Here is a 224740-nt window from a genome sequence, read left to right on the forward strand (position 1 = left end):
GGTGCCGATGCGGTCGTCGACATTGATCAGCGGGACCGGACCGCGGCCCGGACGGGCAGCCGGAATGTAGATGTCGTGCAGACCTTCGAGGTTCAGGTTGTGGGCCAGGTTGATCTCGACGATCACCTGCTTGGCCTCGGCGACAAAGCTGGCGGAGTTGCCCACGGAGGTGGTCGGCACGATGTGGCCTTCCTCGGTGATGGCGACGGCCTCGATCACCGCGATGTCCGGAGCCTTGATCTGCTTGGAGCGCATCTGCTCGACGGTTTCCGACAGGTGCTGGTCGACGAACAGCACCTTGCCTTCGTTGATCGCCTTGCGCAGGGTGTTGTCCACCTGGAACGGCATGCGGCGGGCCAGCGCGCCGGCTTCGGTCAGCTTCTTGTCCAGATCGTTGCCCAGGCTGGCGCCGGTGACCAGAGAGATCTTGCGCGGCGAGCTGGTGGCCAGCTTGGCCAGCGCCAGGGGCACTGCCTTGGCTTCGCCGGCGCGGGTGAAACCGCTCATGCCGACGGTCATGCCGTCCTGGATCAGCGCTGCGGCTTCGTCGGCGCTCATGATTTTTTCCAGAAGGGAGGGCAGGCGAATACGATCTGAATACATGGGAGCTTCTCGGAGTCAGGTTGACGACGAGCCCGAGTCTTATGCATTTGCGACAATTTGGCTTCCCGACGAAAGTCGGGGCCGTACGAAAGTCGAATGGAAGAAATTCGCCGACGTTCGCCTGCAAAGCGCAGCGCTTCGGCCCTGCCCTTCCGCTCCCGGGAAAGGCAGGGCCGCAGGCCCTAGACCAGGCTCTTGCTGACCACTTCGTAGACGTCGCCGGACAGCTCGCCGGAGGCGAGGATGCGCTCCAGCTCGGCCTTCATCAGCGCCTGGCGCGACGCGTCGTACTTGCGCCAGCGGGTCAGCGGCGCCAGCTGACGGGCGGCGATCTGCGGGTTGAGGGCATTGAGCATGATCACCTGGTCGGCGAGGAAGCGGTAACCCTGGCCGTCGGCGCGGTGGAAGTTGACGTGGTTCTGGTTGGCGAAGGCGCCGATCAGCGCGCGCACCTTGTTGGGGTTCTTCAGGGTGAACGCCGGGTGCTCCATCAGCGCCTGCACGCGCTCCAGACCGCCGGGCAGCGGGCAGCCGGCCTGCACGCCGAACCACTGGTCCATGACCAGCGGATCGTCCTGGAAGTAGTCGGCGAACAGCACCAGCGCCTCGGTCTTCTCGGCCTCGAACGGCGAGTTGACCAGCACCGCCAGGGCGGCGAGGCGCTCGGTCATGTTGTCGGTCGCCTGGTACTGGTCCTGGCAGGCCGCCAGCACTTCGGGCCTTTCGCTGAGCATCAGGTAGGACAGCGCGATGTTCTGCAGGGCACGGCGGGCGAAATGTTCGGCCGAGGCGACGTAGGGACTCTGCCGCGACAGCTCGCGGTTGGCCTGGTAGCGCTGCCAGAGCGGCTCGTACAGGGCGCTGGCGATCTCGCGGCGGGCGAACTCGCGGGCCGCATGGATGGCCACGACGTCGGCCACCGCGCTGATCTCGATGAGATAGGCCTCACCCGGCAGGGAGAGCATTTCGGCGACCATCGCCTGGTCCAGGCTCTGGTTCTCCAGCACGCTCTTCAGCGCCACGAGCAGGCGTCGGTCGAGCACCAGGGATTCGCCGCGCTGGTGCTGGCCGACCAGCTCCTGCAGCACCTGCACGGCGAGCTGCTGGCCGGCCTCCCAGCGGTTGAAGCCGTCGGAGTCGTGCTGCATGAGGAACATCAGCTGGTCGCGGCTGTACGGATAGACCAGTTTGACCGGCGCGGAGAAGCCACGCAGCAGCGACGGCAGCGGCTGCTCGGGAATGCCTTCGAAGGTGAACGACTGCTCGGCGGCGTTCACCGCCAGCACCCGGCTGGTGCCGGCCGCCTCGCTCTCGCCGGCCAGGCGCAACGGCAGTTCGCGGCCCTGGCCGTCGAGCAGCGCCAGCGCCACGGGAATCACCAGGGGCTCCTTGTGCGCCTGGCCGGGGGTCGGCGGGCAGCTCTGGCGGAAGGTCAGGGTGCAGGTTCCGGCCTTCGCATCGTACTGCTCGGCGACCTCCAGGCGCGGCGTGCCGGCCTGGCCGTACCAGCGCTTGAACTGGGTCAGGTCGACGCCGTTGGCGTCCTCCATGGCCTTGATGAAGTCGTCGCAGGTCACCGCTTGGCCGTCATGGCGCTGGAAGTACAGGTCGCTGCCCTGGCGGAAGCCCTCGGCGCCGAGCAGGGTGCGCAGCATGCCGACCACTTCGGAACCCTTCTCGTAGACGGTCAGGGTATAGAAGTTGGAGATCTCCATGTAGGAGTCCGGGCGCACCGAGTGGGCCATGGGGCCGGCGTCCTCGGCGAACTGGTGGGTGCGCAGGTAGGCGACGTCCTCGATGCGCTTGACCGTGGCGGAGTTCATGTCGGCGGAAAAACCGGCGTCGCGGAACACGGTGAAGCCTTCCTTGAGCGACAGCTGGAACCAGTCGCGGCAGGTCACCCGGTTGCCCGACCAGTTGTGGAAGTACTCGTGGGCGACGATCGCCTCGACCCGCTGGTGGGCTGCGTCGGTGGCGGTCTCGGCCTTGGCCAGCACGGCGCTGGAGTTGAAGATGTTGAGCCCCTTGTTCTCCATGGCGCCCATGTTGAAGTCGTTGACCGCGACGATCATGAAGATGTCCAGGTCGTACTCGCGACCGTAGGCCTCCTCGTCCCAGCGCATGGAGCGCTTGAGGCTGTCCATGGCGTGTTGGCACTTGTCGATGTTCTCCGGCTCGACATAGATGCGCAGGGCCACATTGCGGCCGCTCATGGTGGTGAACTCATCCTCCACGCACCAGAGGTCGCCGGCGACCAGGGCGAACAGGTAGGCCGGCTTCCTGAAGGGATCTTCCCAGGTCGCCCAGTGCCGGCCGTTGTCCGCGCTGCCGCTGGCCACCGGGTTGCCGTTGGAGAGCAGCACCGGGTAGCGCTGCTGCTCGGCGCTCAGCGTGGTGGTGAACCGGCTCATCACGTCCGGGCGATCGAGGTAGTAGGTGATCTTGCGAAAGCCCTCGGCCTCGCACTGGGTGCAGAACATCCTGCCGGACTTGTAGAGGCCCTCGAGCGCGGTGTTGCTTTCCGGGTGGATGCACACGCGGGTTTCGACGACGAACTCGGCTTGCGGCGGCTGCAGGGTCAGGTGGCTGTCGTCCACCTGGTACTCGTGGGCGCCCAGCTCGCGGTCGTCGAGGACCACCGACAGCAGCTCCAGCTGCTGGCCGTCCAGCACCAGCGGCGGCAGGCCGGCGCCGCGCGCCGGGTTGCGGCGCATCGCCAGGCGCGCATGCACCAGGGTGCGGTCCTCGTGCAGCTCGAAGCTCAGGTGGGTCTCGTCGATCAGGTACTCCGGCGCCTGATAGTCCTTGAGGTAGATGGTTTTCGGCTGTTCGGTACGCATCGCGTTCGGCTCCGTCGATATCCGCTCTCCGGGGGACAGCGGGATGGGATGAGGGGATGAAAGACTGGCCGGACTCAGGCCGAGACCGCCAGCTGGTAGGCCGTGTACTTGCGGATGTTGATCACCCCGACGTCGAAGATCAGGTACTGACCCTTGATGCCCTGCAGGATTCCCTCCACCACCGGCGTCTTGTCCAGGTCGAGGCTGACGATCTTCCCGGGGTAGCTCTCCACCGGATAGCGGATCTCCACCGGCTCGGCATCGTTCAGCGGCTGGATCGCCTGCAGGCCGAAGCGCGCCTGCAGGGCTTCGAGGCCCTCCCGGCAACTGTCGAAGAGCTGCTCACGGACGGCCGGCAGATCGACCGGCGCGGCCTCGCCCTTGAGCAGCGCGCGCCAGTTGGTGCGGTCGGCGACCTGGCTGCGCAGAAGGTCCTCCACCAGACCGGACTGCTGGCGGGTGGCGACGCGCAGGATCGGCAGCGCCTGGCAGGCGCCCTGGTCGAGCCAGCGGGTCGGCACCTGGCTGGCCCGGGTGATGCCGACCTTGACGCCGGAGGAGTTGGCCAGGTAGACGACGTGCTCGGTCATGCAGAAGCGCTCGCCCCAGGCCGGGTCGCGGCAGGTGCCGAGGGCATGGTGGCACTTCTCCGGGCTGACGATGCAGCTGTCGCACTGCGGCAGCTTCCTGAAGCAGGGGTAGCAGTAGCCCTGGCCGAAGCTCTTGGCGGTCCTGCGCCCGCAGTGGCTGCAGTGGATCGCGCCCAGGTACTCCAGGCGCAGCGGCTGGCCGATCAGCGGATTGACCGGCACCTGTGCCTCGCCCAGACGCAGGGCGTACTGCACCGGGGCGTCGAGGCGCGCCGCCATCTTGTCCAGTGCGCCGCGGGCGAGCTCGGCCATCAGTGCAGGGTGTCCGAGGACTTGAACAGCAGGTTGGGAATCGGCTCGCCGCTGGACTTGCACTTCTGCTCGCCCATGTAGCCGGTGCGCTCCTCTTCCGGCAGGTTGCGGATCTCCCAGGCGATCATCGCCTGCAGGCTCAGCTCCTTCTGTTCCTGGGTCAGCTTGCGGCCATCCGGCCATTTGCCGATTTCCACCGCCAGCTTGAGGCTCTGGTAGATCTCCGGGGTGATGTTCTCGATCATTGCTTCAAAGGACGACATGGCAGGCTCCTGCAGGATTCTGCCTGCATTCTAACCCAGAGCCATGCGGACTGCCCCGCGCCCGGCCGCCCGAAAGATTGCCGGAGACTGCACGGCTACTGTGCCCCAGCGCATGAAACGCGGTCGCCGGCGAGTCGATAATCGGCGGCCGCGCAGCGCGCGTATTTTCGCAATGGCACCCGGCCGGATCGGGCAACACCCAGCCCTCGATCGTCTATGTATTTACCGGTCCTGACTTTTTCATCGTTATCGTGAGTCATCGAACATGCTGAAGATCCTTCACCTCGCGACAGGAAGCATGGCCCTGCCGCTATCGCTCGTTCCCGCCTTCGACAGCGAGGCCCTGCCCTTCCTGCAGCAGGCCAATGCCCTCTACCTGAACCTGTTCGGCCTGCTCAACCTGCTCCACGCGCCCGGCGCCGAGCGTTTCCCTCGCCCGGCGCAGCGGCTGGTCTCGGCCCTGCTGATATCGAGCGTGGCGATTCAGGCGCTGATCCTGCTGATGCCGCTGGAGTCCAGCGGCGGGCAGCCGGCCGTGCTGTTCAGCCTGTCCTGCGCGGCTGCCGGGGTGCTGCTGCATCTGGGCCTCAACCTGGGCGGGCGCGCCGCGCCGCAGCAGGAGCAGTTCCAGGCCGACGGGGAAGACGAACCGCAGTGGAGCGACCGCGAGATCGGCACGGTGAAGTGGTTCAACAGCGCCAAGGGCTTCGGCTTCATCGCCCGCAATACCGGAGAGGATGTGTTTGTGCACTTTCGCGCCATTCGCGGCGAGGGGCACCGGGTGCTGGTCGAGGGCCAGCGGGTGGAGTTCAGCGTGATCCGGCGCGACCGGGGACTGCAGGCCGAGGACGTGATCGCCAGACCACGTCCCCGGCGCTGAGGCAAGGCTGGCGCGCCCTGCTCAATAGTGCGGTGGCGGCGCCTCGTCGTCGTCCACCGAGCCGAGTTCGTCGACCAACTCTTGCTGGCGTTTGGCCAGCGCTTCCAGCTGCATCTGCAGCCGCTCGACCACCCGCTGCTGGGCGACCAGCACATCGTTCAGCGCCTGAATGGTGTCGTCCTGGAAGGCCAGGCGGGTTTCCAGATCGTTGATGCGCGTTTCCAGGTCCATGTTCAATCCTCGCTGAAGCGAAAGTCCCCGGTCAGCACCAGGCGCAGCTTGTCGCGGATCGCGGCGATCTGCGCATCCGTGTAGGGCAGCGCCGGATGCTTCCCCCACACCGGCGCCGGCCAGGCGTCGTCGTCGCGCCGGCGCACGATGACGTGCATGTGCAGCTGGGAAACCACGTTGCCGAGAGCGGCCACGTTCATCTTGTCGGCGCCGAAGGTGTCCTTGAGGGTTTCCGCCAATTCGCAGGTTTCCTGCCAGAGGGTCCGCTGGTCCTCGGCATCGAGCTGGAACAGCTCGACGACCTCCTCCCGCCGCGGCACCAGGACAAACCAGGGATAGCGGGCATCCTTCATCAGCAGCAGACGGCAGAGCGGGAAGTCGCCGATGGGCAGGGTGTCCTGTTGCAAACGTGAATCCAGAGCGAACATGACCGATCTCCTTGTTCGGATTCAAAGTGGATCTTAGCAAGCCGCCGGAGAATCACCGCACCCGCTCATCACGCGAGGCTGGCAGCCCGCCATAGCTGCGCAGCATAGCTAACGGGGCAGGCGAACGGAAACCTCCAGCCCGCCGAGGGGCGACTCGTCTAGGACGATCTCGCCGCCGTGCAGCTCCACCGCCCGGCGCACGATGGACAGCCCGAGCCCGGCGCCCTGCCCTGCGCCGGCGCGGAAGAAGCGCTCGAACACTTTCTCGCGCAGTTCCGGCGCAATCCCCGGGCCGCTGTCCTGCACGCGCAGGCGCAGGCAGTCCGCATCAGCTTCGAGCAGCAGCCGGATGCAGCCGCCCTCCGGGGTGTACTGCACGGCGTTGGCGACCAGGTTCTGCACCAGGATCGCCAGGCTGGGCGCATCGCCGCGCAGCTCGTAGCCGCCCGCGCCGGAGGTTTCCAGGGTCAGCTCCTGCTCCCTGGCCAGCGCCAGCGGCGTCAGCTCGGCCAGCTCGTTGCGCAGGAAGGCGGCCAGGTCGAGGCTGGCCATGTTCGGCTGCACCGCCGCCGGCTCCAGACGGGCCAGCGCCAGCAGTTGCCCGACCACCCGGGTCGCCCGCTCGACGCCCGGCCCCAGCTGGCGCAGCGCCTCGTCGCGGTCGACCGGGTCCGGCGCCTCGAGGGCGTTCTGTGCATGGATGCGCAGCACCGCCAGCGGCGTGCGCAGCTCGTGGGCGGCGGCGGCGAGCAGCTGGCGCTCGCGCTCCAGCAGCTGGGTGAGCTGCAGCAGCAGGCGGTTGAGCGCCGCCATCACCGGCTCCAGCTCCCGCGGCAGGGGCGCCAGCAGCAGCGGCGCCAGGTTGTTCGGATCGCGCGCCCTGATCAGCCCGACCATCCGCTCGAGCGGACGCAGCCCGCAGCCGATCGCCAGCCAGACCAGCAGCGCCAGCAGCGGCAGGCCGAACAGGTCCGGCATCAGGCTGCGCTTGGCGATCTTGCCCGCCAGCTCGCCGCGCACATCCTCGCGCTCGCCAACCAGGATCCAGCGCCGGTCGACCCGGTCGTGGAGGGCGAAGACCCGCCAGCGGAACGGCTCTAGCTCCAGCAGGTGATAGCCGATCAGCCGCTCGTCGGCCAGGCCGGCCGGCACCTCCGCCAGCAGTCTGGAAAACAGGGTGTGCGCGGCGCTCGCCGAATGCAGCAGCAGCTGGCCCCGCTCGTCGAACACCTGGAAGGCCAGCTTGCCTTCGTAGCGATGGCCCAGCGACAGCGCCCCGTGCCCGCCCGGCAGGGTCTGCATCGCCAGTGCCTCGTCGAGCATGGCCTGCAGCTCCCCGCGCTCGCGCTCGAGCATTTCGCGACCGACCAGTCCGGCGAGCAGCCGGGCGGTCTGCGCCAGCTGCGCATCGAACAGTTCCTCGATCTCGTGCTGGGCATCCCGGTAGCTCTTGTAGGAGATCAGCGACAGGGACAGGGTCAGCACACCGAGGACGAGGAACAGGGTGCGGGCACGGATCGAGCGCATCAGGGCCTGTCCACCATGTAGCCGACGCCACGCACCGTGCGGATCAGCTCGGGGAAGAACTTGCGGCGCAGGTGGTGGACATGCACCTCCAGGGCGTTGCTTTCCACCTCCTCGCCCCAGCCGTAGAGCGCCTGCTGCAGCCGGTCGCGGGTCAGCACCCGGCCCGGCTGCGCCAGCAGCTCGTGCAGCAGCAGGAACTCCTTGCGCGCCAGGGCGATGTCCCGCCCCTGGTAGCTGACCGCCTGGCTCTGCGGATCTAGGCAGATACCGCGGTGCTCCAGGACCGGCTGCGGGCGATTGAAGCTGCGCCGCAGCAGCGCGCGCAGCCGCGCCTTCAGCTCGGCGACGTCGAACGGCTTGACCAGATAATCGTCGGCACCGGCATCCAGCCCGGCGATGCGCTCGCTGGTCGCGTCGCGCGCGGTCAGCACCAGCACCGGCAGCGGATTGCCTGCGGCGCGCAGGCGCCGCAGCAGCTCCAGCCCGTCCAGCCGCGGCAGGCCGAGATCGAGCACGCAGAGGTCGAAGCTCTCGCAGCCCAGCGCATGCAGCGCCGCGGCGCCGTCCTGCAGCCAGTCGACCGTGTAGCCCTCGGGCTTGAGCGCGGTGCGGATGCCCTCGCCCAGCGCCGCATCGTCTTCCACCAGCAGAATGCGCATGTCCCGGTCGTCTCTCCCGCAGCTCATTTCAGCTCGGCGCGGACCTTGCCGAGCAGCGCCTCGACTTCCCTGTGCCGACCGGCATCGGCGACGCCGCGGCCGGGGCGCGGCGGTGCGGCCTGCGCCTTCTGCAGCGCCGCGAGCGCCTCGGGATAACGCTTCTCGCGATACAGGAAGTCAGCATAGAAGTAGTTGGGGTCGATGCCGTCAGGGTTCAGGCCCAGGGCCTGCTTGAGCAGCGTCTCGGCGCGCTCGTCGTCGCCGAAGCCGAGCGGCCAGCCCGGCACCTGGTAGTAGAGGGTGCCGAGACTGGTGTAGGCCGAGCCGTCGAGGGCCTTGGGATCGATCGCCAGGGCCTGCTCGAAGCTCGCCCTGGCCTGCTTGGCCAGGTCCAGCGCGCCCAGCCCGCCCCTGGCGCCGGCCCAGGTGCTGAGGACGATGCCGCGCCAGATCAGCAGTTCGGCCGAGTTCGGCTCGCTCTTGAGCGCTGCCTCGGCCTCGCCGGCGAGACGCTCGAAGGCCACCTCGCGCTGTGCCTCGGGCAACTGGTAGTTGATCTCGGCCCAGCGGTTCTGCAGGTGCCGCAGGCTCAGGGTACCGGCGTCGCTGAGGGCGAAGCCGGGCAGACTGAAGGCCAGCGTGCCGCCCAGCAGCAGGGCGCGCAGGAGGGATGTGTTCATGGGGTGCCTCGTTCGGTGAGGGTGGGATCTTCGCTCAGGACTTGCCGCGGGCAAAGCGCTGGATGACCGGCAACTGCTTGCGCAGGGCCTGGTCGACGACCCGCGGCAACAGGCTGTTGAGGCGCACGAAGAGCTTTTCCGGCCAGCCCAGGTAGAGTTCCTCCTGCTCGCGCAGGATCGCCTCGGCGAGTGCCGCGGCCACCGTCTGCGGATCGTCCATGGCCACCTTCAGCTCGTCGTTCATCGCCACCACGTTGTCGGCGTTCATGCCCGTGTGGGTCGCCCGCGGCGCGACGTAGAGCACCTTGACCTGGGTATCGGCGAGTTCGCGGCGCAGAGCCTCGGAGAAGCCGCGCACGGCGAACTTGCTGGCGCAGTAGGCCGTGAAGCCGGGATAGCCGAGGGAGCCGAAGGTCGAGCCGACGTTGACCACCAGGGCGCGCTCCTGCAGGCGCAGCAAGGGCAGCAGGCGATGGGTGAGCTGCAGGGTGGCGGTGACGTTCAGCCCGATCAGCTCGGCGATGCCCTCCTCGTCATGGTCCTCCAGCAGGCTGAAGCGGTTGACCCCGGCGGCGTTGATCAGCGTGTTCAGGCCGCCGAAGCGCCGGGCCGCGGCCAGCACCGCCTGGCGCCCCTCGGCCTCGGCGATGTCCGCCTGGACGATTTCCAGCTGGGCCGGATAGCGCTGCTGCAGGGCCTGCAGGGGCTCGAGATGGCGGCCGGCCAGGAGCAGCCGGGCACCGCCCTCGCAGAGCCGGACGACCAGCGCCTGGCCGATGCCGCCACTGGCGCCGGTGATCAATCCTCGACAATCGGACAACTGCATTTCTCCCTCCTCAGGCCGTCAACGGCAGGCTGCGAAACATGTCGCCATACAGGCGATAGACCACCTTCGCGGTATGCACCACCGCGGCCTGGTCCTCCTCATTATCCAGCTGATTCATCAGCCCCTTGAAGAGCTCGATGTGCTCGAGGTCGAGGCTGCCGTGCGAGGTCAGGTAGCTGAACGCCTGCGCCGGCAGTCCCAGTGACTCCTGGAGAGAGCCGGCGGCGCGGGTGGCGACGGCGACGCTGGTGCCCTCGAGCACCTGGACCATGCCGAAGAAGCTCACCGGGTTGCCGCGGGCGATGCGGTCGTAGACGTAGCTGACCATCAGCTCGGTGGGCAGGTTGGGCGTGGCGCGGTGCACCGCCTCGGCATCGCCGCCACAGGCGCGGATGTCGTTGAGGATCCACTCCTGGTGGCCGTATTCCTCCTCGATGTACTCGGCGATCGCCTCGCGCAGCCATTCCAGGCGCTCGGGCAGGCGCGCGCCGCAGGCCATCAGGAGCGGCACGGTGTGCTTGACGTGGTGATAGGCCTGGCCGAGAAACGCCAGGTAGCTGGACAGACCGAGCCGGCCCTGCAGCGCCTGCCCGATGAGCGGTGCCGCCAGCAGGTACTCGCGCTCGGCGGCGGTCTGCTCTTGCAACCTCGTATGGAAATCCATGGTGTCTCCTCAGGGAATGGGGGTGGCCAGCACACGCTCGATGGCCGTCCGGTAATGCTGGAACAGCGCCGCCCGGCGCAGCCTGCCGTTGGCGGTGGCCAGGCCGTTGGCGACGCTGAAGGGTTGTTCGGCGCGCAGCCAGTGATGGACGCGGGCATAGTCCGGCAGGCCGGCGTTGACCCGCGCCACGGCCCGCGCCAGCGCCTCGTCGTCGATCCCGGCCGAGCGCGGCTGCAGCACCGCCACGTTGGCGGGCTGCGCCTCGCCGTGCAGCCAGGCCTGGGCGATCGGCAGCTGCTGCACCAGTTCGGCCTCGACCCATTCCGGATTGACGTTGCGCCCGAAGGCGGTGACGAACTGGTGCTTCTTGCGCCCGTGCAGGACCAGGAAGTCGCCCTCGAAGTGGCCGAGATCGCCGGTGCCCAGCCAGTCGCCGGCCGGCGCCGGCTCGCCGAAGTAGCCGAGCATCCGCGCGCCGCGGACCAGCACCTCGCCGTCGTCGGCCAGGCGCACCTGCAGATGCGGCAGGGGCCGGCCGACACTGCCGATGCGGCGCTGTCCGGGCGTATTCAGGCAGACCACCGAGGCGCACTCGGACAGCCCGTAGCCCTCGAACACCGGCAGGCCGAGGGCCTCGGCGCGCTCCAGCAGCTGCGGCGCGACCCGACCGCCGCCGACCGCGACGAAACGCAGGGAGTCGGGCAGCGGCGAGCCGCTTTCCAGAACCGTCACCCAGGCCAGCAGCAGCTGCGGCAGGAGGATCAGGCTGTTCGGACGGCTGCGCTGCAGCGTTCCGAGAAAGCGCGGCAGGTCGAAGCGGCTGGCCCCCTCGAGGCCCACCTGGGCCAGCGGCACCAGCTCGACCAGCGCGCCGCCGAGCAGCAGCGCATAGAGGCCGGCGACGTTCTCCAGCAGCACCGCGAGCGGCAGCACGCACAGGTGACGCTCGATCCCGCTCGGCCCGCAGGCCTGCCAGATGCTGGTGGCCACGCGCAGCTGCGCTCCGGCGTCGAGGCAGACGCCTTTCGGCTGGCCGGTGGTGCCGGAGGTGTAGGTGATCTTCAGGGTTCCCGCCGGCAGCTCGGCGACCTGTGCCGGCCGACGCTGCGAGAACCCCTCGGCCAGCGACTCGAAGCCCAGCGGCGCATGGCGGGAAGGATCGGCGGCGATCAGCGTGTCGACGCCGGCGCTGTCCAGCACGTGGCGCTGCTGGTCGGCGGAGAAGAAGCCCGGCAGGGGTATGCAGACGACGCCGGCGCGCAGCGCCGCCAGATCCCAGAGCGCCCATTCGATGCCGTTGTCCAGCTCCAGCGCCAGGCGCCGGGCAGCGATCCGGCGCAGATAGCCGGCCCGCATTTCGATCTCGTCGAGCAGCTGGCGGTAGCTCAGCCGCCGCTCGCCCTCCTGCAGCGCCGGCCGCTCGCCATGGGCCGCCAGGGTTTGCCAGAAGGACTCAACCGCAGGCGACATCGGCGATCTCCTGATACAACGGCCGATAGCCGAGGCGCTGATAGGTGGCGGAGGCCTGCAGACGCTTGTGGGTTTCGGCCACGTTCGCCGCCATGACCTGGGGATGACTGTCGTAGTAGCGGCCCCAGTCGGCCAGATCCGCGCCCATGCGGGCCGGGTCCGCCGGACCCAGCTCGACCAGCGGCAGGCCCAGGCGCTGGAAGCTGTTCAGCAGCATCGCCGTGCCGGTGAAGACCACCCAGCGAAAGCCCTGGGCGCCCACCAGGTCGGTCAGTGCGGTGATCAGCAGGCGTGCGCCGCCCGGCCCCTGGGCGGCGAAGTTGCCCACCTCGACGAGGTCCTGGCGCGCCACCGGCAGGCCCGTGCGTGCGCTGACGACGCGCTCGATGGGCTCATCCAGATAGCGCTCGAGAAACAGCCCCTCCATGCCACTGGCAGGACGCAGGCCGGCGGCCGCCTGCACCTTGCCGTCCTCGTCCTCGAAACCCAGCAGACAGGGCATGAAATGATGGATGTGCGCCGCGTAGTAGTCGGCGAAGCGGGCGCGGATGAAGGCTTCCAGCGCGTGGCGCCGGGCCGAGCCCGGGCTGGGCTTGACCAGATGCACACTCAGCGACCGCTGGCGCCCGATCAGTGCCAGCGGTTCGTGCTGTTCCCATGACAGCTCCATCTTGCAGACCTCGGCGGGTGGGGGGATTGGGAGCATTCTTGTTCCCCCACCCTTAACAAACGCTTAAGTCTGTAAAGGCGCGCAAGCCGTCAGCACAAGCCAGCGCTACCGCCACCGGACCGACTAAGCTGCATTCACGCTCTGGCGATGACCAGGGTCGCTCGAAACGACGTCCCAAGCGAACGACAGCGAATACAGCTCAGACAGGAGCCGCATCCCGATGCCTGCAACGATCAGAGGGAAGCTGATCGCCCTGATTCTGGCCGTGACGGTTTCCCGGGAAACCGTCGCCAGCTCGGCGCCGCCCGGCGGGTTCGCCGAAGACGCCAGCGCCAGCCTGCTGCTGCGCAACGGCTACGTCTATCGCGACAACCAGGACGCCGTGCGCGACCAGTCGCGCTGGGCCCAGGCCTTCATCGCCACCTTCGAGTCCGGCTTCAGCCAGGGCCCCCTGGGCGTCGGCCTGGACGCCTACGGCCTGTTCGCCGTCCGGCTCGACACCGGCAAGAGCCGCGACGACGGCGACATCGCCTACTTTCCCACCGACAGCGACGGCGATCCCGAAGAGGATCTGGGCGAGCTCGGCCTCGTCCTCAAGCTGCGGCTGTCCAATACGGTATTGAAATACGGCGATCAGCTGCCCGCCTTGCCGGTGCTGTCCTACGACAGTTCCCGCCTGCTGCCGCAGACCTTTCGCGGCGTTCTGCTCGAAAGCGGGGAAACCGACGGCCTGAGCCTGCATGCCGGACGCTTCACGGCGCAAAACGACAACAACCACAGCGGTCGGGATGTGCCGGGGCGGGAACTGGACTCCATCGAGCTCATCGGCGGCAGCTATGCCTTCAGCGATCAGCTGAGCGCCACCCTGTACTTCTCCGACATCGAGGCGATGGCCAGGAAGCGATACGCCAATATCGCCTGGCGGCTGCCCCTCGCCGAAGAGCGCTCCCTGGAACTCGATTTCGACTTCTACCGAACCCGCTACGATCGGGATTACACCCAGACCGGCAAGGACGAGGACAACCGCATCTGGAGCCTGATGGCCACCTACCATTGGGGATCCCATGCCTTCATCCTCGCCTGGCAGCGCTCCATCGGCGGCTTCGAGAGTCTCGACGACGACGGCCAGCCGGTCACCCACGGCTACGATTTCGACTTCGGCGACGGCGGAGACGCCAACTACCTGGCCAACGCCTTCTACTCCGACTTCAACCGCAAGGACGAACGCTCCTGGCAGATCGGCTACGAGCTGGACTTCACCGACTACGGGGTGCCGGGGCTGAGCTGGAAGAGCGCCTACGTGCACGGCAGCCAGATCGACACCGGCCGGGGCGGCATGGCGAGCGAACGGGAGTTCTACAACCAGATCCAGTACGTGGTGCCGGAAGGCGCAGCCAGGGACTTGTCGATCAACCTCTATGGCTCGATCTACCGCGCCAGCCGCGACCTGAACCAGGACCTGAACGAGATCTGGCTGTTCGTCGAATACCCGCTGGAGCTTCTCTGAACCCCGGATTCAGCCTCTGCGGCGTGCCCAGGCGCCACCGAGGGCGCCGGTCAGGCAGCCGGCGACCAGTCCGGCGACATGCGCGGCATTGGCGATGGCCCCCAGCCCCAGAGCGGTGACCAGTCCGGACAGGCAGACCAGCAGCCAGATCAGCATCATCACCACCACGCCCGGCGGCAGGCGATAGGCCGCGCCGGGCGCGAGCCGGTGGAAGATCCAGCAGTGGCCGAGCAGGCCGTAGAGCACCCCGGACAGGCCGCCGAACAGCGCCGGGCCGCCGAACAGGTATTGCGCGACGTTGGACGCCAGGCCGAACAGCAGGGTCAGGAGCAGCAGCATCAGCGCCCCCTGGCGAGCCTCGATGCGCTGTCCCAGCTCCCAGTACCAGAGCGCGTTCATCGCCAGGTGCAACCAGCCAAAGTGGATCAGCATGGGGGTCAGCAGGCGCCACCACTGCCCGGCAGCCAGGCTTTCCGCCAGGGGGACGAAATACAGGTAGTCGCCCTGGATGTGGAATTCCTGGAAGGTCAGCCAGCCGACGGCGGCGAGGTTGTCCCCGAGCAGGGTCAGGCCCGCCACCAGCAGGGTCGCCAGCAGCATCAGGGAGGTCAGGGGACTGCGGCGCAGTTGACGGAAAATGCCGGAAGTACTGCGGCGCGGTGGTGCCGGCAGCGCGCCCTGCGGATCACCCTCGGGAAAGCGCGCATAGAGCAGGCCCACTTCCCGGACCAGGCGGGAATCGGGCACCCAGAGCACCTGCTCGCCGCCCTCCTCGCTGACCCGGTGGGGCACGCCCAGACGCTGCAAGAGGGCGACGAAGCCGCTGAGATCGGTCCCCAGCGGCAGGCGCAGGGCCTCAATCGCTGTATTCATGGGGAGCCTCCGGACGCTCCACCTCGACCCAGGCGAACTTGTCGGGATCGAGCCGGGTCTCCTGGTCCAGGCGGTAGGCCACCAGCTTGCCGAACATCACCGCACTGTAGTCGAGACAGGCCAGGTTGGGACGAATCAGCGCCGGCTGCCCGCGGCGCCAGTAGTGGCCGACGAACAGCGGCGGCTGGTCGGCGTCGTAAAAGGGCAGCTCCGCCCGGTGCGCGCGGGAAATCGGCATCTGCGCGACGGGCTCGGGCAAGGCATCCGGCTGGAAGACGATATCGCCGTAGGTCTGCGGCTCGTCCGCCCAGAACTTGGTACGGAAGGTCTCGCGGACCAGGCCGTCCCGGCCGGTCAGCGTCATGCCATGGGGCAGGCGCATGTTGATGCCGCGCAGCAGGCGCTCGAAGACCTGGTGGGCGAAGGTGTCGGGCAGTGCGGAAGCCTTCAGAAAGGACTCGTCGATCAGGCCTTCCGGGTATTGCTGGCGCAAGGGCTCGATCAGGCTGCTGTCCCAGCAGGCGTGCACGACCCGGAAGCGACCGGCATCGATGAACAGCGGCAGCTCGTAGAACCAGTCGAGAAAGGCCCGCCAGTCGCCCGGATGATTGGCGAGCTGCGTGAGCGTCTCGTGGATCAGGTGCTCGTTGCGCGCGGTATGCTCGCGCACGTACTGCAGGCCGCTGTCGGGCGGCGCCTCGGTGGACCAGCCCAGCAGATTGTATTCGTGGTTACCCATGATGCACAGCGCCTGGCCGGCCTCGACCATGTCGTGCACCAGATGCAGGGCCTCGCGGATGCGTGGGCCGCGATCGACGATGTCGCCGACGAACAGCGCCATTCGCCACGGATGACGCCACACACCGCCCTGACGCCGATAGCCGAGGCGCTCGAGCAGGGCCTCCAGGCTATGGCCGCAGCCATGCACGTCGCCGATCAGGTCGTAGCTGCGCAGCGGATCGACCAGCATCAGCTGCCACCGCCCAGACGGCTGCCCCAGCCCAACTTGGTCCGGCACACCTCGTAATAGTTGTGGTCCAGCGGATGGATCAACTGCAGCCGCTGCGGCTTCTTGCTGATGGTGACGATGTCGCCGGGCGAACAGGTGAAATGGTTCTGCCCGTCGCAGGAAACCTGGGGATAGATGTCCATCTTCGGCGACACCACGATCTTCAGCTCGCTGTTGCCGGCGACCACGATCGGCCGGCTCGACAGGGTGTGCGGATACATGGGCACGATGACGATGGCGTCCAGCTTGGGATGCATGATCGGCCCGCCGGCCGACAGGGCATAGGCGGTGGAGCCGGTCGGCGTGGAGACGATCAGGCCGTCGGACTTCTGGCTGCTGACGAACTGCCCGTCGATGTACAGCTCGAACTCGATCATCCGCGTCGACTTGCCCGGGTGCAGCACCACATCGTTCAGCGCATCGCCCTGGCCGATCGGCTCGAGCTTGCGGCGCACCTGGGTCTCCAGCAGGAAGCGGCTCTCGACGGTGTACTGGCCGTCGAGCACCTCGGCGACCCGGGTTTCCAGCTCGTCGGGACGGATGTCGGTGAGAAAGCCCAGACTGCCGCGGTTGATGCCCAGCACCGGCACCTTGTAGCGGGCCAGGGCACGCGCCGCGCCGAGCATGCTGCCGTCGCCGCCGACGACGATGACCATGTCGCAGACCTCGCCCAGCTGCTTGCGCGAGGACACCTGGAGACCATGCCCGGGCAGGAGTTCGGCAATACTCTCGTCGAGGATCACATGGAGGTGTCGGTCGAGCAGAAATCTCTTCAGTCGGCGGATGGTGTCCACCACCTGGGTACTACCTAGGCGACCGATGATGCCAATATTGCGAAAGTGCTCCATGGGGCTCCTGCGGGGGCTGCGTTACAGGCAAGAGGCAATTATGCGGGAAAGCCGGGCAGAGCGGCAAACCACCTCCAATGGGGGGGAAGCGGGGCCTTTCGGCAGCCTCGCCGACCTCCCTGCGCGCCTTCGTCAGCCCCAGATCCGCGACCTGGCCTGGACCCTGCTGTCGCCCCCCCTGCTCGCCGCCACCGCCTGGCCGCAGCGCCATCCACTGGCGGCCAGCGACTGGGCCCACAATCCGGCCGGCCTGGCCGACTGGCTGCGGGCGCTGGACGCCTGCAGCACCCCGCTGGATACCTGGCTGGCGCAGCACCCGACGCGCCGCCTGGGCCTCTATTACGAGCGGCTCTGGCAGTTCGCCCTGAACCAGGCGCCTGGAGTCCGCCTGCTCGCCGCCAATCTGCCGATCCGCCTGGGCAGCAACACCCTGGGTGAGCTGGACCTGCTGCTGCAGGATGCCGAAGGGGTGCATCACCTGGAGCTGGCGATCAAGCTCTATCTCGGTCCGGCAGGAAGCCCTGAGCAGCATCCGGCCCGCTGGATCGGTCCCGGCCGGCATGACCGGCTCGACCTCAAACTGGAGCACCTCGAGCGGCATCAGCTGCCGCTGTCGAGCAGTCCGGCGGCCCGGGCGATCCTGAACCAACTCGGCGTCGCCGACCTGCAGGCCGGCTGCTGGCTCGGCGGCTATCTGTTCTATCCCTGGCCGGATGGATGCCCGCCCCCTGCCGGTGCCAACCCGGCGCACCTGCGCGGTCGCTGGCTGGCGCGACGCGACTGGCCGAACTTTCTGGCCGGCGCTTCCGCAGGCTGCTGGCAGCCCCTGCCCCGCCATGCCTGGCTGGCCCCAGCTCGCATCGAGACAGCGGATCTCTGGCCGCCGGCCATCCTGCAAGACTGGTACGCAGGGCTGGCCCCTGACGCACCAGCACAGCTGCTGGCCCGACTGACGGCGGATTCAGCCGGCGAATGGCTCGAGGCGGAACGGGTATTTCTGGTCGGCGACAGCTGGCCGGCCCCACGCTAACCTGGCGTCAGCCGCGGGCTCCCAGCGCCTGCAGGTGCCCGGCCAGCGCCCTCCGTCCCTGCAGCCCGCCGGTGTGCACGAAAACCAGCCGGCTGCCACGGGGAATGCTGCCGCACGCGACCTGCTCGCGCAGCGCCAGCAGAGCCTTTCCGGTATAGACGGGATCCAGGGGAATGCCCCCCTCCCGCTCGCTGTCGAGGATGAAGCGCGCCAGCGCCGCGTCGAGCCGGGCAAAGCCACCGCGACTGGCGTCCAGCAGACGATAGCCGGCATCGGCCATCCCGGCCTCGGCAAGAATCGCCCGGACCTGCGGCGCCACGCCATGACTCGCCGGCACCGCCAGGGCGCCATGCACCGGATGGGCTCCAGCTTCGGCAAGGACCAGGCCGGCCAATGTGGTTCCGGTACCGGCGGCCAGCCACCAGCCGTGGTAGTCGGACCAGCCGAGCCTCTCCAGCTGGGGCGACAGCATGTCCCGCAGCCCCCTGCAACCCTGCGCGCCGGTCAGGCCGCCGCCGCCCTCCGGGACCGGATGCAGCTGGGGATAGCGCTCGCGCCAGGTATCCCAGAAGCCGTCCCGGTGGCGCGCCCGATAACCGCCGTAGCCGAGCCAGTGCAAGTGCATGCCGAAGGCCTGCAGATCGCGCACGGTCGGGGTTTCGCAGGGCTCGCCGCGCAGCAGCCCGACCGTGGGGAAGGCGAAGCGCTTCCCGGCCGCAGCCAATGCATGCAGGTGATTGGAATGGGGACCGCCCAGGCTGATCAGCCCCGTTGCTCCCTGACGCGCAGCTTCCGTCAGGTGGGGCGCCAGCTTGTACCACTTGTTGCCGGAGATCAGCGGGTCGATCAGGTCGAGCCGCAATACGCCGACCTCGACGCCGGCAGCGGCCAGCCAGCCCAGCGCAAGGGGCTGCAGTGGCGCCTGCGGCGACCAGCGAATAGTCAGCACGGGGGTCAGCTGGCGTTGCGCAGGCGGCTGCCCGACTTGTGCCGCGAACAGCAGTTGGATTCGCCCGCGACGAAACGCTGGGGACTGTCGACCCGATCGATCGGCAGCGCGCAACGCCTGCCGCCGGGCAGCTCGGCCTCGCAGAGCGGTTGCTGGAAGTGGTCCAGCCACTGGCGATACCGCTCTTCGCTGACCGAGCACTTGCCTGCAGCGTAGGCCATGGGGTTCTCCTGATAGCGGGCGATGTCCTGCAGCGGAATGGTCAGGTGACCCGCGCCGGGGTGATAGACCACGAAGGTCAGGCCCAGGCCGGCCAGCCTCTCGAGGGCCTGCTCGACACCCCGGGCCGCCAGCTGCGCATGTTCATGCTGGAGCCTGAGAATTTCCTCCTGCCCCTGCCTTTCGCGCTCTGCGCGGGCGGCCAGCTCGGTTTCGAGCTCACCGACCCGGCTCTGCAGCGTCTGCTCGGTACGAAGCTGCTCGTCCGCCTGCACGCCACGCTCGCGCATCTGCTCGGCGAGCAGGCGGGCTACCTCGGCCTCCGCCCGCGCCAGAGACTCGGACAGGGCTTGCCGTTGTGCCTCAAGGCTGGCATTCAGCGCCTGTTGCCTCCGCAGCTGTTCGCGCAGTTGCTGCACCTCGGCCTGCAGGGCTCCGGCCTGACGCTCGGCGGCCTGCTTCAGTCTTCCCAGCGCCTCCTCCTGATAGCGGTTCAGATCGCGAATATGCAGGCGCTGTCGCTTGATCAGACGGGCGGTCTTCCGCCGCTGTTCGTCATTCCAGTCCTTGCCGGGCAAGGCACGGGCATTGGCGGCCACTCCCCGGCTCCGAGTCGCCGGCAAGGAGGGGGTCAATCCACCCGCTGTCGCCATTCCCTCCTCTTCACTGAGCAGGCCAAGCTGGTTGCGCCTGGCTGCATCACGCAGCGACAGGAGATCCTGCGGCTCGGGATCCCACAGATGCATCTGATGCCAAGGCACGGAACATTGGCTGCGGCAGACCAGACGAATAGGTCCGGCACCGAGATCGGCCCCCGGGCCGGCACGCTCGGACAGTTGTCGCAAGGGGATATTCCAGCTGGGATCGGCTGCACCGTCTTCGTCGAAATCCAGGTGGAAGAAGACCGCGGCCCGCACTGCAAGCCTGGGAGAAATCAGCACATAGGCAAGACGCACCTGCTGATCGGCCAGATCCGGCAGCCCGACGACACCATCGAGTACGGCCTCGAACTCCGGAAGGAGCATCTCCCGGCACACGCCGTGTTCATTGAAGAACATCACGGCCTCAACCATTTTCAGTTTTTTCTGCACGCTCTCGGTCCCTTATCGTGTTTTCCTGATTCATGGCTTCAGCCTGCCGCATCGGCTGCTCCACAAGGCACGCCAAGTCTAGGTAAAAGAAGCCTGACAGCAACGTGAGGCAATCGGCAGTCACTCGGAGCGACGCCCACGCCCGAGGAGCGCAGGAGGAAACTGTGAAGCACTCACTGATGGCCTTTTGACGCACAATTGCCAGCTCAGTTCCACAAGCGACAGTGCCGCCTTGGCATTCCTGGCGCCCCTCCCTACCCTGAACAGACTTTCACGCTGCCACCCAGCTCATGCGCAAACTCCAGCTCATCCCGGCCTTGCTGATCCTCGCCGCCCTCCTCGGCACTTATGCGAACTGGAGCGCCCCCGGCTCGGCCGGACATTACCTGGCCAACCTGCGCAGTACGCTCATTCATGAAGAGGGAACGCTGGAGGCCAAAGCCAATCTGCTGGTCGTTCGCCCCGAACTGTTTCCCAGCGACTACCGCAGCCCGGAGCATCTGCGTTTGAAGCTCGCCGCCATTCTGGACAAAGCGCGTGACAATGGCCTGCTCAACGAGCACAGCGTGGTCGCCCTGCCCGACCAGATCGGAACCTGGCTGCTACTCGGCGGCGAAAGAAGCGAGCTCTATAGCGCCCGGAGCCTTTCCGAAGCGCAGGCATGGCTGGTTCTGGACAATTCACACCAGTTGGCCTGGACCTGGCTGCAGAGCGAGGGTTTTCCCGGAATGGGGGAAACCCTGCTGCGCATGAAGGCGGAAAAGACCGCCCGTGACTATCAGCAGCTGTTCGGCTCCCTGGCCCGGGAATACCGCATCACCCTGCTGGCAGGCTCTCTGCTCCTGCCTGAGCCGCGCCTGGAGAACGGCACGCTGCATACCGGCAAAGGGCCGCTCTACAACTTCGCCCCGGTTTTCGGCCCGGATGGCAACCTGCTCGGCACGCCCCAAACACAGGCCTGCCCGGCAAAGGCTACCGGGCAGGCCACGGTACAGGAGGTTCACACGGAAAAGCTGAAGGTGCTGGTCAGCCGCCAAGGATGCCGGTCACCCAGCCTGGTGAGATCGGCGGGCATGCAGACCGGGATAGCGTTGTTTCTGCGAGGCCGACTGTGGCCACTCGAAGACTTGACGGAGTGCTGCGGGCAATCAGCCCCCGAACAGGAAAGGGTGGCGCCTGGCAGCCATCTGCTGACTATCCGGAGTAGTCTGGAACCCTCGACAGACTTGCCAGCAGAAGAGGGCCAGTGATCAGACGCGCACTCACATTTCAGTGGCATCTTCCGCCGGCTCCGCGGGATCTCGCTCGGCAGCGTGGAATTCGAGAAGTTCTTCTTGATAGTCATCCATAGGGATCGCTCCTGATCGACTGGTTATTTGGAAAGACAATAGACAAAGTCCATGCCAAAAAGCCTAGACGAATCAGATGACCATTGAATTAAAAGCAAGCTCAATGAAAAAGCCTCCAGACATTGCTGTCTGGAGGCTTTCATGTATGGCGCAGCGGACGGGACTCGAACCCGCGACCCCCGGCGTGACAGGCCGGTATTCTAACCGACTGAACTACCGCTGCGTGTCGGCTGGACTTTCGTCCATTTTCGCAAGCTCTGGTGGCTGATGACGGGATCGAACCGCCGACCCCCTGCGTGTGATGCAGGTGCTCTCCCAGCTGAGCTAATCAGCCATCGCCTTGCGAGGTGGCGCGCAATTTACCCACCAATCAGCGCTAAGTCAACAGCCTGCCTGATTTTTTCTTCGCAAGGACGAATCAAGAAGTATAAGGCAGCCCCGCTCATGCCTCGGCGAAGGAAAGACACACCATGGCACAAGACGCTCCGCAACAGCCCCAAAACGGGGCACACATCTTCCGAAGCAAAAGAAGAAGTCCTGACTGACCGAACAATCAGTCCAGATAGATCATCTTGCGCGTCATGCCGCCGTCGACAATGAACTCCTGGCCGGTGACGAAGCCAGCCCGGTCCGACAGCAGCCAGGCGACCAGGGCGGCGACATCCTCGACCGTCCCTACCCGGCCGGCAGGATGCTGGGCATGACTCTGCGCAGACAGCGGCGCCTGCCGGCGCTCGCCGGGGCTGCGCGAATCGATCCAGCCGGGACTGACGGCGTTCACCCGGACATCCGGCCCAAGACTGATCGCCAGGGCATGAGTAAGCCCCAGCAGCCCTCCCTTGCTGGCCGCGTAGGCCTCGGAGTTCGGCTCGGACTGGTGTGCACGGGTCGAGGCGATGTTGACCATGGCGCCACGATGCGCCTGCAGATAGGCGGAACAGTGCTTGGCCAGCAGCAGCGGACCGGTCAGGTTGACCCCCAGCACCTGATTCCAGTGGCTGAGTTTCAGTTCTGCCAGCGGAGGATTGCGGGGATCGGCGACGGCGGCATTGCAGACCAGCGCGTCGAGACGGCCGAATTGCCCGAGCACCTCGGCCACCCCCATTGCCACCTGGCTTTCCTGAGCGACGTCCATACCGACAAACCAGGCACTGCTGCCCAGCGCTCGGGCCACCTTGGCGCCGCGCTTGCGGTCGATGTCGGCCAGCACCACCTGCCAGCCTTCTGCGATCAGCCAGGCGGAGATGCCCAGTCCGATGCCACGCACCGCCCCGGTGACTAGGGCGACCTTGCCGTTGCTCTGCGGCTTGCCGGCCTCCAGGCTCAGGTCGATCACAACGCGGCCAGCCCGCGGGCGAGGTCAGCCTTGATGTCTTCGATGTCCTCCAGACCGACCGCCACGCGAATCAGGCTGTCGCTGATCCCGGCCGCCGCCCGCGCTTCTGGAGTCAGACGGCCGTGGGAAGTGGTGGCCGGATGAGCGATGGTGGTCTTGGTGTCGCCCAGATTGGTGGTAATGGAGATCATCCGGGTGTTGTCGATGACCCGCCAGGCAGCCGCCCTGTCGCCTTTGACCTCGAAGCTCACCACCGCGCCAAAACCGCCCTGCTGGCACTTGGCCAATTCGTGCTGCGGGTGGCTGGGCAGGCCAGCGTAGTAGACCCTGGCCACCTGCGGCTGCTGCTCCAGCCACTCGGCCAGCGCCTGGGCGCTGGCGCAGTGGGCCAACATGCGCACCTTGAGGGTCTCCAGTCCCTTGAGGAACAGCCAAGCGTTGAACGGGCTGAGGGTCGGACCGGCGGTACGCAGGAAGCCGACCACCTCCTGCATCAGCTTGGCGCTGCCGGCCACCACGCCGCCGAGACAGCGCCCCTGGCCATCGATGTACTTGGTCGCCGAGTGGATGACGATATCGGCGCCGAGGGCCAGCGGCTTCTGTAGCACCGGGGTGCAGAAACAGTTGTCTACCGCCAGCAATGCACCCTTGCTGTGAGCGATCTCGGCCAATGCAGCGATGTCGACCAGCTCGGCCAGCGGATTGGACGGCGACTCGACGATGAACAGCTTGGTGTTCGACTTGCAGGCCGCGGCCCAGGCGTCCAGGTCGGCCAGCGGCGGATAGTCGACCTCGATGCCGAAGCGCTTGAAGTACTTGTCGAACAGGCTGATGGTCGAGCCGAATACGCTGCGCGATACCAGCACATGGTCACCGGCGCTGCACAGGCTCATCACCATGGCCAGGATGGCGCCCATGCCGGACGCCGCGGCAACTGCCTGCTCGGCGCCCTCCAACGCAGCGATGCGCTCCTCGAAGGTGCGCACCGTAGGGTTGGTATAGCGAGAGTAGACGTTGCCGGGCTGCTCGCCGGCAAAGCGGGCAGCCGCATCGGCGGCGCTGCGGAACACGTAGCTGGAGGTCATGAACAGGGCTTCGCCGTGCTCACCCTCGGGAGTACGGCGCTGGCCGGCACGCACGGCCAGGGTGTCGAAGCCGGCCCCCTCCAGGTCGCTGTCCAGCCGCCCGGCATCCCACTCGGTCGTCATATCCTTTCCCCTCGCATGAGAGCGGCAGTCGCCACTCGGAGCTTCAAGCGTCTTCGCTTGCCGCTCAGTTGTTGTACAGGTCGATGATTGCACTGACCGCATTGTTGCGGACCTTGCTGGCATCGTTGCGGGCCTTCTCGATGCGCTCCAGATAAGCCGCATCGATGTCGCCGGTGACGTACTTGCCGTCGAAGACAGCACAGTCGAAGTTGTCGATCTTCACCTTGCCGCCGCCTACCGCATCGATCAGGTCGGACAGATCCTGGTAGACCAGCCAGTCGGCGCCAATCAGTTCGGCCACCTCCTCGGTGCTGCGGCCATGGGCGATCAGCTCGTGGGCACTAGGCATGTCGATGCCGTACACGTTGGGATAGCGCACCGCCGGCGCCGCCGAGCAGAAGTAGACCTTCTTGGCGCCAGCCTCGCGGGCCATCTGGATGATCTGCTTGCAGGTGGTGCCGCGCACGATGGAGTCGTCCACCAGCATGACGTTCTTGCCGCGGAACTCGAGGTCGATGGCGTTGAGCTTCTGGCGCACGGACTTCTTGCGCGCCGCCTGCCCCGGCATGATGAAGGTACGGCCGATGTAGCGGTTCTTGACGAAGCCCTCGCGAAACTTCACCCCCAGGTGGTTGGCCAGCTCCAGCGCCGCGGTACGGCTGGTGTCGGGAATCGGGATGATCACGTCGATGTCGTGCTCGGGGCATTCGCGGAGGATCTTCTCGGCCAGCTTCTCGCCCATGCGCAGCCGCGCCTTGTAGATCGAGACGCCGTCCATGAAGGAGTCGGAGCGCGCCAGGTAGACATGTTCGAAGATGCACGGCGAGTACTTCGGACTTTCCGCGCACTGGCGGGTGAACAGCTTGCCGTGCTCGGTGATGTAGACCGCCTCGCCCGGCGCCAGGTCGCGGATCAGGCTGAAGCCGAGCACGTCGAGGGCGACGCTTTCCGAGGCGATCATGTACTCCACGCCCTCGTCGGTCTGACGCTGGCCGAAGACGATCGGGCGAATCGCATTGGGATCGCGAAAGCCGACGATACCGTAGCCGGTAATCATCGCCACCACGGCGTAGCCGCCCCGGCAGCGGCGATGCACGCCGGAAACCGCGGCGAACACGTCTTCCTCCGTCGGCTGCAGCTTGCCGCGCACCGCCAGCTCATGGGCGAAGACGTTGAGCAGCACCTCGGAGTCGGAGCTGGTATTCACATGACGCAGGTCGGACTCGTAGATTTCCCGGGACAACTGGTCGACATTGGTCAGGTTGCCGTTGTGCGCCAGGGTGATCCCGTAGGGAGAGTTGACGTAGAACGGCTGCGCCTCGGCCGAACTGGAGCTGCCGGCCGTGGGGTAGCGCACGTGACCGATGCCCATGTGGCCGACCAGACGCTGCATGTGCCGCTGCTGGAACACGTCGCGAACCAGGCCATTGTCCTTGCGCAGGAACAACCGGCCCTCATGGCTGGTGACAATACCGGCAGCGTCCTGGCCGCGATGCTGAAGGACGGTAAGCGCGTCATACAGCGCTTGATTGACGTTGGACTTACCGACAATACCGACGATGCCACACATGTGACGCAACCCCTGCTAGTAGTTCAGGCTAATTCCGGGCGCCCGCCGAGGCCGGCCCCATCTGTCTTTCGGAGGCTCAGCGCGGCACGCTTATCCCGCTGGCAAACCACTGGCTGGAAAATCCGAGAATGAGATTTTTCGACCAATCGGCGACTATCAGGAAGTGCGGTAGCAGGATCGACTGTTGCCACCAGGCATCCTGCTGCACCGGCGCCAGACTGAGCAGGCCGACCAGCAACACCACCAGCAACCCTCCCCGGGCAGCGCCGAAGACCATGCCGAGCACGCGATCCGTGCCGGACAGGCCGGTGACGCGCACCAGCTCGCCGATGAGGAAGTTGACCAGTGCACCGACCAGCAGAGTCGCCACGAAGAGAATCGCGCAGGCGGCAATGACCTGCAGCGAGGGCGTGGCAATGTAGCCGACCAGATGCTGCGAGAGCGCTCCGCCAAACATCCAGGCGATGACGCCGGCGATGATCCAGGTGACCAGCGACAGGGCTTCCTTGACGAAGCCCCGCGTCAAGCTGACCAAGCTGGAAACGGCGACGATCGCGATGATCGCCCAATCGACCCAGGTGAATGCCACGGCTCAACCCATGAATGGAAAAGGCGCTGCATTCTAGCAGAGCCCCTTCTGTTCGAGTAGGAACCCAAGCCCATTGGCCAAGTCCGCGCCCGCGATGCGGCCGGCGAAGCCAACCGCTCAGCCGCGCTCGGGCTGAAAACGCACGACGAAACCGCTGAGATTGTGCTGCCGCTTGAGCTGATCGCGCAGGCGGTTGGCCTCGCTCCGCTCGATAACCGGCCCGACGTAAACCCGGTTCATCCCGTCCACATGACGGATGTAGGCGTTGTAGCCCTGGCTGCGCAGGGTCTTCTGCAAGGCCTGGGCATTGGCACTGTTGGACAGGCTGGCCAGCTGGATCGACCAGCTGGCCGGCAGGCTGTTGGCATCCAGCCGGCTGGCCTCAGCTACCTTGGCCTGTGCCGGCGGCGGGGCGGGATTGGCCGCCTGGGTCTTGTCCCGCGTACTGCTGGTGGAAGCTGCCGGCACGGCCGGAGTGGCCGGCGTGCTGGCAACAGCCGTGGAAGGTGGCGGCTCCTCGGGCAGAATCACCGGCTCCGGTACCGCGACCGGCTCCACCTCGACACGCGGCGCAGGCGGTGCCTTCGGCATGGGCGGCGCCTCGACCACCACCTGCCGCACCTCGTCCTCGCGGGTGAACAGCATGGGCAGGAAGATCACTGCCAGTGCCAGCAGCACCAGGGCGCCGATCATCCGCTGCTTGAGCCTCTTATCCAGCCAGGCCATCCTGTTTTTCCTCCTGCCGACTCAACCACTCCAGCGCCTCGGCCACACAATAGAATGAGCCGAACACCAGAATCTCATCACACTCGGCGGCCCGCCGGCACTGCTCCTGCAGTGCTTCGGCGATGCCGGCGCAAACGGCAACCTGCGCCCCACGCTCCTGCAGGGCAGCCGCAAGCTCCTGGGCAGAGAGGCTTCTCGGGGTCGGCAGCGGCGCCACCGCCCAGCTCCGGACTTGCGGCAACATGGGCTCCAGCACACCAGGCAGATCCTTGTCGGCGAGCAGGCCGAAAACCGCCAGGCGCCGCCCTTCTGGCGGCTGCGCGGCCAGATGCCGGGCCAGGTAGGCCGCGGCATGTGGGTTGTGCCCGACATCCAGCAGGAAGGACAGCCGCTTGCCCTGCCAGCGAATGTGGCGCCGCTCGAGACGCCCGCTCAGGCGCGTGGCACTCAAGGCCTGCGCAAGGCACCCGGCGTGCCAGGGTAGATCGAGCAAGGCATAGGCCTGCAGCGCCAGAGCCGCGCTCTCCACCGGCAGCTCGAGCTGCGGCAGCCCCTGCAACTCGAGCCTGCCGCCTGCGGCAGTGCAACCACGCCAGTCCCAGGCACCGTCCCCGGGCGTCAGCTCATAGTCGGGACCACGCCTGTAGAGCGGCACCCCCAGCGCCGCGGCCTGCTCGAGCAGGGGTGCCGGCGGGTCCGGCTCGCCGCAGACGGCCGGCCGTCCGGCGCGGAAGATTCCGGCCTTCTCGAAAGCCACCGAGTCGCGGGTATCGCCCAGCCATTCGACATGATCCAGAGCAATGCTGGTGACTACAGCCACATCGGCGTCGACCAGATTGACGGCGTCCAGCCGCCCTCCCAGCCCCACTTCCAGCACGACGGCATCCAGCCCGGCCCGCTCGAACAGCCAGAAGGCCGCGAGGGTGCCCATCTCGAAATAGGTCAGGGAGATCTCGCCACGCGCCGCCTCTACCGCAGCAAAGGCCAGACACAGTTCGACATCGTCGACCTCGCGGCCATCGATCCGCACCCGCTCGTTGTAGCGCAGCAGGTGGGGGGAGCTGTAGACGCCGACCTTAAGCCCCTGCGCGCCCATCAGCGAAGCGAGGAAGGCACAGCTGGAGCCCTTGCCGTTGGTCCCGGTAACCGTCACTACCCGTGGCGCCGGACGCCCCAGTCCCAGCCGGAGCGCCACCTCGCGCGAGCGCTCCAGGCCCATGTCGATGGCCGTGGGGTGCAGTCGCTCGAGATAGGCGAGCCAGTCGGCGAGACTGCGCTCGATCATGCCGTGGCAACATCCATGGCCAGATCGGTAACAGTTTCCTCGGTTGCCTCGGTGCTTGCCGAGGTGGACGCGGACCAATGCGTCAGCTGGGCGAGCAGACGGGCCAGGCGCGAACGCAGCTCCTGGCGAGGAATGATCAGGTCGATGGCGCCGTGCTCCAGCAGGAACTCACTGCGCTGGAAACCCTCGGGCAGCTTCTCGCGCACGGTCTGCTCGATCACCCGGGGACCGGCAAAGCCGATCAGCGCCTGAGGCTCGGCGACGATGACATCGCCGAGCATGGCCAGGCTGGCGGAAACGCCACCATAGACGGGATCGGTCAGTACCGAGATGAACGGAATGCCCTCCTCGCGCAGACGCGCCAGAACCGCGGAAGTCTTGGCCATCTGCATCAGCGAGATCAGCGCTTCCTGCATTCGTGCTCCGCCGGATGCCGCGAAGCAGATGAAGGGACAACGTCGCTCGAGGGCCACGTTGGCCGCCTGCACGAAACGCTCGCCGACGATGGCGCCCATGGAGCCGCCCATGAAGGAAAACTCGAAGGCGCAGGCAACTACCGGCATGCCCTGCAGGGTGCCACTCATGGAAATCAGCGCGTCCTTCTCGCTGGTCTGCTTCTGCGCTGCGGCAAGACGATCCTTGTATTTCTTGCTGTCGCGGAACTTCAGCCGGTCCACCGGCTCCAGTTCCGCACCGATCTCCTCGCGCCCCTCGGCATCGAGGAAAATGTTCAGCCGAGTGCGCGCGCCGATGCGCATGTGGTGATCACACTTGGGGCAGACCTCCAGGGTCTTTTCCAGCTCGGGCTTGTACAACACTGCGTCGCAGGACGGACACTTGTGCCAGAGGCCTTCCGGCACCGAGCTTTTCTTCACCTCGGAACGCATGATCGAGGGGATCAGCTTGTCTACCAACCAGTTGCTCATGTTTGATGTTCTCCGCAGCTTTGGGGACCCGACGCATGACGTCCCATGGCCCCATGCCTATTTTTGAGCAAATTCACGAAATACCCACCCGCGGGCGGGATCCCTACCCTGGCGATCACCCACCAGGCCGGAACCCATTGTCATGCCAGCCAGCAGTTACCTGAGCGACGGGCGCCCAGCGGCGCCGTCATGAACAGCAGAGCCAATGCGCAGCGGAAGCCAGTCTCGCGGCATCGGCGGCTCGCTAATGGACGGCTGGGAACCGTCTGCCGTCACACTGCAGACCAGCAGCCACCCTCCCCCTACAGCCCGAGAAGTGGGAAACGCAATCCCTGCCCCTCCCCTCAAGCACTCTGCACCTCGCGGATGAAGGCACGAATCTTCTCGGCATCCTTCACTCCCTTGCCCACCTCGACACCGCCACTGACATCCACCGCATAGGGGGCGACCTGGGCGATTGCGCTGCGCACGTTCCGAACGGTCAGCCCGCCAGCCAGGATCACCGGCTTGGGCAGGACGCGCGGTACCAGTGACCAATCGAAGGCCTCGCCGGTTCCGCCCGGCACGCCAGGAACATAAGTATCCAGCAGAATCCCGCTGGCATTGCGGTATTCGAGGCAGCGAGCGGCGACATCCTCACCAGGACGGACCCTCAGTGCCTTGATGTAGGGACGGCGATGGCCATCGCAGTCGGCTGGCGTCTCATCGCCGTGAAACTGCAGGAGATCCAGCGGCAGCACGTCGAGGATCTCGCCGATGTCACGGCGGCTGGCATTGACGAAAAGCCCGACCGTAGTCACGAACGGCGGCAAGGCGGAAACGATCGCCTGCGCCTGCTGCAGCGTCACTGCTCGCGGACTGTGGGGATAGAACACCAGACCAATGGCATCGGCACCTGCCTCGGCGGCCACGAGGGCATCCTCGACTCGGGTAATCCCACAGATTTTGCTGCGAACGGCTGCCAATTTGTTTACACCCAGAGAGAGGTTCCGAATGGTAACAAAAGGATCACCCGCTGCAAGCCCGATCGGCCACCCAGCGATCGATCAGGCTTGCCGACAGTCCGGAAGGCCCGACAGAAAATGCGGCCCCAGGTAGCGCTGCGGCAACTCGAACTCTTCCGGATAGTCGACCTGCACCAGATACAGGCCGTAGGGATGTGCCGTCACCCCACCCTTGCGACGCTGGCGACCGTCCAGCACTTCCCTCGCCCACTCGACAGGCCGCTCGCCCGCACCTATGGTCATCAGCACCCCGGCGATATTTCGCACCATGTGATGCAGGAAGGCATTGGCATGGATGTCCAGCACGATCAAACGACCATGCTGGATCAGCTGCAGATGATGAACCGTCTTGATCGGCGACTTGGCCTGGCACTGGCGGGCGCGAAAGGCGCTGAAGTCATGGCAACCGACCAACGCCTGGGCAGCCAGGCGCATGCGCTCGATGTCCAGCGGTCGGTGATTCCAGGTAACTTCCTCGGCCATGTGTGCCGGGCGGATCGGATCATTGTAGATGACATAGCGATAACGCCGGGCCATAGCGCTGAAGCGCGCATGGAAATGCGCCGGCATTTCCCTGGCCCAGGTAACGCTGATATCAGGAGGCAGATTCATGTTGGCCCCCATGGTCCAGGCGTGCATGCTGCGCTCGATGGGGGTATCGACATGCACAACCTGTCCACTGGCATGCACCAGGGCATCGGTACGCCCGGCACACACCACGCTCAGCGGAACGCCACCGGCGACCCTGGACAAGGCCGACTCGAGCGCCGCCTGTATCGAGGCCACCTTGGGACTCTGACGCTGGAAGCCATGGTAGCGGGAGCCCCGGTACTCGACTCCCATAGCCACCCGGTAAAAACCAGCGGCAGCCACTTCGGCTGCCGCGCTCGGTACGATTTCTTCGGTCATCGATCAGGCTAGACGGGCAGACATTTCACGCGCTTCCTGTCGCTGGGTTTCGTTTCCTTCACTCAGAACCTCATCAAGGATATCCCGGGCACCCTCGGTGTCGCCCATATCGATATAGGCGCGGGCCAGATCCAGCTTGGTGGCGATCTCGTCTGCGTCCGCCAGGAAGTCGAAGTCCTCGCCTTCCACCAACTCGCCCAGCGAATGCGCCACCGGTTGCACTGCGCCACCCGGCTCGCCCACTCCCGCAGCCAACTGCTCGAGTTCGATGTCCAACTCGTCCAACTGAGTCATGAGGCCCGATGCCACCTCCCCCTTCAGCCCATTCTCGGCCAACGGCAGCTCGAGCTTCGGAGCAGACAGATCCGCATCGCTGGAGAAATTGCCACCCGCAGCCAGATCGAAACTGTCAAACAGGCCTTCTTCCAACAGCGTATCGTCCGAGGCAATGGTCTCGGACGGTGCAGCGGCAGGCGCCTCGTGGAACTCCAAGTCAAGGCCGAGGCAATCCTTGTCCTCGACAGGGTCCAGCCCGACCGGCATCTCCAGATCCAAGGCAAGCCCCTTCAGATCGTCCTCCAGACCGAAAGTGGCAGTCTCCTCGGGCAGTTCCAAGTCGAAGGAGAAATCCTCGGCCAAAGGCTCTGCCGAGGACAGAGCCGGCTTCAACGCCTCATCCAGCGTCAAATCATCCAGATTCAGGGAGGCATCAACTTGGCCGGCACCCTGCAGATCTCTCTCCAGCTCGGCCTCCAGATCGTCCAGACTCAGGCTGATATCAGCGGCAAAGACCGGAGGGGTCGGCTCGGGCTCTTGCATCAGCGCGGACGGGGTTTCCTCTTCCTCGAGAGCCTCCAATCCGGCAGCCAGGACAGTACCTGTTAGAGCGGCAGTCGCGAAGCCCGCCATGGCCGGGTACTTCATCTTCAGGTGATCGACCTGGGGCTGCGCACCAGCGGTTTCGCGCAATGCCTTCTCCTCGCGGGCAAAACCCTCTCGGTCGCCAAGCTCGGCATGGACCTCCATCAGCTTGAGGCGCAGGTCGCTGCGCTTGGGCTCGACGCTGCAGCCAGCGTGCAGCAATTCGGCAGCCGTGCCGAGGCGGCCGCGGGCAATATGCTCGTCCGCCTCGTCCAGTACATCACGCACCTGTCCGGCCCCAGGCGCCACGTCCAGCAGGGTGGGCTCGATGGCTGCCCGCGACAAGCCGGTGTCCAGCCGCGCATCGACCATTGCCACCTCGTCTTCGTCATCCACGACAAGATCGGCCTTCTTCGCGGCACGCCGACGGGCAGCCAGCAAGCCAAGCAGCAAGGCTGCCGCAGCACCGCCACCCAGCGACGGGAGCAGCAGCGGATTGTCCAGAATAGAGTCGACCAGTCCGACCGGCTCCTCCGCCGCCACAGCGGGGCGCACGGGCTTCGGCGCCACTGGCTTGACCGGTGCCGGCTGGGGTTGAGGCTGTGGCTGAGCTGCCTGCACTGGCACGCCGGCAACCGGCTCGGCTGCCGGCAGCGCGGGAGCCTCCACAACGGCTGCCGGCTGGACAGGCGTGCCCGGGGCGGCCGGGGCAACCTCGGGCTGGGCGACGGGTGCCGCTGGAACGGAGGCCTCCACGCCCGGAGCTGCAGCCGCCACCGACACGGGAGCAGGAGCAGCACTCTCGGCCTCGGGCTGGGCGGCTGCCACAGGCTGCGGCGCCATAGCCGGGGCAGGCTCGCTCGGCTGCACCGATACGCTGGCAGCCGGCTCGGCAGCGGCCCCGGCAGGTTGACCCGGCTGCGCCAGATCCGCCTGCAGCTTGGCCAACTGTTCATCCTTCAGCGTGATCAGGCGCTGCAACTTGTCCAGCTGGCTCTGCAAATCCTCCATGCGGCTCTTCAGCTCGGCGTTCTCACGCTGGGTCGCATCGAGATTTTCCTTGGCCAGCACCAACTTGTCGGCGGAAGCCTGACCACTCCCCCCCTTGTCGCTGCCAGCGACAGCCTTGCCGCTGTCGGCTGCAACCAGGCGCAGGCTGTCGCCAGTCTCCACACGCGCCGGTGCGGCATCGGCCTTGGTGCGATGGGTCGCATCCAGCTGCCGAGCAGAGGCGATGGCCGGCCGGGCACGACGCTCACGCCAAGCGGCGTTTTGCGCGGCGACCTCGGTCATTGCCTGGCTTTCCGAACGACGACGGATCTGCTGCTCGTCGGGCAGCCGCAGCACCTGACCACTGACCAGACGGTTGATGTTGCCATCGAGGAAGGCTTGCGGATTCAGGTCCTGAATCGCCAGCATGGTCTGATGGACCGTGCCCGAGGTCCGCACACGCTCGGCGACTTTCCACAGCGTATCGTTGGTACTGGTCTTGTATTCCTTGCCGGCCGGCACGCTGGCGGCCGCCGGGCGGGGGTGAGTGGGGCGAGGTGTCGCCGCCGGCGGTACTGGGGCGGCAGCCGGAGCACGCGAGACGGCACCGGCCTGCTGCTCGGTCAGCGGCTTTTGCGCGGCGGACATGGCTGTCTGCGACGAATACAGCGGCGGATCGAGCAACAGCGTGTACTCACGCAACAGCCGGCCATTGGGCCAGAGAACTTCCACGAGGAAGTTCAGATACGGCTCACGCACCGGCTTGGTGGAGGTCACCCGGATGACACTTTTGCCATTGGGCTTGATTATCGGAGTGAACTTCAGGTCGCTCAGAAAATATTGGCGGTCGACGCCCGCCTTATTGAACTCTTCGGGAGAGGCAAGAGCCGGGACGAGCTCTTCGGAACCAATATCGCGCGCCTCCAGCAGTTCGATTTCAGCAACCAGCGGCTGATTCAGCGCGGAACGCAGGGTCACCTCTCCAAGGCCCAACGCATGGGCTACGCCCGAAGACAGCGCCGAGGCCGCTGCGATTGCCAGTGCCAGTTTGCGAACCCGAACCATAACGCATCCCTTGAGTGATTTCCCGAGCAGAGAAAGGAGCCTGATACTTGATACCCGCGCACTTTGATTGTGCCCGACAGCACGCCGACCACGTCAGTTGTGCCACGCAGGAATAGGTCTTCGAATTCTGGCCAGTATCTTTTAGAGACCTTGTTTTATCAATAACTCGGCCAGTTGCACGGCATTAAGTGCGGAGCCTTTCCGCACGTTATCTGACGCAATCCACAAATTGAGTTCACGTGCATCATCCATCCCACCCCGCAGTCGCCCGACATAGGCAACATCCTGTCCGAGCGCATCGCCGACCACCGTCGGACAATCGTCCGGCTCGATCAGTTCAACGCCCGGCGCCTGCTCCAGGACAGCCTGGACGGCCGGTAGATCGATCGCCTGCACAGCCTGCACGGCAAGGCTCAGGCTGTCACCGAAGAATACCGGCGCCATCACGCAGCTGGCGGCGACCTTCAGTTCGGGCAGCGCCAGCACCTGTCGCAACTCTTCGGCCAGACGCCTTTCCAGCCTGGCATGTCTGGCCGCATCGATCGCACCGACCCGCCCCAGCAGATTGAAGGCGATCTGCCGGTCGAACAGGCGCGGCTCGACTGGGCGCCCATTGAGCAGCTCGCTGGTCTGTCTGGCCAGTTCCGCCACCCCTTCGCGCCCCAGGCTGGACACCGGCAGACAGGCCGTCACGCTCAAACGCTGCCAGTGCATGAGCGGACGCAAGGGAGCCAGCACCAGCGCCAGGGCGATCGCCGGAGATGCCGGACTGGTCAGCTGGAAAGGTGCGGCGAGCTCTTGCAGCACCTGGGAATTGACCTCTGCCACCACCCGCGGCGCCTGCTGCAGCGGCAAGCCGCCGCTCAGGTCGATCAGCGCACAGCCGGCAGCCCGGGCCTGCGGCGCATACTGGCAGGTCACGGCCTCGCTGGCTGCGAAGAAGACCAGGCGCACCTGGGCGAAATCGAATGCCTCGACCGTCCTGACCCGCAGGTTCCGGCCCCTGAAGGATACCGACTTGCCAGCGGAGGCCGCACTGGCCAGCAGGTGCAGTTGGCCGATCGGGAAGTCGCGCTCCTCGAGAATTTCGACGAGTGCTGTGCCGACGGTACCGGTGGCACCGACTACGGCGATATCGATGGGTGAACTCATAAGGGGACTCTCCTGGAACGGAAGCGCACTCTAGGGTCTGTTGACGTTTTGGCGTTAGCCGCGTTGCCGCGTCAAATGCCGCCAAGCAAGGCGCGGGGCGCCGGCAATGGTCATTCCCTTGCCAAGACCCGCAACGCCGCATGGCGGCATTTGCCGCGCAACCCGAAGGGACGGGGCCCATTTGGCGCAGCACGGCGTCTCTCCTCGTTCATTTGGAATGACCAAACTTCTCTCCTCGTTCCTTGTTCTGCGCCAAACGGGCCGCCGTCGCGGCCTACGCCAAAACGTCAACAGACACCTAGGCGTAGATCAAGAGCGAGAAGCAGGCAGACGGCGACTCACCGCAAACGGGAGCCATAACGAAAAGCGCCGCGGCATTGCCGCGGCGCTTTTCGACTGCCGTGAAGACCGGAAAACCGTCAACGCTCCAGCAGGATGCGCAGCATGCGCCGCAACGGCTCGGCCGCGCCCCACAGCAACTGATCGCCGACAGTGAAGGCACCGAGGTACTGCGAGCCCATGTTGAGCTTGCGCAGACGTCCGACCGGAACCGTCAGGGTACCGGTGACGGCCGCCGGACTCAGCTCCTGCATGCTGGCATCGCGATGGTTGGGCACCAGCTTCACCCAGGGGTTGTGCTGGCTGATCAGCCCCTCGATGTCGACCAGCGGCACGTCCTTGTTCAGCTTGATGGTCAGCGCCTGGCTGTGGCAGCGCATGGCGCCGACGCGAACACAGATGCCGTCGACCGGAATCGGATTCTTGATGCGCCCGAGGATCTTGTTGGTCTCGGCCTGGCCCTTCCACTCCTCGCGGCTCTGCCCGTTGGGCAGCTCCTTGTCGATGTAGGGGATCAGGCTGCCAGCCAGCGGCACGCCGAAATGATCCACCGGGAATTCGGCACTGCGCTGGGTTTCGGCGACCTTGCGGTCGATCTCGAGAATCGCGCTGGCCGGATCGGCCAGTTCGGCGGCCACCGCCGCGTTGATCGTGCCCATCTGGCGGATCAGCTCGCGCATGTTCTGCGCGCCGGCGCCGGAGGCGGCCTGGTAGGTCATGGCACTCATCCACTCGACCAGGCCGGTCTCGTAGAGACCGCCCAGGGCCATCAGCATCAGGCTGACGGTGCAGTTGCCGCCGATGTAGTTCTTGATGCCGGCATCCAGCGACTGGTCGATCACCCGGCGGTTGACCGGGTCCAGCACGATGACCGCATCGTCCGCCATGCGCAGGCTGGAAGCCGCGTCGATCCAGTAGCCCTGCCAGCCGGCCTCGCGCAGCTTGGGGAAGACTTCGCTGGTGTAGTCGCCGCCCTGGCAGGTGATGATCGCATCGAGGGTCTTCAGATCCTCGATGCTGTAGGCATCCTTCAGCGGCGCGATTTCCTTGCCGATCGCCGGCCCTTGGCCGCCCACGCTGGAGGTGGTGAAGAACACCGGCTCGATCAGGTCGAAGTCCCGCTCTTCCAGCATCCGCTGCATGAGCACGGAACCGACCATGCCGCGCCAACCGATCAGACCTACACGTTTCATTGCAACTGCACCTGTATAAAAGTGGCCCGCATAAAGGCGAGCCGAAAGCTTACAACTTGGCGAGCGCGGCGACTACCGCATCGCCCATATCGACCGTGCCGACTTTCCGGCAGCCTTCCGACCAGATGTCGCCGGTACGCAGCCCCTGGTCCAGCACGTTGCTGACTGCCTGCTCGATGGCGTTGGCCGCCTCGACCTGGCCGAAGCTGTAGCGCAGCAGCATCGACACCGAGAGGATGGTGGCCAGCGGGTTGGCGATGCCCTTGCCGGCGATGTCCGGCGCAGAGCCGTGGCAGGGCTCGTACATGCCCTTGTTGTTGGCGTCCAGCGAAGCCGACGGCAGCATGCCGATCGAGCCGGTGAGCATGGAAGCCTCGTCGGAGAGGATGTCGCCGAACATGTTGTCGGTGACGATCACGTCGAACTGCTTGGGCGCACGGACCAGCTGCATGGCGGCGTTGTCGACGTACATGTGACTCAGCTCGACGTCCGGGTAGTCCCTGGCGACCTCCTCGACCACCGAGCGCCACAGCTGACTGGAGGCCAGCACGTTGGCCTTGTCCACCGAGCACAGCTTCCTGTTGCGCACGCGGGCCATGTCGAAGCCGACCTTGGCGATGCGGCGGATCTCGCTCTCGCTGTACGGCAGGGTGTCGTAGGCCATGCGCTCGCCATTGTCGAGCACCTTGCTCTCGCGCGGCTGGCCGAAGTAGATGCCGCCGGTCAGTTCGCGAACGATGAGGATGTCCAGACCAGCCACGACTTCCGGCTTCAGGCTGGAAGCAGCAGCCAGCTGCGGGTAGAGCAGCGCCGGGCGCAGGTTGCCGAACAGGCCCAGTTGCGAGCGGATCTTCAGCAGGCCGCGCTCCGGACGGATGGCCGGGTCGATGGTGTCCCACTTCGGACCACCGACGGCGCCGAGCAGGATGGCGTCGGCCTTGCGGGCGCGCTCCAGGGTCTCGTCGGCCAGCGGCACACCGTACTTGTCGACAGCGGCGCCGCCCAGTTCGTCGTAGCTCAGCGCAAAGCCCAGCTGGTACTTCTCGTTGGCCAGCTCCAGCACCTTGACCGCCTCGGCGACGATTTCCGGACCGATACCGTCGCCCGGAAGAACTAGAATCTGCTTGCTCATTGCATTTCCTCTATACCGTAGGGTGGATAACGGCCCATGGCCTTATCCACCGGAATCCATGGTGGAAAACGCTGCGCGGTTTTCCACCTTACTCCCGCTTACTTGATCGCGCCGAACAGCCAGGGGCTGCTCTGCTGGTGCTTGGCCTCGAATGCCTTGATCGCGTCGGCGTCCTGCAGGGTCAGGCCGATGTCGTCCAGGCCGTTGAGCAGGCAATGCTTGCGGAACGGATCGATGTCGAAGCCGAGCACCTTGCCGTCCGGACGAGTCACGGTCTGCGCGGCCAGGTCGACGGTCAGCCGGTAGCCTTCGCCGGCCTCGCACTGCTTGAACAGCTCATCCACTTCCACTTCCGGCAGGATGATCGGCAAGAGGCCGTTCTTGAAGCTGTTGTTGAAGAAGATGTCGGCGAAGCTCGGCGCGATGACCGTGCGGAAGCCGTACTCCTCCAGCGCCCAGGGCGCGTGCTCGCGGCTCGATCCGCAGCCGAAGTTCTCGCGGGCGAGCAGCACGCTGGCACCCTGGTAGCGCGGCAGGTTCAGCACGAAGTCCTTGTTCAGCGGACGGCCCGAGCAGTCCTGGCCCGGCTGGCCGACGTCCAGGTAGCGCCACTCGTCGAACAGGTTGGGACCGAAGCCGCTGCGCTTGATCGACTTGAGGAACTGCTTGGGAATGATCTGATCGGTATCGACGTTGGCGCGATCGAGGGGAGCGACCAGGCCGGTGTGTTGGGTAAAGGCTTTCATCTCATCGCTCCTCAGTTCAGCAGCTCGCGCACATCGACGAAGTGACCGGCGACCGCGGCGGCGGCGGCCATGGCCGGACTGACCAGGTGGGTACGCCCGCCGGCGCCCTGGCGGCCCTCGAAGTTGCGGTTGGAAGTCGAGGCGCAGTGCTCGCCGCTCTCCAGGCGATCCGGGTTCATCGCCAGGCACATGGAGCAGCCCGGCTCGCGCCACTCGAAGCCGGCCTCGATGAAGACCTTGTCCAGCCCCTCCTGCTCCGCCTGCTCCTTGACCAGGCCGGAGCCCGGCACCACCAGCGCCTGCTTGACGCTTGCGGCGACCTTGCGCCCCTTGGCCACCTCGGCGGCGGCGCGCAGGTCCTCGATCCGCGAGTTGGTGCAGGAACCGATGAACACGCGATCGACCTTGATCTCGCCGATCGGCTGGTTGGCCGAGAGGCCCATGTACTTCAGCGCGCGGACGATGGAATCGCGCTTGACCGGATCGGCCTCGAGGGCCGGGTCCGGCACGCGCTCGTCGACCGGCAGGACCATCTCCGGCGAGGTGCCCCAGGTGACCTGCGGCTTGATCTCTTCGGCCTTCAGTTCGACCACGGTGTCGAACCGGGCGTCAGCATCGGATACCAGAGCCTTCCACTGCGCGACCGCCTTGTCCCAGTCGGCGCCCTGCGGCGCATAGGGGCGGCCCTTGACGTAGTCGATGGTCTTGTTGTCCACCGCCACCATGCCGACCCGGGCGCCGGCCTCGATGGCCATGTTGCAGAGGGTCATGCGGCCCTCCATCGACAGTTCGCGAATGGCGCTGCCGGCGAACTCCAGGGCATGGGCGGTGCCGCCGGCGGTGCCGATCTTGCCGATCACCGCCAGCACGATGTCCTTGGCACTGACGCCGGAGGACAGCTTGCCTTCGACCAGCACCTGCATGTTCTTCATTTTCTTGGCCACCAGGCACTGGGTGGCGAGTACATGCTCGACCTCGGAGGTGCCGATGCCGTGGGCCAGCGCGCCGAAGGCGCCGTGGGTGGAGGTGTGCGAGTCGCCGCAGACCACGGTCATGCCCGGCAGGGTGGCACCCTGCTCCGGGCCGACCACGTGGACGATGCCTTGGCGCGGGTCGTTCATCTTGAACTCGACGATGCCAAACTCGTCGCAGTTCTCGTCCAGGGTCTGCACCTGGATGCGCGAGGTCTCGTCGGCGATGGCGGCAACCCCCGACTGGCGATCCTGGGTGGTCGGCACGTTGTGGTCGGGGGTGGCGATGTTGGCGTCCACGCGCCACGGCTTGCGCCCGGCCAGGCGCAGCCCCTCGAAGGCCTGCGGCGAGGTCACTTCGTGGAGAATCTGCCGGTCGATGTAGATCAGCGACGAACCATCGTCGCGCCGCTTCACCTCGTGCATGTCCCAGAGCTTGTCGTAGAGCGTTTTGCCGGCCATCGGACTTTCCTCATCAGTGTCCCTGCAGGGGGCAACCCGCCCCATGCGCGATGGTGGGATGCTAGGGACTTGCAGGGAATAACTCAAATTCATATTTTTTATCTGCAGCATTCCAACAAGGAATGCCAAGAGCAATGCGTCAAGCCACCCTCGCCCGCCCAGGAGCCGTTCCGGATGGACCTCGCCAATCTCAACGCCTTCATCGCCATCGCCGAAACCGGCAGCTTCTCCGAAGCCGGCGAACGCCTGCACCTGACCCAGCCAGCAGTGAGCAAGCGCATCGCCGCACTCGAGCAGCAACTCCAGGTGCGTCTGTTCGACCGCCTGGGCCGCGAGGTGCGGCTGACCGAAGCCGGACGGGCACTGCTGCCGCGCGCCTACCGGATCCTCAGCGTGCTGGAAGACACCCGGCGGGCGCTGAACAACCTCAACGGCGACGTCAGCGGCCGGCTGACCCTGGCGACCAGTCACCATATCGGCCTGCACCGCCTGCCGCCGCTGCTGCGCGCCTTCACCCGCGCCCATCCGCAGGTGGCGCTGGACATCCGCTTTCTCGATTCGGAAGTGGCCTACGAGGAGATTCTCCACGGCCGCGCCGAACTGGCGGTGATCACCCTGGCCCCGGAAACGGCGGCGCCGGTGCGGGCGGTGAAAGTCTGGGACGATCCGCTGGACTTCGTCGCCGCCCCGGAACATCCGCTGGCACGTAACGCCCAAGTGAGCCTGGCCGATGTAGCCCGGCATCCGGCGGTGTTTCCCGGCGGCAACACCTTCACTCACCACATCGTCCGGCGTCTGTTCGAAGGCGAGGGGCTGACGCCGAGCATCGCCATGAGCACCAACTACCTGGAGACGATCAAGATGATGGTGTCCATCGGCCTCGCCTGGAGCGTGCTGCCGCGCACCATGCTGGACGATCAGGTGAAACCCCTGACGCTGCCAGGCATCCGCCTGTCGCGCCAGCTCGGCTACATCCTGCACACCGAGCGGACCCTGTCCAACGCGGCGCGGGCCTTCATGGCGATGCTCGACGGTGCGCGCGAGACGCCTCCTTCCTGAACAACGAAAAGGGGCGCCGATGGCGCCCCTTTCCCAGTCGCTGAATCGATCAGCTCTCCAGCGCCGGCCGCTCGCTGGCGATCGGAATGCGCTTGGGCTTGGCCTCTTCCGGCACGACACGGACCAGCTCGATGCTCAGCAGGCCGTTGCGCAGCTGGGCGCCCTTGACCTCGATATGGTCGACCAGGCGGAACGACAGCTTGAAAGCGCGCTGGGCGATGCCCTGGTGCAGGTAGGTGACCTCCTTGGCTTCGCTCTCGCGCCTGCCGCCGCTGACGGTCAACACGCCGCGCTCGACCTGCAGTTCCAGATCGGACTCCTGCAAACCGGCCGCGGCGATCACGATGCGGTACTGGTCGTCGCCGTGCTTCTCGATGTTGTAGGGCGGATAGGAACTACCGGCCTCGTTGCGCAGGGCGGACTCGAACAGGTCGTTGAAGCGGTCGAAACCAATGGATTGGCGGAACAGAGGGGCCATGGAAAGAGCAGTCATCGTTCGTCTCCCGATTAATCAGCGAGTGTTGCGTGGCGGGACCCGACTTCGGCATCCCACAGTCATCCAGATGGAGTTCGCCAGGGGAATTTCAAGAGACCAAAACGCTTTTTTCAGAGCTTGCCCTGCAGGCCAACGCCAGTCGGGCACAGGAAGGCCCCCACAGGATTTCACCGCTATTTCCCCAATGAGATTGTAGGAGCAGGCCCTCGAGCGCCCCAGCCTTGCCGTATGCACGGTCCGGCCATACTGGGTGTTTCGGGGCAGAGACCCGCCCGGCAAGGAGTTACCCGCAATGAAATGCCGAACTCACCGCCAGGACTCGAAATGGCTGCGTCGAATCCTCTGGCTCGTGATGATCTGGGCCGCCGGCGTGTCCTGCCTGGGCGTGCTCGCCTACGGGCTGCGCCTGATCATGCGGGCCGCGGGCATGACTATGTAGAGAGCACCGGGCAAGACTCCAGCACAGGAGAAAGATCGCTGTGCAGATCCACGCCCAGCAGAGCGTCCAGGCGGACGCAATCGCTCTCCCGGCGCAGTTCGGCGAACAGCGCGGCTGCCTCCGGATAGCTGCGGGTCAGCATCCCCAGCCACTGCTTGAGCCGGCCCGGGGCATAGCGCGGCGCGATCCGCTGTCGGGCGCGCCGCCAGAACTCGCTGACCAGCGGCTGCACGTCCCGCCACTCCAGCGGCTCGGGCGTGCGCCCGGCGCGCGCCGCAGCGATCTGCCGGGCCAGGTCGGGACGCGAAACCAGTCCGCGGCCGAGCATGATGTCCTCAACCCCGCTGATCTGCCGGCAGCGCCGCCAGTCCTCCAGCGTCCAGATCTCGCCGTTGGCATAGACCGGCACGGCGACCGCCTCCTGCACCCGCGCCACCCACTCCCAGTGGGCCGGCGGCCGGTAGCCCTCGACCTTGGTCCGCGCATGCACCACCAGTTGCGCGACGCCGCCCTCGACCAGGGCACGGGCGCACTCCAGGGCGCCCTCGGGACGGGTGTAGCCCAGGCGCATCTTGGCGGTCACCGGCAACTGCGCCGGCACGGCCCGGCGCACCTCGCGGACGATGGCGTGCAGCAGCTCCGGCTCGTCGAGCAGCACCGCACCGCCGCGCGAGCGGTTCACCGTCTTCGCCGGGCAGCCGAAGTTGAGGTCGATCACCGGCGCACCCAGTTCGGCGGCCAGCGCCGCGTTCTCGGCCAGGCACGTCGGATCGGAACCGAGCAACTGCAGATGCACCGGCGTGCCGGCCCGGGTCTGCCAGCCGCGGCGCATCTCCGGGGCCAGCTTCTCGAACTGGGCGAGCGGCAGCAGCCGGTCGCAAACCCGGACGAATTCGGTCACGCACCAGTCGATGCCGCCGACGCGGGTCAGCAAGTCGCGAAGCAGTTCGTCGACCAATCCCTCCATGGGGGCCAGGGCGATTTGCATGGGAGAGGTTTCCGGCAAGGTTCAGGCAGGGTACAGGGGTGAGAAAGCTAGACGTCGATCAGGGCCCGGCCGTAACGCTCCACGAAGGTTTCCGGCATCCGCCGGGGCCGGCCGCTGGAGAGTTCGATACAGGCGAAGGTGGTCTGTGCAGTCAGCAGGGTGGCACCGTCGGCCGGCCGCAGCAGCTGGAACCGACGGGTCATTGTCAGTCCGCGGGACGACTCGACGATCCAGGTCCCCATCTGCAGACGCTCGCCCAGGCGGGCACTGGCCAGATAGTCGATCTCGTGACGCAGTACCGCCATTGCCCGGTCCAGACGCCGGTACTCGTCCAGCCCCAGGCCCAGGCTCTGCGAGTGGTGCCAGGCGCAGTCCTCCAGCCAGCCGACGTAGACCACGTTGTTGACGTGACCCAGACCGTCGATGTGCGCCGGCTGCACGTCGATGTCGATGACGAAAGGGGCGGGCCACTGCCAGCTCAAGAATGCTGCTCCAGGCTGGCCGCCTGCTCGCAGGCCTCGCGGGCCAGCTGGGTGATCTGGTCCCAGGCGCGGGCGCGGACCAGGCTGGCGGGCGCGACCCAGGTGCCGCCCACGCAGGCGACGTTGGGCAGGCCGAGGAAGCTCAGCAGGTTGTCCGGGGTCACCCCGCCGGTGGGACAGAAGCGAATGCCGCTGAACGGCTCCTTGAAACTTTTCAGCATCTTCACGCTGGTGGTGCCGTTGGCCGGGAACAGCTTCAGCGAGCGGTAGCCGAACTCCAGGGCCTGCAGGACTTCCGAGGGCGTCATCACGCCCGGCAGGTAGGGCAGCCGGCAGTCGTCCGCCGCCGCTGCCAGGCGCTGGGTGCAGCCGGGGCTGACGACGAACTGCGCACCGGCATCGCGGGCCTCGAGGAACTGCTCGCTGTGGATCAGAGTGCCGGCGCCGACCAGCAGGTCCGGCAGCGCCTGACGGATCGCCGCCAACGCATCCAGGGCGCGCGGGGTACGCAGCGTCACCTCCAGCACCTGGATGCCGCCGGCGTGCAGCGCCCGCGCCAGGTCCACCGCCAGCGCGACGTCCTCGATCACCAGCACCGGGAGCACGGGGCGCGCACGCTGCAGCACCGCATCCATCGTCATGGGCATGTTCTCTCTCCAGCTGGGGCGTCACTAATAACGCTGTCGTTCGGATTCGATCAGGGTACGGATGAGGGCGAATTCCTGCTCCGCCTGCGCCAGCAGTGCCGGCACGGGGGCCAGGTCACCGGCGCGGCCCAGCTCTTCGAGCTGGCTGCACAGCTCGGCCAGCAGTGGCGCCCCCATGTTGCCGCAACTGCCCTTGAAGCTGTGCGCGGCCCGCCGCAGAGCCTCGGCATCCCGGGCGTCATGGGCCAGGCCCAGGGCGTTCAGGCGCGCTTCGGAGTCGCTCAGAAAGGTATCCAGCAGGACCGGATACTCGTCCTCCATGACTTCCTGCAGCAACGCCTGGACGCTAGGGTCGAGATGCTCGGACACGCCGGGTCACTCCTGAGCCAGTGAGCATTGCGCCGGATTATGCCGAGCGGGCCAGGAAAACTCCACGCACACGCTGCGCCCGTCCGGCGCCCAGCTGCAGCGATCGGCCAACTGGCGCACCAGCTTCAGGCCGCGTCCGCTCAGGTGCTCCGAGGAGCTGTGCCGCTCCAGCATCCGCTGCACATCGAAACCCGGGCCGCTGTCCTCGACGCGGATGCTCAGGCGTCCGCCCTCCCCCTCGGGACGCAGGTCGAGATGAAAGCGCACATAGCCTTCGTACAGGTTTGCCAGCCGCGTGCGGCGCTCCCGGTAGTATTCGGCAAAGCCCTGGGCATCGCGCTTGAGCGAGGAGTCGAGGCCCATCACGCCATGCTCCAGGGCATTGGAATAGAGCTCGGCGAGCACCGTGTAGAGCACGCTGCCCTGGGCGCGCAGCTCCTGCACCTCGAGCAGCAGCTGCAGCAGATAAGGCAGCGGGTTGAAGCGCTTGAGGGTTTCGGCGCGGAACTCGAAGCCGATCGACCAGTCCAGCGGGGCGTTCTGCCCGGAGTCGGAGAAGATCAGCGGCGAATGCGGCAGCTGCCCCTCCTCCATCAGGCTGACCTCGATCAGGCTGACGTCGTCCTGTGCCTCGCCGCGGAAGGCACTGAGCGCCTGCTGGATCTCGCCGAACAGCAGATCCGGCTGCTGGTTGGCGGCGAACACCCCGAGCAGCCGCTCCTCGCCGAAACACTCGCCACCCAGGTTGCAGGTTTCCAGCACACCATCGGAGAGCAGGAGGAGCCGGTCGCCCGCCTCCATGGGATAGATCTCATAGCGATCGTCGAAACACGAGGGGTCGAGAATGCCCAGCGGCAGGTGACGGGAACGCAGGGGAATCCGCTCGCCACTGCCGCCCCGCCGAAGGTAGCCGTCGGGCAGGCCACCGTTCCAGACCTCCACCACCCGGCGCTGGAAGCTCAGGTTGAGCATGACCGCGCAGCAGAACACCCCCACCGGCAGGATGCGCTTGAGCTTGGCATTCATCTCGCGAAGGATTTCCGCCAGCGAATAGCCCTTGGCGGTCATGCTATAGAACACCTCGGCCAGGGGCATCGCGCCGATCGCCGCCGGCAGGCCGTGTCCGGTGAAGTCGCCGAGCAGCACGTGCATGCCGCCGGAAGGCTTGAAGGCCGCCAGCATCAGGTCGCCGTTGAACAGCGCGTAGGGCGACTGCAGGTAGCGGATGTTCGGCGCATCGAGACAGCCGGAGTGGGCCACCTTGTCGAACACCGCCTTGGCCACCCGCTGCTCGTTGAGCAGATGCTCGTTGTGCCGGGCGATCAGGTCGCGCTGCTCCAGCACCGTGGCCTGCAGCCGGCGCAGGCGATCCATGGCCTTGATCTTGGCGTCGAGGATCACCCGGTTGTAGGGCTTGGCGAGAAAATCGTCGCCGCCGGCATCCAGGCACTGGGCCAGGGCCTCGCTCTCGGTCAGCGAGGTGAGGAAGATGATCGGCACCAGCTCCTCGCCAGCCATCTGCTTGATCCGCCGGGCCGCCTCGAAGCCGTCCATCACCGGCATCAGGGCGTCCATCAGGACCATATGCGGGCGCTCGCGGGCGAAAATCATGATCGCCTCGAGCCCGTTGCCGGCGGTCAGCACACGATAGCCCTGACGGCCGACGATGGTCGCCAGCAGCATCCGGTCCGCGGGACTGTCCTCGGCGATCAGGATGCACAGGGGCGGCTGCATGGGACGGCCTCTAGGCGATATGGAAGAGCTGTTCGAAATTGGAAATCGACAGGATCTTGCGCACGTCCGGACTGCAATGGATCAGGCGGATCTGCGCCCGCTCGCCGCCGGCATGGTCGCGCAGCAGCAGGAGCATGCCGAGCGCCGAGCTGTCCAGATAGGTCGCCCCCTGCAGGTCGACGACATAGCGCTTGGGGGTGACGTTCACCCGCTCGTAGGCATCCCGAAATTCCTGGTGGGCGCCGAAATCGAAGCGCCCCTGGATGAAAATGGTCAGCTCTTGTCCATCTGCCGAAGGCTGCGAAGTGATAGCCATGCGGTGCTCCTCAGGTATGTGTCATCAGTGCAGCGAGGTTTAACACTCGGCTCCCGGCGGAGCAACCGCTGAACGGTGACCGGCAGCTGCCGCACTCTCCGAATCCGGTTGATCGTCGCCGTCCTCGCGCCGTCCCATGCCGTACTTGCGCATCTTCTCCACCAGCGTGGTGCGGCGGATGCGCAAGCGCTCGGCGGCGCGCGCCACCACGCCGGCAGAGTCGTCCAGCGCCTGCTGGATGAGCGTCTGCTCGAGGGCGGCCAGGTAATCCTTCAGGTCCAGCCCCTCCGGCGGCAGCAGGGCCAGGGTAGCCGGATCCGGCAGGCCGACCTCGAATACCCCGCCCTCGTCACCCTGCTCGTCCTCCCCCTCGATATGGCGGTATTTCTTCGGCAACTCCTGCACGCCGATGACGCCGTAGGGATGCATGATCGCCATGCGCTCCACCAGATTGGCCAGCTCGCGCAGATTGCCCGGCCAGTCATGCCGACACAGCGACATGATCGCCGCCGAGTTGAAGCGGATGGACCCCAGCTTGTCATGCTCCAGTCGCGCGATCAGCTCGTTCAGCAGCAGCGGGAGGTCCTCCACGCGCTCGCGCAGGGGCGACATCTCGATGGGAAACACACTGAGCCGGTAGTAGAGGTCCTCGCGGAAGCGGCCCTCCCCGACCATTGCCTCGAGATTCTTGTGACTTGCAGCAATGACGCGTACATCGACGCTCTGCGTCCGGGTACCGCCCAGACGCTCGAAGACGCCCTCCTTCAGCACGCGCAGCAGCCGTGCCTGCACCGGCAGTGGCATGGCGTCGATTTCCTCGAGGAACAGGACGCCGCCATGGGCCAGTTCGAGGCGCCCGACATGGCTGTTCAGAGCACCGCTGAAAGCGCCCTTCTCGTGCCCGAACAGCTCGCTCTCCAGCAGCTCGCCGGCGATGGCACTGCAATTGACGGGCACGAAGGGCGCCTCGCGGCGCCGCGAGTGATAGTGCAGGTTGCGCGCCACCACCTCCTTGCCGGTTCCGGACTCGCCCAGCAGCAGCACGCAGGCATCGGTATCGGCCACCTGCTGCAGCAGCTGGCGCACCTGCTGGATCGCCCGACTGGTGCCAACCAGGCTGCGAAACAGGTTGGGCTCGCGCGACAGGCCGCGCCCCTGGCCGGGCGTCGCGCGGTAGACCTGGGCACGATGCAGGGAGTCGAGCAGCTTGTTGTAGGAAGGCGGCGTTTCCAGGCTGGCCAGTACCTGGCGACGCACTTCCTTCGGCCAGTCCGCCGGCGGGTGCTGACCGAGCAGCAGCACGGGCAGCGTCTCGTCCCAACCGCGAAGCGCCTTGATCAGCTCAAGCCCCGCTCCCGGCGCCTCGACCGCTCCCAGCAGCACGCACAGCAGCTCCCGGCTGGAGCCCAGAGCCTCGACTTTCCCCCGCCACTCCCCACTGGCGCAGGCCAGGCATTGCTCGTCGAGAAAATCGAGGATGACCGACATGTCCCGACGCCGGTCGAGATCATCGTCGATCAGAAGAATCTTAGTGTCACGCCACATGTCGTCGGATATCCGAACTGGAAAGGCTTCAGGGGGCACATCGCGAACCGCAGCATCGTTCCGGCCCGCCTGCGATCGAGACTGCCACGGCATCGGATGGAATGAAAAGCGCGGCATCCTGCGCTCGCGACGGCGGAACTCCGGCATGCAGACAGACGAGCGGTCAGCGGGCAAAACTGGATACCTGAGGCGAGCAGCTGGAAAAACTCCAGACCGTCCCAGATATGCTTGAGTGAACGGCCGCATTCTACAAAGGATGCCCCCCGCTCGGTAGCTGCGCCGACAGGACGCAGCCTCCGCCCGCAGCGCTAATCCAGACGAATGCCCAGCTCGGCCAGGCGCAACAGATCCTCGGGACCCTCCACCTCCCACAGCCGCGGCAAAAGGCAGTGCCTCCAGCCGAGCTGGCGCAGGCGCTCGCAGGTGATGGGCAACACGTCCTCGCAGCCCCAGGGAATCGCCTCGAACAGCAGCGGATCGACCCGGCGCAGCCCCAGCAGGACAAAGTCGCCGTGCTCGGCCGGCCCGAGTACGGCATCCCGCTCGTGCAGGGCCGCGCAGGCGGCATGCAGGTAGTCGCTGTCCAGCGCCGGGCAGTCATTGCCGATCAGGATGACCGCATCGGTGGTGCAGAGCCCAAGCGTAGCGATGCGACGCATCCGCTCGCCCAGATCACCCGCCGGCTGCTCGACGACCGCCCAGCCGCAGTCCTCCGCCATGGCGGCCAGGGCCTCGTCGGGGCCCTCGTCGAGCCAGAGGAAGCGATCCTGGAAGTCGTTCACCGGCAGCCTCAGGGCACGCTCCACCAGCAGGCGCTGCAGGTCGCAGGCCCCATCCTCGCCCAAGGCCGGAATCAGGCGAGGCTTCACCTGACCGGGAGCCAGGGCATGGGCCAGCAAATGCAAGGAAATCGACAGGCTCATGCCAGGTTCCCCCCTCATGCGCGCTTGTCAGCCAATGGACTGCCATGTCATCTCACAAGGCCCAGCGCAAATGCCGCATCACCCATACAGTACGCCTGATTGAATGTCCTTCCCAGCACGTTGTCGGTCGGTACTGATCGACGGCGCTTCTCTCCCGCAAGGAAGGGCAATGAAGACGCGCGCAATGGGCTCAGGCCTGGCCTGCCAGAACGCGCCGCTCCCACGGGGTGATCTCGTCGAGAAAGCTCATCAGCTCCAGATTCTTGCTGGCGATATAACCCTCGATGAATTCATTGCCAAACAGCTCCCGCGCCAGCTGGCTGAGCTCGAGTCTAGCCAGTGCGACCGGCATGCTGCTCGGCAGGGTCAGGGCCTCCGGCACCTGGAATTCGCCTTGCAGCGACGCACTCGGCTCCACCTGCTGCTGCAGCCCGAACAGTCCGGCAGCCAGGCTGGCAGTGATGGCCAGGTAGGGGTTGGCGTCGGCGCCCGGCAGACGGTTCTCCACCCGCCGCGCCGCCGGTGGACTGGCGGGAATGCGCAAGCCCGCCGCACGATTGTCATGCGACCAGCAGACATTGTTCGGCGAGGCATAGGGATGGCACAGCCGCTGGTAGGAGTTGACGTGCGGGGCAAACAGCAGGGTGAAGTCGGCGAGTGCCCGCTGCTGACCACCGATGAAGTGACGGAAGGCTGGCGTCGGTTCGCCGCATTCGTCACTGAACAGATTCCTCCCGCTGTCCTGCGCCACCAGGCTCTGGTGGATATGCATGGAGCTGCCGGGAACCCCGGCCAGCGGCTTGGCCATGCACACCACCATCAGCCCGTGCCTGAGCGCCACCTCCCTGAGCAGGTGTTTGAACAGGAAGGTCTGGTCGGCCACATGCAGGGGATCGCCGTGCAGCAGGTTGATCTCGAATTGGCTGACACCCATCTCGTGCATGAAGGTATCGCGTGGCAGCCCGAGCGCCGCCATGCAGCGATAGACATCGTCGAAGAAGGGCCGCAAGCCGTTGCTGGAGGAAATGCTGAAGGCCGAGAAGCCGGCCTCGCGCCGTCCATCGAGTCCGATCGGCGGCTGAAACGGCAGATGCGGATCGTCATGCGGAGCGAAGACGAAGAACTCCAGCTCGGTGGCCACCACCGGCTGCCAGCCCTGGCGGGCATAGGCGGCCAGCACCCGTTTGAGCAGAGTACGGGTAGACAGTGGCGAACCGCCTCCCTTCAGCTCCTCGGCATCGCAAATCGCCAGCGCCCGAGGCCGCTCGCACCAAGGTAGCAGATGAATCTGCTGCGGGTCGGGAACCAACAGCAGGTCGCCATCGTCACTGCCATAGAAGCAGGTTGGCGGATAGCCGCCCATGATGCACTGCAACAGCACCCCGCGGGCCAACTGCAAGCGCTGTCCTGCGAGAAAGCCCGTGGCGGTCATCACCTTGCCGCGCGGCACCCCATTGAGATCGGGAGTGACGCACTCGACCTCCTCGACATCAGCCAGGCGTTCGACGAGAGCCTGATGAGGCTTGATCATGACGGGGCCTCCCCTTCCACGGCGGTCCGTACACAGTACGCAGCCGCCACCGGGGAGTTCAAGCCGTCCATCGTTACCCCAGCCAAGGCAAGACGCTTTGGCTATCATGACAACCGAAGATCAGGCACAGCAGGCTTGCATGACAAGCCGACAGGGCGGGAATCCGAGCGATCAGGGATATGGCGCCCCCTGCTGGAGTCGAACCAGCATCTAGCCCTTAGGAGGGGCTTGTTCTATCCATTGAACTAAGGGGACATGGAAAGTCATCGAATCTTGCGTAGTCGTGCTTGCTGACTCACTTCAGCCACGAACACATGCCACAAGACTTCGATCAATCGGTCAACGGCGCTGGGGCGGCATTTTAGCCATGAAAATGCCTTTTGTCATGCAGCCTGCATAAAAACGGAGAGAGCCACGGAACAACAGCCTATTCGCGCAGTCGACTCTTGGGCTTGGCACAGCATGGCCACGGAAGGAATTCTGATGCCAATCAAACATGCAAATCGGTTCACCCCGATTAATTGACTCAAACATCAAGAAGAGTGAACCACTTCAGCGAGCCGAGGTCATACCGAAAACACCCTTGCAAGCTAATTGCCAGCACTCTATAACAACTCACCGGTCGAAACTATGCAACCTATGAAACAGGCACTCTACTCCAGCCGCACAGCGGACAAATTCGTCGTTCGTCTACCCGACGGCATGCGTGAACGTATCGCGGATGTGGCGCGCAACCACCATCGCAGCATGAATTCGGAGATCATTGCACGCTTGGAGCAAAGCCTGCTTCAGGAAGACGCCCTGGGCGACGACCTTAGCCTGCGCCTGGACAGTCCCGAGCTTTCCCTGCATGAACGGGAGCTTCTGCAGCGCTTCCGGCAACTGACCCGACGCCAGCAGAATGCTTTGGTCGCCTTGATCGCGCAGGATAGCGAACTCGCGACCGAAGGCCTGAGTGCCGAGCAGTAGCCGCATGATCGACAGGCGCTACCTTCAATCGGAGGTTCTGACTGAATCGTCGGAGACTGACGCAGGGAACAGGCCTATATCCATAGGCCTGTTTTGATCACGAGCCGTGCATGTTCGCCGCACAGCAGGTCGACGCCAAACCTCAGCCTCGCTTCGAACCTTGCATCCCTGGCCATCAAGTCGGCCCCGTAAAACTCCCAAACCCCCATGACAACTCAAGCCTCAGGCAGACGCCGAGCGGCTTGCCCCCGCCCCGCATCCGCAGCGACTCAAAGCAAAAACAGTGTGGCCAACCCCAGGAAAATGAAGAAACCGCCACTGTCAGTCATGGCAGTGATCATCACACTAGCCCCCATGGCCGGATCGCGCCCAAGCCTAGCCAGCGTCATGGGAATCAGCACTCCCATCAGAGCAGCCATCAGCAGATTCAGGGTCATGGCGCCCGTCATCACCGCAGCCAGTGACCAGCTGCCGTAAAGAACGCCTGCCACCATGCCGATCACCCCTCCCCAGACCAGGCCGTTGATCAGCGCCACCCCCAACTCCTTGATCAGCAGACGGGCCGTGTTGCCCGTACTGACCTGCCCCAGAGCCATGGCACGAACGATCATGGTGATAGTCTGGTTGCCGGAGTTGCCGCCGATGCCGGCGACGATCGGCATCAGTGCCGCCAGGGCCACCAGCTTCTCGATGGAATCCTCGAACAACCCGATCACTCGGGAGGCGACGAAAGCGGTCACCAGATTCACCGCGAGCCATGCCCAGCGATTGCCAACCGACTTCCAGACCGAGGCGAAGATATCCTCCTCCTCGCGCAAGCCGGCCATGTTCAGCACTTCACTTTCGCCTTCCTCGCGAATCAGATCGACCATGGCATCAATGGTCAGGCGACCGATCAGCTTGCCATCCCTGTCCACCACGGGCGCGGAAACCAGATCATAACGCTCGAAGGCCTGGGCGGCATCGTAGGCATCCTCGTCGGGATGAAAGCGCACCGGATCGAGCGCCATGATCTCGGCGACCTGTCGCTCGGGATCGCTGACCAGCAGGCGTTTGATCGGCAGCACCCCCTTCAGCATCCCGTCATAATCCACCACGAACAGCTTGTCGGTGTGCCCTGGCAGCTCCTTCAAGCGCCGCAGATAGCGCAAGACCACCTCCAGACTGACGTCTTCGCGGATGGTAACCATCTCAAAATCCATCAGCGCGCCAACCTGATCCTCTTCGTAGGAGAGCGCCGAGCGCACCCTCTCACGCTGCTGGGCGTCAAGGGACTCCATCAGCTCGTGAACCACATCGCGCGGCAGTTCGTGGGCCAGGTCCGCAAGCTCGTCGGCCCCCAGCTCCTTGGCAGCAGCGATCAGCTCATGATCGTCCATGTCGGCGATCAGGGTTTCGCGAACCGCGTCAGATACTTCGAGAAGGATGTCACCGTCGCGCTCGGCCTTGACCAGTTGCCAGACGCTCAGGCGGTCGCCGAGAGGAAGAGCTTCGAGGATATAGGCGATATCCGCCGGATGCAGCTCGTCGAGCTTGCGTTGCAGCTCCGCCAGGTTTTGCCGGTGCACCAGATCCTCGACCAGATCATGGTGCGCCCCCAACTGGCGGTGCGTCAGGTTTTCAACCAGCTTGTGCCGATGCAGCAGCTCCACAACCTGGGCGAGACGTTCCTGCAGGCTTTCCTGCTGCTTCTTGGCTTCAACTTCAGTCATGGCAAACTCCACCCCCAGCAGCGGAGCACGCCAAGGGCATCAATCAGTCAATGCGCGATTGCACGAATCGGTTTTGAAATAACTACTGGGTAAGTCCATGGTGGATTTCCACAAGCCCCGGTGGGGCTGACAGGCGTAATCATAACACTGCCCGACGGCCTTGCACTCGTCAGAATGTTGGCCAGAACAATCGCTTGCAATGCGAACCTCCGCTCAATCTCACCGTGCGGCACCGGCAAGGAGATCCGGGACACATCGCCCCCTGCAGGCAGGCGCTACCCTGCCCCCACGCCAAGGAGGACGCCCCATGCACGGATTACTGATACGCGCTTCGGCAACAGCGCTTCTGCTCTGCTCTTCGCCCCCACTCGTCGCTGCGCCCGTATATCGCTGCGCAGCCCCAGGCGGCCATATCAGCTTCACCCATCACGGCTGCCCTGCAGGCCAGCAGCAACAGCTGCAGAGCGCCTTCAACGCCACGCCCGGCAAGGGCGACAGCCCCACCCCCATGGCAAGCGAGCCTCGGGACCGCGCGCCCCGCACCGCGAGACAGGACAAGCCTCAGGAGCCGACCATTGTCGGCCAGCAAGACGATGGCTGCGGCAACCAGATCACAGGCCGAGAACGCCGCGAAGCAATGATCCAAAAGGAAGTGCGCTCAGGCATGCCCCGCGCGGACGTAGAAAGCGCCCTCGGCAAGCCGGGCCGGATTTCCAGACGCAACGGCCGAACCAGTTACCACTACCGAGACAATGCGGGCAACACGAGACAGATCGACTTCGACGAACATAACTGCGTCAGCGCCAAGAGCCGAAAATGAAAAAGGGCCTGCATCGCTGCAGGCCCTTCTGATATGGCGCACTCAGGAGGATTCGAACCTCCGACCGCCCGGTTCGTAGCCGGGTACTCTATCCAGCTGAGCTATGAGTGCGTATGGCGCTTGATGGACCAGATCACCGCTGGTTTCGAACCGGCCTTCTCAGGCGATTCAAATAATGGCGCACTCAGGAGGATTCGAACCTCCGACCGCCCGGTTCGTAGCCGGGTACTCTATCCAGCTGAGCTATGAGTGCGCTGAGCGTGCGCATTATAGGGACTCTGCTTCGATGTTCAAGCGAAAATTCGATCAACTTCACCAGCTTGCCGAACCACTGCAGAACACCCAACCCTACAACGCTTGTGAATGGCGGAGGAGGGGGGATTCGAACCCCCGACACCCTTTTGAGGTGTACTCCCTTAGCAGGGGAGCGCCTTCGGCCACTCGGCCACCCCTCCGCAACACGGGGCGAATCATACCGGCCTTTGCCCCGCTTGCCAAGCTAAAAATCGATAAAAATTAGTGGCTTGGCTCTTGATCTTTTTCTTTCTGAATGCGTTGGTAGATTTCTTCGCGATGTACAGCGACCTCTTTCGGTGCATTGACGCCAATGCGCACCTGATTACCTTTCACACCCAGCACGGTGACCGTCACATCATCACCCACCATCAGGGTCTCTCCGACCCGACGAGTCAGAATCAGCATTCCTTTCTCCTTTTATGGGAAGTCAACAGAACAACAGTCTGCAAAAATAAAAATGGTGATATTCCCACCCTACCCCAAGGAATATACACCCAAGTATTGACCAGGGCTGGCGAAAGGAAAGCCCTCCTCACCCGGGCAAAACGATGAAGGCGCGGGATTACTCCGCGCCTTCATCAGTCACTCGCTCACTCGCCCTGGCGGGCAGGAGCATCCAACTCGAACGCGGTATGCAGGGCACGAACCGCCAGTTCCAGGTACTTCTCCTCGATGACCACGGAAACCTTGATTTCCGAAGTCGAGATCATCTGGATATTGATACCTTCCTTGGCCAAGGCTTCGAACATGCGGCTGGCAACCCCGGCATGGGAACGCATGCCTACTCCAACGATGGAAACCTTGGCAATGTCGGTATCGCCAATGACCTCGCGCGCACCAATTTCGCGCGCGGTGTTCTCCAACACGCGCATGGCGCTCAAATAGTCGTTGCGGTGTACGGTGAAGGTGAAGTCGGTGGTGTTGTCGTGCGCGATGTTCTGCACAATCATGTCCACCTCGATATTGGCCGCACTGATCGGCCCGAGGATCTTGAACGCCACGCCGGGATTGTCCGGCACGCCGCGAATGGTCAGCTTGGCTTCGTCGCGATTGAAGGCGATGCCGGAAATGATCGGCTGTTCCATGGATTCCTCTTCATCGGTGGTAATGAGGGTGCCCGGCCCCTCCTGAAAGCTGTGCAGCACGCGCAGCGGGACATTGTATTTGCCGGCGAACTCCACCGAGCGGATCTGCAGCACCTTCGAGCCCAGGCTGGCCATTTCCAGCATCTCCTCGAAGGTGATCTTGTCCAGACGCTGGGCCTTGGGCACCACTCGCGGATCGGTGGTGTAGACGCCGTCGACATCGGTATAGATCTGGCACTCGTCGGCCTTCAGGGCCGCGGCCAGGGCCACCCCAGTGGTGTCGGAACCGCCGCGCCCAAGAGTGGTGATGTTGCCGTGCTCGTCGACCCCCTGGAAACCGGCAACCACCACCACGCGACCGGCCTTGAGATCGGCACGCAGCCTCTGGTCATCGATTTGCAGGATTCGTGCCTTTGTAAAGGAGCTGTCGGTAAGAATGCGCACCTGATTGCCGGTGTAGGACACCGCCGGTACGCCGCGCTTGATCAGCGCCATGGCCAGCAGGGCAATGGTCACCTGCTCACCGGTCGAGACCATCACATCCAGCTCGCGCGGCACGGGCTGCTCGCTGATCTGCTTGGCCAGGCCGATCAGGCGATTGGTCTCGCCGCTCATGGCGGAAACCACAACCACGATGTCATCGCCGTTCTCGCGGAATTTCTGGACCTTCTCGGCTACCTGCTCGATCCGCTCGATGGAGCCTACAGAGGTGCCCCCGAATTTCTGTACGATCAACGCCATTTGAAAAGCCACCTAAGCCCGTGAAGGGCGCCATTAAACATTTCCAGCGCGCCGACTGCCAAGGCCGGCCGGCGCGGCCCGGGATCGGGAGGCGGGCCGTTACAGAGCCTGCTCGACGAACGGCACGACCAGCGCCAGCGCCTCGTTCAGCTTGCCGGCCTCGGTGCCGCCGCCCTGGGCCATGTCCGGACGACCGCCGCCCTTGCCACCGACCGCCGCCGCCGCCTGTTTCATCAGGTCGCCGGCCTTGAGCTTGCCGGCCAGGTCCTGGGTGACGCCAGCGACCAGCACGACCTTGCCCTCGAACTCGCCGCCGAGCAGGATCACCGCACTGCCCAGCTTGTTCTTCAACTGGTCGACCAGCACCAGCAGGGCCTTGCCTTCCAGGCCATCGAGACGGGCAGACAGTACCTGTACCCCCTTGACCTCGATGGCCGAGGCGGCCAGATCGTCGCCGGCCGCACTAGCAGCCTTGGCTTTCAGCTGTTCCAGCTCCTTCTCCAGCTGACGATTGCGCTCCAGCAGACCGGCCAGCTTGTCCAGCAGGTTGTCGCGACTGCCCTTGACCAGCGCCGCCGCTTCCTTGAGCTGCTCCTCGGCGCCGTTCAGGTAGTCCAGCGCACCCGCGCCTGTCACCGCCTCGATACGGCGCACGCCGGCGGCCACGCCGCCCTCGCTGACGATCTTGAACAGACCGATGTCGCCAGTGCGCCTGGCATGGATGCCACCGCACAGCTCAATGGAGAAATCGCCCATGCTCAGCACGCGCACACTGTCGCCGTATTTCTCGCCGAACAGGGCCATGGCGCCCTTCTTCTTCGCCGAGTCGATATCGGTGACTTCGGTTTCCACCGTGCTGTTCTTGCGGATCTCGGCATTGACCAGCGCTTCCAGGACCTTGATCTGCTCCGCGGTCACCGCCTCGAAGTGACTGAAGTCGAAGCGCAGGCGCTGGCTGTTGACCAGCGAACCCTTCTGCTGCACATGCTCGCCGAGGATCTGGCGCAGCGCGGCATGCAGCAGGTGAGTGGCCGAGTGGTTGAGCGCGGTGGCGCCGCGCACCGAACCGTCGACCTGCGCCTCCAGGGTCTGGCCGACACGCAGGCCGCCCTCGGCGACCACGCCGTGGTGCAGGTAAGCACCGCCGGCCTTGGTGGTGTCGCGCACGTCGAAACGCACGCCGCCGGCATCACTCAGGTAGCCGCAGTCGCCGACCTGGCCGCCGGACTCGGCATAGAACGGGGTGCGGTCGAGCACCACCACGCCCTCCTCGCCTTCGCCGAGCTGCTCGACGGCAGCGCCATCCCTGAACAGGGCGACCACCTGGCCCTGACCGAAGGTACCCTCGTAGCCGGTGAACAGGGTGTCGGCGTCGACCTTGACCAGGCTGTTGTAGTCGAGGCCGAAGGCGCTGGCCGAACGGGCGCGCTCGCGCTGGGCCTGCATCTCGCGCTCGAAGCCGTCCTCGTCGATCGACAGCTCGCGCTCGCGGGCGATGTCGGCGGTCAGGTCGACCGGGAAGCCATAGGTGTCATAGAGCTTGAACACCACGTCACCGGGAATGACCTTGCCCTGCAGTTCGACCAGGTCCTGCTCGAGGATCTTCAGGCCCTGCTCCAGGGTCTTGGCGAACTGTTCTTCCTCGTTCTTCAACACGCGCTCGATCTGTGCCCGCTGCTGCCTGAGCTCCGGATAGGCATCGCCCATCTCGGTGACCAGCGCGGCGACGATCTTGTGGAAGAAGGCACCCTTGGCGCCCAGCTTGTTGCCGTGGCGGCAGGCGCGACGAATGATGCGGCGCAGCACGTAGCCACGGCCCTCGTTGGACGGGGTCACGCCGTCGGCGATCAGGAAGCCGCAGGAACGGATGTGGTCGGCCACCACCTTGAGCGACGGTGCGCCGTCGTTGGCGCAGCCGATGGCCTGCGCAGAGGCGGCCAGCAGGTTCTGGAACAGGTCGATCTCGTAGTTGGAGTGGACGTGCTGCAGCACCGCGCTGATCCGCTCGAGGCCCATGCCGGTGTCCACCGAGGGCGCCGGCAGCGGATGCAGCACACCGTCGGCAGTACGGTTGAACTGCATGAACACGTTGTTCCAGATCTCGATGTAGCGGTCGCCGTCCTCTTCCGGGGAACCGGGCGGGCCGCCCCAGATGCCTTCGCCGTGGTCGTAGAAGATCTCGGTGCACGGGCCGCAGGGACCGGTGTCGCCCATCGCCCAGAAGTTGTCGGAAGCGTAGGGCGCACCCTTGTTGTCGCCGATGCGCACCATGCGCTCGGCCGGCACGCCGACTTCCCGGGTCCAGATGTCGTAGGCCTCGTCATCGCTGGCATAGACGGTGACCCAGAGCTTCTCGGCGGGCAGGTTCAGCCACTTCGGCGAAGTCAGGAACTCCCAGGCATAGGCGATGGCGTCGCGCTTGAAATAGTCGCCGAAGCTGAAGTTGCCCAGCATCTCGAAGAAGGTGTGATGACGGGCGGTGTAGCCGACGTTCTCCAGATCGTTGTGCTTGCCGCCGGCACGCACGCACTTCTGGCTGGTGGTGGCGCGGGTGTAGGCACGCTTTTCCAGGCCGAGGAAACAGTCCTTGAACTGGTTCATGCCGGCGTTGGTGAACAGCAGGGTCGGGTCGTTCGCCGGAATCAGCGAACTGGAGGCCACACGGGTGTGCCCCTTCTCTTCGAAGAAGCGGAGGAAGGCTTCACGGATTTCTGCGCTTTTCATAAATGAATGGGTCCAGAGAAAACTGCGGCCACGGCAAGATTGGCAAAGGGACGCATTATATCGGCCCCGTGCGACCACGGTAGCGCTTTCTTCCATCAGCGGATCCGAGCTGCCACAGGCAGCCGCATCCCCGGATGCCGGCCGCCGAACAGGCGTTGGGATCATGGTTCAGGTAACGCCGGCCGGCACGAACCGCCCCGCGCTTGTCGAGCAGGAGCGACAGTCGCATGCACGGCCCGGATACCGCATGCACGCCGCGGAGCGGACGCTCGAGGCAGTGCATCCAGCCTCCGCTCTTGCAGGCGGGCGGAACGCCTTCCAGGCGTCAGCTCGAGCAGTCCGCCCTGCGCCAGCGCGGAAGTTGCCGGCGGCGGACTCGGACTACCACAGGCCGGGGAACGACGGGACGGTCAGTGGTCGCACTCGGGACCATGCACATGGTCGTCATCACCGGCTTCGGCCGGCTCCATCTCCAGTTGCAGACTGACCAGGTTGGTGGCCATCGGGCGCAACAGCAGGTTGGCGTACTCGGCATCGCCCTCATCCACATCCACGCCGATCAGCAGCTGGCCGTTGGCCTGCTGGACCCAGAGTTCGCGGCCCTGCCAGATCACCGCAAAACGGGTGCAGGAGGTTTCCAGCTGGGTACCATCGGTGTCTTCGAGAACGAGTTGCAAGGCATCGGTCATTGTTCAGCTCCAGGAGTAGACCGCCACAGGCGGCGGGTTCGGTCAATTTGAAAAGGATAGACGGGGCCCAATCCCGGGGGCCGCGTCAGCTCGTCCGCGGCACTCGGCGCGCAACTCGGGGATCGGCCAGGCCATGCAGCACCTTCGTCTTCGTCAGGATCCGGCGGGCGGCCGCCTCCGGATCGAAAGGCCTCTGCCCGGCCAGGAAAGCCAGGCTGCTCCAGGACAGCCTGCCGAAATTCATCGCCCGTCTCCGCGCGGCTGGGCAACAGCGAGCGGCACCGCACGCACCTGGGCTCCGGCGCAGAGCTGCAGGCGCCTGGCGGTCGGCGGATCGACCACCAGGGTACCGGCCGCCACCCGTGCCGGAGCGGCGGTGATCCGGCAGTCCTGGCGTTGTCGATTGTGGATCAGGTAGGGCTCGGCCTCGTCCCCTGGCGTACCGACCGCCAGCACCAGGGTCTGACTGTCGCGCACGGCACGGATCTTCGCCGTTTCGCATTCGACCACCGGACCGGCATCGAAGATGTCGACATAGCCCTGATAGCTGAAGCCCTCCGCCCGAAGCATCGCCAGCGCCGGCTCGCTGTGCGGGTGCACACGGCCGATCGCTGCACGCGCCTCCTCGGAGAGGAAGCAGCTGTAGAGCGGAAACCTCGGCATCAGCTGGGCGATGAAGGCACGATTGCCAACTCCGGTGAGATAGTCGGCCTGGCGGAACTCCATGCGGAAGAAGTGCCGACCGAGGCTTTCCCAGAACGGCGAGCGGGCGTTGGCATCGGACATGCCGCGCAATTCGGCAATCACCTTGTCGGCGAACAGGGTGCGGAATTCGGCGAGAAACAGCAGGCGCGACTTCGCCAGCAGGCGGCCGTTCAGCCCGCTGCGGTGCTCGGCCTGGAGGAACAGCGAGCAGAGTTCGGAATTGCCGGTCAGGTCGTTGGCGAGGAACAGTGTGGGAATCTCCCGGTACAGCTCCAGCTCCCGCGAGGCGCTGACGGTCAGCCCGACCCGGTAGTTGTACCAGGGCTCGCGCAGCCCCACGGCGGCGGTCAGCCCGGCGATGCCGGCGATCCGCCCCTGGTCGGTTTCCAGCACGAACAGATAGTCGGCGTCGGCCTTCGCGGCCTCGCCGCGAAAGCTCCGTTCCGCCATCGCGACGCGCTGTGCCAGGCGTTCCTCGTTGGACGGCAGCGAGATCAGACCGGTACCTGCGCCAGTACTGCGGGCAAGGTCGATCAGCGCGGGCAGGTCGGCGTTGCGCACGGGACGAACGATCATGTTTCCTCCGCCAGTATCACGAGCGCAAGGCCGCTCACAGGGCCACCAGGCGCAGGCTGTCGCCTTCGCCGACGCCGAGGGCCGCAGCCGTCTCGGCGCTCAGCGTCAGCGGCTGGCCGGGCGTCCAGTCCAGCTCGACCAGGCTGGCGCGAAAATCCTGCAGGCCGCCGTTGCTGAGCAGGTAGGTCCGACCGGCGGCACGCTCGCCGGCACCGATGGCCACCGGCGCCACGGCGCTGCGGGCGATCGAGCGGACGCCGGCGGTGCGCGCATGGAGGATCGGCCCACCGTCGAAGATATCGATGTAATGCTCGGTCTCGAAACCCTCGCGGGTCATGATGTCGAAGCTGATCTGCGCGCGCGGGTGGACCTGGCCCATGGCCTCCTGGGCGGCATCCGGCAGCAACGGCACGTAGATCGGGTAGTGCGGCATCAGCTCGGCGAGGAAGGTACGACTGCGCAGGCTGGACAGGCGCTCGGCCGCCGCGTAGCTCATGTCGAAGAAGTGCCGGCCGACCGCGTCCCAGAACGGCGAGTCGCCCAGGTCGTCGCTCGGCCCGAGAACTTCCACCACCACGGCGTCGGCGAAGCGCTCCGGATGGCTGGCCATGAACAGCAGGCGGCCGCGGGAGATCAGCTCGGCCCAGGGCGTGTGCGCCAGCGTCGGCTCGATATAGAAGCTGCTCAGCAGACTGCTGCCGGTCAGATCATGGCAGATCGACAGGACATGGATCTTGTTGTGGATCTTCAGCTCGCGCGAGGCGTGCACGAAGGTCTCGTTGCGAAAACTGTAGAAGGCCTCGGAATAACCCGCCGAGGCGACGATCCCCGAGCAGCCGAGCAGACGCCCGCTACCCGGCTCCTCGAGGACGAAGAAGTAGCGCTCCTCGCCGCTGAAGCTGACCTCCGCGGCGAACGAGGACTCGGACACGGCGATCTTTTCGCGCAGGCGCTCGCGATCGTCGGGCAGCGAAGTGACGCCGATCGGACTGTCCGCGGCCAGACGCTGAACCTCGGCCAGATCGGCCATTTGCGCGGGGCGCATCACCAGCATGGGGCGTCACTCCTTGGGGACGGGCGGGAGCGCAGCGTCCCGTGTCTTGCGCCGATCAGCCGCGGACCAGCCGGGCGATGGCCCGCTCGAAACGCTCCAGCCCTTCGTCGATGTCGGCATCCTCGATCACCAGGCTCGGCGCGAAACGCACCACGTCGGCGCCGGCCTGCAGCACCATCAGGGCCTCCTGCTCGGCAGCGACCAGCACGTCGCGGGCCCTGCCCTTCCAAGGCTCGCTCAGCACACTGCCGATCAGCATGCCCATGCCGCGCACCTGGCTGAAGATGCCGTACTGCGCACCGATCGCCTCGAGACGGGTCTTGAAGCGCTGGTGCTTGTCCTTCACCCCCTGCAGCACCTCCGGGGTGTTGACCACGTCGATCACCGCCTCGGCCACCGCGCAGGCCAGCGGGTTGCCGCCGAAGGTAGTGCCGTGCACGCCGGCCGGGAAGTGCCTGGCCAGGTCGGTGCGGGTGAGCATGGCACCGATCGGGAAGCCGCCGCCCAGCCCCTTGGCGGTGGACAGGATGTCCGGGACCACGCCGTAGTGCATGTAGGCGAAGAGTTCGCCGGTGCGGCCGACGCCGGTCTGCACTTCGTCGAAGATCAGCAGCGCGTTGTACTGGTCGCACAGCCGGCGCGCGCCTTCCAGGTAGGCCTGCTGGGCCGGGAGAATGCCGCTCTCGCCCTGGATCGGCTCCAGCACCACCGCGCAGGTCCGCTCGGAAATCGCCGCCTCCAGGGCTGCCAGGTCGTTGTAGGGGACATGGGTGATGCCTTCGGGCCTCGGCCCGAAACCGTCGGAGTACTTGGGCTGGCCGGCGACGCTGACGGTGAAGAAGGTACGCCCGTGGAAGCTGTCCAGCGCGGAGATGATCTCGCACTTCTGCGGCCCGAAGCGGTCGTGGGCGACGCGCCGGGCCAGCTTGAAGGCCGCCTCGTTGGCCTCGGCGCCGGAGTTGCAGAAGAACGCTCGGTCGGCGAAGGTGGCGTCCTCCAGCTTCTTCGCCAGGCGCAGGGTCGGCTCGTTGGTGAAGATGTTCGAGACATGCCAGATCTTCCCGGCCTGCTCGGTCAGCGCCGCCACCAACCGCGGATGGCAGTGACCCAGGGAGTTCACCGCGATCCCGCCGGTGAAGTCGATCAGCTCGCGACCGCTCTGATCCCAGACTCGCGAGCCCTGGCCGCGCACCGGAATGAAGGCGGCAGGGGCATAGTTGGGGACCATCAACTGGTCGAAATCGGCGCGTTGCACCTGAGCATGCTCAACGGACATCGGGAAACTCCTGCCACGGTAGGCTAGCGAAGAAGGATTCTGGAAACGCCCCTGCGGCGGGTATTCTCGCCAGACGACAACCTGGTGCGGCGCCATTTGCAGGGTTCCCCGCCTTCCGGCGACAGCGCGGAAAGCATCAGGAGGGCGCAGTTTAAACGCTGTGCGCCGCGGAAAAAGCGGCTCGACAGAAAAAATCCCCCGGCCAGGAGCCGATGGCGCTCCGGATCACGGCTCGGCCGGCGCGGTCGACTCGAACTGGCCGCCGGCACGCCGCTGGTTGCGGTCCTCCCGCGGGGTGGTGCCGAAGAAGCCGCGGTAGGCGCTGGAAAAATGCGGCCCGGAGGAGAAGCCGCAGGACAGGCCGATCTGGATGATCGACTTGCCGGTTTGCAGCAGCAGCTGGCGGGCCTTGTTCAGGCGCAGCTCCAGGTAATACTGGCTCGGCACCCGGTTCAGGTACTGCTTGAAAATGCGCTCCAGCTGGCGCCGCGAGACGCAGACGTGCTGGGCGATCTCGTCGGTGGTCAAAGGCTCCTCGATATTGGCCTCCATCAGCAGCACCGCCTGGGTCAGCTTCGGATGACTGGAGCCGAGGCGGTTCTGCAGCGGCACCCGCTGGCGCTCGCCACCCTCGCGGATGCGCTCGACCACCAGCTCCTCGCTGACGGTGCAGGCCAGCTCGGCGCCGTGGTCCTGGGCCAGCACCGCCAGTAGCAGATCGAGCACCGCCAGGCCGCCGCAGGCGGTGAGACGATCGCGGTCCCAGTCGAACAGATGAGCAGTGGCGATCACCCGCGGAAAGCGCTCGGCGAAATCCTCCTGCCAGCGCCAGTGCACCGCCGCCCGGTAGCCGTCGAGCAGCCCGAGCTGGGCCAGCGGATAGACCCCGGCAGACAGCCCGCCGAGCTGGCAGCCCTCGCGCGCCACCTGCCTGAGCGCCGCGGCCAGCGGCGGCGCCACACGGATGGTCGGCGCGTCGGCCAGCAGCAACAGCTTGTCGAAGCCCTCCAGGCGGCCTTCCCAGGGCACGCCGGGCAGGCGCCATTCGCCCTCCTGCGGCACCTCGGCCTGCAGGAAGCACCACTCGTAGCGCACCTGCGGCTGCAGGTGGATGGCAAGTTGCAGGGCCTCCTCCACCAGGGCCGGGGTCAGGGGCCGGGTCCCGGGCCAGAGGAGAATACCGATTCGATGGACAGTCATGGCGGGCGACGAAGCTTCCGGGGGCCGGACATTGAATAAGCCTCGCCGGCTGCACAGGCTCCGGCAAAGACGAGCGGCATTCTAGCAGGACCGGGCGAACGACCGCGCGACCCTGCCCGCCCTGTACCGCCCGAAAATCGAACGCCCCGCCGCGATGGGAGCCGGGGCGGGGCGTCGCTGGAGCGGGCGTGGCCGGTCAGGCGCAGGCGGCCCGCATGTCGCGATGGATGTCGACCAGCTGCTGCACCACCGACGGATCGGCCAGGGTGGAGATATCGCCCAGGCCGTCGTACTCGCCGACGGAGATCTTGCGCAGGATGCGGCGCATGATCTTGCCCGAGCGGGTCTTCGGCAGGCCGGGCGCCCACTGGATCACGTCCGGTGTGGCGATCGGGCCGATTTCACGGCGAATCCAGGCCTTCAGCTCCTGACGCAGCGCCTCGGAAGCCGGCACCCCGTCGTTCAGGGTGACGTAGACGTAGATGCCCTGCCCCTTGATGTCGTGCGGGATACCGACCACCGCCGCCTCGGCGACCTGCGGATGGGCGACCATGGCACTCTCGATCTCGGCGGTGCCCATGCGGTGGCCGGAAACGTTCAGCACGTCGTCGACGCGACCGGTGATCCAGTAGTAGCCGTCCTCGTCGCGGCGAGCGCCGTCGCCGGTGAAGTACATGCCCTTGAAGGTCTTGAAGTAGGTGTCGACGAAGCGGTCATGGTCGCCGTACAGGCTGCGCGCCTGACCCGGCCAAGAGTCGATGATCACCAGGTTGCCTTCGGCCGCCCCTTCGATCAGGTTGCCCAGGTTGTCCACCAGCGCCGGCTGCACGCCGAAGAACGGACGGGTCGCCGAGCCCGGCTTGAGCGCGGTGGCCCCCGGCAGCGGGCTGATCAGGATGCCGCCGGTTTCGGTCTGCCACCAGGTGTCGACGATCGGGCAGCGCTTCTGGCCGATGTTCTCGTAGTACCACTGCCAGGCTTCCGGGTTGATCGGCTCGCCCACCGAGCCGAGCAGGCGCAGGCTGGAGCCATCGGCGCCTTCCACCGCCGCCTTGCCTTGGGCCATCATGGCGCGGATGGCGGTCGGCGCGGTATAGAGGACGTTCACCTTGTGCTTGTCGATGACCTTGGAAATGCGGGTCACGTCCGGGTAGTTGGGGACGCCCTCGAACAGCAGCGTGGTGGCGCCGTTGGCCAGCGGACCATAGACGATGTAGCTGTGGCCGGTGACCCAGCCCACATCGGCAGTGCACCAGTAGACTTCGCCCGGACGGTAGTCGAACACCCGCTCATGGGTCAGCGAGGCGTACAGCAGGTAGCCACCGGTGGTGTGCACCACGCCCTTCGGCTTGCCGGTGGAGCCCGAGGTATAGAGGAGGAACAGCGGCTCCTCGGCGCCCATTTCCTTCGGTGCGCAGACGCTGCCGGCCACCTTTATCAGGTCCTCGTACCAGATGTCGCGATGCGAGTGCCACTTGATGCCGCCGCCGGTGCGCCTGCAGACGATCACCTTGTTGACGCTGTAGGTATCCGGATTGGTCAGCGCCTCGTCGACGTTGGCCTTCAGCGGAACCCTCTTGCCGCCGCGCAGCCCCTCGTCGGTGGTGATCACCACCTTGGACTTGCAGTCGGCGATGCGCCCGGCCAGTGCATCCGGAGAGAAGCCGCCGAACACCACCGAATGGATCGCGCCGATGCGGGCACAGGCCAGCATGGCCACCACAGCCTCCGGAATCATCGGCATGTAGATGGTCACCACGTCGCCGCGATGAACGTCCTGGCCGCGCAGAGCATTGGCGAACTTGCAGACTTCCTCGTGCAGTTCGCGGTAGGTGATCAGGCGCTGCTCGGACGGATCGTCGCCTTCCCAGATGATCGCCAGCTGATCGCCACGCGCTTCGAGGTGACGGTCCAGGCAGTTGTAGGAGGCGTTGAGGGTGCCATCGGCGAACCACTTGATATCGACATGGTGGTCGTCGAAGGAAGTCTGCTTGACCTTGGTGAACGGCTTGATCCAGTCCAGACGCCTGGCCTGCTCGCGCCAGAAGCCATCGGGGTTGATCACCGACTGCTGATACATGGCCTTGTAGGAGGCCTCGTCGGTAAAGGATTGGGCTGCAACTTCAGGACGTACCGGGTACAGGGAAGCGGCGCACATAAGGAGTTTTCCTCGCGAAAAACAAAATTATTTTTATTGGCTGCAACTTCTAGCTTCTTGACAGTAGCTTCTTCTAGCTTCTTGACAGTAGCCTCAAAATTCGACAATGGTCTTAACGCAAATTGACCAAAAGAAGCTACCGGGGCCGGACAAGGCCACTCTTCCAGCCCGCGGGAAACGGGCCTTCGAACTTCCCAAGAAAAGCATATGCGGTGCCGGGCCGCAGGTGGATCGGCGCGAAGCCGATCCATCGCCTGCCTCCCCAGGCAAAGCCACCGTCCACAGGCGCTCAGGCCGGCGCCTGGCCGGCCCGCTCCAGCAGGCGTCGGGCCCGGCCCACGACCGGGGCGTCGACCATCTGCCCGTCGACCACGAACACCCCCTCGCCGGAAGCCGCGGCCATCATGACCCGCCGGGCCCAGGCCAGCTCCTCGGCGCCGGGCATGAAGGCCTCGTGGACCACGGCGACCTGACCCGGATGGATGCACAGCAGGCCGCCGAAGCCCATGTCGCAGGCCTGGCGCGCGCGCCGGGCCAGTCCGGCGAGGTCCTGGATGGCCGGGAAGATGGTTTCCAGCGGCGGCGCCAGGCGAGCAGTGCGCGACTGCAGCAGCAGCGCGTAGCGCACCTGATCCATGATCCGCTCGCCGCCCTCGCTGCCGGCGGCCAGTCCCAGATCCAGTCCCAGGTCGAGGCCGCCATAGGTCAGCCGCTCGACGCCCGGAACGCGGGCGATCGCCGGCAGGGCATTCACCCCCGCGGCGCTCTCCACGGCCGGCCACACCGGCTTGCCGGCCGCCGCTACCAGGCTGATCTGCACCGCGCTCTCCACCTTGGGCAGCACCACGCCGAGAATGCCCGGCTGGCGGCGGCACAGCTCCAGATCCGCGGCCTGCTGGGGATGGACCGGGGCATTGATGCGCACCAGCAGGCGGGCCTGCGGGTGGTCGCTCAGAAAGGCGTCCAGACTGGCGCGGGCTTCGGCCTTGAGGTCTTCCTCGACCGCATCCTCGAGATCGACGATGACCGCGTCGGCACCGCTGGCCAGCGCCTTGGGAATGCGCTCCGGACGGCTGGCCGGGACGAACAGGGCGGAACGGATGGGGGCTGGATGCATGGAGGTCTCTCGCTTGTTCTCGTTATGGGAAATGCATGATGCCCGAAGCCGGGATCGCGCCGGACGATCAAAGCGCGCCATCCCGCGCATCGCAAGCTCGGCGGCGGGATATCGGCGAAACGGGAAGGAGGGAAGTCGCGAGGCGACGGAGAGATGTGGCGGAAGCGGACAAAAAAAGAGGGCGACCCGAGGTCGCCCGCCCATCATTCCACTAGGAATGCAAACAAAACACTTGGATCGAATCTCCTGATCCAGGACCTTTCCTTTATACCCGACAGTCCGCTGGGCACGGGATTGCACCAAGGTCTAACAGTCGGCCACCGTCACGCGGAAATTTCCGGCCTAGTGCAGTTTCATAGATGAAGTTGTGGAAATTATGGCATCAGGCGATGCTATGCCCCATGAAAGCACCTCTATTCGTTCGCCCTTTGACTACCGAGGAACGGCAGGCCCTGCAGGTTGGCTTGCGTGCCCGGGAAGCCTTCACGCTGCGGCGCTGCCAGATCCTGCTGGCCAGCGCTGACGGCAAGACCGCCACGGAAATTGCCGCTCTGTTCGGCTGCGCCACGCAAACCGTACGCAACACCCTGCGGGCCTTTGCCGCCGAGGGGGTGTCTTGCCTGACGGAGAAGTCGCATCGGCCCAAACGTGTCCGTCCCTTGCTTGCGGGCACGCAGGCCGAGCGCTTGCGCTCTTTGCTGCACCGCAGCCCCCGCGATTTCGGCAAGCCCACCCGCTTGTGGACCTTGAGCCTGGCCGCCGAGGTGGCCTTCGAGCAGGGGCTGACCGAACGGCAACTGAGCTATGAGTCGATCCGCCAGACGCTGATACGCCTGGGCGTGGGCTGGAAGCGGGCCAAGACCTGGATTACCAGCCCGGATCCCCACTATGCGCGCAAAAAAAGCGACGCGACTGGCTGATCGAACTGGCCACAACGCACCCGGACTGGGTGCTGGGTTTTCAGGACGAGGTCTGGTGGAGTCGTTTTGCGCGCCCATCCCTGAAGGCCTGGAGCGCGGGTCAGGCCCTGCGCCTGCAGCAGTTGTCGGTGGATCCGCAGGATGCCGGACCCAAGGCGCTGAGCTGCTATGGCCTGCTGCGCGCCGACACGGGGCAGATGCTGCTGCGTTTCGTCAAGGGCCGCCCGGTCAGCCAGGTGACCGAGGACTTCCTGGAGTGGGTCTGCGAGCGCCTGGCGAGCGAGGGGAAGAAGGCGCTGCTGATGATCTGGGACAACGCCAGCTGGCATATCAGCCACCGGGTGCGGGCCTGGATCGGGGCGCACAACCGCCGGGCCAGGGCCGAGGGTGGCGTACGGATCGTAACCTGCCGCCTGCCGAGCAAGAGCCCCTGGCTGAACCGGATCGAGCCCCGCTGGGTGCATGGCAAGCGGGCGATCCATGAACCCGAACGCCCGCTGACCAGCGCTGAGGTGATGGAGCGAGTCTGCACCTATTACGGTTGTGAACAGCTCCCGCCACTTGAACAGGATGTTGGTTGAAACTGCACTAGACAGCTCCACCACTCAACCCGGGCTGCTGCGGCCCTGTCCCGGAGTGAGACGTGGCGACCCGCTCGCGCAGCCGGTCGGCCATTTCCAGGCCCAGCTCGGTGGCTGCCTCGCGCCCCTCCTCAACCTTGACCTTGAGCGTGTCGGTCAGCTGGTCGCTGGCCTCGCCGAGCAGTTCATCCTCCTGGCGGGTGGTCGGCAGCACGCCGGCGACCAGCGCCCCGACCGCGATGCCGAGCGCCCCCAGCACCAGGGGCTGCTCGTGCATCAGGGTGTCGAAGCCGCCCCGTGCCTGCTGTGCCCGATGGCGCAAGGATTCGGCGACATGCTGGCTGGAGTCGCTCAGGTGCTGCCGTGCCGAGCCCAGCGTGTCGCTCACCTCCTCGCCCAGATGCCCGGCCTTCTCACGAAGGCCGGCGGCCCGCTGCCTGGCTTTCTCCGTCAGGGAAGGAGCGCCCGGCTCCATCCCTTCCTCGCCGGCATGGACCAGACGCGTCGACGTGCGCCGCTGGCTGGCCATAAGCCACAGCAGCCCGACCGAGGTCAGCACGGTCGGCAGCGGATTGGCGGCGACCGTGCTGGACAGGTTGGACATGAACTCACCGCCATGTCCCTTGCTATAGCCCAGCACCTTGTCCAGCAACTCGCCGGGGGACAGCTGGTTTTCCAGGGCATGCACGATGTTGCTGATTTCCGCGCGCTGCTGGTCGATTTCCCGCTCCAGGGTTTCCGGTCCCTTCTGCGCTTCAAGGTCGATTCTGCTCTGCGTGCTCATGGGGTTGCCTCCCGGATGGCGGCTTTGTCTTTCTGCAGGCTGTGCAGCGTGCGCGACGGCTTGAGCGAGGACGGGGCGAACCTCTTCTTGCCGCCCTGGACCATCACATAGCCGACCGCCATCACGATCACACCGACGATCAGCGCCGCCAGCCAGGCGTCCATCACCTGGCTCAGGGCGTAGACCGCCGCCTGCAGGAGAATGATGAAGCCGGCCAGCAGCACCGCGCCGCCGCCGGCCAGGGACATGATGCCGGCCTTGGTGGCGTTGATCGATTCGCTGATCTCGACCTTGGCCAGGGCCAGCTCCTTGGTCACCAGCGAGGGCAGCTCCCGGCCCAGCTGGCCAAGCAGGCCCAGGATACTGTTGCCGCCCGCCTCGGCCTCGGTGCGGGCGGTATGGGGATGAATGGTGGCACTGGGCTGCACCGGGTCCGGCCGTATCGCCTCGGGCCGTGCGGGCCTGGCTTGCGCCGTCTCAGGCCGGACGGTTTCCGGCCGGGATGTCTCGGGCGTGGTCATGTCGTCGGGTCTGGCCTGGCTCGGCGGGTAGCTCCGGTTGCCGGTCGATTCGCTCATCGCTTCGTTCCTCCGTTCGGGCCTTTGTCGTTTTGTTGGCTGGCCGGACCTGCGCTTTCATGGGCGCCTGCCTGCGCGGTGCCGGTCATCCCCTGGCTGCCTTGGCCGATGTCGCCGGGCGACAACGGCTGGGTGGTTCTGCCGGGGGTTTTGGCGGTGCTGACGGTGCCGCCCTGCGTGGCGGCAACCGTGGTCCCGGTGAGGTCCGGGGCGGCCTGGCCAGCGCTCGGCCCAAGCCCGGGTCCTGCCTGGTCGAGGGCGCTGCCGGAGGCCGGCCGGAACAGTCCGCCTTCCGCCGGACGGGCGGACTGCAGGGAGCGGCGCCCGGAAGCGCGGGCAAAACGGGTCAGGCCGAAGCCGACGGCAACGCTGCCGGCGAGAAACAACGCCGGGTTGTCCCTGGCCAGGCGGTCAGCCTCGTGGAACAGCTGCTCGGCACTCTTGCCGCGCAGCTGATCGGCGAATTTGAACAGGTGATCGGCGGCGTCCAGCACATAGGTCGACAGCGTCGGCTCGTCCTGTTCCTCGAGCTCGCAGGCCGCCGCGCGGGCCCCCTCGGCAATCTTTTCCAGCTCATCCGCAGCAGTTTGGGTATAGGTTTCCAGAGGGTCCCTGCTTCTGCCCTGCCGCTTGGCTTCGCTGCGCTGCGAATCGACTGCCTCCTCAGGCAGCTCCTGGAAAACATTGCCTGCCGGAAAGCCTTTGCGGCCGTTGGATCGTGGAGTGCGCTCAGTAGGTCTGGGCATGATCTTGTCCACCTCGATTTCTCTGCAAGCCACCGATCCCGTGTCCCGCGCAGGAGGTGGTGCAATGTCGGAAAAACAGCCTTCTTAACGTGCGTCCCTCCTATCAGGTGACCGGCCCTTTCCAGCGGAGTTCGAGCGAAACGATGAACTCCGGCTCGACGGCGATCGGCGCCGTCTTCTGAACTTTTTCGACACGTTGGCAATCCACCGAAAAACCCGTCGAACGGAGGGAAAGCCCATGAAAGCCCTGCTCGGACTCACCGCAGCCAGCGCCCTGCTGGCTTCCCTGTCCAGTTTCGCCTGCACCCCGGATGAGATCTCCGTCAAGGCGCGGGAACTCGCCGCCAACGTGCACATGCTCACCGCGAGCGATCCGCAGAAAGCCAGGGAGATCTACAGGGAAGTGCGGAGAATGCAGCCCGAAGACACTGCCGAGGCGCTCCCCAACGAATGCGCAGCCTACGAGCAGCGCTCGCAGGAGCTGCAAGAGGCGACAGCCAAAGTCGAGAGCCAGGGGAAGGGGAACTATTACTACTGAGCGCTCACCCGGCGCACCGGGCGCAGGGGATCGCCAGGCCCGGCTCCGGCGGCCGCGAGCCTGTCCCCGGACGGGGCCGGCCTGCGATCGGCCACTGCACGCCGGGCGCGCTCAACCGGACGCCTGAGCGTCGTCCTCGTGGTTGATCGGCCCTTCGCGGAAGAGATACGCCTTGAGCTCGCCGGAAAACTTGGGATCCTTGCGGCGAATCCACTCCAGCACCATGGACGCGTGCTCCTTCTCCTCGTCGCGGTTGTGCGCGAGGATGGCCTTGAGTTCCGGGTCCCGGCAGGCATCGACCCGCTGGTTGTACCAGTCGATGGCTTCGAGTTCCTCCATCAGCGAAACGATGGCCCGGTGCATGTCGCGGGTTTCGGCGGAAAGTTCTTCGCTGGGTTCATGATAACCGACGCTGGACATAACCATTCTCCTGGGGGTTTGGGCGAAGCAACCCGCTCGGTTCGCCTGGGACGACGATGAAGGCAGTCGCGACTCCATGGGGTGAAGCCTGCGGGAACGCCGCCGCCCGAAGCCGTGACCGAGGCGCAAGCAGCCAGAATCTTTATGACCCGCTCTTGAGACGCTTGGTTGCACGCCAGGCGCGGCTGGCGGCCGAAGCACCTCCTCAGCAACCGCAGCCCAAGGTGCCTTGGGCCCTCTCCGCCCAGCGCCCGTCACGCCAAGCCGGCACGGCCTCGCCCTACTCCCGGCCCAGGCCGTGCTGGCGCAGCTTGTTGGCGATGGTGGTGTGCGACACGCCGAGGCGGCGGGCCAGCAGGCGGCTGCTCGGGTATTCGCCAAGCAGCCTCTGCAGCACGGCCTTTTCGAAGCGACCGACGATCTCGCCGAGGCTGCCGTCGAGGGAAAAGCCGCCGGGCAGCGCGTCGGCGTCCCCACAGCGGCGCTCGCCGGGCAGCGGCTCGACCTCGGACACCCCACCGATGCCCTTCAGCCTGGGCATCAGCGCCTGCAGCTGCTGGTCGACCAGGTCCGGGCAAGCCAGGTAGATGGCCTCGCCCTGCTCGCCGCCGACCTCGCCGCGAACGACGTCGACCCCGGACTCGAGCAGCAGGTCGAGAATGTCGCGCAGGAGGCCGACCCGGTTCTGGCAGAGAATCTTGATGCGCATGGCGGAATCCGGACGGCGGGATGAGGGATCGACGACAGGCAGCGAGCGCCGTTTCCCGGGCAGATTATGCGGCCAATTGCCACAGCCGCAAGACAGTCTGTACGACTTTCGGAGACTGGCAAAAACTTCTTGCCGAATGAGGCGTGCGGTGCAGGACCCGACGCCGCCAGCGTGCAGACCCGGCCCATTCGCGCTATGCCTGATAATAAGAAGGAAACCGTGCGCAGCAGCGCAGGAGGCACCGAAATGACCGCGACGCCCTATGTGGCCCGGCAGCCGGACGAGCGGGGCTTCATCCACTACAACGAGACCGAGCATGCCGTCTGGCAGACGCTGATCGAGCGCCAGCTGGCGCTGATCGAGGGACGCGCCTGTGCGGAATACCTGGACGGCATCCAGCGGCTCGGCCTGCCGCGCGAGCGCATTCCGCAGCTCGGCGAGATCAACCGCGTGCTCGAGGCCGCCACCGGCTGGCGGGTGGCGCGGGTGCCGGCGCTGATCCCCTTCCAGACCTTTTTCGAACTGCTTGCCGACCGCCGGTTTCCGGTGGCCACCTTCATCCGCCGGCCGGAGGAGCTGGACTACCTGCAGGAGCCGGACATCTTCCACGAGCTGTTCGGCCACTGCCCGATGCTGACCAACCCCTGGTTCGCCGCCTTCACCCACACCTACGGCCGGCTGGGCCTGGCGGCCAGCAAGGAGGAGCGCGTCTACCTGGCGCGGCTGTACTGGATGACCGTGGAGTTCGGCCTGGTCGACACCCCGGCGGGCCGGCGCATCTACGGCGGCGGCATCCTCTCCTCGCCGAAGGAAACCCTCTACTGCCTGTCCGAGGCACCGGAACACCTGCCCTTCGACCCGCTCGAGGCGATGCGCACGCCGTACCGCATCGACATCCTGCAGCCGCTCTACTTCGTGCTGCCGGACCTCCGGCGCCTGTTCGAGCTGGCCCGCCAGGACATCATGGCGCTGGTGCACCAGGCCATGCGCCTCGGCCTGCATCCGCCGAAGTTTCCGCCGAAGGCGGCCTGAACGCCGACAGCAGACCAGACGTAGGGTGAAAAACCCGCGCAGCGGTTTTCCACCCTCGAACCCGACCTCGATCTTGCACCGGAGCCCACCCATGACCACCCTTTCCCAAGCCCACTGCGAAGCCTGCCGCGCCGACGCACCAAAAGTCTCGGAAGAAGAACTTGCCGAGCTGATCGGGCAGATTCCCGACTGGAATCTGGAAAACCGCGACGGCATCCTGCAACTGGAAAAGGTCTTCCTGTTTCGCAACTTCGCCCAGGCCCTGGCCTTCACCAACGCGGTCGGTGCACTTGCCGAGACCGAAGGGCACCATCCGGCGCTGCTCACCGAATGGGGCAGGGTCACCGTGACCTGGTGGAGCCACAAGATCCGCGGTCTGCACCGCAACGACTTCATCATGGCGGCGCGTACCGACGAGGTGGCGAAAGGCACGGAAGGCCGCGGCTGATCCCTGGCGCCAGCCCGAAACAGCCAACGACCGTTCGTCGGTAAAAATATCTCTTTTTAAAACAATAACTTGCAGGCAATATTCGATCCACCCATGGAGCTTCTGGGTTGCCATTCGTCGGCAACTTCCCTAGGGTGGGACGCATGTTGTCCCAGATTGCTCCCATCGGTTCGCTGCTCGGCGGGGTCGCACTGCTCCTGCTCGGCAACGGACTGCTCAACACCCTGCTGACCCTGCGTGGCGTCGCCGAAGGCTACTCCACCGGGCTGCTCGGCCTGCTGATGTCCGGCTATTTCGTCGGCTACCTGCTCGGCACCTGGCTGACGGTACCGCTGATCCGCCGCATCGGGCATATCCGTGCCTTTGCCTGCTGTGCCGCCTCGGGCGCCATCGTCGCGCTGCTGCATCTGATCCTGGTCAACCCCTGGGTGTGGATGGCGCTGCGGGTGGCCTACGGCATTGTCCTGGTCACCCTCTACATGGTCATCGAGAGCTGGCTCAACGCCCGGGTCAGCGGCGACAGCCGCGGCCGGGTGTTCGCCGTCTACATGGCGGTCAACCTCGGCGCCCTGGCCCTCGCCCAGCAGTTGCTGAACCTCGCCAGCCCGCTGGAATTCCTGCTCTTCGCCCTCGCCGGCATCCTCATCTGCGCCGCGCTGTTGCCCATCACCCTCACCCGCCAGGCCCAGCCGACCCTGCCCGACACCCCGGACACCCGGCTGCGCCAGCTGGTGCGGATCGCCCCGCTGTCGGTGACCGCCTCGGGGCTGTCCGGCCTCGCCCTCGGTGCGTTCTGGGGGCTGGCGCCGGTGTACGCCAGCCAGAGTGGCTTCGATGCCGCCGGGGTGGGCCTGCTGATGGGCGTGACCATCCTCGGCGGCGCCGTGCTGCAGTGGCCCATCGGCCGCTATTCGGACAGCCACGACCGCTCGAAGGTGATGCTCTGCGTGGTGGTGCTGGCCGCGCTCGTGGCGCTGGCGATCAGCCTGCTGCCCACCGGCAAGCTGATGCTCGGCGCCTTCTTCCTCTGGGGCGGCCTGGCCTTTTCCATCTATTCCATCGCCGTGGCGCGGATGGTCGACCAGCTGCACCCCGACGAGATCCTTTCCGGCTCCAGCGGTCTCCTGCTGGTCAACGGCCTGGGCTCGGCCTGCGGCCCGCTGCTCGCCGGGCTGGCCATGCACCTGCTCGGCCCCCGCGGACTGCCGCTCTACTGCGCGGCGGTGCTCGGCCTGCTGGCGCTCTACACCCTCCATCGCCTGCGCCGGGTGAGCGACCTGCTCAGCGAGCCGCACGCCCAGTTCACCCCGATGCTGCGCACCAGCCATACCGTGCTCGAACTGATGCCCGAAGCGCCGGAAAGCACAGCCGATTCCACCTCCGGATCCGCCGCGGCGGCACCGGAAACCAGCAAGGAGGAAACCTGTACCTGATTCCGGCGCCACGGAGGCCCGGACACCACTGCTCGTCGGCCCAGGTCGGCGCGTCAACTTGCCCCACCTTTGGAGAGAAGACAGCGCATGCTACTTGCCACCGATCTCGATGGAACCTTTCTCGCCGGCGATCCGCAGGATCGCCTGAGCCTCTATCAGACCATCACCGCCCACCCCGACATCCAGCTGGCCTACGTCACCGGCCGCAGCCTGGAGGCCGTCCTGCCGCTGCTGGCCGATCCCACCCTGCCGCAGCCGGACTACATCATCGCCGACGTCGGCGCCAGCCTCTATCACGGCGAAACCCTGCAGCCGATCCAGCCGCTGCAGCACGCCATCGACGCCCGCTGGCCCGGCGAAAGCCAGATCGCCGGCGCCCTCGCCGAGCTTCCCGACCTGCAGCGCCAGGACGTGCCCCAGGCGCGCCGCTGCTCCTACTTCTGCACCCCGGAACGGGCCGCCGACCCGGCCCTCACGGCCATCGCCGAGCGCCTCGACTGCGACCTGCTGTACTCGGCGGGGCGCTACCTGGACTTCCTGCCGCGCGGGGTGAACAAGGGCAGCAGCCTGCTGTGCCTGGTCGAGCACCTCGGCCTCGATCCCGAGCAGGTGCTGGTCGCCGGCGACACCCTGAACGACCTCAGCATGCTGACCTGCGGCCTCAAGGGGGTCTGCGTCGGGCAGTCGGAGGAAAGCCTGCTCGCCCACACCCTCAACTGCACCCGCGTCCTGCATGCCGACAGCCCGGGCTGCGGCGGCATCATCCAGGCCTTCTCCCACTTCGGCTTCCTCGGCGAGCACGGCTTCGCCGCCGAGACCCGCCAGGCGACCGAGCCGGGCCATGCCGAGCTGGTCATCGTCTACCACCGCCTGCCCTACGAGGAATACCGCGAGCACGGCCAGGTGCAGCGCCGCCGGCCGACCTCGCCCAACGGCATCATTCCCACCCTGCTCAGCTTCTTCGCCGACGGCCGCAAGGGCTCCTGGGTCGCCTGGGCCGAGCACGAGGAAGGCCACGGCGCCTTCGAGAGCCACACCACGGTGGACGCCGAGCGCTATCCGCGCCTGACCGCCGCCCGCGTGCCGCTCTGCAAGCAGGACATCGACACCTTCTACAAGCGCTTCTCCAAGGAAGCCTTCTGGCCGACCCTGCACACCTTCTGGGAGCGCGCCATCTTCAACGAAGACGACTGGCAGGTGTTCCTGCGGGTCAACCGCGCCTTCGCCGAGCGCACCGCGCTGGAGGCCGCCGAAGGCGCCACCGTCTGGCTGCACGACTACAACCTGTGGATGGTCCCGGCCTACCTGCGCGAACTGCGTCCGGATCTCAAGCTGGCCTTCTTCCACCACACCCACTTTCCCTCGGCGGACGTCTTCAACGTGGTGCCCTGGCGCCGGCAGATCGTCGGCAGCCTGCTGCAGTGCGACTACGTCGGCTTCCACATCCCGCGCCAGGTGGAGAACTTCGTCGACGTCGCCCGCGGCGTGGCGCCGCTGAAGGTCCTCGGCCGGCAGAACTGCGCGCCGCGCTTCATCACCTACGGCTGCGCGGTCGGCCTGGAGCGCATGACCACCGCGATCGACACCGGCATGCGCCAGGTCCGCCTCGGTGCCCATCCGGTGGGATTGGACCTCGACCGGGTGCGCAACGCCCTGGCCCGCGCGTCCGTGCAGCAGCAGATGGAGCAATTGCGCCAGGAGTTGAACGGCGTGCGCCTGATTCTCGCCGTGGAGCGCCTGGACTACACCAAGGGCGTGCTGGAGAAGCTCAGGGCCTTCGAGCGGCTGCTGGCGGACAACCCCGAGCTGATCGGCAAGGTCACCCTGGCCAGCATCTGCGTCCCGGCGGCGCGGGAGATGACCATCTACGACGAGCTGCAGGGACAGATCGAGCAGGCCGTGGGGCGCATCAACGGCCGCTTCGCGCGGGTCGGCTGGACGCCGGTGCAGTTCTTCTTCCGCAGCCTGCCGTTCGAGGAGGTGGTGGCCTGGTACGCCATGGCCGACGTCATGTGGATCACCCCGCTGCGCGACGGCCTCAACCTGGTGGCCAAGGAATTCGTCGCCACCCAGGGCCTGCTGGACGGCAGCGGCGTACTGGTGCTCTCCGAATTCGCCGGCGCCGCCGCCGAACTCAAGGGTGCCCTGCTGACCAACCCCCACGACACCGCCGATCTGGTGCACCAGTGCAACCTGGCGCTGAACATGCCGAAGAGCGAGGCCCGGGCACGCCTGCGCGAGCTGTTCGACATCGTCGCCTTCAACGACATCCGCCGCTGGGGCGACGAGTTCCTCGGCGCGCTGGAGGAACCCCGGACGGACATCCGCGCCATCGCCTGACGGCCAGGAGCGCCGGTACGGCTCAGTACCGGCGCGTTCAGTAATCCACCCTGCCCCGCCCGGCCTTGACCGCCCCGCGTTTGGCCTTCCCCTCCAACCTCCGCTGCTTCGAGCCACGGGTCGGCTTGGTCGGGCGGCGCGCCTTCTCCACCTTCGCCACGCCGCGGATCAGCTCGGCCAGACGCTGCCGCGCATCCTCGCGATTCTGCTCCTGGGTGCGGTACTGCTGCGCCTTGATCACGACGACGCCCTCGCCGCTGATGCGCTGGTCGCGCAGGGCCAGCAGGCGCTCCTTGTAGAACTCCGGCAGGGACGAGGCGCGGATGTCGAAACGCAGATGCACCGCGCTGGACACCTTGTTGACGTTCTGCCCGCCGGCCCCCTGGGCACGGATCGCGCTCAGCTCGATCTCGTCGTCGGGCAAATGGACGGTGTTGGAGATTTCCAGCATGGCAGGCTCGGTCGAGGAAGTGGCGAGCAGGATAACCGTCCACTACGGAAACAGGTTATTGAGATATGCAGTATCACCCTTGAAGGACTCAGGCGAACTCGCCATCCGCTGCGGGATATTTTGCAGCAACCACACCGTTGGTCGGAAAAAATGCCGACCACCGTTACTACAAGCGTTACCGGAATTGTTCTCTTCCAGGCCCCACTATTCTGGAAATCAGTATTTACATGCCCACTAACATTCGGTGCTAAATCATTCCAAGTTTGGCACCTGGACAAGTCTTTGCAATTGCTTCGCCATGAATGGCGGATCGAGTGCAAGCATGAGGATCTACGTGAAGGATGAATTCCAGAGTCCGGCTACGTCTCATTCCGATCCGCAACGGGGCCTTGCGGTAGCCTGTGTCTCCATGCAACGCAACGCCTGACTCTCGTCGCACGTCAACAGCTCCGCAATCAACCCCCAGTCAAAAGCGATAAACACGAACCCCACAGCATGGAAGCACGCCCTTGAGCGGATATCCCCTGTAGTCGAACGGAAGCGAGCCTGACCCCAAGGGCCAGTGCCGACCCAAGCCAAGGCGACTATCCCGCGGCAACCTTGCGTCGTCACACCTTTTGTCCATACTCGAACGGTCTTCGCCGAAACGTGGCGAAGGCGTCCATCCGCAATCCAGATAGATAGCACCCCACCCAGAAAGGAGGCAGCGAGTACAGGGGGCCCAGGCGGCCATGCTATCCCTCCCCGCCCGAAGCGGCGGGAGACTCTCGCACGGAACGATGAAACAGATACCCGGAACCCGTATCAGAACAGGGCTTGCAGTGACACTCCTGCTGGCCTTCGCCACGGCCCACGCCCAAGAGCAAACCATCAAACTGCCCGCCTACGACGCGGACATCCACAAGACTTCGGTATCGGGCCTTTCGTCCGGGGCCTTCATGACCTCGCAACTCTATATGGTGTTTTCCGACATCATGATGGGAGCCGGCATTGTCGCCGGCGGTCCCTATCTGTGCGCGAAGTCCTGGGCGGCCAACACCTTGGTGCAGAACGCCACGACCACCTGCATGAATCCCCTGACCGCCAGTACCGGCCCCAATACGCCGGTCCTGGTCAAGCATGCGGCCTTGCTGGCCGACTACGGCTATATAGATCCGCTGAAGAATCTCCAGGAGGACCGTATCTATATCTTCAGCGGGAGCCGGGACAAAACCGTCACGACCACGGTCGTGAACCAGACCCGGGAGTTCTTCAAGTCCGTCGGCGTGCCGGAAGCGTCCATTCAGTACAACAAGAGCATCGCCGCGGGCCATGCCTTCGTGACCGACAACGACACGGATGCCGCCTGCGCGCTGACCCAGCCCCCCTATATCAACGACTGCGACTTCGAACAATCCGCCACCATCCTCAACCACATCTATCCTGGCCTGAAGCCGCCCGCCGCACAGCTGGGCAGCACCGTCATCGCCTTCGACCAGTCGGAGTTCATCGATTCGGCCTACACCAGCATGAGCGACACGGCCTACGCCTACGTCCCGGCTGCCTGCCAGAACGGCAAGAGCTGCCCCATCCATGTGGTATTCCACGGCTGCAAACAGGGCGCGCAAGTCATCGGCGACAAGTATTACGCCCAGACCGGCTACAACCGGATGGCTGAGGCCAACGACCTCATCATGCTCTACCCGCAGGTGCAGCCCTCCACCACGACACCCCTGAACCCTGAAGGCTGCTGGGACTTCTGGGGGTACAGCTCGCCGGGCAATCCGAACCCGGACTACTACACCCGCAACGCTCCCCAGTTGCGCGCCATCCACAAGATGATCACCCGTCTTGCTGAACCCCGATCCTGAACCCGTCCACTGCACAAGGGAGAAACACCATGGATGCCGTCACCTCGAATGCCCCGATCGATCCGAAGCTGTCCGAGGCGATCAGACACTGGAACGACTACGCAAACGAAAGCGGCCAGAACGTGCGGGTCCTGTTTGAGGCCATGACGCCGGTCAAGGACAGCCTCCAGATTGCCCAGCAAATCATGGACTCCGTTCAGCACAGAGGCTGGGCACCGGGCAGCGCACAGTGGATGAAGCCCGCGGCCCTGTTCAGCGCCTACCAGGAGCTGACCGAGATCCAGCTGGCCGCCCAGGAGAGGGAGAATGACTGCTGCATCCGCTTCCTGACCACCACCCTGGGTACCGGCAAGCAGGTCGCCGAAGCCATGCAGGGCGCCTCCACCCCGCAGCAGGTCCTCGCCTCCTGCATGGAAGCCAGCCTCAACATCGTCAGGCAGTACCAGGCCGACATCAGCGAACAGGCGGAGACATTCAGCCAGATCCAGTCGGCCTACAAGGCCTGGCTGCAAAGGACGCTGGACAGCCTGAGCAGCCGGCAAGCAGAGGAAACCGCGGCCTCGGCATCACTGCCGCCCGCCGCCTCGGAGCCATCGCTGCCAGTACCTGCAACACCGAGCGCACAATCGGAGCCGGAAAAGGACAGCGGAGTCTGAACGAGCCGCCGCTCCGGACGAGCCGTGCCGACTGCGGCACAGGCCCGTTCCGGCGAGGCGATCCGATTCAATCCAAGGGCCCGCCTGGCCGGGCCGACGGAGGGCTTGCCCATGGGCACGAAGCCTGACGCAACGCAGAATGTCGCAACGCTGGAATTCGATCCGGAACGCAACGAGCTGGGCAAGGACAAGAGGCTGCGGGACGGGCTGTCAGTCGCAGTGCAAATCGGCGACAACCTGTGGCTGGCGAACGACGAGACGATCAGCCTGGAACGGCTCACGCGCCTGGCGGACGCCGGCCAGGACGCCTGCCGCTACGGCCGGCACCGGCAGTTCCCGCTGAACGACTATCTCGCCCTGCCGGTCCCCCCTCCCGACGACCCGGCCGATCTGGAGGAAGTCGATATCGAAGGCCTGGCCTCTGCGGGCGGCTACCTCTGGCTGGTGGGCTCACACAGCCTGAAGCGCAAGAATCCGAAGCCCGGGGATGACCCCGACAAGGCTCGCAAGCAGCTGGCCAAGGTCCGCAGCGACGGCAACCGCTACCTGTTGGCCCGCATTCCGCTCGTGGACAGCGATGGCGCCTGCGAACCGGCGAAACGCAGCAAGCAAGACGGCCAGGAGCTGTTCGCCGCCAGCCTGAAGGGCGACGACAAGGGCAACGAGCTGACCGCAGCCCTTAAGAACGACAAGCACCTGGGGCCCTTCCTCGCCATTCCCGGCAAGGACAACGGCTTCGACATCGAAGGCCTGGCGGTGGTCGGCGAACGGATCTTCCTCGGCCTGCGCGGCCCGGTACTGCGCGGCTGGGCAGTCATCCTGGAAGTGGCGGTCGCCGCCGACACCACGGCCTCCACCCTGCGGCTGCAGCCCATCGGGCCGAAGGAATGCCTCTACCGCAAGCATTTCCTCCAGCTCGGCGGTTTGGGGATTCGCGACCTGTGCGTGCAGGGCGATGACCTGCTGATCCTCGCCGGGCCGACCATGGAGCTGGACGGTCCGGTCAGCGTGTTCCGCTGGCCGGGCGGCAGCAGCCCGGACGACGAAGCAATGGTGCCGGCCGATGCCCTGCAACGAGTCCTGGAAGTGCCCTGCGACGAGGGCGTGGACCACGCCGAGGGCATGACCCTGTTCGCCCCGGATGGCGGCGAGGCCAGTGCGCTGCTGGTGGTGTACGACGCGGCCGCCGAAGAGCGCAAGTCGGGGAAAAGTGCGGTTACGGCAGATGTTTTCAAGCTGTAGACAGACCACCCGCTTGTCGATGCCGATTTCGCAAGCCAGAACTACGGGAGGGCCGGATCATCAACACGTACAGCAAAGCCCTGATCGCCTGCGGCCTGCTGCTCAGCCCCTGGCACAGCAGCGCCATCGCGGAAATCGAGGAAGAAGCAGCGGAAAGCTACCTCTACTGCGGCAAGCTCCTCTGGCCCGCCGAGCGGGAGGACTATCTGCCGTTTCCGGAGGGGATCGAGATCGGCTACTCCTCGCACCCGGCCCTCGCCCGGATCGTCGAAGAGCAGGAAAAGCACAGCCTGAGGCTCGCCTACCAGGACATGGCGATCACCCAGCGGGTCATGCAGGAGGCGGTCGAGGTGATCATCCGGCAAGGCTCGAACGAGGTCTGCCTGGAGGCCGGTACGGTGGAGGCTTCGAACAGCGGCCTTCCTCTCGTGATCTCCCCTGCACCGGCGGCGGATGGGCGGGTGATTGTCGAGCCAACCCAGGAGCCGGACGACAAACAGGAGCGGGAGAACGCTCACCCTTCAGACTGACGCCGCCGGTCGCGTCATGGCTCGACGGGCGACAGGAAGCCATCGCCCGTCCACGCGTGGATTTCCATTCGCCCGGCCCCCTCGGCTACCGTATCCATCGTTCATCCGCTCTACGGGACTCACCGATGGATTCGCTCACCCAGGCCGTGCTCGGCGCCAGCGTGCAGGGCGCGCTGCTCGGGCGCTGGCAGGGACGCAAGGCGTTGCTCTATGGCGCCCTGCTCGGCACCCTGCCCGATCTCGACGTGCTGATCGACTACGGCGACGCCGTGGCCAACATGACCCACCACCGCGGCTTCAGCCATTCCCTGTTCGTCCTCAGCGGCCTTTCGCTGCTGCTGGCCTGGCTGCTGCGCCGTTTCAGGCCGCATCCGGGCTATGGCGGCGGGCGCCTGTTTCTCGCCCTCTGGCTGGTGCTGGTCACCCATGTGCTGCTGGACAGCCTGACCAGCTACGGCACCCAGCTGCTCTGGCCGCTGGCCACGCCGCCGGTGGTCTGGTCGAGCGTGTTCATCATCGATCCGCTGTACACCCTGCCGCTGCTCGGCGCGGTGCTGGCCGGCGCCCTTTACCGCCTGCATGGCCGGGGGCTGCGCTGGCAGTACTGGGCGCTGGGTCTGTCGAGCCTCTACCTGGGTCTGACCCTGGCCGGCAAGCAGATGGCCGAGAGCCGGGTGACGGCGGAGCTGCAGCGCCAGGGCATCCGCGCCGAGGCGCTGTTCAGCACGCCGACGCCCTTCAACAGCCTGCTCTGGCGGGTGCTGGTGCGCGACGGCGAGGATTACCACGAAGCGCTGGTCGGCTGGCTCGACCGCCGGCCGCCGGAGCTGGTCCGCCTGCCCCGCGGCAGCGCCCTGGCAGCCAGGCTGGAGGGTTCGCCGCAACATGCGCGGCTGCGCTGGTTCACCGACGACTGGCTGCGCTACGACGAACTCGACGGCAAGCTGGTGGTCACCGACCTGCGCCTGGGCATGACCGGCGCCCATCCGTTCCGCTTCGCCCTCGCCGCTCAGCACGACGGCCGCTGGCAGCTGTTGCCCGAAACGGAGCAGCTGCCGATGAACCGCGGCCGCCTCGAGCATCTCGGGCTGCTGTGGCGGCGCATCTGGCAGCAGGATGCGCGAATCCCCCTGGAGGACTGGGCCCGCCAGCTGCAGCACTGGCAGGCGCCGCTCACCGCGAGCCCTGCGGCATTGCCTTCCCCGGCCGCCGGCGGTACGGCCGGCGCGCCTCCCCGTCTCGGCGAGGGCTGATCCCGCGGCGCTTCGCTGGGAAAGGCCTGCGGCCGCTTCCCGCCCTACGCTCCTACCCCTTCAGCACCCCGCGCCTGATCTGGTCCTCCTCGATGGATTCGAACAGGGCGCGGAAGTTGCCCTCGCCGAAGCCCTGGTTGCCCTTGCGCTGAATGATCTCGAAGAAGATCGGGCCGATCAGGGTGCGGGTGAAGATCTGCAGCAGGATGCCCTCCGCCCCCGCCGCACCGTCGATCAGGATGTTCTGCTCGCGCAGCGCCGCGAGCGGCTCGCCGTGGCCCGGCACGCGCGCGTCGACCTTCTCGTAGTAGGTGTCCGGGGTGTGCATGAAGTCCACCCCGTTGGCGCGCAGCGCACGGACCGTGGCGTAGATGTCGTCGGTGGCCAGGGCGATGTGCTGGATGCCTTCGCCGTGGTAGTCGCGGATGAACTCGGCGATCTGCGACTGCTCGTCAGCCGACTCGTTGATCGGGATGCGGATCTTCCCGCAGGGCGCAGTCATGGCGCGGGACAAGAGGCCGGTGTGCCGGCCCTCGATGTCGAAGTAGCGGATCTCGCGAAAGCCGGCGATGCGCGCGTAGAAGCCGGCCCAGACGTCCATCTGCCCGCGCTCGACGTTGTGGGTCAGATGGTCGATGGCGGTCAGGCCGACTTCGTGGTCCTGCGCCGTGCGGCCTTCGATGAAATCGAAGTCGACGTCGTAGATGCTGCGCTCGCCGTAGCGGTCCACCAGGTAGAGCAGCGAGCCGCCGATGCCCTCGATGCAGGGGATGTTCAGTTCGCCGAAGTTGGCGTGGCTGCCCAAGAGCTTCGCCCCCTGGCGCTGCACGTAGGCGGCGGCCTGAGCGGCGTTCCGCACCCGGAAGGCCATGGCGCAGGCGCTCGGCCCGTGCGCCTCGGCGAAGGCCCGCACCGGTCCGCCGGGACTGCCGTTGAGGACGAAGTTGATGCCGTTCTGCTGGAACAGGAAGACTTCCTTGGAGCGGTGCCGGGCGGTTTCGGTGAAGCCCATGGCGCCGAACAGCCCGCGCAGGCGGGCGATGCCCTCGGCGTTCGGCGCGGTAAACTCGACGAACTCGAAGCCGTCGGTGCCGATGGGATTGAAGGGAGTGCTTTCCGGTATGGCATTCATGGTGCTTCCTCGCGGTCGCAGCGTGCACTGATACCCTCAAGCACAGGCCAAGACCGGGCGCCGGGCAAGCGGCAGTTGCGCCCGGCACCAGGCGACGCCCGGTCGCCCGCGCGGCGGCTGCCGACAGCGGCGCATCTATACTTGCAGGTGGTCACCGATGGTTTCCCGGCTGGAGACAATCGATGCAAGGCCCGCCGAGCGGCCGGGCCCATGCCTGTTCCATTCGAGAGGTTCGCCATCATGAAAACCCCATCGTCCAGCCATACGCCCCATGGCCTCGGCGCCGCCATTCACGACACCTGGATCACCGCCAACGTGAAATCCTCCCTGGCGCTGGCCAGGGACACGCGCGGCCAGGACATCCACGTTAAGACCCACGGCGGCGAGGTGTTCCTCAGCGGCATGGTCAACAGCCACCGGCAACGCAACGAAGCCCTGCAATTGGCCCGTGCGGTGCATGGCGTCGTCCGGGTGGACGCCAGCGAGCTGGCGGTCAGTCTGTCGGCCACCGACCGCCCGTTCGAGGCGTCCAGCGCCGAGGAAACCGCCGACTACCAGGCCTACGACAAGCAGCAGCAGCGGATGGAAGACCGGCACTAGGCGGCGCCGCACGGCTCAGGTCGACCAGGTCGCCTGAAAGGCCAGGCGCGTGCCGAGCCGCCGGGCCAGGCCGATGCCACCGGCGTGCATCAGCACCCGGTGGTTCCAGCGGAACAACGGCCGCGCCAGCGGGGCGAGCCGGTTCATCCAGGCCGGGGTGGTGCGCACCCGCCAGTCGAAGCGCACCCAGGTCCGTCCGCCATCGCCGCCGAAGCGCCAGCGGCCACTGCCTTCGAGTTCGCCCTCGACCCGCCCCTCGAGCAGGCACAACGGCTCGAGGCGGGTCACGCAGGAGCTGAAAGACAGCCGGTACGGCAGGGCACCCTTCCAGGTGAAGCGCTGGCGGGTGCCCAGACCGCTGCCTGCGCGGCCCGTCTCGAGGGTGACGACCCGCTCGACGCCCCGCCACCAGCCGGGCCAGTCCTCGACCTGGACGATCGCCTCCCATACCGCGGCACGCGGCGCATCGACCAGCCAGAGGGTTGTCAGGTGATAGCGGTTGGCCGCGCCCATGACCGGCTCAGGGGGTGAAAAACCGCTCGGGAAAGGGCACGTCGATTTCCACGTCGCTCATGTCGACGCTCTCGAGCAAGCGCCCGCCGCTCCCGAAGCGCTCGAGCCGCAGCGGGAACAGGCTGTCCTGCGCCAGCCATACCCGGTAATAGCGCGTGTCGACCGGGTTTCCCTCTTCCCCGTTGCGGATTTCGAAGCCGGCGACCGGCCGCGCGGCGACCACCCCGCTGCCGAGCGCGGCCAGCGTGCCGCGCGCCTGCCGCTCGCGGAGCCCCTCCAGCATGACGCCGACGTGCGACTGGTCGACCCGGATGCCGTGCGGACCGCGGATCAGCGGATTTTCGGGGGCCAGGTTGAGCTTCGCCAGGTGATCCAGGCCGAACGGCCAGACCCGCACCCGGCGGGTGTCGGGGTTGTAGATCAGTATTAGCCCCGGGTGCGGCCGGATGAACTCGATGCGTATCCAGCCCGGCTTGCGGTAGAAGTAGCGCAGCACGTGCGGCTCGCTGCCGAGGGTATTCAGGCGCACCGTGACCCGGTAGCTGGTCAGTGCCCGGAAGCGCTCCTGCGCCTCGACCAGCGGATCGTCCAGGGGCTTGCCGAGCAGGGCGAGCAGCAGCATGAGCCAAGCCACGGGCTATCCTCCGGGCCGATGCGTCCGTGCACGGGTCGTGCAGCAGGGGTCACAGGCATTCAAGGCCAGCCCTTTCAAGATGTTTGCGTAAACTCTCCCGAGGATCAAGCGGGAGGGTAAGACGATGTGGGATGCAGTTCTGGCGCGCTTCGAGAGGCAGGCACCGGCCAGCGTCATGGCACGTCTGGCGCTGGAACGGGCGATGCCGGCCGCCTGGATCGACGAAGTGTTCGAGACTCACCGGCAACGCCAGTATCCACGCGAGCTGCTGTTTTCCACGGTGGTCGAGCTGATGTCGCTGGTTTCCCTGGGATTGCGCCCTTCGCTGCATGCCGCCGCGCGCCAGATGGACCACCTGCCCGTATCGCTGGCGGCGCTGTACGACAAGGTCAGGCGTACCGAGCCGCCCTTGCTGCGGGCCCTGGTCCAGGGCAGCGCCCAGCGCCTGGAGCCGGTCGTCTCGGCCCTGGGCACAGCGCCCTGCCTGCCCGGCTGGCAGGTGCGCATCATCGACGGCAATCATCTGCCGGCCTCGGAGAAACGCCTGGCGCCGCTGCGCAACCAGCGCGCCGCCGCTCTGCCGGGGCATTCGCTGGTGGTCTACGACCCCGACCTAGACCTGGTGACCGATCTGGCGGTCTGCGAGGACGCCTATGAAAGCGAACGCACCGGCGTCCTGCCGCTACTGGGCAGTGCCCGGCCGGGACAGCTGTGGATGGCCGACCGGCATTTCTGCACCCGCACGATTCTCCAGTCGCTCCAGCAGGGCCGGGCCGATTTCATCGTGCGCCAGGATGCCAGGCATCCGCGCATCGTTCACGAGGGACCCTGGCACGACCGAGGCAGGGTGGAAACCGGGCAGGTGCTTGAGCAGGACATCCGGCTGGACGAGGGCCAGGGGCCCTGGCGGCGCATCGAGTTGCGCCTGGATCGGCCGACGGAGTCGGGCGAGTCCGTCCTTTGGCTGTGGAGCAACCTGCCCGCGACGATCGACGCCCGGCAGATTGCCGACCTGTACCGTCGGCGCTGGCGTATCGAGGGGATGTTCCAGCGCCTGGAGTCGGTCTTGCAGAGCGAGATCCGCAGCCTGGGCCATCCCCGGGCAGCGTTGCTGGGGTTTGCCGTGGCGGTGCTGGCCTGCAACCTCCTGGCCGTGCTCAAGCGCAGTGTCGAACAGGCCCATCGCGAACAGTTTCCCGAGGGCTGGGAGGCGTCCCCCTACCACCTGGCAGTCCAGGTCAGAAGCCGTTACGAGGGGATGCTCGTCGCACTGCCGGTGGAGCACTGGCCCACGTGGGCCGACGGTTCGGCCAGCACACTGGCGCAGCGCCTGCTGGAGTTGGCACGGCACATCAAGCCCGGCCAGGTGGCCACCAGCAAGCGTGGCCCCAAGGTGAAGAAGACCCGGGAGTGGGTCGATAGCGCCGCAGCCCGCGCTCATGTCTCTACGGCCCGTGTAATCGAGGCCTCGAAAGGTAAGAGACCTTGAAAGGGCTGGCATTCAAGGCCGTCACCTTCAGCGCAGGCAGTGCACGAAGTATCGGCCAGAAACCTCCAGCGGCCTCCCCTGGGCGACGACCGGGCGAGTGGCGCGCCGTCCTGCGTGCCATGGGAGCCGACTGGCCAGCGCCGCCGCGGCGATCTACCCTGCAGCGAAGCGATGCCGGACCAGTCTCGACAAGGAAACGCCGTGATGCCCTGGACATGGACCCCCCGCCTGCTTGCCCTCCCCCTGCTCCTGCTGCCGGCCCTGGCCGCCTGGGCCGGCAGCCTCGAGTCCCATACCCTGCCCGCCGCCGACTATCCAGGCTCGCGCGAGCGCCAGTACCAGGTCTACCTGCCGGACGTGCGCTCCGAGCCGGCGCCGCTGGTGATGGCGCTGCACGGCTGCCGGATGACCCACGACGAGGTGCTGCGCGACTGGGGCCTGACCGCCGCCGCCGACCGCCATGGCTTCATCCTCGTGGCGCCCTTCGTCACCGACTACGACGAGCCGCGCAACGCCAACTGCTGGGGCTTCTGGATCGACGGACAGCGCCACCAGGGCCGCGGCGAGGCGGAGGACTTGCTGCGCATCGCCCAGGCGGTGGGCACCCGCCACGCGGTCGACCCGGCGCGCCGCTACATCGCCGGACTGTCCTCGGGCGCAGCGATGAGCGTGGTGGCGGCGACCACCCACAACGAGTACTGGGCCGCGGCGGCCAGCGTGGCCGGCCTGCCCTACGGCGAGGACGCGCAGGCGGTGTCCTTCGCCAGCTGTCCGCTGAGCAGCGCCAGCTTCCACAGCGTCGAACAGGTGGCCGCCGACATGCGCGCCGAACTCGATGCCCCCTACCCGATCCCGCTGCTGGTCGTGCAGAACGACAACGACTGCACCGTGGTGCAGAGCGCCGGACGCCGCCTGCGCGACGCCCATCTCAAGGTGTTCGGCACGCCGCCGTTCGACACCCCGGCCACCGCCCTGGCGGCGCAGGGACGCTGCTTCCCGGTGTTCGGCGGCGACGACTACGGCTGCCGCCGCGAGGTGTTCACTGCCGACGGCAACAACGCCAGCCGCTCGCTGGTCGAGACGCTGTTCTACCGCGGGCCGCTGGAGACCCCGGCGGCGGATGACGAGGACCGCGGCCACTACTGGATCGGCGGCGAACACGGTCGCGACGGCCCCTACGCGCTGCGCCAGGGCCCCAGCCATCCGGACATCCTCTGGAACTTCTTCGCCCGCCATCCGCGCGCCGGCGAGCCGGCGGACGACCGGCCGCGCGTGACCATCGAGGGACCGAACCCGCTGCGCCTGCCGCTCGGCGAGCCTTTCGTCGATCCCGGCGCCCGCGCCAGCGACGCCCGGGACGGCGAGCTGGCGGTCGGCGTCGACTGCAGCGTCGACAGCCGCCGCGTCGGCCGTTACCACTGCACCTACGGCACGACCAACCGGCGCGGCAAGCGCAGCGAGGCGATCCGCACGGTGCTGGTGGAAGACCCGGGCGTCCCCGCGGCGACCTGCGCGATCGTCAGCGCCTCGCCCATCGCGCATGTCTTCGGCGGGCGGGCGGAGGCCGGCGGCTGGTTTTTCAGCCGCGCCCTGGCCAGCGGCGACCGCGCGGACCTCGGCTTCGTCCTCCAGGGATTGACTGCGGTGACGCTCCACGAGGGCGCGCCGGGGGAGTGGTTCGTTCGTCCGCCGGAAGCCTGCAGCTGGTAGCGGCTCAGTGCTGCAGATGCCCGTAAAGCTTGGCGTACAGGCCGCCCTCGGCGATCAGCTGGTGATGGTCGCCCTGCTCGGCGATGCGCCCGCCGTCGAACACCAGCACCCGGTCGGCCTGCTTCACCGCGGACAGCCGGTGGGCGATGATCAGCGTGGTGCGGCCCTGGAGAAAACGCCCCAGAGCCTGGTGCAGGGCGTATTCGGTGGCCGCGTCGAGGGCCGAGGTGGCCTCGTCGAGGATCACCACCTGCGGGTCGGCGAGCACCATGCGGGCGATCGCCAGACGCTGCCGCTGGCCGCCGGAGAGGCGCACGCCGGAGCGGCCGACCACGCTGTCCAGGCCCTGCGGCAGGGCGCGCACGGTCGCCGCCAGCTGGGCGATCTCCAGCGCCTGCCAGCAGGCCTCGTCGCTGCGCTCGCGGCCCAGGGTGAGATTGGCGCGCACCGTGTCGTTGAACAGCGCCGGCTGCTGCAGGACCACCGCGACGTGCTCGCGCACCCGCTCCAGGCCGATCTCCTGGAGGGTCGAGCCGCCGAAGCGGATGCTCCCCGACTGCGGGCTGTAGAGGCCGAGCAACAGCTGCACCAAGGTGCTCTTGCCGCCGCCCGAGGCGCCGACCACGGCGACCTTCTCGCCGGGCGCGATGGACAGGTCGAGGCCGTCCAGCACCGGTTCGTCGCGGTAGGCGAAATGCAGGTCGCGCACCTCGATGCCGACCGTGGTGCGCCCGCGGAACGGATCGACGCCGCCGGGGTACTGCGGCTCGTCGGCGCGGGCGAGCAGCTCGTTGATCCGCGCCAGGGCGCCGCCGGCGGCGTAGAAGGCGTACTGCAGGCCGAGCAGCTGTTCCACCGGGGCGATCATGAACCACAGGTAGCTGAACACCGCGAGCATCTGGCCGATCGACAGGTCGGAGAACAGCACGGTGAGCATCGCCGCGGCGCGGAACACGTCGATGCCGAACTGGAACAGCAGGCCGCTGGCGCGGCTCGAGGCGTCGGTCTTCCACTGCGAGGCGACGGCGCGCTCGCACACTTCCCGGGCGCGCTGGCCGAGGCGGCCGAGGAAGAAGCCCTGGCGGTTGCCGGCACGCACCTCCTGGATCGCCTCGAGGGTTTCAGCGAGCGCCTGGGTGAAACGCGCGGTGCTGTCGTTCTCCAGTTTCTTCAGGTGCTTGACGCGCTTGCCAAGCAGCACCGTGGCGTAGATCACCAGGGGGTTGAACAGCAGGATCAGCAGGGCCAGCTGCCAGTGCATCCAGAGCAGGATCGCCGAGGTGCCGGCCAGGGTCAGCACCGCGACCAGGAAGCGGCTCAGGGTGTCGCCGATGAAGCTGTCCAGGGTATCCAGGTCGGTGACCAGGTGGGCGGTCACGGTGCCGCTGCCGAGGCTTTCGTATTCGCCGAGGGAGATGCGCTTGAGGCGCTCGATCAGGCGCATGCGCAGGCGGTAGACGACGTCCTTCGACAGCCCGGCGAACAGCTTCGCCTGCACCACGTTGAACAGCAGCGCAACGCCGCGCAGCAGCAGGCTCACCAGCAGCATCAGGCCGATGTAGCCGACCGCGTTCTGCCAGGCGGCGGGCAGCAGGTGATCCATCAAGCGCAGCGCCGCATCGCCCTGCTCGAGCAGCACCTCGTCGACCAGCAGCGGCAGCAGCAGCGGAATCGGCACGCTGGCCAGGGCCGCCAGCACGGCGATGCCGTTGGCCAGCAGCAGGGCCTTGCGGTGATGCAGGGCGAGCCGGCGGATCTCCGCCCAGCTCAGGCGATCGCTGGGTTCAGGCATGGGCGACACGCCCCAGCCAGCGCTCCAGCAGTGGCGCCAGGCGCTCGAGCGGCTGATGGCCGTTGGTCAGCAGGGCGAGCATGCCGTTGCGCTCGGCCAGCAGGGTCGGGAAGCCGGCGATGCCGAGCCGCTCGACCCAGGCGAAATCGGCGCGGGTGGCGGCCCGCTGCTCGGCGCTGTCGAAGGCCTCGGCGAAGCAGCAGCGGGCGAATCCGGCGGCTTCGGCCAGCTCCAGCAGGACCCGCGCCTGGGTGACGTCGCGGCCTTCGAGATAGAAGGCCCGCTGGATCAGCCGCGCGAGGCGCGCCGCCCGCCGCGGCGCAAGGTGGCGCGCCACCACCAGCGCCCGGCAGGCCGGCTCGGTGTCGTAGACCAAACCTTCCGGCAGGCCCGCGGCGAAATTGAAGGGCTGGCCGGTCTCGTCGCTCACCGCCTGCCAGTGGGCGAGGATGCGCGCGCGAGCCGGCTCGCCGAGCGGCGAGCGCTCCTGGCGCAGGCCGCCGACCACCCAGTCCAGGCGCACGCCTGCCCGCGCTGCCTGACTGGCCAGCTCCTCGACCACCGGGGCGAAGCCCCAGCACCAGGAGCACATCGGATCCATTACATAGAGCAGGCGCTGACTCATACGAACTCCGTAGCGCGTGTGGGAGGTGCGTTTTCTGATCGTAGTCAGCCGGGCCGAGGGGTGTGGCCCCTGGCCGGCAAAAAAGCTGTCGATGCCCTGAAAATGGCTGCGCCGGCGGGGCCGGCGCAGGGTGGAGTTTACCGCAGCGGGAGCGGGCAGGCGGACTGCGGCAAACTGCCGCCTCCGACGCCCTCAGTGATCGTGCTTGCTGCCGCCGGCGCAGAGCGGCGATTCCGGCGCGATGCCGCGCTCCGCCCATTCCTCGGGGGTGTAGGTGTGCAGGGCCAGGGCATGCATCTGGCCCATCAGCTCGCCGAGGGTGGCGTAGACCTTCTGGTGGCGCTTGACCACGCCCAGACCGGCGAACTGCGGGCTGACGATCACCGCCTTGTAGTGGGTTTCCAGGCCGCGGCTGTGCATGTGGCTTTCGTCGAGCACCTCCAGGTACCGGGGTTCGAGGGCCGCCAGGGCGGTCTTGATGCGTTCGATCCTGGCGGTCATTTCTTGGCCTCTCCCAGCTCTTTCTGCATGTCATCCAGCAGGCGGTTCACTTCCGGCACCGCCTTCTCCAGCGCGGCCTGGGTCATCTGTGCCGATTGCGCAGTGAGCGCCGGCATGCTCTGCAGGACCTTCTGGCCCAGCGACGACTGGTAGAACGCGACCAGCTCCTTCATCTCGGTTTCGCTGAAGGTGGCGGTGTAGAGCCTGACCATATCGGGCTTGAGCTTGTCCCAGCCGACCGCCCGGTCCAGCGCGGTATTGGCGCGGGCCTGGTAGCGCTCGAGCAGCGGCTGCTTGCTCTGCGGCGCCTTGGACTCGGCGAAGCGCTGGGCGAACATCTGCTGCACCTGGGCGTAGACCGGCACGGTCAGCTTGTCGGCCCGCACCACCTGGAGGAACTTCTCGGCGACGGCGGCATGGCTGGTGGCATCGGCCAGTGTCTGGCCGCTGACGCAGAGCAGCAGGCTGGCGGCACAGAGCACTCGAAAACGGGACATTCGGACATCCTTCTAGGCAAGGCAAAAGGGGAACAGCCCCCGGTTGAATCATTCTGCGCCCAAGCCGGTGGGGGCCTCAAGGCAGGCCGGCGGAGGCGGCGTCTACACTTCGCTAGTCCCCAACTTTCGTGGAGATTCGCCACAATGAGCCGCACCGAAACCGACAGCCTGGGGCCGATCGAGGTTCCCGACGAGGCCTACTGGGGTGCCCAGACGCAGCGCTCGCTGATCAATTTCGCCATCGGCCGCGAGTACATGCCGCTGGCCGTGCTGCACGCCCTGGCGCTGATCAAGAAGGCCGCCGCGCGGGTCAACGACCGCATCGGCGAACTGCCGCCGGAGATCGCCCGGCTGATCGAGCAGGCCGCCGACGAGGTGCTCGCCGGGCGGCTCGACGACCAGTTCCCGCTGGTGGTCTGGCAGACCGGCAGCGGCACCCAGAGCAACATGAACGTCAACGAGGTGATCGCCGGACGCGCCAACGAACTGGCCGGCGGCCAGCGCGGCGGCAAGAGCCCGGTGCACCCCAACGACCACGTCAACCACGGCCAGAGCTCCAACGACTGCTTCCCCACCGCCATGCACATCGCCGCGGTGCGCGCCGTGCAGCACGACCTGCTGCCGGCGATCGGCGAGCTGAGCGGCGCCCTCGCCGAGCAGGCGGTGCGGCATAACCACCTGGTGAAGACCGGCCGCACCCACCTGATGGACGCCACGCCGATCACCTTCGGCCAAGAGCTGTCGGCCTTCGTCGCCCAGCTCGACTACGCCGAGCGGGCGATCCGCGCGGCGCTGCCGGCGGTCTGCGAGCTGGCCCAGGGCGGCACTGCGGTCGGCACCGGGCTGAACGCGCCGCCGGGCTTCGCCGAAGCCATCGCCGCCGAACTGGCCGCCCTCTCCGGGTTGCCCTTCGTCTCGGCGCCGAACAAGTTCGCCGCCCTCTCCGGCCACGAGCCGCTGGTGCACCTCTCCGGCACGCTGAAGACCCTGGCGGTGGCGCTGATGAAGCTCGCCAACGACCTGCGCCTGCTCGGCTCCGGCCCGCGCGCCGGCTTCGCCGAGGTGCGCCTGCCGGCCAACGAGCCGGGCAGCTCGATCATGCCCGGCAAGATCAACCCGACCCAGTGCGAGGCCCTGTCCATGCTCGCCTGCCAGGTGCTGGGCAACGACAGCACCATCGCCTTCGCCGCCAGCCAGGGACACCTGCAGCTCAACGTCTACAAGCCGGTGATCATCCACAACCTGCTGCAGTCGGTGCGCCTGCTTGCCGACGGCTGCCACAACTTCCGCCTGCACTGCATCGAGGGGCTGGAGCCGGACGCGCAGCGAATGACCGAGCACCTCGAGCGCAGCCTGATGCTGGTGACCGCGCTGAACCCGCACATCGGCTACGACAAGGCCGCGGAAATCGCCAAGAAGGCCTACGCCGAGGGCAGCACCCTGCGCGAGGCGGCCCTGGCACTGGGCCACGTCAGCGCCGAGGACTTCGACGCCTGGGTGCGTCCGCAGGACATGCTGGAGGCCGGCCGACACGGCTGAACCGCGAACCCTGGCGCTCTCGCCTCCCCGCGCGGGGCCTCGCTGGCGGCGCCAGGGCCGCGCAAACCGCTGTGGCGCGCCCTCCCGAAGCCGGCGCAAGACCCGCTGCCGTACCGGGAGGATTACCCATGACCGATGACCCCATCCACTCGTCCGATCCCCTTTCCCAATACGAGGAGTTCTTCCGCAGCGTCACCGAGTTCGAACGGATGCTGGTCCGCTCCGGCATCATCCTCGTCAAGTACTGGTTCTCGATCACCGACGACGAGCAGTAGAAACGCTTCCTGATGCGCATCCACGATCCGCTCAAGCAGTGGAAACTGAGTCCGATGGACATGGAATCGCGCCGCCGCTGGGAGCATTACACCCGCGCCAAGGAGGTCATGCTGGAGCGCTCCCACATCCGGCGGTGTATTGATCGCGAAGGGGCCGGAAAGACCGACAGGCTGGCCGGAAAAACCTAGAGCATTTTCATGAAATACCGGATCACTGCTGCAACTGTAGGTCGGGTTAGCCCGTAGGGCGTAACCCGACGCGACAGGCAATGCCGGGCAGGCTGTCGGGTTACGCTACGCTAACCCGACCTACGGAGCGGCCATCCACGCATGTCGTTATCCTGATTGCCCCCAAAAGGCGAATCTGAATAGGGTGAAACTGCTCTAGCCTTTCTTCCGGCAGGACGGCCGCTGGTCGGCTTTGATAGCATTGAGCCATCCTCAGGGGGCACGAGCCCCCGATCCGCCCCCATGCCCGCAACCTCCATAGCCAGGAGCACCGCCATGTTCGCACACCGCTCGACCGACACGGCCCTCGCCACCCGCTTTCGCACCGAGCGCGTCTGCGCCGTCAACCATGAGTTCTTCTTCGACACCCGCGAGGGCCAGCTGATGGGGCCCTACGCCAGCCGCGAGGAGGCCCTGAAGGGCGTCGAGGACTATATCCGCCAGTGCCAGGCACGACAGTCCCGCTAAGCGCCGCGCCCGGCAGGCCGACGGTTCCGGACGCAGTTCCGGCGCGCCGGGCCACCGCCCGGCTGCCAGCCCTCAGAAACGCCAGACCATGCCGCCGCCGATGACGTGCAAAGTGCTGCTGGGCGGCTCGCCCGACAGGAAGCTGTTGTTGCGCGTGCGGTTGTTCTGCCGGTCCTGCGATTCACCGCCGAGCCAGATCAGGCTGTAGCCGAACTGCAGCTCCATCCCTTCGTCCATCTGGTAGCTCAGCCCGGCGGCCAGCCGCAGGTTCTCCGGCAACGGGTCGTCCAGATTGTGCTGGGGGCCGGCCAGCGGCGAGGAGTCGTAGGTCATGCCCATGCTCCAGCGCCAGTGTTCGTCGAGCTGCTGCTCCGCGCCCAGAGCGAGGCGCCAAGTGTCGCGATAGCGCTGCTCGCTCGCCGCGCCGATGGCCGGCGCTGTGCCGTCGGCCCTTTCCAGCCCGCTCCAGCCCATCCAGCCGAGACTGGCCGACAGCATCCAGTCGTTGTCGAGCCGGTGGGCAATGCTCGCGGTGACGGTGCTCGGCGCCCGCGTGTCGACGATCAGCCGGTTGGTTTCCGGGCGCCCTTGGGCGACATTGGCCACGGGGCTGCCGACACCGCCATGGGTGTCAAGGTCCAGCTCGTAACCGCTGGCATAGGCCAGTCCCAGCCAGGTGCTGTCGCCCACCCGGTACAGCAGGCCCAGGTTGAGGCCGGCAGTGGTGTCGCTGTCGCGGTAGGTCGCCGGCGCACTGGCCGGGTCCTGGCCGGGCGGCGTGTCGCCGAGTACGGCGCCGTGAACGAAGCGCGGGCCGACGCCGATGGACAGGGCATCGCTGATCCGGTAGGCGAAGGCCGGCTGCACGGCCACGCCGCTCAGCGCCGGCTCCGGGATCAGCTGGGTTCCGACCGGACTGGCGCCGCTCGCCACCGCCGCGAGGGCCGGGTCGGCCACCCGCCCGGAGCCGACCGGCGCCGGCCAGGCGCCGGGACTGCCGGGGCGCTCGGACAGGGCGGCGAGCGCGGCCGGATTGCCCGGCGGCGGAACGACAGCGCCGGAACCGCCCCCCGCCGGAGCGCTGCGCCCGGCTGCGACATGGAACATGGAATCATCGGCCCAGCCGGTGCCAGCGGCACCGAGCAGGGCGAGCCCGAACAGAACCTGACGGGTTGGCATGGTAGCCACCTCTCTCTCGTCCATCCGACATTGAGGGTGTACCAGCCGTGCATACATGGGGCGGTCTTGGCCGGGGCGATGCAACGCGCCCAGCGGTCACTCCCGAAAGGCATCCGGGACACGGACTGGCAGTCCGTCGACCTCGTGTGGGCAGGGCTGCCGGCGAAGCGATATCGCCTTGCCACGCCCAGTGTCAGTCAACCCACACAAGCATAGTGCCGGGGTGGCGGTTCATTGTCTGACCGAGGCCCGCCCAGCGGCTCCTGCCGCAGAGAATGGGATTTCCGTTCGTCGGAAATGGCGCCGGGATCCGGCCATCCGACGAACGATCAAGGGAAGGACGCGACTCCTGCGCGGAACGCCTTCTCCAGCGCCTCGTTGAGCGTGCGCAGGATCTTCACCCGGGCGAAGTACTTGTCGTTGGCCTCGACCAGGGTCCAGGGAGCGATCTCGGTGCTGGTGCGGTCGACCATGTCGCCCACCGCATCGCAGTAGGCGTCCCACTTGTCGCGGTTGCGCCAGTCTTCCTCGGTGATCTTGAAGCGCTTGAAGGGGGTCAGCTCGCGCTCCTTGAAGCGCGCGAGCTGGGTCTGCTGGTCGATGGCCAGCCAGAACTTGACCACCACCACCCCGCCGCCGGCCAGCTCCTCCTCGAAATCGTTGATCTCGCCGTAGGCACGCAGCCAGTCGGCCTCGCTGCACAGCCCCTCGACCCGCTCGACCAGCACCCGCCCGTACCAGGAGCGGTCGAAGATGGTGAGCTTGCCGCGCGCCGGAATGTGCCGCCAGAAGCGCCACAGATAGGGCTGCGCGCGCTCCTCGTCGGTCGGCGAGGCGACCGGCACGATGCGGTACTGGCGCGGGTCCAGCGCTCCGGTGACACGGCGGATCGCCCCGCCCTTGCCCGCCGCGTCGTTGCCCTCGAACACCACCAGCAGGGCATGCCGGCGCATCCGCTTGTCGCGCAGCAGCCCGGCCAGGCGCGCCTGCTCGGCGAGCAACTGCTCCTTGTAGACGGCCTTGTCCAGCGCCTGGGTCATGTCCAAGGCGTCCAGCAGGGCGCGGTTGTCGACGCTGGACACCAGCGGCGCCGCATGGGGGCTGCTGCGCATCGGCCCCTCGCGCTTCAGGGCCGCCTGCAGCCCCTCGAGGAGGATGCGCCCGACGCTCAGGCTGCGGTAGTTGGCATCGGTGCCCTCGATCACGTACCAGGGCGCGAAGTCCCGGTTGGTGCGGCGCAACATATGCTCGCCATGGCGCACGAATTTGTCGTAGGTCTTCGACTGCTGCCAGTCCAGCTCGCTGAGCCGCCAGCTATGCAGGGGATCGTCGTTGAGGGTCTTGAGGCGTTCCTTCATGCGCTTCTTCGACAGGTGGAACCAGAACTTGAAGATCAGCGCGCCCTCGTCGCTGAGCATGCGCTCCAGGCGCCCGGCGACGCCGATGGCCTGGTCGAGACGGGCGTTGTCGATCCGCCCGCCGAGCCGCGCCTGCAGCATCTGGCTGTACCAGGTGCCGAAGAAGATGCCGATCCGTCCCTTCGGCGGCAGCTGCCGCCAGTAGCGCCAGGCCGGCGGATGGGCCAGCTCCTCGTCGGTCGGCTGGTCGAAGGTGCTGACCTCGATCAGCCGCGGGTCCATCCACTCGTTGAGCAGCTTGACCGTCTCGCCCTTGCCGGCGCCCTCGATCCCGCTGATCAGCACCAGCACCGGAAAGCGCGCCTGCTCCTTGAGCTCGAACTGGGCCTCCAGCAGGGCCTCGCGCAGCACCGGGACCTGGGCATCGTAGGTATCATCGTCGATGGTGTGGCCGATTTCCGCGGACTCGAACATGAACGGCTCCTTGCAACGGGGATGTTCTCAGCGTAACGGATGAACGTTGCCCTGTCCGGCCCTGGCCGGGGGGTTCGGGTAGAATGCGTCGCCGATTTCCAGGAGTGCGCCCATGTCCGACTTCCAGCACGCCCAGCTCGACTGGGACGAGCACGGCCAGCCGCTGTCGCGCGGCTTCGGCGACGTGTACTTCTCCCGCGCCTCGGGGCTGGAGGAAACCCGCTACGTGTTCCTCGCCCACAACGCGCTGCCGCTGCGCTTCGCCGCCCTGCCGGCCGGCGGGCGACTGAGCGTCGGCGAGACCGGCTTCGGCACCGGGCTGAACTTCCTCTGCGCCTGGCAGCTGTTCGAGCGCACGGCGCCGGCCGACACCCGGCTGCACTTCGTCAGCGTGGAACGCTTTCCCCTGACCCGCGCCGACCTGCAGAAGGCCCTGGCCCTCTGGCCGGAGCTGGCCCCTTGGGCCGACGCCCTGCTGGCGCAGTACGTCGCCGTGCATCCGGGCTTCCAGCGCTTCGTCTTCGCGGAGGGCCGGGTGGTGCTGACCCTGCTGGTCGGCGATGTACTGGAGCGCCTGCCCGAGCTGGATGCGCGCATCGACGCCTGGTTCCTCGACGGCTTCGCCCCGGCGAAGAACCCGGAGATGTGGACGCCCGCGCTGTTCGCCGAACTGGCCCGGCTGTCCGCTCCCGGCGCCAGCCTGGCCACCTTCACCAGCGCCGGTTTCGTGCGCCGCGGGCTGAACGCGGCGGGCTTCGCCATGCAGCGGGTCAAGGGCTTCGGGCAGAAGCGCGAGATGCTCGCCGGCCGCTTCGAGGGGACGCCGCAGGAGGCCGCCAAACCCTGGTTCGCCCGCCCGCCTCGCCCCGCGGGCCCCCGCGAGGCGCTGGTGATCGGCGCCGGCCTGGCCGGCTGCGCCGCAGCGGCCAGCCTGGCCCGCCGCGGCTGGCAGGTGACCCTTCTGGAGCGCCGCGCCGCCGTCGCCGAGGAAACCTCCGGCAATCCCCAGGGCGTGCTCTACCTCAAGCTCTCGGCCCACGGCACGGCGCTCTCGCGACTGATCCTCGCCGGCTTCGGCTTCACCCGCCGGCTGCTGCAGCGGCTCGAACCGGGCCGCGACTGGTCCCCCTGCGGCGTGCTGCAGCTGGCCTCCGACGCCAGGGAGGCGGCACGCCAGGCCGAACTGGCCGCGGCCTTCCCCGCCGATCTGCTGCACGGCCTGGGCCGCGCGGAAGCCGAGGAACGGGCCGGAGTCGCACTGGACAGCGGCGGGCTGTTTTATCCCGAAGCCGGCTGGGTGCATCCGCCGGCGCTCTGCGCGCACCTGGCCGCCCACCCGAACATCCGCCTGCTGCCCCACCGGGAGGTCCTCGACCTGCACCGCGAGGACGGCCAGTGGTGCGCCCGCGCCGGCGAGACGCTGCTCGCCCGGGCGCCGGTCGCGGTGTTCTGCGGCGGCGCGGAGATCGCCCGCTTTCCCGAGGCCGCCGGACTGCCGCTCAAGCGCATTCGCGGGCAGATCAGCCGCCTGCCGGCGACCGCCGCCAGCCGCGACCTGCAGACCGTGCTCTGCGCCGAAGGCTACGTCGCCCCGCCGCGCGACGGCGAGCACACCCTGGGCGCCAGCTTCCGCTTCGACAGTACGGAGCTGGAGCTGACCGCCAAGGAGCATGCGGAGAACCTGCAACTGCTGCGGGAGATCTCCACCGACCTGGCCGAGCGGCTTCAGGCTGACCGGCTCGATCCGGCGGCCCTCGACGGCCGCGCCGGCTTTCGCTGCACCAGCCCGGACTACCTGCCGATCGCCGGCCCCCTGGCCGACGCCGCGGCCTTCGCCGAGGCCTACGCCGTGCTCGGCAAGGACGCCCGCCAGGTGCCGCAGCACCCCTGTCCCTGGCTGGACGGCCTGTACGTCAGCAGCGGCCACGGCTCGCGCGGCCTGCTCAGCGCGCCGCTGGCCGGGGAGCTTTTGGCCGCCTGGCTCGACGACGAGCCGCTGCCGGTGCCGAGGGCGGTGGCGGAGGCCTGTCATCCCAACCGGTTCGGGTTGCGGAGGTTGATTCGGGGGAAGTGAGCCGGGGCTACTCCGCCCCGGTGGGAGCGGCCTTGGCCGTGATGTAAAGCGTCGGGCAGTTGGGTATGGGCCTCATTTTCGGTATGAGGATGCAGCGCTTTCCTCGGCTCGAGCGACAGGTTTCGCCTCGCACGGCGACTCACTTTTTCAGTCGCGAAAAAAGTAAGCAAAAACGCTTGCCCCTGTCATCCGGCCCTGCGCTTCGCTCCGGGTCCCCTCCCTCCTGAAAGGGGCGTTTGGCGCTGCCTGATGATTTGGGCGTCAAAAGCAAAGCGAAGCTCTCCAACTTTCTTCCCAACTGCCAGCCAACTCCCCGGTCCCGTCAGGAGGCCGAGCGCAGGCGCTGTGGAGGGGGACGCGAGGCATGGACGCCGAGCGAGGCACGAAGGGACAGGGACGTCCCTTCGTGGCGTGCCTCCGGAGCAGTGTCGAAGCGAGGGAACCCGTAACGGAGCGCAGCGCAGTGAAGGGCCGGATGTCGGGTGCCTTCTTCTTTGGTTCCTTTCTTCTTGGGCAAGCAAGAAGAAAGGGACTCGCCGTGCAAGGCGAAATCTGTGGGTCGAGCCGAGGAAGGTGCCGAGTTACCATGCCATAAACGAAGCCAAAGACGCTTTCCCTTCCCCTCTTACTCCCCCCCACACAACTCCGCCGCCCGCAGCAACGCCGCGGTCAAGGCATGCCGCTCCCACTCCGGCAGCGCGGCAAAGCGCTCCCGGAACTCCGGCGGCAGCAGCGGCGGCGCCTCCTCGAGCAGGGTGCGCCCAGCCTCGGCGAGCACCAGCCACTGCCGGCGGCGGTCCTGCTCGTCGCGCTGGCGCTGCAGCAGGCCGCGCTCCTCCAGCCGGTCGAGCAGGCCGGACAGGGTCGCCGCGGTGAGGCTGACCCGCCGGCTCAGGGCGCTCGCCGTCAGCCGCGTCTCATCGGCCAGCACCCGGAGGATCAGCAGCTGCATCGGGGTCAGCCGGCCATGGCGCGCCACCCGCTTGGCATGCACTTCCCCGGCCTGCTGCAGGCGCCTCATAGCCTGAAACAGCGGCACCTCGAAAGCTGAAATATCACTTTGATATAAAACTTTCTCTGCGTTCATGGCGTCGTAAACATTGGCAATCAATCTTTGACATCAAAGTATTTTCTTGCTTTTGTGTAAAGGTCTGCAACCGGCCGGCGCGATTCCTGTCACAACCTCGACAGGCTGGCCACGGCCTCGCCCCGAAGGGCGCGGACACATTCCCCAACGGCAAAACCGGTAAGGACCCATGTGCGGCATATCTGGAGAACTGCGTTTCGACAAGCGCCCGGCCGACCTTGCGGCGGTCGAGCGCATCACCCATCACCTCAGCCCCCGCGGCCCCGACGCCTGGGGGGTACACGCCCGGGGACCGGTCGCCCTGGGCCATCGCCGGCTGAAGATCATGGATCTGGCCGAAGCCTCCGGCCAGCCGATGATCGACAGCGAACTCGGCCTCGACCTGGTGTTCAACGGCGCCCTCTACAACTACCCGGAACTGCGCGGCGAGCTGGAAGGCCTCGGCTACCGCTTCTTCTCCGACGGCGACACCGAGGTGCTGCTCAAGGGCTATCACGCCTGGGGCGAGGCACTGCTGCCCAGGCTCAACGGCATGTTCGCCTTCGCCATCTGGGAGCGCGACCGCCAGCGGCTGTTCCTCGCCCGCGACCGGCTCGGCGTCAAGCCTTTGTACCTGACGCGCAGCGGCCATCGCCTGCGTTTCGCCTCGAGCCTGCCGGCCCTGCTGGCAGGCGGTGACATCGGTGCGGCGCTGGACCCGGTGGCGCTCAACCATTACCTCAACTTCCATGCCGTGGTGCCGGCGCCGCGCACCCTGCTTGCCGAGGTGGAGAAGCTGCCGCCGGCGACCTGGCTGCGCGTCGATGCCGACGGCAGGCGCGAGCAGCGCACCTGGTGGCAGCTGAACTACGGCCCGCGGGACGAGGAGCGCGGCTTCGAGCTGCCGGAGTGGCGTGAGGCCCTGCTCGGCAGCCTGCGCGCGGCGGTGGAGATCCGCCAGCGCGCGGCGCTGGACGTCGGCGTGCTGCTCTCCGGCGGGGTCGATTCGAGCCTGCTGGTCGGCCTGCTGCGCGAAGCCGGCGTGGAGAACCTCTCGACCTTCTCCATCGGCTTTCAGGACGCCGGCGGCGAGCGCGGCGACGAGTTTCAGTATTCGGACCTGATCGCCCGCCACTACGCCACCCGCCACCACCAGCTGCGCATCGACGAGCGGGAGATCATCGAACAGCTGCCGGCGGCCTTCCGCGCCATGAGCGAGCCGATGGTCAGCCACGACTGCATCGCCTTCTACCTGCTCTCGCGGGAAGTCACCCGGCACTGCAAGGTGGTGCAGAGCGGCCAGGGCGCCGACGAGCTGTTCGCCGGCTACCACTGGTATCCGCCGCTGGCAGGCGCCAGCGATCCCTATGCCGCCTACCGGGCTGCCTTCTTCGACCGCACGCACGACGAATACCTGGCCACCGTGCAGCCGAAGTGGCGCGGCGAGGACCATGCCGGGGCCTTCGTGCGCGAGCATTTCGCCCGGCCCGGCGCGGAGGACCCGGTGGACAAGGCGCTGCGCCTGGACAGCACCGTGATGCTGGTCGATGACCCGGTCAAGCGGGTCGACAACATGACCATGGCCTGGGGCCTGGAGGCGCGCACGCCGTTTCTCGACTACCGGCTGGTCGAGCTGTCGGCGCGCATCCCGTCGCGCTTCAAGCTGCCGGACGGCGGCAAGCACGTGCTCAAGGAGGCTGCCCGCCAGGTCATCCCGGCCGCGGTCATCGACCGGCCCAAGGGCTATTTCCCGGTGCCCGGCCTCAAGCACCTGCAGGGCGCGACCCTCGACTGGGTACGCGAGCTCTTGCTCGATCCCAGCCAGGACCGCGGCCTGTTCGAGCCGGCCGCAGTCGACCGCCTGCTGAGCGATCCGCAGGGCCAGCTGACGCCGCTGCGCGGCTCCAAGCTCTGGCAGCTGGCGGCACTCAACCTCTGGCTCAGCGAACAGGGACTCTAACCATGAAATCTCCTGCCTACGGCCAGCGCCTGCTGCGCGGCCAGACCCCCTCCTACCAGCGCCTGCAGGCGCTCATGGCCGAGGACGGCCAGAGCGAACGGCAGCCCCCGGTGGCCCTGCACTGCGGCTGGGGCCGCCTGCTGATCGGGCATACCTACCCCGATCCGGCCAGCCTGGCCGACGACCTGCTCGGGGAGCAGCCCGGCGAGCGCGACATCGCGCTCTACGTGGCCGCACCGCACCAGGTGCTGGCCCGGGCGCCGCAGCAGCTGTTCCTCGATCCGTCGGACACCCTGCGCCTGTGGTTTTCCGACTACCGTCCGGCGCGGCGCATCTTCCGCGGCTTCAGCATCCGCCGGGTGCAGAGCGAGGCGGACTGGGACGGGCTCAACCGCCTCTACCAGACCCGCGGCATGCTGCAGGTCGAGCCCGGGCGGATGACCCCGCGCGAGGACGGCGGCCCGGTCTACTGGCTGGCCGAGGACCACGACAGCAAGGCGGTGATCGGCGGCGTCATGGGGCTCAACCACGTCGAGGCCTACCATGATCCCGAGCACGGCAGCAGCCTCTGGTGCCTGGCGGTGGAGCCGACCTGCACGCGCCCGGGGGTCGGCGAAGCCCTGGTGCGCCATCTGATCGAGCACTTCATGTCCCGCGGGCTGGCCTATCTCGACCTGTCGGTGCTGCACGACAACCGCCAGGCGAAGAACCTCTACGCCAAGCTGGGCTTTCGCGAGCTGCCGACCTTCGCGGTGAAGCGCAAGAACAGCATCAACCAGCCGCTGTTCCTCGGCCCCGGCCCGGCCGCCGGGCTCAACCCCTATGCGCGGATCATCGTCGACGAGGCCAACCGCCGCGGCATCGAGGTGCAGATGGACGATGCCGAAGCCGGCCTGTTCACCCTGATCCACGGCGGGCGGCGGATCCGCTGCCGCGAGTCGCTGTCCGACCTGACCAGCGCGGTGAGCATGACCCTCTGCCAGGACAAGCAGCTGACCCAGCGCTGGCTGGCTCGCGCCGGGCTGAACTTGCCGGCCCAGCGCCTGGCCGGCAGCCGCGCGGAGAACGCGGCCTTTCTCGCCGCGCACCGGCGCCTGGTGGTCAAGCCGGTGAACGGCGAGCAGGGACAGGGCGTGGCCGTCGACCTGAGCACTCCCGAGGAGGTGGAAAAGGCCATCCGGGCGGCCCGCCGCTTCGACAGCCGGGTGCTGCTGGAGAGCTTTCACAGTGGCCGGGACCTGCGCATCCTGGTGATCGGCTTCGAGGTGGTCGCCGCCGCGCTGCGCCACCCCGCCGAGGTGATCGGCGACGGGCGCACCAGCATCCGCGCGCTGATCGAGGCGCAGAGCCGGCGCCGCCAGGCCGCCAGCGGCGGCGAGAGCCGCATTCCGCTGGATGCCGAGACCGAGCGCGTCCTGCGCCAGGCCGGCTACGACCACGACAGCGTGCTGCCCGAGGGCCAGCATCTGGCCGTGCGCCGTACCGCCAACCTGCACACCGGCGGCTGCCTGGAGGATGTGACGGAGCAACTGCACCCGGCGCTGGCCGAGGCCGCCGTGCGCGCCGCCCGGGCTCTGGACATCCCGGTGGTCGGCCTCGACCTGCTGGTGGAGGCGGTCGACCGGCCGGACTACGTGATCATCGAGGCCAACGAACGGGCCGGCCTGGCCAATCACGAGCCCCAGCCCACCGCCGCGCGCTTCGTCGATCTGCTGTTTCCGCTCAGCCAGGCGCCGAAGTAGGCGCCGGCCCCCTTCCAACGCCCCGGCCCCCTTCCCGCCTGAACGGGCCACACGCCTCTGGAGTCGCCCATGCCCGGCCAGCTTCCCGAACCCGATCTCGACTACCTGCAGCGCGTGCTGCTGGAAATGCTCGCCATTCCCAGTCCGACCGGCTTCACCGACACCATCGTGCGCTATGTCGCCGAGCAGCTGGAGGAACTCGGCATTCCCTTCGAGCTGACCCGCCGCGGCACCATCCGCGCGACCCTCAAGGGCCGCCGCTACAGCCCGGACCGGGCGATGGCGGTGCACCTCGACACCATCGGCGCCGTCGTGCGCGAGATCCACGCCAACGGCCGCATCGGCCTGGCGCCGGTGGGCTGCTGGTCGAGCCGCTTCGCCGAGGGCAGCCGGGTCAGCCTGTTCAGCGATCGCGGCGTGCTGCGCGGCAGCGTTCTGCCGCTGCTGGCCTCCGGACACACCTTCAACACCCAGGTGGACGAGCTGCCGATCAGCTGGGACCACGTCGAGCTGCGTCTCGACGCCATGACCGCCAGCCAGGCGGACACCCAGACCCTCGGGGTGGCGGTCGGCGATTTCATCGCCTTCGACCCGCTGCCGGAGTTCACCGAGAGCGGCCACATCAGCGCCCGCCACCTGGACGACAAGGCCGGTGCCGCGGCCCTGCTCGCCGCGCTGAAGAGCGTGCTCGACAGCGGCCAGGAACCACCGATCGACTGCCACCCGCTGTTCACCATCACTGAGGAAACCGGCTCCGGCGCGGCTGCGGCCCTGCCCTGGGACGTCAGCGAGTTCGTCGGCATCGACATCGCGCCGGTCGCCCCCGGCCAGCAGTCCAGCGAGCAGGCGGTGACCGTCGCCATGCAGGATTCCGGCGGCCCCTACGATTACCACCTGACGCGCCATCTGCTGCGCCTGGCGGAAAACCACGCGATCCCGGTGCGCCGCGACCTGTTCCGCTACTACCACAGCGACGCCCAGTCGGCGGTAGCCGCCGGCCACGACATCCGCACCGCCCTCTTGGCCTTCGGCTGCGATGCCACCCATGGCTACGAGCGCACCCACCTCGACGGTCTGGCCGCCCTGAGCCGGCTGATCGGCGCCTATCTGCTCAGCCCGCCGGTGTTCGCCAGCGACGCCAGACCGCAGAGCGGCTCCCTGAAACGGTTCAGCCGTCAGCTGGAACACGATGCCCAGATGGAAAGCGAAACCCGCGTCCCCGCCGTGGACAGCCTGCTCAGGCACAAACCGAACGCTTGAAGCGCTCGCCGCATCCGGGCAAAGTCTCACCCTGAGACGGAATTCCCAACCGAAAAACTCGTGCCAGCCAGGCTCGTCATCAAGGTCTTCCACGTTGCGATGGAGCCTGTTCGGCTACAGGGCAAGGCAGTGCCGCTCCCGGCAGGCTTGTTGCATTCATGCATCCTGTGAATCGCATGAGAAGACTGGTTTGGTCATTCCACAGGAACGACGGACAACCTGAATCCGTGTCCAGAACCTCTGGCCTTTCGGGCTGCGCCTGAAATCGCGCCCGAGCGACAGGGCGCGCAGCGTTGCCGTTTTCGACCAAGAAATGACTTTGCCTGCAGCGGGTGCCGGCCCCGGCCGATCGAGGCGATCAGGCACTCGGAAACCCCTCTTGATGGCAGGCCCTACTAGCAGAGGAATGGGATGGTGCGCATCGTCTGGATGCTGTTGCTGCTGTTGATTGGTGCATCGGCCTGGGCCATCCAGCCGGCCGTGCTCGCCGATCAGGAGGTCCGCCTGTCCCTGGGGCCACATACCCGCTACCTCGAGGACCGCGATGCCAGCCTCGATGCCGCCCAGGTGCTGGCGCTGCCCGACACGGCCTTCCGCCCGGTCGAGGGCGACCGGGCCAGCCTGGGCCGCAGCCGCTCGGTCTGGTGGTTCCGGATCGACCTGCAGAACACCCGCACCCAGCCCCTGTCCGGCTTTCTCGAGGTCAACTATCCGCTGCTCAACGATGTCCGACTGAGCCTGCTGAGCCCGGACGGCCGGCTGCAGCAGCAGGAGAGCGGCGACGCCCGAGCGTCCCAGCGGCGTCCGGTGCCGGTGCGCAACCTCTGGTTCCCCCTGGAGCTGCCGTCGGGCAGCAGCACCCTGCTGGTGCGAGTAAAGAGTAGCAGTGCGATTACCGTGCCACTGTATTTCAGCACCAGCGGGGCCAGCCTGGTTGCCCAGGAGCGCCAGGAAGGCCTGAACGGTGTCTTCTACGGCGTGCTGCTGGCCCTGTTCTGCTACCAGCTGCTCCTCTTCCTGTTCCTGCGCGAGCCCAGTCAGGGCTGGTATCTGCTCTACAGCCTCAACGCCATCCTGCTGCCGTTCAGCTTCGACGGCTTCCTGTTCCACTGGTCGCCCGTCCTGCAGCAGGTAGCCGTGTACCTGCTGACCTTCACCTTCTGGCTGAGTGCGACCCAGTTCACCCGGCACTTCCTGAATATCCCCCAGTACTTCCCCCTGCTCGACCGCTCCCTGCGCCTGTGGATGCTGGTCCTCGCCGCCGCGCTGCTCGCCGCTCCGCTGATCGGCCTGCCGGCCTGGGGCGTGCTCGCCACGCTCGCCACCCTGATCGGCTCCCTGCTGCTGCCCGCCTGCGGCGCCCATGTGTGGCGCAAGCGCCTGCGCGCCGGCACCTACCAGCTCGCCGCCTGGGCGCTCCTGCTGGTTTTGCTGGCCGGCCTGGCCTGCACGGAGCTGGGCCTGGGCCTGGGCCTGCTCGGCGAACAGGGGACGACGCTGGCCAAGCTGGGCCTCGCCGTCAACCTGCTGGTTCTCGCCGTCGGCCTGGCCGACCGTTTCCAGCAGCTGCGCAAGGAAGGGCTGTATTCGCACCAGGCCGCCGAGGAGGCGCTCCTGCAGAACCAGGCGAAAAGCCGCTTCCTGGCCAAGATGAGCCACGAGATCCGCACGCCGCTCAACGGCGTGCTGGGCATGCTGCAATTGCTCAAGGAAACCCGTCTGGACCACAGCCAGCGCTTCTACGTGGACACCATCGCCAGTTCCGGCAGCACCCTGATGGCGGTGATCAACGACATCCTCGACTACGCGCGCATCGAGTCCGGCAAGCTCAGCCTGGAGCACATCGAGTTCGACCTCGAGGAGATGCTGTCCGACACCCTCAACCTGTTCACCGCCCAGGCGATGGAAAAGCGCCTGCGCCTGCACATGAGCCTCGACGAGGGCGTACCGCGCCACATCCAGGGCGATCCGACCCGCCTCAAGCAGGTGCTGACCAACCTGCTGAGCAACGCGCTGAAGTTCACCTCCGAGGGCCAGGTGCGGCTCGACGTCAGCCGCCGGCGCAAGAGCGACGGCTCCGAGCGCCTGTATTTCGGCGTCAGCGACAGCGGTATCGGCATCCGCCAGGAGGCCCAGGCGCGGCTCTTCGAATCCTTCAGCCAGGGCGACTCCAGCACCACCCGCCGCTACGGCGGCAGCGGCCTGGGCCTGGCGATCAGCAAGGAGCTGGTGGAAATGATGGGCGGCCACATCGAGGCGCAGAGCACCCCCGGCCTCGGCAGCCGCTTTACCTTCAACATTCCCCTGCAGCGCTGCGGCGAGGCGCGCGACGAGCTGTTCCAGCTGCTGGTCGGACGCACCGCGCTGCTCGCCTCGCTGGACGGCTTCGCGCTGGACGCCATCGGCCGCCTGCTCGGCCGCTGGGGCATGCACACCGAGCGCTGCCGGATTCCGGAAAAACTGCCCGAGCAGCTGACCGGCTTCGACGAGCCGCCGCTGCTGCTGCTGATCGCGCCCTGGCCGGGCAGCGTCGAGTACTGGCTGGATGCCCTCTATCCGCACCTGGCGCCCGGCCAGCGGCTGCTGCTGGTCTGCCCGCCGGAACAGTGCCGGCAGCTGCCGGCCAGCCGCAGCAGCCTGCACATGCTCGGCCTGCCCCAGCCGGTCGGCGTCGCGGCGCTGCGCAAGAAGCTGGTGGAGCTGCTCATGGAGCCCACCCATTCGCTGGTACCGATCGAGGACCCCGCAGGCGACAGCCAGGTGCCCTGCATCCTGATCGCCGAGGACAATCCGGTGAACCAGCTGGTGGTCCAGGAACTGCTGAAGAAGCGCGGCTACCACGTGCGCCTGGCGGGCAACGGCGCCGAGGCGGTGGCCGAATACCATCGCTCGCCCGGCGCGGTCCAGATGATCCTGATGGACTGCGAAATGCCGGAAATGGACGGCTTCGAGGCCACCCTGCAGATCCGCCTGCTGGAGCGCCTGCGCAAGTGGCCGGCGGTGCCGATCATCGCCCTCACCGCGCACACCCTCGACGAGCACCGGGAATACGGACTCGAGGTGGGCATGAACGACTTCCTCGGCAAGCCGGTGGACAAGCAGCTGCTGCACGCCACCGTGGAGCGCTACCTGTCGATCCGGACTCTGGTGGACAATTGAGGCGGGCGATCCGCCCGCCCTGCCCCGGAGACTCCCATGCTCATCCCCCACCACCTGCTGGAGGCCGACACCCTCACCCGGCTGATCGAGGACTTCGTGACCCGCGAAGGCACCGACAACGGCGACGAAACCCCGCTGGCGACCCGCATGCAGCGCGTCCGCCAGGCGCTGGAGCGCGGCGAGGCAGTGATCGTCTTCGAGCCGGACAGCCAGCAGTGCCTGCTGATGGCGAAACGGGACGTGCCGAAGGAGTGGCTGGACTGAGCCACGCGCTCAGCGCCGCCGCCCGAGCACCCACAGATAGACCAGCGCATTGACCAGCAGCACCAGCGCGCCCAGCCAGACCTGGATGCCCGGCGTCAGGCCGGCCGGGTAGATCAGCGGCCACAGGTAGTGCTCGATGAAGCCGCCGCTGTAGCCGGACTCCCCGGCCGCCCGGAGCAAGGCGTTTTCCCAGTCGGTCAGCGGACAGGGCAGGCTGAAGAATTCGGTCGCCGCCCCCCAGGCCATCGCCGGCAGGTGCACCACGGCCAGGACACGCCAGCGCAGCAGCAACAGGCCGCCCAGCAGCACGAAGACGATGAACAGCAGATGCACCACCAGCAGGGCATCCGCGGCCAACCGGTACAGCATGCCGGCCTCCCCGGCGCTCAGGCCGCGGACGCGGCCAGACGCACCACCAGCACCTTGTCGATGCGCGTCCGGTCCATGTCGACCACCTCGAAGCGCCAGCCGTCGTGCTCGAAGTGGTCGGCGACCTTCGGCACGCGCTGCAGGCGGTGCATGACCAGCCCGGCGAGCGTGTGGTAGGCATTCTCCGCCTCTCCCGGAAAACCGGTGGCGATATCCAGCGCGGCCCTCAGCCGCTCGATGCCCATGCCGCCGTCGACCAGCCAGGAGCCGTCCTCGCGGCGGACGATCGCCGGCTCGCCATCCTCCAGCGTGCCGGGAATCTCGCCGACGATCGCGGTGAGCACATCCTTGAGGGTGACGATGCCCTGCAGGTCGTCGAACTCGTCGACCACGACGGCGAACTCGCAGCGCATCCGGCGGAAGCTTTCCAGGAGGCCGGTACTGCTCGCGCTCTCCTCGACGTAAAGCGGCGGGCGGATGTTCCGCTGCAGATCGAGCGGCTGTCCCTGCAAAGCCGGCCCGAGCAGGTCGCCGCGCTGCAGCACGCCGACCACCTGCTGCAGACCGCCCCGACAGACCAGAACGCGACTGTAGGGACTCTCGGCGAGTCGCCTGAGCTGCTCCTCCCGCGGCTCGTCCAGATCGATGGCATAGACCTGCTGGCGGGGCGACATGATCGCGCCGACCGGCTGCTCGTCCAGATGCAGGACATTGGCGACGAGTGCCTGCTCGCTCTCGTGGAAGACCCCGGCCTCGGCGCCCTGCTCCATCAGCACCTTGATCTCCTCGTCGGTGACCGGCGGCTCGTCGCGGTGCCTGACCCCGAGCAGACGCAGCAGCAGGTCGCAGGAGCACGACAGCAGCCATACCAGCGGTGCGGCGATCTGCGCCAGGCGCTGCATCGGCGGGGCGATGGTGGCGGCGATGGCCTCCGGCGAGAGCAGTGCCAGGCGCTTGGGCAGCAGTTCGCCGAGCACCACCGACAGGTAGGTGATCGCCGCCACGGTGAGCACCAGGGCGATGCCCTCGGCATAGGGCGCCAGCGCCGGCAGCCCGGCGACCCGCTCCGCCAGCGGCCGGGCCAGCAGGCTTTCGCCGAGCGCGCCGCTGAGGATGCCGACCGTGGTGATGCCGACCTGGATGGTGGAGAGAAAGCGCGAAGGGTCCTCCTGCAGCGCCAGGGCGACCAGCGCGCCGTGCCGCCGCTCGTCGGCAAGCCTCTGCAGACGGGCCTTGCGCGAGGACACGACGGCGATTTCCGCCATCGCGAAGATACCGTTGAGCAGGATCAGCAGCAGGAGCAGGCCCGTTTCCATCGCTACGACCACCCTACACCGTTGGCGGTGCGACCTCGCTGTCGACTCGTCGAGACAACCATAGCATCGCCGGCCGGCGGATGACTCGGGGTGGAAAAGCCATGCCACAGAAACAGGAAAGGCAGCCCGAAGGCTGCCTTTCCGACCTGCTTGGAAGGATCAGTGGGCGACGGCGCCACTGGCTCCCAGGCCGGTCTGCGAGCGGACGAACTGCGGCAGGAAGCGCTCACGCTCTTCTGCAGCAGACTTCGACTTGTCGGTGATCGAGAAGAACCACACGCCAACGAAGGCCGCGAGCATGGAGAACAGCGCCGGGTACTTGTAGGGGAAGATCGCCTCGGCATTGCCCAGCACGTCAACCCAGACAGTCGGGCTGAGGATGGTCAGCAGCATGGCGACGGACAGCCCCAGAGTACCGCCGATCAGCGCACCACGGGTGGTCAGGTCCTTCCAGTACATGGAGAGGAACAGGACCGGGAAGTTGCAGCTGGCGGCGACGGAGAAGGCCAGACCCACCATGAAGGCGATGTTCTGCTTCTCGAAGATGATGCCGAGCAGGATCGCCACGACGCCCAGGGACAGGGTGGTGATCTTGGTCACGCGCATCTCGTCCTCTTCCTTGGCCTTGCCCTTCTTGATCACGCAGGCGTACAGGTCGTGGGACACGGCCGAGGCGCCAGCGAGGGTCAGACCGGCAACCACCGCGAGGATGGTGGCGAAGGCCACGGCGGAGATGAAGCCGAGGAACAGGTTGCCGCCGACGGCGTTGGCCAGGTGGATGGCCACCATGTTGGTGCCGCCGATGATGGCGCCAGAGGCATCCTTGAACGCCGGATCGGTGCCGACCAGCAGGATGGCGCCGAAGCCGATGATGAAGGTCAGGATGTAGAAGTAGCCGATGAAACCAGTGGCGTAGAACACGCTCTTGCGAGCTTCCTTGGCGTCACTCACGGTGAAGAAGCGCATCAGGATGTGCGGCAGACCGGCGGTACCGAACATCAGGGCCAGGCCCAGGGAGATCGCGGAGACCGGGTCGGAAACCAGGCCGCCGGGGCTCATGATGGCCGCGCCCTTGGTGTGGATGTTCACGGCTTCGGTGAACAGGGTGCCGAAGTCGAAGCCCACGTGTTTCATCACCATGATGGCCATGAAGGTGGCACCGGAGAGCAGCAGGACCGCCTTGATGATCTGCACCCAGGTGGTGGCCAGCATGCCGCCGAACAGCACGTACATGACCATCAGCACGCCCACCAGTACCACCGCGACGTAGTAGTCCAGACCGAACAGCAGCTGGATCAGCTTGCCGGCACCGACCATCTGGGCGATCAGGTAGAAGGCCACCACGATCAGCGAGCCGAAGGCCGACAGGACACGGATCTGGGTCTGCCCGAGGCGGTAGGAGGCCACGTCGGAGAAGGTGAACTTCCCGAGGTTGCGCAGGCGCTCCGCCATCAGGAAGAGGATCACCGGCCAGCCGACCAGGAAGCCGATCGAGTAGATCAGGCCGTCGTAGCCGGAGGTGAACACCAGGGCGGAAATACCCAGGAAGGACGCCGCGGACATGAAGTCACCGGCGATCGCCAGACCGTTCTGGAAGCCGGTGATGCTGCCGCCGGCGGTGTAGTAGTCGGAGGTGGAGGTGTTGCGCTTGGCCGCCCACTTGGTGATGCCCATCGTGAAGGCGATGAACACCACGAACATGATGATCGCGGTCCAGTTGGTCGCCTGCTTCTGCACTTCGCCGGTAATGGCGTCGGCCATCAGCAGGGGTGAGGCTGCCAGCAAGGCGGCAGCGGTCAGAAAACGCTTCATCATTTCTGCACCTCGTCGAGCACTTCCTGATTCAGACGATCGAACTCGCCGTTGGCGCGGTAGGTGTAGACACCGGTCAGCACGAAGGCGAGGATGATCAGACCGACACCGACGGGCATGCCCAGGGTAGTGGCGGAGTCGGCACTGAGCTTGGTACCCAGGACCTGCGGCACGAAGGCGATGATCAGGATGTAGGCGAAGTAGAGGCCCAGCATGATGGATGAGAGCAGCCAGGCGAACCGCTCGCGCCTTGCCACCAGTTCTCTGAAGCGCGGATTCTGCTCGATCCGCTTGTAGATACCGTCGTCGTTCATTTCTTTTATTATCCTCACGGAGTTGCGGGGTAGGCACACTCTAGATCGCCCGCAAACGGACAACAGACGACCTTAGTCTTAGCTCGCCGGCCCAATGCCCCGAAGTCCCTGTGTGAAGTCCTTCGCAGGGCTCTGCTCCGCGCCCGGACGGCCAGCCCGGGGACGCCTGCCGGCCGTCGACATCGACAGGGTGCGCAGCGGGATTGACGGCCCCTATCGGAGCCATGCAGAGCGGCCATTTCCGCACCAGCCGTCCCACCGCTATCGTGGTTCCATCAAGGAACGACTTCCTGCGAGGTGTGCCATGCTCAAGACCCTGACCTTCACGCTGATGCACTTCTGCATCGCCTTCGCCGTCGCCTACGCGCTGACCGGCAGCGTCGCGGTGGGCGGACTGGTGGCGGCGGTCGAACCCCTGTGCAACTCGGTGGGCTTCTACGTTCACGAAAGGATCTGGCAGCGCCTGGACAAGGCCCGCGGCACGCCGGCTGGAACTCCGCAGCCTGGCTGGCGGCACCGCCACGCCTGAGACCGGTGCGGCACGCTGACAGAAGCGGTTAAGATGGCGGGCCCGGCCGTCAGATGATTTCGAACCATGCCCGCCACCTCGCGCTTTCCGCTACCGCCCTACCTGTTCGCCACCCTTCTTGCCCTGCTGGCCCTGAGTGGCATCTGGTACAGCGCCGGCCAGCCGGTCGTGCTGGCGGACGTGGTCAGTTCCACGCACAAGTTGCAGTGCGTGTCCTACAGCCCGTTCGACAAGGACCAGTCGCCCTTCGACCAGCCGTTCGTGCTGCGCGAGGAGCGCATGGACGCCGACCTGGCCCTGCTCGCCGAACGCTTCCAGTGCGTGCGCACCTATTCCATGACCGGCATGCAGGCACTCCCCGCCCTGGCCCGCAAGCACGGCCTGAAGCTGATGCTCGGCGCCTGGGTGAACCCCGACCCGGTGGAGACCGAGAGCGAAATCGCGCAGCTGATCGAGGCGGCCAGGGCCAACCCGGATATCGTCGAGGCGGTGATCGTCGGCAACGAGACGCTGCTGCGCAAGGAAGTCACCGCCAGCCACCTGGCCTCGCTGATCGCGCGGGTCAAGCGCAGCGTCGACCAGCCGGTCACCTATGCCGATGTCTGGGAGTTCTGGCTGAAGCATCCGGAAGTCACCCCGGCGGTGGACTTCCTGACCATCCACCTGCTGCCCTACTGGGAGGACGACCCGGCCGGCATCGACAGGGCACTCGCCCAGGTCGCCCGGGTCCGCCAGGAATTCGGCCAGCGCTTCGCGCCCAAGGACATCCTGATCGGCGAAACCGGCTGGCCCAGCGAGGGCCGCCAGCGCGAAACCGCCCTGCCCAGCCGGGTCAACCAGGCCCTGTTCATCCGTGGCTTCGTCGCCATGGCCGAGCAGCATGGCTGGCGCTACAACCTGATCGAGGCCTTCGACCAGCCGTGGAAACGCGAGAGCGAAGGTGCGGTGGGCGGCTACTGGGGGCTGCTGGATGCCGACCGCGAGGACAAGCAGGTCCTCGCCGGCCCGATCTCCAACCTGCCGCACTGGCCGTTCTGGCTGGGAGTCGGCGGGCTGATCATGGCCGGCGCGCTGGTCGTCGCCGGACGTCCGGCCTCCACCGCCGCGGCCCTGCTGCTGCCGCCGCTGGCCGCGCTCGGCGGCGCCTGCATCGGCTTGTGGGGCGAGCTGGCGCGGGTCACCAGCCGCTATCCCGGCGAGTGGCTGTGGGCTGTCCTGCTGGTCGGCCTGAATCTGATCGTGCTGCTGCATGGCGTGCTGCTGCTGTCGGCCCGCCAGGGCTTCCGCGCCCGGCTGTTCGCCTGGCTGGACGCGCGCGGCGGCTGGTGGCTGGCCGCCGCCGGCTTCGCCGGGGCGGTGATGATGCTGGCGCTGGTATTCGATGCCCGTTACCGCAGCTTCCCCAGCGTCGCCCTGCTGCTGCCCGCGCTGCTCTATGGCTGCCGCCCGGTGGCCGGCCCGCGCCGGGAGCTCGCCCTGCTGCTGGTGCTGATCGGTCTCGGCATACTGCCGCAGCTGTATCAGGAAACCCTGCTCAACCGGCAGGCACTGGGCTGGGCCCTTGTCAGCCTGCTGCTGGCGCTCGCCCTCGGCCGCAGCCTGTGGCTGCGCCAGCCCGCTCCGGAGGCTGTGGCGACGAAGAACGCCTCAGCGGCGAACCAGGCGTAGCCCGGCGATGACCACGGCGAACACCGCCAGACTGGCGGTGTAGAGCACCAGCGCCGGAATCCCCAGGCACAGCCCCGCGAGCGCCAACCCCCAGCCGGCGCGCCCGGGCAGCAGGAAGCCGGCCAGCGCCGCGGCCAGGGCGCTCCAGGCCAGCAGGCGGAAGTGGATCATCAGCCCCAGCCCGGCGCGCAGCTGGCATTCCCAGCGCTGCGCCTGCTCGGCGCACAGGCCGACCCACTGGCCATCCTCCATGAAGCCGAAACGCAGCCCGTAGCTGGCCGCCAGGCACAGCGACAGGACAATCAGCGGGACAATCAGGGACAGGCGCGAGGACATCGGGGCACTCCAAGGACAAATGTCCGCCAGCATAACCAGCGCCCGCCCGGAAGCAAGCGCCGGCGCGGGACTAGCCTGATTGCACTCGCTGCGTTAAAAGCAGTCCCATGGCCAGATCCCCGACGAGGTTGGATTCCCATGCCCCGCCTGCCCGCCTTCGCCGCCCTGCTCGGCGGCCTCCTCTTCTGCTCCAGCGCGCCGGCGGTCGACATCGATCCGGCGAGCTACGGCTTTCCGCTGCACAACCCCTTCGAGGCGACCATCGCCACCACGCCGCCGGAGCTGCGTCCTGCCCTGCCGCCCGACAGCGAGATCGATCAGCGGGACTACAGCCTGAGCCTGCGCCCCGAGCGCCCGTTCGCCCTGCCGGGCAACCTGCGCCAGGTGCGGGACCTGCGCTATCGCCTGGCCCGCCAGGCACATGCCGCGCCGCTGATCTTCGTCATCTCCGGCACCGGTGCGCACTACGCCAGCAGTCTCACCGAATACCTGAAGCGGCTGTTCTACGGGGCCGGTTTCCATGTGGTGCAGCTGTCCTCGCCGACCAGCTACGACTTCATGACCGCCGCCTCGCGCGCCGCCACGCCCGGCCTCAGCCGCGAGGACGCCGACGATCTGTACCGGGTCATGGAGGCGGTGCGGGCGCAGCAGGCGGACCTGCCGGTCACCGCCTACCACCTGGCCGGCTACAGCCTCGGCGCCCTGCATGCGGCCTTCGTCAGCCAGCTGGACGAGAGCCGTCGAGGCTTCGGCTTCAAGCGCGTGTTGCTGCTCAACCCGCCGGTCAATCCCTACAACTCGGTGCGCAACCTCGACCGCCTGGTACAGACCGAAGTCCCCGGCATCACCGGCGACCTGACCTTCTACGAGCTGATCCTCGGCAAGCTGACCCGCTACTTCCAGCGCCGCGGCTACATCGACCTCAACGAGGCCCTGTTGTACGACCTGCAGCAGTCGAAGGAACGCCTGACGGACGAGGAAATGGCCATGCTGATCGGCTCGGTGTTCCGCTTCGCCGCCGCCGACATCGCCTATACCTCGGACCTGCTCAACCGCCGCGGGCTGATCACCCCGCCGAACTACCCGGTCGAGGAGGACACCCCGCTCGCGCCCTTCTTCATCCGCGCCCTGCAGTGCAACTTCGGCTGCTACCTGAACGAGCAGCTGATCCCCCAGTGGCGCCTCCGCCACAACGGCGGCAGCCTGTCCCAGCTGATCGGCCAGATCAGCCTGCAGGCCCTGCAGGACTACCTGGCCGGCAGCGGCAAGATCGCCGTGATGCACAATGCCGATGACCTCATCCTCGGCCCCGGCGACCTCGCCTTCCTGCGCCGCACCTTCGGCGAGCGGCTGACCCTCTATCCATTCGGCGGGCACTGCGGCAATCTCAATTACCGGGTCAACAGCCAGGCCATGCTGGAGTTCCTCCGTGACTGAACGCGCGAGGCTCGTCGCCGCTGCGCTGCTCCTCGGCAACCTGGCCCATGCCGCCGAGCCCCCGGCTGACGGCGACGGCTTCAAGCGCCCGCTCGACAGCCTGCAGTTCAACAGCGGCCGCGACCAACGCGAGTTCGAGCGTGCCAGCCTGGCCACCCTCAACGTCCCTGATCCCTGGGAGCGCTGGAACCGGCGGGTCTATTACTTCAACTATCGCCTCGACGAGTGGGTGCTGCTGCCGGTGGTGCGCGGCTATCGCTATGTCACGCCGGGATTCGTGCGCAGCGGCGTGCGCAACTTCTTCGGCAATCTCGGCGAGATCCCCAGCCTGCTCAACAGCCTGCTGCAACTGCGCGGCCGGCGCGCCCTCGACACCGGGACCCGTCTGCTGCTCAACACCACTCTGGGCGTCGCCGGCCTGTGGGACCCGGCCACCCGCATGGGACTGCCCAGGCAGAGCGAGGATTTCGGCCAGACCCTCGGCGCCTACGGCGTGCCCACCGGACCCTACCTGATGCTGCCGGTCCTCGGTCCGTCCAACCTGCGCGATGCCGGCGGCCAGCTGACCGACTTCCTGACCGCCAACCGGGTCGACTACCTGAACGTCGCCACGGCCAGCGACGCCCACCCGGAAATCTCCGCGCTGAAGGCCGTCGACAGACGCGACGGCATCCCCTTCCGCTACGGACAGCTCAACTCGCCGTTCGAGTACAACCAGATTCGCTACGTCTATACCCGCGCCCGCCAATTGCAGATCGAGGAGTAGAGCGCCCTATTGGTAGAGGCTCGGCTCGCCGTTCGGGCGGCTCTTGAAGCGCCGGTGTGCCCACAGGTACTGCTCGGGGTGCTGGCGCACCGCCTGCTCGATCCAGCGGTTGATGCGCAGGCAGTCGGCCTCCTCGCTCTCGCCGGGAAAATCCTCCAGCGGCGGGTAAATCGTCAGCCGGTAGCCGGAACCATCGGCCAGACGGCTCTGGACGAAGGGCATCACCAAGGCCTTGCCCAGGCGGGCGAACTTGGTCGTCGCCGTCACGGTCGCCGCCGGGATGCCGAACAGGGGCACGAAGAGACTCTGCTTGCGCCCGTAGTCCTGATCCGGCGCGTACCAGATGGCGCGCCCGGCGCGCAGCACCTTGAGCATGGCGCGGATGTCATCGCGCTCGATGGCGGTGGCATCGGCATTGTGCCGCTCGCGACCACGCCGCTGGACGTAGTCGAAGACCGGGTTGATGTGCTCGCGGTACATGCCGTCGATGGTCTGCCGCTGGCCGAGCAGGGCGGCGCCGATCTCCAGGGTGGTGAAGTGCAGGGCCATGAGGATCACGCCCCGGCCCTCGGCCTGGGCCCGCTGCAGATGCTCGAGGCCCTCGATGTGCGCCAGCCGGGCCAGCCGCTGGCGTGGCCACCACCAACTGATGGCCATCTCGAAGAAGGCGATGCCCATCGAGGCGAAGTTCTCCTTCAGCAGACGCTCGCGCTCGGCGGCGGACAGCTCGGGGAAGCACAGCTCCAGGTTGCGCCTGGCGATGCGCCGGCGCGAGCCGGCCAGGCGATAGGTCAGCGCGCCCAGCCCGCGGCCGAGCCGCAGTAGCCAGGCATAGGGCAGCCGGGCAATCAGCCAGAAGAGCCCCAGCCCCAGCCAGAGGCCCCAGAAACGCGGATGGAGAAAACAGGCACGAAAGCGTGGACGATCCATTAACGGCCCCAAAACGGCAAAGGCCGGCATTCTAGCGGGAAAATGCCGGCCACGACCGGCGCGAAGAGCGGCAGCCCGGGGGCCGGCCTCCGCCCGCTGCCGAGCCTGCGGCAACGCGCCACGGGCACGCCATACGGCGCATCGTCGGCCCAGGGGGCGGTTTTCTTCCGCCCGGCTAGCCTGATGCGACGTTTCCCGTTATAAGACCGGCATTCATTGCAATGGGCAGATCATGAGCCAAGCCGACCTCCTCGACCCAGCCCCCGTGTTCCAGCTCAAGGGCAGCATGCTCGCCATCACCGTACTGGAACTGGCGCACAACGACCTGGCCCGTCTCGACCACCAGTTGAGCGAAAAGGTGGCGCAGGCCCCCAACTTCTTCCAGAACACCCCGCTGGTCCTGGCCCTGGACAAGCTCCAGCCCGGCGCGCAGCAGTTCGATCTGCGCGCCCTGCTGGCGGTCTGCCGGCGCCACGGCCTGCGCACCCTGGCGATCCGCGCCAGCCTGGCCGAACACCTCGCCGCCGCCCAGGCGCTGGACCTGCCGGTCCTGCCGCCCTCCAGCGCGCGGGAACGGCCGCTCACCCCCGGCGCCGCACCGGCGCCGGCGAAGAAAGCCGAGAAACCGGCCGAGCCGGCGGTGCGTCCAACGCGGGTGGTCACCACCCCGGTACGCGGCGGCCAGCAGATCTATGCACCGGGCGGCGACCTGCTGGTCCTGGCCCCGGTCAGCGCCGGTGCGGAACTGCTCGCCGACGGCAACATCCATGTGTACGCACCGATGCGGGGGCGTGCCCTGGCTGGCATCAAGGGCAACAGCCAGGCGCGGATTTTCTGCCGGATGCTGGCCGCCGAGCTGATCTCCATCGCCGGCCGCTACAAGGTTGCCGAAGACCTCAGACGCGATCCGAACTGGGGCGAGGCCGTGCACATTCATCTGGCTGGCGACGTGTTGAACATCACTCGCCTTTAACGGATACTCGCGCGTTCTCAGGGGCTTTAACGGACTGGACTCCACAAGCCACCCGCGCGGCTCAACGCTCCCGTTTTTCTTCACTTGGGGTGAATCACCTTGGCCAAGATCCTCGTAGTCACTTCCGGCAAAGGTGGCGTCGGCAAAACCACGACCAGCGCCGCCATCGGTACCGGCCTCGCCCTGCGCGGGCACAAGACCGTCGTCGTCGACTTCGACGTAGGTCTGCGTAACCTCGACCTGATCATGGGCTGCGAACGCCGGGTCGTGTACGACTTCGTCAACGTCATCCAAGGTGATGCCACGCTCAGCCAGGCCCTGATCAAGGACAAGCGCCTGGAGAACCTCTACGTACTGGCGGCCAGCCAGACCCGCGACAAGGACGCCCTGAGCAGCGAGGGCGTGGGCCGGGTGATGGACGAGCTGCGCGAGTCTTTCGAGTACATCATCTGCGACTCGCCGGCGGGTATCGAGAAGGGCGCCCACCTGGCCATGTATTTTGCCGACGAGGCGATCGTAGTGACCAACCCCGAAGTATCCTCGGTACGCGACTCCGACCGCATGCTTGGCCTGCTCGCCAGCAAGTCGCGGCGCGCCGAGAACGGCGAGGAGCCGATCAAGGAGCACCTGCTGCTGACCCGCTACAGCCCCGACCGCGTGACCAAGGGCGAGATGCTCGGGGTGGAGGACGTCGAGGAGATCCTCGCCATCCGCCTGCTCGGGGTGATTCCCGAGTCCCAGTCGGTCCTCAAGGCCTCCAACCAGGGCATTCCGGTAATCCTCGACGAACAGAGCGATGCCGGCCTGGCCTACAGCGATGCCGTGGAGCGACTGCTGGGCAAGGAAACGCCACACCGCTTCCTCGATGTGCAGAAGAAGGGATTCCTGCAACGCCTATTTGGAGGCCGTGAATGAACATTTTTGACTTCTTTCGCGAACGCAAGAAACAAACCTCTGCGTCCATTGCGAAAGAGCGTCTGCAGATCATCGTCGCCCACGAGCGCGGCCAGCGCAGTGCGCCGGACTACCTGCCGGACCTGCAGAAGGAGCTGATCGAGGTGATCCGCAAGTACGTCAACATCGACAACGATCAGGTGCAGGTGGTCCTGGAAGACCAAGGCAACTGCTCGATCCTCGAACTCAACGTCACCCTGCCGGATCGCTGAGCGACCGCCCTGCAACGACGGCGACCCTGCAGGTCGAGTGAAAGCGCAGTCGTTTTCACAAAGCCTGCCGGTCGCCGTCGTCGCCTCCGGATATCCCGATGCCCCTGTCGAACATCGAAATCGTCCACCAGGACGAGGCCCTGCTGGTGATCAACAAGCCCACCCTGCTGCTCTCGGTGCCGGGCCGCGCCGAAGACAACCGGGACTGCCTGGTCACCCGCCTGCAGGACAACGGCTACCCCGAGGCGCGCATCGTGCATCGTCTCGACTGGGAAACCTCCGGCCTGATCGTGCTGGCCCGCGACGCCGACAGCCACCGCGAGCTGTCCCGCCAGTTCCACGACCGGGAAACCGAGAAGGCCTATACCGCGCTCTGCTGGGGCGAACCGGAAGCCGACAGCGGACGCATCGAGCTGCCGCTGCGCTACGATCCGCCGACCAAGCCGCGCCATGTGGTCGACCATGAACTGGGCCGCCACGCCCTGACCTTCTGGCGGGTGCTGGAGCGTTGCGGCCACTACAGCCGTGTCGAACTGACGCCGATCACCGGCCGCTCCCACCAGTTGCGCGTGCACATGCTGTCCATCGGCCACCCACTGCTGGGCGACCGCCTCTATGCCCACGACGAGGCCCTGGCCGCCGCCGGGCGCCTGTGCCTGCATGCCAGCCTGCTGGTCCTCGGCCACCCGCAGAGCGGCGAGCGCCTGCGCTTCGAAAGCCCTGCACCGTTCTGAACGCCTCGCCCCACGCGCCGGACGTCTGACTGCAGCCCGGCGCCCTTTTCGATACACTCCGCCGCAACGCTGTCCGGAGTCCACTATGCGTACAGAACTCAACCAGGGCCTGATCGACTTCCTCAAGGCATCCCCCACCCCCTTCCACGCCTGCGCCAGCCTGGCCCAGCGCCTCGAATCCGCCGGCTACCAGCGCCTGGACGAGCGCGAAGCCTGGCCGGCCCAGCCCGGCGGACGCTACTACGTCACCCGCAACGATTCCTCGATCATCGCCATCCAGCTCGGCCGGCGCTCGCCGCTGGAGGGCGGCCTGCGGCTGGTCGGCGCCCACACCGACAGCCCCTGCCTGCGCGTCAAGCCGCAGCCGGAACTGAGCCGCCAGGGCTTCTGGCAGCTTGGCGTGGAGGTCTACGGCGGTGTCCTGCTCGCCCCCTGGTTCGACCGCGATCTGTCGCTGGCCGGCCGGGTGACCTTCCGCCGCGCCGGCCGCGTCGAGAGTCAGCTGATCGACTTCAAGCAGCCGATCGCGATCATTCCCAACCTGGCGATCCATCTCAATCGCGAGGCCAACCAGGGCTGGGCAATCAACGCGCAGAACGAACTGCCGCCCATCCTCGCGCAGGTCGCCGGCGACGAACGGGGCGACTTCCGCGCCCTGCTGGCCGAGCAACTGCAGCGCGAGCACGAGATCAACGCCGACGTGGTGCTGGATTACGAACTCTGCTTCTACGATACCCAAGGCGCGGCGCTGATCGGCCTGAACCAGGACTTCATCGCCGGCGCCCGCCTCGACAACCTGCTGTCCTGCCATGCTGGCCTGCAGGCCCTGCTCGCTGCCGGCGACACGGAAAACTGCGTGCTGGTCTGTACCGACCACGAGGAGATCGGCTCCTGCTCCACCTGTGGCGCCGATGGCCCCTTCCTCGAACAGGTGCTCGGCCGCCTGCTGCCGGATGGCGATGCCTTCGTGCGGATCATGCAGCAATCCCTGCTGGTTTCCGCCGACAACGCCCACGGCGTGCATCCCAACTACGCCGACCGCCACGACGCCAACCATGGTCCGAAGCTCAACGCCGGCCCGGTGATCAAGGTCAACAGCAACCAGCGCTACGCCACCAGCAGCGAAACCGCCGGCTTCTTCCGTCACCTGTGCTTCGACGTCGAGGTTCCGGTGCAGAGCTTCGTGGTGCGCAGCGACCTGGGCTGCGGCTCGACCATCGGCCCGATCACCGCCAGCCGGCTCGGCGTGCGCACCGTCGACATCGGCCTGCCGACCTTCGCCATGCACTCCATTCGCGAGCTGGCCGGCAGCCATGACCTGACGCATCTGGTGAAGGTCCTGACGGCCTTCTATTCGAGTCCGGCACTGCCCTGACGGCTCCAGCCCTCTCCCTGCTCCTTCCGGGAGCAGGGCCGGACGGAGCGGCGGTCAACCCCCGGAGCAGGGTCAGTCACCCTCCGGCTCAAACCAGAGTGTCGTCAATCACCAGCGCCACCTTGCCGGACACGGTGTTGCTGGCCAGCATCTCGAACGCCGCGCCGACATCCTTGGCGGCGAAGCTGTGCTCCAGACGCGGATCGAGGCGCTTCTCGGCGAACAGCGGCCAGACCTGCCGGCGCAGCTCGTCGATCAGCTCGCCCTTGAAGGCATCGTCGCGGTTGCGCAGGGTCGAACCGATCAGCTGTACCCGCTTGCCCAGCACCTTGGCCAGATCCAGCTGCGCCTCGCGCCCGCCCATCAAGCCGATGATCACCCAGCGCCCGTCGCGCGCCAGCACGTCCAGATCCAATGCCGCGTAACGCGCGCCGATGGGGTCGAGGATCACGTCGAAGGGGGCGAAGTCGCGCAGCCCCTCGAGATCCTGGGTGCGCAGCACGCCGCCCTGCGCCCCCAGCGACTCGCAGTAGGCCAGGCGCTCGGGAGAGCCGACGCTGACCCAGCAGGGATTGCCGAATGCCTTGCACAGCTGGATGCCCGCCGAGCCGACCCCGCTGGCTCCGGCGTGGATCAACACCTTCTCTCCCGCCTTGAGAGCACCCAGCTTGAACAGGTTGAGCCAGGCGGTGGCATAGACCTCCGGCAACACCGCTGCCTCGACCAGCGACAGTCCCTCCGGAACCGGCAGGACATGCCGTCCGTCGATCACCACCTCCTCGGCCATGCCGCCACCGGCCAGCAGCGCACAGACCCGGTCACCAACCTGCCAGTGGCTGCCCGCCCCGACCTCGCTGACCACGCCGGCGCACTCCAGCCCGAGCACGTCGCTGGCGCCAGGCGGGGGCGGATAGAGCCCGGCACGCTGCAGAAGATCGGCCCGGTTCAGGCCGGCCGCCGCCACACGAATCCTGATTTGCCCCACGTCACAGGAAAGCGCAGGCCGCTCGACCCACTCCACACTTCCCTCGATACCTTGCAATGCCTTCATGCTGCCTCCATAGTAGGTCCCTGAGTCAATTTGCCGTAGGCCCTGCTCCCTTCCATCAAGAAAGGAACCCGGGACCCTGCCTGACGGCCTAATATGCGTTATCACTCCCCCACTAGTCGAATGACATGAAGCGCCTTCTCCCCAGCACTCTCCTCGCCTTCACCCTCGGCCTCAGTGCTTCGCTGCTGGCCCAGACTGCTGACGCCGGCAACTGGGACGCCCTGCAACCGGACCGTGACCAGGTGATCGCCAGCCTGAACGTGGTGGAGCTGCTCAAGCGCCATCACTACAGCAAACCGCCACTCAACGATGCGCGCTCGGAAAAGATCTATGAAAGCTACCTCAAGCTGCTCGATCCGGCCCGCAGCTATTTCACCGCGGCAGATATCGCCGAATTCGACCGCTGGCGCACCCAGTTCGACGACCTCCTGAAAGGCGGCGACCTGCAGCCCGGCTTCACCATCTACAAGCGCCACCTCACCCGTCTGGAGGAGCACCTGCACTTTACCCTGAGCCTGCTCGAGAAGGGCGTGGACAGCTTCGACTTCGCCCGCGACGAGCACCTGCTGATCGACCGCGAGAACGCCCCCTGGGCGAAGGACAAGGCCGCCCTCGACGACCTCTGGCGCAAGCGCCTGAAGGACGAGGTGCTGCGCATGAAGATCGCCGGCAAGGAGCCGAAGGCGATTCAGGAACTGCTCATCAAGCGCTACCGCAACCAGCTGTCGCGCCTGGAGCAGACCCGCAGCGAAGACATTTTCCAGACCTACATCAATGCCTTCGCGCAGACCTACGACCCGCACACCAACTATCTGTCGCCGGACAACGCGGAAAACTTCGACATCAACATGAGCCTGTCGCTCGAGGGCATCGGCGCAGTGCTGCAAAGCGACAACGAGCACGTCAAGGTGGTTCGCCTGGTACCGGCCGGCCCGGCGGAGAAGAGCAAGCAGCTCGCGCCCGCGGACAAGATCGTCGGCGTCGCCCAGGCCAACGGCGAAATGGTCGACGTGATCGGCTGGCGCCTGGACGAGGTGGTCAAGCTGATCCGCGGCCCCAAGGGCTCGGTGGTGCGCCTGGAGATCATTCCGGCCAGCAACGCTCCCAACGACGAAACCAGCAAGGTGGTGGCCATCACCCGCGAAGCGGTCAAGCTGGAAGAACAGGCCGCGAAGAAGTCCGTGCTCGAGTTGCCCCACGAAGGACACTCCTACAAGCTCGGCGTGATCGAAATCCCGGCCTTCTACCTGGACTTCAAGGCGTTCCGCGCAGGCGACCCCAACTACAAGAGCACTACCCGCGACGTGAAGCGCCTGCTCAGCGAACTGAAGGCGGAAAAGGTCGATGGCGTGGTCATCGACCTGCGCAACAACGGTGGCGGCTCGCTGCAGGAAGCCACCGAGCTGACCGGCCTGTTCATCGAACAGGGTCCTACCGTGCTGGTCCGCAACAACGACGGCCGAGTCGACGTACTCGCCGATGAGAACAAAGGCACCTACTACACCGGCCCGATGGCGGTGCTGGTCAACCGCCTTTCCGCCTCGGCTTCGGAGATCTTCGCCGGTGCCATGCAGGACTATCATCGCGCCCTGATCATCGGCGGCCAGACCTTCGGGAAGGGCACGGTGCAGACCATTCAGCCGCTCAACCACGGCGAACTGAAGCTGACCCTGGCCAAGTTCTACCGGGTTTCCGGGCAGAGCACCCAGCATCAGGGCGTGATTCCGGACATCAGCTATCCGGACGAGGTCGACACCAAGGAAATCGGCGAAAGCGCCCTGCCGGAAGCCATGCCCTGGGACAGCATCCGCCCGGCGATTCGCCCGGAGGCCGACCCCTTCAAGCCGTATCTAAACGAACTCAAGGCTCGTCACGACCACCGCACGGCGCAGGATCCCGACTTTGTCTTCACCCGCAATCGTCTCGACCTGAGCCGGCAGCTGATGCAGGAAACCAGCGTCAGCCTGAACGAGAGCAAGCGGCGCGCCCAACGCGACTCCATCGAGTCCAGGCAACTGGCCATCGAAAACGAGCGACGCAAGGCCAAGGGAGAGGAACTCCTGACCGAACTGAAGGAAGAGGACGAAAACGCCCTGCCGCTGACGGACGACAAAAGCAAGAAGCCTGAAGACGATGCCTATCTGGCAGAAACCGGACGCATCCTGCTCGACTACCTGGGCCTCAGCGCTTCCCTCGCCAAACACTGATACGCTCGGGCCGATACAAAGCGGGGCCGCTCATGCAGCCCCGTTCTTTTTCACTGCTGGCAAAACCTGCCGGAAGCCGGCGATAACACGTCATACAGCCTATCCATGCCCTTCATCGCTCCTCGTAACTGAACTCGAAGACCCGCACCACCTCCGCTGCATGCCAGGACGCGGCCGCCGCACCATCGGGAGCCCCCGAAAAGCGCCCCAGTCGCGCTACACAGTCGAAGAAGCCGGGACGCGGCAGACGGCTGGCCCCCTGACTGATGACCAGCGAGCTGCGCAGTGGCCGTTCGGCACGCGCATCCAGGGCCGCCAGGTGCTCCAGCGCGGCAGCCAGCGTCTGCATGGCTGGCGGCGGCAGTTGCAGGCGCTCGATCAGCGCGCGATAGGTCAGCAGATGCCGGCTCTGACGCGCGTCATCCAGTTCGCCCAGCAGCGCCTGCCAGTGCTGGCGACTGATGCGAATGGTCAAGAATCCTCCTCCCATTCCGCAATGCCCAAGACCCGCGCCAAGGCACGCCGGATCGCGGAATCCGGCTGTCGCTCACCCGTCTCTATCATGCCCAGATAAGACGGACTGATGCCCACGGCTCTGGCCAGTTGCTCCTGCGACATGTTTTGAGCTTCGCGCAGGGCAACCAATTCCGCAAGGGTCGGAGTCACAGCAGGCGGCGCGGGCCTCTCAGGCACCTCGCCACCCTGCCCGGCAGCCCTCAGCAAGGCCTGGTAGTCGGCCCAGGGCAGCACGGCATACTCCGCTTCGCCATCGCGCATGATCACTTGAACGTTGGTACTTTTCTTCTCGTGCATCGATCCGATCCGAATGTTGACAAATTGTCTGCCACCCGAACTCACGCCCTCTGCAACCGAGGAACAGAGCAGCGCGAATCAGCGTCCTTCCGGACGGCTTGCGGCCGGCAGCCGCTCCAGTTCCACCTGGCGCTGTGGCGACTGGGCAGCCAAGCAGGCACGGAAAGCCTCCAACTCACCGCGCCAGCTGCGCACCACCCAGGCAAGTACCGCGATGTCGTCGAGAAACCCCAGACCGAGCAACCAGTCTGGAATCACATCCAGCGGAGACAGGAAATACAGCAACCCGGCGACCGCTGCGAGCAACGCCTGCTGACTGATCTGCCGGTATTCACCACGCCACCAGGCCAGACAGAGCATTTGCAGCAGGCGCAACTCCTCTTGGATACCAGCCAGCCATCGGCCCTTGCGCTCTCGTTTGCGCGCCACATCCAGCAGGAACTCGCTCAGCCGTCCGTCAGCCAGCAAGGATCGGGCAAGACGAAGAAATCGAAAGAAAAACCAGGGTGTTTTCATGATCGTCACTCCGCAAGGTGCGATTTCCCGACTTACCCACAAAGTCTGTCGGCAACGATGTGGGCAAAGGCTATAACAGCTTGGCAAAATTCCGCAGCATGCGCCTCGACAACAAATCGGACATTTTCCAACTCATGAAAAAACCAATTTGAATCAGAAAGTTGAGGATTCGTCGTAAATAGACAGAAGCGATATCAACGAAAGGCGGCAAATAACGACAATGCGTATAAAACTCAGCAGCATGACTCTCTTGCAGAAATGAAAACGCCCCACACGAAGCGGAGCGTTGTCTTGAGGCGTTCCCGACTCACTCGCCCTGGGCTTCAGCCTGCCCTGCTTCGGGTTCGGGCTCAGCTTCCTGCTCGGTCGGCTGATCCTTGATGCCCAGCAGTTCCAGTTCGAACACCAGCACCGAATTGGCCGGGATAGAAGGGCTGGGGCTCTGCTCGCCATAGGCCAGCTCACTAGGAATGTACAGCTTGAACTTTTCGCCGACATGCATCAGTTGCAGGCCTTCGACCCAGCCGGGGATAACGCCGCTGACCGGCAGGTCGATGGGACTTCCGCGCTCGATGGAGCTGTCGAACACCGTGCCGTCGGTCAGACGACCCTCATAGTGCACAGTCACCACATCGTTGGGCTTGGGCTGGGCGCCCTCGGTCTTCTTCAGCACCTCGTACTGCAGGCCGGACGCCGTGGTGGTCACGCCCTGACGCTTGGCGTTCTCCTCGAGGAACTTCTTGCCGGCCTTGGCATTCTCTTCGCCAAGAGCCGCCATGCGCTCCTCGGCCCGCTTCTGCAGGGCAGCGAAGGCCTCGATCAGCTCCTCGTCGCTCAGGCGCTGTTCCTTCTTGCCAATCGCATCCTCGATACCCTGGGCCACCGCCTTCGAGTCCAGATCATCCATGCCCTCTTGGGCCAGACTCTTGCCCATGTTCAGGCCGATACCGTAGGAGGCCTTCTGTGCGGGAGTCTTGAGTTCCACATTGGTTTGCGAATCGCAACCCGAAAGAACCAGACCCACCAAGGCCATCGCAGCGGCCAACCGATGTTGTCTCATGCTGTTTCCTTGTTCGTTCGCCATAGGGCTATCAGTGAAGGCGAAAGCTTAACAGGCGGCCGCGACCACTGGCTACGGAGATAGGAGCCCGGCAACAGCGATAAGTTCAGGTTTTCGAAGGGAGCTGGCGGGATGCCCGAGACCATCTGAATGCCCCGGCCCAGGCGGTCTGCAAAACGAAAAAGGCGGCCAAATGGCCGCCTTCTTCGTTTCGCCAAGCTCTGTCCAGCATGGCGATTTGATGTGGCGCAGCGGACGGGACTCGAACCCGCGACCCCCGGCGTGACAGGCCGGTATTCTAACCGACTGAACTACCGCTGCGCATAACCTCGATGGTGGGTGATGACGGGATCGAACCGCCGACCCTCTGCTTGTAAGGCAGATGCTCTCCCAGCTGAGCTAATCACCCTTCACTCTCGAAGTGGGGCGCATTCTAGAGAGCTGGTTTCACCTTGGCAACCCCTCGATGAAAAAAAATTTTCAGATGTTCCAAAGGGTTAGGGTTGGCCCCCCGGTTCGGGGAGAGAATAATGCGTGCTTTGTGCAACGGAGATCGCCAGCCCCATGTGGTTCCGCAACCTGCTCGTCTATCGCCTCACCCAGGATGTCCCCTTCGCCACCGAAACACTGGAAGAGGCGCTGGCAGCCAAGCCAGCCCGCTCCTGCGCCAGCCAGGAACTGGCGACCTACGGTTTCGCCGCCCCCTTCGGCAAGGGCGAGGATGCGCCCCTGGTCCACGCCAGCCAGGACTTCCTGCTGATCGCGGCACGCAAGGAGGAGCGCATCCTGCCCGGCAGCGTGGTGCGCGACGCGCTTCAGGAAAAGGTCGAGGAAATCGAGGCCGAACAGATGCGCAAGGTCTACAAGAAGGAGCGTGACCGGATCAAGGAGGACATCGTCCAGACCTTCCTGCCGCGCGCCTTCATTCGCCGCGCCACCACCTTCGCGGCGATCATGCCCAAACAGGGGCTGATCCTGGTCGACACCTCCAGCGCCAAGAAAGCCGAGGACCTGCTCTCCACCCTGCGCGAGGCCATCGGCTCGCTGCCGGTGCGGCCGCTGGGCGTGAAGACTGCACCGAGCGCCACCCTCACCAACTGGGTCAAGGCCCAGCAGGCCGCCGCGGACTTCCATGTGCTCGACGAGTGCGAGCTGCGCGATACCCACGAGGATGGCGGCGTGGTCCGCTGCAAGCGTCAGGACCTGACCGGCGAGGAGATCCAGTTGCACCTGAGCACCGGCAAGCTGGTCACCCAGTTGGCGCTGGCCTGGCAGGACAAGCTGTCCTTCGTCCTCGACGACAAGGTGGCGATCAAGCGCCTGCGTTTCGAGGATCTGCTGCAGGAGCAGGCCGAGCAGGATGGCGGCGACGACGCCCTCGCCCAGCTGGATGCCAGCTTCACCCTGATGATGATGACCTTCGCCGAGTTCCTCCCGGCGCTGTTCGAGGCCCTCGGCGGGGAGGAAATCCCCCAGGGCATCTGACCCCTACCGGCCGGCGCCGGCCGTCCGCCGGCGCTCCTGACCCAACAGCCAGCCCAGGAATTGCCCTCGAGAAAGCGCCGGGGTCTGCGTCAGCCAGGTCGCGCCGAAGAACCAGCAGGTTGCCGAGCCGCGAACGTGACACGGTGCACGGCCGCTCCAGCAGCCAAGAGGCAGGATTGTCCAGAACCGGCGGAAAGACGTGCCAGTCCGGACCAAGCGTCCGTAGAGCCACCGCCCCCGTAGTCCGGCACCGATAGTACCGCCGAGGATGGCCAGGGCGGTACCTATTCCCCCCGGGGCGTTGCCCCATCGGCTCATGATGCTCCAGCTACAGCTGCACGATCGACCACTTGCACAATAGCGCCAAATGCGAATGGGGGCTCATCTTCGCCGAACTCCTGAAATGAATCGCAGATGGCGTAGTCTTACCAGAGACCCAGGCAGCCCTGCGGGCAAGTGCCGACCAGTGCAGATCAACGGGGTGCGACAGATCCCCGCAAGTGACAGCAGGTCGCTTGCTACCTTGGTCGCAAACCGCGGATCACGGGGCGTTTTGCTGCAAGACTCTCAACTCCCGGACGATTTTTTCGCCATTGCCGAAAATGCTCGGCGGGCCACACTTGATGTAGTCAAGCCGTCCCGGGAGCTACCGCTTTGTTTGGAGCTAACATGTCGTTGTCCATCGGGGTGATCACTCTGGCCGCCCTGGCCTACATGGCCACACTCTTCGCCATCGCCTTCTACGGCGACCGCCGCAACGCGCCCCTGCCACCGCGCATGCGCGCCTGGGTCTACAGCCTCTCGCTGGCCGTGTACTGCACCAGCTGGACCTTCTTCGGCGCGGTCGGCCAGGCCACCGAACAGCTCTGGGACTTCCTGCCGATCTACCTCGGTCCGGTACTGCTGCTGCTCTTCGCGCCGTGGATGCTGCAGAAAATGGTGATGATCAGCAAGCAGGAAAACATCACCTCCATCGCCGACTTCATTGCCGCGCGCTATGGTAAGTCGCAACCGCTGGCAGTGGTGGTCACTCTCATCTGCATGGTCAGCGTGCTCCCCTACATCGCCCTGCAGCTGAAAGGCATCGTGCTCGGCGTCAACCTGCTGATCGGTGCCGGACCGGACAGCACCGGCACCCGCGCCCAGGACACGGCGCTGGTGGTAACCCTGTGCCTGGCACTGTTCACCATCCTGTTCGGCACCCGCACCCTGGACGTTACCGAACACCATCGCGGCATGATGCTGGCCATCGCCTTCGAATCGCTGGTCAAGCTGTTCGCCTTCCTCGCGGTGGGCGCCTTCGTCACCTACGGCCTGTACGACGGATTCGACCACCTGCTCGAGGAGGCCAAGTCCGCCCCGCAGCTGGCGGAATTCTGGGACAAGGGGACGAACTGGCCGGCGCTGCTGGTGCAGACCGGCGTAGCGATGATGGCAATAGTTTGCCTGCCGCGACAGTTCCATGTGACCGTAGTGGAAAACACCGAGCCACACGACCTGCGCCTGGCACGCTGGGTGTTTCCGCTGTACCTGGTGCTCGCCGCCCTGTTCGTGATCCCCATCGCCCTGGCCGGTCAGCTGCGCCTGCCGGCCGGAATCATTCCCGACACCTTCGTGATCAGCCTGCCCCTGGCCGAGCACCACCCGGCACTGGCGCTGCTGGCCTTCATCGGCGGCGCCTCGGCCGCCACCGGCATGGTCATCGTCGCCAGCGTGGCACTCTCCACCATGCTCTCCAACGACATCATGCTGCCCTGGCTGCTGCGTCGCAAAAGCACCGAGCGCCCCTTCGAAGCCTTCCGTCACTGGATGCTCAGCGTGCGCCGGGCCAGCATCGTCGGCATCCTGCTGCTGGCCTATGTCATCTATCGCCTGCTTGGCCCTACCACCAGCCTGGCGACCATCGGCCAGCTCGCCTTCGCCGCGATCTCCCAGCTGACACCGGCCATGCTCGGCGCGCTGTACTGGAAGCAGGCCAACCGCCGCGGCGTATTCGCCGGGCTCGCCACCGGCGCGCTGCTGTGGAGCTATACCCTGGTCCTGCCGCTGATCGCCCAGCGCATGGGCTGGCCACTGCGCGAACTCCCCGGCCTCGAGTGGCTGGCGAGCCGACCGCTGGGCCTGCCGATCACTTCGATTACCTTGGGGATGCTGATCTCGCTGGCCGGCAACTGGGCAGTCTTCGCTATCGTCTCCATGCTCTCGCGTACCCGCGTTTCCGAGCACTGGCAGGCCAGCCGCTTCGTCGGCCAGGAAATCAACCGGCGCTCCGGCGGCCGGTCCCTACTCGCGGTGCAGGTGCAGGATCTGCTCGAACTCGCCGCGCGCTTCGTCGGCGAGGAGCATGCGCGCCGGAAGTTCGAGCGCTTCGCCCTACGCCAGGGCAAGGAGTTCAATCCCAACCAGGCGGCGACCAGCGAGTGGATCGATCACACCGAGCGCCTGCTCGCCGGGGTGCTTGGCGCCTCCTCGACCCGAGCGGTGGTCAAGGCGGCCATCGAAGGGCGGGAAATGCAAGTCGAGGATGTGGTGCGCATCGTCGACGAGGCCTCCGAGGTGCTGCAGTTCAATCGCGCCCTGCTGCAGGGTGCCATCGAGAACATCACCCAGGGCATCAGCGTGATCGACGGTTCTCTGCGTCTGGTGGCGTGGAACCGCCGTTACCTGGAGTTGTTCGACTATCCGGAAGGCCTGATCTACGTCGGCCGGCCGATCGCCGACCTGATCCGCTACAACGCCGAACGCGGCCTGCTCGGTTCGGGCGATGTGGAGGAACATGTCAGCAAACGGCTGTACTGGATGCGCCTGGGCACGCCGCACACCTTCGAACGGCTGTTCCCCAACGGCCGGGTCATCGAGCTGATCGGCAATCCCATGCCTGGCGGCGGCTTCGTCACCAGCTTCACCGACATCACCGAGTTCCGTGAAGCCGAGCGTGCTCTCAAGGAGGCCAACGAAGGCCTCGAGCAACGCGTGGCCGAGCGGACCCAGGAACTCTCCAAGCTGAACCAAGCGCTGGTCGAGGCCAAGGCCCATGCCGAATCGGCCAACCAGTCGAAGACCCGCTTCCTCGCCGCGGTCAGCCACGACCTGATGCAGCCGCTCAATGCTGCGCGCCTGTTCGCCGCGTCCCTCGCCCATCAGGACCCTGTCCTGCCGCCCGAGGCACAGAAGCTGGTGCGGCACCTGGACTGCTCGCTGCGCTCGGCCGAGGACTTGATCACCGACCTGCTGGACGTCTCCCGCCTGGAAAGCGGGCGCATCACCACGGAGCGCACCAACTTCCCCATCGCCGACCTGTTCGACACCCTAGGCACCGAATTCAAGGCACTGGCTCAGGAACAGGGCATCGACTTCCACCTGCGCAGCAGCCGCCTGCGCATCAACAGCGACATGAAACTGCTGCGCCGGGTGCTGCAGAACTTCCTCACCAACGCCTTCCGCTACGCCAAGGGCCATGTGCTGCTGGGAGTGCGCCGCCAGGGCGACCAGCTGCGCCTGGAGGTCTGGGACCGCGGCCCGGGCATCCCGGAAGACAAGCGCCAGGAGATCTTCGAGGAGTTCAAACGCCTGGACAGCCACCAGACCCGTGCGGAAAAAGGCCTCGGCCTAGGCCTGGCGATCGCCGATGGCCTTTGCCGCGTACTCAACCATCGGCTGGAAGTGCGCTCCTGGCTCGGCAAGGGCAGCGTGTTCAGCGTCACCGTCCCGCTGGCCCGCAGCGTCGCCCCTGCCGTCACGGCCAAGTCCGACGGCACGCTGCCGCTCAATGCCCACACCCTGGCCGGCGCTCAGGTCCTCTGCGTGGACAACGAGGACAGCATCCTCACCGCCATGCACAGCCTGCTCTCGCGCTGGGGCTGCCAAGTGTGGACGGCGCGCAATCGCCTGGAGTGCGAGCAGCTGCTGGAGGGCGAGCTGCGCCCACAGGTGGCACTGGTGGACTATCACCTCGACCAGGGCGAAACCGGCACCGAGCTGATGGCCTGGCTGCGCACCCGCCTCGGCAAGCCGCTGCCCGGCGTGGTGATCAGCGCCGACGCGCGACCCGAAACCGTGGCCAAGATCCATGCCACCGGCCTCGACTACCTGGGCAAGCCGGTCAAGCCGGCAGCGCTGCGCGCCCTGCTCAGCCGCCACCTGGCCCTGCGCTGAACGGAGGCGGCCGACGCCCCGTTCAGCGCTGGACCGCGCACCCACCCCTCCGCGAGTAGCACCGGCATGCCCAGCAACCTCGATGTCCTCCTCGACCTGGCCGTCGCCCTGGCCGTCGGTCTGCTGATCGGCACCGAACGCGGCTGGAGTGCCCGCGACATCGACGATTCGCACCTGGCTGCCGGCATTCGCACCTTCGGCCTGACCGGCCTGCTCGGCGGCATGGCGGCGCTGTTCGGCGAGCAACTGGGCATGGCCGCCTGGATCGTCCTGTTGCTGGTGTTCGGCCTGCTGCTGGTGGCCGGCTACCTCGGCGACCTGCGCAACACCGGCGACCAAGGCATGACCAGCGAAATCGCCATGCTGCTGACCTTCCTGCTCGGCAGCCTGGCGCAGACCGAAGAGCACCAGGCGCTGGCCGCCGCCGGCGCGGTGGTGGTAGCCCTGCTGCTCAGCCTCAAGGAAGCCCTGCATACTACCCTGCGCCGGCTGACTGCCCAGGAACTGTCCGGCATGCTGAAGCTGCTGTTCATTTCCGTAGTGCTGCTACCGGTGCTGCCGAACCGGGGCTATGGGCCCTGGCAGGCGTTCAACCCCTACGAAACCTGGTGGATGGTGGTACTGATCGCCGCCATCGGCTTCGCTGCCTATATAGCGATCCGCCTGGTCGGTACCCGCCACGGACTGCTGCTCACCTCCCTGCTCGGCGGGATGGTGTCCTCCACCGCGATGACCCTGACCCTGTCCCGTCTGCACCGGGAGGTGCAACTGCACCGCCTGCTCGCCTGCGGCCTGCTGGCCACCTCGGCGCTGATGTTCCCGCGGGTGCTGCTGGAGGTCGGCGTGATCAACCCAGCCCTGCTCGGCAGCCTGCTCTGGCCGATGGGCGTCACCACCCTGGTCTATGCCGGGGGCGCCCTCTTTCATTACTACGGATCCAGACGAGAGTCGGCCACCGACGGCGAGCCGCCGTTGCAGAATCCCTTCGAACTGGGACCGGCGCTGCGCTTCGCCGCGCTGCTGGTGCTGATCCTCTTCCTGGTGGAGGCGGGCCGTTACTGGCTGGGCGATGCCGGAGTCTATCTGGTGGCGCTGCTGGCCGGACTGGCCGACGTGGATGCGATCACCCTGTCGCTGGCCCGCAACGCCCTGGGCGAGCTGGATAATCGGGTGGCAGTGCAGGGCATCTTTCTCGCCGCCATGAGCAACAGTCTGGTCAAGGGAGGACTGATCGCCATGGTCGGCGGTCCCCGACTAGCCCTGCTCAGCCTGCCGGTGATCGCTGCCGGCCTGCTCGCCGGACTGGCAACGCTCTGGCTGCAGTGAGGAAACTGCCGGCACTGGCCGGCCAGGACCGTACCAGCCGGCAGCCCTCTGGCGCTCACCGAGCAGCCGATTGGACAGATCGCCGGAAACCTCGCTGGGCAGGGAGTAACTGACTCTGCGGCAGGCTGGCGATCCTCCGAGCCGAGCCCTCAGGAGGGCGCGACGAGGCCGCCAAGCAGTCGCAGGGCCTCCTCCGAACCCTGGGCGGCCGCCTGCTCCAGCCAGTAGCGCCCCTGCTGCACCTCCAGCGGCCCCGCTTCGCAGTAATGACGGCCGAGCTCCAGCTGCGCCTGAATATCGCCAGCGCGTGCAGCCTGGCGCAACAGCTCGAGGCCAAAGCGACGATCGCGGGGAGTGCGGCAGTCGCGACAGAGCAGCCGACCAAGACGGCTCTGGGCAGCCACCACGCCCTGGCGCGCCGGCTGCTTGAGCAGATGTCCGGCGAAACGCTTGGCACTATGGGTCTTGCCGATACCCGGACTGTCCAGCAGCCAGGATGCCACCCTTACCGGCAGACGCATCTGGACACTGGCAGGCGAAGAGGACTGGACACGAATTCTCATGGCGAACAGCAGGCTATTTTGAGAAGGCGCGCACTGTACTCCTTTTTGCTGCCGAGTAAAGACTTGCCAAAGTATGACGAAGAAGCTCTACAGGCCTCACAAGGGAAATCCACAGAAGCTGTGGATAACACAGTGGACAACATTCTCTCATCTTTTCCAAGGGTTGATGCCTTCTGGGCTCGACTCGAACTGATGCTTTTTTCGCCAGACAAACTTCTTGATTTTCACCTAGTTAGATGCACTCATGAAGCTCATGAACAAGATGATCCGGGCCGAGCCGGAGGAACCTTGCCGGCATCTTTCATCGATTGGACACAAACGCACGCCTTGATCTTGCTCTGGCGGAGAGCCATCCTCGGCCGAAACCAGGCTTGCAAAGGAGCCCGCGGATGACGGCTCGCCATCCAGGATGGCGCAGCGCCGGACGTATCGTTTTGGTCGGTGCCGTCCTGATCGCCGTCCTGACCTACGGCCACCATTGCTGGCAGCAATTTCTGTACACCCAAGGCATCGAGCGGCTCGCCTGGCAAGGCTTGCGCGTCACCTTCAGCGGTCTCGTCCTGCAGCACCTGCACCTGAAGCAGCAACAGGTCGATGGTGGCCGCCTGCAGATCGTCGCCGAGCGCCTGGCACTCGACTGGCCCGCGCACGACGATCAGGGCTGGCAGCTGCCGCAGCTGCACATCGCCCATCTGGAACTGGACTGGCAGCCCCCGCCCTCCACCGGCGACTCGTCCGCGGCCGATCCCCAGAGGCTGCACGACCTGGCTGCCCTCCCCCGGACCCTGACGATCGATGCCTTCAACGTCACGCTGCCCTGCGCCACTGGACGCTGTCTCCTGCAGGGCTCACTGCAGGCACGCCATGCCGGCGCCCGTCTGTTGCCGGCCAGCCTCGAGCTGCGACTGCAGCACCAGGGACAGCGCCTGGCACTGCACGCCGATCTCGAGGGGCTCCCCGACCTCCAGGAACTGGCACTGCAGGCTCGCCTGCTGCTCAACGAGCAGCTGCGCGCCCGGCTTTCCACCACCTTGAGCAGCGAGGGCACGGAACAGGCCTGGCAAGGCGAGCTGGCCATGCCGGGCCTGCCCGAGGCCCCCTGGCTGCGGGACTGGCTCGGGCAGTGGCTGGGCGCCTTGCCGTCGGACGCCGCAGCGCCCCAGGCCATGCAGTTGGAGGCCGACTGGCAGCTCCGCTGGCCACAGGGTCCGCTGGAGCTGCAGCGACTACGCAAGGCGGCGCAGGGTGAGGTCCGTCTCCGCGTCCAACTGCCCGAGCCCTGGCCGCTGCCCGGGGTCGGCCTGCTGCAGGGCGATCTCGCCCTGGACCTGGCCGGCAACACAGGAGACTGGGTGCCGCGCCAGCTGCAGGCCGATCTCCGCCTGAGCCGGCCACAGGGCGCCTGGCTGGAGACGCTTCCCGAGCCCCTGCGTCCCGAGGCAATGCAGTTGCGGATCACGCCCCTCGCCGTCCGCTCCAGCAAGGCGTCGAACGACATGCCACACCTGCCGCTGGCCCTGCAGCTGCGCAGCCAGGGTCCGCTGCGGGCTTCACTGCAAGGCGAGCTGAACATCACGCCTCGGCTGCCCGACTGGCGTGCCGAGCTGAAGACCCTCGAGATCAAGCTCGAGGCAGCGCACCTGCAGTTTTCCGATAGCCACCTGAAACGGCTGAACGCCCGCCTGCTGCTGGCTGGCCGGCTCGATCACCAACGCCTGCAGCTGACCCTGAGCAAGGGCTCGCGCTTCAGCCTCGGGCAATTGGCCCTGGCCGAGCTGCGCCTGGAAGAACTGCAGGGCGAGCTGGCCGGCCTGGGCCTCAGTGCCGAACACGTCGATGGAGCGCTGCATGCCCAGCAGTTGAGCGGCCCGCTACACCTGCAGACATCGCGCCTGAAGCACCCCCGGCTGCAGACCCAGGGCTGGGACTGGCAGGGCCGCCTCGACGCCGGAGGCGAGCGCCAGCAGCTCAGCGGCATGCTGCGGGGCAAGCAGGGACTGGGCATGGACCTGCAGTTGCAGCGCACAAGCAATGGCGAACTGACCCTGGATGCCCGCCTGGTGGAAATCTTCCTGCGCGCCGGCAATCCCCTGGCTGCGACGCTGCTCGATTGGCCCACACGACTCGAACTGGACCAGGGCCGTCTACAGGGTAACGCCCACCTGCGGCTGCGTCCCGGCATGCCGCTGCGGGCCGAGCTGGAGCTACAACCCAAGGGCCTTGCTGGCATCTACGACCGCAGCGAGCTGAGCGGCCTGAGCGGCCGCCTGCTGGCACAACTGCACGGGCCACGCCTGGAGCTGCAGCTGGCCGGGCTGGAAGTGGCACGTCTCAACCCAGGCCTCCCGCTCGGCCCGCTGCGCCTGCACGGCCAATATTCGACAAGCCTGACGCAACCGCTGCACGGCCAGCTCGTCTGGCAGCAGGCAGAGCTCGCCCTGCTCGGCGGGCGTGCCTGGCTGGCACCCGCCAGCCGGGAATTGTCGACGGCTCAGACAGCCCTCACCGTGCAACTCGAAGGCCTGCAGCTCGGCGAGCTGTTCCGCCTCTACCCAGCCGAGGGACTGGCCGGACAGGGCAGCCTGGACGGACGCCTGCCGATGGTCATCGGACCGCCCGGCGTACGCATCGAGCAGGGCCGCCTGGCCAATCGGGGCCCCGGCGTGCTGCAGTTCCGCTCCGAAAAGATCCGCGCCCTAGGCCGTGCCAATCCGGCCATGCAACTGGTGGCTGAAGCGCTGGAGAACTTCCACTTCACCCGGCTGTCCAGCGACCTCGGTTATGATGAACAGGGCAAGCTGCGCATGGCCCTGCGCCTCGAAGGGCGCAATCCCAGCCTGGAAAAGGGCCGGCCGATCCATTTCAACATCAACCTGGAAGAGGATATTCCGGCCCTGCTGACCAGTCTGCAGCTCACCGACCGCGTCAGCGAAAGCATTCGCCGACGCGTGCAGCAAAGCCTGCGAAAGAACTCCGACGCCCCCTGACTGGAGAGACTCATGCGCCTGCACCACCTGCTCGCCGTCCCGCTGCTGGGCTTGCTGGTCGCCGCCTGTACACCAACGGTACAGCTGACCGTCCCCGACGAGCCGATCAACATCAACCTCAATGTGAAAATCCAGCACGAAATCTACGTCAAGGTGGACAAGGAGCTGGACGACATCATTGACAAGGATAGCGGCCTGTTCTGAGGACCCCCCATGAAAATCTGCACACGCATCGCAATCCTGCTGGTCGCCCTGGGCCTTGCCCTGCCGGCCCTGGCGATGAACCTCAACGAGGCGATGGGCGCCCTCTCCGGCGCCAAGACCCGCGGCCAGCTGGGCGAGATGCCCAACGGCTACCTCGGCGTGGTCAGCGCCAGCGCTCAGGCCGAGGAGATCGCCCGCCTGATCAACCAGGCGCGACGCGCCGAATACCAGCGCCTGGCCAGGGAAAACGGCATCCAACTAGGCGACGTGGAAGCCATCGCCGGGCAGAAGGCCCTGGAGAAGACTCCGAGTGGCCAGTACATCCAGCTCAACGGCAAGTGGATACGCAAATGAATCCCCCCAGCGAAGCCCCGCCGGCACTCGAGGCCGGCGACCTCGAGCAGATCACGGCAACTACCCTGCAGCACTATGCGGCATCCGCCGAAGCCTTCCGCGAGGGCACTCGCGACCACGACGTAAGCCAGAACATCGCCGCCCTGCTGCGCCACATCGAGGCGCCACCGCCCTTCGCCATCCTCGACTTCGGTTGCGGCCCGGGACGTGATCTCAAGACCCTCCGCGCCCTCGGCCACCAGCCCGTCGGGCTGGACGGCTGTCCCCGCTTCGTCGAAATGGCCCGCGCCGACTCGGGCTGCGAGGTCTGGCAGCAGGACTTCCTGCAGCTCGAGCTACCGGCCGAACGCTTCGACGGCATCTTCGCCAACGCCTCGCTGTTCCATGTTCCCGCCCAGGAATTGCCGAAGGTGCTCGGCAAGCTGTACGCCGCACTCAGGCCCGGTGGCGTGCTGTTCAGCTCCAACCCCCGCGGCCACAACCAGGAAGGCTGGAATGGCAACCGCTATGGCAGCTATCACGACCTCGATGCCTGGCGCCGCCACCTGAGCGCCGCCGGCTTCGTCGAACTCGAGCACTACTACCGCCCTGCCGGCCTGCCGCGCGACCAGCAGCCCTGGCTCGCCAGCGTCTGGCGCAAACCGAAGGCCTGACGACAGCAAGTCTCAGGGAATCAGCGCCGGCTGGCTGTTGCCCAGCCGACAGAAGGCGTTCGGCGACAGCCGGTGAGGCGACGGAAGAGCCGCGAAAATAGCAGGCTTGGAGAAGCCCGGCGGGCCGGGATATCGAGTGAGGCAGGCGGCCGTCGAGCCGCAACACTGGCGCATGACAATACCCGCTGCTGTTCGGGCCTTTTCCATCCAACCCTTGCCAAGCCGTCCTCCCATAATGGCAAAGTTACCCCTTGAAAAGATGAGGGAATGGCAACAACTACCCCTGAATCGTGATTCGTATACAATACGAAGGACTCTTCAGTAAGTGCCATCCTGTTACGAAACAGATTTCGTTTTTATGATGAAATCCAGCCAGGCCGACATGTATGAAACGGGTCCCCATGCCGACAACAGTCTAAAATAACGAAAACACGCGTTGTTGAAGCTCCGTTGCCCGATGAATATAACTTGTACCCCCATTCAAGGGATGAGCACTTACATCCATAAGGGTAACTTTTCCATGCTCAATGTTCAGAATTGACGGGTAAGCCCATTGAACTCACAGCAAATTACCGAAGCCGAAATGCGCGAAGCATTGGGTCTTGCACCAACAAAACCCGCCGCGGAGAAACGCAAGCATCCCTCCAGCTATATCCTGGTAGAGCTGAGTGTGCGCAAACTGAGCGGAGGCCCAGCCTTCCGGTTCGAATACAAGTCTCGCTCGCTCAGCACTCTGGAAGCAAAACTCGAAGCGGAAAAAGCCGTGCGCAAGAAAGGACTTGAAGTCTGGGCCGTGCTCGATGTCCGGCAGGTCAGCGAGTGAACCAGCAGACCTCTTGACCTTCCGAGGGCCACCGGACGGCCTGCCACTGGCAGCGCGGGAAAGATTGCCTGAGTGCCCGGACTGAAGCCCAAGCCCATTGACCGAGAGTCAGTTGAGGTTCGCCATAGCCCGCTCGAATTGAATAGAGAGCGGAGGAATTCTGCGCACCATAAAAAAGCCTTGCAGTTCGAAAACTGCAAGGCTTTTGAGTATGGCGGGGAGATAGGGATTTGAACCCTAGGTACCCTTGCGGATACAACGGATTTCGAATCCGTCCCGTTCGACCACTCCGGCATCTCCCCTGGGCGGCGCGCATGATACCAGCTTGAATGTCTTTGGCGAACCCCCGTACGGAATTTTTTGTGTGCTTTCAGGGAATTGACTCGCCCCGGCAAAATACCGCGACAAAGCGGCAGCCCTTTTTCTCAGCAGGCCAACCGAGTCAATGCCTCGCGGTACTTGTCGGCAGTTTTCTGGGCCACTTCGAGCGGCAATGTAGGTGCCGGTGGCTGCTTGTTCCAGCCGGTGGACTCCAGCCAGTCGCGCACGAACTGCTTGTCGAAGCTCGGCGGATTCTGCCCCTCCACATAGCTGTCGGCTGGCCAGAAACGACTGGAGTCCGGGGTCAGCACTTCATCCATGAGGGTCAGAGTGCCATTCTCGTCCAGGCCGAACTCGAACTTGGTATCGGCGATGATGATGCCCCGGGTAGCGGCGTATTCGACGGCGGCGCTGTACAGGGCGATGGCGGTGTCGCGTACCTTTGCCGCCAGCTCCTTGCCGATGATGGCTTCGCACTGCGCGAAGGTGATGTTTTCGTCATGATCGCCCACCGCCGCCTTGGTCGAGGGCGTGAAGATCGGCTGTGGCAGCCTGGCCGCCTCCCGCAGCCCGGCCGGCAAGGAGATGCCGCAGACGGTACCGCTCTTCTGGTATTCCTTCCAGCCGGAACCGGCAATGTAGCCACGCACGATGGCTTCCACCGCCACCGGCTTGAGGCGCTTGACGACCACGGCCCGCCCTTCGACCAGCGGCAGCTCGGCAGCCGGAACCACATCCTCGACCCGATCGCCGGTGAAATGGTTCGGCACCACGCCGGCCAGCTTGTCGAACCAGAAATTGGAGATGGCGGTGAGAATCTTGCCCTTGTCCGGAATCGGCTCGGCGAGGATCACATCGAAGGCCGACAACCGATCGCTGGCCACCATCAGCATGCGCTTGGCGTCGACTTCATAGAGATCGCGGACTTTGCCCGAATAGATCTTCTTCAGACTCAGGGTGGTGGTTGTGCTCATCGCGTCTTTCCGCCTTTATCAAACGAAACAGGCGAAACCGGAGAGGTTTCGCCCATCGATTCGTGCCATTGCCGAAGGATGGGTCGCAGAGAGCGATCCACCGGGCAGCCATTCAACCAAGGTGTTCCTGAAGCAGGCTCAGTACCCGGCGCGCCACCTCTTCCGGAGCAAAGGTATTCATATCCTTTTCCACCGTGACCTGGACGCCCTCCGCGACGCGGGTCAGGCGCACCTGATAGCGTTCGGCGCGCGCCTCCACGTCCTCCGGATCCTCGCCCCTGCCGAGCAGGCGCCCGAAAAAGCCCGGCTTCTCGTCCTTGTCGGCCTTCTCGGCGAGATTGATGTAGTACACGCCAAGGCTGCGGTTGATGTCGTCGACCCGCACATTGCCCATCTCCAAAGCGCGACCGACGCTCGACCAGGCCCGATCGAAGTCGGCATCCAGACTCAGGAAGGGATTGCCATTGCCGTCCTCGGAGAGACTGACACGGCTCGGCGCATCGAAGTCGCGGGCCGCCAGCAACGAAACCGAACCACCCTGCTCGGCGCTGCGCGCCAGGCTGGCAGTCATCTCGTCCAGCAGCGCGGCATCCAGGCCGGCATCGCCGCGACCAGCCGACCCGCCCAGGGAAGCGCTGCCGGACGGACGCAATGTGCTGCTCACGAAAATTTCGCTGGAGTTGCGCTGGACTCCTGGCTCGACACGCACACGTACCCGGATCTCGCCACTCGACGCCTGCTCGGAAGCGCGACCAGCCAGGCGCCGCGCCATGGGTGCGGACAGCGCATCGAGCGGTTGCCAGGCCGTGATGAACTCGCCGACCTGCAGACGCTCCTCGGCAATCCGAAAACCATTGTCCTCGAAAAACTGCCGAAGCATCGGCCAGATCTCCGCCGGCGCCCGCTGAGCCACGACCCAACGCGAGTCGCCACTCTGCTGCAGGCTGAATTCGCTGGCCTCCTGCGTGCTCCGCAACGCCTGCGGACGCGGCACATCGAAATCGCTGCCCCGCTGCGAGTCGGCCACGTTCAGCGGTACCTGCAGCAAGGGGTCGAGGCGACGGATCTCGACATTCGGCGGCAACTGCATCGGAGCAGTCTGGCGCGCATCGAGATAGTCGCTGCCACGGTCGCGGAAGTACCCCTCCTCCCCCCACAGCAAGCCGCAACCGCTGACGGAGGAAAAAATCACGGCAAGGGCGGAAAACCCGGCCAGTCGCTTCATGCGCAATGCTTCCTGATGATCAAGCCAGGGCGCCGACCTGGCGAAGAGCTTGGCGCAGCGGTTCATGGCAACTGGAGCTCAGCCAGGTCAGCGGCAGGCGAATGCCCTCGGGAATCAGGCCCATCTCGTGCAGCGCCCATTTCACGGGAATCGGGTTGGACTCCAGGAACAGAGCCTTGTGCAGCGGCATCAGACGCTCGTTCATCGCCCGGGCGATAGCCGCCTCACCACGCATGGCCGCGGCACAGAGGTCGCTCATGGCGCGCGGAACGACGTTGGCAGTCACCGAGATATTGCCCTTGCCGCCCATCAGGATGAGTTCGACGGCGGTGGGATCATCGCCCGAATAGACGAGGAAGTCCTTGGCCACACGCGCCAGCACTTCGCGGCCACGCTCCAGGTTGCCGGTCGCCTCCTTGATGCCGATGATGTTCGGCACCTTGGAAAGGCGTTCCACGGTTTCCGGCAACATGTCGCAGACGGTGCGTCCGGGTACATTGTAGAGAATCTGCGGAATCGCCACGGCTTCGGCGATTGTGCGAAAGTGCTGATACAGGCCTTCCTGGGTCGGCTTGTTGTAGTAGGGGGTCACCAGCAGGCAGGCGTCGGCGCCAACGCTCTTGGCGTTCGCCGTCAGCTCGATTGCCTCGCGGGTACAATTGGCACCGGTACCGGCAATCACCGGGATCCTGCCGTTGACCTGATCGACCACGCGACGGATGACTTCGACATGCTCGGCGACGTCCAGAGTCGCGGATTCGCCCGTGGTACCGACCGCGACGATGGCGTTGGTACCCTCTTGCAGGTGGAAGTCCACGAGCTTGCCCAGGCCGTCCCAGTCCAGACCGCCCTGCGCATCCATGGGGGTGACCAGAGCCACCATGCTGCCCGCAATCATGCAACCACTCCTGCCGGAAAAATGAGTCGTAATGGTACTGTCGCCATCTGCCTTGTACAAGTTGACCACAAAGGCCAAGCATTCCCCTCGGCGCCGCTTTTCGTTACCCTTCCGGCTTTGCTCGGCGCCTCTTGCGACGACGGTCCATCGTTTAGGAAAGCTGCATGTCCACCCCTCCCGTTCGCGAACAGTTCCTCGTCATCAGCGTTCTCGGCAGCGCCCCCATGGAGCTGACCAACGTGCTGTGCCGTGCCAGCCAGGAAAGCCGCTGCTCGGTTGTCAGCACCCGCCTGACTCGCCATGGAGAAGTCTGCGCCCTGGTCGTGCAGGTGGCCGGCAGCTGGGACGGACTGGCGCGCATGGAAACCGGCCTGCCGACTCTGGCCAAGCGCCACGACTTCACCTACAACCTGACCCGCAGCTTGCCCCTGGACAATCGACCGCAGGCGCTGCCCTATGTCGCCTATGTCAGCGCAGCCTATCGCCCGGACATTCTCGCCGAGCTCTGCCAGTTCTTCATCGACCACCGCGTCGAACTGGAAAACCTTACCTGCGACACCTACCAGGCACCGCAGACCGGCGGCACCATGCTCAACGCCACCCTGACCGTCACCCTGCCGGCCGGCACCCAGATCAGCTGGCTGCGCGACCAGTTCCTCGATTTCGCCGATGCCCTGAACCTCGATGCGCTGATCGAGCCCTGGCGCCCCCAGAACCCCTAAGGAGCCCCCATGCCCGTCGCCTTCGAGCAGCCCGTCCCCGACTTCCAGGCCCAGGCAACCAGTGGCCGGCTGGTTTCGCTCGCCGAACTCAGGGGCCGACAGGTGGTGCTGTACTTCTATCCCAAGGACAGCACTCCGGGCTGCACCACCGAAGGCCAGGACTTTCGCGATCGCCATGACGAATTCCAGGCGGCCAATACGCTGGTCTTCGGCGTCTCCCGCGACGGGTTGAAATCCCACGAGAACTTCAAGAGCAAGCAGGCCTTCCCTTTCGAACTGATCTCCGACAAGGATGAACGGCTGTGCCAGCTGTTCGAGGTGATCAAGCTGAAGAAACTCTATGGCAAGGAATACCTGGGCATCGACCGCAGCACTTTCCTGATCGACAGGAATGGTGTGCTGCGCCAGGAATGGCGCGGCATTAAGGTCCCGGGCCACGTCGATGCCGTGCTGGCCGCCGCCCAGGCCTTGAATCAGGCCGGGTGAGCGCCGCCAGAGTGACGAACACCCGTCATGCCTTGCGCAGCCAATAGCGGAAGAAGCTGCCTTCAGCCTCCTCACGGAGCAGGCAATGACCGGCCAGCCTGGCGAAGGCACGGAAGTCCCGTTGCGAACCGGGATCCGTCGCAATCACCTTGAGCACCGCCCCGGAAGGCAGACGGTTCAGCTCCAGCTTGGCCTTGAGCAAGGGCAGCGGGCAATTCAGACCGCTGGCATCCAACTCGGCGTCGCAGGCATCGGCCTGCCATTCGGCATCAGTCATAGGGCTCTCCAGAAAAGGCCCCAAGGATAACCAAGCCGGCAAAGACCTGACCAGTCGCCTGCCAGGTGCGCCCAATGACGTCCGCGCGCCTAAACTTGAATGGATACAGCAATGCCTTTGAACGTCAGAACCTGCCGCATGAATCTCCTGCGCCCCAGCCTCTTCGCCCTCGCCTGCCTGCTCGCGCCCCCCGGCACGGCCAGCGACCTGCCATCGTTGGGCGATGCCAGTTCGGCCATCGTATCTCCCGAGCAGGAACACCAGCTTGGCCGGGCCTGGCTCAGCCTGCTGCGCGGACAGGTTCCCCACCTGTCCGATGCGCAACTGAAGGACTACGTGGAAACCAGCGTCTACCGCCTGAGCGAAACCAGTCAGCTGCAGGACCGGCGCCTGGAGTTCGTCCTGCTCGACAGCCCGCAGCTGAACGCCTTTGCCGCGCCCGGCGGCATCATCGGCGTGAATGGCGGCCTGTTCCTCTACGCACAGACCGAGGCCGAATACGCCGCCGTGCTGGCCCACGAACTGGCGCACCTCTCGCAGCGCCACTTTGCTCGCGGACTCGAAGCCCAGCAGCGCCTTCAGCTCCCCATGATGGCCACCATGCTTGCCGGCATCATCGCCGCCGCAGCAGGAGCTGGCGATGCCGGCATGGCGGCGATCGCCTCCAGTCAGGCGGCAGCGATGCAGGAAATGCGGCGCTTCTCCCGCCAGAACGAGCAGGAGGCCGACCGCATCGGCCTGCTCAACCTGGAAAAGGCCGGCTACGATCCACGCGCCATGCCGAGCATGTTCGAACGCCTGATGCGCCAGTACCGTTATGACGCCAAGCCGCCGGAATTCCTCCTGACCCACCCGGTCACCGAATCGCGCATCGCCGACACCCGCAACCGCGCCGAGCAATACCGTCCCGGCGGCCGTCAGGACGACCACCGTTACCAGCTGATGCGCGCCCGTGTACAGCTCGTCTACGAACAGACCTCCGGCATGGCGGTGAAGCGCTTTCGCGCCCTGCTCGATGAAAATCCGAAATCCGTCGCTGCGCGCTACGGCCTGAGTCTGGCCCTGACCAAAAGCGGCCAGCTCAACGAAGCCCGGGAAGTGCTGCTGCCGCTGCTGGACAAGGCGCCCAATGATATCGACTACAATCTCGCCGCGGTCGCCCTGGACATCACGGCCAACCGTATTCAGGAAGCCGAAATGCGGGTCAAGCGCCTGCTTGCCCTGTACCCGGGCAACTACCCGCTGCGACAGACCCAGGCCGACCTGCTGCTCAAGCAGAACCAGCCGGCGGCAGCGGAGAAAGTGATCAGCCAGTTGCTCGCCAGCCGCCCCGAGGACCCGGACATTTGGTATCTGGCCGCCGAAGTCCGCGGCCTGTCCGGCGACATCGTCGGCGTGCACCAGGCCCGCGCCGAGTACTTCGCACTGGTCGGCAACTACGATCAGGCCATCGAGCAACTGGACTTCGCCAAGCGCCGCGCCAGCGGCAACTTCCAGCTGGCCGCGCGCATGGATGCCCGGCAGCGGGCCCTGAAGGAAGAAAAGAAGATGATCGAGGAAATGCTGCGCTGATTGGGCGGCAGGAAGGAAAAAGCCCGGCGAGTATCCCCGCCGGGCTTGCCCCTTTTCAGCATGAACGCCTGCAGTTCTGCTCAGGCATTGCCGGCCTGCTTCAGACGGGCGGCATGGGTGAAGTCGAGCATGCGCGCGAGCGGCTTGACCGCCCGCGGGATCAGCGCCGGATCGACGAAGATCTCGTTGGTACCGCCACGCAGACTCGCCAAGGTACGCTCGAGAGTGTTCATCGCCATCCACGGGCAGTGCGCACAGCTGCGGCAGGTCGCCCCGCTCCCTGCCGTGGGCGCCTCGACGAAGCGCTTGTCCGGACAGAGCTGCTGCATCTTGTAGAAGATGCCGCGATCGGTGGCGACGATGAAGGTCGAATTGGGCAGCACCTGGGCGGCCTTGATCAGCTGACTGGTCGAACCCACCGCATCGGCCAGCTCGATCACCGCCTCCGGGGACTCCGGGTGAACCAGCACGGCAGCGTCGGGATAGAGCTGCTTCATGTCGAGCAGCTGCTTGGCCTTGAACTCTTCATGGACAATGCAGGCGCCGTCCCAGAGCAGCATGTCGGCACCGGTTTCACGCTGGATGTAGCGACCCAGATGGCGATCGGGCGCCCAGATGATCTTTTCGCCGTTGTCCATCAGGCTTTCGACGATCTCCAGGGCGCAGCTGGAAGTGACCACCCAGTCGGCCCGCGCCTTGACTGCCGCCGAGGTATTGGCATAGACCACCACGGTGCGCTCCGGATGCTGGTCGCAGAAGGCGGAAAACTCCTCCAGCGGACAGCCCAGATCCAGCGAACAGGTGGCCTCCAGAGTCGGCATCAGTACGCGCTTTTCCGGATTGAGGATTTTCGCCGTCTCGCCCATGAAGCGCACGCCAGCGACAAGCAGCGTCTGCGCCGGATGCTGGCTGCCGAACCGAGCCATTTCCAAAGAGTCGGCAACACAGCCACCGGTTTCCTCGGCCAGCGCCTGCAGTACCGGGTCACAATAGTAGTGAGCTACCAGTACGGCATTCTGCCTGTGCAACTCGGCAGCGATCTCGCGGCGGTAATAGGCCTCCTCCTCGGCACTCAGCGGCTTGATCTGCTTGGCATCGAGGTGAGCCTGGACAAGGAAGCGTTCGGAAATATACGTCATATTCGCTGGACCTGCAGGCACGTGCGCGGAGAGCGAGTATATCACCTGCAACCCTGCGACAGAGGGCAGCGCAAATGATGGAAAGGATTCGCCGGGAGGTCAGTACGCTCGAGGACAAGCAGAGAGAAATCCGCCTCAGACTTGCGCATCGATCATTCGCCACGCACTGAGCCCGGCAGGCTCACGACCTGGTCCGACTCAGACGTCTGGCATTCCCCACTGCCCGTTTATGTAGTGGAGCCATGCCCTTGCCCAGCACACCCAGCATGGCGGACTGATATGCCTGCGCCGACTTGAACCACGCATCCTTTCCGCCCAGCATCGGATTCCAAACCTTCATCAGCGAAAAGGCGAGCTCCTGGCTGGCATGGAACATCTGCAGGTGCATGGCCATCCAGGACTCGCTGAAGGCAGCCATCTTTTCCAGCCCCATCAAACGAAACTCGCGTCGCTCCCTGGCAGACGGATTCACCCCAGCCATGGCCATACGAGCCATGCGCTGAACAACCACTTGAGGCACCGCCACTGCAAGCTCGACGGCCTGCCTGGAAACACGATTCGTTCGACGATGAACTCGAGCCATACTGTCCTCCAGCAATCGGGTCATGACAGGCATCCAGCGACCGCCCGCAATACGCCACAGGCAATCCAAGAGCGACAACCTGGAACTCTGCTGGAAAAACAGTATAGAAAACCTGTCCGGCCGGAGAACTCATCTCAAACAACAGATGATCAGCCAGAACACAACTTCGGAACACAGAAACAAAGATCCAGGCTGCGCCTGAAATAGACGAAGCACTCATCTCGGCAAGGTCGAGCGCCTTTACCACTACCGATGAGTGAATCGAAAGAAAGGATGGTGGGTCGTGTAGGATTCGAACCTACGACCAATTGGTTAAAAGCCAACTGCTCTACCGACTGAGCTAACGACCCAACGCGAGGCGTATAATACTGATTTATCTCAGAATTTCAACACCCTCTCAAAAAAACTCAAATATAACGGGTAGGGTCGGCAACGCCGGCTGCAGCGAAGCCTGCCGCCCTCAAGCGACAGGAGTCGCACTTGCCACAGGCACGGCCCTCCTCATCGGCCTGATAGCAGGACACAGTCAATCCATAATCGACCCCGTGGCGCAGACCGACCTGAATGATCTCGGCCTTGCCGAGATTCTGCAGCGGCGCCTGAATATGGAAACTCCGCCCTTCCACACCGGCCTTGGTCGCCAGGTTGGCCAGCCGCTCGAAGGCCTCGATGAAAGCGGGGCGGCAATCCGGATAGCCTGAGTAATCCACCGCATTGACGCCAATGAAGATCTCATGCGCTTCCAGCACTTCGGCCCAGCCCAGCGCCAGCGCGAGGAACACGGTATTGCGCGCCGGCACATAAGTGACCGGAATGCCCTCGCCAGGGGCTTCCGGCACCGCGATCGAGGAATCGGTCAGCGCCGAGCCACCGATGCCATCGAGATTCAAGCCGATCACCTTGTGCTCCACCACACCAAGCTGACGGGCCACCCGCTCGGCAGCCCGCAGCTCGGCACGATGACGCTGGCCATAATCGAAGCTCATGCTGTAGCAGGCATAACCCTCAGCCCGGGCCAAGGCCAGCACAGTGGCGGAGTCGAGACCGCCGGACAGCAGGATGACCGCTTTCTTCTCACTCATTTCGTATCGTCTCGCTAGGGCTTGCAAGGCCGAGACCTCCAGCTGGCGGGAAACACCATCGCTCAGCGTCCCTGAGCATCGTTCCAGAGGATCTTGTGCAACTGCAGCTGCAGGCGCACCGGCAGGTTGTCGGCAACGATCCAGTCTGCCAGTTCCCGGCCGTCCAACTGACCATGGCTGGGCGAGAACAGCACTTCTCCGGCACGTTCATCCAGGCGATATTCGATCAGCTTGGAAACCGCCCAATCATAATCCTGGCGGGAGCAGAGCACGAACTTCACCTGATCGTTGCGGGTCAGCAGGGCCAGGTTCTCGTAGCGGTTGCGGGCGACTTCCCCCGAGCCCGGCGTCTTCAGGTCGAGCACCCGACTCACCCGACCATCCACGGCCGAGACATCGAAGGCCCCGCTGGTTTCCAGGGAAACCTCGTAGCCCGCATCGCAAAGCCGGCGTAGCAGCGCAATGCCATTCGGCTGGGCCAGCGGCTCGCCACCAGTGACACAGACATAACGAGGCTTGTAGCCAGCCACGCGCTCGAGGATCGCAGACAAGGAGAGAATCTCTCCGCCGCTGAAGGCGTAGGTGGTATCGCAATAATGACAGCGCAGGGGGCAGCCGGTGAGGCGCACGAATACCGTCGGCAAGCCGGCGGTACGCGTCTCCCCCTGCAACGAGTAGAAGATCTCGGTAATTCGCAGGGTTTCTTGCATATCAGCCACGGGCGTGACGGCGAAACAGGCCATCCGCCTCCGTTGCGGGAAATAGGGGACGTGGATTTTAACGAAAAAACCCGCGACAGGCGCGGGTTTAGATGGCGGGCTTCAGCGCAGATTCTGCAGATCGCGCTGAGCCAGCTGGGCTGCCGAACTGCCGGGGTACTGGGCAATGACCTGCTGCAGGGCAGACCTCGCCTTTTCCGTATTGCCCAGGCGACGCTCGACGTCCGCCAGCTTGTACAGCGAATCGGGCACCTTGGGGTGTTTCGGGTAGTTCTGGCTGACCCGGGCGAAGGCCTGCCCCGCGCCCTGCAGGTCACCCTTGGCCAGATTCACCTCACCCAGCCAGTACTGTGCATTGCCAGCGTATTGGCTGTTCGGATATTTGCGCAGGAAGGCGGTGAATGCCTGGCTGGCCTTGTCGAAATCCTTGGCCTTGATCAGGTCGAAGGCCGCATCGTAATACAGCTTTTCCTTTTCAGGATCGGCAGGCCCGCCGCTCGCAGGGGCCTCGGTGGCCGGCGACACAGGGAGTGAGCCGGCATCGATGGCCCCAGCGGGAACGTTCTGCTGCTGAGCCGGGGCGCTTGCGCCCGCGGACAGACGGCTGTCGAGATCCTGATAGCGATCCAGGCTTTCCTGCTTCAGACGACGGATCTCGTACTGCTGCTCCTCGACCATGCCACGCAGACGCGAAACCTCGTCCTGCAGCTGCTGCAACTGCAGGAACATTTCGCCCTGTGCCGAGGTCGGCGTAGTCATCCGTCCCCCGGCATAGGCACCGCTCGCGTCCTGTATCGCCTGCGGGTAACCGTTACTGGCATAACCATAACCGGCAGAGTTATCCACCACGGGGGCCTCTGCCCAGGCTGCGAGCGGCAGACTGAGCACCAACAGGGACATGACACGGCGGTACTGGTTCATGGCGAATTACTTGCGCAGTTCGACGCGACGGTTCTGCGCCCAGGACTGCTCGTCGGCACTGCCGGCGGCAGGACGCTCCTCACCGTAGGAAACCAGCTCCAGCTGGGCCGGGGAAACCCCCTGCAGCACCAGGTAGCGCTGGACGGCCTTGGCGCGACGCTCACCCAGAGCCATGTTGTATTCGCGGGTACCGCGCTCGTCGGTATGGCCTTCCAGCACAACGCGAGCGCCATTGCCCTTCAGATCCCCGGCATGCACGTCAAGGGCACGCATAGCTTCCGGCTTCAGGTCGGAGCTGTCGTACTCAAAGTAGAAGGTGGTGATGGCGCGCAGAGAAGCCGCATCGCCGCCCATACTGCCGTCGTAAGAGCCGGAACCGGAGCCGGAGCCATAGCCAGAGGTACCGGCACCGTAGCCTGCATTCGGGTCAACGCCGCCATTCGCGCCGGCGCCTTCCCCGGAAGCGTCGCCGCCCTTGGAAGAACAGCCAACGGCAACCGCCATGGCCAGCGCCAGCGCGGCGAATTTACCGAATTTCAGCATTTGCATGATGGAACTCCTAAAGGAAGCTCAGGTGTTGTGTGAGGTTGTTGGTTTGGTTTGGAATGTCGTATCAGTTCAGGTAGGGAGACCAGGACGGCTCGCGAACTTCACCTTGCGCGGTAGGAAGCGGGAGCCTGACCCTGCCGTTGATCGACGCAAGCATCAAGACTCCCCGGCCCTGCTGACGGGTGGCGTAGATTAGCATGGTGCCATTGGGCGCGACAGTGGGCGACTCGTCCAGACTGGTCTCCGACAGCACGCGCAGGCTGCCGCGCTCGAGGTCCTGGGCAGCCACCTTGAAGTTGGTGTAACCCTCCTGCCGGTGGATCATCACCAGGGTCTTCTCGTCGGCCGACAACTTCGGGTTGGCGTTGTAGTTACCGACGAAGGTCACCCGCTCAGCTCCGCCACCGATAGTCTGCCGGTAGATCTGCGGCTTGCCGGCACGGTCGGAGGTGAAATAGAGGGTCTGGCCATCCGCGCCCCAGAAAGGCTCGGTGTCGATGCCTAACTGGTTGGTGACCCGCTGTAGCTGCCGGCTGGCCAGGTTCATCACGTAGATCTCCGGGTTGCCGTCCTTGGATAGCACGAAGGCCAGGCGGGAACCATCCGGCGAGAAGGCCGGCGCGCCGTTGAGCCCCTCGAAGTTGGTGATCTGCTCGCGGCGACCAGTATCGACGTGCTGGATGAAGATGCGAGGACGCTTCTGCTCGAAGGAGACGTAGGCGATGCGCCGGCCATCGGGCGCAAAGCGCGGCGACAGGATCGGCTCGCGCGACTGCAGCAGGGTCACCGCCCGCGCCCCGTCATAGTCGGAGCGCTGCAGGGTATAGCGGGTACCCCCCCCCATGTGCTCGGCGGTGACGTAGAGCAGACGTGTGGAGAAGGCCCCCTTGATGCCGGTGAGCTTCTCGAACGCCTGGTCGGCGATGTAGTGGGCCATGTCGCGCACCTGGTCGCCGCTGCCGCTGACGGTACCGGTCAGCACCTGCTGCTCGGTGGCCACATTCATCAATGCATACTGCACCTGCAGTCGCCCGCCGGCCGGGACTATGCTGCCGACCAGCACATACTGGGCGCCCAGCGCCGTCCAGTCGCGGTAGATGATCTCGCCGGCGCTGCTCGGCTGGCTGATCATGTTCTGCCGGGGAATCGGCTCGAAGACCCCCGAGTTGCGCAGGTCGTTGCCGACGATCTCGGCCATGTCGTCGCTCATCACGCTACCGCCCTGCCAGCCGAAGGGCACTACGGCGATCGGCGTGGCACGCGCGGTACCGCTGGTCACCACCAGCGGATCGGCCGCCTGGGCGATGCCGGCCAGCAAGGCCAGGCCGAGCAGGGCAAGACGAATCAGGGTATTCACAGATCCAAATCCTCAGGTTTGAAAATCATGCGCCGCTGCCGGTATTTACTGTCGAAGGTGGCACGATCCACTTGCCGCAACTCCGGGATCCTGCCCACATTGCGCACTGCGGCGACGGCTGAATTGTCGAAGGGCGCGTCCCCACTGGAACGGGTCACCCGTGCATTGGTTATGGTGCCATCCGGCAGCATCTGGATCAGCACCTCTACGCTCATTCCATTACGGGCCGACGGTGGCCGGCGCCATTGCTGGCTGACCAGACTGACGATGAGATCATCGAAACTGCCGGCGACCTGATCGCCCTGGCTTTCGGCCAGGGCCTGCTGTCGCTCCGTGGTATCGGAAAGCAGTTCGGCCAGGGCCTGAGCCTTCTTGTCCTCGGCAGCCTTGCGTGCAGCCTCCGCTGCAGCTTTCTTCTTGGCTTCCTCGGCCGCCGCCTTCTTCTTCGCTTCCTCTGCTGCCTTCTTCTTGGCGTCCTCGGCAGCCGCCTGCTTCTTCGCTTCCTCTGCTGCCTTCTTCTTGGCTTCCTCGACAGCCGCCTGCTTCTTCGCTTCCTCTGCTGCAGCCTTCTTCTTGGCTTCCTCTGCTGCCTTCTTCTTGGCTTCCTCGGCAGCCGCCTGCTTCTTCGCTTCCTCTGCAGCCTTCTTCTTGGCCTCCTCGGCAGCCGCCTGCTTCTTCGCTTCCTCTGCAGCCTTCTTCTTGGCCTCCTCGGCAGCCGCCTGCTTCTTCGCTTCCTCTGCAGCCTTCTTCTTGGCCTCCTCGGCAGCCGCCTGCTTCTTCGCTTCCTCTGCAGCCTTCTTCTTGGCCTCCTCGGCAGCTGCCTGCTTCTTCGCCTCTTCCGCGGCTTTCTGCCTGGCCGCTTCGGCCATGGCCAGTTTCTTCGCCTCTTCCGCTGCCTTTTGCTTGGCGGCCTCGGCGGCGGCCTGCTTCTTCGCCTCTTCGGCAGACTTCTGCTTGGCGGCCTCGGCAGCAGCCTGCTTCTTCGCCTCTTCGGCAGACTTCTGCTTGGCAGCCTCGGCGGCGGCCTGCTTCTTCGCCTCTTCGGCAGCCTTCTGGTTGGCGGCCACGGCGGCGGCCTGTTTCGCCGCTTCCGCCCTTCGAGCTTCCTCGGCTTTCCTTTGTTCCGCCGCCTTGGCCACAGCCAGTTGCTGCTGCTCGATCTTCTTCTGCTCCATCTGCTCGACTTCATATTGACGAGCAGCGGTTTTCTGCGCCTCTCCAGCAATTTTCTGGTTGGTCTGGGTGGTTGCCCGGCTCTGCGATTTCATTTGATAGAGCGTGGCCTGGACTATCGGCCTGGCCGGCGGCAACTCCGGCGCCATGGAGAAGCTGACGAACAGCATGGCGAAGACGAGGAGGTGCAGTCCGACCGCCAGCACGACCGGCCAGAAATAGCTTTCCGAGGAAGAGCGCTCGCGCCGTTGCATCAGGGAGCCTCGGTGATCAGCCCGACATTACCCACGTCGGCCCCTTGCAGGCCGCCCATCAGGGCCATGACTGCCCCGTAGTCGACGGATTTGTCGCCGCGCACGAAGACCTGTACCTGCTTACCCTGGCTGCGGGCCTGGGCGATGATCTTGCCCACCGCATCGACCAGCTCGTCCAGCTTCTGGGCGGTGTCCTGCGCGGTCTCGGTATCCACCTCGCTGCCCATGTTCCAGTAGTAGCTCTTGTCGGCCTTGATGGAGATGGTCAGTATCTGCGCCTTGTTGTCCTGCGGCAGCACCTCGCTGGACACCTTGGGCAGGTCGACCTTGACGCCCTGGTTGAGCATCGGCGCGGTCACCATGAAGATCACCAGCAGCACCAGCATCACGTCGATATAGGGCACCACATTCATCTCGGCGACCGGCTTGCGCCTGTTGCGAATTCTCGCCATCAGCTAAGGCCTCATGCGTCCGAAGTGTGCACCTTGCGATGCAGGATTGCCTGGAACTCGTCGGCGAAGGTGTAGTAGCGGGCGATCAGCATCTCCCCGCGCGCGGCAAAGCGGTTGTAGGCGATGACCGCCGGAATCGCAGCGAACAGGCCGATGGCAGTGGCGATCAGCGCCTCGGCGATCCCCGGCGCCACGGTGGAGAGTGTCGCCTGCTGCACCTGGGCCAGCCCGCGGAAGGAGTTCATGATCCCCCAGACGGTGCCGAACAGGCCGATGTAGGGACTGGTGGAACCCACGGTGGCGAGGAACGGCAGGCTCTGCTCGAGCTTTTCCTCCTCGCGGGAGATCGCCACGCGCATGGAGCGGGACACCCCCTCCATCACCGCATCCGGAACAACCCCGGACTGCTGGCAGAGGCGGGAGAACTCCTTGAAGCCGGCACGAAAGATCCGCTCGAGGCCGGAGTCCGGGTCCGGCTCGCTGCCTGCCTGGCGATAGAGCTTGGCCAGATCGATGCCCGACCAGAAGCGCTCCTCGAAGGCATCCAGGGACTTCCTGGCGGCGCGCAGCATGTTGCCGCGCTGGAAAATCATGATCCATGAGGTGACCGAGGCGGCCACCAGGGTGAGCATGACCAACTGCACCACCAAGCTGGCATTGCTGATCAGGCTCCACATGGACATATGGTCAACGGCGTTGGCTTCCACGCTTACTCTCCTGCTGAAGATGGACCCGGGCCCGCCAGGGCGGCCCGCAGCGCTTCGGGAAGGGCCCGGGGTTTCAAACTGTCGGCGCGCACACAGGCCACCAGAACCCGTCCCTCGCAAAGCAGCGCATCATCCACGGCGCGCCGTACCTGCTGATGAAAGCGCAGGCTGGCGCGGCTCAATTCGCATACCTCGGCACTCACCAGCAGCTCGTCGTCCAGCCGCGCCGGCGCGAAATAGCGCGCCTCGCTGGAATGCACAACGAACAGCAGGCCCTCCTCCCCCGCCAGCCGGGACTGGAAGAGGCCCAGCGCGCGCAGCCGCTCGGTACGAGCCCGCTCCATGAATTTGAGGTAGTTGACGTAATAGACGATGCCGCCGGCGTCGGTGTCCTCGTAATACACCCGACAGCGATGGATGAACGGCGATACTCCGCTTTGCGCGCGCATACTCTAGTGCCAGCCCTCGAGGTTGCCAATCGGATGGAAAAACAATTTCCCCTCACTCGTCGTCAGTCGGCTCGCCGGCGAGCGGATTGACTGTTGCAGCCTCCATCCGGGCAGGCAGGTTCAGGCCGAAATGCAGATAGGCATGGCGCGTGACCACCCGCCCGCGCGGGGTGCGCATCATGTAGCCCTGCTGGATGAGGTAGGGCTCGAGGACATCCTCGATGGTATGCCGCTCCTCGCTGATCGCCGCCGCCAGGCTGTCCACGCCGACCGGACCACCATCGAACTTCTCGATCAGGGTCAGCAGCAGGCGCCGGTCCTGATGGTCGAAGCCGCGCTCGTCGACATCCAGGAGATTCAGCGCCAGGTTGGCGATCTGCCGGGTGATGCGCCCTTCTCCGCGCACCTGGGCGAAGTCCCTCACCCGGCGCAGCAGGCGGTTGGCGATGCGCGGCGTGCCGCGCGCACGACGGGCGATCTCGAAGGCGCCCTCGGCCTCGATCGGCAGGCCGAGAATACCGGCGGAACGGCTGACGATGGTCGATAGATCGGCGACGGAATAAAACTCCAGGCGCTGCACGATGCCGAAGCGGTCGCGCAGCGGATTGGTCAGCATGCCGGCACGGGTGGTGGCGCCGACCAGGGTGAACGGCGGCAGGTCGAGCTTGATCGAGCGCGCGGCCGGCCCCTCGCCGATCATGATGTCGAGCTGGAAGTCCTCCATGGCCGGATAGAGCACCTCCTCGACGACGGGCGAGAGACGGTGGATCTCGTCGACGAACAGCACATCCCCGGATTCGAGATTGGTCAGCAGCGCAGCGAGATCGCCGGGCCGCTCCAGCACCGGACCCGAGGTGCTCTTCAGCGACACCCCCATCTCCTGGGCGATGATGTTGGCCAGGGTGGTCTTGCCCAGCCCCGGCGGACCGAAGATCAGCGTGTGGTCCAGCGCCTCGCTGCGCCCGCGCGCAGCCTGGATGAACAGCTCCATCTGCTCGCGCACCACCGGCTGGCCGATGTAATCGGCCAGCCTCAGCGGGCGGATGGCGCGGTCCTGCTGCTCCTCGCGGTCGCGGCTGGTCGCGGTGATCAGACGATCGGCTTCGATCATTTAGGCCATTCCCCGCAACGCCCGGCGGATCAGTTCTTCGCTGCTCAAACCTTCCTCCTGCACGGCGGCGACCGCACGACTGGCCTCCTGCGGCTTGAAGCCGAGAGCGACCAGCGCGCTCAGCGCATCGCTTTCCGCATTTGTGACCATGGTGCCTAGCTGTGGCTCCAGCGTCAGCGGAGCGATGGCCGGCAAATCTTCCCAGGCCTTGAAACGATCCTTGAGCTCGACCAGCAGGCGCTCGGCGGTCTTCTTGCCCACGCCGGGCACCCGGGTCAGCGCCTTGGTATCGCCAGCCTGCACGCAACGCACCAGCTCGTCCACCTCCAGGCCGGACATCAGCGCCAGCGCCAGCTTGGGGCCGACGCCATTGAGACGAATCAGCTCGCGGAACAGCTCGCGCTCGCGTTTTTCGCAGAAGCCGTAGAGCAGATGGGCATCCTCGCGCACCACCAGATGGGTGTGCAGGGTGACCGGTTCGTTCAGCGACGGCAGGCGATAGAGGGCGCTCAGCGGCACCTCGACCTCATAGCCGACGCCATTGACTTCCACGAGCAGGTACGGTGGCTGCTTCTCCGCCAGGGTACCGCGCAAACGTCCGATCAAGATCCGCTTTCCTTATTCACAAACGCAACCGCCCGCCCCGTCGCCTGGCGCCATCCAGACCATGGGGAATCAGGCTCTGCCGGTGGTGAGCATGACACAGGGCGATGGCCAGGGCATCGGAGGCATCGATCTGCGGCTTCTGTACCAGTCTGAGCAGGTGCATCACCATCATCTGCACCTGCTGCTTGTCCGCCCTGCCGCTGCCGACGATGGCCTGCTTGACCTGGGTGGCGGTGTACTCGGCAATCTCGAGGCCCGCCTCCGCCGCCGCGACGATCGCCGCGCCGCGGGCCTGACCGAGCTTCAGGGCAGAGTCGGCATTGCGCGCCATGAACACCTGCTCGATGCCCATGGTCACCGGGCCGTGACTGCGGATGATCTCGGTCACGCCGCGATACACCGCCTGCAGGCGCTCGGGCAAAGGACCACTGCCGGTTCGGATGCAGCCGGAGGCAATGTATTCGCAGCCACGCCCGCTGTCGCGCACCACGCCGAAGCCGGTGATCCGCGAGCCGGGGTCGATACCCAGGATAAGCGTCATGAGAAGGCCGCCCGCAGCCGACGCGGAGCCCTTGCTTCAGGCGGCATGCTCGTCGTCAGCCGAGCTGCTCCATGATCTCGTCGGGAATCTCGGCGTTGTGGTAGACGTTCTGCACGTCGTCCAGGTCCTCCAGCATGTCGATCAGCTTGAGTACCTTCTGCGCGGTTTCCAGATCGGCGATCGGTGCGGTGATCGAGGGGATCATCGCCACTTCCGCCTCGTCGCCCTTGAAACCGGCGGCGGTCAGCGCCTCGTTGACGCCATGGAAGTCAGCGAAGCTGGTGAACACGTCCACCGAGCCATCGTCGTTGCTGACGATATCGTCGGCACCGGCCTCCAGCGCCGCCTCCATCAGGGCCTCCTCGTTGATGCCCGGAGCGAAGCTGATCTGGCCCTTGCGCTCGAACATGTAGGCCACCGAGCCGTCGGTACCCAGGTTGCCGCCGCACTTGCTGAAGGCATGACGCACTTCGGCGGCGGTGCGGTTGCGATTGTCGGTCATCGCCTCGATGATGATCGCCACGCCGCTCGGCGCGTAGCCTTCGTAGCTCAGCTCGGCCATGTTGTCGGCTTCGCTGGAGCCAGCGCCGCGGGCGATGGCACGGTCGATGGTGTCACGGGTCATGTTGGCGGTCAGCGCCTTGTCCACCGCCAGGCGCAGGCGCGGGTTGTCCGCCGGGACGCCGCCACCGTGCTTGGCCGCCACGGTCAGCTCGCGGATCAGCTTGGTGAATATCTTGCCCCGCTTGGCGTCCTGACGCTCTTTGCGGTGCTTGATGTTGGCCCATTTGGAATGACCAGCCATAACTCGCTCCGTTGTATCTCGTGTGAATCTTGTCTTTTACCGCCCCAGAACCGAAGGAGCCTGGCAAATCCAGGCTCCCGTGGGATCGGCTTATTCGGCCTTGGGCTGCTCGCGCAGGCGAATGTTCAGCTCGCGCAGCGCCTTGGCGTCCACCGTACCGGGGGCCTGGGTCATCACGCAGGCGGCGCTCTGGGTTTTCGGGAAGGCGATGACTTCGCGGATCGAGTGGGCGCCGGTCATCAGCATCACCAGGCGGTCCAGGCCGAAGGCCAGGCCGCCGTGCGGCGGTGCGCCGAACTTCAGCGCATCGAGCAGGAAGCCGAACTTCTCCTGCTGCTCGGCTTCGTCGATGCCGAGGATGCGGAACACCGCCTGCTGCATTTCCTTGCGGTGGATACGGATCGAACCGCCACCCAGCTCGGTGCCGTTGAGCACCATGTCGTAGGCACGGGACAGCGCGGCGGCCGGGTTGGCCTCCAGCTCTTCCGGGCCGCACTTGGGCGCGGTGAACGGGTGGTGCAGCGCGCTCAGCGAACCGTCGTCGTTTTCCTCGAACATCGGGAAATCGACCACCCACATCGGCGCCCATTCGCAGGTCAGCAGGTTGAGGTCGTGGCCGAGCTTGATGCGCAGGGCACCGAGCGCCTCGGAAACGATCTTGGCCTTGTCGGCGCCGAAGAACACGATGTCGCCATCGACCGCACCGACGCGATCGAGGATCACGTTGAGGTTGTCGAGCGGGATGTTCTTGACGATCGGCGACTGCAGGCCCTCGACGCCCTTGGCGCGCTCGTTGACCTTGATGTAGGCCAGCCCCCGGGCGCCGTAGATGCCGACGAACTTGGTGTAGTCGTCGATCTGCTTGCGCGGCATGCTGGCACCGCCCGGAACGCGCAGGGCGGTCACGCGGCACTTGGGATCGTTGGCCGGCCCGGCGAACACCTTGAATTCCACGTCCTTCAGCTGGTCCTCGACATCGACCAGCTCAAGCGGGATGCGCAGGTCCGGCTTGTCCGAACCGTAGCGGCGCATGGCCTCTTCGTAGGGCATGTGCGGGAACTCGCCGAACTCGACGTTCAGCACTTCCTTGAACAGCTGGCGGATCATCTTCTCGGTGAGGCCGATGATGTCCTGCTCGTCGAGGAAGCTGGTCTCGATGTCGATCTGGGTGAATTCCGGCTGGCGGTCGGCACGCAGGTCCTCGTCGCGGAAGCACTTGGCGATCTGGTAGTAGCGGTCGAAGCCGGCGACCATCAAGAGCTGCTTGAACAGCTGCGGCGACTGCGGCAGGGCGAAGAAGCTGCCGGCGTGGGTGCGGCTCGGCACCAGATAGTCGCGCGCGCCCTCCGGAGTGGCGCGGGTGAGGATCGGCGTCTCGACGTCGAGGAAGCCGTTCTCGTCCAGGTAGCGACGGATGCTCGAGGTGATGCTCGAGCGCAGCTTCAGCTTGGCGGCCATTTCCGGGCGGCGCAGGTCGATGAAGCGGTAGCGCAGGCGGGTCTCCTCGCCGACGTCGCTGTATTCGTCCAGCGGGAACGGCGGGGTCTCGGCCTGGTTGAGCACTTCCAGCTCGTAGCCCAGCACCTCGATGGCGCCTGAGGCCATGTTCGGGTTGACCGCCCCGGCCGGGCGCAGGCGCACCTTGCCGGTGATCTTGACCACGTATTCGCTGCGCACCCGGTCGGCCTTGGCGAAGGTTTCCTCGCGATCCGGATCGAACACCACCTGAGCCAGGCCTTCGCGGTCGCGGATGTCGAGGAAGATCACCCCGCCATGGTCGCGGCGACGGTGTACCCAGCCGCAGAGGGTGACTTCCTGGCCTTCCAGGCTTTCGTTCAGTTGGCCGCAATAGTGGCTGCGCATCATGATGGTGCTTCTTCTCTCGATACTTGAATTCGGGTGGAACGGCTTACTCGGCCGCCGCGCAGGCGCCGCCCTTGAGACGGAAACCGGGTACAGAAAGCTGCTTCTTCAGCTCGGGCGCCTGGCAGCTCGGACAATCGACCAGCGGCGCATCGCTGAACTTCTGGATGGTTTCCAGCAGATGGCCACAGGCAGCGCACTGATACTCGTAGATAGGCATCGGACACTCCACGCATGGGGACGACTGCGCCGCGAGCCCTGTCGGCGGCAAAGCACGGGATTATATATGGTTCATCGACCCCGCGCAGCCCGCCTGCCCGCGCCGATTCTGTACGTGCCCTATCCGCCGCCGTACAATGCCCGCCACTTTTTCCGCCCCCGCAACGGACAGAACGGCCCAACATGCGCACCAGTCAGTATCTGCTCTCGACCCTCAAGGAAACCCCCTCCGATGCCGTGGTGATCAGCCACCAGCTGATGCTGCGCGCCGGGATGATCCGCAAGCTGGCCTCCGGTCTCTACACCTGGCTGCCGCTGGGGTTGCGCGCCCTGCGCAAGGCCGAGGCGATCGTCCGCGAGGAGATGAACAAGGCCGGCGCCCTGGAGGTGCTGATGCCGGCCATCCAGCCCGCCGAGCTGTGGCAGGAGTCTGGCCGCTGGGAGCAGTACGGCCCCGAACTGCTGCGCATCCGCGACCGTCACGACCGCGAGTTCTGCGTCGGCCCGACCCACGAGGAAGTGATCACCGACCTGGCGCGCAACGAGCTGAACAGCTACAAGCAGCTGCCAATCAACTTCTACCAGATCCAGACCAAATTCCGCGACGAGATCCGCCCGCGCTTCGGCCTGATGCGCGGCCGCGAATTCCTGATGAAGGACGCCTACTCCTTCCACCTGACCCAGGAATCGCTGCAGGAAACCTACGACCGCATGCACCAGGCCTACTGCAACATCTTCAGCCGATTGGGCCTCGACTTCCGTCCGGTGCAGGCCGATACCGGCTCGATCGGCGGCACCGGCTCCCACGAATTCCACGTGCTGGCCGAGTCCGGCGAGGACGACATCGCCTTCAGCGACAGCTCCGACTACGCCGCCAACATCGAGAAGGCCGAAGCCATCCCGCGCGAGACCGCGCGTGGTGCCGCCAGCGAGGAACTGCGCCTGGTCGACACCCCCGACGCCAGGACCATCGACGAGCTGGTCCAGCAGTTCAAGCTGCCCGTCGAAAAGACCGTCAAGACCCTGGTGGTGCACGGCATAGAGGAAGGCCAGCTGGTCGCCCTGATCGTTCGCGGCGACCACGAGCTGAACGAAATCAAGGCCGCCAACCTGGCGCAGGTCGCCAGCCCGCTGGTGTTCGCCTCGGAAGCCGAGATCCGCGCGGCGATCGGCGCCGGCCCCGGCTCCCTCGGCCCGCTGAACCTGCCGATTCCGGCCATCGTCGACCGCTCGGTGGCGCTCTCGAGCGACTTCGGCGCCGGCGCCAACCTCGACGGCAAGCACTACTTCGGCCTCAACTGGGAGCGCGACCTGCCGCTGCCGGAAATCGCCGACCTGCGCAACGTGGTGGAGGGCGACCCGAGCCCGGATGGCCAGGGCACGCTGGTGATCAAGCGCGGCATCGAGGTCGGCCACATCTTCCAGCTCGGCACCAAGTACAGCGAGGCGCTGAACTGCAAGGTGCTCGGCGAGAACGGCAAGCCGGTGACCCTGATCATGGGCTGCTACGGCATCGGCGTATCCCGCGTGGTCGCCGCCGCCATCGAGCAGAACTACGACGAGCGCGGCATCCTCTGGCCGGAGGCGCTGGCGCCGTTCCAGATCGCCCTGGTGCCGATGAAGTACGAAAGCGCCGTGGTCAAGGAAGCCACCGACCGTCTGTACGCCGAGCTGGTCGCCGCCGGCTACGAGGTGCTGCTCGACGACCGCGACAAGAAGACCAGCCCCGGGGTGAAGTTCGCCGATATGGAGCTGATCGGCATTCCCCACCGCATCGTGGTGAGCGAACGCGGCCTGGCCGAAGGCACCCTGGAGTACAAGAACCGCCGCGAAACCGATGTCCAGGCCATCCCGGCCGCCGACCTCGTGACCTTCCTTAGCAACCGCATTGGCCGCTGATCCCACGTCATGCCCACCCGAAGCTCCCTGCGTCTCGGCGCTGCGCTCTGCGGCGCCCTCCTGCTCGCCGGCTGCGCCAACCAGCTGCCCCAGCGCAGCGAGCAAGAAGAGCGCGTCGAACGCAAACTGCTGAGCCACAGCCTGCAGATCGATCTCGGCGAGCCGCCCATGCTGGAGCTGCCGCAGCGGCGCGTCCGCATCCACGACCAGCGGACCTTCGAGGTCCGCGAGTTCGAGGTGAGCCGCCGCTACGACCGCTACACCCCCTACCAGCCCTGGCGGGAACTCTACGAGATCCCCCTCGGGACGGTGGCGGTGCTGGCCGGGATCGCCGCCAATGTGCTCAACGTGATCGCCCTCGGCAACCTGCCCGACCTTGCCACCAAGGGCTGGATCGACTACGGTTTTGCCGGGCTCAACCCGGCGATGAACATCGAATCCAACGGTCGCTCCCAGCAGAACCTGGCTCGCATCGACGAGCGCCTGAAGGACGAGCGCACGGAACACTCCAGCCTGCCCTGGGCCGAGCGCCCGGTATCGGTCAGGGCCGGGGCACGGACCTATGAACTGCTCACCGACCGTCACGGCATTCTGCACCTGAACCTGCTCGACAGCCCCTTCGGCCTGCAGGACGCCCGTGTCGCCCGGCTGCTGCTGAACGTCGAGGATCCCCAGGACGGCGCCCGCGCCGAGGCCGTCCTGCCGGTCAGCCGCAGCCTGGGCGGCAAGCTGCACGAGGCCCACGATCTGGTCTATGCCGATCTCGAGAGCGACGAGGTCGGGCAATGGGTGCATCGGGTCAAGCGGCTCGCCGAACTCGGCCTCGAGGAGGAAGCCAGCGAGCTGGAGCAGAGCCTGATCGAACTGACCCGCCACGATCCGGAACTGCAGCAGGAGTTTCTCGCCGACCTGCGGAAGAAGGCCGGCCGTCAGGCGGCAGTGCCTTCCGGCGACTGAGGGCGGCCGCATGCAGCTCCCGCGACTCCTTCTGCTTGCCCTGCTCGCCCTGCCGCTGCCGGCTGCCGCCAGCCTGCCGCAAGCGCCGGAACCGGAACTGCGCACCCTGCTGCAGCGCACGGTCGCCGAGGCGGACAGCTTCAGCGACCGCTTCGAGGCGGAGGTCTGGCTGCTGGACATGTCGACCCGCCTGACCCGCTACCTGCCGGATCACGCCGAGCGCCTGAACCTGCTGCGCACGGTGCACCGCGAGGCGAACAAGGCCGGCCTGCGTCCCGATCTGGTGCTGGCGGTGATCCATGCGGAAAGCCGTTTCGACCGTTTCGCCATCTCCCCGGTCGGCGCCCAGGGCATGATGCAGGTGATGCCGTTCTGGAAGGCCGAGCTGGGCCGCCCGCAGGACAATCTCACCGACAACGCCACCAACCTGCGCTACGGCTGCACCATCCTCAGCTACTACCTGAAGAAGGAGAAGGGCGACCTCAGCCGCGCCCTGGCCCGCTACAACGGCAGCCTGGGACAATACCGCTACCCGTCGAAGGTGATCGGGCTGTGGCACGACTTCTGGTACGTCAAGTAGCGACGAGTCCCGCTCAGCGCAGCACGCGAAACGCCACGAACCCCTGCAGGGCCACCTCCTCCAGCTCCACCCCCTCGACCCGGGCCTGCCCGGGGCCCTGCCAGAGCCAGTCGGTCAGCTCGCGCACCGCCGCTTCCTCGCCCTCGATCCAGGCCTCGACCCGCCCGTCGGCGAGGTTCCGCACCCAGCCGGCCAGCGCCAGGCGCTCGGCCTGCAGCGCCGTGCCCTGCCGGTAATACACCCCCTGCACCCTGCCGCGGACCAGGGCGCGCACACCTATGCGCGCCACCTCAGGAGCCCTCCCCGCGCAGTGCCTGCAGGCGTGCTGCCAGGCCGGCGGCAGTCTGCTCGCCGAGCAGCCGCTCGCGCAGACGCCCCCGGGTGTCGACGATATAGGTGACCGGCAACACCTCGCCCGGCGGCAGTTGCAGACGCTCGGCCGGATCCACTGCCAGCACGCCGAAGCGAATGCCCAGCGCCTCGCTGGCACGCGCCAGCTCGGCTCCCTGCAGGCCATCGAAGTTCACCCCGACGACGCGCACGCCGCGCCCCTGCTGCTGCTCGGCCAGGACGTTCAGCTGGGCGATCTCGCTGCGGCAGGGCGAACACCATTCCGCCCAGTAGTTGATCACCAGCCACTGCCCCTCCAGCTGTTCCGCAGTGACCGGACGCCCATGCTGGTCGACGCCCCAGTCTTCGCTGCAACCGGCCAGCACCAGCCCGGCGACCAGCGCCAGGACGATTCCCACCCGCCTTCCCATAAGGCTCCCTCCACGATGATCCATGACCTGGCAGACTTCCTGCCGAACCAAGCATCGCCGGCAAGCTGGCCTGCCTACAAATATAACCGCCCCGGTTCAGCCGAGGCGGCCGCTCAGGGCTCCGGCGGAGGCGGCTGCAGCCAGTGCGCCAGGCTCTCGCCGAACAGCGCCGCGCGCTCCCGCTGGAGCCGCTCCAGAGCACTGCGCAAGGCTGGGAACCAGGGCTCGTCGAGGCGCTCGGGAAGCTGATCGAGGCGCGGCAGCGGCCAGGGCGAGCGACTCAGCAGAAACTCCAGGCTATAGCGGCTCAGGTCCCGGCAGAGCACCCAGCCGCCATCGCTGGTGCGATAGACCAGTTGTTCGTGCTCGAGAAAATCGAGAATCTCGCCCCAGAGCGCATCGGGCAGCGCCCAGCCGGCGCGCTGCATGTCGGGCTGGCGAACGGCCTGACCGGACTGCTGGCGCTCGTGGAACACCCGCAGCACGCCGAGCAACACCAGCAAGCGTGGCAGCGGATTGCTCCGCCAGCGCCGCAGGGCCGACAGGTTGCAGACCAGTTCGGCGCCCAGCAGCACGATCATCCAGCTCAGGTACATCCACAGGAGGAACAGCGGCACGGTGGCGAAGGCCCCGTAGATCAGCTGATAGGTGGGGAACAGGCTGACATAGAGGCCGAACAGCGCCTTCGCCGCTTCGAACAGCACGGCGGCGAACAGCCCGCCCAGCAGCGCATGGCGCAGTGGCACCGCGGTGTTCGGCACTGCCGCATAGAGCAGGGTGAAGGCCGCCGTGCTGAACACCAGGGGCGTGAACTTCAGCAGCATCCTCGCCCCCGCCAGGGCATAGGGATCGGAGATCAGCGCCAGGGAGGTGATGTAGGTGCTCAGGGCGAAGCCCGTCCCCAGCAGCAACGGGCCCAGGCTGAGGATCGCCCAGTGCAGCAGGAAGCTCGACAGGCCGCGGCGCGGCTGGCGTACCCGCCAGATGGTGTTGAAGGTCTGCTCGATGGTCATCAGCATGAGCAGCGCGGTGACCATCAGCAGCCCGACCCCGAACCAGGTCAGATGCCGCGCCTGCTCGATGAAGGTCTTGAGGTAATCCTGCAGCACCGCACCGCTGGAAGGCACGAAGTTGCGGAAGATGAAGCCCTGGATCTGCTCGCCCATGCCCTGGAACTCCGGAACGACCGAGAGCACGACGAAGACCAAGGTCATCATCGGCACCACCGCGAACAGGGTGGTATAGGTCAGTGCCGCGGCGCTCTTCGGGCCATGATCGGCCAGAAAGCGCTCGAACAGATAACGCCAGAAATCCAGGCTGTCGATGAAGCGTTGACGCATGCCCTTTCCTTACCGTGAGCGATGACGGACACGGGGTTCATCCCTGCGCCGGGGTAGTTAGAATAGCGGCCCCACCCCGCTGGATGCGATCCGCCCATGACCGATCTGACGCTCTACCACAACCCGCGCTGCTCCAAGTCCCGTGGCGCGCTGGAACTGCTCGAGGCCCGCGGCCTGCAACCGAAGGTGGTGCGCTACCTGGAGACCCCGCCCAGCGCCGCGGAACTCGAGGCGCTGCTCGCCAAGCTCGGCATCCCGGCCCGCCAGCTGCTGCGCAGCGGCGAGGAGGAATACAAGGCGCTGAACCTGGACGACCCCGCGCTGGGCGAAGAGCAACTGATCGCAGCCATGGTCGCCCATCCCCGGCTGATCGAGCGGCCGATCCTGGTGGCCGGCGATCGCGCGGTGATCGGCCGTCCGCCGGAGAAAGTCCTGGAGTTGCTGCCATGAGCACGCCCTACATCCTGGTGCTGTATTACAGCCGTCATGGCGCCACCGCCGAGATGGCCCGGCAGATCGCCCGCGGCGTCGAACTCGGCGGCCTCGAGGCGCGCCTGCGCACGGTGCCGGCAGTGTCCAGCGAATGCGAAGCCGTGGCGCCGGCCATCCCCGCCGAAGGCGCCCTCTATGCCAGTCTGGACGATCTGCGCCACTGCGCCGGACTGGCACTCGGCAGTCCGACCCGCTTCGGCAACATGGCCGCCCCGCTGAAATACTTCCTCGACGGCACCAGCAGCCTGTGGCTGACCGGCGAGCTGGTCGGCAAGCCGGCCGCGGTGTTCACCTCCACCGCCAGCCTGCACGGCGGCCAGGAAACCACCCTGCTGTCGATGCTGCTACCCCTGCTGCACCACGGCATGCTGGTCTGCGGCCTGCCCTACAGCGAGGCGGCGCTGCTCGAGACCCGGGGCGGCGGCACGCCCTACGGGGCCAGCCACCACGCCGGCGGCGACGGCAAACGCGCCCTCGACGAGCATGAAACCGCCCTGTGCCGCGCCCTCGGCCGGCGCCTGGCGGAGACGGCCCGACGCCTGGAGAGCGCGCATGCCTAGAAAGGCGAAACCGCTGCCCAGCCTGGAATGGCTGGCCCCGCGCCTGAAGGCCAGCCGCGCCCTCACCCTCGCCAGCTTCCTCGCCCTGGCCGGCCTGCTGGCAGTATGGAACCTGACCTTCGCCGACCTGCATGGCGCCCGCCCCTGGGTGGTCGTCGGCATCCAGCTGTTGCCCCTGGCGCTGCTCGCCCCGGGCCTGCTGCTCGGCGGGGCGCGCGCCCATGCCTGGACCTGCTTCGTGGTGAACCTGTACTTCATCCAGGGCGTGACCGCCGCGATCGACCCGGGTCGCCAGCTGTTCGGCTGGCTGGAGGCGCTGCTCAGCCTGACCCTGTTCTGCGCCGCCCTGCTCTACACCCGCTGGCGTTTTCAGTACGACCGCAAGCTGGCCGGGGAGTAGGGCGGGAGAAACCCGCCGACTTCGGTGTGTTGCGCCCAATGTCCGGCGGGTTGCAACCCGCCCTACCAGCCGAGGGTTTCCTTGAGGAAGGGAATGGTCAACCGGCGCTGGGCCTGCAGCGAGGCCTGATCCAGCGTGTCGAGCAGCTCGAACAGCGCCGCCATGCTGCGTGAGCCGCGGGTGAGGATGAAGCGCCCGACTTCGTCGGTCAGGTGCAGGCCGCGACGCGAGGCACGCAGCTGCAGGGCGCGCAGCTTGTCCTCGTCGGACAGCCCGTGGAGCTGGAAGACCAGCGCCAGGGTCAAGCGCGACTTCAGGTCCGGCAGCTTGATCGGCAGTTCGCGCGGCGACACCGCGGCGGACAGCAGCAAGCGACGACCACAGTCGCGCAGGCGGTTGAACAGGTGGAACAGCGCCTCCTCCCAGTCGTCCCGCCCGGCGATCGCCTCCAGATCGTCCAGGCAGACCAGCTCGCTCTGCTCGAGGTTGTCCAGCAGCGCCGGGCCGTAGTCCGCCACCTCGGCCAGCGGCAGGTAGATCGCCAGCTCGCGGCGCTGCTCGAAGCGGATGCAGGCAGCCTGCAGCAGATGACTGCGCCCGACACCCTCGGCGCCCCACAGGTAGATCAGGCTTTCGGTCCAGCCGGCGTCGGGCTCGCAAAGGCGCTCGGCATAGCCAAGCGCCGCCGCGTTGGCGCCGGGATAGTAGTTGGCGAAGGTGGCGTCGTCGCGCAGACGCACCCCGAGGGGCAACTGGATCGGTTTCATGTCGGCCCGGACGGCTCCGCGGAGCCGCCGCTGGAGTCTCCGTGGCTGGACTCTCCGTAAAGTTCGGAAAGTTTATATAAATCGTGGACATGACGCAGCAAGACCATGATCACCGCGGCCACCGGCAGGGCCAGCAGCACGCCGGTGAAGCCGAACAGCTGGCCGCCGGCGAGGACGGCGAAGATCACCGCCACCGGATGCAGGCCGATCCGGTCGCCGACCAGCAGCGGCGTCAGCAGCATGCCCTCGAGCAGTTGGCCGACGGTGAACACCGCCACCACGCCGATCAGGGGATAGGGATCGCCGCCGAACTGGAACAGTGCGGCGATGAGGGCGGCGCCGATGCCGACCACGAAGCCCATGTAGGGCACGATGCTCGCCAGCCCGGCGAGCAGGCCGATCAGCAGGCCCAGATCGAGGCCGATCAGCATCAGTCCCAGCGCATAGACCACGCCGAGCGCCAGCATCACCAGCAACTGCCCACGCAGGAAGGCGCCGAGCACCTCATGGCACTCGCCGATCAACCCCACCACCAGGCCCTCGCGCCGACGCGGCAGCAGGGCGCGCAGCTTGGCCACCAGGATGTCCCAGTCACGCAGCAGGTAGAAGCTCACCACCGGCACCAGCAGCAGATTGCCCAGCCAGGCGAGCAGGGCCAGACCGGAGGCGGTAGCCTGGCTGAGCAGCTGGCTGACGATATCGGTGGTCTTGCCCAGTTGCCCGGCGAACATTGCCTTGAGCTGGTCCAGATGCCAGAACCCCTGGGCCAGCCCCAGCTTCACCTGGACCCACGGCAGGGCCTCCTGCTGCAGCCAGTCGAGCACCAGCGGCGCCAACTGGTAGAGGTAGACCAGCTGCCGACCCAGCATCGGCAGCAGGAACAGCAGGACCAGCAGCAGCAGCAGGCCGAACAGGGCGAACACCGCCACCACCCCCCAGGTCCTCGACAGCCCGCGCTCTTCCAGGCGATCGACCAGGGGATCGCCCAGGTAGGCCAGCAGGATGCCGACCAGGAAGGGCGAAAGAATCGGCATCAGCAGATAGATCAGCCAGCCGGCGAAGAACAACCCGGCCAGCCAGAGCCAGCGGTTCGAATCAGTCATGTGGAATCCTTGTGCCTGCGATACTTGTCGGTCCAGTCCCGCACATAGTCGATGGCGCTGGCCAGGCTGCCCAGCACCACCAGCGCGATCAGCGGCAGGCGCAACGCGGCGAAGGCCGGCAGCAGGCTCGCCTGCAGCAGCACCACGCTCACCAGAACGGTCTGCAGGAGGGTGGACAGCTTGCCCAGCCGGCTCGGACTGATCTCCAGGAAGCCGACCCGCCAGCGGTAGCAGATGGCGCCGGCGACGATCAGTACATCCCGCGCCAGCACCAGCAGCGTCAGCCACCAGGGAATCAGCCCGACCAGACTCAGGCAGAGGCAGCTGACGATCAGCAGCAGCTTGTCCGCCAGCGGATCGAGCAGGGCGCCCAGCCGGCTGGTCCAGGCGAAGCGCCGGGCGAGAAAACCGTCCAGCGCATCGCTGAGGCCGGCCAGGACGAACAGCAGCAGGGCCGCGCCGTAAGCCTCGGCGAGAATCAGCCAGGCGACCGGCGGCACCAGCAGAAAGCGCAGCAGGGTCAGCAGATTGGGCAAGTGATGCATGGACGGCTCAGGCCACTGGCCCGCCCCTTCAGCGCCTCAACGGCCGCTCACCAGCGGAAGCTCAAGGTCGTTTCGCGCGGCTGCACCATCGGCGCCTGGCCGGACGCCGTCCCCGCAGCCCCCTCCTCGCGCAGGCCGATCAGCGCCAGCTGGGAACGCACCTGGGCGACCGTGGACTCGAGCTGATAGACCAGCCGGTCGCCCTCGACCCGGCGCAGGCGGGCGCCGAAGGGCTCGAGAGTGCGCTCCAGCTCGGCGTAGCGGGCCAGGTTGGCGCCGCCGACCTGCAGGGTCAGGCGCTCGGTCGCCTCCTGCTTGCCCATGAAGCGCTCGGCCAGCCTTTCGCTCGCCGCCAGCATCACGGCATCGGCCAGGGCCGTACTGTCCGCCGCTTCGGCGGTACCCTGCGACTGTCCGCCATCGGCGGACAGATGCCACTGGGCCAGCCACTTGTCACCTTCCTGCCGGGCACGCACGCTGAGCATGGCATTGGCTCCGTAACGTCCGGACACCCCCTCCAGCCCCGCGCCGCTGGCCAGATTCTCCGGCGTGGCGACCAGCTGCTCGTCGAGGTCGGCCATCGGCAGACGCAGCGGCAAGCCGCGGTATTGGGCGGCATCGCGCAGCGGCTGCGCGCTGTCCTGGCCATCGCCAACCAGCTGGGCGGTGCCGCCGGCCTCGTTCAGCCACCAGACCAGCAGGCTGGGACGGTTGGCCCCCCACAGCGGCAGGCCGGCCTGGCGCAGCTGGCTCTGGGTGGAGGCCGGATCGAAATCGACCACCAGTGCCTGCCCTTCGTAGCCATATTTGAGGATCAGCTGCTGCGGGTCCTGGCGCACCGCGGCCAAAGCCGGATTCTGCACTATCTCGGGATCGCCGGTCAGCCGCACCAGCAGGGTGTCGAGGGCCCGCTGCAGGGCCTGGTCGCGCGCCGCCGGCTGCTGGCTGGCGACCGGCTCGCGGACCTGATAGAGGCCGCTAAGCTGCTCGGCGAGAGCAGGCAGACTGAGCAGCGACAGGCAAAGCAGGAGCAGACGGGCGATCGGGCGCATGACGGAAATCTCGACGTGGCGGCACCGAGGCCGCGAATGGGGGTATACCTTAAACAGCCGCCGATTCTCCGGCAACCGCGAGAACCGCCCGCAGGCCGCATGCCAGGGCGCGCGGGGCTGCCGGCCGGGCCGCTCGGTGGTCGCTGCCGGACAAGCCTGATAGAATCGCCTGTCCTGCAGACCGGTCCTCAGCCCCGGTCGAATCCCGAATTTCCCTGAAGGCCTGATTCATGAGCAAGCAACCCTCCCTGAGCTACAAGGACGCCGGTGTCGACATCGACGCAGGTGAAGCACTGGTCGAACGCATCAAGGGCGTGGCCAGGCGCACCGCGCGCCCTGAGGTGATGGGCGGCCTGGGCGGCTTCGGCGCCCTGTGCGAAATCCCGGCCGGCTACAAGCAGCCGGTGCTGGTTTCCGGAACCGACGGCGTCGGCACCAAGCTGCGCCTGGCGATGAACCTCGGCAAGCACGACAGCATCGGCATCGACCTGGTGGCCATGTGCGTCAACGACCTGGTGGTGTGCGGCGCCGAGCCGCTGTTCTTCCTCGACTACTACGCCACCGGCAAGCTCAACGTCGACGTTGCCGCCCGCGTGGTCACCGGCATCGGCGAAGGCTGCGAGATGGCCGGCTGCGCCCTGGTCGGCGGCGAAACCGCCGAGATGCCCGGCATGTACGAGGGCGAGGACTACGACCTGGCCGGCTTCTGCGTCGGCGTGGTGGAGAAGAGCGAGATCATCGACGGCTCCAAGGTCGCCGCCGGCGATGCGCTGATCGCCCTGCCCTCGTCGGGCCCGCACTCCAACGGCTATTCGCTGATCCGCAAGATCCTCGAGGTGAGCGGCACCGAAGTGGCCAGCGCCAGCCTGGACGGCAAGCCGCTGGCCGACCTGCTGATGGCGCCGACGCGCATCTACGTCAAGCCGCTGCTCAAGCTCATCAAGGAAACCGGCGCGGTCAAGGCCATGGCCCACATCACCGGCGGCGGCCTTACCGAGAACATCCCGCGCGTGCTGCCGCAGGGCACCCAGGCGGTGATCGACGTGGCCAGCTGGACCCGCCCGGCAGTGTTCGACTGGCTGCAGGAGAAAGGCAATGTCGACGAGCGCGAGATGCACCGCGTGCTCAACTGCGGCGTCGGCATGGTCGTCTGCGTCGGCCCGGACAAGGTCGAGCAGGCCCTCGCCGTGCTGCGCGAGGCGGGCGAGCAGCCCTGGCTGATCGGCAGCATCGCCGCCGGCGAAGGCGCCGAGCGCGTCCTGCTGAACAACCTGAAGGCGCACTGATGGCCGGCTCCTGCAATGCGGTGGTGCTGATCTCCGGCTCCGGCAGCAACCTGCAGGCGCTGATCGACAGCCAGGGCGAAGGCAATCCACTGCGGATCCGCGCGGTACTCTCCAACCGCGCCGATGCCTACGGCCTGACCCGGGCGAAGAACGCCGGCATCGCCACCCAGGTGCTCGATCACCGGGCCTACGAAGGCCGCGAGGCCTTCGATGCCGCGCTGATGGAGGCGATCGACGTCTTCCGGCCCGACCTGGTGATCCTCGCCGGCTTCATGCGCATTCTCACCCCCGCCTTCGTCCGCCACTACGAAGGCCGCCTGCTGAACATCCACCCCTCCCTGCTGCCCCGCCACAAGGGCCTGCACACCCATCGCCGCGCCCTGGAAGCCCAGGACAGCGAGCATGGCTGCAGCGTGCACTTCGTCACCGAGGAACTCGACGGCGGCCCCCTGGTCATCCAGGCGGTGGTTCCGGTGCAGCCGGGCGACAGCGAGGAAACGCTGGCCCTGCGCGTGTATCTGCAGGAACATCGGATCTACCCGCAGGCCGTGCGCTGGTTCGCCGAGGGACGCCTGCGGCTGACGCCGCAAGGCGCCGTGCTGGATGGAGAAACACTGCCGGCCACCGGCCATCTCATTCGAACCTAGGATAGGAGACGTTATGCGTGGTGCCCTGTTGTTCGTCCTTGCCTTGCTCGCAGCACCCACCTATGCCTTCGAGCTGAAACCCTTCTTCGCCAGCTACACCGCCGACTGGAAGCAGATGCCGATCAGCGGCTCCGCCGAACGCTCGCTGAAGAAGCTGGACGGCACGCGCTGGGAATACAAGTTCGAGGCCAGCATGCTGGTCGCCAGCATGAAAGAGAAAAGCACCTTCACCGTCGAGGGCGGCCAGCTCTTGCCGCTCGCCTACCGCTACGCGCGCAGCGGCATGGGCAAGGAGAAGGAAGTCGATCATGACTTCGACTGGAAGACCAAGCAGGTCCAGGGCCATGATCGCGACAAGTCGGTAAGTCTGCCGATCAACCGCGGCGTGCTGGACAAGGCCGTCTACCAGCTGGCGCTGCAGAAGGACGTCGCCGAAGGCAAGCAGAGCATGAGTTACCAGGTGCTCGACGGCGACGAGGTCGAGACCTACGACTTCCGCGTGCTGGGCAGCGAGAACGTGCGCACCCGCGCTGGGCTGATCGAGGCGATCAAGGTCGAGCGCGTGCGCGATCCCACCCAGAGCAGCCGCAAGACGGTGTTCTGGCTCGCCAAGGACTGGGACTATCTGCTGGTGCGCCTGCACCAGGTGGAAAAGGACGGCAAGGAATACCAGATCATGCTCAAGGAAGGCACGGTCGACGGCCGCCCCGTGCAGGGCCGGCTCGACTGACCTCGGCGCCTTGCAGCAAAGCCGGCCTCGCGCCGGCTTTGTCGTCTTTCAGACCTACCACATCAGATCGTCGGGGATCTTGTAGGCGGCGTATGGATCGTCCGCGTCGGGAGCCTCGGTCGGGGTGTTGAGCAGCACCACCCGGCGCGGATCGCGCTCCTGGATCTTCAGCGCCGCCTCGCGCGGCAACACTTCGTAGCCGCCGCCGTGGCGGACGATGCCCAGCGAGCCGCGACTGAGCTTGTCGCGCATCATGGCATTCACCGGCAGGCGCTTGACCTTCTTGTCGTCGACGAAGTTGTAGTAGTCGTCGGTGTTCAGCTTGGGCAGGCGGGAAACCTCGATCAGCTGCTTGACCTGCGCGGCCCGCGCCTTCTGCTCGGCCTTCTCCTGCTGCTGGCGGTTCAGTTCCTGATCGCGGGCGAGCTTCTCGGCCTGGGCCTGGAGCGCCGCCTGGCGCTGAGAGTCGTCCTTCTCGACCTGGCCCTTGCGCTCCAGGCGCTCCTGCTTCTGTTTCTGCTTGCCGGCCTGCTTGGCCTGCTTCTCGTTGACCAGTCCGGCTTTCAGCAGCTGGTCGCGCAATGACATGCTCATGGTAAGAGATCTTCCAACAGCCCGGCGATGCGGGCGTTCGTTTTCAGGGGCGAACTTCGGCGATCCGGGCAGGCCGGGGAAAGGCTGGACTGGCACCTTCCGCAACCTGCCGGCTGGGGTCAATCCTCCGGCCTGAAGGTCCGGAGCGCAAGTCCGGGATGGCCGGCGGCACCCGTGGCTCACCGGCTGAAGCCCCGCCAGGCTCAGGCGCAGCCGGATTCGTCGCGTTCGGCACGCTTGGCTGCTGCCCACAGGGCTTCCAGTTCGTCCAGGCTGCAGCCCTCGGGGCTGCGACCGTCGGCGCGCAGGGCCTGCTCGATGAAGCGGAAACGCCATTCGAACCTGCCGTTGGCACCGCGCAAGGCGGCCTCCGGATCGACCGCGAGATGCCGCGCCAGGTTGGTCGCGGCGAACAGCACATCGCCGAGCTCGTCGGCGATGGCCTGCGGATCGTTGCCGCTCATCGCCTCCAGCAGCTCGTCCAGCTCCTCGCGCAGCTTGTCCACCACCACCAGCGCCTCCGGCCAGTCGAAACCGACCCGCGCGGCGCGCTTCTGCAGCTTGACCGAGCGGGACAGCGCCGGCAGGGCCTGCGGCACGTCGTCGAGCAGGGATAGCTGCTCGGGTGCGGCAGCCTTCTCCGCCCGCTCCTCGGCCTTGATCTCTTCCCAGCGCTGGCGGATGGCCGCTTCGGCCAGCTTCGGCTGGTCCGGCGCGCCATACAGGTCGCCGTCGGGAAACACGTGGGGATGGCGGCGGATCAGCTTGCGGGTGATGCCGTCGACCACCGCGGCGAAGTCGAAACGCCCCTCCTCCCGCGCCAGCTGGCTGTAGTAGACCACCTGGAACAGCAGGTCGCCGAGCTCGCCCGGCAGGTGCTCGAAGTCGCCGCGCTCAATGGCGTCGGCGACCTCGTAGGCCTCCTCGATGGTATGCGGGACGATGCTCGCGTAGGACTGCTGCAGGTCCCACGGACAGCCGTGCCGCGGATCGCGCAGGCGGGCCATGAGGTGCAGCAGGTCGTCGAGTCGATACATGGGGTCTTCCTGTTCGGTCCGGGTGCGGGAGCCGCGAGCATAGCGCGATCCCGCCGCGGCTGCCGCCAGGGACTCAGAACAGCTCGCCACGCCAGAGACCGGCGCCCAGGAAGACCGCCCAGAGCAGCCCGCCCCCGGCCGGCAGCCAGAGCGCCAGGCGCGGCGCCAAGGGCAGCAGCAGCACCAGGGCGAAGCCCGTCAGGGACACCAGACCGAACCAGCCGACCGGCCCCATCGCCGCGCCCCAGGCCAGGACACAGGCCAGCAAGGCCAGCCCCAGCGCCAGCCAGCCGGCGGCACCTGCTGCCAGATCTGGCGATAGTGGCGCTCGAGCCCCAGGCAGAGCCCGAGCATGCCCGTGTAGGCGAGCAGCATGCCCGCAGTGAATCCGGTCAGCATCGCACGGCTCTAGCAGCCTGTCGGACTTGAGCGCCGCAGGCAGATAGAGCATCGGCCTTGCCAGAAATCAGGCAGTTTTGACCGACTTTCCCGGATTTAGGTCTGTTTTTTGCCTAATTCCCGATCTGTAGGCGCAATACGGCCATGCGCTTCAGGTTCCACGCCAGGCACACCAGAGCCCATTCACCGCTGACCTTGTCCAGACCGCGCAGCGAGAATTGCCGGAAGCCCAGCACCGCTTTGATGATGCCGAACACCGGTTCCACCGTTTGCTTGCGCAACGCATACAGCGCGCGGCCCGCTTGTGTTTGCAGCTTGTGCGTCATGCGCTGCGCCGGGCTCGCGTCGGCGGCCAGGGCCGGCGGTTCGGTGAAGCGGGCGCAAGGCGACGGGTGATGCTCCTCCCGCTTGACCGCCATCAGCGGCTCGATGCCACTCGCGGTGCAGGCGCTGGCATTGGCGGCACTGTAGTAGCCGCTGTCGGTCAGCAAGTGCTCGGGATTACCCAGGGCTTTGGGCAATTCGGCCAGTTGCGCCAGCATCGGCACGACTTGTTCCTTGTCGTTGCAGGCCTGGGTGACGGCCGACGCCACCACCCGCATGCTGGTCGTATCCACCGCCGCTTGGGCGTTGTAGGCCTGTTCGAAGCCGCCGCCCGACACGGGCATGATGCACGAGTCCGCATCGGTCAGATTGACCTGGTCTTTGGCCGTTGGCCCCGCGACCGGCGGCTTGGGCGGTTTGCCGCCCGGTTTTTTGCCGCGGGCTGCAGCCTTGGCCTCCCGCTGCGCCAGCTTGGCTTGATACTCGGTGTGTTCCCTGGCGAAGCGTACCTTGGCACGGGCTTCGATCTTGGCTTTCGCCTCGGCCATGGCCGCCAGGCGGGCTTCACGGCGGGCGATTTCCTCCGGCAGGCTCATGCCGCCCGGCATCGCCGACTGATCCGCCTGCTCGGCCAGATCGAGCAGCGAGCGCACTTCGGCCTTGAGCTGGCTTTCGAGCTGTTCGATATGTCCATGGGACAGCGCGCTGTGCCGCGAGGCGTTGGCGTGGATCTTGGTGCCGTCCAGGCTGATCGTACCCAAGCTGAGCAGGTGCATTTCCTGCGCCATCTGCAGCACCTGCACAAACAGACCGGCCAGTTTGTCAAGAAAGCGGCGGCGGAAGCTGGCCAGCGTATCGTGATCTGGGTAGGCGCCGGCGGCGATGAAGCGAAAGGCCACCGAGTCGTGGGTGGCGCGCTCGATCTTGCGGCTGGAAAACACGCCGGTGGCGTAGCCATAGATCAGCAGCGCCAACAGCATCGACGGGTGGTAGGCGGCGCTGCCGCGTCCGGCATAGGCCTTGGCCATGACACTGACATCAAGCCCCTCCACCACCTCCACGATGAAGCGTGCCAGATGATTCTCCGGCAGCCAGTCCTCGATGGAAGGCGGTAGCAAGTAGCTGGTGTGACGATCAACTGGGCGGAAACGGCTCATGCTGGGGCTCGCGGAAGGTCGGCAGCCATGATCGCAGAAAACCATGGGAAAGCCCGACAGGCTGCTAGTGCAGTTTCAACCAACATCCTGTTCAAGTGGCGGGAGCTGTTCACAACCGTAATAGGTGCAGACTCGCTCCATCACCTCAGCGCTGGTCAGCGGGCGTTCGGGTTCATGGATCGCCCGCTTGCCATGCACCCAGCGGGGCTCGATCCGGTTCAGCCAGGGGCTCTTGCTCGGCAGGCGGCAGGTTACGATCCGTACGCCACCCTCGGCCCTGGCCCGGCGGTTGTGCGCCCCGATCCAGGCCCGCACCCGGTGGCTGATATGCCAGCTGGCGTTGTCCCAGATCATCAGCAGCGCCTTCTTCCCCTCGCTCGCCAGGCGCTCGCAGACCCACTCCAGGAAGTCCTCGGTCACCTGGCTGACCGGGCGGCCCTTGACGAAACGCAGCAGCATCTGCCCCGTGTCGGCGCGCAGCAGGCCATAGCAGCTCAGCGCCTTGGGTCCGGCATCCTGCGGATCCACCGACAACTGCTGCAGGCGCAGGGCCTGACCCGCGCTCCAGGCCTTCAGGGATGGGCGCGCAAAACGACTCCACCAGACCTCGTCCTGAAAACCCAGCACCCAGTCCGGGTGCGTTGTGGCCAGTTCGATCAGCCAGTCGCGTCGCTTTTTTTGCGCGCATAGTGGGGATCCGGGCTGGTAATCCAGGTCTTGGCCCGTTTCCAGCCCACGCCCAGGCGTATCAGCGTCTGGCGGATCGACTCATAGCTCAGTTGCCGTTCGGTCAGCCCCTGCTCGAAGGCCACCTCGGCGGCCAGGCTCAAGGTCCACAAGCGGGTGGGCTTGCCGAAATCGCGGGGGCTGCGGTGCAGCAAAGAGCGCAAGCGCTCGGCCTGCGTGCCCGCAAGCAAGGGACGGACACGTTTGGGCCGATGCGACTTCTCCGTCAGGCAAGACACCCCCTCGGCGGCAAAGGCCCGCAGGGTGTTGCGTACGGTTTGCGTGGCGCAGCCGAACAGAGCGGCAATTTCCGTGGCGGTCTTGCCGTCAGCGCTGGCCAGCAGGATCTGGCAGCGCCGCAGCGTGAAGGCTTCCCGGGCACGCAAGCCAACCTGCAGGGCCTGCCGTTCCTCGGTAGTCAAAGGGCGAACGAATAGAGGTGCTTTCATGGGGCATAGCATCGCCTGATGCCATAATTTCCACAACTTCATCTATGAAACTGCACTAGGCAGGGGACGGGACAGTCCATCGGCGGCATCCGCCCGGCCGACCCGCCAGGCCACCCAGCCCAGAAGGGCGCCACACAGGAAGACGCACAGCTCCAGGAACAGACGGGTCTTATCGAGGGACGGCGCGCTGAAGCCCCCGAGCAGCGGCAGGCCCACGCACAGCAGGGCCGCCGCCCATAGCTGCTCGCGCCAGGCCGCCATCGGCGGACGCCTCCAGGCATGGACGAACGCCAGGGCCCAGACGGCGAAGAACAGGCGCGCCTCCCAGCCGGCGCGGCCGGGCAGATCCGCCGGCAGCAGGCGAGCGGCCCAGAGCATCGCGACGCAGCCCAGCATGAGGCCGGCCACTGTGCCGACGTTCAGGGTCTCGACCAGGCGCAGGAAGCCCTGTCCGGCATTCGCTTCGGCCACCTTGAGACGCTGGCGGATGACGAACAGCACCAGGCCGCTGGCGATCATCGCGCAGCTGACCGCGCTGCAGAGGAAATACAGCCAGCGCATCGGATAGCCGCCGAACTGCGCAAAATGCAGCCCGGCCATGACCCGCTGGGTCAGCGCACTGGGACGCGTCTCCGCCGGCGCCTGCAGGAGCTTGCCGGAAACCCCGTCGAAGACCGCCGCATCGCCCTTGGTCAGGGCGATGCGGCTGCCCAGCAGGGGACTCGCCTCGACCCGGGCGTTCGCCCGTCCCGGATGCCTGACCCGCAGGGACGCCACCATGCCCGGCCCGAACAGAGCCTCCGCCGGGGCGATGAACGACTCCAGCGGCAGCAGTCCGGCAGGTGACGCCTCGCGAGCCGAGTCCTCGTCCCGCGAGCGCCGGCCGCCTCTGTCCATACCACCCCCATCCATGCCACCGGCAACGGCCCGGGCGCCGGGCGACGCCTCGCGCAGCATGGCCATGCGGTCGCCGCCGTAGAGGGCATCCAGCCAGGCGCGCCGGCTGCCGGCCGGACGGAAGGCGAAGAAGTCGCGGAACAGGTGGCGGTGAATGACGATGCCACTGACCAGCGCCACCAGCATGGCCATCGCCGCCAGCCCGACCAGCCAGATGCCGAGGGTTCGGGGCAGGTGGAGGCTGTAGTGGAAGCGAAAGAAGAAATTGCCGCCCACGCTGTCGCGCACCGGCACCCCGGCCCCGGTTTGCGGATCGAGCACCAGGCGCTCGGCATGGCGATCCTCGCCGGTCGACACCTTGAGCACCGGCGAACGCTCGGTCGGCAGGCCGATGCTCCAGACCGCGGCCTCGCCGTGTTCGCGCGCCAGCCAGTGCTGGGCGAAACGCGCGGCCTTCGGCTGGTCGACGCCCGTGTCGCGCAGCTCCGGCTGCATCCACCAGCTGATCTCCTTGTCGAACACCGTCAGGGTGCCGGTGAGGAAAATGGCGAACAGCAGCCAGCCGAGCAGCAGCCCCGCCCAGCCATGCAGCCAGCTCATGGACTGCCGGAAGGTCCTGTTGCCGGACATCAGGAAACACCTCCGAACCAGACCGGCCAGAAGCCCACGGCGGCCAGGGGCAGCGACAGGGCGATGCCCAGCCAGACGCGCCGCACGGAGGCAGCCGCGAATGCCCAGAGCACGAAGCCCGTATAGAGGGCGAATGACAGCATTGCCGTCGATCAGGATCAGGGTGTTCTCCGGGCCCATGCCGCGGATGTCGATCTGCCGGTTGTTGCCGTACTGGCCGCTGGCGCTGTTGCCGGTGAGGTTGACGCCGGGCATCTTGCGGATGATGTCGGACAGGTCGTTGACCGGCGGACGCTTCTTGATGTCGTCGGCGGTGATGATGGAAACGCCGGGGGCCTGTTTCAGCTCCCGCTCGGCGGTAACCAGCACGTCGTCCAGGGCGAGGACGCTGCCTTCGCCTTCCTGGTAGGCGCCGCCGTCCCGGGCGCCCTCCTCGGCAGCCTCCTCCGCTTCCAGGGAGGGGGAAGAAACCGCCAGCAATGCCAGGGGCAGATGTGCGAGCCTGAAACGCGAGTACATGCCTTACCTCACTTCTATGCATGGGCGAGCCGGCCATCTGCCCGACCGAACCTATCGATCCCGAAGACGGCGGCGCATGACAAATTCGAGGTAAATGCCATTTATTCTTATTTGACAGTAAAGATCATTTACGAAACATACATTTTCAGGCACAGCATCATCCGCAATCCCGGATGGCCGTTCTCCGCCCATAGCCGACCACCCTGCTGACGAATCAGCCGACGGGCGATCGCCAGCCCCAGGCCGAAGCCGTCACCACCGGGACGGGCAGCGTTGAGCCGGATGAAGGGCTGAAAAATGCGCTCCAGCTCGCTCTCCGCCACCCCGGGCCCCTGATCCTCGACCCACAGCAGCCAGCAGTCGCCCTCGCGACGACCGTCCAGGCAGACGCAACCGCCTTCCGGCGAATGACGGATGGCGTTGTGCAGGATGTTCTCCAGCGCCCGCGCCAGCGCGTTCAGATTGCCTAGGACCCGGCAGTCCGCCGGCAACCGGCAGGGAAGGCGCTCGGGACTCCAGCCGCTCTCGAAACAGGCGTCCTCGCAGAGGATCTCCCAGAGGGCGCCGACCTCCACCGGCTCCAGCGGCGGCTGCGGCCGCTCGGTATCCATCCAGGCCAGTTCCAGGGTGCTGTCGACCAGGGTGCGCATGGCACTGACCTCGCGGCGGACCCGCTCCTCCAGCTCGGCGCCGCTCAGCCCGGCCTCGCTGGCCACCTGCAGGCGGCTCAGGGGCGTGCGCAGCTCGTGGGACAGATCGCGCAGCAGCTGGCGCTGCAGGCCCAGCGACTCCTCCAGGCGCCCGGCCATGTGATCGAAGGCGCGTCCCAGTTCGCCCAGTTCGTCGTCCCGCCGGGCGACCCGCGGGTCCACGCGCGCGCCCAGGTTGTCCGCGTGCAGGGCGTTGGCCTGCTCGCGCAGGCGCGCCAGCGGGGCGATCAGCACCCGGTAGAGTCCGATGCAGAACAGCAGCGCCAGGCCGGCAGGAACCAGATAGTGGGTCAGCGCCCTGAAAAGCGCCCGGTAGCGCCAGGGCCGGTAGCGCTCGGGCAACTGGATGACGAAATAGCCACGCTCCTCGGAAAGAGGAATCGCGATCAGGGGCCGCTCCCGGCGCGCCGGCTCATCGGCCAGTCGAGCCGGCGCATGGCGGTCAATCGCCCCACATCGATCAGCGGCCGGCTCCCCAGCGGCTGCAGGCTGATGTCCACTAGCTCGACCAGTCCCAACTCCCGTCGCTGCATGTCGTCGAGAAAGCGGTCTACCGCCTGCGGCCCCTGCAAAGCGGCATGCTCGGCCTCTTCGGCATAGGCCTGCAGCGTCTGGCGCGCCTCGCCGGAAAGGTAGGCGGTCTGCAGGTCGATCCAGTTTCCCCAGGAAACACTCAGGGAAATCACCAGCAGGCAGAACGTGACCAGCAGCGCGGCCAGCCGCCAGAACAGCGAATGACGGCCCGGCACTCAGGCCACCTGCAGTTTCAGCAGATAACCCCGGCCCCATAGGGTCTCCAGGCGGACGCCGTGCAGGTCGATGGCGGCCAGCTTGCGCCGGATGTTGCTGACATGCATGTCCAGGCTGCGGTCATGCCGGGAATAGCCGCGGCGCAGTACCTGCTGGTAGAGGAACGGCTTGCTCAGCACCTCCTCCGGATGGCGCCAGAAGGTCTCCAGCAGACGGTACTCGGTCGGGGTCAAGCCGGCCCAGGCATCGTCATGGCGGACGTCGCAACGCCCTTCATCGAAGTGCAGCGGAAAAACGCTCGAGGGCGCGGGCTGTCCGCGCTCGTAGGCGATGCGCCGCAGGATGGCCTCGATGCGCACCTGCAACTCGCCCATCCCGAACGGCTTGGGCAGGTAGTCGTCCGCTCCGCGGCTGAAGCCGGTGATGCGATCCTGCTCGTCGCCCAGCGCGGAGATCAGGATGACCGGCACGTGCCGGCTCTAGCGCAGGCGGGCCAGCACTTCGAGGCCGTCGAGGCCGGGCAGCAGGATGTCCAGCAGGACCAGGTCGAACTCGCGCTCGCTGGCCAGCACCAGGCCGTCGCGGCCGTCGCCGCACAGCGTCACGGCAAAGCCCTGGCGCGCCAGATGATCGTTCAGGTGGACGCCCAGCAGGGGATCGTCCTCGATGGCCAGGATGTGGCGATTGGGGAAGGCAGTCATCCAACGGCTCCGCAAAATGAGAACAATTCTATTTCATTTTCTGCAGAGCACGTCTACCCGAAGGCCGGCAGGTGCTGCCGGCCCCCGGGAATCAGGAAGTGGCGCGGTGGCGGCGCGCCTCGATCACGTTGGGCAACTGGGCGATGCGCGCCAGCAGCCGGCCGAGGGCGCCCAACCCAGGGATCTCGATGGTCAGGACCATCTGCGCCGTGCTGTCTTCCTTGTTCGACAGGGTGTTGGCGGCCAGCACGTTGATGCGCTCGTTGAGCAGCACCTGGGACACGTCGCGCAACAGGCCGGAGCGGTCGTAGGCGCGGATGAAGATGTCCACCGGATAGGTCTGCACCGGCACCGGCCCCCAGCTGACCTGGATGATCCGCTCCGGCTCGCGGCTGGCCAGTTGCAGGGCGTTGGCGCAGTCCTGGCGGTGGATGGTGACGCCACGCCCGAGGGTGATGTAGCCGACGATGGGATCGCCCGGCAGCGGCTGGCAGCAGCCGGCCATCTGCGTCAGCAGGTTGCCCACTCCCTGGATCTGGATGTCGTCGCGCTTGCCCGGCTTGTGCAGCAAGCCGGACTTGCGCGGAATCAGCTCGAGCTGCTCGGTGCTGCGCTCCGGCTCGACCAGCTGCTGGGCCAGTCCCACCACATGGGCCAGACGCAGGTCGCCGGCGCCGAGGGCGGCGAACAGGTCCTCGGCGGTCTTCAGGTTGCACTTTTCCGCCAGCCGGTCGTAGTCCACCGGCGACAGGTCGAGACGGGCCAGCTCGCGCTCGAGCAGCGTCTTGCCGGCGGCGACGTTCTGGTCGCGCGCCTGCAGCTTGAACCAGTGGACGATCTTCGCCCGGGCCCGCGAGGTGGTGACGTAGCCGAGATTGGAGTTCAGCCAGTCGCGGCTCGGCGAGCCGTTCTTGCCGGTGATGATCTCCACCTGCTCGCCGGTCTGCAGGCTGTAGTTGAGCGGCACGATGCGCCCGTCGATCTTGGCGCCACGGCAGTTGTGGCCGATCTCGGTGTGCACGCGGTAGGCGAAGTCCAGCGGGGTGGCGCCCTTGGGCAGGTCGATGGCATGGCCGTCGGGAGTGAACACGTAGACCCGGTCGGGCTCGATGTCGACCTGCAGCTGCTCGGCCAGGCCGCCGATGTCGCCCAGTTCCTCGTGCCATTCGAGCACCTGGCGCAGCCAGGCGATCTTCTCCTCGTAGTGGCTGGAGGTGGACTTGACGTCGGTGCCCTTGTAGCGCCAGTGGGCGCAGACGCCCAGCTCGGCCTCCTCGTGCATGGCGTGGGTGCGGATCTGCACCTCGAGGGTCTTGCCGTCCGGGCCGATCACCGCGGTGTGCAGCGAGCGGTAGCCGTTTTCCTTGGGGTTGGCGATGTAGTCGTCGAACTCGCGGGGAATGTGCCGCCACAGCGAATGGACGATGCCGAGGGCGGTATAGCAGTCGCGCACCTCGGGGACCAGCACGCGCACCGCGCGCACGTCGTAGATCTGGCTGAACTGCAGGCCCTTCTTCTGCATCTTGCGCCAGATCGAATAGATGTGCTTGGCCCGGCCGTTGATGTCGGCCTTGATGCCGGCGCCGGCCAGCGCGTCCTTGAGCTCCTGGACGACCTTGGCGATGAACTGCTCGCGGTCCAGCCGGCGCTCGTGGAGCAGCTTGGCGATCTGCTTGTACTGTTCGGGCTCCAGGTAGCGGAAGGACAGGTCCTCCAGCTCCCACTTGATGTGGCCGATGCCGAGGCGGTGGGCCAGCGGCGCATAGATGGCGGACACCTCGCGGGCGACGCGCTGGCGGCGTTCCTCGCTGGCGTGCTTGACCGCGCGGATCGCGCAGGTGCGCTCGGCCAGCTTGATCAGCGCGACGCGCACGTCGTCGACCATCGCCACCAGCATCTTGCGCAGGTTTTCCACCTGGGTCTGGGCATCCAGCACCAGGGATTCGCGGGGATTGAGACTGTCGCTGATCGCCGCCATGCGCAGCACGCCCTCGATCAGCTTGGCGACCAGCTGGCCGAAACGCCGCTGCACCTCGTCCAGGGCGATCTGCTTCTGGCGCACGCCGCGATAGAGCACGGCGGCGAGCAGGGAGTCCTGATCCAGCTTGAGGTCGGCGAGGATTTCCGCGATCTCCAGCCCGACCAGGAAGCTGGACGTACCCGCGGCAGGAGCGCCCGGCTCCGGCCGCGCCTGCCGTTCGGCCTCGCGGGCGTATTCGCAGGCCTTCTTCAGCGTCTCGCGCTCCAGGGCCGGGTCCATCTTCAGGACATGATCCAGCCAGGCCTCCAGATTGATGCTGCCGTCGGTGTTGACCGGCTGCTGCGCTCTCACCTGTACCATGTATCTACCTTTCCCCCAGCATGTCTTCCATGCCGCATCAACATCAGCCGGCAAGCCCCGGCGCTCGACCTCAGCGCGCAGCAGGCCCCCTCTCGAACAACGCCATGGCCTCGACATGCGCAGTCTGCGGAAACATGTCGAGAATGCCGGCACGCCGCAGCCGGTAGCCCTGCCTGGCCAGCTCCGCGGCATCCCGCGCCAGGGTCGCCGGATTGCAGGAAACATATAGCACTCGCTCAGCACCCAGGGCGCCCATCTGGCGCACGACCTCCAGCGCGCCGTCGCGCGGCGGATCGAGGAGGACCGCCGGGAAGCCGGCGGCCATCCAGGGTGCCTCGGCCAGCGGGTTCGACAGATCCGCCAGGCAGAAGTGCAGGTTGTCCAGGCCGTTGCCGGCCGCGTTTTCCCTGCCCCGCTCGACCATCGCCGCCACGCCCTCCACCGCCACCACCTCGCGCGAGCGCTGCGCCAGCGGCAGGGCGAAGTTGCCGAGGCCGCTGAACAGGTCCAGCACCCGCTCCCCCGGCTGCGGCGCCAGCCAGTCCAGGGCCTGGGCGACCATCGCCTCGTTCACCGCGGCGTTGACCTGCACGAAGTCGCCGGGCCGGTAGTGCAGCTCGAGTCCCCAGGGCTCCAGACGGTAGCCCAGCGGAGCTTCCGGCGCGTCCGCCTGCGGCTCGCCCTTGCCCTGCAGCCAGAGCTGCGCGGCCTGTTCGCGACAGAAGGCGCGCAGGCGCTGCAGATCGTCGTCCGCAAGGGGCGCAGTATGACGCACCAGAATGGCGCTTGTATTGCCATGGAACAACTCGACATGGCCCAGCGCCTGGGGCCGCGCCAGGCCGTGCAGGAGCGCAGGCAGGGCGCGCAGGATGGACTGCAACGGACGTACCAACACCGGGCAGTCGTCGATGGCGACGATCGACTGGCTGGCCGCGGCGCGAAAGCCCACCTCCAGCCGGCCGGCGGCGGCGTCCCAGCGCACCGCGATGCGCGCCCGGCGGCGGTAGCCGAACTCCGGGCCGACCAGGGGCGGCGCCCATTCCTGCGGCGCCAGATCGGCGAAGCGCGCCAGCTGCTCGGCGAGGGTGCGCTGCTTCAGCGCCAGCTGCTTGGCATGCGGCAGCGCCTGCAGGGTACAGCCGCCGCAGCGCCCGGCATGCGCGCAGGGCTCGGCGCGACGCAGCGGACTGGCGGCCAGGAGACGCTCGGCGCGGGCATCGACGATGCGGTTGCGCGCGCCGAGCACGCGGGCTTCGACCTGCTCGCCGGCCAGGGCGCCGGAGACGAACCAGGTGCGCCCGTCGACGAAGGCGATGCCACGGCCGTCGTGGGCCAGGCGCTCGATGGTCAGGACCTGCTTCCTGCCCACCTGCAGGGGCGCCGAACGGGCGCCGCCGCTGGGCTGGAAGCGCAGGCCGGTGGTGCGTCTAGCCACGGCAGAGAACCTCGCGTTGCGTGGGAGTCGGCTTACGGCTGGTCATAGACACCCGTGGACAGGTAGCGGTCGCCGCGGTCGCAGATGATCGCCACCATCACTGCATTCTCCACCTCGCGCGACAGACGCAGCATGGCCGCCACCGCCCCGCCCGAGGACACGCCGCAGAAGATGCCCTCCTCGCGCGCCAGGCGACGCATGCAGTCCTCGGCCTCGCTCTGCGCCATGTCGATCACCCGGTCGACGCGGGTCGCATCGAAGATCTTCGGCAGGTATTCCTGCGGCCAGCGGCGGATGCCGGGAATCGCTGAGCCTTCCTGGGGCTGCAGGCCGACGATCTGCACCGCCGGGTTCTGCTCCTTGAGGTAGCGCGAGGTGCCCATGATGGTGCCGGTGGTGCCCATCGAACTGATGAAGTGAGTGATGGTGCCCTGGGTCTGGCGCCAGATTTCCGGGCCGGTGCCTTCGTAGTGGGCCTGCGGGTTGTCCTGGTTGCCGAACTGGTCGAGCACCTTGCCGCGCCCTTCGCCCTGCATCTTCAGCGCCAGGTCGCGGGCGCCCTCCATGCCCTCGGCCTTGCTCACCAGCACCAGCTCGGCGCCATAGGCGCTCATCGCCGCCTTGCGCTCGGCGCTCATGTTGTCCGGCATGATCAGGAGCATCCGGTAGCCCTTGATCGCCGCCGCCATCGCCAGGGCGATGCCGGTGTTGCCGGAGGTGGCCTCGATCAGCGTGTCGCCGGGGCGGATGTCGCCGCGCAGCTCGGCACGGATGATCATCGACAGCGCCGGGCGGTCCTTCACCGAACCGGCCGGGTTGTTGCCTTCCAGCTTGACCAGCAGGGTGTTCGAGGTTTCGCCCGGCAGGCGCTGCAGGCGCACCAGCGGGGTATTGCCGATGCACTCGGCGATGGTGGGGAAATGCACTGTCATGGAAACGCTCGGTATCCTGAATCAGAAAAGGGCTGCTCGGTCCGGACGGCATCCTTGCCGCCATGCTGCGTGGGCGCCGCGACGCCCGGCCTGACACAGGCCGCTCGTCCATCGGGGAGCGGACGCGCCACCTCGGGAGGCGAACCGTCCAGGCCACAGGGGGCATCTATGATAGCCGGCAAAGCGCTGCAGGCCATCATCCGGAAAGGGCACATGCATATTCCAAATGGCTATTGGGCTGCCTTCTGTTGTCCCGCCGGGCTCTGTCGCTACACTGCCTTCCCAAATCCCTCACGGAGAATCGGGGTGTTCCACGACTTCAGCATCAAGACCCGCATCGTCATGCTCACCCTGCTGCCCAGCAGCCTGCTGGCCCTGGTCCTGGGCAGCTATTTCACCTGGCAGCAGCTGACCGAGATGCAAAGCAACCTGGTGGAGCGCGGCCAGCTGACCGTCCAGCAGCTCGCCCCCCTGGCCGCACCGGCCCTGGCGCAGAACTACCACAACCGCCTGCAGCGCATCGCCAACCGGGTGCTCGACCAGGCGGACATCCGTGCGGTGAGCTTTCTCGACAGCAAGCTGGAAACCATCGTGCATGCCGGGCCGAGTCTCAGCGGCGCGCGGCCGCCCGCGGACCCGACCCAGTCGACCATGACCCGCGACAACAAGGCCACCCACCTGCTGATGCCGGTGCTCGGCTACCACCAGAACCTGGCCAGCGGCGACAGCAGCCAGGACGACCGCCTGCTCGGCTGGATCGCCCTGGAAATCTCGCACCACAATGCCCTCCTGCAGGGCTATCGCAACCTGCTCGCCAGCCTGGTGCTGATCATCGCCGTGCTGGTGGTCAGCGCCCTCCTCGCCATGCGCGTGGGCCGCTCGATCAACGACCCGCTGCGGCGCATCCAGCAGGGCGTGTCGCAGCTGCGCGACGGCCATCTGGAAACCCGCCTGCCCGCCCTGCGCAGCCACGAGCTGGACGAGCTGGCCGCCGGCATCAACCGCATGGCCGAGGTCATGCAGCACGCCCAGGAAGAGATGCAGAACAGCATCGACCAGGCCACCGAGGACGTCCGCCAGAACCTGGAAACCATCGAGATCCAGAACATCGAGCTGGACATGGCGCGCCGCGAGGCGCTGGAGGCGAGCCGGATCAAGTCCGAATTCCTCGCCAACATGAGCCACGAGATTCGCACCCCGCTGAACGGCATCATCGGCTTCACCAACCTGCTGCAGAAATGCGAGCTGTCGCCCCGCCAGCACGACTACCTGAACACCATCCAGAAGTCCGCCGACAGCCTGCTCGACATCATCAACGAGATCCTCGACTTCTCGAAGATCGAGGCCGGCAAGCTGGTCCTCGAGCACACGCCCTTCAACCTGCGCGAACTCATCCAGGACACCCTCACCATCCTCGCCCCGGCGGCCCACGCCAAGCACCTCGAACTGGTCAGCCTGATCTACCGCGATACCCCTCTGGCGCTGAACGGCGACCCCCTGCGGCTCCGCCAGGTTCTCACCAACCTGATCAGCAACGCCATCAAGTTCACCAACGAAGGCACCATCGCCGTGCGCGCCATGGTCGAGGAGATCGGCGAGGAGTTCGCCCAGCTGCGCATCAGCGTGCACGACACCGGCATCGGCCTGTCCCAGGAGGACCTGAACGCGCTGTTCCAGGCCTTCAGCCAGGCCGACAACTCGCTGACCCGCCAGGCCGGCGGCACCGGCCTCGGGCTGGTCATCTCCAAGCGCCTGATCGAGCAGATGGGCGGCGAGATCGGCGTCAACAGCGTGCCGGGCGAAGGCTCGGAGTTCTGGATCCGCCTGTCCCTGCCGCTCGACGACCAATCGGAGGACGAGCCGCCGACCGCCCTGCACGGCCAGCGGGTGGCCCTGCTCGAACAGCACGAGCTGGCCCGCCAGTCGATGCAGCACCAGCTGGAGGACTGCGGCCTGGAAGTGCTGCCCTTCGCCGAGCTGGACAGCCTGCTGGCCGGCGTCGCCGCCGCGCGCCAGGAAAACCGTCCGATCGGCCTGGCGGTGCTCGGCGTGACCAGCCGCGACACCGGTGCCGAGGAGCTGGCCCAGCGCGTCGCCGACCTCGACCGGCTCGGCTGCAAGTGCCTGGTGCTCTGCCCCACCACCGAACAGCTGGTCTACCAGGAGACCCTGCCGGAGACACAGATCCACCTGCAGAGCAAGCCGGCACGGCGCGACAAGCTGGAGGCGGCGCTCGGCGAGCTGCTCGCGCCGCAGCCGGCCGGCCAGCAAGCGCCCGGCCCGCTGGGCAACCGCGCGCCCCGCCTGCTCTGCGTCGACGACAACCCGGCCAACCTGCTGCTGGTACAGACCCTGCTCGGCGACATGGGCGCCACGGTCTGCGTGGCGGACAGCGGCCAGGCCGCCGTGGAGGCGGCGCAGCGGGAACACTTCGACCTGATCTTCATGGACGTGCAGATGCCCGGCATGGACGGCCGCCAGGCCACCCGGGCGATTCGCCAGTGGGAGAACGCCCAGCCGGAGCGTCGCCACACGCCGATCATCGCCCTCACCGCCCATGCCCTGGCCAACGAGCGGCGCGCCCTGCTGCAGGGCGGCATGGACGACTACCTGACCAAGCCGATCAACGAACGCCAGCTGGCCCAGGTCGTGCACAAATGGACCAAGCTGCACCTGCGCTCGCCCGACAGCCAGGCCGACGAGGCCCGGCCGGCCGCCATCGGCCATCTCAGCGTGCTCGACCCCGAGGAAGGCCTGCGCCTGGCCGCCGGCAAGCCCGACCTGGCCGCCGACATGCTGAGCATGCTGCTCGCCTCGCTGGATGCCGACCGCCAGGCGATCCGCCAGGCACGCCGGGACGGCGACCGCGACGCGCTGCTCGAACGGGTGCATCGCCTGCACGGGGCGACCCGCTATTGCGGCGTGCCCCAGCTGCGCGCCGCCTGCCAGCACAGCGAAACCCTGCTCAAGCAGCACGCTCCGGCAGCCGACGCCGCCCTGGACGAGCTGGACGCGGCCATCCTCCGCCTGGCCGGCGAGGCGAAATTCGGCGCCTGAGCAGGGAGCGGGTGCCCGCGCCGGCATCGGGCCTGGTGAGCGCATCCCCGACTACGGGGCGAACAGCTCCAGCTGTTCGCCGCCACGCCCATCGAGCAGCCGCACGCCGACGCCAAGCAGTCGCACCGGCCGGGCGCCGCGGGCGAAGGCGGCGCCGAGCAGCCGGCGGTAGCTGTCCAGGCCCCGGCCGGCGCCGGCCTGCTCCAGGGTGGTCTGGGTGAAGTCGTGGAACTTCACCTTGACGAAGGGTTTGTCCGGCCGATAGCTGTCGTCCAGCCGCGCCAGGCGCCCGTCGAGTTCTTCCAGCAGCTGCGGCAAACGCTCCAGGCAGGCGGCCAGATCCGGCAGATCACGCGCGTAGGTGTGCTCCACGCTCAGCGACTGGCGGCGGCTGTCGACCTCCACCGGACGCTCGTCGATCCCCCATGCCAGCTGCCCCAGGCGCTCGCCGAAACTGCCGAACTCGCGCACCAGCGCCAGCTGGCTCCACTGGCGCAGCTCCTTGCAGGTGCGGATGCCAAGGCGCCCGAGCCGCTCGGCGGTGACCTTGCCGACGCCGTGCAGCCGGTTCACCGGCAGCTCGGCGACGAAGGCCTCGACCTCGGCCGGCGAAATCACGAACAGCCCGTCAGGCTTGCGCCAGTCGCTGGCGATCTTGGCGAGGAACTTGTTCGGCGCGACGCCGGCGGACACCGTGATGCGCAGCTCATGCCAGACGCGCCGGCGGATGTCCTGGGCGATGCGCGTGGCGCTGCCGGAAAAGTGCGGGCTGGCGGAAACGTCCAGGTAGGCCTCGTCCAGCGACAGCGGTTCGACGAACTCGGTGTAGTCGCGCAGGATCCGCTGGATCTCCCGCGATGCAGCCTTGTAGGCCTCGAACCGCGGCCTGACGATCAACAGCTCCGGGCAGAGCTTCAGCGCCTGGCGCGCGGGCATCGCCGAACGCACGCCATAGGCGCGTGCCTCGTAGTTGCAGGTGGCGATCACCCCGCGCCGATCGGGCGCGCCGCCCACCGCCAGCGGCCGAGTAGCCAGGCGCGGGTCGTCGCGCATCTCGATAGCTGCGTAGAAACAGTCGCAATCGACGTGAATGATCTTTCTGCCGCTCATGAAGCCAGTATGCCGCCCGGAGCGTGGCGCTGGCAGTCCCCGGCGGGCTCAGTGCGCCGCTGTGCCTTCGCTGGTGGCACGCGTCGAGCGGATGTTGCGGACGCGGAAACCATCGGAGCCGGCGATGTCGATAGGCAGCCAGATCCGCCAGGCCTCGTCGGCACCGATCGCCCGTGCCTCGACGATGCGGCTGCCGACCACCTGGCCGGCCTTGAGGATATCGAGATCGATGGCCACGTTCTCCAGATCATGACCCGAGATGTTCACCCCGGTGCCCTGGAGATAGGTCTTGTGGCTCATGGTAATCAACTGCATGTTGCGCAACCGGATGTCATTGTCGGCCAGCGCACCGGCCGAGAACAGCAGCGCCATCAGCGCAATCTTCACTCTTGACTGCATTGCATCCCCCGAATCGGGCAGCCCCATATCTGGGCATTCGCCCATGAAAAAGTCTCATATCAAATACCTCTCCATACTTCCCGGATTGGAGTAAAGCCCGGCGTGAATAGCACGAAACGCCATTTCAGGCGAGAACCGCTGATCTAACCTCTAAAGAGAAATCCTCCGGAGCGGCCGCCATGTCCCTCGATAAGCACGCCCTCGACCGCCTGCTCGAACAAGCCCAGCAGCATGCCGACCAAGCGGTCGCACGCAACGACCCCTCCCTCTACCGTGAAGCCTTTATAGCCATGTGCCAAGCCGTGGCATTGCTCGGCGAGGAGAACGACAACTGGCGCGAACAGGTGGTGCGGGCCACCGAGGAGTACACACGCACTGAAGGAATCTAGCGGCCGATGCCATGCCTGTGGCGTTAAACAATTGAAGCCAAACCATTTTTCAGGCAATACCGCTTGACAGCGGATTGTTTGGCTGTAGAATGCCGCCACACAGACGCGGGGTGGAGCAGTCTGGTAGCTCGTCGGGCTCATAACCCGAAGGTCGTTGGTTCAAATCCAGCCCCCGCAACCAACCTTACAGGCATCGGCCACGACTGCGATCAGCAGTGCGGGGCCGATTGCTATGTGGGATCCACTGCTTCGTCGGCGCACCGCAGCGACGACGGCGCTCCTGAAGATCCCGGCCTGCGCACCTCTCCATCCTCGCCACTCACGCAGCAGTTCCGCCTGCAGGCCTGTCGCGACCTCGCCGACCGGTCTATCGCCGTGGCAGGCTCCCTCCGCTTCTCGGTTGCCGCTATTGTGCGGACTGCTCGACGGCAGCCGCCGGCCGGGCATCACTGCCGGACAGGTGCTCGCGGTAAGCGTCGACATCGGTGATGGCTGGCTGACCACGCAGCCGGCGAGCAGCCGGTAGAGACTCGGCAGCCCAGTCGCGCAACTTCTGATTTTCATGCTTCAGCTCTTCCAGCCGTTGCTGGTGGCCGACCAGCGCAGCACGCAGGTCGTCCTGCTCATGGCGCAGCCGCTCCCGACTGCCTCGCTCGCTGCCGAGCAGCGCGGTCAGGCGCTCGATATCGGCCTGGCGCTGACTGGCCAGCCGCTCGGCCTGGTCGGCACGCTCGGACACCCGCCCCAACTCGATGCGCAACGCATCGGTTTCGCGAGAGAGCAGCCAGAGGAGCAGGACCATGAGCGCGGCAACGAGGAGAGAGGACTTGGTCATGCCCGCCCCCCCCCCTGCTGCACTGCCATCGCGGGGGCCGAATTTTCGGATCTGCTCCATTTTCATAGCGTTGATTCCTCCTTGAACTGCGCATAGGCGCCGGCGCGGCTTCAGCTCGTACAAGCTCTGAGCATAGGCCGCTGTGCTGGAACGCCTCGTTCGGGCTCGCCGCCGGCCTGGCAGCGGAGCTGCATATGGACCTGCGCGAAGGGACAAGATGCCAAAACATTGCACCTTTGGTTGGCGAAAACAGGAAAATGTGGCGGTGCTCGATATCAGCGGGCTTCAGCTCCGTCGCGATGCATGCCCGCTCCCTAAAATCAACGAGCCGGCATCGCCCCAAGCGCATGCTCGCCCTCGATGAGCAGCCCAGCGAGGAGTCATCCCCGCCAGCCCTGAGAACCACCCAGCCCCCACCTGTCCCCAGAACCGGCATTGGTGCGACATCTCACCGAACGCCCGCTTAGTTTTATCCACAAAGAGAATCTAATCTCAATAAGTTTTTGCAATCGCCAGCTATCCACTGATCCCTTGGATCAGAATAGAGGTCATCCAGAACGACCCCATTACAGCTAAAAACCAATAACGCCACCCTGCCACGCTGGAGCCGGCAAGGATCCACTTTGAAAAAGCCGCCCTCTTTCTGCTTCCACTCCACAGCCACCCTGCTCTGCGGGCTGCTGCTCATCCTCCCTGCGGGTGCCGAACCGCTGCAGTTTGCGCTGGTCGCCAAGCGCGTCGATCAGCGCTTCTTCATCCTCGCCGGTGAAGGCTGTGCCGAGGCCGCCCAGGCTCAGGGCGATACCTGCTTGTTGCTGGGCGCCTCGGGGCCGGCGCATTTTCGCCAGCAGAACAAAGCCCTGGAGCAGGCTCTCGAAAGGGATCTGGACGGTATCGCCCTGGCGGTGACCCATTCGAAATGGCTGGCCGAGCATGCCCTGCAACGGACAGACAAGACACCGCTGATTACCTTCGATGCGGACTTGGCCCCCGCAGAGCAGCACCTGCGCAGAGGCTACGTCGGGATCGACAACCTGGCGTTCGGCCGCCAACTGGGCATGCTCGCCCAGCGCCTCAGACCACAGGGCGGCAAACTGTGTGTCTTGACCGGCGACCTGCAAGACATCTACCAGCAGGAACGCCTGCAAGGCATCCGCCAGCAGCTCGGCGGCATCCCGAGCCACCAGGGAGTCGACCGACTGAGCGGGGAGAAGGGCTGGAGCGAGCCGCACCGTTGTCCGCTGGAACGCGCCGAGACGCCGGAAAGCGCATTGCTCCAGCTCGCCACCCTGCTGAACACTCGCCACTTCGATGCCATCATCAGCCTCGGTAGCTGGCCGGTTCATCATGCCGATAGCTACCGTCGACAAATCGGCCCGCTGCTCACCGAGCTCGATGCCAAACGCAGTCATCCGGCCATCATCATCGCCTCGAGCGAGCCGGACGCGGCACAGCGCGCCTTGCTCAATGACGGCCTGGTACAGGCCTATCTGGACATGAATAGCCGCGAGATCGGCCGCCAGAGCTACTGGATGCTCAAGCGTCTGGCACGGGGCGAACCCACTGCCGAGACCTTTCTCGTCGACAGCTACATCGTCTATCTGCCCCAGTCGCCGCCAGGCATGACCGCAACGCCTTGAGAAGAAGCGTCTTTAGGCCTTCTGCTGTTACTGCTGGCAAAGCCTTCTGCAAGGGCCCGGTCGGGATTGCACAACGTCCCCATGGCCCGCGCGACAGCAGGCACCACTCCGGTGTCTTCTCAGATGCTCGGCGCATCGCTAGAATTGCGCACTTTTTGATCAGGCGCGCCGTCCAGGCGCCCAGAGGTAGCTGCCCTATGTCCACATCCTCCACGCCCAAAGTCGGATTCGTGTCGCTCGGATGCCCATAGGCTAGTCTTTCTAAACTTTTCTCGTGACCTCAAAAAAGCCCGGCCCCCTCTGTTTCAGAGGGTCCGAGCTTTCCGTTCACACCAGTGAGCTTGAAAATCCCCCAAACCTTTAGGTGCCGCTGACCAGCCCCTCACCAGCAACAATCGCTCGCAAATAGCAGCCTCCGGCCAAAAGGCGACCTTTCTGACATTCCACCTAGGTGTCTGGTTTGCGGTTACAACTCGACACGCGCTGTAGTAGACCTCAAGTAAGGATCGCTTTGCCGACGCTCTGAGCTATGCGGGTCTATCGGTACCCTATTTGCCAATCGCGTCCTTAGCACACTCTGATCCATTACTGGCCTATAGCCGAGGCGCTCCCGACGGTTCGTCCGCTTCCAGCGGCCATGAGCGGGCCGTGGCAATGTCCGGATGTCTCGGCTCATTGGTAACCCGACCGTAGACGTCCCGATATTCTTCGATCTCAATCAGACATTGCTTGGCTGAAGATGCGCGTGCATCGTTCGCCGAAAGCATTGAGAACAACTGAGCGCGCAGTTCCGTCAGTGGTAACCCAAACTCCTCGAAAGCGCCGGCCCATTCTCTTGATGGCCTTCTACCGAGAGCCAGATTCCGTATCACGTTCTTCATGCCGCGAAAGGGATGCGGCGCGTCGACATACCCATCGAACAGCGCCATGAAGACCTCCTCGTCGGGCATATCGTCCATAGCCATCTCGAAAACCCGGCGGATGTCACCAGCCGGCAGGGCACGATAACGGTTGATCATGGCTGCGCGAACATTGGGAAACTTGCAAGCTAATGCGGTCAATGCGGCCGACAGCCGAAAACCATCCCCAACCGGAATTTGGCCCATACAAAGATGATTGAGTACCGACAACGCCGAGGCTTCTGTATCCAGCTTAAGCACCGCATTCATCCATTCGAACTCCCGCAGAAACGCAGGGTCTGTGGCGAGCCGTTCCAGCGTGATGAGGGCAGAGTCAGCGGGTCCTTGTGGCACTGTCTGGAGCAGGCGCCGCAATGCATGCGGCCGGCGGTGTAGATCCGGTAACAGTGCAATAGCGTCGTGCACACTTTCCGGATCATCAGAAAAGGGGAACAGATCGATCCAGCCCATCAGCTCGCCACGATTCTCTTCGAGACGCCAGGTTTGCGTTTGAGCCACGGAGAGCAAGTCTTGCACCCCCGCCATCAGTAGTGCGGCGGGGATGATTTCGCCTGCGCGGGCAGCGGACGCGAGCAATCGGTGTTTGTGGGTTATCGGCTGACGCAGCGCGAGCAGAGTGTCGATCTCGCGTCGTTTGTCTCCATGCGGAAGGGAAAGACCGGTTGCGGCAAGCATCAGAGCGTGCTGCTGTTCAGCGTCGGAACTCGCCGCATCACCAAGAGTGCGAACCACGGCGAAGATCTCTTCGGCAAAATCTGACGTCGGCGGGGTTCCCGCAGCGCGCTCTACCCTGCGCGCTAGATGGTTTGAATAATCGGTCCAACTGGCGAAGATGCGTTTTTCTTGGGGGGAGTGATCAGCCGACCAGATTTCGAGCAAGGCTCCCGCCGCGTCTTTGCCCCAGCGGAGATCGCCAAGGCCGCGGGTAAGGACGGCGACTGCAGGTGCATCATGCATGTCCTTGAGGGCGCGGGCATATATCAGGGTGTAGCCCACCTCGTTGGATGCTCCTTGGCCACCCCCCGTGAGGCGCGCAGCACGTGCAGCGTCGTAGTCCGCCAAGTCTCGCTCAAGAAGCGCGAACAAGGGCTCTGCCAATGCCGCGTCGGCCAACCTTCCCCCTGCACGCGCCACTTCAGAAGCTGCCTGCCGTGCCGGATGCTGCACAGTGCTCAAGGTATCCATCCAGGCTTGGACGACGTCACGCAAACCGGGGCGGTGTACGGCGTCGAACGGCGGCTTGGAATCACCGTTGTTGCTGCCGTGTCGGGCGAGTACATCAGCCAGTAAGCCGATGCGTCGAGGATCGCTGCTCTGTGCGTTGGCGATCAAGACTGGCACGAAAGCTTCCTGTCGCGTCGCTGATAGCGCATTCACTAGACGATAATGCGCGTCCGACAGCTGTTTGTCATAGTGGCCGAGCGCCTGTAGCTGGCTGTCTATCGCAAGCAGCTGGTTGAAGAGCGCTGCGACGGTCACCGGTCCGATCACTGCCGCCGCCGCATTTAGACGGCGCTCCGACGTGGATGGGTCGAGCGCGTTCTCGGCCACCGGTCCGCTGTCTAGCAGCGGGGCCACTTTGAGATAGTCGCCGACGCGATACGGAAGCCGTAAGTCGGCTGCGATTCGGGCGACAAGTCCCGCAGCAACGGCTTCTGGGTACTCCGTGTACGCATGCACGATTGCATGCTCGAGGTTCATGTCCTTGGACTCAAACTCGGCTGTGCTGAGCAGCTGTGTGATACGGGTCTCGGCATCGGCAGGCTTCTCATCCACGATCAGACCAAGCAAACGCACCGGCTGGGTTTCTGCGCAGCGCGCCGCTTCGCGCTCTGTGGCAAGGCGGGCATCGAGCTGCGCGTCCGTAAGGTGATCTATATAGTTCCTTTCTGCCAGTGCTTTCCATACAGCGTCAGGCGCCGCTTTCATGATCTGATTCACATGCCGATCACCGCGGCGAAACCCAAGCGATACCACAACGGCAACCACGACCTCAGGGTCAGGGTCGGTGGCGGCCAGCATCGCGGCAAGTTCCATCCCATCAAAGCCGCTGTTGCTGGCGATCTCGGACAGGGCGAGTTTTCGTTGGGGCGCGGGCAGCGCACGCAAACGGGCTTCGCGATCAGCCCCAAGAACACCCGGATGAAAGCGATCAACCGCCCGGAACGTCATGAACTGAATCTGCTCATCAGCATTTGACGCGAGTGGCCAGATGTACTCCGAGAACTCTGGCTTGCCGGAAGCGACCATGAAACGCACTGCGCGGTCGAACACTCCGGGGGTGTGCCAGCGTCCGATGAAGCGCAGGACACGATCACGCAGGCGCTGCCATACGGCGTCGGCGGCCCTGTCGAGCATTGCTGCGGCCAGAAGTGGATCAATGCCAAGCGCCTCGTCGACAGCGACCGCCACAGCGTGCTCGCCATCTGCGCCTGCACGCGAAAGCCTATCGCACGCGAACAGAATCGACTCCTCCCAGTACGATCGGTCGAGCACGTCTTCGCGCAGCTTTCTATGCGCGTCGGTATCGCCCGTGGCCGTCTTCATCATAAGGTCTTCGACTTCCGCAGCCGCGTACCACTCCTGGAACAGCTGGTGCTGAAAGCTGATTGCGCCATTGGCACCGGCCATACGCACCAATAAGTGCGCGTCGACCAAGCTGTCAATGATGTTACGGGGACTAGGTGGCTGCCCAATCTGGCCGTCTTCGAAAAGACGCCGCAAGATCATCGAAATGGTGCGATTGGCATTTGCGTCCGAAATAACTGTGCTAACGCTTCGGTTCGCTTCTACGGCGAGGCCTGTTAGAAAGGTCGTGTGGTGACCGAGCGTGTCCCGGTGCAATCGTTCGACTTTGTCCGGCGCGGTCTCGTTGTGCCGGACAAATATGCCCAGCACCGCTTCCTTGGTTTCGGGAAACGCGACGCCGTGCGGTAGGATCAACAAGGCGTTCAAGTAGAGAGGGTTGCCGACGAGCTCACGTACGCCGCCCGTCCGCCATGCCCGGTCGACGAGCTCTTCGCCTTCCTGGCCACGTACCGCCAGCGCAAGCTCCATCTGCTGATCGTGCGAAAGCGCTTCGATCGTGACGACCGGGCCAACGGTCGGTAGGGTCTGGCGCCGGGAACTGATCACGACGCCAAGTTGCGGATAATCGCGCTGCAGGGCGGTGAGGTCGTTCGTCGCACGCAGCCGCGCTTCGGGAGTCAGCTCGTTCCAGCCATCGAGCAGAAGCGCGAGCTGCCCGTGGTAAGCCAGCACCATCAAGTGCTGCCGCCTAAAGGCGGCGAAAGCGTTGCGGCGCAAGATAAAATCGAAAAAGTCTTCTTGCCGGTCGGACCACTCTCCCAACGGCACCAGAAGCGGGATCGGGCCGTCTTGCGCCCCCATGCATTCCGCAAGCTGCACAAGCATGGTCGATTTGCCGGTGCCACCCGAAGCGACCACGACGACCGGTTCGGCAAGGGCTGTTAGTCCCGCCACGCTGTCAAGCGTCACGTAACGGGCGGTGCCCCCTTCAAGTCTAAGTGTCCGCGCGATGGTCCGCGCGGGTCGACCTCGCGCCGCGCGAAACGCCTCAATGTCTGTTTGGGTGGCTGCGCGAAGCCGCGCCCCGACGGCATCGATCGCGTCAGCGCTCGGAAGATCGAGCCCACGAAGAAAATCTTCGTCTGCAGCGTCGAGCGTGGCAGGAGGTTTAATCGGACCGAGCGGGCGGCCACCCGCGATGGCATCGTGGGCGCGCTGGATCGCATCCTTCTTCCACTGATGCAGCAGCGCGACCGTGTAGCGCGTGTCGTCGGAATCAATAAGCTTCGAGCAGTTCTGGCACAACCATATCCCGTTTGCGCCGCTGCTGCGTTCGCCCTGGCTCATGTTCGGGTCGTAGCGTTTGCCCCCTACGGCGGCGGCAGCGATGTGCGCGCCCACACCGATGTTGACGCTACGCTCCTCATCGAGCGCCGGACCCAAGGTCGAGCCCACGCAGGATGGGTTCGAACAGTGGTACCCCACACGCGCGGCAAGGGTACGAATGGTTTTGGCCGAGAAGTCGTCGCGCACGGACATTCGAGATTAGGGCACCAGATTTTTTATATCGGCCAAGAGTAACACTCGGTCGATAGTCATGGGATTGTAGCGCGAGCTTGTGTGGTCCGGCTGCTTCTGCAAGAAGCGACAGAATGCCTGCTTCAAGGGGCTCGTTCACCCTCCTCAATTTCTTCACGTTGTATTTTTAACGCCTCATTTCTCAAGTCCGCTGGACTTTCAATTTTCTCAAGACTTATTGGACGATCCGGATAACTATCAGAAATTGTTTTCAACCATTGCGCCACATCAGGATTAATATTTTTAATCATGAAAGGATCTATTCTATTTCTAACAGTTTTACCTACACAAAAACTAAAACAAGGGGGATTTGGCTGAAATGGGAAATAAGTACAATCACATTCATCCGCCTCTACCGCCCACGCCAACATACCGATAGACAATATCATTGTCTTTTTCATTTATTTAACCCGTCTGTATTATTGAAAAATATCCAATAAATCGTATAAACAGACAACCATAATGCAAGAAACACCAACGAGACCATCAAGCAATATCGTTGGCTAGAATATAAATCATTAATCTGCCTAAATATTTCACCCCCGCACGCAGGAACCATTAGCGAAGCCAAGTACTTCCCAGATATCACATTACTAAAATAAATAGATACCCCTATCAATATCCATGCTGGAAAAAACAATAGATATGGCAACCGCCAACACATAAGCCTTGGCCTAATGGTTGACGAGCCTATTATTACAGCAATAGTTCCTCCTGCTATGGCAATTGCCCATCCAGACAGTTGCATTGAGCTATCCAATACTTCCTTTAGTAGAGCTGGTAGGTTTTCCATAGTGCTAGCTCCAAATCAAGCCTATTTCAAGATAGCAGCTGATTAACCTCCGATCGCTTCGTGCAAAGAGCGGGGAGTCCTGGCTGGACTTTCAGGAACATTCAGCAGTTTCGGCGGCCCGAGTGCTGGAACACTGGGGCCGTCGCTCTCCTTCATTACTTCGGTGCGATCACTCTCACCCCCTGCCGCCGCTCCAGCGCCCGCAGGAGCCTAAGCCGATCATAGGAGAGTCACTACGTGCTCTTGGTGATGGCCTCCTCCAGGATCTGGACGATCTCATCGTCGAGCGTGTTGTCAGTCCTACCGGCCAGATACTTGGCCAGCTTGAGTAGGATCTGAGCGACAACGTCGGCCGTCAGCGCCTTGATCAACAGCGAAGCCAGTGCGCTAGCGAGCATCGGCAACCTCCTGCAATTCATCCATGGTCCGTGCATAACAGTCGTCCCAGCGGTCGCGATGTGGCTTTCCGGGCCGCCAGGTGCGCTGGTAGTAGTCCCACCCATTAGCGACCTCACCCACCTCCGGAAGCGGCGCCGGATCGGTCCACAGCAACAGGCGGGCGAAGGCCGCGGCGAGGATGTCGTCGTGCTCGAGCACGGCATAGACGGCGCTCGGCACCGGCGCGATGCCACGAGCCTCGCAGACCGCCAAGGCATGCGGACGGCTCAGCGGGTGGAGCAGCACGCCACGCACGCCACCGCCCTGCTCGAACTGCCAGAGGCCACGGGCCGGGCCGCCGACCTGCCGGCGATGGATCAGGCTGGACTCCTGAAGGCCGATGGCCAGCAGCAGGGCCTCGGCCTGGGGGCTGTTCATGCGCGCAGGCAGCAGCGCGAGCGCCGGGGCGATGGCCGCTGCGCGGATCTCAGATAGCGTCATGGAATCTCCAGAAACGAAAGAGCCCGCACGAAGCGGACTCACGATGGCTGAAAGAAGGATGCGTCACACGGCAGGCAGCTCGACAACCTGGAGCGGCCCGTCTTTCTTCTTGCTCTTGCTTTTTCCGACCTTGGCCTTGCCGGCGTTGCCGGCGGACAACGTGTAGGTGTCCACCCAACTGTTCCCCGAATAGCTCCGGCTGACCGACTCGACCAGGTAGTCGCCGTCGGCGCTGGCCTTGAAGCCGCTCAGGCGCACCGTCGTCTCCGCGGCGATCTCGGCCCGCCCTATCGAGGTCAGCGAGCCGGACGCGGTGGCCCGGTTGAGCCCGTCGAGGCGAGCTTTGGCGGCGGCCGTGGCCGCCTCGGGGGTCGGGTAGGTGTGCCGGTCGACATGCTCGCCGCCGGTCTGCGCCGCGCTGCCGTCCGGGTTGGGCAGTTCAATGACCACCGGCTGGCCGGTCTTGGCGTCGTGCGCCTTGGTTTTCACCTTCGCGAAGCTGGCCCGGTCCGGGAAGGTCAGGCTGTAGCGGCTCAGGTCCTGCGGGGTCAGCGTGATCAAGGGCAGGCGCTTGCCGCTCGCCGTCTTGCCGCCGTCGCGCGGCACCACCAGCAGCGTGCCCTCCTTCACCGTCGCCGTGGCCCCGTGCTGGCGGGCCAGGCGGGTGATGAAGTGCAGGTCGGACTCGCGCTGCTGGTCGGCCCGCGGCACGGCCGCCTCGACCTGGCAGGCCGCCGTCCAGCCGTTGCGCCCGGCCACCGCCTCGACGATGGCCGCCAGGGTGGTGCCCTCGTAGGCGACGCTGCGGGTGCTGCGCGCCTCCTGGCGCATGTCTGCCGGCTTGGCCCGGATCGTCATCGTCGCCGGCGGCCCGGACAGCTCGATCTCGTCGACCGTGAAGCTACCCATGGGCGACAGCGGCTGGCCCTTCCAGCCCAGCGACACGCGCAGCCGCGCCCCCTTCGGCGGAAACGCTACCCGCCCGTCGCGGTCGTCCAAGCTGATCTCCAGCTCGTCCGACTCCAGGCCGGCCTTGTCGGTGAGGCGCAGCTCGAGCAGGCGGTCGCGCAGCAGTTCGGTGATGTTCTGCCCATCGGCGAGCAACTCGAAATCGGCTTGCATGGGGCCTCCTCACGACCACAGGCGGATGGTTTCGGCGTTCACCGTCGGCAGATCCGGCAGCAGAATCAGCACGCCGCTCGAATACGGTTGGCGGATCTCGGCCAGGCCCGGGTTGGCGTCCAGCACGGCCTCGACCGTGCCGTTGAGGTGGCCGTAGTGGCGATGGCAGAGTGTGTCGAGGATGTCGCCGTCAGCTGTTCGCATAGTCGTCGCCATAGCGGCGGAACTCCAGGGTGAAGGTTTGCTTGCGCGGGGCGCCGTCGGCCATCAGGCCGCTCTGATCCTCGTCGATCTTGGTCAGATACCAGCGGCCGAGCACGTCGCCGTAGCCGGTGGTCAGCAGCAGCGGCAGCAGGGCCGCGCCGATGCGGCGCAGAGTGTCGAGCTGGCGGGCACCGGCCGCTGTCTTGGTGAAGATCGCCCCCGAGACACTGATCGTCTCGCCGCCCTGGCTGACCGCCTGCAAGGCCTCCTGCCGTTGCAGGCGCTCCTGGGCGGCCACGTTGAAGTTGGTGCTGCGCTTGAGGCTGTCGTAGGCGGCAGTGCCCAGGCCGAAGTAGTAGCGCTCTCCGCTGTCCGACGTGAGGACAAGCAGGTGTGGCTGGGCACTGGCCGCCGTGGCCGGCAGCATCGTCTCCGGCGTCGCCAGCGAGCTGACCGGCAGCAGACCGACACTGACTGCAACCTGCCGTCCGGTGGCTGCAAAGGCCCGCCCGGTCTGGCCAAGCGCTTCGCCGAAGTTCGAGAGCGACGATTGCAGGCCGCTGGCCAGGGTGTCGCCGCCAGTGCTGGACGCGATCCGGCCGACGGCCGTATCCAGGTCCGTCTCGGCGACGGACAGGCCGCGCAGGCTTCGGCCGATTGCCGCAGCGCCGGCGGTATCCAGCGACTCGGTCGCCAGGCGGCCGGAGACCGTGGTCAGCCGGGTTGTGGCATCGCCCAGGCTGGTCACGACGGCCCGCGCGCCGTCGGCCGCGCCCGCGGTCTGGCCCGCCTCGAGACGCTCGAGAGTCAGGCGCACCTGCTCGGCCGCGCCGGCGGCTGATGTGGCGGCCTGGGACAGGGTGTCGATCAGATCAGTCATGACTCCCTCATAAATGCAAAACCCCGCCGGGGCGGGGTTGTGGGTAGCAGTTGAACTTCGTCAGCCTTTCGCAACAGGGCGAGGCAGCAGGGTCAACTCAGCCGAAGTTTGGCGGAGTTCATGCTGAACCGTCCTTCGCTGCCCTGGTGGATCTCCACCCCCACAAATACCAGTGCTCTCACGGTGCTCCCCCTTCACTTCTGGTCACGACAAAGACTTCGTCATCTGGACGATGACTTATTTCAACGGGATATTCCGCGTGCGTGTAGTAGTAGGTGGTGCGGCGATACACCTTCTTCCATCCGCATCCGGTGAGCGATTCATCGAGGACGACTCGCCGGTCTCTTACGCAGTTGGGATTGTTCTTCTTTTTAATTTCTCGCCCATTGGTGTCAACAAGAACGATGCCATCCTCTTCGGGACATACGTCTTCAAGCTGGTAGTAAGGCTTGCGCGCGATAAGCGTTATCGCCGAGTAATCAGAAGATGGCTTCCCACCATAGAGAAACAGCCGCGCTTCTATTTTCGCCCCGCAAATTTCGGCATCCTTGATTACACACTCGATGCTCTTGTCTTGGCTTTGGGCGCACGAAAACCCTGCCTGCTGCGCGTCGGCCAGTTGGCCGGGGACTTGCCATGCGTAGAACTTCACCGGCGCGATAGCCTTGGGTTCTTCTGGCTTTTTCGAGCAGGCGAGTAGAGCGAAACAACATCCGATGCCGAGAAATTTAAGCACGACCGACGATGGAAACTTCATAGCTTCTCCCCTTGAAAATCACCACGCCGCAGGTGAAGGCTTGATGCTATCACTACACATGCGCCGCATCGAACAGCTCCGTCCGCGCCTGCTTCGCTTTGAACTCCTCGAACAGGCGCTGCAGGTGCGGCATCAACGAACTGGCCAGCTGCTGCGGGTCCTTAACGTCGCCCTGCACCGTGACGGTAACGGTCGGCGCGAAGGTGACCGTCTGCGGGACGGGCGGCGGCGCGGGCGGCTCCTCGGGTTGCGCCGCTTCCATCACCTTTTCCACCAGGCCCTGGTAGTCGATCTCCGGGCCAGCCTGCTCGCCGCCGGATTCCTTTTCAGGGGCCGCCGCCAGGGCGTCCTGATCGTCCTTGGATCGGCGATTCCGCCCGCGCCTGGTGCGCCCGACCGCCTGCCCAACAGCCGGCTCGTCTGCCTCCTTTCGCTCTGCCGTCGACGACGCAAAGCCGAACCCGGCCTTGCCCGCAACAGTGCGGCCGAGCAGGCTTCCCAGGGCATCGCCGCCGAACGTGCCGAGCGCGCCGCCGAGCAGCCCGCCGACGGCGATGCCGAGCGGCCCGGCCAAGGCGCCGGCCAGGGCACCCAGCTTGGCACCGGCCAGCCCACCGATCAGCTCGCCAGCGGCACCGCCATAGCCCTCGCCCTTTTCCTCGGGCGTCTCGGCGTTTGAGAACGTGTTGTAAAGCCCATATGCCGCCGAGCCAATTGCCAGGGCACCGCCGAGCTTTCCGCCGTGCCGGCCGAGGAAGTCCATGACGCCGCCGAACCGGCCGCCAGCCGCCTTGCCGCCCGTCTTTCCACCGCCTCCCAGCTGCTCGGCCAGGCCGCCGACACCGCCGCCAGGCCAGTTGGTGACGAACACCTGTTGCACGTCGCCACCGCCCAGCACGCCGTCGACGACGGCGCCGCCCTTGCCGCCGGTGAAGCGGTCGACCACCTTGCCCAGCAGCGAGCGCTCGCCGGCGGCCGCACCACCCTTGCCGCCCCCGCCCAGCAGGCCGCGGGTCACATCGAGGGCGCCGCCCAGGATGCCGAGGCCGCCCTTGGCCACCTTCCAGGCGGCGATGGCGCCGCCAATGGCGACGATACCCGCTACCCAGTTCGGGTACTCCTTCGACCAGCCGGCCATGGTGGAGGCCATCGTCTTGACGCCCACGCCGACCATGTCGGTGACTGGCCGGATGGCATCACCGATCTGCGCCATGGCCTCGTTCATGGCATTGCCGGCTTCACGCCAGATCTGCGCACTGGCGGCGCGGCGGTCGATCAGATCCTGCTCGATCTTGGCGACCCCGTCGGTGCTCTTGATCTTCTGCAGGTTCTGCTGGTGCAGCTCCTTGTTCTGGATCGCCGCCAGCGCCGCCTGCTTGGCCTGCATGTCGGCGATGTACTCGCTCAGCCCGGCCATCGCCAGGTAGCCGTCGAGCATCTTCTGCCGCTTGGCCGGGTCCTCGGTCTTGGCGATCTGCGCCTGGATCTCGGCGAGCTTCTTGGCCTTCTCCGGGTCGGTTTTCTTCATCGACTGTTCGATGACCCCCAGGAAGGCGGCGACCGGGTCGTAACCCTTGGCGATCGCCGCCTGCATGGAGCCTTCCAGGTCGATGCCCTGGTTCTTGAACTTGGTCTTGGTCTCGTCGGAGGTGATCTTGTTGAACAGGTTGGCGAGGTTGTTCGCGGCCTCGTCGGCACTGCCGGCCGCCTTCATCTGCGTTTGCAGCATGCCGGCCAGGGCGACCGTGGCCTGCTCGCCCGACATCCCAAAGCCGGTCATCTGCGGCATCAGGCTGGCGAACCATTTGGCCATGTCCTTGGCCTCGAAGCTGCCTAGGTCGCCGGCGACAGCCACCTTGCCGAGCGCCGCCTCGATGGCCTTGGGGTCGGCGATGCCGGCCTGGCGCAGGGCCAGGACCATGCTGGCCACGTCGCCGGTGGCGGCGTTCTGGCCGACCGAAAAACGCGCCATGGTGCCCGCCAGGGCGCCGGCCTCCTTCACCGCCATGCCGCCGGCCACCAAGTCGTTGACCGCCTGGGCCAGCTCGTCGCGGCCCATGCCGTTGTCGGCCGCATCCCGGCGGATCGAGTCGGACAGCGCCTGCTCGTCTCCGGTGCGGGCGATGCCGCCCTTGATGGCGATGTCGCGGATGATCGCCTGGTAGTTTGCGGCGATCATCGTCGGCGCGGCGATGCCCGCGGCTACCGCGGCGCCGGTCTGCAGGCCGGCCTTGGTCTGCTCGATGCCCTCGCCGATCCGCGTCTTGCCGGCCGCCATCAGCTCGGCGCTGCGGGCTGCCTTGCCCAGACGCTGATACTCCTTCTCCAGGCTGCCGACCGCGACGCCGTGCTGCTTGAGCAGGGCGAGGTTGCGGGAATGGCGGTCCTCCAGCCTCTTCAGCCCGGCGCCGCCTTCCTGCACGGTCTGGCGCATCTTCCGGCCCAGCTCGACCGTCTCGCCGATCAGGCTCTGCAGGCCGCGGGTGCGCTCGGCCTTGGCCTTGAGCGCATCGAGGCCCTTGCCTGCCGAGGACAGGGAGCGGCCGAGCGATGCGTCGACCGCTCCGCCGATCTTGACGCCGAGCGATAGGTTGCTGGCCATGGGTATCTCCTGTGTCGATTCGGGCAGCCGGGCCTAGCCCAGCCACCACAGCGCCTCCGCCGGCGTCAGCCGGTCGATCTCCGACGGCTGGAAATGCAGCTCCTTCGCCAGCCGCCGGGCGATCAGCCGGACGGCTTCAGGCGGCATCCTCGTCTTCGCGGACCAGGCGAAAATAGCCCCCCTGGATGCGGTTGTAGTTCCGCAGGGTCAGCCCCTCGAAATCGTCCGGCGCGCACTCGGCCAGGCTGGCGAACAGGTGAAACTCCTGGGCCTCCTTGTCGTTCGGATGGACTTTTTCCGCGGTGCGCAGGTCGCGGATGGTCGGCTCGCGCAGGGTCACGCGGTCGACCTTGACGCCGTTGAACTCGGCGGGCTTGGCCAGCAGGATGGTTGCCGACGAGTCGGACAGGATCAGCCAGGCGGGCAGGGTTTTCTGGGTCTTTGCGGTACTGGTCATGGCAGGATCTCGATAGTGCGGGAAGGAGAGAGGCCCGGCACGGCGCCGGGCGCGGGATTACAGGCCGATGGCGGCACGCTCGGCGGCGAGCTGGTCGACGCCGTTGACGATGCACACACAGTTCAGCGGGTCGATCTCGTAGATCACCCGGCCATCGACCTCGAGCTTGTAGTAGCTGAGCGAGACGGCGTAGGTGTTCTCGTTGCGCTGGCCCATGCTCCAGGCTCCCGGGTCTACCTCCTTGAGCATGCCGCGCAGCGTGGCGACCGCGGCGATGGTCCTGTTCTGGAGGTCCTTGAAGGCGCCGCGGAAGGTGCCGTTGAAGGCGGTATCGTCGGCCAGGCCAAAGAAAGCCAGCAGCTCGGGGTCGATGCCGGGCATCTTAAAGCCGGCGGTCAGCAGCTCCAGGCCCATGCCGATCTCGACCGGAGCGCCCAGGCCACCGGCGTTGAACTCGTCGGTCTTGCGCGTCAGCTTGGGCAGGGTCAGCTCGGTGACCTTGCCGCCGTAGCCGCGGCCATCGACGTGCAGGGCCATGTTTTTGAGGGTTTGCGGAATCATGGCGGCTCCTTATCAAGCGGCGATGTCGAGCACTTCGGTGATCCACTGGTCGGTCACCTCGACGCGGAACGTCGGGTTCTCGGCCGGCGGCACGTCGGTGAAGCGGATGTTCCAGTACACGCGCCCCTGGCTCAGCTGGCTCTCGGTGTTCAGCTCGGGGTCCGGGTAAACCTCGAAGTTGATGATCGCGCCCTGTGCCTTGAGGTCGCGCATGAAGGCCTCCAGGCCGGCGGTCACGTCCTGGACATAGGTCTTGGTGATCGAGCGGTCGACCGCCCACTTGTGCCCGGCCAGGATCGCGTCCATGACGATGTCCAGGGTGCGCACGCGGGTGACGAAGGCCCACTTCGCATCCGTGCTCAGGGTGCGGTTGCCCCACAGGCGGAAGCCGCCGTCGCGGATGATGGTGGCGATGTTCGCGTTGTTGAGCAGGTTGGCCCGGCAGGTGGCGTCGCCGTCGAGGAACTCGATGGGCCGCGAGGTGCCGGTGATGCCCTTGATCTCCTTGTTCGACGGCGAGGCCCAGAAGCCGTAGTTGGCGTCGGTCCAGGCAAAGAGGCCGGCGACATGGGCAGAGCCCGGCACGACCACGTCGGCGCTGGCGACGGTGTCCCAGACCTTGACGTTGGGATCGACCATGTAGATGCGCTTGCTGCCGAAGTTGCCGGCGTAGGCGATGGCCGCCTCGTCGTCGGTGTCCGGCCCCTCGACGATGGCGATGGCCTTGAGCTTGCCGGCCAGGGTGTCCATGGCGGTGGCCACCGCCTGCTGGCTGGAATAGCCGGGGGCGATCAGCAGGCGCGGCTGGGCGTTGAAGCGGCTCTTGCCGTCGAGCAGCGCCTGCATGCCCGTGCGCTGCCCGTCGACGGTGACGCCGCCGATAACCGCGCTGGCCGTGGCCGCCGCGTCGACGCCGGCCTCCACGCCCACCGCCACCACCACGGCGCTCGCCTGGTCGTAGATGCCCTTGGCCGCCTTGGCCAGGGGCGAGTCCACGCCGAACTTGGCCACGGCCTCGCGGTAGCTGGTCAGCAGCGTGGGGATGTTTGGCTCGGCCAGCTCCGCCCCCGGGGTGAACACGGCCACCAGACCGATGATGGAGCTGGACGGGATGGCGATCGGGCGTGACCCGCTGTCCACCAGGGTGACGGTGACGCCGTGAAAAAAGGACGTGGGCATGGATGCTCCTCATGGAAACGCAAAAGCCCCGGGGTGGGGCTTTGGGCAGACATAAAAAAACCGCTTGCGCGGCTTAGGGGATCGTCAGGCGCCGACAGGCAGCGGGTCAGGGGCGGCCGCCGGCGGGAAGTGCTCGCGGACCAGCTCGCCGTAGTAGGCCAGCTCGCAGTGGCGGATCTCGCCCTGTCGGTCCCAGAAGAACAGACTGTCGATCAGGCGCTCGGCCAGGGCCCAGCCCTCGCGGTGCGTGCGGCTGCTCAGCGTCTCGTCGACGTAGCCGCCGAGTGCCGCGTTGGCCAGTTGGTCAACGGCGATCAGCAGGCCGAGCCAGTAGGGCCGGCTGCGGTGGTCAGGCCGGTATAGGTCCAACTTATTCGCCATAGCTGACCTCCAGCGCCGGCAGCCCAGCGATCACGTCTTCCAGCGCCGGCAGCGGCGTCGTGCCGGCCTGGACCGCATCGAGCAGGCTGTAGCAGTAGTCCCAACACAGCGACCGCCAGGCGCGGAAGGCCAGCCCCTCAGCCTGGAAGCGTGGAACCGCCGGTTCGTCGGCGTAGGTCACGGCGCTCTTGATGTCGTCGTAGCCATAGTCCTTGGCGATGGCGTCCAGGTGCTGCTGCACCGCCCGCTCGTATTGCGCGGCGAGTTCCTCGACGGTGGGCACCGGCGCGACATAGGGCGCGATCTCGCCATACTCGCCGGCCAGCGCGGCTGCATAGCGCGAGCGGCAGACCTCGGAGTGGATATCGTCGGGAGAGGCTGTATAGGGAATCCAGCCGTAATCCGGGTGCTCGATGTCAATGTCAATCGTCCCGTGCGCGTTGTAGCGAGGGTTTTGGATGTTCATTCGGATATCCTCAGGCACAGCGTGACGGAGTTGGTGTCGTCGAGGTTGGCGTCGTACAGGTGGCCCATGACGCGCCAGGTTCCCGCTGGAGTGCCGGAATAGGCACCAGACGCCGCGGCATAGCGCAGGTTGCTGCCGGCCACGAGCGTGCCGGCCGGAACGGCGACACCGGCCGAACCGCCGCCGACGACGCAGAGGGCATAGGAGCCGATGCTGCCGACCTCCATGGCGCCGATCTTGTAGGCGCCGTTATGGTCGCTCCAGAGATGTCCGAAGTCTGTTGCATCGACCTGGACGCGCAGGTCCGTCCCGTCGAAGCCGATATAGATGGTGTTGGTCAGCTGGTAAGCCCCGCCGCCTTGCCGTACGGGGATGAAACCCAAGGCGCGCTGCAGGTGGTAAACGATGCCATCCGATTCGCGACGGAAGTAGGGAAGATCGGGGTTATTGTTATCAAGTCCGGCCACGGTGATGCCGTCCCGAGCGACCTTGCCGGCCAAGGCATTGGTGACGGTCGTGGCGAAGTTCGGGTCGTTGCCCAGGGCGATGGCCAGCTCGTTGAGGGTGTCCAGTGCCGCCGGCGAGGAATTGATCAGGGCGGAGATGGCTGCCTGCACGAAGGCCGTGTTGGCGATCTGGGTGGTGTTGCTTCCGGCCGCTGCCGTTGGCGTCGTCGGCGTGCCGGAAAGCGCCGGGCTCAGCAAGGGGGCCTTGGTCGGGTCGTAGATCGTGATGTTCGCCGTACCGTCGAACGCCACCCCGTTGATGGTCCGCGCGGTGCTCAGCTTCGTCGCCCTTTCGGCCAGGCCGACCAGATCGCCGACCAAGTAGCGCACGGCGACATCGCCGTTGCCGTCGCGCACGACAATGGCTCCTGGGGTATTCAGGGAGGTGCCATTCAGGGTTACCGCATCGCCCAGCTGGAGCGCTGCCCGGGCAGACAATGGCGTGACGCCGAGTTCCAGCTGGTTGTTCTCGCTCCACAGCCTGCCGAATGACGTCACATCGACCTGGAAAATCAGGTTGCCGCTGCCGTCGAACCCGATCATGACCTTGTTCGACTGCATGCCGGCGCCGCCCCCCTGCTGCACCGGGGTGAAGCCGAGGGCTGGCTCCTTTGTGGCATCGTAGATCGTGATGTTCGCCGTGCCGTCGAAGGCGACGCCGTTGATGGTGCGCGCGGTTTCCAGCTTGCTCGCGGCAGCTGCCAAGCCCTCCAGATCGCCATAGATGATGGCGACCGCGACATGGCCGTTGCCATCGCGATACATGACGCTTTCCGGCACATTTGTCGAACTGTAATCCCGAGTCGAGGCCGTGCCGAGGCCGAGGGCCTCGATCACGGCAGCCAGCCCCTCCGGATGGACCGCACGCGAACTGTCTGCGCCGGTCAGGGTTTCCGCGACGGTGGCCAGCTCGACAACACCCGCCACTTCGGTAGTAGCCGGCGGGTTGATGAACACAACATCGCCGAAGGTCAGGCTGGCGGCGTCGAGGCTCTCCAGGACGATGTCGACGGCCAGCAGCAGGGTCGAGGCGCTGGCCTTCTCGATGATCCAGCCCGAGGCGGACGGCTGCGAGTAGACCGCCACCAGCGTGCCGCTGGAGGAAAACAGGCCGAACTCTCCAACGTCGTAGGCGTCGCCGCCTTCATCCTTGACGGTGACGTGGATGGTGTCGTCAGCGACCACCTGGCCGCCGATGGTGCCGAGGCGCTTGATCTCGCCCTGCAGGGCCGTCTGGCTCTTGCTGGGGGCGTACTGTCCGGTGCCGACGCCGAGCTGGCTGATGACGACCGGGCCGGTGCCGGTGTTCTGGGCGTTGACGATCTCGGCCCGGCCGGCGTCGGTGATGGTGATCTGGAGTGCCATGTCAGGGGGCCTCTACAGCCTGGATTCTGCGATAGACGATGGGGCGCGCGGCGCCCTGCAGGCCGAGGCCGCCGGTGGCGGACAGGCCGAGGGTGAAGGTGAAGTGCGAGCGGACCGGCTTGGTGCGCTCGATCTCGCCGATGATGTCGTCCTGATAGGCCGCGGTATTGGGGACGCCGGCGCCGAGGGTCAGCACCACCTCGAAGGTGTGCGGGGTGCCGCGCGGACTTGTCTGCCACCACTCGCGCAGGGCCAGCGAGCTGCCGAAGGCGCTGACCACGTCGCGCACGGACTTGGCCGTGCCCTTGCGGCGAGCGATCTCCACCGCCTGGCGGATGCGCTCGCGCTTGATCGCCTCCGGCCAATAGGGCTGCCAGCTGTCGAGCGACAGCGACCAGGCCAGCCAGGGCAGCAGGTGCTCGGGACAAGCATCCGGCGACCACAGCTCGCGCAGCGGTACGGGCAGCGCGCTCAGATCCGCCGTGGCCTGCTCGAAGGCGCGCTCCATGGCGGTGGCGTTGGACGGCAACAGGCTGGAAGGGTCACTCATCCAGGCCTCCGTCGGTCAGGGTGATGGCAGTGCAGTAGGCGGTGCTCTGCCGATCGACCACCAGGTTGGCGGTCGGACTGATCAAGTCGACGCGCTGTACGCCCGGCTGATGCAGGGCGGCATAGAGGCCGGACAGGGTCACGTCGAGGCCGAGGCGGTGCTGGCCCTCGGCGTAGGTCTCGATGGCGGCCTGGGCCGCGGCCATGACCACGGCGCGGTCCGGTCCGGCGAAGAAGTGCAGCGTCGCCTCGACCTGCCAAGGCACGACCGTTGCGCCCTGGACCTGAACATAATCGGTGAGCGGGCGGACAGACTCGTCGGTGAGCGCACTCTCGACGGTCGCCAGCAGCTCGGCGCTGGCGGTGCCGTCGCCCTCGCGGGACAGCACGGTGACCACCACCTCGCCTGGAGTCGGGCTGGTCGCGCTGGCATCGAGCACCAGGCCGCTGGCACTCAGGGCGTGGAAGACGTAGGCACCCTCCGGCCCGGCCACGGACAGCCCTTCAAGGGACAGCTGGATGCGGTAGCGGAAATCCGTGTCGCTCTCGTAGACCGCGGCGACCGGCGGGATAGCCTCGGGATCGGCGGGCGAGATTTCCAGGCGCAGCACGCCGAACAGGCCACCGAGCTGATCCAGATCTTCGCCGACCGAATAGGCCAACATCACGGCCCTGGCCGCGTCGTTGATGCGGGCGCGCAGCTGGATCTCCTGGTAGGCCACCAGCTCCAGCAGCTTGACCACCGGGTCGGACTCCAGCAGCGCACTGAAATCGGGATACAGCGCGGCAAACTGCGCGGCCCGCGCCTGGTAAACGCTCTCGTAGTCGAGAGTTTCGACCACCACGGGGGACGGCAGCTGGGAAAGATCGATCATACGGTTACGTCCAGATTGACGGTGTCGCCCAGGTAGTCGCCGGTCAGCAGCAGGTCGATGCGGCCGTTCGCGACGGCGACGACCTTGACGCTGCGCAGGCGGATGCGCGGCTCGCCGTACTCGCGGCCGTAGGCGTCCTTGCGGGAGGACAAGGCGCTGGCGACCTCGGCCTGCACGGCTGAGACCCAACCGCGGGTCACCGGCAGGTCGACCATGCGCGGCAGCTCGGAGCCGTACAGCGGGCGCATGCGCCGGGAGCCGCGGCGCGTGCCGAGGATGTCGCCGATGCTTTGGCGCAGGTGATCCAGGCCGCTCAGCGGCCGGCCCGTCTCGCGGTTCATGCCGACGACGGCCATGGCGGTCAGCCCTCGCGGGTGAAGTCGGGATGCCGGTCGAGGAACTCGATCAGGGTCTGGTCGCTGGCGACGAGGCGCGAGCGCTCGACGGCGAAGGCACTGCCGTCCTCCAGCAGCAGGGTGCGCGACTTGTAGGCCTTGTCGATGAAGGTCACGGCGCGCAGGGCGGGCACAACGGTTTCGGCGGCCGTCGCGAAGACGTCCGGATCGGTCTGGCTCATGGGGAAACCTCCAAAAAGAAGCCCGCGCGGGGCGGGCGGATTAACCGGTGAAGACGTCGGGCGAGCCTTCGGCCACGCTCGAGCCGCAGTCGACCGGGTCGCCGATGCGCCCGAGCGGCAGGCCGTTGGCGAAGACCGTCGCGCTGCCCTGGGCCAGCACGCCGGCATGGCAGGACGACGGGTCGCAGTGGATGTCCCAGGCATCGCCCTGGCGGTGGGCGGCGATACCATTGACGAACACGTTCGGGCTGGCACTGACGGACGGGCGCGGCGGGAAGGCGCCGTGCCCCGTGCACTGGTCGCCCAGGCGGGTGACGGCGGGCATGGGGCGTCCTCAGTTCAGGTCGATACGGGGGCCGCTGATCTTCACGCCGGCGGCCGACAGCTCGATGCTCGACGGGCCGCAGCGGATGACGATCTTGCCGCTGGCGGGAATGTCGAGCAGATACTGGCTGGCCTGATGGTCGTACTCCTCGCGGGCGCCGTCCGGCCAGTTCTGTGCGGTGATGTGCGCCTGGTTGTCGTTGCCCGGGTACGCGTCGGTGTAGAAGCCCGGCAGCACGAAGCCGGCGGCGGCCTCGCCGGAGGGGCTCATCAGCAGCGCCTGCTCGCCGACCGAGGGCGGCCGCCAGTGGCGGACCTGTCCGGCGCCCAGGGAGGCCCAGGGCATCCAGGCGGATACCCAGTCGTCGACCCGCACCCGGCAGCGGGCGTTGGCATGATCGACGGCCTCGACGGTGCCGGCCTGCATCAGTATGGATAGGAGCCGGTCGTGCTCGGCTGACTCGTAGCTCATGGCGCCTCCTCGCCCGACGGCCAGTAGTCGGGCTCATGGCCCGGGCCGGTGTCCGGATCGATGCCCAGGTAGAGGGTAGTGCCGGTGCTGTCCTCGTAGGGCCATTCGAGCTGGCCGAGGTGGAACTCGTGGCGCCACTCGACGCGCCAGACGACGTAGCCGTCGAGCTCGGGCTTGAACCAGTCCGGTCCGGCCTCGACGAAATCGGCGGCGCCGATCGGCAGCTCCCAGCGCTGGTCCCGCAAGGCGACCGCCAGGGCGGCGGCCATCAGCGAAGCACGCTGCTGCGGCTGCGCCACCACCGGATCGACCACGATGCGTGCCTGGAAGCGTCCAACCAGCGCCATCTCGCCGGTACCGGGATCGGTGCCCGGCTCCAGCTCGTCCAGCTCCAGCAGCACGGCCGGCAGGGCGATGCGCCGGCGGATGTCCGGCCAGACCTCGACGGCCTGCGCGGCAGGCAGCACCGCGGCAATGCCGGCGCAGATGGCCGCGTAGAGCTGGTCGAGGCTAAGCGGTTCTTCGTCCATTCGCATTCCCCAGCAGCTTGTGGAGTTCGTAGTTCACTTCCTGGCGCAGCAGCTCGAGCAGCCGCGCCTCGGCCTGGGCGACCCAGCGGTCGAAGTGGCGGCGCGCGCCCTCGAGGCTGATCTTGGCCTTGGCTACCGGAAAGCGGCCAGACAGGCTGGCGTCGAGGTTGCCGCGCCCGGCGCCCCTATCCGGATAGTCCTTTGCATCGAACTGCTTGCTGGCCGTGCGAATCCAGATGTCCGGGCGGTCGCCGTAGACCCGCTTGTAGAAGGCACCGGGGTAGCGGCGCCGGCCGACGCTGACGCCCTGGGCGGTCTGCCGCGGCTTTCCGGTCAGGCTGGCCGGCAAGGGGTTGATGCCGAACCAGAGCTCGCCGCGGCTGGAGACGCCCTTCGCCTGCCGCACCCGCAACCGCTCGCGCACGGCCCGCACGGCAATGCGCTCTTCCTGGCCCACCGCCCGGGCGATATGGGTGCGCAGCCAGCCGAGGGTCTTGTTGATGGCCCTTCGCTGGGCGGCGGCCATAGCCTTGGGCGCCAGGGCGGAAAACTCCCGAAAGCGGTGCAGATCGGCGTCGCTGACCTGCACATGGATCGTGCCCTCGCGCGCCCTCTGCTTGTGGTAACTGCCGACACTCATGCTCGCGGCCTCAGGATCAGGGCGACCAGCCCGCTGCCGTCCGGCTCGAGGTCGACCACGTCGTAGGCGCCGCCATCGGGCGGCGGCAGGTCGACCACTACCACCGAGCCGCGCACCGCGGCCTGGGCATCGGCTGCGCGCAGGACCAGCCGCGGCTCGATCAGGCCGGTGTTGAGCGTGCCGATCTTCGGTTGCGCAACGACCTGCTCGAACATGCCCAGCACCGGCTGGCCGTCGAGGGTGGCGGCGTCGGCAAGGGTGTCGAAGACAGCGGCGTCGAGCTTGACCACTGCGTCATGAAAACTCATGGCGCCCCCGATCAGCTGGTCAGCTTGATGCAGGCGGTGGGCTTGGTGCAGATGTGCAGCGGGTTAGACTGCGCCTCGCCCATCACGCCCTTGTCGAAGGCCATGCGCTCGAGCTTGCCGTAGTAGGGCACGCCGAGGGTGTTGACCGTCTCCATGTAGTTGGCCGGGGCGAAGATGGTGCGGAACAGGTCCGGCACGCCTTCGGGCACCAGGTAGGCCTCGCCGTCGGCGATGAAGGCGCTGCCGCCGATCTTGCCGCGGTAGCGGATCCAGAGAACGCCGCCGTACTCGAAGGCCTGACGGCGATCGCCACGCAGGGCGGCGGCGGCCTCGTGGTTCAGGTAGGCCTCGCGGGCGCGGCCATCGGCGATCAGCTCGGCCCAGAAGGACTTGCCGCACCAGGCGACGGCGCCGGTGGAAGTGGCATTGCCGAGGGCGTCTTCCTGCTTGTCCAGCGCCTCGACGATATCGGCGTCGACGGTCGACAGCGCGGCATCGGGGTTGAAGCCGATGGCCTGGGTCTGCTGGGTCAGGCCGAAGGCGGTGAACAGGTTGTGCAGCACGGTCACGCCGTCGGCGTCGACGATCTGGCCCTTGAGGGCGCCGACGCGCTGGTACTCGTGGGTGGCGGCCAGCTGGTTGATCACCGGGGTGAAGCGGGCGTTGACCACGTCCTGCACGGCCTGCAGCTCGGTGCGCGAGCCAAAGGCGCGGATGCCCTGGATCTCGTCGGCGAGGATGGTGAACTGCTGCGGCAGGTGCACGCAGTTGAAGGGGATCAGCTGGCGTTTGCTGCCGTTGACCACCAGGGCCGGCGCACCACGGGGAGCGGCGGGCACCAGTTCGAGGGTGCTGCCGTTCTTCTCGATCTGCTGGGTGACGGTGGTGCTGCCCTCTTCGACGAACAGGCCGTGGTTGCTGATCTGGCCGGGGACGTGGGGGGCGTCGTTGAGGCCGGCGATGAGGTTCTGCACGCCGAACGCTTCGTCTTCGAAGACGCTGATTTCTGCCATGGGATGGGCTCCAGAAATGATGAACCCCGCCGCGGCGGGGTTGTGGGTGTCGGGGTGGAGGGGATCAGCGGGCGAGGATGCCGAGGGCCAGCAGGTCGGCCTCGCCGGCGGTGTCCAGCCCGGTGAGCAAGGCGCGCTTGACCTCGGCGTCGCGGACGATGCCGACGCTGCGCTGGGGCGAGGCAGAGATGCCGACCGGGGCGTAGAGCACGGCGGTGACGGCGTTGGTACCGTCGAGGGCGTCCGGGTCGTAGGGGCCGTAATGGCCGCTGGCGGTGACGGTGCCGAGCAGTTGGCCGGCGGGCAGCAGCGCGGCGGTGGCGGCCAGGGTGATGTCTTCCCGCGAGCGGGTGCCGTTAGCCTCCGAGAGGAGGACTTCACCGGCATGGACGCCTTCGGTCTTGATGGTCATTTATGCGCTCCTTTCGAGGCTCGTTGGTTGCGTCGGGCATAGATCGCGCCGGGGTCGACAGCTTTCACGCCGGTGGGGGTCGGGTCGGGGGCCGGTGGGGTGTTGTCGATTTCGCCGAGCCCGCTGCCGACCAGCTTGTCGAACAGCTTGGCGCGGGCGCCTTCGGCATCGAGGCCGGCCGTGATCAGGCCGCGGGCCTCGTCGGGCAGGCGGGCGGCGTTGCACAGCTCGCGGACGGCCTTGGCCCGGGCCAGCTCGGCCTGAATGGCAGCCCGGCTCTTGAGGCCGCTGGCCTTGATCAGCACTTCGGTGAGGTCGGCGATGCCGAGCTGCTGGCAGCCGGCGGCCAGCTCGGCAGCCAGGGCGGCGGCCTCGGGCGTGGGGGCCGGCTCGGGCTCGGGTGCCGGCTCAGGCGCTGGCTCGGGCTCCGGGGCCGGCGGTTCATCTTGCTGGGCCAACAGTTCCTTGGGCGCGTTCTGGTAGCGGTTGAGCACGCGGTTGCGGCCGATGCTGGCCTTGATGCTGTTGCCGGCGGTGACTTCATCGACGAAGCCCAGCGCCTTGGCCTCGGCGGCGGTGAGCCAGGTTTCGGCGGCGATCAGGCGGCGCAGCTCGGCGTCGTCGATGGTCAGCGGGCGATGCTGGTAGCTGGCGACGATGCCCTCGAAGGCCTGGTCCATGATGTCGGCGACCTTGCGCAGCTCCTCGCTATCGCCGGCGGCGTAGGTCCACGGGTTATGGATCATGAACAGGGCGTTGTCGGCCATGGTCACGCGTTGGCCGCCGCTGGCAATCACGCTGGCCGAGCTGTAGCAGGCGCCGTCGATGCGCACGGTGACGCGCTCGCCGAGGCGCTGCAGGGCGTTGTGGATGGCGATGCCGTCGAACAGGTCGCCGCCCGGCGAGTTGATGGCGACGGTGATCGGCGAGGTGCCGTCGTCCTGCGCCTTGAGGTCGCGGACGAAGTCGGCGGCGGTGATGCCCCAGAAGCCGATGTCGCCGTAGATCTCGATTTCGAGGGTGCGCTGCTCGCCCTCGCCGGCCGCCTGGATGCGGTACCAGTGCTGGTCAGCAGAAGCCTGGGCGCCCGGCCCCTTGTTGAGGATGCGTGGGTGTTGCCGGTGGCGCTTCATGTGGTGGAGTCCTCTTTATCTTCGTCCGCAACGGTGGCGGTTGGGCCGTAGTGGAGCCCGAGCCGTTCGGCGCGGGCGTTGTCTTCGGCGTTCTCCTGGTCGATCTGCTCGGCGTCGTAGCCGCTGCGCAGAACCACCTCGCTGCGGCTGGTGAGGCCAGCGGCGATTTCCATCTGGCGGGACTGCACGTCCTGCACGGGGTGGATGTAGGCCCAGCCTTGCGGTACCCAGCGGGTGCGCAGGTATTCGCGGCGGCGGGTGCCGTAGTCGGGCAGGTGCAACGCGCCGGACAGGTAGGCCATGTCGAGCCAGGCGGCGCGCACCGGGCGACACAGCTGGTGGACGTAGAGGCCGAACTGGAGCTGCTCGATGCGCCGGCGGAACTCGTTGAGGATCACGCGCATGACGCGGTCGTTGACCTCGCGCATGTCGCCGGTGAGCAGTTCGTAGGGCAGGCCCACGCCGGCGGCGGCGGCCTGCAGCTGCTGTCGCATGAAGTCGACGTAGGTGTTGCCGGCGTCCGGCGGGTCGCTGAACTCGACTTCCTCGCCGGGCAGCAGTTCCTGCATGGAGCCGGGCTCCAGGCCGACGATGGGGGTGAAGCCGTCGCTGTCGAGCTGCGGAGCAGCGCCGGTGATCGGGTCGACCTGCTGGAAGGTGCTGTCCGCCGCGGGCTTGCGGATGAAGCCGGCGAACAGGTTGGCCACCTCCTGGCGGAACAGCACCGCGTCGTCGTAGTTGTCCAGGGACTTGAGCCGCAGCAGGATCGGGGCCAGGCGCGGGACGCCGCGCAGTTGGCCGGCCTCGGTCGGCTCGAAGATGTGCAGGACCTCGTTGGCCGGGACGCGCACCAGTTGGTGGTACTGGCCGGCCTCGAAGGCATCGCCGGGGTGCTGACGGTGCATCCAGTAGGCGACGCGCCGACCGAGGCGGTCGAACTCGATGCCGGCCTTGATGCGGTTGCCGTTGCGGGTTGTCTCGGTCTTGTCCAGGGGGACGAACTCGGGGGCCAGTACCTGCAGCTGCAGGGGGACGGCCAGGCCGTCCTCCGGGCGGCGCGGGCGCAGGCGGACGAAGCATTCGCCGCTCTCCTCCACCATCCGGGCGACCAGGGCCTGCAGGCCGTAGAAGTCGAGCAGGCCGTCGGCGTCGGCTTCGGCGACCCAGTCTTCCCAGAGTTCGTGCAGGGCGCTGCGCAGGGCTTCGTCCTTGGTACGGGCCCGCGGGGTGATGCCGGTGCCGATCAGGTTGCTGACGCGCCGGTCGATCGCGCTGCAGGCATAGGGGTCGTTGCGCACGGCGGCGCGGGCGCGCTTGCGCAGGATGCGCAGCGCAGGCACCGCCAGGCTGTTTAACGCAGCGTCGGGCGCATCCCAGCCGGCGGCGCGACGGCCGGTGCCGGCGCCGTCGTAGCTGGCCTTGATGCGCCTGGGGGTCAGTTTGATTCGGCGCATCAGATGCCCTTGCCTCTGCTGTAGAGTCGGGAAATTCGGGAGCGAGGCGCTACTGCGCGGGCCTCGGCTGCGGCCTCTTCGGCGTACCGGGCCTCGAGGGCGCGCAGGCTGTCGAGCTCGCCGCGCTTGAGGCTGCGGTCGCCGCGGCGCACTTCCTGGCCGTTGTCGAGGATGTCCTGGATCGCGGCCCGCACTTCGGCCAGGCGTTGGGCAGCTGTAGTCATGGGTGGCCTCGGGTTATCGGCGTGCGTTGAGGTAGCCGCTGATGGATCGGCGGCGTGCCGGCGCCGGCGTTGCCGCCGGGGCAGCGGGCGCCGGGCTGGCGGGTTGCGATGCCGCAGGCGTGGCCGCCGGGGCAGTGTCCGTGGCGGACTCGGTGAACAGGTTGCCCTGGCCAACGCTCTGGCGGAGCTTGGCCCATTCGGGTTCGCGGTAGCGGTTGAGGCCCAGCAGGTGGGCCATGGCCAGGTTGTAAACCAGCAGGTCGAGCGCTTCGTTGCGGTCGGCCTTGCCCTTGACCCACTCGATGCGCTTGTGGCCCTTCACGTAGCGGGCGATCTTGCGCTCGGCGACGCACTGGTCGTAGAAGTCGTCGGACAGGTCCTTGCTGAAGTGCAGGGCGCCGGCGCCTTCGCCCAGGCCGTAGCGGTTGTAGATCCAGTCCTTGGCGGTGTCGGTGCCGATCATCCAGAGCTCGGCGCCTTCCTTGTGGGTGGTGCCCTTCCAGGTGACGTCGACCTTCGACGGGCGCTGGGCAAGCACCGGGCGCCCTGCCCGGCTCGCGCCCTTGACGGCGAGGACGTTCCGCCAGCGACGCAGGCGGGTGAACTGGTAGACCTCGTCGGTATGGTGGCCACCGGAGTCGATGGCGGTCGCGCAGATCGCCAGCTCGACGCCGGAGACGTGGCGGTACCGTGCCTTGAGCTTCTCGTCGAGTAGCGCCCATGTGCGCTCGTCGGCCGGATCGCCCATGATGACTTGGTGATCGACGACCCAGCGCTCCATGCCCTCGCCCCAGCCGATCACCAGCAGTTCCAGGCGGTTGTGCTGGGTATCGACGGCCGCGGTGAGGATCAGCGCGCCCCGGGGGGCGCTGCCGAGCGGGTAGTCCTCGGCGCGGGCCTTGAGCTCGCTGGCCCTGGGCGGCATCCCACAGCCGGGCCAGGCGGGTGTTGTAGAACACCTGCATGGGTTCGAGGTCGCCCTTGTCCTGGGCGGCCCTGGCCTTGTCGTATTGCTTGGCCAGGCCGAGCCAGCTGACCCAGCCCAGCGGGGCATACAGGGCGTTGAGGGTGAAGCCGACCGTCTCGCCGTCGCCCTCGGCGTGCGCACGCCATTCGCCGCGGGCCAGCATCTCGCCCTTGTGGTGCTCGTCGATCAGGCAGCCGCAGTCCGGATTGCAGCACAGGTACTGCACCTGGCGGTAATCCTCGCTGTACTTGAGGTTTTCCCACTCCAGCGTCTGCAGCTCGCCGCAGTGCGGGCACGGCACGTGGTAGTGCCGCTGGTCGCT

General features: G+C 66.3%; 214 protein-coding genes, 11 tRNA genes and 7 pseudogenes (2 of these 232 running past the window's edge). 66 read left to right on the forward strand and 166 right to left on the reverse strand.

All coding sequences use genetic code 11. The features are described 5' to 3' along the window. The 4 genes from ACG10_RS13730 to ACG10_RS13745 all read right to left on the reverse strand — a co-directional run. Positions 1-603, reverse strand: the beginning of a protein-coding gene (locus ACG10_RS13730; protein WP_039803157.1) for an acetyl-CoA hydrolase/transferase family protein. 894 nt of this gene lie to the left of the window's left edge; 603 of the gene's 1497 nt are visible here — the first part of the coding sequence; it begins with the start codon at positions 601-603; the stop codon falls past the left edge of the window. Between the two features lie 182 nt (positions 604-785). Beyond that, on the reverse strand, positions 786-3443 hold the full coding sequence (pepN, locus tag ACG10_RS13735) for an aminopeptidase N (protein ID WP_089168647.1): 2658 nt from the start codon (positions 3441-3443) through the stop codon (positions 786-788). Positions 3444-3517: 74 nt separating this feature from the next. Further along, a complete protein-coding gene (locus ACG10_RS13740) occupies positions 3518-4345 on the reverse strand; it encodes a DUF2797 domain-containing protein (RefSeq protein ID WP_089168648.1) in 828 nt (275 codons plus the stop codon). After that, positions 4345-4608 carry a YeaC family protein gene (locus ACG10_RS13745; RefSeq protein WP_039803150.1) on the reverse strand — a complete coding sequence of 88 codons (264 nt, stop codon included), beginning with the start codon at positions 4606-4608 and terminating at the stop codon, positions 4345-4347. The genes ACG10_RS13740 and ACG10_RS13745 overlap by 1 nt, the downstream gene beginning before the upstream one ends. A 265-nt stretch (positions 4609-4873) precedes the next feature. Here ACG10_RS13745 and ACG10_RS24760 point away from each other — a divergent pair, with 265 nt between their 5' ends. Continuing rightward, complete coding sequence (locus tag ACG10_RS24760) at positions 4874-5488, forward strand: cold-shock protein (protein ID WP_089168649.1); 615 nt, start codon at positions 4874-4876, stop codon at positions 5486-5488. A 21-nt stretch (positions 5489-5509) separates the two neighbouring features. On the opposite strand, the gene ACG10_RS13755 is transcribed toward ACG10_RS24760, so the two are convergent. The 9 genes from ACG10_RS13755 to ACG10_RS13795 form a co-directional block, all read right to left on the reverse strand. Continuing rightward, positions 5510-5725, reverse strand: a complete 216-nt coding sequence (locus ACG10_RS13755; RefSeq protein WP_169531523.1) for a SlyX family protein — start codon at positions 5723-5725, stop codon at positions 5510-5512. Next, positions 5722-6147, reverse strand: coding sequence for an HIT family protein (locus ACG10_RS13760; RefSeq protein WP_039803144.1), 426 nt, complete (start codon positions 6145-6147; stop codon positions 5722-5724). Before ACG10_RS13760 ends, ACG10_RS13755 begins: the two co-directional genes overlap by 4 nt. A gap of 108 nt (positions 6148-6255) precedes the next feature. Next, entirely contained in the window at positions 6256-7674 is a 1419-nt protein-coding gene (locus ACG10_RS13765) for an ATP-binding protein (RefSeq protein ID WP_089168650.1), read from the reverse strand. Beyond that, entirely contained in the window at positions 7674-8333 is a 660-nt protein-coding gene (locus ACG10_RS13770; RefSeq protein ID WP_089168651.1) for a response regulator, read from the reverse strand. Before ACG10_RS13770 ends, ACG10_RS13765 begins: the two co-directional genes overlap by 1 nt. Positions 8334-8356: 23 nt before the next feature. Further along, positions 8357-9013 carry a tetratricopeptide repeat protein gene (locus tag ACG10_RS13775; RefSeq protein WP_089168652.1) on the reverse strand — a complete coding sequence of 219 codons (657 nt, stop codon included), beginning with the start codon at positions 9011-9013 and terminating at the stop codon, positions 8357-8359. Between the two features lie 34 nt (positions 9014-9047). After that, positions 9048-9839, reverse strand: coding sequence for an SDR family oxidoreductase (locus ACG10_RS13780; RefSeq protein ID WP_039803138.1), 792 nt, complete (start codon positions 9837-9839; stop codon positions 9048-9050). Between the two features lie 10 nt (positions 9840-9849). Then, positions 9850-10503, reverse strand: coding sequence for a TenA family transcriptional regulator (locus ACG10_RS13785; RefSeq protein ID WP_089168653.1), 654 nt, complete (start codon positions 10501-10503; stop codon positions 9850-9852). A 9-nt stretch (positions 10504-10512) separates the two neighbouring features. Beyond that, positions 10513-11973 carry an AMP-binding protein gene (locus tag ACG10_RS13790; protein ID WP_089168654.1) on the reverse strand — a complete coding sequence of 487 codons (1461 nt, stop codon included), beginning with the start codon at positions 11971-11973 and terminating at the stop codon, positions 10513-10515. Next, positions 11957-12643, reverse strand: coding sequence for a thermostable hemolysin (locus ACG10_RS13795; protein WP_039803131.1), 687 nt, complete (start codon positions 12641-12643; stop codon positions 11957-11959). The genes ACG10_RS13790 and ACG10_RS13795 overlap by 17 nt, the downstream gene beginning before the upstream one ends. 220 nt (positions 12644-12863) lie before the next feature. Between ACG10_RS13795 and ACG10_RS13800 the strand changes: the two genes are divergently transcribed. Then, positions 12864-14150, forward strand: coding sequence for an OprD family outer membrane porin (locus ACG10_RS13800; protein ID WP_089168655.1), 1287 nt, complete (start codon positions 12864-12866; stop codon positions 14148-14150). A gap of 9 nt (positions 14151-14159) precedes the next feature. On the opposite strand, the gene ACG10_RS13805 is transcribed toward ACG10_RS13800, so the two are convergent. Genes ACG10_RS13805 through ACG10_RS13815 form a run of 3 tightly spaced genes read right to left on the reverse strand, consistent with a single transcriptional unit; the run spans position 14160 to position 16880 of the window. Next, positions 14160-15023: a rhomboid family intramembrane serine protease gene (locus ACG10_RS13805; RefSeq protein WP_198318947.1), complete on the reverse strand. Its 864-nt coding sequence runs from the start codon at positions 15021-15023 to the stop codon at positions 14160-14162. Beyond that, positions 15007-15990, reverse strand: coding sequence for a metallophosphoesterase (locus ACG10_RS13810; RefSeq protein ID WP_198319084.1), 984 nt, complete (start codon positions 15988-15990; stop codon positions 15007-15009). The genes ACG10_RS13805 and ACG10_RS13810 overlap by 17 nt, the downstream gene beginning before the upstream one ends. A 2-nt stretch (positions 15991-15992) precedes the next feature. After that, positions 15993-16880 (reverse strand): NAD(+) kinase, encoded by an 888-nt coding sequence (locus tag ACG10_RS13815; protein ID WP_089168657.1) that lies wholly within the window; start codon positions 16878-16880, stop codon positions 15993-15995. A 40-nt stretch (positions 16881-16920) separates the two neighbouring features. On the opposite strand from ACG10_RS13815, the gene ACG10_RS13820 reads away from it, so the two are divergent. Further along, positions 16921-17910 (forward strand): DUF1853 family protein, encoded by a 990-nt coding sequence (locus ACG10_RS13820; RefSeq protein ID WP_089168658.1) that lies wholly within the window; start codon positions 16921-16923, stop codon positions 17908-17910. A 7-nt stretch (positions 17911-17917) separates the two neighbouring features. On the opposite strand, the gene ACG10_RS13825 is transcribed toward ACG10_RS13820, so the two are convergent. Both ACG10_RS13825 and ACG10_RS13830 read right to left on the reverse strand, forming a co-directional pair. After that, positions 17918-18859 (reverse strand): 1-aminocyclopropane-1-carboxylate deaminase/D-cysteine desulfhydrase, encoded by a 942-nt coding sequence (locus ACG10_RS13825; protein ID WP_198318948.1) that lies wholly within the window; start codon positions 18857-18859, stop codon positions 17918-17920. Positions 18860-18864: 5 nt separating this feature from the next. Continuing rightward, complete coding sequence (locus ACG10_RS13830) at positions 18865-20151, reverse strand: hypothetical protein (protein WP_089169894.1); 1287 nt, start codon at positions 20149-20151, stop codon at positions 18865-18867. A 308-nt stretch (positions 20152-20459) separates the two neighbouring features. On the opposite strand from ACG10_RS13830, the gene ACG10_RS13835 reads away from it, so the two are divergent. Continuing rightward, complete coding sequence (locus tag ACG10_RS13835) at positions 20460-21419, forward strand: hypothetical protein (protein ID WP_089168659.1); 960 nt, start codon at positions 20460-20462, stop codon at positions 21417-21419. A gap of 245 nt (positions 21420-21664) precedes the next feature. Here the strand turns inward: ACG10_RS13835 and ACG10_RS13840 are convergent. From ACG10_RS13840 to leuC, 17 genes are all read right to left on the reverse strand, one after another. Beyond that, a tRNA-Asp gene (locus ACG10_RS13840) sits at positions 21665-21741 on the reverse strand. Between the two features lie 35 nt (positions 21742-21776). Beyond that, positions 21777-21852, reverse strand: a tRNA-Val gene (locus ACG10_RS13845). 219 nt (positions 21853-22071) lie between these two features. Continuing rightward, positions 22072-22854: an SDR family oxidoreductase gene (locus ACG10_RS13850; protein WP_089168660.1), complete on the reverse strand. Its 783-nt coding sequence runs from the start codon at positions 22852-22854 to the stop codon at positions 22072-22074. Further along, positions 22851-24062, reverse strand: a complete 1212-nt coding sequence (locus ACG10_RS13855) for an O-succinylhomoserine sulfhydrylase (RefSeq protein WP_089168661.1) — start codon at positions 24060-24062, stop codon at positions 22851-22853. The genes ACG10_RS13850 and ACG10_RS13855 overlap by 4 nt, the downstream gene beginning before the upstream one ends. A gap of 64 nt (positions 24063-24126) precedes the next feature. Then, complete coding sequence (purF, locus tag ACG10_RS13860) at positions 24127-25632, reverse strand: amidophosphoribosyltransferase (protein WP_039803115.1); 1506 nt, start codon at positions 25630-25632, stop codon at positions 24127-24129. Between the two features lie 76 nt (positions 25633-25708). Further along, a complete protein-coding gene (locus ACG10_RS13865) occupies positions 25709-26221 on the reverse strand; it encodes a CvpA family protein (RefSeq protein ID WP_039803113.1) in 513 nt (170 codons plus the stop codon). Positions 26222-26338: 117 nt separating this feature from the next. Then, a complete protein-coding gene (locus ACG10_RS13870) occupies positions 26339-26947 on the reverse strand; it encodes an SPOR domain-containing protein (protein ID WP_198318949.1) in 609 nt (202 codons plus the stop codon). Further along, entirely contained in the window at positions 26931-28232 is a 1302-nt protein-coding gene (folC, locus tag ACG10_RS13875; protein ID WP_089168662.1) for a bifunctional tetrahydrofolate synthase/dihydrofolate synthase, read from the reverse strand. The genes ACG10_RS13870 and folC overlap by 17 nt, the downstream gene beginning before the upstream one ends. After that, positions 28229-29158, reverse strand: a complete 930-nt coding sequence (gene accD, locus ACG10_RS13880) for an acetyl-CoA carboxylase, carboxyltransferase subunit beta (protein ID WP_089168663.1) — start codon at positions 29156-29158, stop codon at positions 28229-28231. Before accD ends, folC begins: the two co-directional genes overlap by 4 nt. A gap of 344 nt (positions 29159-29502) precedes the next feature. Then, the gene (locus tag ACG10_RS13885) at positions 29503-30123 is read right to left on the reverse strand and encodes a phosphoribosylanthranilate isomerase (protein WP_089168664.1); all 621 of its coding nucleotides are present in this window, start codon (positions 30121-30123) and stop codon (positions 29503-29505) included. A gap of 81 nt (positions 30124-30204) precedes the next feature. Further along, a complete protein-coding gene (gene truA / locus ACG10_RS13890) occupies positions 30205-31071 on the reverse strand; it encodes a tRNA pseudouridine(38-40) synthase TruA (RefSeq protein ID WP_089168665.1) in 867 nt (288 codons plus the stop codon). A 3-nt stretch (positions 31072-31074) separates the two neighbouring features. Continuing rightward, a complete protein-coding gene (locus tag ACG10_RS13895) occupies positions 31075-33987 on the reverse strand; it encodes a FimV/HubP family polar landmark protein (protein WP_089168666.1) in 2913 nt (970 codons plus the stop codon). A 141-nt stretch (positions 33988-34128) separates the two neighbouring features. Next, the gene (locus tag ACG10_RS13900; RefSeq protein WP_089168667.1) at positions 34129-35139 is read right to left on the reverse strand and encodes an aspartate-semialdehyde dehydrogenase; all 1011 of its coding nucleotides are present in this window, start codon (positions 35137-35139) and stop codon (positions 34129-34131) included. A gap of 419 nt (positions 35140-35558) precedes the next feature. Next, complete coding sequence (gene asd / locus ACG10_RS13905; RefSeq protein WP_089168668.1) at positions 35559-36671, reverse strand: aspartate-semialdehyde dehydrogenase; 1113 nt, start codon at positions 36669-36671, stop codon at positions 35559-35561. Between the two features lie 49 nt (positions 36672-36720). Continuing rightward, positions 36721-37803: a 3-isopropylmalate dehydrogenase gene (leuB, locus tag ACG10_RS13910; protein WP_089168669.1), complete on the reverse strand. Its 1083-nt coding sequence runs from the start codon at positions 37801-37803 to the stop codon at positions 36721-36723. Positions 37804-37901: 98 nt separating this feature from the next. Continuing rightward, a complete protein-coding gene (leuD, locus tag ACG10_RS13915) occupies positions 37902-38549 on the reverse strand; it encodes a 3-isopropylmalate dehydratase small subunit (protein WP_039803094.1) in 648 nt (215 codons plus the stop codon). A gap of 11 nt (positions 38550-38560) precedes the next feature. Then, positions 38561-39982, reverse strand: coding sequence for a 3-isopropylmalate dehydratase large subunit (leuC, locus tag ACG10_RS13920; protein WP_089168670.1), 1422 nt, complete (start codon positions 39980-39982; stop codon positions 38561-38563). Positions 39983-40156: 174 nt separating this feature from the next. Here leuC and ACG10_RS13925 point away from each other — a divergent pair, with 174 nt between their 5' ends. After that, positions 40157-41041, forward strand: a complete 885-nt coding sequence (locus tag ACG10_RS13925) for a LysR family transcriptional regulator (protein WP_089168671.1) — start codon at positions 40157-40159, stop codon at positions 41039-41041. A 49-nt stretch (positions 41042-41090) separates the two neighbouring features. Here the strand turns inward: ACG10_RS13925 and ACG10_RS13930 are convergent, their stop codons facing one another. Next, positions 41091-41534, reverse strand: a complete 444-nt coding sequence (locus ACG10_RS13930; RefSeq protein ID WP_039803087.1) for an Hsp20 family protein — start codon at positions 41532-41534, stop codon at positions 41091-41093. Positions 41535-41829: 295 nt separating this feature from the next. On the opposite strand from ACG10_RS13930, the gene ACG10_RS13935 reads away from it, so the two are divergent. Beyond that, on the forward strand, positions 41830-41976 hold the full coding sequence (locus tag ACG10_RS13935) for a DUF2474 domain-containing protein (protein ID WP_082045379.1): 147 nt from the start codon (positions 41830-41832) through the stop codon (positions 41974-41976). Here ACG10_RS13935 and ACG10_RS13940 read toward each other — a convergent pair. The 10 genes from ACG10_RS13940 to ACG10_RS13985 all read right to left on the reverse strand — a co-directional run bounded on the left by ACG10_RS13940 (position 41969) and on the right by ACG10_RS13985 (position 50766). Continuing rightward, a complete protein-coding gene (locus ACG10_RS13940; protein WP_089168672.1) occupies positions 41969-42964 on the reverse strand; it encodes a tRNA dihydrouridine synthase in 996 nt (331 codons plus the stop codon). The two genes, ACG10_RS13935 and ACG10_RS13940, sit on opposite strands and share 8 nt — an antisense overlap. 47 nt (positions 42965-43011) lie before the next feature. Further along, positions 43012-43446 carry an acyl-CoA thioesterase gene (locus ACG10_RS13945; RefSeq protein ID WP_165493887.1) on the reverse strand — a complete coding sequence of 145 codons (435 nt, stop codon included), beginning with the start codon at positions 43444-43446 and terminating at the stop codon, positions 43012-43014. After that, complete coding sequence (locus tag ACG10_RS13950; RefSeq protein ID WP_089168673.1) at positions 43443-44093, reverse strand: bifunctional 4-hydroxy-2-oxoglutarate aldolase/2-dehydro-3-deoxy-phosphogluconate aldolase; 651 nt, start codon at positions 44091-44093, stop codon at positions 43443-43445. The genes ACG10_RS13945 and ACG10_RS13950 overlap by 4 nt, the downstream gene beginning before the upstream one ends. Positions 44094-44117: 24 nt before the next feature. Further along, entirely contained in the window at positions 44118-44414 is a 297-nt protein-coding gene (locus ACG10_RS13955; RefSeq protein ID WP_198319085.1) for an Hpt domain-containing protein, read from the reverse strand. Between the two features lie 54 nt (positions 44415-44468). Beyond that, positions 44469-46196 (reverse strand): ATP-binding SpoIIE family protein phosphatase, encoded by a 1728-nt coding sequence (locus ACG10_RS13960; protein WP_089168675.1) that lies wholly within the window; start codon positions 46194-46196, stop codon positions 44469-44471. 10 nt (positions 46197-46206) lie between these two features. Beyond that, on the reverse strand, positions 46207-46512 hold the full coding sequence (locus ACG10_RS13965; protein ID WP_012701966.1) for an STAS domain-containing protein: 306 nt from the start codon (positions 46510-46512) through the stop codon (positions 46207-46209). Positions 46513-46551: 39 nt separating this feature from the next. Continuing rightward, complete coding sequence (locus tag ACG10_RS13970) at positions 46552-48057, reverse strand: sigma-54 dependent transcriptional regulator (RefSeq protein ID WP_089168676.1); 1506 nt, start codon at positions 48055-48057, stop codon at positions 46552-46554. Between the two features lie 308 nt (positions 48058-48365). Beyond that, positions 48366-48980, reverse strand: coding sequence for a TIGR04282 family arsenosugar biosynthesis glycosyltransferase (locus ACG10_RS13975; protein ID WP_039803070.1), 615 nt, complete (start codon positions 48978-48980; stop codon positions 48366-48368). Positions 48981-49170: 190 nt separating this feature from the next. Further along, a complete protein-coding gene (locus ACG10_RS13980; RefSeq protein WP_039803068.1) occupies positions 49171-50511 on the reverse strand; it encodes a glutamine synthetase family protein in 1341 nt (446 codons plus the stop codon). Positions 50512-50691: 180 nt separating this feature from the next. Beyond that, a tRNA-Arg gene (locus ACG10_RS13985) sits at positions 50692-50766 on the reverse strand. A 375-nt stretch (positions 50767-51141) separates the two neighbouring features. On the opposite strand from ACG10_RS13985, the gene ACG10_RS13990 reads away from it, so the two are divergent. Further along, a complete protein-coding gene (locus ACG10_RS13990; protein ID WP_039803067.1) occupies positions 51142-51480 on the forward strand; it encodes an Arc family DNA-binding protein in 339 nt (112 codons plus the stop codon). 269 nt (positions 51481-51749) lie between these two features. Here ACG10_RS13990 and mgtE read toward each other — a convergent pair whose 3' ends face one another. Continuing rightward, positions 51750-53192, reverse strand: coding sequence for a magnesium transporter (gene mgtE / locus ACG10_RS13995; protein WP_089168677.1), 1443 nt, complete (start codon positions 53190-53192; stop codon positions 51750-51752). A gap of 307 nt (positions 53193-53499) precedes the next feature. Here mgtE and ACG10_RS14000 point away from each other — a divergent pair, with 307 nt between their 5' ends. Further along, entirely contained in the window at positions 53500-54012 is a 513-nt protein-coding gene (locus ACG10_RS14000) for a DUF4124 domain-containing protein (protein ID WP_089168678.1), read from the forward strand. Positions 54013-54046: 34 nt separating this feature from the next. Here the strand turns inward: ACG10_RS14000 and ACG10_RS14005 are convergent. From ACG10_RS14005 to ACG10_RS14065, 14 genes are all read right to left on the reverse strand, one after another. Further along, a tRNA-Arg gene (locus ACG10_RS14005) sits at positions 54047-54123 on the reverse strand. 65 nt (positions 54124-54188) lie between these two features. Beyond that, a tRNA-Arg gene (locus ACG10_RS14010) sits at positions 54189-54265 on the reverse strand. Between the two features lie 111 nt (positions 54266-54376). Further along, a tRNA-Ser gene (locus ACG10_RS14015) sits at positions 54377-54467 on the reverse strand. 61 nt (positions 54468-54528) lie between these two features. Next, the gene (gene csrA / locus ACG10_RS14020) at positions 54529-54714 is read right to left on the reverse strand and encodes a carbon storage regulator CsrA (protein ID WP_003283978.1); all 186 of its coding nucleotides are present in this window, start codon (positions 54712-54714) and stop codon (positions 54529-54531) included. A gap of 185 nt (positions 54715-54899) precedes the next feature. Further along, positions 54900-56135 (reverse strand): aspartate kinase, encoded by a 1236-nt coding sequence (locus ACG10_RS14025; protein WP_089168679.1) that lies wholly within the window; start codon positions 56133-56135, stop codon positions 54900-54902. A 99-nt stretch (positions 56136-56234) separates the two neighbouring features. Next, the gene (gene alaS, locus ACG10_RS14030) at positions 56235-58859 is read right to left on the reverse strand and encodes an alanine--tRNA ligase (RefSeq protein WP_089168680.1); all 2625 of its coding nucleotides are present in this window, start codon (positions 58857-58859) and stop codon (positions 56235-56237) included. 410 nt (positions 58860-59269) lie between these two features. Continuing rightward, a complete protein-coding gene (locus ACG10_RS14035; RefSeq protein ID WP_089168681.1) occupies positions 59270-59548 on the reverse strand; it encodes a topoisomerase II in 279 nt (92 codons plus the stop codon). Between the two features lie 85 nt (positions 59549-59633). Continuing rightward, positions 59634-59792 (reverse strand): hypothetical protein, encoded by a 159-nt coding sequence (locus ACG10_RS23770; RefSeq protein WP_157731457.1) that lies wholly within the window; start codon positions 59790-59792, stop codon positions 59634-59636. Next, a complete protein-coding gene (gene astA / locus ACG10_RS14040) occupies positions 59789-60829 on the reverse strand; it encodes an arginine N-succinyltransferase (protein WP_089168682.1) in 1041 nt (346 codons plus the stop codon). Before astA ends, ACG10_RS23770 begins: the two co-directional genes overlap by 4 nt. Positions 60830-60863: 34 nt before the next feature. Further along, on the reverse strand, positions 60864-61883 hold the full coding sequence (gene aruF, locus ACG10_RS14045; protein ID WP_089168683.1) for an arginine/ornithine succinyltransferase subunit alpha: 1020 nt from the start codon (positions 61881-61883) through the stop codon (positions 60864-60866). A gap of 55 nt (positions 61884-61938) precedes the next feature. Continuing rightward, on the reverse strand, positions 61939-63159 hold the full coding sequence (locus tag ACG10_RS14050; protein WP_089168684.1) for an aspartate aminotransferase family protein: 1221 nt from the start codon (positions 63157-63159) through the stop codon (positions 61939-61941). A gap of 225 nt (positions 63160-63384) precedes the next feature. Then, positions 63385-64359 carry a GlxA family transcriptional regulator gene (locus tag ACG10_RS14055; RefSeq protein ID WP_039803051.1) on the reverse strand — a complete coding sequence of 325 codons (975 nt, stop codon included), beginning with the start codon at positions 64357-64359 and terminating at the stop codon, positions 63385-63387. Between the two features lie 196 nt (positions 64360-64555). After that, positions 64556-66517 carry an acetate--CoA ligase gene (gene acs, locus ACG10_RS14060; RefSeq protein WP_089168685.1) on the reverse strand — a complete coding sequence of 654 codons (1962 nt, stop codon included), beginning with the start codon at positions 66515-66517 and terminating at the stop codon, positions 64556-64558. 289 nt (positions 66518-66806) lie between these two features. Then, the gene (locus ACG10_RS14065) at positions 66807-67634 is read right to left on the reverse strand and encodes an HpcH/HpaI aldolase/citrate lyase family protein (protein WP_039803046.1); all 828 of its coding nucleotides are present in this window, start codon (positions 67632-67634) and stop codon (positions 66807-66809) included. A 401-nt stretch (positions 67635-68035) separates the two neighbouring features. On the opposite strand from ACG10_RS14065, the gene ACG10_RS14075 reads away from it, so the two are divergent. Both ACG10_RS14075 and ACG10_RS14080 read left to right on the forward strand, forming a co-directional pair. Next, positions 68036-68554, forward strand: a complete 519-nt coding sequence (locus ACG10_RS14075) for a helix-turn-helix domain-containing protein (protein ID WP_089168266.1) — start codon at positions 68036-68038, stop codon at positions 68552-68554. A 29-nt stretch (positions 68555-68583) separates the two neighbouring features. Further along, on the forward strand, positions 68584-69135 hold the full coding sequence (locus ACG10_RS14080; RefSeq protein WP_089168265.1) for a transposase: 552 nt from the start codon (positions 68584-68586) through the stop codon (positions 69133-69135). Positions 69136-69142: 7 nt separating this feature from the next. Here ACG10_RS14080 and ACG10_RS14085 read toward each other — a convergent pair whose 3' ends face one another. The 3 genes from ACG10_RS14085 to ACG10_RS14095 all read right to left on the reverse strand — a co-directional run bounded on the left by ACG10_RS14085 (position 69143) and on the right by ACG10_RS14095 (position 71255). Further along, positions 69143-69919, reverse strand: coding sequence for a DUF3618 domain-containing protein (locus tag ACG10_RS14085; RefSeq protein ID WP_089168686.1), 777 nt, complete (start codon positions 69917-69919; stop codon positions 69143-69145). After that, positions 69916-70329, reverse strand: a complete 414-nt coding sequence (locus ACG10_RS14090; RefSeq protein ID WP_052264012.1) for a phage holin family protein — start codon at positions 70327-70329, stop codon at positions 69916-69918. The genes ACG10_RS14085 and ACG10_RS14090 overlap by 4 nt, the downstream gene beginning before the upstream one ends. Before the next feature lie 164 nt (positions 70330-70493). Continuing rightward, positions 70494-71255: a hypothetical protein gene (locus tag ACG10_RS14095; RefSeq protein ID WP_232487114.1), complete on the reverse strand. Its 762-nt coding sequence runs from the start codon at positions 71253-71255 to the stop codon at positions 70494-70496. 226 nt (positions 71256-71481) lie between these two features. Between ACG10_RS14095 and ACG10_RS14100 the strand changes: the two genes are divergently transcribed. Continuing rightward, positions 71482-71781, forward strand: coding sequence for a hypothetical protein (locus tag ACG10_RS14100; RefSeq protein ID WP_089168688.1), 300 nt, complete (start codon positions 71482-71484; stop codon positions 71779-71781). Positions 71782-71892: 111 nt separating this feature from the next. On the opposite strand, the gene ACG10_RS14105 is transcribed toward ACG10_RS14100, so the two are convergent. Both ACG10_RS14105 and ACG10_RS24910 read right to left on the reverse strand, forming a co-directional pair. After that, entirely contained in the window at positions 71893-72201 is a 309-nt protein-coding gene (locus ACG10_RS14105) for an encapsulin-associated ferritin-like protein (protein ID WP_039803039.1), read from the reverse strand. Between the two features lie 280 nt (positions 72202-72481). Continuing rightward, positions 72482-72655 (reverse strand): annotated as a pseudogene (locus ACG10_RS24910) (TyrR/PhhR family helix-turn-helix DNA-binding protein); the annotation flags it as partial. A gap of 501 nt (positions 72656-73156) precedes the next feature. On the opposite strand from ACG10_RS24910, the gene phhA reads away from it, so the two are divergent. From phhA to ggpS, 4 genes are all read left to right on the forward strand, one after another. Beyond that, complete coding sequence (gene phhA, locus ACG10_RS14115; RefSeq protein WP_089168690.1) at positions 73157-73942, forward strand: phenylalanine 4-monooxygenase; 786 nt, start codon at positions 73157-73159, stop codon at positions 73940-73942. Positions 73943-74033: 91 nt separating this feature from the next. Then, a complete protein-coding gene (locus tag ACG10_RS14120; RefSeq protein ID WP_039803033.1) occupies positions 74034-74390 on the forward strand; it encodes a 4a-hydroxytetrahydrobiopterin dehydratase in 357 nt (118 codons plus the stop codon). A gap of 143 nt (positions 74391-74533) precedes the next feature. Beyond that, complete coding sequence (locus ACG10_RS14125; protein ID WP_039803031.1) at positions 74534-75823, forward strand: MFS transporter; 1290 nt, start codon at positions 74534-74536, stop codon at positions 75821-75823. A gap of 87 nt (positions 75824-75910) precedes the next feature. Then, positions 75911-78163: a glucosylglycerol-phosphate synthase gene (ggpS, locus tag ACG10_RS14130; protein ID WP_089168691.1), complete on the forward strand. Its 2253-nt coding sequence runs from the start codon at positions 75911-75913 to the stop codon at positions 78161-78163. A gap of 37 nt (positions 78164-78200) precedes the next feature. Here the strand turns inward: ggpS and arfB are convergent, their stop codons facing one another. Continuing rightward, a complete protein-coding gene (arfB, locus tag ACG10_RS14135) occupies positions 78201-78614 on the reverse strand; it encodes an alternative ribosome rescue aminoacyl-tRNA hydrolase ArfB (protein ID WP_089168692.1) in 414 nt (137 codons plus the stop codon). 779 nt (positions 78615-79393) lie between these two features. Here arfB and ACG10_RS14140 point away from each other — a divergent pair. From ACG10_RS14140 to ACG10_RS14160, 5 genes are all read left to right on the forward strand, one after another. Next, positions 79394-80464, forward strand: coding sequence for an extracellular catalytic domain type 2 short-chain-length polyhydroxyalkanoate depolymerase (locus ACG10_RS14140; RefSeq protein WP_089168693.1), 1071 nt, complete (start codon positions 79394-79396; stop codon positions 80462-80464). A 29-nt stretch (positions 80465-80493) separates the two neighbouring features. Next, positions 80494-81120, forward strand: a complete 627-nt coding sequence (locus tag ACG10_RS14145) for a hypothetical protein (protein ID WP_089168694.1) — start codon at positions 80494-80496, stop codon at positions 81118-81120. Positions 81121-81231: 111 nt separating this feature from the next. Further along, the gene (locus ACG10_RS14150) at positions 81232-82362 is read left to right on the forward strand and encodes a DUF3616 domain-containing protein (protein WP_089168695.1); all 1131 of its coding nucleotides are present in this window, start codon (positions 81232-81234) and stop codon (positions 82360-82362) included. 311 nt (positions 82363-82673) lie between these two features. Next, complete coding sequence (locus tag ACG10_RS24470; RefSeq protein WP_232487115.1) at positions 82674-82892, forward strand: hypothetical protein; 219 nt, start codon at positions 82674-82676, stop codon at positions 82890-82892. A 125-nt stretch (positions 82893-83017) separates the two neighbouring features. Next, positions 83018-84145 (forward strand): metal-dependent hydrolase, encoded by a 1128-nt coding sequence (locus ACG10_RS14160; protein WP_089168697.1) that lies wholly within the window; start codon positions 83018-83020, stop codon positions 84143-84145. A 52-nt stretch (positions 84146-84197) separates the two neighbouring features. Here ACG10_RS14160 and hppD read toward each other — a convergent pair whose 3' ends face one another. Then, positions 84198-85277, reverse strand: a complete 1080-nt coding sequence (gene hppD / locus ACG10_RS14165; RefSeq protein ID WP_089168698.1) for a 4-hydroxyphenylpyruvate dioxygenase — start codon at positions 85275-85277, stop codon at positions 84198-84200. Between the two features lie 240 nt (positions 85278-85517). Here hppD and ACG10_RS14170 point away from each other — a divergent pair, with 240 nt between their 5' ends. Further along, the gene (locus ACG10_RS14170; protein WP_039803015.1) at positions 85518-85877 is read left to right on the forward strand and encodes a BON domain-containing protein; all 360 of its coding nucleotides are present in this window, start codon (positions 85518-85520) and stop codon (positions 85875-85877) included. A 15-nt stretch (positions 85878-85892) separates the two neighbouring features. Here the strand turns inward: ACG10_RS14170 and ACG10_RS14175 are convergent, their stop codons facing one another. Both ACG10_RS14175 and ACG10_RS14180 read right to left on the reverse strand, forming a co-directional pair. Then, positions 85893-86390 carry an SRPBCC family protein gene (locus ACG10_RS14175; RefSeq protein ID WP_089168699.1) on the reverse strand — a complete coding sequence of 166 codons (498 nt, stop codon included), beginning with the start codon at positions 86388-86390 and terminating at the stop codon, positions 85893-85895. A 7-nt stretch (positions 86391-86397) separates the two neighbouring features. Beyond that, on the reverse strand, positions 86398-87024 hold the full coding sequence (locus ACG10_RS14180; protein ID WP_232487116.1) for a LolA family protein: 627 nt from the start codon (positions 87022-87024) through the stop codon (positions 86398-86400). 175 nt (positions 87025-87199) lie between these two features. On the opposite strand from ACG10_RS14180, the gene ACG10_RS14185 reads away from it, so the two are divergent. Together ACG10_RS14185 and ACG10_RS14190 are read left to right on the forward strand one after the other, a co-directional pair. Continuing rightward, complete coding sequence (locus ACG10_RS14185; protein ID WP_089169798.1) at positions 87200-88513, forward strand: IS4 family transposase; 1314 nt, start codon at positions 87200-87202, stop codon at positions 88511-88513. Between the two features lie 204 nt (positions 88514-88717). Beyond that, a complete protein-coding gene (locus tag ACG10_RS14190) occupies positions 88718-90223 on the forward strand; it encodes an extracellular catalytic domain type 1 short-chain-length polyhydroxyalkanoate depolymerase (protein WP_089168701.1) in 1506 nt (501 codons plus the stop codon). 4 nt (positions 90224-90227) lie between these two features. Here the strand turns inward: ACG10_RS14190 and ACG10_RS14195 are convergent, their stop codons facing one another. The 4 genes from ACG10_RS14195 to ACG10_RS14210 form a co-directional block, all read right to left on the reverse strand. Beyond that, positions 90228-92015, reverse strand: a complete 1788-nt coding sequence (locus ACG10_RS14195; protein WP_039803011.1) for an ABC transporter ATP-binding protein — start codon at positions 92013-92015, stop codon at positions 90228-90230. Continuing rightward, entirely contained in the window at positions 92008-92640 is a 633-nt protein-coding gene (locus ACG10_RS14200) for a DsbA family protein (RefSeq protein WP_039803010.1), read from the reverse strand. Before ACG10_RS14200 ends, ACG10_RS14195 begins: the two co-directional genes overlap by 8 nt. Positions 92641-92832: 192 nt before the next feature. After that, a complete protein-coding gene (locus tag ACG10_RS14205) occupies positions 92833-93141 on the reverse strand; it encodes a BolA family protein (RefSeq protein WP_089168702.1) in 309 nt (102 codons plus the stop codon). Further along, on the reverse strand, positions 93138-93638 hold the full coding sequence (locus ACG10_RS14210) for a DUF2059 domain-containing protein (RefSeq protein ID WP_039803007.1): 501 nt from the start codon (positions 93636-93638) through the stop codon (positions 93138-93140). The genes ACG10_RS14205 and ACG10_RS14210 overlap by 4 nt, the downstream gene beginning before the upstream one ends. 144 nt (positions 93639-93782) lie before the next feature. Between ACG10_RS14210 and ACG10_RS14215 the strand changes: the two genes are divergently transcribed. The 3 genes and pseudogenes from ACG10_RS14215 to ACG10_RS14225 all read left to right on the forward strand — a co-directional run bounded on the left by ACG10_RS14215 (position 93783) and on the right by ACG10_RS14225 (position 96148). Continuing rightward, positions 93783-95177 (forward strand): class II fumarate hydratase, encoded by a 1395-nt coding sequence (locus ACG10_RS14215; RefSeq protein ID WP_089168703.1) that lies wholly within the window; start codon positions 93783-93785, stop codon positions 95175-95177. 167 nt (positions 95178-95344) lie between these two features. Beyond that, a pseudogene (locus ACG10_RS14220) lies at positions 95345-95581 on the forward strand (polyphosphate kinase 2); the annotation flags it as partial. A 375-nt stretch (positions 95582-95956) separates the two neighbouring features. Continuing rightward, complete coding sequence (locus tag ACG10_RS14225; RefSeq protein WP_089168704.1) at positions 95957-96148, forward strand: DUF6316 family protein; 192 nt, start codon at positions 95957-95959, stop codon at positions 96146-96148. Between the two features lie 72 nt (positions 96149-96220). Here the strand turns inward: ACG10_RS14225 and ACG10_RS14230 are convergent, their stop codons facing one another. Together ACG10_RS14230 and pap are read right to left on the reverse strand one after the other, a co-directional pair. Beyond that, the gene (locus ACG10_RS14230) at positions 96221-97327 is read right to left on the reverse strand and encodes an outer membrane protein transport protein (protein WP_089168705.1); all 1107 of its coding nucleotides are present in this window, start codon (positions 97325-97327) and stop codon (positions 96221-96223) included. 329 nt (positions 97328-97656) lie between these two features. Continuing rightward, on the reverse strand, positions 97657-99159 hold the full coding sequence (gene pap, locus ACG10_RS14235; protein ID WP_089168706.1) for a polyphosphate:AMP phosphotransferase: 1503 nt from the start codon (positions 99157-99159) through the stop codon (positions 97657-97659). Positions 99160-99271: 112 nt separating this feature from the next. On the opposite strand from pap, the gene mnmC reads away from it, so the two are divergent. Further along, positions 99272-101233, forward strand: a complete 1962-nt coding sequence (gene mnmC / locus ACG10_RS14240; protein ID WP_089168707.1) for a bifunctional tRNA (5-methylaminomethyl-2-thiouridine)(34)-methyltransferase MnmD/FAD-dependent 5-carboxymethylaminomethyl-2-thiouridine(34) oxidoreductase MnmC — start codon at positions 99272-99274, stop codon at positions 101231-101233. Between the two features lie 625 nt (positions 101234-101858). Here mnmC and ACG10_RS14245 read toward each other — a convergent pair. Beyond that, positions 101859-102320, reverse strand: coding sequence for a MarR family winged helix-turn-helix transcriptional regulator (locus tag ACG10_RS14245; protein ID WP_039807582.1), 462 nt, complete (start codon positions 102318-102320; stop codon positions 101859-101861). Between the two features lie 169 nt (positions 102321-102489). On the opposite strand from ACG10_RS14245, the gene ACG10_RS14250 reads away from it, so the two are divergent. The 5 genes from ACG10_RS14250 to ACG10_RS14270 all read left to right on the forward strand — a co-directional run bounded on the left by ACG10_RS14250 (position 102490) and on the right by ACG10_RS14270 (position 110684). Then, positions 102490-104259 carry an N-acetylglutaminylglutamine amidotransferase gene (locus tag ACG10_RS14250; protein ID WP_089168708.1) on the forward strand — a complete coding sequence of 590 codons (1770 nt, stop codon included), beginning with the start codon at positions 102490-102492 and terminating at the stop codon, positions 104257-104259. A 2-nt stretch (positions 104260-104261) separates the two neighbouring features. Continuing rightward, a complete protein-coding gene (ngg, locus tag ACG10_RS14255) occupies positions 104262-106001 on the forward strand; it encodes an N-acetylglutaminylglutamine synthetase (protein WP_089168709.1) in 1740 nt (579 codons plus the stop codon). Between the two features lie 69 nt (positions 106002-106070). Next, positions 106071-107261 (forward strand): osmoprotectant NAGGN system M42 family peptidase, encoded by a 1191-nt coding sequence (locus ACG10_RS14260; protein WP_089168710.1) that lies wholly within the window; start codon positions 106071-106073, stop codon positions 107259-107261. A gap of 411 nt (positions 107262-107672) precedes the next feature. Beyond that, positions 107673-110420, forward strand: a complete 2748-nt coding sequence (locus tag ACG10_RS14265; RefSeq protein ID WP_089168711.1) for a hybrid sensor histidine kinase/response regulator — start codon at positions 107673-107675, stop codon at positions 110418-110420. A gap of 36 nt (positions 110421-110456) precedes the next feature. After that, positions 110457-110684: a YheU family protein gene (locus ACG10_RS14270; RefSeq protein ID WP_039802970.1), complete on the forward strand. Its 228-nt coding sequence runs from the start codon at positions 110457-110459 to the stop codon at positions 110682-110684. Positions 110685-110693: 9 nt separating this feature from the next. On the opposite strand, the gene ACG10_RS14275 is transcribed toward ACG10_RS14270, so the two are convergent. The 4 genes from ACG10_RS14275 to ACG10_RS14290 all read right to left on the reverse strand — a co-directional run bounded on the left by ACG10_RS14275 (position 110694) and on the right by ACG10_RS14290 (position 114495). Continuing rightward, a complete protein-coding gene (locus ACG10_RS14275) occupies positions 110694-111053 on the reverse strand; it encodes a DUF2784 domain-containing protein (RefSeq protein ID WP_039802968.1) in 360 nt (119 codons plus the stop codon). A gap of 17 nt (positions 111054-111070) precedes the next feature. Continuing rightward, a complete protein-coding gene (locus ACG10_RS14280) occupies positions 111071-112369 on the reverse strand; it encodes a hemolysin family protein (RefSeq protein WP_089168712.1) in 1299 nt (432 codons plus the stop codon). A 159-nt stretch (positions 112370-112528) separates the two neighbouring features. Further along, on the reverse strand, positions 112529-114184 hold the full coding sequence (locus tag ACG10_RS14285; RefSeq protein WP_089168713.1) for a cation acetate symporter: 1656 nt from the start codon (positions 114182-114184) through the stop codon (positions 112529-112531). Then, positions 114181-114495: a DUF485 domain-containing protein gene (locus tag ACG10_RS14290; RefSeq protein WP_089168714.1), complete on the reverse strand. Its 315-nt coding sequence runs from the start codon at positions 114493-114495 to the stop codon at positions 114181-114183. The genes ACG10_RS14285 and ACG10_RS14290 overlap by 4 nt, the downstream gene beginning before the upstream one ends. 304 nt (positions 114496-114799) lie before the next feature. Here ACG10_RS14290 and ACG10_RS14295 point away from each other — a divergent pair, with 304 nt between their 5' ends. Beyond that, positions 114800-115024: a DUF2061 domain-containing protein gene (locus ACG10_RS14295; protein WP_089168715.1), complete on the forward strand. Its 225-nt coding sequence runs from the start codon at positions 114800-114802 to the stop codon at positions 115022-115024. A 66-nt stretch (positions 115025-115090) separates the two neighbouring features. Beyond that, positions 115091-116692, forward strand: a complete 1602-nt coding sequence (locus tag ACG10_RS14300) for a glycoside hydrolase family 17 protein (RefSeq protein WP_089168716.1) — start codon at positions 115091-115093, stop codon at positions 116690-116692. Here the strand turns inward: ACG10_RS14300 and ACG10_RS14305 are convergent. Beyond that, positions 116672-117028, reverse strand: a complete 357-nt coding sequence (locus ACG10_RS14305; protein WP_039802956.1) for a hypothetical protein — start codon at positions 117026-117028, stop codon at positions 116672-116674. The two genes, ACG10_RS14300 and ACG10_RS14305, sit on opposite strands and share 21 nt — an antisense overlap. 138 nt (positions 117029-117166) lie before the next feature. Between ACG10_RS14305 and ACG10_RS14310 the strand changes: the two genes are divergently transcribed. Next, on the forward strand, positions 117167-118465 hold the full coding sequence (locus ACG10_RS14310; protein WP_039802954.1) for an alpha/beta fold hydrolase: 1299 nt from the start codon (positions 117167-117169) through the stop codon (positions 118463-118465). Continuing rightward, a complete protein-coding gene (locus ACG10_RS14315; protein ID WP_089168717.1) occupies positions 118458-119231 on the forward strand; it encodes an MlaA family lipoprotein in 774 nt (257 codons plus the stop codon). The genes ACG10_RS14310 and ACG10_RS14315 overlap by 8 nt, the downstream gene beginning before the upstream one ends. Positions 119232-119237: 6 nt before the next feature. On the opposite strand, the gene ACG10_RS14320 is transcribed toward ACG10_RS14315, so the two are convergent. Further along, positions 119238-120161 carry a lipid A biosynthesis lauroyl acyltransferase gene (locus ACG10_RS14320; RefSeq protein WP_089168718.1) on the reverse strand — a complete coding sequence of 308 codons (924 nt, stop codon included), beginning with the start codon at positions 120159-120161 and terminating at the stop codon, positions 119238-119240. Between the two features lie 232 nt (positions 120162-120393). Between ACG10_RS14320 and minC the strand changes: the two genes are divergently transcribed. The 5 genes from minC to ACG10_RS14345 all read left to right on the forward strand — a co-directional run bounded on the left by minC (position 120394) and on the right by ACG10_RS14345 (position 124409). Further along, positions 120394-121134, forward strand: coding sequence for a septum site-determining protein MinC (gene minC, locus ACG10_RS14325; RefSeq protein WP_089168719.1), 741 nt, complete (start codon positions 120394-120396; stop codon positions 121132-121134). 99 nt (positions 121135-121233) lie between these two features. Beyond that, complete coding sequence (gene minD, locus ACG10_RS14330) at positions 121234-122049, forward strand: septum site-determining protein MinD (protein ID WP_039802945.1); 816 nt, start codon at positions 121234-121236, stop codon at positions 122047-122049. Further along, on the forward strand, positions 122046-122300 hold the full coding sequence (gene minE, locus ACG10_RS14335; RefSeq protein ID WP_039802943.1) for a cell division topological specificity factor MinE: 255 nt from the start codon (positions 122046-122048) through the stop codon (positions 122298-122300). Before minD ends, minE begins: the two co-directional genes overlap by 4 nt. A gap of 98 nt (positions 122301-122398) precedes the next feature. After that, entirely contained in the window at positions 122399-123034 is a 636-nt protein-coding gene (locus ACG10_RS14340) for an RluA family pseudouridine synthase (RefSeq protein ID WP_089168720.1), read from the forward strand. Between the two features lie 85 nt (positions 123035-123119). Next, positions 123120-124409, forward strand: a complete 1290-nt coding sequence (locus ACG10_RS14345; protein ID WP_089168721.1) for a M18 family aminopeptidase — start codon at positions 123120-123122, stop codon at positions 124407-124409. Positions 124410-124497: 88 nt separating this feature from the next. Here ACG10_RS14345 and ACG10_RS14350 read toward each other — a convergent pair whose 3' ends face one another. Next, a complete protein-coding gene (locus ACG10_RS14350) occupies positions 124498-125460 on the reverse strand; it encodes a zinc-binding dehydrogenase (RefSeq protein WP_089168722.1) in 963 nt (320 codons plus the stop codon). Between the two features lie 125 nt (positions 125461-125585). Here ACG10_RS14350 and ACG10_RS14355 point away from each other — a divergent pair, with 125 nt between their 5' ends. After that, positions 125586-127667 (forward strand): carboxy terminal-processing peptidase, encoded by a 2082-nt coding sequence (locus ACG10_RS14355; RefSeq protein WP_039802935.1) that lies wholly within the window; start codon positions 125586-125588, stop codon positions 127665-127667. Between the two features lie 112 nt (positions 127668-127779). On the opposite strand, the gene ACG10_RS14360 is transcribed toward ACG10_RS14355, so the two are convergent. The 6 genes from ACG10_RS14360 to ACG10_RS14385 all read right to left on the reverse strand — a co-directional run bounded on the left by ACG10_RS14360 (position 127780) and on the right by ACG10_RS14385 (position 130465). After that, positions 127780-128142, reverse strand: a complete 363-nt coding sequence (locus ACG10_RS14360) for a hypothetical protein (protein ID WP_039802933.1) — start codon at positions 128140-128142, stop codon at positions 127780-127782. Further along, complete coding sequence (locus ACG10_RS14365; protein WP_089168723.1) at positions 128139-128480, reverse strand: helix-turn-helix domain-containing protein; 342 nt, start codon at positions 128478-128480, stop codon at positions 128139-128141. The genes ACG10_RS14360 and ACG10_RS14365 overlap by 4 nt, the downstream gene beginning before the upstream one ends. Before the next feature lie 78 nt (positions 128481-128558). After that, positions 128559-128996, reverse strand: coding sequence for a YkvA family protein (locus ACG10_RS14370; protein ID WP_198318950.1), 438 nt, complete (start codon positions 128994-128996; stop codon positions 128559-128561). Between the two features lie 307 nt (positions 128997-129303). Next, positions 129304-130056 carry an FKBP-type peptidyl-prolyl cis-trans isomerase gene (locus ACG10_RS14375; protein ID WP_089168724.1) on the reverse strand — a complete coding sequence of 251 codons (753 nt, stop codon included), beginning with the start codon at positions 130054-130056 and terminating at the stop codon, positions 129304-129306. Positions 130057-130300: 244 nt separating this feature from the next. Then, a tRNA-Asp gene (locus ACG10_RS14380) sits at positions 130301-130377 on the reverse strand. Positions 130378-130389: 12 nt separating this feature from the next. Next, positions 130390-130465: transfer RNA gene (locus ACG10_RS14385), tRNA-Val, on the reverse strand. Positions 130466-130620: 155 nt separating this feature from the next. On the opposite strand from ACG10_RS14385, the gene rdgC reads away from it, so the two are divergent. From rdgC to ACG10_RS14400, 3 genes are all read left to right on the forward strand, one after another. Next, positions 130621-131541, forward strand: a complete 921-nt coding sequence (rdgC, locus tag ACG10_RS14390) for a recombination-associated protein RdgC (RefSeq protein ID WP_089168725.1) — start codon at positions 130621-130623, stop codon at positions 131539-131541. 669 nt (positions 131542-132210) lie between these two features. Further along, positions 132211-135696 (forward strand): hybrid sensor histidine kinase/response regulator, encoded by a 3486-nt coding sequence (locus ACG10_RS14395; RefSeq protein WP_089168726.1) that lies wholly within the window; start codon positions 132211-132213, stop codon positions 135694-135696. A 66-nt stretch (positions 135697-135762) separates the two neighbouring features. Then, positions 135763-137022: an MgtC/SapB family protein gene (locus ACG10_RS14400; protein WP_089168727.1), complete on the forward strand. Its 1260-nt coding sequence runs from the start codon at positions 135763-135765 to the stop codon at positions 137020-137022. 149 nt (positions 137023-137171) lie between these two features. Here ACG10_RS14400 and ACG10_RS14405 read toward each other — a convergent pair whose 3' ends face one another. After that, complete coding sequence (locus ACG10_RS14405; RefSeq protein ID WP_232487117.1) at positions 137172-137543, reverse strand: tetratricopeptide repeat protein; 372 nt, start codon at positions 137541-137543, stop codon at positions 137172-137174. 431 nt (positions 137544-137974) lie between these two features. Between ACG10_RS14405 and ACG10_RS14410 the strand changes: the two genes are divergently transcribed. The 5 genes from ACG10_RS14410 (at position 137975) to ACG10_RS14430 (ending at position 142606) form a co-directional block, all read left to right on the forward strand. Then, a complete protein-coding gene (locus ACG10_RS14410) occupies positions 137975-140572 on the forward strand; it encodes a YdbH domain-containing protein (RefSeq protein ID WP_089168728.1) in 2598 nt (865 codons plus the stop codon). A gap of 12 nt (positions 140573-140584) precedes the next feature. Beyond that, a complete protein-coding gene (locus ACG10_RS14415) occupies positions 140585-140776 on the forward strand; it encodes a YnbE family lipoprotein (protein ID WP_089168729.1) in 192 nt (63 codons plus the stop codon). A gap of 9 nt (positions 140777-140785) precedes the next feature. Next, positions 140786-141130: a YdbL family protein gene (locus ACG10_RS14420; RefSeq protein ID WP_089168730.1), complete on the forward strand. Its 345-nt coding sequence runs from the start codon at positions 140786-140788 to the stop codon at positions 141128-141130. Further along, positions 141127-141783, forward strand: coding sequence for a class I SAM-dependent DNA methyltransferase (locus ACG10_RS14425; protein WP_089168731.1), 657 nt, complete (start codon positions 141127-141129; stop codon positions 141781-141783). Before ACG10_RS14420 ends, ACG10_RS14425 begins: the two co-directional genes overlap by 4 nt. Positions 141784-142366: 583 nt before the next feature. Then, a complete protein-coding gene (locus ACG10_RS14430; RefSeq protein WP_039802914.1) occupies positions 142367-142606 on the forward strand; it encodes a hypothetical protein in 240 nt (79 codons plus the stop codon). A 212-nt stretch (positions 142607-142818) separates the two neighbouring features. Here ACG10_RS14430 and ACG10_RS14435 read toward each other — a convergent pair. The 4 genes from ACG10_RS14435 to dapA all read right to left on the reverse strand — a co-directional run bounded on the left by ACG10_RS14435 (position 142819) and on the right by dapA (position 146024). Beyond that, positions 142819-142908, reverse strand: a tRNA-Ser gene (locus tag ACG10_RS14435). Between the two features lie 123 nt (positions 142909-143031). Continuing rightward, positions 143032-143901, reverse strand: coding sequence for a phosphoribosylaminoimidazolesuccinocarboxamide synthase (locus ACG10_RS14440; protein ID WP_089168732.1), 870 nt, complete (start codon positions 143899-143901; stop codon positions 143032-143034). A gap of 112 nt (positions 143902-144013) precedes the next feature. After that, positions 144014-145126 (reverse strand): outer membrane protein assembly factor BamC, encoded by a 1113-nt coding sequence (gene bamC / locus ACG10_RS14445; RefSeq protein ID WP_089168733.1) that lies wholly within the window; start codon positions 145124-145126, stop codon positions 144014-144016. 19 nt (positions 145127-145145) lie between these two features. Further along, complete coding sequence (dapA, locus tag ACG10_RS14450; RefSeq protein ID WP_089168734.1) at positions 145146-146024, reverse strand: 4-hydroxy-tetrahydrodipicolinate synthase; 879 nt, start codon at positions 146022-146024, stop codon at positions 145146-145148. Positions 146025-146188: 164 nt separating this feature from the next. Here dapA and ACG10_RS14455 point away from each other — a divergent pair, with 164 nt between their 5' ends. Both ACG10_RS14455 and ACG10_RS14460 read left to right on the forward strand, forming a co-directional pair. After that, positions 146189-146746 carry a glycine cleavage system protein R gene (locus ACG10_RS14455; protein ID WP_089168735.1) on the forward strand — a complete coding sequence of 186 codons (558 nt, stop codon included), beginning with the start codon at positions 146189-146191 and terminating at the stop codon, positions 146744-146746. Positions 146747-146755: 9 nt separating this feature from the next. Then, the gene (locus ACG10_RS14460; RefSeq protein WP_089168736.1) at positions 146756-147232 is read left to right on the forward strand and encodes a peroxiredoxin; all 477 of its coding nucleotides are present in this window, start codon (positions 146756-146758) and stop codon (positions 147230-147232) included. A 25-nt stretch (positions 147233-147257) separates the two neighbouring features. Here the strand turns inward: ACG10_RS14460 and ACG10_RS14465 are convergent, their stop codons facing one another. Next, positions 147258-147509, reverse strand: a complete 252-nt coding sequence (locus ACG10_RS14465; protein ID WP_089168737.1) for a sulfurtransferase TusA family protein — start codon at positions 147507-147509, stop codon at positions 147258-147260. A 138-nt stretch (positions 147510-147647) separates the two neighbouring features. Between ACG10_RS14465 and ACG10_RS14470 the strand changes: the two genes are divergently transcribed. Further along, a complete protein-coding gene (locus tag ACG10_RS14470) occupies positions 147648-149081 on the forward strand; it encodes a M48 family metalloprotease (protein ID WP_165493844.1) in 1434 nt (477 codons plus the stop codon). 80 nt (positions 149082-149161) lie between these two features. On the opposite strand, the gene nadA is transcribed toward ACG10_RS14470, so the two are convergent. From nadA to ACG10_RS14565, 18 genes and pseudogenes are all read right to left on the reverse strand, one after another. Continuing rightward, a complete protein-coding gene (gene nadA, locus ACG10_RS14475; RefSeq protein ID WP_089168738.1) occupies positions 149162-150220 on the reverse strand; it encodes a quinolinate synthase NadA in 1059 nt (352 codons plus the stop codon). A gap of 181 nt (positions 150221-150401) precedes the next feature. Further along, positions 150402-150827 (reverse strand): polyhydroxyalkanoate granule-associated phasin, encoded by a 426-nt coding sequence (locus ACG10_RS24475; RefSeq protein ID WP_232487118.1) that lies wholly within the window; start codon positions 150825-150827, stop codon positions 150402-150404. 250 nt (positions 150828-151077) lie between these two features. Then, positions 151078-151153: transfer RNA gene (locus ACG10_RS14490), tRNA-Lys, on the reverse strand. Positions 151154-151210: 57 nt separating this feature from the next. Next, the gene (queC, locus tag ACG10_RS14495) at positions 151211-151885 is read right to left on the reverse strand and encodes a 7-cyano-7-deazaguanine synthase QueC (protein WP_089168740.1); all 675 of its coding nucleotides are present in this window, start codon (positions 151883-151885) and stop codon (positions 151211-151213) included. Positions 151886-151947: 62 nt separating this feature from the next. Continuing rightward, positions 151948-152595, reverse strand: coding sequence for a 7-carboxy-7-deazaguanine synthase QueE (gene queE / locus ACG10_RS14500; RefSeq protein WP_089169900.1), 648 nt, complete (start codon positions 152593-152595; stop codon positions 151948-151950). Positions 152596-152706: 111 nt separating this feature from the next. Beyond that, a complete protein-coding gene (gene ybgF, locus ACG10_RS14505; protein ID WP_089168741.1) occupies positions 152707-153525 on the reverse strand; it encodes a tol-pal system protein YbgF in 819 nt (272 codons plus the stop codon). A 6-nt stretch (positions 153526-153531) separates the two neighbouring features. Further along, a complete protein-coding gene (gene pal / locus ACG10_RS14510; protein ID WP_089168742.1) occupies positions 153532-154074 on the reverse strand; it encodes a peptidoglycan-associated lipoprotein Pal in 543 nt (180 codons plus the stop codon). Positions 154075-154138: 64 nt separating this feature from the next. Continuing rightward, the gene (gene tolB / locus ACG10_RS14515; RefSeq protein WP_089168743.1) at positions 154139-155431 is read right to left on the reverse strand and encodes a Tol-Pal system beta propeller repeat protein TolB; all 1293 of its coding nucleotides are present in this window, start codon (positions 155429-155431) and stop codon (positions 154139-154141) included. Further along, positions 155428-156858, reverse strand: coding sequence for a cell envelope integrity protein TolA (gene tolA / locus ACG10_RS14520; RefSeq protein ID WP_089168744.1), 1431 nt, complete (start codon positions 156856-156858; stop codon positions 155428-155430). The genes tolB and tolA overlap by 4 nt, the downstream gene beginning before the upstream one ends. Then, positions 156858-157310: a protein TolR gene (tolR, locus tag ACG10_RS14525; RefSeq protein ID WP_039802887.1), complete on the reverse strand. Its 453-nt coding sequence runs from the start codon at positions 157308-157310 to the stop codon at positions 156858-156860. Before tolR ends, tolA begins: the two co-directional genes overlap by 1 nt. Positions 157311-157321: 11 nt before the next feature. Continuing rightward, positions 157322-158017, reverse strand: a complete 696-nt coding sequence (tolQ, locus tag ACG10_RS14530) for a protein TolQ (protein ID WP_089168745.1) — start codon at positions 158015-158017, stop codon at positions 157322-157324. Positions 158018-158019: 2 nt separating this feature from the next. Then, on the reverse strand, positions 158020-158466 hold the full coding sequence (ybgC, locus tag ACG10_RS14535; RefSeq protein ID WP_039802883.1) for a tol-pal system-associated acyl-CoA thioesterase: 447 nt from the start codon (positions 158464-158466) through the stop codon (positions 158020-158022). A gap of 52 nt (positions 158467-158518) precedes the next feature. Beyond that, entirely contained in the window at positions 158519-159577 is a 1059-nt protein-coding gene (ruvB, locus tag ACG10_RS14540; RefSeq protein WP_089168746.1) for a Holliday junction branch migration DNA helicase RuvB, read from the reverse strand. Beyond that, positions 159578-160183 carry a Holliday junction branch migration protein RuvA gene (gene ruvA / locus ACG10_RS14545; protein ID WP_089168747.1) on the reverse strand — a complete coding sequence of 202 codons (606 nt, stop codon included), beginning with the start codon at positions 160181-160183 and terminating at the stop codon, positions 159578-159580. A 16-nt stretch (positions 160184-160199) separates the two neighbouring features. Next, positions 160200-160724, reverse strand: a complete 525-nt coding sequence (gene ruvC / locus ACG10_RS14550) for a crossover junction endodeoxyribonuclease RuvC (protein WP_039802876.1) — start codon at positions 160722-160724, stop codon at positions 160200-160202. A 55-nt stretch (positions 160725-160779) separates the two neighbouring features. Then, the gene (locus ACG10_RS14555) at positions 160780-161529 is read right to left on the reverse strand and encodes a YebC/PmpR family DNA-binding transcriptional regulator (protein WP_089168748.1); all 750 of its coding nucleotides are present in this window, start codon (positions 161527-161529) and stop codon (positions 160780-160782) included. Between the two features lie 90 nt (positions 161530-161619). Next, on the reverse strand, positions 161620-163395 hold the full coding sequence (gene aspS / locus ACG10_RS14560) for an aspartate--tRNA ligase (RefSeq protein WP_089168749.1): 1776 nt from the start codon (positions 163393-163395) through the stop codon (positions 161620-161622). A gap of 64 nt (positions 163396-163459) precedes the next feature. Further along, a pseudogene (locus ACG10_RS14565) lies at positions 163460-163612 on the reverse strand (FmdB family zinc ribbon protein); the annotation flags it as partial. Between the two features lie 182 nt (positions 163613-163794). On the opposite strand from ACG10_RS14565, the gene ACG10_RS14570 reads away from it, so the two are divergent. From ACG10_RS14570 to ACG10_RS14580, 3 genes are read left to right on the forward strand one after another with little or no spacing between them, the layout of a single operon-like run. After that, entirely contained in the window at positions 163795-165510 is a 1716-nt protein-coding gene (locus tag ACG10_RS14570) for a proline--tRNA ligase (RefSeq protein WP_089168751.1), read from the forward strand. A gap of 9 nt (positions 165511-165519) precedes the next feature. Next, the gene (locus ACG10_RS14575) at positions 165520-166467 is read left to right on the forward strand and encodes a hypothetical protein (protein ID WP_089168752.1); all 948 of its coding nucleotides are present in this window, start codon (positions 165520-165522) and stop codon (positions 166465-166467) included. A 10-nt stretch (positions 166468-166477) separates the two neighbouring features. Further along, positions 166478-167047, forward strand: a complete 570-nt coding sequence (locus ACG10_RS14580) for a lytic transglycosylase domain-containing protein (protein ID WP_089168753.1) — start codon at positions 166478-166480, stop codon at positions 167045-167047. 13 nt (positions 167048-167060) lie between these two features. Here ACG10_RS14580 and ACG10_RS14585 read toward each other — a convergent pair whose 3' ends face one another. The 3 genes from ACG10_RS14585 to ACG10_RS14595 all read right to left on the reverse strand — a co-directional run bounded on the left by ACG10_RS14585 (position 167061) and on the right by ACG10_RS14595 (position 169148). Then, complete coding sequence (locus tag ACG10_RS14585; protein ID WP_089168754.1) at positions 167061-167336, reverse strand: acylphosphatase; 276 nt, start codon at positions 167334-167336, stop codon at positions 167061-167063. A gap of 1 nt (position 167337) precedes the next feature. Beyond that, on the reverse strand, positions 167338-167808 hold the full coding sequence (locus ACG10_RS14590) for a TlpA disulfide reductase family protein (RefSeq protein ID WP_089168755.1): 471 nt from the start codon (positions 167806-167808) through the stop codon (positions 167338-167340). Positions 167809-167921: 113 nt separating this feature from the next. After that, entirely contained in the window at positions 167922-169148 is a 1227-nt protein-coding gene (locus ACG10_RS14595; protein WP_089168756.1) for a YihY family inner membrane protein, read from the reverse strand. 96 nt (positions 169149-169244) lie between these two features. Between ACG10_RS14595 and arsC the strand changes: the two genes are divergently transcribed. The 3 genes from arsC to ACG10_RS14610 are packed head-to-tail and all read left to right on the forward strand — an operon-like array spanning position 169245 to position 170600. Continuing rightward, the gene (gene arsC, locus ACG10_RS14600; protein ID WP_089168757.1) at positions 169245-169598 is read left to right on the forward strand and encodes an arsenate reductase (glutaredoxin); all 354 of its coding nucleotides are present in this window, start codon (positions 169245-169247) and stop codon (positions 169596-169598) included. Continuing rightward, on the forward strand, positions 169595-170200 hold the full coding sequence (gene wrbA, locus ACG10_RS14605; protein ID WP_089168758.1) for an NAD(P)H:quinone oxidoreductase: 606 nt from the start codon (positions 169595-169597) through the stop codon (positions 170198-170200). The genes arsC and wrbA overlap by 4 nt, the downstream gene beginning before the upstream one ends. Then, on the forward strand, positions 170193-170600 hold the full coding sequence (locus tag ACG10_RS14610; protein ID WP_089168759.1) for a DUF2069 domain-containing protein: 408 nt from the start codon (positions 170193-170195) through the stop codon (positions 170598-170600). The genes wrbA and ACG10_RS14610 overlap by 8 nt, the downstream gene beginning before the upstream one ends. 62 nt (positions 170601-170662) lie before the next feature. Here ACG10_RS14610 and hda read toward each other — a convergent pair whose 3' ends face one another. The 4 genes from hda to ACG10_RS14630 are packed head-to-tail and all read right to left on the reverse strand — an operon-like array spanning position 170663 to position 174067. After that, positions 170663-171367 carry a DnaA regulatory inactivator Hda gene (gene hda / locus ACG10_RS14615; protein WP_089168760.1) on the reverse strand — a complete coding sequence of 235 codons (705 nt, stop codon included), beginning with the start codon at positions 171365-171367 and terminating at the stop codon, positions 170663-170665. Beyond that, positions 171364-172470, reverse strand: coding sequence for an AI-2E family transporter (locus ACG10_RS14620; RefSeq protein WP_089168761.1), 1107 nt, complete (start codon positions 172468-172470; stop codon positions 171364-171366). The genes hda and ACG10_RS14620 overlap by 4 nt, the downstream gene beginning before the upstream one ends. After that, positions 172467-173015, reverse strand: a complete 549-nt coding sequence (locus tag ACG10_RS14625; RefSeq protein ID WP_089168762.1) for a CDP-alcohol phosphatidyltransferase family protein — start codon at positions 173013-173015, stop codon at positions 172467-172469. Before ACG10_RS14625 ends, ACG10_RS14620 begins: the two co-directional genes overlap by 4 nt. 47 nt (positions 173016-173062) lie before the next feature. After that, a complete protein-coding gene (locus ACG10_RS14630) occupies positions 173063-174067 on the reverse strand; it encodes a DUF2066 domain-containing protein (RefSeq protein ID WP_089168763.1) in 1005 nt (334 codons plus the stop codon). Between the two features lie 230 nt (positions 174068-174297). Here ACG10_RS14630 and purM point away from each other — a divergent pair, with 230 nt between their 5' ends. The 3 genes from purM to ACG10_RS14645 are packed head-to-tail and all read left to right on the forward strand — an operon-like array spanning position 174298 to position 176730. Next, complete coding sequence (purM, locus tag ACG10_RS14635; RefSeq protein WP_089168764.1) at positions 174298-175353, forward strand: phosphoribosylformylglycinamidine cyclo-ligase; 1056 nt, start codon at positions 174298-174300, stop codon at positions 175351-175353. Next, complete coding sequence (purN, locus tag ACG10_RS14640) at positions 175353-176000, forward strand: phosphoribosylglycinamide formyltransferase (RefSeq protein WP_089168765.1); 648 nt, start codon at positions 175353-175355, stop codon at positions 175998-176000. Before purM ends, purN begins: the two co-directional genes overlap by 1 nt. A 13-nt stretch (positions 176001-176013) precedes the next feature. Next, positions 176014-176730: a DUF3108 domain-containing protein gene (locus ACG10_RS14645; RefSeq protein ID WP_089168766.1), complete on the forward strand. Its 717-nt coding sequence runs from the start codon at positions 176014-176016 to the stop codon at positions 176728-176730. 54 nt (positions 176731-176784) lie between these two features. Here ACG10_RS14645 and ACG10_RS14650 read toward each other — a convergent pair whose 3' ends face one another. From ACG10_RS14650 to cysM, 12 genes and pseudogenes are all read right to left on the reverse strand, one after another. Next, positions 176785-177324, reverse strand: a complete 540-nt coding sequence (locus tag ACG10_RS14650; RefSeq protein ID WP_089168767.1) for a DUF2058 domain-containing protein — start codon at positions 177322-177324, stop codon at positions 176785-176787. Positions 177325-177527: 203 nt separating this feature from the next. Continuing rightward, a complete protein-coding gene (gene mazG / locus ACG10_RS14655) occupies positions 177528-178361 on the reverse strand; it encodes a nucleoside triphosphate pyrophosphohydrolase (protein ID WP_089168768.1) in 834 nt (277 codons plus the stop codon). Positions 178362-178434: 73 nt separating this feature from the next. Continuing rightward, a pseudogene (locus ACG10_RS24830) lies at positions 178435-178760 on the reverse strand (DUF3325 family protein). 113 nt (positions 178761-178873) lie between these two features. Continuing rightward, positions 178874-180241: an IS1182 family transposase gene (locus ACG10_RS14665; RefSeq protein WP_089168770.1), complete on the reverse strand. Its 1368-nt coding sequence runs from the start codon at positions 180239-180241 to the stop codon at positions 178874-178876. Positions 180242-180316: 75 nt separating this feature from the next. Then, on the reverse strand, positions 180317-180868 hold the full coding sequence (locus ACG10_RS14670; RefSeq protein WP_089168265.1) for a transposase: 552 nt from the start codon (positions 180866-180868) through the stop codon (positions 180317-180319). A 29-nt stretch (positions 180869-180897) separates the two neighbouring features. Next, entirely contained in the window at positions 180898-181416 is a 519-nt protein-coding gene (locus ACG10_RS14675; RefSeq protein WP_089168266.1) for a helix-turn-helix domain-containing protein, read from the reverse strand. Positions 181417-181458: 42 nt separating this feature from the next. Next, positions 181459-183462, reverse strand: coding sequence for a PepSY-associated TM helix domain-containing protein (locus ACG10_RS14680; protein ID WP_089168771.1), 2004 nt, complete (start codon positions 183460-183462; stop codon positions 181459-181461). A gap of 128 nt (positions 183463-183590) precedes the next feature. After that, positions 183591-184921, reverse strand: a pseudogene (locus ACG10_RS14685) (sensor histidine kinase). Continuing rightward, positions 184922-185623, reverse strand: a pseudogene (locus ACG10_RS14690) (response regulator transcription factor). Between the two features lie 91 nt (positions 185624-185714). Continuing rightward, positions 185715-187964 carry a GTP diphosphokinase gene (gene relA / locus ACG10_RS14695; RefSeq protein ID WP_089168772.1) on the reverse strand — a complete coding sequence of 750 codons (2250 nt, stop codon included), beginning with the start codon at positions 187962-187964 and terminating at the stop codon, positions 185715-185717. 70 nt (positions 187965-188034) lie between these two features. Next, on the reverse strand, positions 188035-189399 hold the full coding sequence (gene rlmD / locus ACG10_RS14700; protein ID WP_089168773.1) for a 23S rRNA (uracil(1939)-C(5))-methyltransferase RlmD: 1365 nt from the start codon (positions 189397-189399) through the stop codon (positions 188035-188037). 32 nt (positions 189400-189431) lie between these two features. Beyond that, positions 189432-190331, reverse strand: a complete 900-nt coding sequence (gene cysM, locus ACG10_RS14705; protein ID WP_089168774.1) for a cysteine synthase CysM — start codon at positions 190329-190331, stop codon at positions 189432-189434. A gap of 306 nt (positions 190332-190637) precedes the next feature. Here cysM and ACG10_RS14710 point away from each other — a divergent pair, with 306 nt between their 5' ends. After that, a complete protein-coding gene (locus ACG10_RS14710; RefSeq protein ID WP_198318952.1) occupies positions 190638-193388 on the forward strand; it encodes a response regulator in 2751 nt (916 codons plus the stop codon). Between the two features lie 51 nt (positions 193389-193439). On the opposite strand, the gene dinB is transcribed toward ACG10_RS14710, so the two are convergent. Together dinB and ACG10_RS14720 are read right to left on the reverse strand one after the other, a co-directional pair. Further along, on the reverse strand, positions 193440-194498 hold the full coding sequence (gene dinB, locus ACG10_RS14715) for a DNA polymerase IV (protein ID WP_089168775.1): 1059 nt from the start codon (positions 194496-194498) through the stop codon (positions 193440-193442). Positions 194499-194546: 48 nt separating this feature from the next. Further along, positions 194547-194870, reverse strand: a complete 324-nt coding sequence (locus tag ACG10_RS14720) for an FxLYD domain-containing protein (protein WP_232487119.1) — start codon at positions 194868-194870, stop codon at positions 194547-194549. A 206-nt stretch (positions 194871-195076) separates the two neighbouring features. On the opposite strand from ACG10_RS14720, the gene ACG10_RS14725 reads away from it, so the two are divergent. Together ACG10_RS14725 and ACG10_RS14730 are read left to right on the forward strand one after the other, a co-directional pair. Continuing rightward, complete coding sequence (locus tag ACG10_RS14725; RefSeq protein WP_089168776.1) at positions 195077-195286, forward strand: hypothetical protein; 210 nt, start codon at positions 195077-195079, stop codon at positions 195284-195286. A 104-nt stretch (positions 195287-195390) separates the two neighbouring features. Then, positions 195391-195467 (forward strand) — tRNA-Met (locus ACG10_RS14730). A gap of 225 nt (positions 195468-195692) precedes the next feature. Here ACG10_RS14730 and ACG10_RS14735 read toward each other — a convergent pair. After that, on the reverse strand, positions 195693-196121 hold the full coding sequence (locus ACG10_RS14735; RefSeq protein WP_232487120.1) for a LysB family phage lysis regulatory protein: 429 nt from the start codon (positions 196119-196121) through the stop codon (positions 195693-195695). Between the two features lie 623 nt (positions 196122-196744). Here ACG10_RS14735 and ACG10_RS14740 point away from each other — a divergent pair. Then, positions 196745-197761: a substrate-binding domain-containing protein gene (locus ACG10_RS14740; RefSeq protein ID WP_089168777.1), complete on the forward strand. Its 1017-nt coding sequence runs from the start codon at positions 196745-196747 to the stop codon at positions 197759-197761. Positions 197762-198354: 593 nt separating this feature from the next. Here ACG10_RS14740 and ACG10_RS14745 read toward each other — a convergent pair. From ACG10_RS14745 to ACG10_RS14875, 30 genes and pseudogenes are all read right to left on the reverse strand, one after another. Next, the gene (locus ACG10_RS14745; RefSeq protein WP_157731458.1) at positions 198355-202743 is read right to left on the reverse strand and encodes an NACHT domain-containing protein; all 4389 of its coding nucleotides are present in this window, start codon (positions 202741-202743) and stop codon (positions 198355-198357) included. A gap of 128 nt (positions 202744-202871) precedes the next feature. Continuing rightward, positions 202872-203189 (reverse strand): hypothetical protein, encoded by a 318-nt coding sequence (locus ACG10_RS23785; protein WP_157731459.1) that lies wholly within the window; start codon positions 203187-203189, stop codon positions 202872-202874. 625 nt (positions 203190-203814) lie between these two features. Further along, on the reverse strand, positions 203815-203979 hold the full coding sequence (locus ACG10_RS23790) for a hypothetical protein (RefSeq protein ID WP_157731460.1): 165 nt from the start codon (positions 203977-203979) through the stop codon (positions 203815-203817). After that, complete coding sequence (locus tag ACG10_RS14750; RefSeq protein WP_089168779.1) at positions 203969-204460, reverse strand: hypothetical protein; 492 nt, start codon at positions 204458-204460, stop codon at positions 203969-203971. The genes ACG10_RS23790 and ACG10_RS14750 overlap by 11 nt, the downstream gene beginning before the upstream one ends. A 63-nt stretch (positions 204461-204523) precedes the next feature. Beyond that, positions 204524-205582 carry a phage late control D family protein gene (locus ACG10_RS14755; RefSeq protein WP_089168780.1) on the reverse strand — a complete coding sequence of 353 codons (1059 nt, stop codon included), beginning with the start codon at positions 205580-205582 and terminating at the stop codon, positions 204524-204526. Between the two features lie 9 nt (positions 205583-205591). Further along, a complete protein-coding gene (locus tag ACG10_RS14760; RefSeq protein WP_198318953.1) occupies positions 205592-205798 on the reverse strand; it encodes a tail protein X in 207 nt (68 codons plus the stop codon). Then, complete coding sequence (locus tag ACG10_RS24485) at positions 205773-206666, reverse strand: phage tail protein (protein WP_089168782.1); 894 nt, start codon at positions 206664-206666, stop codon at positions 205773-205775. Before ACG10_RS24485 ends, ACG10_RS14760 begins: the two co-directional genes overlap by 26 nt. Before the next feature lie 178 nt (positions 206667-206844). Further along, a complete protein-coding gene (locus ACG10_RS23795) occupies positions 206845-207423 on the reverse strand; it encodes a hypothetical protein (protein WP_157731461.1) in 579 nt (192 codons plus the stop codon). A 52-nt stretch (positions 207424-207475) separates the two neighbouring features. Next, positions 207476-210025 (reverse strand): phage tail tape measure protein, encoded by a 2550-nt coding sequence (locus tag ACG10_RS24765; protein ID WP_089168783.1) that lies wholly within the window; start codon positions 210023-210025, stop codon positions 207476-207478. A 136-nt stretch (positions 210026-210161) separates the two neighbouring features. Beyond that, entirely contained in the window at positions 210162-210482 is a 321-nt protein-coding gene (locus ACG10_RS14775) for a phage tail assembly protein (RefSeq protein WP_089168784.1), read from the reverse strand. A gap of 57 nt (positions 210483-210539) precedes the next feature. Then, complete coding sequence (locus tag ACG10_RS14780; RefSeq protein WP_089168785.1) at positions 210540-211043, reverse strand: phage major tail tube protein; 504 nt, start codon at positions 211041-211043, stop codon at positions 210540-210542. 12 nt (positions 211044-211055) lie between these two features. Then, on the reverse strand, positions 211056-212222 hold the full coding sequence (locus ACG10_RS14785; protein ID WP_089168786.1) for a phage tail sheath subtilisin-like domain-containing protein: 1167 nt from the start codon (positions 212220-212222) through the stop codon (positions 211056-211058). 84 nt (positions 212223-212306) lie between these two features. Continuing rightward, complete coding sequence (locus ACG10_RS14790; protein WP_089168787.1) at positions 212307-212603, reverse strand: hypothetical protein; 297 nt, start codon at positions 212601-212603, stop codon at positions 212307-212309. Then, the gene (locus ACG10_RS14795) at positions 212593-213069 is read right to left on the reverse strand and encodes a hypothetical protein (protein WP_089168788.1); all 477 of its coding nucleotides are present in this window, start codon (positions 213067-213069) and stop codon (positions 212593-212595) included. Before ACG10_RS14795 ends, ACG10_RS14790 begins: the two co-directional genes overlap by 11 nt. Further along, positions 213066-214940: a phage tail-collar fiber domain-containing protein gene (locus ACG10_RS14800; protein ID WP_089168789.1), complete on the reverse strand. Its 1875-nt coding sequence runs from the start codon at positions 214938-214940 to the stop codon at positions 213066-213068. Before ACG10_RS14800 ends, ACG10_RS14795 begins: the two co-directional genes overlap by 4 nt. Before the next feature lies 1 nt (position 214941). Beyond that, positions 214942-215490: a phage tail protein I gene (locus ACG10_RS14805; protein WP_089168790.1), complete on the reverse strand. Its 549-nt coding sequence runs from the start codon at positions 215488-215490 to the stop codon at positions 214942-214944. Next, entirely contained in the window at positions 215483-216364 is an 882-nt protein-coding gene (locus ACG10_RS14810; RefSeq protein ID WP_089168791.1) for a baseplate assembly protein, read from the reverse strand. Before ACG10_RS14810 ends, ACG10_RS14805 begins: the two co-directional genes overlap by 8 nt. Continuing rightward, on the reverse strand, positions 216361-216720 hold the full coding sequence (locus ACG10_RS14815) for a GPW/gp25 family protein (protein WP_089168792.1): 360 nt from the start codon (positions 216718-216720) through the stop codon (positions 216361-216363). The genes ACG10_RS14810 and ACG10_RS14815 overlap by 4 nt, the downstream gene beginning before the upstream one ends. 5 nt (positions 216721-216725) lie before the next feature. Beyond that, positions 216726-216941: a hypothetical protein gene (locus ACG10_RS14820; protein WP_089168793.1), complete on the reverse strand. Its 216-nt coding sequence runs from the start codon at positions 216939-216941 to the stop codon at positions 216726-216728. Positions 216942-216981: 40 nt separating this feature from the next. Further along, positions 216982-217266, reverse strand: coding sequence for a PAAR domain-containing protein (locus tag ACG10_RS14825; RefSeq protein WP_089168794.1), 285 nt, complete (start codon positions 217264-217266; stop codon positions 216982-216984). A gap of 9 nt (positions 217267-217275) precedes the next feature. Next, entirely contained in the window at positions 217276-217737 is a 462-nt protein-coding gene (locus tag ACG10_RS14830) for a phage baseplate assembly protein V (protein ID WP_089168795.1), read from the reverse strand. Further along, positions 217734-218267, reverse strand: coding sequence for a hypothetical protein (locus ACG10_RS14835; RefSeq protein WP_089168796.1), 534 nt, complete (start codon positions 218265-218267; stop codon positions 217734-217736). The genes ACG10_RS14830 and ACG10_RS14835 overlap by 4 nt, the downstream gene beginning before the upstream one ends. Further along, entirely contained in the window at positions 218248-218907 is a 660-nt protein-coding gene (locus ACG10_RS14840; RefSeq protein WP_089168797.1) for a hypothetical protein, read from the reverse strand. The genes ACG10_RS14835 and ACG10_RS14840 overlap by 20 nt, the downstream gene beginning before the upstream one ends. Further along, the gene (locus tag ACG10_RS14845; RefSeq protein ID WP_089168798.1) at positions 218904-219215 is read right to left on the reverse strand and encodes a head-tail joining protein; all 312 of its coding nucleotides are present in this window, start codon (positions 219213-219215) and stop codon (positions 218904-218906) included. Before ACG10_RS14845 ends, ACG10_RS14840 begins: the two co-directional genes overlap by 4 nt. An 11-nt stretch (positions 219216-219226) precedes the next feature. Continuing rightward, positions 219227-220228, reverse strand: a complete 1002-nt coding sequence (locus tag ACG10_RS14850; RefSeq protein WP_089168799.1) for a major capsid protein — start codon at positions 220226-220228, stop codon at positions 219227-219229. A gap of 64 nt (positions 220229-220292) precedes the next feature. After that, positions 220293-220640, reverse strand: a complete 348-nt coding sequence (locus tag ACG10_RS14855) for a head decoration protein (protein WP_089168800.1) — start codon at positions 220638-220640, stop codon at positions 220293-220295. Beyond that, complete coding sequence (locus ACG10_RS14860; RefSeq protein ID WP_089168801.1) at positions 220637-221773, reverse strand: head maturation protease, ClpP-related; 1137 nt, start codon at positions 221771-221773, stop codon at positions 220637-220639. The genes ACG10_RS14855 and ACG10_RS14860 overlap by 4 nt, the downstream gene beginning before the upstream one ends. Continuing rightward, a complete protein-coding gene (locus ACG10_RS14865) occupies positions 221770-223227 on the reverse strand; it encodes a phage portal protein (RefSeq protein ID WP_089168802.1) in 1458 nt (485 codons plus the stop codon). Before ACG10_RS14865 ends, ACG10_RS14860 begins: the two co-directional genes overlap by 4 nt. Then, on the reverse strand, positions 223227-223451 hold the full coding sequence (locus ACG10_RS14870) for a hypothetical protein (RefSeq protein ID WP_089168803.1): 225 nt from the start codon (positions 223449-223451) through the stop codon (positions 223227-223229). Before ACG10_RS14870 ends, ACG10_RS14865 begins: the two co-directional genes overlap by 1 nt. A 13-nt stretch (positions 223452-223464) precedes the next feature. Further along, positions 223465-224740, reverse strand: a pseudogene (locus ACG10_RS14875) (phage terminase large subunit family protein) (it continues 690 nt past the right edge of the window).

The sequence above is a fragment of the Azotobacter chroococcum genome (assembly GCF_002220155.1).
Lineage (GTDB): Bacteria > Pseudomonadota > Gammaproteobacteria > Pseudomonadales > Pseudomonadaceae > Azotobacter > Azotobacter chroococcum.

Coding starts and splice junctions, on each gene's coding strand:
- pepN (WP_089168647.1), bottom strand. CDS start 3,443: ATGCGTACCGAACAGCCGAAAACCATCTACCTCAAGGACTATCAGGCG.
- ACG10_RS13740 (WP_089168648.1), bottom strand. CDS start 4,345: ATGGCCGAGCTCGCCCGCGGCGCACTGGACAAGATGGCGGCGCGCCTC.
- ACG10_RS13745 (WP_039803150.1), bottom strand. CDS start 4,608: ATGTCGTCCTTTGAAGCAATGATCGAGAACATCACCCCGGAGATCTAC.
- ACG10_RS24760 (WP_089168649.1), top strand. CDS start 4,874: ATGCTGAAGATCCTTCACCTCGCGACAGGAAGCATGGCCCTGCCGCTA.
- ACG10_RS13760 (WP_039803144.1), bottom strand. CDS start 6,147: ATGTTCGCTCTGGATTCACGTTTGCAACAGGACACCCTGCCCATCGGC.
- ACG10_RS13765 (WP_089168650.1), bottom strand. CDS start 7,674: ATGCGCTCGATCCGTGCCCGCACCCTGTTCCTCGTCCTCGGTGTGCTG.
- ACG10_RS13770 (WP_089168651.1), bottom strand. CDS start 8,333: ATGCGCATTCTGCTGGTGGAAGACGATGCGGCGCTGGGCGAGGGCATC.
- ACG10_RS13775 (WP_089168652.1), bottom strand. CDS start 9,013: ATGAACACATCCCTCCTGCGCGCCCTGCTGCTGGGCGGCACGCTGGCC.
- ACG10_RS13780 (WP_039803138.1), bottom strand. CDS start 9,839: ATGCAGTTGTCCGATTGTCGAGGATTGATCACCGGCGCCAGTGGCGGC.
- ACG10_RS13785 (WP_089168653.1), bottom strand. CDS start 10,503: ATGGATTTCCATACGAGGTTGCAAGAGCAGACCGCCGCCGAGCGCGAG.
- ACG10_RS13790 (WP_089168654.1), bottom strand. CDS start 11,973: ATGTCGCCTGCGGTTGAGTCCTTCTGGCAAACCCTGGCGGCCCATGGC.
- ACG10_RS13795 (WP_039803131.1), bottom strand. CDS start 12,643: ATGGAGCTGTCATGGGAACAGCACGAACCGCTGGCACTGATCGGGCGC.
- ACG10_RS13800 (WP_089168655.1), top strand. CDS start 12,864: ATGCCTGCAACGATCAGAGGGAAGCTGATCGCCCTGATTCTGGCCGTG.
- ACG10_RS13805 (WP_198318947.1), bottom strand. CDS start 15,023: ATGAATACAGCGATTGAGGCCCTGCGCCTGCCGCTGGGGACCGATCTC.
- ACG10_RS13815 (WP_089168657.1), bottom strand. CDS start 16,880: ATGGAGCACTTTCGCAATATTGGCATCATCGGTCGCCTAGGTAGTACC.
- ACG10_RS13820 (WP_089168658.1), top strand. CDS start 16,921: ATGCGGGAAAGCCGGGCAGAGCGGCAAACCACCTCCAATGGGGGGGAA.
- ACG10_RS13830 (WP_089169894.1), bottom strand. CDS start 20,151: ATGGTTGAGGCCGTGATGTTCTTCAATGAACACGGCGTGTGCCGGGAG.
- ACG10_RS13835 (WP_089168659.1), top strand. CDS start 20,460: ATGCGCAAACTCCAGCTCATCCCGGCCTTGCTGATCCTCGCCGCCCTC.
- ACG10_RS13855 (WP_089168661.1), bottom strand. CDS start 24,062: ATGACGACCGAGTGGGATGCCGGGCGGCTGGACAGCGACCTGGAGGGG.
- purF (WP_039803115.1), bottom strand. CDS start 25,632: ATGTGTGGCATCGTCGGTATTGTCGGTAAGTCCAACGTCAATCAAGCG.
- ACG10_RS13870 (WP_198318949.1), bottom strand. CDS start 26,947: ATGGCCTGGCTGGATAAGAGGCTCAAGCAGCGGATGATCGGCGCCCTG.
- folC (WP_089168662.1), bottom strand. CDS start 28,232: ATGATCGAGCGCAGTCTCGCCGACTGGCTCGCCTATCTCGAGCGACTG.
- accD (WP_089168663.1), bottom strand. CDS start 29,158: ATGAGCAACTGGTTGGTAGACAAGCTGATCCCCTCGATCATGCGTTCC.
- truA (WP_089168665.1), bottom strand. CDS start 31,071: ATGACCGAAGAAATCGTACCGAGCGCGGCAGCCGAAGTGGCTGCCGCT.
- ACG10_RS13895 (WP_089168666.1), bottom strand. CDS start 33,987: ATGGTTCGGGTTCGCAAACTGGCACTGGCAATCGCAGCGGCCTCGGCG.
- ACG10_RS13900 (WP_089168667.1), bottom strand. CDS start 35,139: ATGAGTTCACCCATCGATATCGCCGTAGTCGGTGCCACCGGTACCGTC.
- asd (WP_089168668.1), bottom strand. CDS start 36,671: ATGAAACGTGTAGGTCTGATCGGTTGGCGCGGCATGGTCGGTTCCGTG.
- leuB (WP_089168669.1), bottom strand. CDS start 37,803: ATGAGCAAGCAGATTCTAGTTCTTCCGGGCGACGGTATCGGTCCGGAA.
- leuD (WP_039803094.1), bottom strand. CDS start 38,549: ATGAAAGCCTTTACCCAACACACCGGCCTGGTCGCTCCCCTCGATCGC.
- leuC (WP_089168670.1), bottom strand. CDS start 39,982: ATGGCCGGCAAAACGCTCTACGACAAGCTCTGGGACATGCACGAGGTG.
- ACG10_RS13925 (WP_089168671.1), top strand. CDS start 40,157: ATGGACCTCGCCAATCTCAACGCCTTCATCGCCATCGCCGAAACCGGC.
- ACG10_RS13930 (WP_039803087.1), bottom strand. CDS start 41,534: ATGACTGCTCTTTCCATGGCCCCTCTGTTCCGCCAATCCATTGGTTTC.
- ACG10_RS13935 (WP_082045379.1), top strand. CDS start 41,830: ATGAAATGCCGAACTCACCGCCAGGACTCGAAATGGCTGCGTCGAATC.
- ACG10_RS13940 (WP_089168672.1), bottom strand. CDS start 42,964: ATGCAAATCGCCCTGGCCCCCATGGAGGGATTGGTCGACGAACTGCTT.
- ACG10_RS13950 (WP_089168673.1), bottom strand. CDS start 44,093: ATGCCCATGACGATGGATGCGGTGCTGCAGCGTGCGCGCCCCGTGCTC.
- ACG10_RS13955 (WP_198319085.1), bottom strand. CDS start 44,414: ATGGAGGACGAGTATCCGGTCCTGCTGGATACCTTTCTGAGCGACTCC.
- ACG10_RS13960 (WP_089168675.1), bottom strand. CDS start 46,196: ATGCAGCCGCCCCTGTGCATCCTGATCGCCGAGGACAGTCCCGCGGAC.
- ACG10_RS13965 (WP_012701966.1), bottom strand. CDS start 46,512: ATGGCTATCACTTCGCAGCCTTCGGCAGATGGACAAGAGCTGACCATT.
- ACG10_RS13970 (WP_089168676.1), bottom strand. CDS start 48,057: ATGTGGCGTGACACTAAGATTCTTCTGATCGACGATGATCTCGACCGG.
- ACG10_RS13975 (WP_039803070.1), bottom strand. CDS start 48,980: ATGAGCCTGTCGATTTCCTTGCATTTGCTGGCCCATGCCCTGGCTCCC.
- ACG10_RS13980 (WP_039803068.1), bottom strand. CDS start 50,511: ATGATCAAGCCTCATCAGGCTCTCGTCGAACGCCTGGCTGATGTCGAG.
- ACG10_RS13990 (WP_039803067.1), top strand. CDS start 51,142: ATGCAACCTATGAAACAGGCACTCTACTCCAGCCGCACAGCGGACAAA.
- mgtE (WP_089168677.1), bottom strand. CDS start 53,192: ATGACTGAAGTTGAAGCCAAGAAGCAGCAGGAAAGCCTGCAGGAACGT.
- ACG10_RS14000 (WP_089168678.1), top strand. CDS start 53,500: ATGCACGGATTACTGATACGCGCTTCGGCAACAGCGCTTCTGCTCTGC.
- csrA (WP_003283978.1), bottom strand. CDS start 54,714: ATGCTGATTCTGACTCGTCGGGTCGGAGAGACCCTGATGGTGGGTGAT.
- ACG10_RS14025 (WP_089168679.1), bottom strand. CDS start 56,135: ATGGCGTTGATCGTACAGAAATTCGGGGGCACCTCTGTAGGCTCCATC.
- alaS (WP_089168680.1), bottom strand. CDS start 58,859: ATGAAAAGCGCAGAAATCCGTGAAGCCTTCCTCCGCTTCTTCGAAGAG.
- ACG10_RS14035 (WP_089168681.1), bottom strand. CDS start 59,548: ATGACCGATGCCTTGCAACTCGTTCTCGAAGACACCGATGGTACCCAG.
- ACG10_RS23770 (WP_157731457.1), bottom strand. CDS start 59,792: ATGAATTTCGGCAGGCTGTCCTGGAGCAGCCTGGCTTTCCTGGCCGGG.
- astA (WP_089168682.1), bottom strand. CDS start 60,829: ATGATCGTTCGTCCCGTGCGCAACGCCGACCTGCCCGCGCTGATCGAC.
- aruF (WP_089168683.1), bottom strand. CDS start 61,883: ATGCTGGTGATGCGCCCCGCGCAAATGGCCGATCTGGCCGAGGTTCAG.
- ACG10_RS14050 (WP_089168684.1), bottom strand. CDS start 63,159: ATGTCCGTTGAGCATGCTCAGGTGCAACGCGCCGATTTCGACCAGTTG.
- ACG10_RS14055 (WP_039803051.1), bottom strand. CDS start 64,359: ATGACTGTCCATCGAATCGGTATTCTCCTCTGGCCCGGGACCCGGCCC.
- acs (WP_089168685.1), bottom strand. CDS start 66,517: ATGTGCGCCGCTTCCCTGTACCCGGTACGTCCTGAAGTTGCAGCCCAA.
- ACG10_RS14065 (WP_039803046.1), bottom strand. CDS start 67,634: ATGCATCCAGCCCCCATCCGTTCCGCCCTGTTCGTCCCGGCCAGCCGT.
- ACG10_RS14075 (WP_089168266.1), top strand. CDS start 68,036: ATGAAAGCACCTCTATTCGTTCGCCCTTTGACTACCGAGGAACGGCAG.
- ACG10_RS14085 (WP_089168686.1), bottom strand. CDS start 69,919: ATGAGCACGCAGAGCAGAATCGACCTTGAAGCGCAGAAGGGACCGGAA.
- ACG10_RS14100 (WP_089168688.1), top strand. CDS start 71,482: ATGAAAGCCCTGCTCGGACTCACCGCAGCCAGCGCCCTGCTGGCTTCC.
- ACG10_RS14105 (WP_039803039.1), bottom strand. CDS start 72,201: ATGTCCAGCGTCGGTTATCATGAACCCAGCGAAGAACTTTCCGCCGAA.
- phhA (WP_089168690.1), top strand. CDS start 73,157: ATGACCGCGACGCCCTATGTGGCCCGGCAGCCGGACGAGCGGGGCTTC.
- ACG10_RS14120 (WP_039803033.1), top strand. CDS start 74,034: ATGACCACCCTTTCCCAAGCCCACTGCGAAGCCTGCCGCGCCGACGCA.
- ACG10_RS14125 (WP_039803031.1), top strand. CDS start 74,534: ATGTTGTCCCAGATTGCTCCCATCGGTTCGCTGCTCGGCGGGGTCGCA.
- ggpS (WP_089168691.1), top strand. CDS start 75,911: ATGCTACTTGCCACCGATCTCGATGGAACCTTTCTCGCCGGCGATCCG.
- arfB (WP_089168692.1), bottom strand. CDS start 78,614: ATGCTGGAAATCTCCAACACCGTCCATTTGCCCGACGACGAGATCGAG.
- ACG10_RS14140 (WP_089168693.1), top strand. CDS start 79,394: ATGAAACAGATACCCGGAACCCGTATCAGAACAGGGCTTGCAGTGACA.
- ACG10_RS14145 (WP_089168694.1), top strand. CDS start 80,494: ATGGATGCCGTCACCTCGAATGCCCCGATCGATCCGAAGCTGTCCGAG.
- ACG10_RS14150 (WP_089168695.1), top strand. CDS start 81,232: ATGGGCACGAAGCCTGACGCAACGCAGAATGTCGCAACGCTGGAATTC.
- ACG10_RS24470 (WP_232487115.1), top strand. CDS start 82,674: ATGGCGATCACCCAGCGGGTCATGCAGGAGGCGGTCGAGGTGATCATC.
- ACG10_RS14160 (WP_089168697.1), top strand. CDS start 83,018: ATGGATTCGCTCACCCAGGCCGTGCTCGGCGCCAGCGTGCAGGGCGCG.
- hppD (WP_089168698.1), bottom strand. CDS start 85,277: ATGAATGCCATACCGGAAAGCACTCCCTTCAATCCCATCGGCACCGAC.
- ACG10_RS14170 (WP_039803015.1), top strand. CDS start 85,518: ATGAAAACCCCATCGTCCAGCCATACGCCCCATGGCCTCGGCGCCGCC.
- ACG10_RS14175 (WP_089168699.1), bottom strand. CDS start 86,390: ATGGGCGCGGCCAACCGCTATCACCTGACAACCCTCTGGCTGGTCGAT.
- ACG10_RS14185 (WP_089169798.1), top strand. CDS start 87,200: ATGGCACGTCTGGCGCTGGAACGGGCGATGCCGGCCGCCTGGATCGAC.
- ACG10_RS14190 (WP_089168701.1), top strand. CDS start 88,718: ATGCCCTGGACATGGACCCCCCGCCTGCTTGCCCTCCCCCTGCTCCTG.
- ACG10_RS14195 (WP_039803011.1), bottom strand. CDS start 92,015: ATGCCTGAACCCAGCGATCGCCTGAGCTGGGCGGAGATCCGCCGGCTC.
- ACG10_RS14200 (WP_039803010.1), bottom strand. CDS start 92,640: ATGAGTCAGCGCCTGCTCTATGTAATGGATCCGATGTGCTCCTGGTGC.
- ACG10_RS14205 (WP_089168702.1), bottom strand. CDS start 93,141: ATGACCGCCAGGATCGAACGCATCAAGACCGCCCTGGCGGCCCTCGAA.
- ACG10_RS14210 (WP_039803007.1), bottom strand. CDS start 93,638: ATGTCCCGTTTTCGAGTGCTCTGTGCCGCCAGCCTGCTGCTCTGCGTC.
- ACG10_RS14215 (WP_089168703.1), top strand. CDS start 93,783: ATGAGCCGCACCGAAACCGACAGCCTGGGGCCGATCGAGGTTCCCGAC.
- ACG10_RS14225 (WP_089168704.1), top strand. CDS start 95,957: ATGTTCGCACACCGCTCGACCGACACGGCCCTCGCCACCCGCTTTCGC.
- ACG10_RS14230 (WP_089168705.1), bottom strand. CDS start 97,327: ATGCCAACCCGTCAGGTTCTGTTCGGGCTCGCCCTGCTCGGTGCCGCT.
- pap (WP_089168706.1), bottom strand. CDS start 99,159: ATGTTCGAGTCCGCGGAAATCGGCCACACCATCGACGATGATACCTAC.
- mnmC (WP_089168707.1), top strand. CDS start 99,272: ATGTCCGACTTCCAGCACGCCCAGCTCGACTGGGACGAGCACGGCCAG.
- ACG10_RS14245 (WP_039807582.1), bottom strand. CDS start 102,320: ATGAACGCAGAGAAAGTTTTATATCAAAGTGATATTTCAGCTTTCGAG.
- ACG10_RS14250 (WP_089168708.1), top strand. CDS start 102,490: ATGTGCGGCATATCTGGAGAACTGCGTTTCGACAAGCGCCCGGCCGAC.
- ngg (WP_089168709.1), top strand. CDS start 104,262: ATGAAATCTCCTGCCTACGGCCAGCGCCTGCTGCGCGGCCAGACCCCC.
- ACG10_RS14260 (WP_089168710.1), top strand. CDS start 106,071: ATGCCCGGCCAGCTTCCCGAACCCGATCTCGACTACCTGCAGCGCGTG.
- ACG10_RS14265 (WP_089168711.1), top strand. CDS start 107,673: ATGGTGCGCATCGTCTGGATGCTGTTGCTGCTGTTGATTGGTGCATCG.
- ACG10_RS14270 (WP_039802970.1), top strand. CDS start 110,457: ATGCTCATCCCCCACCACCTGCTGGAGGCCGACACCCTCACCCGGCTG.
- ACG10_RS14275 (WP_039802968.1), bottom strand. CDS start 111,053: ATGCTGTACCGGTTGGCCGCGGATGCCCTGCTGGTGGTGCATCTGCTG.
- ACG10_RS14280 (WP_089168712.1), bottom strand. CDS start 112,369: ATGGAAACGGGCCTGCTCCTGCTGCTGATCCTGCTCAACGGTATCTTC.
- ACG10_RS14285 (WP_089168713.1), bottom strand. CDS start 114,184: ATGATGAAGCGTTTTCTGACCGCTGCCGCCTTGCTGGCAGCCTCACCC.
- ACG10_RS14290 (WP_089168714.1), bottom strand. CDS start 114,495: ATGAACGACGACGGTATCTACAAGCGGATCGAGCAGAATCCGCGCTTC.
- ACG10_RS14295 (WP_089168715.1), top strand. CDS start 114,800: ATGCTCAAGACCCTGACCTTCACGCTGATGCACTTCTGCATCGCCTTC.
- ACG10_RS14300 (WP_089168716.1), top strand. CDS start 115,091: ATGCCCGCCACCTCGCGCTTTCCGCTACCGCCCTACCTGTTCGCCACC.
- ACG10_RS14305 (WP_039802956.1), bottom strand. CDS start 117,028: ATGTCCTCGCGCCTGTCCCTGATTGTCCCGCTGATTGTCCTGTCGCTG.
- ACG10_RS14310 (WP_039802954.1), top strand. CDS start 117,167: ATGCCCCGCCTGCCCGCCTTCGCCGCCCTGCTCGGCGGCCTCCTCTTC.
- ACG10_RS14320 (WP_089168718.1), bottom strand. CDS start 120,161: ATGGATCGTCCACGCTTTCGTGCCTGTTTTCTCCATCCGCGTTTCTGG.
- minC (WP_089168719.1), top strand. CDS start 120,394: ATGAGCCAAGCCGACCTCCTCGACCCAGCCCCCGTGTTCCAGCTCAAG.
- minE (WP_039802943.1), top strand. CDS start 122,046: ATGAACATTTTTGACTTCTTTCGCGAACGCAAGAAACAAACCTCTGCG.
- ACG10_RS14340 (WP_089168720.1), top strand. CDS start 122,399: ATGCCCCTGTCGAACATCGAAATCGTCCACCAGGACGAGGCCCTGCTG.
- ACG10_RS14345 (WP_089168721.1), top strand. CDS start 123,120: ATGCGTACAGAACTCAACCAGGGCCTGATCGACTTCCTCAAGGCATCC.
- ACG10_RS14350 (WP_089168722.1), bottom strand. CDS start 125,460: ATGAAGGCATTGCAAGGTATCGAGGGAAGTGTGGAGTGGGTCGAGCGG.
- ACG10_RS14355 (WP_039802935.1), top strand. CDS start 125,586: ATGAAGCGCCTTCTCCCCAGCACTCTCCTCGCCTTCACCCTCGGCCTC.
- ACG10_RS14365 (WP_089168723.1), bottom strand. CDS start 128,480: ATGCACGAGAAGAAAAGTACCAACGTTCAAGTGATCATGCGCGATGGC.
- ACG10_RS14370 (WP_198318950.1), bottom strand. CDS start 128,996: ATGAAAACACCCTGGTTTTTCTTTCGATTTCTTCGTCTTGCCCGATCC.
- ACG10_RS14375 (WP_089168724.1), bottom strand. CDS start 130,056: ATGAGACAACATCGGTTGGCCGCTGCGATGGCCTTGGTGGGTCTGGTT.
- rdgC (WP_089168725.1), top strand. CDS start 130,621: ATGTGGTTCCGCAACCTGCTCGTCTATCGCCTCACCCAGGATGTCCCC.
- ACG10_RS14395 (WP_089168726.1), top strand. CDS start 132,211: ATGTCGTTGTCCATCGGGGTGATCACTCTGGCCGCCCTGGCCTACATG.
- ACG10_RS14400 (WP_089168727.1), top strand. CDS start 135,763: ATGCCCAGCAACCTCGATGTCCTCCTCGACCTGGCCGTCGCCCTGGCC.
- ACG10_RS14405 (WP_232487117.1), bottom strand. CDS start 137,543: ATGCGTCTGCCGGTAAGGGTGGCATCCTGGCTGCTGGACAGTCCGGGT.
- ACG10_RS14410 (WP_089168728.1), top strand. CDS start 137,975: ATGACGGCTCGCCATCCAGGATGGCGCAGCGCCGGACGTATCGTTTTG.
- ACG10_RS14415 (WP_089168729.1), top strand. CDS start 140,585: ATGCGCCTGCACCACCTGCTCGCCGTCCCGCTGCTGGGCTTGCTGGTC.
- ACG10_RS14420 (WP_089168730.1), top strand. CDS start 140,786: ATGAAAATCTGCACACGCATCGCAATCCTGCTGGTCGCCCTGGGCCTT.
- ACG10_RS14425 (WP_089168731.1), top strand. CDS start 141,127: ATGAATCCCCCCAGCGAAGCCCCGCCGGCACTCGAGGCCGGCGACCTC.
- ACG10_RS14430 (WP_039802914.1), top strand. CDS start 142,367: ATGCGCGAAGCATTGGGTCTTGCACCAACAAAACCCGCCGCGGAGAAA.
- ACG10_RS14440 (WP_089168732.1), bottom strand. CDS start 143,901: ATGAGCACAACCACCACCCTGAGTCTGAAGAAGATCTATTCGGGCAAA.
- bamC (WP_089168733.1), bottom strand. CDS start 145,126: ATGAAGCGACTGGCCGGGTTTTCCGCCCTTGCCGTGATTTTTTCCTCC.
- dapA (WP_089168734.1), bottom strand. CDS start 146,024: ATGATTGCGGGCAGCATGGTGGCTCTGGTCACCCCCATGGATGCGCAG.
- ACG10_RS14455 (WP_089168735.1), top strand. CDS start 146,189: ATGTCCACCCCTCCCGTTCGCGAACAGTTCCTCGTCATCAGCGTTCTC.
- ACG10_RS14460 (WP_089168736.1), top strand. CDS start 146,756: ATGCCCGTCGCCTTCGAGCAGCCCGTCCCCGACTTCCAGGCCCAGGCA.
- ACG10_RS14465 (WP_089168737.1), bottom strand. CDS start 147,509: ATGACTGATGCCGAATGGCAGGCCGATGCCTGCGACGCCGAGTTGGAT.
- ACG10_RS14470 (WP_165493844.1), top strand. CDS start 147,648: ATGAATCTCCTGCGCCCCAGCCTCTTCGCCCTCGCCTGCCTGCTCGCG.
- nadA (WP_089168738.1), bottom strand. CDS start 150,220: ATGACGTATATTTCCGAACGCTTCCTTGTCCAGGCTCACCTCGATGCC.
- ACG10_RS24475 (WP_232487118.1), bottom strand. CDS start 150,827: ATGACCCGATTGCTGGAGGACAGTATGGCTCGAGTTCATCGTCGAACG.
- queC (WP_089168740.1), bottom strand. CDS start 151,885: ATGAGTGAGAAGAAAGCGGTCATCCTGCTGTCCGGCGGTCTCGACTCC.
- queE (WP_089169900.1), bottom strand. CDS start 152,595: ATGCAAGAAACCCTGCGAATTACCGAGATCTTCTACTCGTTGCAGGGG.
- ybgF (WP_089168741.1), bottom strand. CDS start 153,525: ATGAACCAGTACCGCCGTGTCATGTCCCTGTTGGTGCTCAGTCTGCCG.
- pal (WP_089168742.1), bottom strand. CDS start 154,074: ATGCAAATGCTGAAATTCGGTAAATTCGCCGCGCTGGCGCTGGCCATG.
- tolA (WP_089168744.1), bottom strand. CDS start 156,858: ATGCAACGGCGCGAGCGCTCTTCCTCGGAAAGCTATTTCTGGCCGGTC.
- tolR (WP_039802887.1), bottom strand. CDS start 157,310: ATGGCGAGAATTCGCAACAGGCGCAAGCCGGTCGCCGAGATGAATGTG.
- ybgC (WP_039802883.1), bottom strand. CDS start 158,466: ATGCGCGCGCAAAGCGGAGTATCGCCGTTCATCCATCGCTGTCGGGTG.
- ruvB (WP_089168746.1), bottom strand. CDS start 159,577: ATGATCGAAGCCGATCGTCTGATCACCGCGACCAGCCGCGACCGCGAG.
- ruvC (WP_039802876.1), bottom strand. CDS start 160,724: ATGACGCTTATCCTGGGTATCGACCCCGGCTCGCGGATCACCGGCTTC.
- ACG10_RS14555 (WP_089168748.1), bottom strand. CDS start 161,529: ATGGCTGGTCATTCCAAATGGGCCAACATCAAGCACCGCAAAGAGCGT.
- aspS (WP_089168749.1), bottom strand. CDS start 163,395: ATGATGCGCAGCCACTATTGCGGCCAACTGAACGAAAGCCTGGAAGGC.
- ACG10_RS14570 (WP_089168751.1), top strand. CDS start 163,795: ATGCGCACCAGTCAGTATCTGCTCTCGACCCTCAAGGAAACCCCCTCC.
- ACG10_RS14575 (WP_089168752.1), top strand. CDS start 165,520: ATGCCCACCCGAAGCTCCCTGCGTCTCGGCGCTGCGCTCTGCGGCGCC.
- ACG10_RS14580 (WP_089168753.1), top strand. CDS start 166,478: ATGCAGCTCCCGCGACTCCTTCTGCTTGCCCTGCTCGCCCTGCCGCTG.
- ACG10_RS14590 (WP_089168755.1), bottom strand. CDS start 167,808: ATGGGAAGGCGGGTGGGAATCGTCCTGGCGCTGGTCGCCGGGCTGGTG.
- ACG10_RS14595 (WP_089168756.1), bottom strand. CDS start 169,148: ATGCGTCAACGCTTCATCGACAGCCTGGATTTCTGGCGTTATCTGTTC.
- arsC (WP_089168757.1), top strand. CDS start 169,245: ATGACCGATCTGACGCTCTACCACAACCCGCGCTGCTCCAAGTCCCGT.
- wrbA (WP_089168758.1), top strand. CDS start 169,595: ATGAGCACGCCCTACATCCTGGTGCTGTATTACAGCCGTCATGGCGCC.
- ACG10_RS14610 (WP_089168759.1), top strand. CDS start 170,193: ATGCCTAGAAAGGCGAAACCGCTGCCCAGCCTGGAATGGCTGGCCCCG.
- hda (WP_089168760.1), bottom strand. CDS start 171,367: ATGAAACCGATCCAGTTGCCCCTCGGGGTGCGTCTGCGCGACGACGCC.
- ACG10_RS14620 (WP_089168761.1), bottom strand. CDS start 172,470: ATGACTGATTCGAACCGCTGGCTCTGGCTGGCCGGGTTGTTCTTCGCC.
- ACG10_RS14625 (WP_089168762.1), bottom strand. CDS start 173,015: ATGCATCACTTGCCCAATCTGCTGACCCTGCTGCGCTTTCTGCTGGTG.
- ACG10_RS14630 (WP_089168763.1), bottom strand. CDS start 174,067: ATGCGCCCGATCGCCCGTCTGCTCCTGCTTTGCCTGTCGCTGCTCAGT.
- purM (WP_089168764.1), top strand. CDS start 174,298: ATGAGCAAGCAACCCTCCCTGAGCTACAAGGACGCCGGTGTCGACATC.
- purN (WP_089168765.1), top strand. CDS start 175,353: ATGGCCGGCTCCTGCAATGCGGTGGTGCTGATCTCCGGCTCCGGCAGC.
- ACG10_RS14645 (WP_089168766.1), top strand. CDS start 176,014: ATGCGTGGTGCCCTGTTGTTCGTCCTTGCCTTGCTCGCAGCACCCACC.
- ACG10_RS14650 (WP_089168767.1), bottom strand. CDS start 177,324: ATGAGCATGTCATTGCGCGACCAGCTGCTGAAAGCCGGACTGGTCAAC.
- mazG (WP_089168768.1), bottom strand. CDS start 178,361: ATGTATCGACTCGACGACCTGCTGCACCTCATGGCCCGCCTGCGCGAT.
- ACG10_RS14665 (WP_089168770.1), bottom strand. CDS start 180,241: ATGAGCCGTTTCCGCCCAGTTGATCGTCACACCAGCTACTTGCTACCG.
- ACG10_RS14675 (WP_089168266.1), bottom strand. CDS start 181,416: ATGAAAGCACCTCTATTCGTTCGCCCTTTGACTACCGAGGAACGGCAG.
- ACG10_RS14680 (WP_089168771.1), bottom strand. CDS start 183,462: ATGTACTCGCGTTTCAGGCTCGCACATCTGCCCCTGGCATTGCTGGCG.
- relA (WP_089168772.1), bottom strand. CDS start 187,964: ATGGTACAGGTGAGAGCGCAGCAGCCGGTCAACACCGACGGCAGCATC.
- cysM (WP_089168774.1), bottom strand. CDS start 190,331: ATGACAGTGCATTTCCCCACCATCGCCGAGTGCATCGGCAATACCCCG.
- dinB (WP_089168775.1), bottom strand. CDS start 194,498: ATGAGCGGCAGAAAGATCATTCACGTCGATTGCGACTGTTTCTACGCA.
- ACG10_RS14720 (WP_232487119.1), bottom strand. CDS start 194,870: ATGGCGCTGCTGTTCTCGGCCGGTGCGCTGGCCGACAATGACATCCGG.
- ACG10_RS14725 (WP_089168776.1), top strand. CDS start 195,077: ATGTCCCTCGATAAGCACGCCCTCGACCGCCTGCTCGAACAAGCCCAG.
- ACG10_RS14735 (WP_232487120.1), bottom strand. CDS start 196,121: ATGACCAAGTCCTCTCTCCTCGTTGCCGCGCTCATGGTCCTGCTCCTC.
- ACG10_RS23785 (WP_157731459.1), bottom strand. CDS start 203,189: ATGAAAAAGACAATGATATTGTCTATCGGTATGTTGGCGTGGGCGGTA.
- ACG10_RS23790 (WP_157731460.1), bottom strand. CDS start 203,979: ATGCTCGCTAGCGCACTGGCTTCGCTGTTGATCAAGGCGCTGACGGCC.
- ACG10_RS14750 (WP_089168779.1), bottom strand. CDS start 204,460: ATGACGCTATCTGAGATCCGCGCAGCGGCCATCGCCCCGGCGCTCGCG.
- ACG10_RS14755 (WP_089168780.1), bottom strand. CDS start 205,582: ATGCAAGCCGATTTCGAGTTGCTCGCCGATGGGCAGAACATCACCGAA.
- ACG10_RS14760 (WP_198318953.1), bottom strand. CDS start 205,798: ATGGCGACGACTATGCGAACAGCTGACGGCGACATCCTCGACACACTC.
- ACG10_RS24485 (WP_089168782.1), bottom strand. CDS start 206,666: ATGACTGATCTGATCGACACCCTGTCCCAGGCCGCCACATCAGCCGCC.
- ACG10_RS23795 (WP_157731461.1), bottom strand. CDS start 207,423: ATGAAGTTTCCATCGTCGGTCGTGCTTAAATTTCTCGGCATCGGATGT.
- ACG10_RS24765 (WP_089168783.1), bottom strand. CDS start 210,025: ATGGCCAGCAACCTATCGCTCGGCGTCAAGATCGGCGGAGCGGTCGAC.
- ACG10_RS14775 (WP_089168784.1), bottom strand. CDS start 210,482: ATGACCAGTACCGCAAAGACCCAGAAAACCCTGCCCGCCTGGCTGATC.
- ACG10_RS14780 (WP_089168785.1), bottom strand. CDS start 211,043: ATGATTCCGCAAACCCTCAAAAACATGGCCCTGCACGTCGATGGCCGC.
- ACG10_RS14785 (WP_089168786.1), bottom strand. CDS start 212,222: ATGCCCACGTCCTTTTTTCACGGCGTCACCGTCACCCTGGTGGACAGC.
- ACG10_RS14790 (WP_089168787.1), bottom strand. CDS start 212,603: ATGGCGAATAAGTTGGACCTATACCGGCCTGACCACCGCAGCCGGCCC.
- ACG10_RS14795 (WP_089168788.1), bottom strand. CDS start 213,069: ATGAACATCCAAAACCCTCGCTACAACGCGCACGGGACGATTGACATT.
- ACG10_RS14800 (WP_089168789.1), bottom strand. CDS start 214,940: ATGGCACTCCAGATCACCATCACCGACGCCGGCCGGGCCGAGATCGTC.
- ACG10_RS14805 (WP_089168790.1), bottom strand. CDS start 215,490: ATGAGTGACCCTTCCAGCCTGTTGCCGTCCAACGCCACCGCCATGGAG.
- ACG10_RS14810 (WP_089168791.1), bottom strand. CDS start 216,364: ATGATCGATCTTTCCCAGCTGCCGTCCCCCGTGGTGGTCGAAACTCTC.
- ACG10_RS14815 (WP_089168792.1), bottom strand. CDS start 216,720: ATGGCCGTCGTCGGCATGAACCGCGAGACGGGCCGGCCGCTGAGCGGC.
- ACG10_RS14820 (WP_089168793.1), bottom strand. CDS start 216,941: ATGAGCCAGACCGATCCGGACGTCTTCGCGACGGCCGCCGAAACCGTT.
- ACG10_RS14825 (WP_089168794.1), bottom strand. CDS start 217,266: ATGCCCGCCGTCACCCGCCTGGGCGACCAGTGCACGGGGCACGGCGCC.
- ACG10_RS14830 (WP_089168795.1), bottom strand. CDS start 217,737: ATGAGCTACGAGTCAGCCGAGCACGACCGGCTCCTATCCATACTGATG.
- ACG10_RS14835 (WP_089168796.1), bottom strand. CDS start 218,267: ATGGACGAAGAACCGCTTAGCCTCGACCAGCTCTACGCGGCCATCTGC.
- ACG10_RS14840 (WP_089168797.1), bottom strand. CDS start 218,907: ATGAGTGTCGGCAGTTACCACAAGCAGAGGGCGCGCGAGGGCACGATC.
- ACG10_RS14845 (WP_089168798.1), bottom strand. CDS start 219,215: ATGAGTTTTCATGACGCAGTGGTCAAGCTCGACGCCGCTGTCTTCGAC.
- ACG10_RS14850 (WP_089168799.1), bottom strand. CDS start 220,228: ATGGCAGAAATCAGCGTCTTCGAAGACGAAGCGTTCGGCGTGCAGAAC.
- ACG10_RS14855 (WP_089168800.1), bottom strand. CDS start 220,640: ATGACCATCAAGACCGAAGGCGTCCATGCCGGTGAAGTCCTCCTCTCG.
- ACG10_RS14860 (WP_089168801.1), bottom strand. CDS start 221,773: ATGAAGCGCCACCGGCAACACCCACGCATCCTCAACAAGGGGCCGGGC.
- ACG10_RS14865 (WP_089168802.1), bottom strand. CDS start 223,227: ATGCGCCGAATCAAACTGACCCCCAGGCGCATCAAGGCCAGCTACGAC.
- ACG10_RS14870 (WP_089168803.1), bottom strand. CDS start 223,451: ATGACTACAGCTGCCCAACGCCTGGCCGAAGTGCGGGCCGCGATCCAG.